Consider the following 206397-nt stretch of genomic DNA (forward strand, 5'->3'; position numbering starts at 1 on the left):
TGGTGCTGGCCGGCGACGTCGGCAAACTGCGTCATCTGGAGGCGTCCTATCTGCAGAGCTGGCTCGTCTCCAAGGCGTGGGGCGACTGGGCGACGGAATCGCAATGGCTCTGGCGGCTGTCGACCAAACACGGCTCGAACGGTGTGCTGGGCGATGTCGGCATCCATATCCTCGATTTTGCCGGTTATGGCGCCGGCACCGAGGCCGAGCGGATCTTCGCGCGGCTGAAGACCTTCGACAAGCGCCGGGAAACCGCATCGGCGAATATGACCTCGACGCCAATGACAGCTTCGTCATGACGGCCGAGTTCGGCAACGGCGCCATGGGCGTGATCCATGCCAGCCGCTGGGCCACCGGCCATCTCAACGAGCTGCGGCTGCGGCTGCATGGCGACAAGGGGGCGCTCGAAGTGGTTCATACGCCCGATGGCTCGACGCTTCGCGCCTGCCTCGGCACGGATGTTGAAACGGCAACCTGGCGTGATGTCGATGCCGGCACGGTGCCGACCAACTACCAGCGCTTCGTCGCCGCGGTTCGGGATGCCAAGACGGTCGAGCCCGGCTTCCGCCATGCGGCAAACCTGCAGAAGGTGCTCGATCTGGCGATGGAGACCGAGGCGGAAAGGCGCGAACTCTCGGTCTGATAAACGCCTCAGCCGGCCGGCGGGGCGGTGGAGTTGCGCATGACCAGCTCCACCGGCCAGACCTCGTTGAGGTCGGCGGCCGGCGTGCCCTGAAGCAGATCCAGAACCATTTCGGCGATCCGCGTTCCCGCAGCGCGGATTGACGAGCGTGTGGTGGTGAGCGTTGGGATCAGGTTCTCGGGGCTGAGATACGGAAAGACGTCGTCGTGGGCGATCAGCGAGATATGTTCGCCGACCGTCATTCCGGCGCTGCGGATTGCCCGCATGGCGCCGAGTGCCGACATCATCGAGCCGGCCAGCACCGCCGTCGGCCGGTTCTCCTGAGCCAGAAACCCCTGCATCAGGCGAAAGCCCATCTCGTCGGTGAAATCGCCGTTGCCGAGCAGGTTGGGATCGATGCCGATGCCGCGAGCGCCAAGCGCCGCCGCATAGCCATCCTGGCGGTGTTCGGTAAAGGTATAGCCGCGATGGCCGTTGACGAGCGCGATGCGGCGATGACCGAGCGCGGTCAGTAGGTCGGTTGCCTGGCGGATCGCGCCGTAATTGTCGATGTCGAGAAAGGCGAAATTGCCTGCCGTCTCGGTTCGTCCGTGCAGGACGAAGGGCAGCCGCAGGTCTGTCAGCAGAGCGATGCGGGGATCGTCGACCGCGGGCGAATGCAGGATCACCGCATCGACGCGCTTGCTGGCTGCAAGCCGGCGATAGGTCGCAAGCTCCGCTTCCCGACTGTCGACGGTTGAAAGCAGGATATCGACGTCGGCCTGTTGCAGCCGGCTACCGAGCCCACCCATGAACTCGCTGGTGTGCGGGCCGAAATCGCCGCCGCCGCGAAAGACGATGCCGATGGTGCCGACGCGTCCGGTCGCAAGCCCAAGCGCGCTGGTGTTCGGTCGGTAACCAAGTTCGGCCGCCGCCTTCAGCACCCGTTCGCGCGTCGCCTTCTTGACTTCCGGATAGCCGCTGAGCGCGCGGCTGACCGTCGTTTGAGATAGCCCCAGCCGGCCTGCGAACTCCTTGAGATTCATTTCATTTTCCCGTTGCCGTGGAGATCATAGCCTACCGGGCTTTGCCCGTGCAACAAGGCATGGCGTCAGGGGGCAACAGTCGAGCCGACGGTATTTTCCACTGATTGGCCAAGACGACGGACCTGATTGCCGTAGTTGGCGCGGGTACGCGGGTCGAAGATCATGATCGGCGTGGACACCGCGATGCTGGCAGCACTGCCGACGGTCTGGGCGGTGCCCAGCGCCACCGCGCCGACGCGTTCGCCGAGGCCGACATCGGAATCGGTCACCGTCTGCCCGGCGATCAGCCGGTTGCCGAGCAGTTGCACAACCTCAGGGCTTTCGGCGAATTTTCCATGATTCAGCTTGTCGCCGCCCTTGAGTGCCGTCAGGTCGAGAACGGTGATACCGGCCTGTTCCAGCTGGGTGCGATAAGGCTCGACCGTCGGGTCGATCTGCCCGAGCCGATCGATATTGCCGGAGATCCGGCGCGAGAGGTTGAGCGCGCGGTCGTCGCGTGACACGAACAGCGTGAATTTCGGCCGTGCCTTGCCCATCGCCTGGATCTGCTTGCCGAACACGTCGACGTCGAGATCCGGCGAGGCGAGAATGACGTCGGTAATCTTCGGTGCAATGCGGCCGTCGCGGATTGCCATCTGTCTGAGCGCCTCGACCGTGACCCAGGATCCCATCGAGTGGGCCATGACGGTGATTTCGCCGACCTTCGGGTCGCGGGAAGCGCGGCGCAGCAAATCTTCCAGCGCATCGCGGGAATAGTTGGTGCTTTCCTTGTCGTAATTGTAGTCGAAGACGCTGGCGCGCGACGGCCAGGTGAAGATCACCGGCGCGACGTCCGTTCCTGAATCGTGGACGATCTGGGCATAACGATAGACCGCATCCTCATAACGGTTGTTGAAACCGTGAACGAAGATCAGCACGCGCCGGCTTTTCGGCAGGTTGCCCTTCAGCCAGGACTGCGCATCATCCTTGCCCTTGAGCGGCGTTACGCTGACCGTTGAAAACTCGCGTTCGGGATTGGCCGGCAGTTTCTTCGGCCATTGAACCTGACCGACCTCGCGGTTCTTGCCCGGCGGGATCGAGACGACGATTTCCGTCAATGAGAGTTCGTCCGAGCGCTCACCGCTGAAAAGCACGCCCGGCTCAGTAGAGGGCGCGCGGGTGGTGGCGACCAGCAGGTCGACCTCCGAAGCGCCGCCGGCCGTTCCCGAGGGAACGAGCACGCCGACGGGCCGGCTGGCGCAGGCTGCGAGAAAGGATGCCAGGAACAATATGCTGGCGACGCGGCTGATTTGGCCCGGTCGGCCAGCCAGAGAGAACAAACGCAGCAACAAAACCCCCAATGCCGCATCATGCGGCGTGCCGATCCGTCATCGGGACCAGGCAATTCTCTTGCCTGAGAAATGGCAGGATTTCTGCCCTCGGAATAGCTTTTCGGCCTGTTCGGGACCTTTCTGGCGTCGCACGTGCGGCAAACATGCAACATTTCGCGACAGGCGGCCCTGGGTAAAACCCCTCGATATTCATTGAAAAGGGTTTGACCTTTCAATAGCATCCGATCTTCCTTCTTTCGGTGCGGCATCGCATGCCTCATCTGATCTCCCTGAAAACATAAGGAAATCCGGAATGCAGGCGGTTTTCGATGGCCATAATGACGTGCTTCTGCGGCTGTGGCAGAACGCACGCAAGGGAAGCGACCCCGTTGCCGAGTTCGTCGAGGGTACCGATAAGGGGCATATCGATGCGCCACGTTCGAAAGCCGGCGGTCTCATTGGCGGTCTCTGCGCCATCTACGTGCCCTCCGGCGATCTGGTGCTGGCGGGGCCGGACGAGAACGGCCACTATGTCACGCCGCTCTCGGCACCGCTCGAGCATTTGCCGTCGCTCGGCGTTGCCGTCGAGATGGCCGATATTGCGGTTCGTCTCGACCGCGCCGGTGCCTGGAAGCTTTGCCGGTCGACGGCGGAGATCCGCGATGCAGCCGGGCAGGGCACTTTTGCATCCGTTCTGCACATGGAAGGCTGCGAAGCCATTGGTGCCGATCTGTCCGCACTCGAAACCTTCTACGCCGCTGGCCTGCGTTCGCTTGGACCGGTGTGGAGCCGCCACAACGTCTTTGCCCACGGCGTGCCCTTTGCCTTCCCGATGTCGCCCGATACGGCGCCTGGCCTGACCGAGGCCGGCTTCGAACTGGTGAAGGCGTGCAACCGCTTGGGCATCCTGATCGATCTCGCCCACATCACCGAGAAGGGCTTCTGGGATGTCGCCAAGACGAGCGACCAGCCGCTGGTTGTCAGCCATTCGAACGCCCATGCACTGACGGCGGTTGCGCGTAATCTCACAGACAAGCAGCTGGATGCCGTCAGCGAGAGCAAGGGGCTCGTCGGCCTCAACTACGCAACCACGATGCTGCGCGCCGACGCGCAGGAAAATGCGGCGACACCGCTTTCCGATATGGTCCGCCACATCGACTACATGGTCGAGCGCATGGGCATCGACTGCGTCGGGCTCGGTTCGGACTTCGACGGCGCGACGATACCGGAAGACATCGCCGACGCTGCGGGCAGCCAGAAGCTCGTTGCCGCGCTTAGTGGCGCCGGATATGGTGACGCCGAACTGGCAAAGATATGCCGGGAGAACTGGCTGAGAGTTCTGGGGCAGGCTTGGCACGAGGCCGCCTGATCCATGAAGAAGAGCCCCCAAAGGGCACAAACGAGGGAACTGCAAAAAAATGATGCACAAGCTCAATGGACGTCTTCGTCTTCTGACCGCTTCGGCAGCGCTGGCCATGGTGATGGCCGCGACCGCACCGGCCTTTGCCGAAACGCCGAAGGACACGCTGGTCGAAGCCTTTGCGATCGACGACGTTATTTCCATGGATCCGGGCGAAGCCTTCGAGCTGACCGCGGCCGAAATCACCGGCAACACCTACAGCATGCTGGTGCGCCTCGACATCAACGACACCACCAAGATTGTCGGCGATCTCGCCGACAGCTGGACGGTTTCCGATGATGGTCTGACCTATACGTTCAAGCTGAAGTCCGGCCTGAAGTTCGCCTCCGGCAACCCGGTAACCGCTGCTGATGTCGCCTGGTCGTTCGAGCGCGCTGTCAAGCTCGACAAGAGCCCCGCCTTCATCCTCACCCAGTTCGGCCTTACCGGCGACAACGTGACGGAAAAGGCCAAGGCCGCAGACGATACGACCTTCGTCTTCACCGTCGACCAACCCTATGCGCCGAGCTTTGTCTTGAACTGCCTGACGGCGACCGTTGGTGCCGTGCTCGACAAGAAGCTGGTGCTCGAAAACGTCAAGCCGGTCACGCCAACGGATGACTACAAGTACGACAACGACTTCGGCAACGAATGGCTGAAGACCGGCTATGCCGGTTCGGGTCCGTTCAAGCTGCGCGAATGGCGCGCCAACGAAGTCATCGTTCTCGAGCGCAACGACAACTACTATGGCGAACAGGCCAAGCTCGCCCGCGTCATCTATCGTCACATGAAGGAAAGCTCGGGCCAGCGCCTGGCGCTGGAAGCCGGCGACATCGACATCGCGCGCAACCTGGAGCCGGGCGATTTCGACGCCGTTGCGAAGAATGCCGACCTCGGCACGACCAATGCGCCGAAGGGCACGGTCTATTACATCAGCCTCAACCAGAAGAATGCCAACCTTGCCAAGCCCGAGGTGCGCGAGGCCTTCAAGTATCTGGTCGATTACGATGCGATCGGCTCGACGATCATCAAGGGCATCGGCGAGATCCACCAGAGCTTCCTGCCGAAGGGCGTGCTGGGTGCCCTCGACGAGAACCCCTACAAGTTCGACGTCGCCAAGGCGAAGGAACTCTTGGCCAAGGCCGGTCTCGCTGACGGCTTCACCGTCACCATGGACGTGCGCAACGGCCAGCCGGTCACCGGCATTGCCGAATCCTTCCAGCAGACACTCGGCCAGGCCGGCGTGAAGCTGGAGATCATCCCCGGCGACGGCAAGCAGACGCTGACGAAGTACCGTGCCCGCAACCACGACATGTATATCGGTCAGTGGGGCATGGACTATTTCGACCCGAACTCGAATGCCGAAACCTTCACCAGCAACCCGGACAACTCCGACGAAGGCAAGAACAAGACGCTTGCCTGGCGCAATGCCTGGGACGTTCCGGAACTGACGAAGAAGACCAAGGATGCCCTGCTCGAGCGTGACAGCGCCAAGCGTGCGGAAACCTACAAGGAACTGCAGAAGACCGTTCTCGGCGAAAGCCCGTTCGTGATCATCTTCCAGCAGACCGAAGTTGCCGGCTACCGCGGCAACGTCAAGGGCCTGAAGCTCGGCCCGAGCTTCGACACCAACTTCGTTGCTGGCATCTCGAAGGAATAACCCGAAAGGATAGTTCCCTTGAGCATGAGCGGAACAGAACGGATGGGCGGGCGCCGACGCGCCCGTCCGGCGAAGATCATGGGCGCCGTGTTGCGCTTCCTCGTGATCGTCGTCACCACCTATCTCGGCCTTCTGGCCGTGACCTTCTTCATCGGCCGGGTGATCCCGATCGACCCGGTGCTCGCCGTCCTCGGCGACCGGGCGCCGACGCATGTCGTCGAAAGGACGCGCGAGGCGATGGGGCTGAACCTGCCCCTGTACCAACAATTCTTGATCTATGTGCGCCAGGCGCTGACCGGCGACTTCGGTATTTCAGTGCTGACGACCAACCCTGTGATGACCGATATCCGCCGCGTGTTCCCGGCGACCATGGAGCTTGCGACGCTCGGCACCCTGCTCGGCGCCATCTTCGGCGTGCCGCTCGGTGTTCTCGCTGCCGTCAAGCGCGGCAGCATCGCCGACCAGATCGTGCGCATTATCGGCCTTGTCGGCTATTCCGTGCCGATCTTCTGGCTGGCGCTGCTGTCGCTCCTCGTGTTCTACGCCCGGCTGAAGTGGGTCGCCTATCCCGGCCGTATCGATATCGTTTTCGAATACACCTTCACGCCGATCACCGGCTTCTACCTGTTCGACGCGCTCTGGCAACGTCAGTGGGATGTGCTGTGGGACGTCTTCCGCCACATCATCCTGCCGGCATCGCTGCTCGGTTATTTCTCGCTGGCCTATATCAGCCGCATGACGCGCAGCTTCATGCTCAATGAGTTGCAGCAGGAATACATCGTTGCCGCCCGCGCCAAGGGGCTCTCGGAATCCCGCATCATCTGGGGCCATGCGCTGCGAAATGCCGCCGTGCCGCTCGTGACCGTGATTGCGCTTTCCTATGCCGGGCTGCTCGAAGGTTCGGTCTTGACCGAAACCGTCTTCGCCTGGCCGGGCCTTGGCCTCTACATCACCAATTCGCTGCAGAATGCCGACATGAATGCCGTTCTCGGTGGCACCATCGTCATCGGTTCGGTCTTCATCGGCATCAATCTGCTGTCCGATCTTCTCTATCGGACGCTTGACCCAAGGACGCGCCAGCGATGAGCACCGTCACTGAAACACGCCCGATGACACGCCGCGAATGGCTGTTGTCCGACCGGCCGCAATCGCGCACCCAGGCGCGCCTCGGCCGCGCCTACATGACCTGGCAGCGCTTTTCCGCCAACAAGCTGGCCGTTCTCGGCCTGTTGATCCTGCTGGCATTGGTGTTCGTCGCCGCTTTCGCCAACGTGCTGGCACCGCATTCGCCCTATATCGGCGACCTCGCCAATGCCCGCTTGCTGCCGCCCGGCACCCAGGGTTATCTGCTCGGCACCGATGATCTCGGAAGAGACATTCTCTCTCGGCTCATCCACGGCTCGCGGCTGACGCTTGCCGTCGTGCTTTTGGTCGCGATCATCGCCGCACCCGTCGGCCTCATCGTCGGCGCGGTCGCTGGCTATGCCGGCGGATGGGTCGATGCGGTGCTGATGCGCATCACCGATATCTTCCTCGCCTTTCCGAAGCTGGTTCTGGCTCTCGCTTTCGTGGCAGCGCTTGGCCCGGGCATCGAGAATGCCGTCATCGCCATCGCCATTACCTCCTGGCCACCCTATGCCCGCATTGCGCGCGCCGAGACGCTGACGGTGCGCAATTCCGACTACATCGCCGCGGTGCAACTGATGGGCGCGTCGCCGACCCGCATCGTCTTCCGGCATGTGATGCCGATGTGCATGTCGTCGCTGATCGTGCGCGTCACACTCGACATGGCCGGCATCATCCTGACGGCCGCGGGCCTCGGCTTCCTCGGCCTCGGCGCACAGCCGCCGCTGCCGGAATGGGGCGCGATGATCGCATCCGGTCGCCGCTTCATCCTCGACCAGTGGTGGGTTGCCACCATGCCCGGCGTCGCGATCCTGATCGTCAGCCTCGGCTTCAACTTGCTTGGCGACGGCCTGCGCGACGCGCTCGACCCGCGGGAGAGCGGACAATGAACCCGCTTCTGACCGTTGACGACCTGAAGGTCTCGTTTCCAACCCGCACAGGGGTGGTTGAGGCCGTGCGCGGGGTCTCGTTCACGCTCGGCCGCGAGCGCCTCGGCATTGTCGGCGAGAGCGGCTCCGGCAAGTCGCAGACGGGGCGGGCGATCATGGGTCTGACGCCGGCGCATGCGCGGGTCACGGCCAAGACGCTTTCCTTCGAAGGCATCGACCTGCTTTCGGCCGCGCCGAAGGTGCGTCGGGATTTGCGCGGCAAGCGCATCGCCATGATCCTGCAGGACCCGAAATACTCGCTGAACCCGGTGATGAGCATCGGCCGGCAGATTGTCGAGACCCTCAAACGCCATGAGAGCGTCAGCCGCGCGGAAGCGCGTGAGCGGGCGCTTGACATGCTGGAGGCCGTGCAGATCCGTGATCCCGGGCGCGTCTATGATCTCTACCCGCACGAAGTCTCGGGTGGCATGGGGCAGCGCGCGATGATCGCGATGATGCTGGTGGCTGGCCCGGAACTTCTGATCGCCGACGAACCGACTTCGGCGCTCGACGTGACGGTCCAGCTCGAAGTGTTGTCGATCCTCGACAAGCTGGTCGCCGATCGCGGCATGGGCCTGATCTTTGTTTCGCACGACCTGCGGCTGGTGTCGTCGTTCTGCGACCGCGTCATCGTCATGTATGCCGGAAAGATCGTCGAGGAACTGGCCGCTTCCGACCTCGCAAACGCCAAACATCCCTATACCCAGGGCCTGTTGAACTGCATGCCGGCCATCGGTTCCGATCGCCATCCCCTGCCGGTTCTTGATCGCAAACCGGAGTGGGCCCTATGACGACCGCCACCGTATCCGTCGAAAATCTTGTCGTCACCTATGACGAGTTCAAGGCGCTGGACGACGTCAGCATCGACGTCGCGCCCGGTGAATCCTTCGGGCTCGTCGGTGAATCCGGTTCGGGCAAGTCGACCTTGCTTCGCGCGGTCGCCGGCCTTGCGCCGGTGACGTCAGGCAAGGTCCGCGTGCATGACCGGGTTCTGATCGGCAACCGCCGGGACAAGGCGTTTTATCGCGACGTGCAGATGGTGTTCCAGGACCCCTATGGTTCGCTGCATCCGCGCCAGACGATCGACCGCCAATTGCTCGAACCTCTCGCCATTCACGGCGTTGCCGATGGCGAACGCCGCATTCTGAAGGCGCTCGATGAAGTCGGCCTCGGCTCGGGCTTCCGCTTCCGCTACCCGCATCAGCTGTCCGGCGGCCAGCGCCAGCGCATTGCCATTGCCCGGGCGCTGATCCTCGAGCCCTCGATCCTGCTTCTCGATGAGCCGACTTCGGCGCTCGACGCCTCCGTGCAGGCCGAGGTCCTGAACCTGCTCGAACAGGTTCGACGCGACCGAAAGCTCACCTTCATCATGGTCAGCCACGACCTCGGCGTCGTCACGCACATGTGCGACCGCCTGGCGGTGATGCAGAACGGACGGGTGGTCGAACGCCTGTCCTCGGCGGATCTTGTCGCCGGGCGGATCGGCGAAGAGTACACGCGCAACCTGATGGTTGCGAGCAAGGGCTTCCAGCGCAAGGGTGCCGCTGCCTGACTTCAAGGGTTGCACAGTTGGGCCTGACAGGGCCCGACTGTGGTCCAAGGACCCTGGAATAGTTGGGCCTCTCGTTGAGGCGCGCAGCGCGCGACGAGGAGCGCGCGTCACATATGGACGCCATGGCGCCTTTAAGCACGTGGCATTGATTTCTCCCGCAACCGATTCCGATTTTGGAAGAAAAATAAGGCGTTAGCTTGCCTTCTCCCAGATCGATGTGGCGTTGGCAATGACCTTGCGGATGTTGCGCTGCTCGCGCCACTCGCGTCCCATGTCGCGAATGACCGGCTTTCTTTCCGGCGAGAAGATGTAGTTGCGGTAGCCTGCGACGTAGCCTTCCAATGCCGGGTTGACGCCGGAATAGAACTGCTTCTCCGGGTCGCGCGACAAGTCCATCATCTCGGCGCAGCGGCGCGCGAACGTCCCGCGCAGGATAGATGGCGAGGTCGTGAATTTCGGGAAGGTGCGGAAGAGCGGGATCTTGATCCCAAGCAGGCGGCCATACTCGTTTCGCTGATGGAAGTGCCCTTTTCGGCGGATATCCCAGTTCTGATCGGCGGTGTGAAACGACACCTGCATGATCGACGGATCGGCAAAGGGGGCCAGCAGATCCTCGCCCACGTCGCGCAGCGCGACCCAGTCGTCTTCCAGATGGAAGACATAGTCCGACGTGGTCGCGGCCCATACTCTTGCGACTGCGGCGCAAAAACCCGGATGCTGCGGTTCGGAGATCGTCGCGTCGGGGAAATGGCCGCGAACGATGTCGACGCAGGCGGCATGATCCTCCGGCGAGCCGAAGACGGGATCGAGATTGAGATGGGCGATCCCCACATCAAAACGGCATAGGACCTTTTCACGGAAGCTGTTCAGCGTTGCTGAAAGCAACTCCGGTCGCCTGGTTGCGACAATGCAAAGATCGATCCTGGACATTGTGCTCCTGCCCGATGCCGTTTCCTTCGCCGTTATCGCGGATTTTGATGAAGAGTTGGCCTAAATCAAGCGGACGAATGGTATGGCGACGACGAAACGACCGCCCCAGGCGCGGATGGTGGCATTGTCAGCGACGATCTCGTCGGTCAGGTTCCAGGGAAGGATAACGAGATAGTCCGGCTTGGCCACCTCCAGGTGGCTCGGCGCATGCACCGGGATGTGGGTGCCGGGCAAAAGCTTGCCCTGCTTGAGGTCGTTGCGATCGACCGCAAAGGCGATCTCGCCGGGCTTCACGCCGCAGACATTGAGGAAGGTATTGCCCTTCGCGGCTGCACCATAGGCAGCGACCGTCTTGCCCTCGGATTTGGCGAGAGCGAGGAAGTCACGGAATCCCTGGCAGACAGCGGCGATGCGCGTATCGAATTTCGCGTAGGTCTCCATCTGCGTGAGGCCAGCGGCCTCTTCGCTCGCACGTATCGATGCCAGGCGCTCCGTCGCCGGGCGCGTGCCGGTTTCGGTCTGGGCGAAAACCCGTAGCGAGCCGCCGTGGGTCGGCAACTCTTCCACATCGAAGACCTTCAGGCCGGATGCTGCAAAAATGCGTTCAACCGCCGCCAGTGAGAGATAGGAATAGTGTTCGTGATAGATCGTGTCGAACTGGACGCCTTCCATCAGGCGCAGCAGATGCGGAAACTCGAATGTTGCGACGCCATCCGGCTTCAGCAGAATTGCAAAGCCGGCGACGAAATCGGCGATGTCGGGCACGTGCGCCAGCACATTGTTGGCGGCAGTCAGGTCCGCACGGATGCCGCGGGCAACCAGGTCCGTTGCCGTCTTCCGGCCGAAAAAGGCGACCTCGGTCGGAACGTTGCGGGTCTCGGCGATCTTGGCCGCGTTGGCTGCGGGCTCGATGCCCAGAACCGGAATATCCTTGGCGACGAAATATTGCAGCAGGTAGCCGTCATTGGACGCGATCTCCACCACCTGCGAGGCTCCATCGAGCTGGAAGCGCTCGGTCATGGCATCGGCGTAGCGACGGGCGTGATCGAGCCAGCTGCTCGAAAAGGAGGAGAGATAGGCATAGCCATCGGTGAAGATTTCATCGGCCGGCACGGTTTCCGTCGTCTGAACGAGCAGGCACTCGGAACAGACCATTGCCTTTAGCGGGAAGGCGCGTTCACGCGCGATCGCTTCCTCGGTCGGCTCCAGGAAGGAGTTGGACCAGGGGGTCGATCCCAGATCGGCGACGACGGTCTTAAGCGGGGTCGAGCAGAAGCGGCAGTTGTGGGACATTGGGTCGTCAGCCTTTCATGAATGCGTCGATCTGGTCGAGCGTCAGAGCGCGAGCGTCGCCGCCCTTGCGCCAACCGTCGTACCAGTTTGCCGTCCACGCGATCGCTTCGTCTTGCGAAAGTCGGGAGGCCCAAGAGAGAGTCATGGCGGCAAGCGCCGGATCGAGCCCGAGCGTCTGCATTTCCCGCGGCTGGTCGGTCGAGGAAACATCGCGCCATTGCGGCGGCAGGCCCATCGCGGCCTGGACCGCTGAGGCGACGTCACGGACGGGGATCTGACGCTCGGCAGGCGAGGGGCCGAAGTTCAGGGCATCAACGGCAGTCTCGCCGGCATAGAGCGCTTCGGCATAGACGAAATAGCCGTTGAGGCAGTCAAGCACATGCTGCCACGGCCTCGTCGCCATGGGGCTGCGAATATCGAGCGCCTTGCCGGACAGAGCAGCGCGGACAATGTCGGGCACCAGTCGGTCGGTCGAAAAATCGCCGCCACCGAGCACGTTGCCGCCGCGTGCTGTCGCTACCCGGATGCCGCGCTCACGCAGGAAGGCATCACGCCAGGTCGAGACGACCAGTTCACAGGCGGCCTTGGAGCCGGAATAGGGATCGTGCCCGCCGAGCGTCGCATCTTCGGGAAAGTGCCTTCCGCTTTCGTCGTTGCGGTAGACCTTGTCGGTCGTGACCACGACGATTGCCTTCAATGCCGGAGCAATGCGTGCTGCCTCGAGCAGGCGCACGGTGCCCATGACATTGACATCGAATGTTTCGGCAGGGGTTCTGTAGCTTTCTCGCACCAGCGGCTGTGCCGCCATGTGCAGGATGATCTCGGGATTGCTCTTTTGCACCGCGGCCGCGAGCGCATCGGCGTTGCGGATGTCGCCGAGATGCTCCTTGCCGTCAGCCTGTCGCAAAAGGGTGTGCAACGACGGCTCGGCGAGCGGCGCCAGCGCATAGCCGGTGACGTCGGCACCCATTTGCCTGAGCCACAGCTGCGCCCAGCTTCCCTTGAACCCGGTATGCCCGGTTAGAAAGATGCGCTTGCCCGCCCAGAAGTTCCGGTTTGCCAGGCGGCTCATGCCCAGATTTTCCACGGCGCCGAGCCCTGCTGCCAGAGCTCTTCGAGTTGGGTCTTGTCGCGCAGGGTATCCATCGGTCGCCAGAAGCCATCGTGGGGGAAGGCCATCAGTTGCCGGTCTCTGGCAAGGCCCTCCAGTGGCTTGCCCTCGAAGGACGTGCTGTCGCCCTCGATGCGATCGAGAACGCTTCGGTTCAGCACGAAGAAGCCGCCATTGATGCGGCCGTTGTCGCCGGCCGGCTTTTCCGTGAAGCTTCGCACCTCGCCGTCATGGGTCGCCAGCGCACCGTAACGCCCCGGCGGCATGACGCTGGTAACCGTTGCTTCTCTGCCGTGGCGAAGATGAAAGTCGGTCAGCGCCTTGATATCGACATCGGCAACGCCGTCCCCATAGGTCAGGCAGAACGTATCACCCAAGTGGTCCGCCACGCGCTTCAGCCGTCCACCGGTCATCGATTCCGTGCCCGTATCTACCAGTGTCACGCGCCAAGGTTCAGCCTTGTTGGAGTGAAACAGCGTTTCACCCGTCGCCATGTCATAGGTCACGTCGGATGAGTGGAGGATGTAGTTGGAGAAGTACTCCTTGATCATATAGCCACGGTAACCGAGGCAGATGACGAAGTCCGAGAAGCCATAGTGGCTATAGATCTTCATGATGTGCCAGAGGATCGGCCGCCCGCCGATCTCGATCATCGGCTTCGGGCGCAGATGGCTCTCTTCCGAGATGCGGGTCCCGTAGCCACCCGCAAGAATGACAACTTTCATACGACTGCCCCTTGACGCAGTTTACGATATAATACCGTGAAGGATTGCTCCAATAGCGCTATCTGCCGCGGACGGCCCCTCTATATCAGCAGCCGCTTGCCCGATCTACATCTGCAATCGCTTACGCAATTTCGGTTTATTGGCAGCGAGAAATCGCTTTTTTTGACGCACACTTTCGATCGATACGCTGACGAGTGGGTTCTCCAACGGGCTGCTAGGCCCTGAGAAGAAAGCCCTCCGGAGCCACGGTCACCAGAAGCTTGCCGTCAATTTCGCCATTGACGCTGAATTCGGGATGGTCCGCCAGATAGGCGCGCACGGCCGTCTTGGGGTTGTCGCCGACGTTCCACGGACGGTCATTGAAGAAGTCCCGTGGGAGGTCCTCGACGAATGTATCGAACACCACGCAGTAGCATCCCGAGGTGACGAGGGGGGCATAGGCTTCCAGTTCGGCGAGCACGTGATCGTGCGTGTGCATGGAGTCGAGGCACACCATTACCCGTTCGTATCCCTGCGCCGCCTGTTGAACCTGGTCAACGACGTCCTTGGCGATCGAGGAACCTTCGATCAGCTGGATTCTCGACGCCATTGGATGCTCTTCAATGGCCTTGCGATTGTGCTTGCGGATGTCGATATCGATGCCGATCACCTTGCGGTTCGAGACCTTCGGATCGATCGTGACGCCTTTTTCGATCGCATCGCACATATCCAGCATCGCCAGCAGCGAGGCGCTCAGAACGATCGAGCCGCCATGCGCGATACCGGTCTCGATGATCAGGTCCGGCTTTGTCGCCCAGACCAGTTCCTGCATCGCCTGGATGTCCTGCGGATACTGGATGATCGGGCGCCCCATCCAGTCGAAATTGTAGACGTAGCGTTTGTCCATGGACATCTGCCGCCATTGCGACGACAGCGCGGTGAACGCCTCGTCGGTGCCGTAGCCGGCAATGGCAGCCATGCGCTCTGCGGAGAATTGCTTGATCGGGTCCATCCGAAGTCCTTTCGGTCGATGCTGAGGATCGCCAGCGTGTTTTAAGGGGCAAACGAGAGTATGTCCGCAATTCTGTCGATAACGCGCTCTGGTTTAAACGCGAACTCGGCCCGTATGCGGTCGATGTCTATCGGTGGGAATGTGATTGTCGGAGCATGGTCGGCGACGTCAACCCGGCAGCCCGTGTGGCGAGCGAGCCCAGTCACCCAGTCAGCATTGCTGGTCTGTTGACCGCTCGCCACGTTGTAGATCGTTTCCTGTCCATTTTCGGCAATTTGCGTCAAGAGTTTAACCGCGTCGTCGATCCAGATATAGTCCTTGGCCGACGCCATACTGCTCCGCAGCGTGATGTGACCGGCCGCTGCTTCCCGACAGAGATCGCCGATGAAACTCTCCGATGTGGCCGATGCCGGCCCGACGACGTTGGACAGGCGGGCGATGCGCACATTCGGCCTGCCGGACGCATTGCAGATTGCCTCACCTGAAAGCTTGGAGAGATTGTACAGATCCGATGGGTTGCCGGGGCGAACGGTCAAAGCTGCCAATTCGTCCGTGTTCGTGCTGCCGGCATAGACCCGCGTCGACGACAAATAGAGAAACGACGTGAAGTCGCAGTCTCGCAGCAGTTCGGCGGCCAAGCTGACATGCGCCTCGATCGTATCGAAAGGTCTCTGCCGAAAGTCGGCCGTAAGCCCTATGGCGTAGATCACATGCGTGCCATGGCAGGCCTCGGTCAGGCGGGCGTCGCGTGCAGGGGCGATCACTTCGTGGCCGAGTGACGTCAGATAGGTCAACAGGTGGCGCCCGACAAAGCCGCGGGCGCCGAGCAGGGTAAATCTCAAGATCGATATCCCAGGGTTCTCAATGGATTCCCGCCGGTGATCGAATAGGCCTCGACCGTGCCGCGCACGATGCTGCCTGCCGCGATCACGCAGCCCTTGCGCAGGATAGTTCCATCGAGAAGCACACAATTGGCCCCAAGCCAGACATCGTCCTCGATGACGATACCGCCTCTGCTTTCCTGGAAGCCCTGCTCACGTATCGGGCGGCTCTTGTCGCGGAATTCGTGATTGACGGGTGCAAGCGTACAATTCGCGGCGATCAAGACATTGTCGCCGATGGTGATGCCGTGACCGCTGTAGAAAACGCATCCACTGTTGATCGTGCAGTTGCGGCCGATCACGATGTCGCCACTGCCGCCGGCCGGCTTGAACTTCACGAAACTGTCGATGACCGAGTTCTCGCCGATCACGTATTTCGAACCGCGCACGGAGGCTTCCAAATCAGCCAGGTCGCTTATCCGCGCCGTGAGGTGTGCCTCGATCATTGTTCAAGCCGTTCGCTGTGCACGGCCTGCACCAGTCGCACCCTGCAGGGTCACACTACGCTTGTCCGTGCTTGCATTTCCGCGCGTCTTATGTCCTGAGAATTTGTTGGCCGTCAATATCTGCGGGCTGGAACACGACCCTTGTTCTGCCCACCGACCCGTTCCACGAGAAAGCCGATGTCGCGTTTCAATCGTATCGCCACACCTATCCCCGATCTTTTGGTCATCGAGCGTCTGCGCTTTGGCGACGAGCGCGGGTTCCTCTCGCGCTTCTTTTGCCGCGAAGAGCTTGCCGATTTCGGCGCCGATGGCACGATCGCCCAGATCAACCACACGATGACGCACCTCAAGGGCACGATCCGTGGGATGCATTTTCAGCGTGCGCCGCATGACGAGGCCAAGTTCGTGTCCTGTCTCGCCGGCTCCGTCTTCGATGTCGCCGTCGATCTGCGCCCGGGTTCGCCCACCTACCTGCAATGGCACGGCGAGGTTCTGAGCGCAGAGAACGCGCGATCGATGATGATCCCCGGTGGATTTGCGCATGGATTTCAGACGCTCTGCGAAGACTGCGAACTGATCTACCTGCATGACAAACCCTATGCGCCGGAGGCGGAGGGCGGGCTCAATGCGTTCGATCCGAAGCTGGCGATCGGCTGGCCGTTGCCTGTCGCCCAGATGTCGGCGCGCGACCAGGCATTCACCTATATATGAAGCGATTGCTAAAATAGCGTCTGCTGCCTGATCCCTTGCATTGTGCTATCCTCTCGCGCTGGCGGCCGAGTGTCGGCGAGGCGATGGAGATGCAGCGCAAGCTGGTTGCGATCATGGTGGCGGATTTCGTCGGGTCGACCGCGGCGATGGAATCCCATGAGGAAGAAGCCGTCGAATGCGTCTCTGCGTGCCTGAAGGCCGTGGGCGACACGGTCGCGCGCCATGATGGCCGGGTCTTCAACACCGCCGGCGATGCCGTGCTTGCGGAGTTCACGAGCCCGGTCAACGCCCTTCGCGCAGCCATGGAGGCGCGCAGCTCGCTTGCGGCCATCCCCGATGCCACGCCCAACCACATGCGCTTCGGGTTGCATCTTGCCGATGTGCTTGCCGTCGGCGACGACCTCAGGGGCAACGGTGTCAATCTCGCCGCCAGGCTGCAATCGAGTGCTGCCGCCGGCGAAATCGAAGTTTCCCAAGCTCTGTACGAGCAGGTGCGGCGGGTCTCGCCCTGCGCCTTCGAAGAGATCGGCGAGCGTCGCTTCAAGGGTGTCAGCGAGCCGATGCGTGTCTATCGGGTCGGGACGACGATCGACAGGCATCGGTTTCTCTCGGCGCCGACGCGCGAGGCGCCGCCGGCTGCGATGCGGCCCAATTCGGTGATCGTCACGCCCTTCGTCGCCTTCGCTGCCGGTCAAGACGACCAGTCCTTCCTGACGGAGGGGCTGACCGACGACCTCACGCTGGAGCTCGGCCGGCTGAAGAGCCTGTTCGTCAGCTCGCGGTCGGCCTCCGTGGTCCTTGCCATCCGTGATCCCGTCGAGGTGGGGAGGGCACTGGGGGTGCGCTATGTCGTTTCGGGCTCCGTGCGCAAACTGGGTAGCCTCGTGCGGCTCAACGTGTCGCTGTGCGAGACGACCCACGGGCATCTGGTCTGGTCCGACCGGATCGAGCGGCCGTTCGAGGAGCTGCTTGCCATCATCGACGAGGTGACCGCCCGCATCGCCGCAACAGTGGCAGGACGGATAGAGCAGGCGGAGCTGGTCGCCGCGCGGCTGAAGCGGCCGGACAACATGTCGGCCTACGAGTACTACCTGCTTGGCCTCGACCACCATCGCCTGATCGGTGTCGCCGATCGGCATATCGGCGAAGCCATGCACTGGTTCGAGCGCTCGATGGATGCGGATCCAACCTTCGGACGGCCGGTCGCCATGCATGTGTGCGCCTGGAGCAACCTGCCCGATTTCGACCTTTCGGCCGGCGAGCAGCAGGTCGCACACGCGCTCGATCTCGATCCTACCGACCCGGACTCCCATCGCATCATGGGTGCGATCAAGTGCATGGAAGGCGACTTCGCGGCATCGCGGCATCATCACGAGCGGGCGATAGACCTGGCGCCCAACGATGCCTACATCGCGGGCCGTTGTGCGGCTTTCTACACCTATGCGAACGAGGCGGAGCGGGCGCTCGAGCTGCTCGACCGGGCGGAGATGCTGGACCCGTTTCTACCGGTGTGGATTGTAGAGGAGCGCGTCGCCTCGCTCTATGTGCTCAGCCGGCATGACGAGCTTTTTGCCGTGGCGCGGGCGCTTCCCTATCAGACCCGGCGCACGCTGATCTATCGTATCGCCGCGCGGATGGCGCGCGGCGATATTGATCGGGCGCGCCAGTTGGTGGCGCAGATCCAGGCGCTCGATCCAAAACTGACGGCCGGCTATATCCGCTCCCAGGAGTTCTTTAGGGATCGGACGATCACCGAAGCGCTTGTCGATCGCGTGCATGCCGCGGGCTTGCCATTGGCCTGATGGCGCTGTCGGCGGATGACGCCGCCCTCGGTTTCAGCTCGCGCGCGCCAAAGCCACGGCGTCGGCCCCCGCCGGGAAATGCAGCTGTTCCGACGTATCATTTGCAGCGCGCCATACCGCGTCCGCCACATCGCTCTCCGTGGTAATCAGGGCCGGGTTTGCAAAAGCGGCAAAGATCGGCTGCGCGAAGGCCGCATAGGTTTCAGGGATCAGATCTTCGATGCGCACGCCGACATTTTGCGAAAACCGCGTGCTCGGAGCGTAGCCGGGCTCGACCAGTTTGGCGCGCACGCCGAAGGCGCGAAGCTCGTGGGTAAGCGACCCGGTAAACCCCTCGATTGCCGTCTTGCTGGCGGTATAGGCGGCGGCAAGAGGCATGGCGGCGAGCGTCACGCTTGATGTCACATTGACCACGACGCCGGACCGCCTGCGGCGCAATTGCGGGATCACCGCCTGTGTCATTGCCATGACGCCGAACGTGTTGGTCTCGAAGATCTTCCGCACATGAGCCATCGGCGTTGCCTCGAAAGCCCCGACCACGCCGATACCGGCATTGTTGACGAGCGCATCAATCGGACCGCTTACCTCCAGTGCCACCGAAATGCTGTCGGGGTCGGTGACGTCAAGCTGCACGATACGCATGCGCTCCGACCGGGGCAGGATATCCTCGCGCGGCGTGCGCATGGTCGCGACCACGTTCCAGCCGTTGGCGTGAAAGAGGCGGGCGGTTTCGAGGCCGTAGCCGGACGAGCAGCCAGTGATCAATACGGTTTTCATGACAATTTCCTTGTTCGGTTCAGATGGTGTCATGATACCGAGCGAAAACCGGACGATATATAATTGAAAGTCCGTATTTGATTTGCGATAGTCCGGAAATGATCGATCCACTCTCGGAAATCATCACGCTGCTGCGACCCCGCGCAGTGTTTACGAAAAGCATCAGCGGTGCCGGCCGCTGGGGCGTGCGTTATTCCGATTTCGGTCATCCCGGCTTCTGCACCGTTCTCGAAGGTGCCTGCCGTCTGGCGGTCGACGGTCAGGACGTGCTGGCGCTTGAGGCGGGCGATTTCGTCCTGCTGCCGACAACGCCGGGCTTCACCATGTCGGGCTTCGAGCCGGTTACCCCTGAATTCATCGACCCGAAGGCAACACCTGATCCGGGCGACGAGGTTCGCCACGGCGACCTCGATGGACCGCCAAGCGTGCGGCTGCTCGGCGGCTACTTCGTCTTTGCAACGGAGGATGCGGGATTGCTGGTGTCGCTGCTGCCGGCGCAGGTGCATGTGCGCGGCGCCGAGCGACTTTCGATCCTGGTTCGGCTGTTGACAGAAGAAGCCGCCGAACAGCGCGCCGGTCGCGATCTGGTACTGGCGCGCCTGGTCGAAGTGCTGCTCATCGAGGCGCTGCGGCTGACCCAGCGGCCGGACGCTCCGCCGGGATTGTTGCGCGGGCTCGCCGATCAACGGCTGGCGGAAGCGATCAGGGTGATGCACGGCAACCCGGCGCGCTCCTGGACAGTGGCCGAGCTTGCGAAGGCGGCCGGGCTCTCTCGTTCGGCGTTCTTCGAAAGGTTCACGCGCAATGTTGGCCTGGCGCCGATGGAATACCTGCTCGCCTGGCGTATGGCGATGGCAAAGGACCTGCTGCGCAGCCACAACGCCGAAATCGCCGATGTCGCCGAACGGGTCGGCTACGGCTCGGCCAGCACCTTCAGCACCGCCTTCAGCCGGCACGTTGGACAGGCGCCGGGACGGTATGCGCGGGCGGGTGCAGAGGGGTAGTCGCTCGGCGCCAGCCGATATGCTGTGCCAATCTCCCGATGCGTATCGATAGATTTGTTCTGCCCTTGAGTGTTTTGGCTCGCTATAGCCTTGGGTGTCGTGCAGCGCGGCTCAGTGTCGGAGTAATCGGGACGGCAGAAGGGATTTGGTTTCCAACGTTACTTGGAAATCAACTCGTTGCGCGCTTCCTGGTGTCCTGCTGACCATGGCCACGATGATCTCAAAGAGTTCGTCTTGCGCCTGCTGAGCGGTGATTTCTGCTGTCGCTGCGGCATGGGACAAGGCGTCGGCGGCGCCCAGCATCGCCCAGAAGCTGGACTGCATGATACCTCTAGGCTGAAAGCGTCGGATGCCCGGTGCTTTCTCCCGCGCAGAAAGAAGATCTCGTAGAACTTTCCCACGGCGAACGCTCTGTTTTAACACCGCCATGACGCGACAGGGCAAGCCCTTTAAGGCGCAGGCGACACACATCGCGCTAACACGATGAGGGGGCTCTTTCGCGCATTCCTGAAAACGTACACGCTAACCAGTGGTCGCTGAGCCAAAGTACGCTCCACCCTCAGTCGTCCAGAGCATTCATGATACTCCGGCCCCGCAGGACGATGGGCCGCCAAGGAGGGGGCGAACGCCGTAAGTTACCGTAACGTACTTGCTACTACGGAGCTTTGCGAAAAGGCTGCCTCGGGCGGGCATCACCCACGTGAGCCGTTAAATAAAGCAACGGGAGAACACCATGAACAGGCACGTGATCGGTCTGTCCCTAGGACTAGTTTTAGGGCAGTCAGCGATGGCTCAGGCCGCGCAGCCCGCTCTTACCGAGGCAGAGGCGCACTCTATTGCCGTGGACGCCTATGTGTATTTCTACCCGCTGTTGTCCATGGACATCAGCCGAAAGACATTCACCAACGTCGAACCCGGCAAGGAATTCGGGAAGGGTCCGATGAACGTCTTCACCAACGTTCCCGAGTATCCTCCGGCGGATTTCAAGGGTGTGGTCCGCCCAAACTTCGACACGCTGTATTCCTCCGCGTGGCTCGACATGACGAAGGAGCCCGTAGTCATCAGTGCTCCGGATACCGACGGACGCTATTACCTGCTTCCGATGCTGGACATGTGGACGGATGTTTTTGCGTCGCCGGGTTGGCGGACCACGGGCACAACCGCAGGGACATTCCTTGTCACGCCGCCGGGCTGGAGACCCGACTTGCGCGACAAGTTCATTGAGGAGTTCAAGCTCCCCGAGAACACCCAGCGAATTGAAGCGCCGACGACGCATGTCTGGGTTATCGGTCGGACAAAGACCGACGGCCCGGCTGACTACGATGCCGTACACAAGATCCAAGCGGGGTACAAGGTTACGCTCCTATCGGACTGGGGCAAGTCAGCGAAGCCGGTTGAGGTTAAAATCGATCCCAGCGTCGACATGAAGACACCGCCAAAGATCCAGGTCGATACGATGGACGCTGGCAAGTATTTCGCATATGCCGCCGAACTGCTCAAGGTCGAGCCGCCCCACCTGACCGATCAACCGATCCTCGCGGAGATGAAGAAGATCGGCATCGAACCCGGCAAGAGCTTTGACATGAGCAAGCTCGATCCGACCGTACAGAAAGCCTTGGAGAGCGCGCCGCAAGTCGCCCAGAGACTGATGGAATGGAAGCTGGCGACGTTGGCGAGGGTAGAGAACGGCTGGTCGATGAATACCGATACGATGGGAGTATACGGCAACTACTATTTGAAGCGGGCCATTGTTGCGCAGCAAGGCCTTGGCGCGAATCTGCCGGAAGATGCCATCTACCCTCTCAATCTCGCCGACGAGTCAGGGCAGCCGCTCGATGGCGCGAATAAATACACGATAGCGTTCGAAAAGAATGCCATGCCGCCCGTCAACGCTTTCTGGTCGATCACGCTGTACGACGCAGCCGGATTTCAGGTTGGCAACAGCCTCGAACGTTTCGCACTCAGTAGCTGGATGCCGTTCAAAGACAACGCAGATGGCTCGCTTGATCTCTACATTCAAAACGAGTCCCCCGGTCCGGATAAGGAGGCCAACTGGCTGCCTACACCGAAGGGAGCGTTCACTCTGACGATGCGCATGTACGCTCCGAAATCCGAAGCGCTGATCGGAAAATGGAATCCGCCGCCCGTCAGGAAGGTGCAGCTTCCGGCCCTGGCTACTCAGTGAGTTTTCGAACAGCAAACCTCGGCTGGGAGACAACTCGGGCTTGAGATGTGTTTTGCCAGTGGCCGTGTGAACGGCTACTGGCAAAAACCTAGTTTGTGGCAATCCGCAACTCTTCAACCAACAGCTCGAATTTTCGGCGGTCTTCGTCTGACAACCGAAAAGCGCTGGCAGATAGTCAGCAAGACCTTTTTCGACTACAGTTGATTATAGCGTGAGCACAATCCACGAAGTTCGATGGAGCCACTGGGCAGGAAAATTTCCAAATGCCAGCGGGCGATTGCTTGAGCCCGACTCGATCCCGGCCTCCTTTTCGGCGTCCATGGAACTCGGGAAGGAGCGCCCGCTTTGCCGATGCAAAATTTGTGAGTGGGGCACAGAGGTGGAACAGAACTCGGAGATCGGCCCAGCCGGGCCTGACGACTTCCCTGCCATTCGAGCCTTGTGCAACAGCTTCATCGACTGGTGCCGGTCACGCTACGGCGAAAACGCTTGGTTCGTCGACCGCTATTACACACCAGAAGAATGGGCCGCGCTCCTGGACAGCCTGCCGAGGATCCACTCGGCTCCACATGGCGAGATCCTTGTTGCCCGCCTGAACGGAAAGGTGGTCGGTTGTGTTATGATGCAGCGGATCGATGAACACACATGCGAGATGAAGCGCATGTTCATCAGCCCCGAGGGCCGAGGCTTAGGGCTGGGCCGCCGTCTCGCCGAAAACATCGTGCGCGTGGCTGCTGAGCGGGGCTACGCGACCATGCGGCTGGATACCGGCCGCAACCACGATGAGGCGCTGAGCCTCTACCGCTCTCTCGGATTCCAGGAGATCGCGCCTTATTACGACGCACCTCCTGAACTGTGCAACCATCTCATCTTCATGGAAGCCCCTCTGGCGGGATAGCTTCTTGGCACGCCATGGCCGCAGATACCGCGTTTGTATCAACTCGGCGACAACACGAGGACAAATGGCAGCGGCTGGCGGTAACGAGCGGGCTCGCAGAGGATCGTCTTCTTGAGGGGGTGAGGATGCTCAAGGCGCGCGAGCCACGTCAGCCTGTCACGGACATACTGGCTGGGCAGTTCATGACGTCTTCGGCGGAAATACGGCCCTGGGCAACTGATAGAAGGAAAACGTCCGGTCGGCGGCGGGCGCGGACCTAGCACCATCATTGTTCTGGAATGGTGGAAAGATGGCGCACCCGACAGGATTCGAACCTGTGACCTTTGGAATCGGAATCCAACACTCTATCCAGCTGAGCTACGGGTGCATCCGTTTGCAGCAAGGCCGCCGAAGCGGACTGTGAGCGGTTCATAGCTTAGCTTGCGCGTCGCTTCAATGGTGAAATGACGGAGTTCGCAGGGGAATTTGCGAGCGGCTCACAAATTGATGCGGAAGCCAGCCGATGGTCGAGCTTTGGAATGGGCCTGATGTGGCTGCCGGGCGGGGCGGGACAAGCTGTGCCCTTTGTGTCAGGCATGGCGGTGCGGGTGAGGGGAAAGGTCGGGCATGCAGAATGGATCAGTGGGGATGTCGAGGTGGTCTGCACCGGAGTCGAACATGACTCGTAAAGCGAGCTGAAGCCCTTGAAGCTTGCTACTCGGTTCCGCTTAAACCGATGAAACACATGGCCCGGCGATTGCCGGGCATGTGGCGTCGTTGGTTAGGCGGTCTGCATGGCGCCGGGGCCGGGGATCGCCTTGGGCGGGACCTTGCCCATGATGATCATGCCGAGCACCTCGTCCTTGGTCACATCCTCTGTGCGGGCCTGGCCGACGACCTGGCCGTTCTTCATCACCGAGACGCGGTCGGCGAGGTCGAAGACGTCGTGGATGTCGTGGCTGATCAGGAAGATGCCGATGCCTTCGCGCTTCAGCTGCTTGATCAGCTCGCCGACCTGGGCGGTTTCCTGGGGCCCGAGGGCTGCCGTCGGTTCGTCCATGATCAGGATGCGGGCGTCGAACAGGATCGCGCGGGCGATCGCCACCGACTGCCGCTGGCCGCCCGAAAGCGCCTTCACCGGTTCCTTGAAGCGCTGGAAGTTGGGGTTGAGACGCCCCATGACTTCGCGGGCCTTGGCCTCCATCGCCACGTCGTCGAGCGTGCCCCAGGGGGTGCGCAGCTCGCGGCCGAGATAGAGGTTGGCGGCCGCATCGACGTTATCGGCGACGGCAAGCGTCTGATAGATCGTCTCAATGCCGTATTTCTTGGCGTCGCGCGGGTTGCTGATGTCGGCGGCTTCGCCATTGATCAGGATCTCGCCGCCGTCGCGCTTGTAGGCGCCCGACAGGATCTTGATCAGCGTCGACTTGCCGGCGCCGTTGTGGCCGAGAAGCGCCACGACCTCGCCGGGGTAGAGGTCGACGGAAGCGTTGTCGACCGCATGGATGCCGCCGAAGGAGATGGAAATGTTCTTCATTTCCACGAGCGGAGTGCGTTGGTCTTTCATTGGTCGGACTCCTTCTTACTTGGCACGGGCGCGGTAGATCGTGTCGAGCCAGACGGCGACGACAAGAACCACGCCGACGACGATGCGCTGGAACGGCGAGTCGATCCCCAAGAGCACCATGCCCGACTGCAGCGATTGCATGACGAGTGCGCCGATCATCGCGCCGGCGATCGTGCCGACGCCGCCGGCAAGCGACGTGCCGCCGATGACCGCGGCTGCGATCGTGTAGAGCTCGTCGAGCTCGCCTTGCGCGTTAGTTGCGGCGTTGAGGCGGGCCGTCGAGATCGCCGCGGCGATGGCGCAGAGCACGCCCATCAGCATGAAGATCTTGACGGTGACCCAGCGGGTCTTGATCCCCGCCAGTTCGGCTGCCTCAGGATTGCCCCCGAGCGCAAAGACATAGCGGCCGAAGCGCAGGCGAGTGGCGATGAATGTCATGACGATGCCGACGGCGATGGCGACCAGCACGGGGATGGCGATACCGTGCGAGATGAGCAAGCCGCCGTCCGGCCAGGCGATGCCGTTGGCGTCGGCATATTTGCGAGCAATGTTGACCGGCCAGTAATAGTGGTTGGCGATCGCCACCGCGCCCATCACCAGGATGCAGCCGAGGATGCCGAGGAAATATTCGGCCCAGACCGGGCGCAGCGGAAAGCCGAAGCGCTTGCGCTGCTTGCGCGAGTTGAGGATGGCCCCGACGATGGCGATACAGGCGATGATGCCGACAATCCAGCTGGCTGTCGCCCCGATGGACCCCTCGGTGCCACCGCCCATCAGGCGGAAGGTGGAATTCATCGGTGCAACAGTCTGGCCGCTGGTGACGAACCAGGTGGCACCGCGCCAGACGAGCAGGCCGCCGAGCGTGACGATGAAGGCCGGCACGTTGAGGAAGGCGATGATCGAGCCCTGGAGCGCGCCGATCGCGGCGCCGACGGCGATGCCGCAGGCAAGCGTGATGATCCAGATGGCGGGATGCTCGAGCCCGAGATATTGCGGCAGGACCTTGACCTGCATGACCGCCATGATCATGCCGCAGAAGCCAAGCACGGAGCCGACCGACAGATCGATGTTGCGGGTGACGATGATCAGTACCATGCCGGTCGCCATCACGGCGACGGACGAGGTTTGAACCGTCAGGTTCCAAAGGTTTCTCGGCGTCAGAAACAGGCCGCCGGTCATGATCTCGAAGCCGAGCCAGATGATGGCCAGCGCGCCGACCATGCCGAGCAAGCGGGTATCGATCTCGGTGGCGCGGAAGAAGCGCTTCACCGGGTTCTCGTCCGCGTTGCGGGCACGGTTGGCCTGGCTCTGTGTCTGATTGCCTTGTGTGATGTCGGCCATGGACGTGCCTTCCCCCCACTTTCTGTTGATGTCACCGCATCCGCCGGCGCCAAAGACCGGAATGGGACGCGACAAGTCTGATGATGAAGACAGTTGTCGAGCGCTTCTCTCGTTCGTGCCAACGCGTGCCTGAAGGTCTTACAGCGCCGCGTGTGAAATATGACGCGCTAAGGACGCTGTAAAACTTCAAGCATGCTTCATGATCCTCTCCTCAGATCGCTTCCGATTTAAGGGATCATGCAGCGGGCATTGTCCGCCCCGGTCACACCTTGCGCAAGCGCCGCAACGGGTTGCGTTGCGGCGCTTGTCGAAGGTTAGAGCTCAACTCTGTCCGGGCGGCTTATTTGCACGCAGCGACGTCGCCCTTGACGCCCTGGCAAGCTTCGTCCTTGGAGATCCAGCCGGCGTCGATGACGACGTTGAGGTTCTCCTTGGTGATCGGAAGCGGTGCGAGGAAGACCGACTGCATGGCGACGCCCTTGGGGCCGCCATTGAAGGCCGTCACGCCGGCGATTTCTTCCATCTTCTTGCCGCTCGCCAGTTCGGCGGCGATTTCGGCTGCGCGCTTGCCGAGTTCACGCGAGTCCTTCCAGACCGAAACGGTCTGGGTGCCGAGGGCGACGCGGTTGAGGGCTGCCTTGTCGGCGTCCTGGCCGGAGACCGGAACGGAGCCGGCGAGGCCCTGGGCATCGAGGGCTGCAATCGCACCGCCAGCGGTGCCGTCGTTGGAAGCGACGACCGCGTCGACCTTGTTGTCGTTTGCGGTCAGGAACTGCTCCATGTTCTTTTGGGCATTTTCCGGCTTCCATCCGTCGGTGTAGGCTTCACCGACGCTCTTGATCTTGCCGGCGTCGACAGCTTCCTTCAGCACTTCCATCTGTCCGGAGAACAGGAAGTCGGCGTTCGGGTCGGCAGACGAGCCCTTGATGAAGACATAGTTGCCTTCCGGCTTGACCTTGAACACTTCGCGAGCCTGCATGCGGCCCACTTCCTTGTTGTCGAAGGTGATGTAGAAGGCGGCCGGATTTTCGATCAGGCGGTCGTAGCCGACAACCGGAATGCCTTCGGCGGCAGCCTTTTCGATGGCCGGGCCGATGGCGTCGCTATCCTGTGCAAGCACGATCAGAGCGTTGGCACCCTGGGCGATCAGCGACTCGACGTCGGTCAGCTGCTTGGCAGCGGAAGACTGGGCGTCAGCGGAAATGTACTTGTCGCCGGATGCCTCAAGTGCTGCCTTGATGGCGGCTTCGTCGGTTTTCCAACGCTCTTCCTGGAAGTTCGACCAGGAAACGCCGACCACCAGATCCTTGGCGATGGCTGCGGAATGCATCGACGCGATGATGGCAGCCCCTGCCATCAGCTTCAAAACGGATTTCATTTCATCCTCCCGAGTGGCGGCCGGCTGAGCGTGCGAACCTCCCGCACCATCCTCGACCAGCCTTGCAACGCTGTCGAAATGCCACCGTAAACATCGTCCGGTTTTATTTTCTCGACAGTCGAGAAAATGAATGTCAGAGAATCCACGGCCTGTCAACACGGCCGACCCGGTTGCGTATGGACTGCCGATGCGCCGGTTTCCTGGGCTCGTCACCGGGGGTGCGGTGAGGGTCCGGGTGAAACGGACGCAGGCGGGAAGGGGATTGTTGTGTCATTTCAACAGTTCCGGCCGCCAAGCTCGGGTCGGGTGCCGCGTGATTTGCCGGCGACCCCGCTCGGTCTTGATCAATGGCCGTGCGTTTCAGCTCTGATGACAGCCTTCTCGCTCAGCGCCGAGCAAGTTCATTGCCACTCATCGCTGCCGGAAAGGGTCTGTGGATTATTTCTCGACAGTCGAGAAAATCAATGGCAGAGATTGACGAGGTGTCGACAAGGCGATCAGTGCCTTGCCTCGCCGTGCAACAGATGCTTTGGGAGGGCATGTGTTCGAAGGACCCGCCACCGGCAAGGACGTATGATGCTGACCAAGTCCAGCACTGAGCTCGTGCGTCAGCAGAACAGTGCGCTGGTCCTTGCCGCGCTCCGGCGCGCCCGCAATCTCTCGCATACCGAAATTTCCGCCGCAACCGGGCTCGCCTCGGCGACGGTGTCGGCGATCACGGCCGAGCTCGAGCGCGCCGGAGTGATCGCCAAGGCGGAACAGCATGTGCAGGGCGGACGAGGGCGCCCGCGCGTCCTGTTCACGCCACGTCGCGACTGCGGTTACATCGTCGTCGTGCGTATCTCTTCGGATGTGGTGCAGTATTCGCTGACCGACTATGGCGGCACGCTGCTCGACCGCTTCGAGGAGGGCCGCAATCACGACCAGCGCGGCACGGACGCGTTTGCGCGCACCTTCGTCGAGGCGCTGGAGCGCCTGCTGCAGCGCTCGCGCCTGACGCGCGACCGCGTGCTGGCCATCTCCATCAGCAGCAAGGGGCTGGTCGACGCCGATACGGACGCGGCACGGCTGCTCTGGTCTCCGGTGTTCGGCAGCGAGCAGCTCGACTTTGCCGCGTTGCTTGCGCCGGAATGGCGAGCGAGGGTGATGCTCAACAATGAGACCCTGCTGGTGGCACAGGCGCTGGCGGCCGAAGCGGAGCGCGCGCCGGACGGCGGATTTCGATCGCTTGCCGCCATCTCGCTCGGCCACAGCATCGGCCTCGGCGTTGCCCGCAAGGGCAGGTTCGGCGAGATCGACGTGACGGCGCCGAATTTCGGCCACATGCTGCATGCGCCATCGGCCGGACTGTGCCGTTGCGGCGCCTATGGCTGCATCGAAGCGGCTGCCGGTTTCTACGGCATTCTGCGGGCCGCCTTCGAAGTGCCGGCCGACACGATCCCGGCGAAATTCGTGCCAATTGCCGAAATGGACAAGATCGCAGCGAGTGCGCGCCAGGGGCATCGCATGGCCGGCTATGCCTTTCGCCAAGCTGGCATCGCGCTCGGCAACGGCGTCTCGCGCATGCTCAGTCTTTACGAGCGTATGCCGATCTACGTTACCGGCCCCGGCACGCGCTACTTCGATCTCTTGCGCGGCGGGTTGGAGGAGGGCGTATCCCAGTCACTCCAGCTCAGGCTTCAGGGCGCGCCCGAGATATCGGTCGTGCTCGACGAACAGCGGCTCGTGTTCGACGGCCATCTCGAGCGTGCTCTGGGCAAGATCGACAGCGAGATTGCTACGGCCGGATCGCACTAAGGAACAGCCGCTTTGGCGAGACGGGCGAGGCAACCATTTTTGGGGTTGCATCAAGGGCGAACAAACCAGCTAATACAATTTACAGTTATTTAGCAACTCCTTGTCAATGTGACATTGACGCGGGAGACGATGATGTTTTCAGTGATTGCATGCATACGCGATGATCACGATTGGCGTCTGGTGCTGGTGGCGGCCGTGGTTTGCCTGGCCGGTTGCGTCGCAACCATGCTGTTGCTGCTGCGTGCCCAGCGAAGCGAAGGCAGTCAGCGCGGTCTTTGGACCGCCGTCAGTGGTTTTGCCTGCGGCATCGGCGTCTGGTCCACTCATTTCATTGCCATGCTCGCCTATGATGGCGGGATGACGGTTTCCTATGGCGCCTGGGGGACGACGCTTTCGATCGTTCTCGCGATCGCGGCCGCCTGGGTTGCTTTCACGGTCGGGCTTGGCGCTCGCTCGCACTACGCCCTTGCATCTAGCGGTGTCATCCTGGGCGGCGGCATTGCCGCCATGCACTTTACCGGCATGCAGGCGCTCGAGATGCCGGGACACATTGTCTACGATGCAAGGTTCACGGTTTTCGGCATCGTCGCCGGCACCCTGCTGGCGATGGCAGCGCTGCATGCGTTTCATGTGCTGCGCAACGCCCGCAGGCTTGTCGTCTCGACGCTGCTGCTCGTCGTTGCCATCTGCGTCCTGCACTTCACCTCGATGAGTGGCATCACGCTGGTACCGGCGCCGGATATTCCGGCAGCCGATACCATCCATCCGGCCTGGCTTGCCGGCGGGGTCATTGCTGCCTCGACCATGCTGATCATCCTGGCCTTCGGCGCGCTGTTCGTCGATCGGCATCTGACCGACCTGCGCGGGCTTGCCAATGCATCGCTGGAAGGCATGGCCATCGTGCATGAAGGCCGCATCATCGACACCAACGAGCGTTTTGCGCGCCTGACGGGATGGAAGGTTTCGGAGCTCACCGGCCGAGAACCGGCGGAGGTTTTCGCCTTCGGTGAGGAAGGGCTGCAGAGCCATCATCGCGGCGACGGCCCCGGCGAAATCGATCTGATCAATGTGGCCGGCCAGTCCGTGCCGGTCGAGTTCATGTGCCGGACGGTCGAGTATCGCGGCCGCGAATGCGAGGTGATCTTCGTGCGCGACCTCAGCGCGCGCAAGGAAGCCGAGCGCACTATCGAGCATCTGGCCCACCACGATGTGCTGACCGATCTTCCCAATCGTGGTTTCTTCGACCGGCGCCTGGCCCAGGTCATGACGGTGGCGGCGGCGAAGAACGAGCAGCTTGCCATCCTTTGCCTCGACCTCGACCGCTTCAAGGCCGTCAACGACATTTTCGGCCATGGCGAGGGGGACCGCATCCTCATGAAGGTCGCCGACATCCTGCGCAAGGCGGTCGGCGAGGGGGATACCGTCGCCCGGCTGGGCGGCGACGAGTTTGCCATTCTTCAGGTGGGTGGCGAACAGCCCGACGCGGCGCGTCACCTGTCGGACCGCATCCTGACTTATTTTGCCGCCGAGATGGATACGAACCGCGATCCGACCGCCGTCGGCGTCAGCATCGGTGCTGCGATCTACCCTGCTGATGGCGACACGGCTGACCGGCTGCGCAACAATGCCGACACCGCTCTCTACCGCGCCAAACAATCGGGCAAGGGGATCGCCTGCTTCTTCGACACGGAAATGGACGAGACCGTGCGCACGCGACGGCAGATCGAAAACGACCTGCGCCATGCCGTGCTTCGCCGGCAGCTCTTCCTTGAATATCAACCGCTTGTCGATCTGCGCGGCGATCGGATCCTGGGCTACGAGGCGCTCTTGCGCTGGATGCATCCGGAGCGTGGCCTCATCAGCCCCGATGTCTTCATCCCGATCGCCGAGCAAAGCGGTTCGATCATCCAGATCGGCGAATGGGTGCTGGAGCAGGCCTGCAGGGAGGCGGCGAAATGGAACGAGCCTCTACCGGTTTCGGTCAATATCTCGCCGGTGCAGTTCCTGCTTCCCAATCTTTTCGATCAGATCTTTGGTATCCTGCGGCGAACGGGGCTGGAGCCGCGCCGGTTGGAGCTGGAGATCACCGAGGCGGCCCTTCTGCACAATCGCGAAGACGTTCTCGCCACCCTCGGACGACTGAGGATACATGGGGTGCGCATCGTCATGGATGATTTCGGCACCGGGCATTCCTCGCTCAGCAACCTGCAGACGTTCCCGTTCGACAAGCTGAAGATCGATTGCAGCTTCACTGCCGTGATCGACAAGGACCCTTCGGCGCACGCGATCGTCAGGGCGATCATTGCGCTTGGCAACAGCCTCAACCTGCCTGTCGTAACCGAAGGCGTGGAAACGGAGCGGCAAAGGCAGATCCTGGTCGACGAGGGCTGCCTCCAGGTTCAGGGCTTTCTCACTGGCAGGCCCGGCGTTGCCCCGAGCACCGGGCAGGAGGAGCAGTCAGGCGGATGGGAGAATGCGCCATTGCGCGCGGACGGCTGAGGCAATGAACTGAAACACGAAACGGCCGGGCGTGTCGCGCCCGGCCGTTTGTCTTTGCCAAACGGAAACCCGCTTCGCACTTTTCCTCGAAATGCTTTACGCGACGCTGATCTGGCGCTTTTCGATGACCGACTTCACGGCTGCGTCGGCAAGCGCGAGCGCTGCCAGGCCATCCTTGCCCGACGGGGTGATTTCCGTGCCCTTTTCGATCGCGGAGATGAAGCTCTCGATCTCGTTGGCATAGGCTTCGGTGTAGCGGGTCATGAAGAAATCGTGCAGCGGCGGGCGGGTGTAGCCTTCGCCATTGGCGATCTCGATCGACACCGGGCGCTGGTTTTCCGCCGAGACGACACCCTGGGAGCCGTGAACCTCGATGCGCTGGTCGTAGCCGTAGGTGGCGCGGCGCGAGTTGGAGATGATCGCCTGTTTGCCGGAGGCGGTCTGCAGGATGACGGACACACTGTCGTAGTCGCCGGCTTCGCCGATTGCCTTGTCGACGAGGACGGCGGCGGTCGCCGTTACCGATACGGGCTCTTCGCCGAGCAGGAAGCGCGCCATGTCGAAGTCATGGATCGTCATGTCGCGGAAGATTCCGCCCGAGCGCTTGATGTAGTCGACCGGCGGCGCGCCGGGATCGCGCGAGGTGATCGTCACCATCTCGACGTCGCCGATCTTGCCGGCGTCGATTGCCTGCTTGACGGCCATGAAATGCGGGTCGAAGCGGCGGTTGAAGCCGACCATCAGCTTGCCCTTGGTCTCGGCCACCACCTTCATGCAGGCCCGCACGCGATCGACATCGAGATCGATGGGCTTTTCGCAGAAGATCGCCTTGCCGGCGCGGGCGAAACGCTCGATCAGGTCGGCATGGGTATCGGTCGGCGTGCAGATGACAACGGCGTCGATATCGGCCGATTTTTCGATTGCCTCGATGGTGCGGACCTCGCAGCCATAGGCCTTGGCGATGGCATCGGCGGCGGCCGGAAAGGCGTCGGCCACGGCGACGAGCACGGCATCGGGATTGCCGCTGACGGCCTTTGCGTGAACCTTGCCGATGCGTCCGGCGCCCAGAAGACCAAATCTCACTGTCATCTCTGTCTCTCTCGAAATCCGGTCCTCGACCGGGAAGGTGCGTGATGATCGGCGCTCATCGCGCAAAGGCGCCGCGGAGGGGCAATTCCGCGATTGGGTTGCAAGGTGGTTGTCAGCGATGGTGCCCGAGCGGATGCCGCGCGCTTTCCTCTCCCTTGCCCGACCGTTTCTTCCGTGCGGGCGTCCGGCGCCATCTGTTCGGAATGAAATGGTCGAAGAAAACAATTTCGGAATTTTTATTCTATTTTCATGGTGCCCGTCAAGGGCGTGATGCGGTCGCGGGCTTGCGGCGGCCGGTGGATTTCCCCTACAAGACATCCGTTGCCGATCACGAGCGCAAGCACCCAGAGGACAGGATGATCAAACTCATCGACCCGGACCACGCCTTTTACCGTCCCTTGTGGCGGCGGGTTTTGATCTTTTTAGTCTGCGCCGGCTGGGCGGCGCTCGAATTCTATCACGACCAGCCGTTCTTCAGCATCATCGCTCTGGCGATCGCCGCCTATGTCGGGTCCTCTCTGCTGCTGTTTTACAAGCCGACAGACAAGACTGCCGGTGCTGAGGGCTCGGCGTCAAAAGACGAGACGCCCAAGGCTGACAACGACGCGTGAGCGGCGGTCAGGCCGCCTGCAATTGGCGCGACGCCTCGTCGATGAGCATGTTGGCGAGTTTCATCCGGACCGTCGCATTGGCGCGGTAGTCCTGCGGCAGGCGATCGGGATGATTGGCGGCGGCGAAGCTTCGCCGCTTGGCAGCGAGCGTCGTCAATGTCTCCCCTTCACCAAGGTCAAGTTCCTCGGCGACTTCGGCAAGGCTGATGCGGTTGAGAAATTCCGGCATCGGCTCTATCGGCGGCGGCTCGACGAAGGACGCATCGAAATAGGCTCGCTCGACGGCGCTGCGCGCAGCAGACGCGCTGTCGGCGCCGCCGGCGACGAACGTGGTTGCGAACAGAGGCGTGCGCGACGTCGCGAAAACCTCCGCATTGGCGGTCTCTTCCTCGTCTTCTTCCGTCTTCAGCCGCTCGAGCACGGACTGAAACACCGACATTCCGAACATGCAGCCTCCGCTATCCCGGCGCAAAATGCCGGATGGAGATTATCCCAGGCTGATCAACTTGATCATGCCCAGGCTGATCAACCAATGCTGGCTGATCATGCTCGTCCCTGTTTGAGAATGAGGTCGTAGAGCAGCTTGGCGCTCGGCGGCAGCGCGCGTCCCTCGGCGGTGATCAACCCATAGGGCTTGATGCGGATCGGGATCTCGGTTTTGAGGATGCGGATCTCGCCGGCCGGCGTGCCGTTGTCGGCGATCAGGTTGGCGACATCGAGCGCCACCGGCGCAATCGCATTGGTGTTGCGCACGATCGACAGCGTCAGGATGATCGACGAGGTGTTGATGACGGTCGCCGGTAGGCGCACACCCGCGGACATGAAGCTGTCTTCGACGGCGCGGCGCAGCAGCGTTCCCGGCGGCTGGAACACCCAGTCGTAGGCGGGCAGATCTTCGGCGCCGGCAATGGGCTTGTCGAGCAGCGGATGGCCGTCGCGCACGATCAGGCAGACCTCCTCGTAGCCGATCTCGACCATGTTGAAGAGCCGCGGGCTGAGATCGTCTGGGATGCGTCCGACGACGAAGTCGTGGCGGGCGGCGAGCAGCTCGCGCGTCAGCACATTGCTGTTTTCGATCTGGATGTTGATCTCGATGCCGGGATAGGCGGTGATGACCTGGCGGATTGCCGGAACGGCGAGGTTGAGCGCCGGCCCGGTCACCGAGCCGATCGACACCGAGCCGCCGCTGCCGGTCTTCAGTTCGCTGATCTCGCGCGAGGCCTCCCGCAGTTCCAGAAAGATCGTGCGCGCCCGCCGCGCCAACGCCTGGCCGTAGCGGGTCAGTTCTACGCCGCGTGCCACTCGCTCGCAGATCGGCGCCTTCAGGATCGTCTCGATCTCCGCCAGCATGCGCGAGGCGGCGGGCTGGGAGATGCCGAGCGTCTCGGCGGCCGCACTGATGCGACGATGATCGTCGATCGCCAGGATCAGCCGGAGGTGATTGATCTTCAGCCCTGAGCGAAAGAGCCCGCTGTCGAACTGTTCGGCGGCAATCCCTGTCGTGCCGGGCTTTCCTTCTTTCATCATCGTGGGCAATCCAGTTTTCAGGATGTTTCAAAAATCACACTGTTTTCGAGTAGTATATCAATATTGGTATGGTAGCAAAGCGATATTGTATTTGACAGTTATGGCTTTTGATTCCAGTTTTTCCCCATGTGCCAGTGCATGTGGGAGCATGCGGGCGGGGAGGACTTCCTTCACCTGGATCCACCGCCGGAGACGCGATCTCCGGGCCGGTGGATCGCTGCGCATAGGACGGGGAGGCTGCGGGCCTGCCGGCTTCAACACTTTTGGGAGAGACCAGATGAAATTGATTACTTCGCTTCTCGCAGCGGCCGCGATCTCCGTCGCGTCGTTTGCTGCGCCCGCCTTCGCACAGGACAAAGGCACGGTTGGCATTTCCATGCCGACGAAGACCTCGACCCGCTGGATCTCCGATGGCGAGACCATGGAGAAGCTGTTCAAGGAAGCCGGTTACACGCCGGACCTGCAGTTTGCCGACGATGATATTCCGAACCAGCTCGCCCAGATCGAAAACATGGTGACCAAGGGTGCCAAGGTTCTCGTCATCGGCGCCATCGACGGCACGACGCTTTCCGACATCCTGCAGAAGGCCCATGACGCCGGCGTCAAGGTCATCGCTTACGACCGTCTGATCCGCGATTCGGGCAATGTCGACTACTACGCCACCTTCGACAACTTCCAGGTCGGCGTGCAGCAGGCAACGTCGCTGGTGCAGGGCCTGAAGCTCGACGGCGCGACCGAGCCGAAGAACGTCGAACTCTTCGGCGGTTCGCCTGACGATAACAACGCCTTCTTCTTCTACGACGGTGCGATGTCGGTCCTGCAGCCGCTGATCGACAGCAACAAGATCGTCGTCAAGTCCGGCCAGAAGGGCATGGACCAGGTCGGCACGCTGCGCTGGGATGGTGCCGTTGCCCAGGCCCGCATGGAAAACCTGCTGTCCTCCAACTACACCGATGCCAAGGTCGATGGCGTTCTGTCGCCCTACGACGGCCTGTCCATCGGCATCATCTCGGCGCTGAAGGGCGTCGGCTATGGTTCCGGCGACATGGCGATGCCTGCCGTTACCGGTCAGGACGCCGAACTGCCTTCGGTCAAGTCGATCCTTGCCGGCGAACAGTATTCGTCGATCTTCAAGGACACGCGCGAACTCGCCAAGGTCACGGTCGGCATGGTCAATGCGATCATGGAAGGCAAGGAGCCGGAAGTGAACGACACCAAGACCTATGACAACGGCGTCAAGGTCGTTCCGTCCTACCTGCTGAAGCCGGTCGCGGTCGACAAGTCCAACATCAAGGATGTGCTGGTCTCCTCCGGTTACTACACCGAAGATCAGATCAACAACTGATAGGATGACGCACCTGAGGGTCCGCGATCCATCGCGGACCCTTTTATCCCGGTGAGGGAGCCTGTACTCTCTTGCCGACTGCCGCTGGAATGACTGAACATGGACAATATCATTCTCGAAATGCGTGGCATCACCAAGACGTTTCCGGGCGTCAAGGCGCTGGACAATGTCAGCTTCAAGGTTCGCGAAGGTGAGATCCACGCTCTGGTCGGTGAAAACGGTGCCGGCAAATCGACGCTGATGAAGGTACTGAGCGGCGTCTATCCCGCCGGCACCTATGACGGCGAGATCTACTACGACGGCGAGCCTCGCCGCTTCTCGACCATCTCTGACAGCGAACATCTCGGCATCATCATCATCCACCAGGAACTGGCGCTGGTTCCGCTGCTGTCGATCGCCGAAAACATCTTTCTCGGCAACGAGATCGCCACCAATGGGGTGATCCATTGGCCGCAGACCTTTGCCCGCACGCAGGAACTTCTGAAAAAGGTGGGCCTGAGCGAGCCGCCCGCCACGCTGATCACTGACATCGGCGTCGGCAAGCAGCAGCTGGTCGAGATCGCCAAGGCGCTGTCGAAGAAGGTGCGGCTGCTGATCCTCGACGAACCGACCGCCTCGCTCAACGAAAACGATTCTGACGCGCTCTTGAAGCTCTTGATGGAGTTTCGCGCGCAGGGCATGACTTCGATCATCATTTCGCACAAGCTGAACGAGATCCGCAAGGTCGCCGACCAGATCACCATCCTGCGCGACGGCGGAACCGTTGAAACGCTCGACTGTCAGACCGAGGATATCGGCGAAGACCGGATCATCAAGGGCATGGTCGGTCGTGCGATGGAAGATCGTTACCCGCCGCGCGAGCCCAAGATCGGCGAGACGCTCTTGGAAGTGAAGAACTGGAACGTCTTCCACCAGCATCACCGCGACCGGCAGTTCCTGCACGACGTCAATTTTACCGTGCGCGCCGGCGAAGTCGTCGGCATCGCCGGCCTGATGGGGGCGGGGCGAACCGAAACGGCGATGAGCATCTTCGGCAAGTCCTGGGGGCACAAGATCACCGGCGACGTCCTGATGCGCGGCAAGCCGGTCGACGTCAGCACCATCCCCCGCGCCATCGACGCTGGTCTCGCCTATGTCACCGAAGACCGCAAGCAACTGGGTCTCGTGCTGATCAACAACATCAAGGAGAACACCACGCTCTCCAACCTGAAGGCGGTGGCGTCCAACGGCGTCATCGACGATCGCAAGGAGGTCAAGGTCGCCTCCGACTATCGTTCGAAGCTGCGCATCCGCTCGCACTCGATCTATCAGGAAACGGTCAATCTTTCCGGCGGCAATCAGCAGAAGGTGGTGCTGTCGAAGTGGCTGTTCACCAATCCGGAAGTCCTCATCCTCGACGAGCCGACACGCGGTATCGATATCGGCGCGAAGTATGAGATCTACACCATCATCAACCAGCTTGCAGCCGAGGGCAAAGGCATCGTGATGATTTCATCGGAGATGCCGGAACTGCTTGGAACCTGCGACCGCATCTACGTCATGAACGAGGGCCGCATCGTCGCCGAGCTTTCAAAGGCCGAAGCGAGCCAGGAATCCATCATGCGTGCCATCATGCGTTCAGGGGAGAAACACTAATGGTCGCCGATACGAGCACCCAACCGAACAAACCCTCGATCGGGGACTATCTCAAGAACAACATCCGCGAATACGGCCTCCTGGTCGCGCTCGTGGTCATCATGCTGTTCTTCCAGTTCGTCACCAACGGCGTGCTGTTCCGCCCGGTCAACATCACCAACCTGGTGCTGCAGAACTCGTTCATCGTCATCATGGCGCTGGGCATGCTGCTGATCATCGTCGCCGGACACATCGACCTTTCGGTCGGCTCGATCGTCGCCTTCATCGGGGCGATATCGGCGATCATGCTGGTCAAGTGGGGCCTGCCGGCCTTCGTCGTCATTCCTGCCTGTCTTGTTGTCGGCGGCATCATGGGGGCGGCGCAGGGTTACTGGGTCGCCTATCAGAAGATCCCGTCCTTCATCGTCACGCTTGCCGGCATGCTGGTCTTCCGCGGGCTCACCTACGTGGTGCTCGGCGGCCGGCCGATCGGTCCGTTCCCGAAGGAGTTTCAGCTGCTTTCGACAGGCTTCGTTCCGGATTTCCTCTACTTCCTCAATCCGAGGCCCGACCTCATCCAGAACATGGTGGCGCTGGTGGCGGTGCTGGCACTCGTCGGCTACGCCATCTATGCGGGCGTGCGCAATCGCCGGGTCAACGAGCAGCACGGTAGCGAAAACGAGCCCTTCGTCTTCTTCGCCATCCAGATGGCGGTCATCGCCGTCGTTGCGCTGTTCATCGGCTATCAGCTTTCGACCTATCGCGGCCTGCCCAACGTGCTGATTGCCATGGGCGTGCTGATCGCGCTCTATACCTTCGTCACCACGCGCTCGACGATCGGCCGTCGCATCTATGCCATGGGCGGCAACGTCAAGGCGGCGAAGCTCTCCGGCATCAACACCGAGCGGCTGACGTTCTACACCTTCATCAACATGGGTGTTCTGGCCGCACTTGCCGGCATGATCATCACCGCCCGCCTCAACTCGGCAACGCCGAAGGCCGGCCAAGGCTTTGAACTCGACGTGATTGCGGCCTGCTTCATCGGCGGCGCCTCAGCGTCCGGCGGCGTCGGCAAGATCATCGGCGCGGTGATCGGGGCCTTCATCATGGGCGTGATGAACAATGGCATGTCGATCATGGGCATCGGCATCGACTACCAGCAGCTGATCAAGGGTCTGGTGCTGCTCGCTGCCGTCTTCTTCGACGTCTACAACAAGAACAAGGGCTGACCAGCGACCGAACGGCCCGGATCGAACCAGTACCATTGAACGGGCAGCTCCGGCTGCCGGGAGTGACAGCCCGGACTGTCAGGATTGGGTGGCGAGAGCCACCCGAGGGGCCGCGGTTTGCCTGAGATCAGGCGCGAGCAAGGCCCGAACGATGCAAGGAAGGACAGGATCGTGCTGATTTCTCAGATCAGGAACGAAGACGGATCGACAACGGTCGCGGTACGCGCGCCGGGCGAGGTTGCCCGCGCAGTCAACGGCGCGGCGAGCGTCTATGCACTGGCGATGGACGCGGCCAATGCCGGGCGTAGCCTCAAGGACACGATCGAGGCAAAGGGTCTTGGTGCTGCCGTCGATCTCGAAAAGGCCTATGCCGAAGGCCGTCTTCTGCCGCCGATCACCCACCCCGACCCCGCGCACCTGCATCTGACCGGAACGGGGCTGACGCATCTTGGTTCAGCCGCGACCCGCGACGCCATGCACAAAAAGACGACCGAGGCGGCGGAGGAGACGCTGACCGACTCGATGAAGATGTTCCGCATGGGCCTTGAAGGCGGCAAGCCGCAACCGGGCGAAACCGGCGTGCAGCCGGAATGGTTCTACAAGGGTAACGGCACCTCCGCCGTCGCGCCCGGTTCGGCGCTCGTCTCTCCGGCCTTTGCCGAAGACGGTGGGGAGGAGCCGGAGATGGCCGGCATCTACGTGATCTCTGACAAGGGCATGCCGTTCCGTATCGGCTTTGCCGTCGCCAACGAGTTTTCCGATCACAAGACCGAGCGGGTCAACTATCTCTGGCTCGCGCATTCGAAGCTGCGCCAGGCGAGCTTCGGGCCGGAAATCCGCGTCGGCGCAGCACCCGACGATATCAGAGGCACCTCGCGTATCCTGCGGAGCGGCAAGGTTCTGTGGGAAAAGCCGTTCCTATCGGGCGAAGCCAACATGTCGCACAGCTTTGCCAACCTCGAGCATCACCATTTCAAATATGGCCTGTTCCGCCAGCCGGGGGACATCCACGTCCACATGTTCGGCACGGCGACGCTCTCCTTCGGCGATGGTATCCGCACGGAAGAGGGGGATGTCTTCGAGATCGAGGCTGCCGAATTCGGCCTTCCCTTGCGCAATCCGCTCGCAATCGCCGCCGCCGAACCGGTCGCCATACATCAGCTCTGACATATGCGGTATGCCAGTGGCAGGCCGCGACAGGCGCGGTTGCCCGCGAAAAGTAGATGAAGGAGGCTGAGGCCCATGACATTGCACCAAAACCTGATTGCCGGCGAATGGGTTGGCGGTGATGGCGTTGCCAATATCAATCCGTCCGACACCAACGACGTGATCGGGGAATATGCCCGCGCCTCGGCCGAGGATGCGAAGGCGGCGATTGCTGCGGCCAAGGCGGCCTTTCCGGCCTGGTCGCGCTTCGGCATCCTCGAGCGTCATGCGATCCTTCGAAAGACCGCAGACGAGATCCTGGCGCGCAAGGACGAGCTCGGGCGACTGTTGTCGCGCGAAGAGGGCAAGACGCTGGCGGAAGGCATCGGCGAGACCGTGCGCGCCGGCCAGATCTTTGACTTCTTTGCCGGTGAGGCGCTGCGATTGGCTGGCGAGGTCATCCCCTCGGTGCGCCCTGATATCGGCGTCGAGATCACCCGCGAGCCGGTCGGCGTCGTCGGCATCATCACGCCATGGAATTTCCCGATCGCCATTCCCGCCTGGAAGATCGCGCCGGCGCTCTGCTATGGCAACACCATCGTCTTCAAGCCGGCCGAACTGGTGCCCGGTTGCTCCTGGGCGATCGTCGATATTCTCCATCGCGCCGGCCTGCCGAAGGGCGTGCTGAACCTGGTGATGGGCAAGGGCTCGGTCGTCGGCCAGACGATGCTCGACAGCCCCGACATCCAGGCGATCACCTTTACCGGCTCGACCGGCACCGGCAAACGCGTGGCACTGGCCTCGGTCGAGCACAATCGCAAGTACCAGCTGGAGATGGGCGGCAAGAACCCGTTCGTGGTGCTCGACGACGCCGATCTTAGCGTTGCCGTCGAAGCCGCCGTCAACTCCGCCTTCTTCTCCACCGGCCAGCGTTGCACCGCGTCGTCGCGGGTGATCGTGACCGAAGGCATTCACGACCGGTTCGTGGCGGCGATGGGCGAGCGCATGAAGGGGCTCACCATCGACGACGCGCTCAAGGCCGGCACCCATATCGGCCCGGTGGTCGACCAGAGCCAGCTCAACCAGGACACCGACTACATCGCCATCGGCAAACAGGAAGGCGCCAAACTCGCCTTCGGCGGCGAGCTTCTGAAGCGCGACACGCCCGGCTTCTACCTGCAGCCGGCGCTGTTTACCGAGGCAACCAACCAGATGCGCATCTCGCGTGAAGAAATCTTCGGACCGGTCGCTTCGGTGATCCGGGTGAAGGATTATGACGAGGCGCTTGCCGTCGCCAACGACACGCCGTTCGGGCTGTCGTCGGGCATTGCCACCACCAGCCTGAAACATGCGACGCATTTCAAGCGCAATGCCGAGGCCGGCATGGTGATGGTCAACCTGCCGACCGCCGGCGTCGATTTCCACGTGCCCTTCGGTGGCCGCAAGGGCTCCTCCCATGGCTCGCGCGAGCAGGGTCGCTACGCCGCCGAATTCTACACAACCGTCAAGACCGCATACACCCTGGCTTAATGGGCGCCGTCGCAGCCCGCGTTACGGCGCGGGCCGCTCAAGGAAGGATAAGATGAAGAAGAAAGCTGAGTGGCCGCGCAAGCTGCGTTCGCAGGAATGGTTCGGTGGCACGGGGAAGAATGCCATCATGCATCGCTCCTGGATGAAGAACCAGGGTCTGCCCGCCGATACGTTCGACGGCCGGCCGATCATTGGCATCTGCAACACCTGGTCGGAACTGACGCCGTGCAACGCGCATCTGCGCGATCTCGCCGAGCGAGTGAAGCGCGGGGTCTACGAGGCGGGTGGTTTCCCGGTCGAATTCCCGGTGTTTTCCGTGGGCGAGAGCACGCTACGGCCGACGGCGATGATGTTCCGTAACCTCGCGGCCATGGATGTCGAAGAGGCGATCCGCGGCAATCCGGTCGATGGCGTCGTGCTGCTCGGCGGCTGTGACAAGACCACGCCGAGCCTGCTCATGGGGGCGGCGAGCGTCGACATCCCGGTCATTCTGGTCTCCGGCGGCCCGATGCTGAACGGCAAGTGGCGCGGCAAGGACGTCGGGTCCGGTACCGCCATCTGGCAGTTTTCCGAAATGGTGAAGTCCGGCGAGATGTCTCTGGCCGAATTCATGGATGCGGAGCAGGGCATGGCCCGTTCGGCCGGCAGTTGCATGACCATGGGCACGGCCTCGACCATGGCGTCGATGGCCGAAGCGCTCGGCATGACGCTGCCCGGCAATGCGGCAATTCCCGCTGTCGACGCCCGCCGGCGGGTGATCTCCCAGCTTTCCGGCCGCCGCATCGTCGACATGGTCAAGGAAGATCTGAAGCCGTCCGATGTCCTGACCAGGCAAGCCTTCGAAAACGCCATCCGCGTCAACGGTGCCGTCGGGGGCTCGACCAATGCCGTGCTGCATCTTCTGGCGCTCGCCGGTCGTATCGGCGTTGACCTGACGCTGGACGACTGGGACCGGCTTGGCCGCGACGTGCCGACGATCGTCAACCTGCAGCCGTCGGGCAAGCACCTGATGGAAGAGTTCTACTATGCAGGCGGTCTGCCGGTGGTCATCAAGGCGGTCGGCGAGATGGGCCTCCTCCACAAGGACGCCTTGACGGTTACCGGCGATACGATCTGGAACGGCGTCAAGGATGTCACCAACTACAATGACGATGTCATCGTGCCGCGCGAAAAGGCGTTGACGCAGTCGGGCGGCATCGCCGTGTTGCGCGGCAATCTGGCGCCCAAGGGCTGCGTACTGAAACCTTCGGCTGCGTCGCCGCACCTGATGCAGCACACGGGCCGCGCCGTCGTCTTCGAAAGCATCGAGGACTACCACGCCCGCATCAACCGCGACGATCTCGACATCGACGAGACCTGCGTCATGGTGCTGAAATACTGCGGCCCGAAGGGCTATCCCGGGATGGCCGAGGTCGGCAATATGGGGCTGCCGCCGAAGGTGCTGAAGAAGGGCATTACCGACATGATCCGCATTTCCGATGCGCGCATGTCGGGCACCGCCTATGGCACCGTCATCCTACACACCGCACCGGAAGCGGCGGACGGCGGCCCGCTGGCGCTGGTCGAGAACGGCGACATGATTGCGGTGGATGTTCCCGCCCGCACCATCCGGCTCGATGTTTCCGATGACGAACTGGCTCGGCGTCGGGCGGCGTGGGTTTCTCCGGTGAAGCCGCAAAAGGGCGGTTATGGCGGCCTTTACGTCAACACGGTGATGCAGGCCGACACCGGCGCCGACCTCGACTTCCTTGTCGGCACGCGCGGTTCTGTCGTCGAACGCGACAGCCACTAGCAGTTTGAGCCGCCACGCCCCGCCGATGCCGATTTATCCCGGCTTCGGCGGGCCGTGGTGGCTTTATTTTAGCGCATTCTTAAGATTGTCGAGTTCGCGAGTTTCACGCCGCCGGTATCCGGTGTAATGATGCAAGCGGAGTAGAATTTTGGGGACCGTGACGCTTTGCTCTCTTCCTGTCCGCAGGAGGCAGACGAGCGTCGCAGCATTGCATCTCAGACTATTGATTTAAGCTTCGTCTGTATTCGCGGGAGGTGTGTGTTGCTCTGCCGTGGTGCCGGTCGTTCACTTGCAGCAAAGCGGGTGATGCATGATCCTACGTGAACGGATCGATATTCCTGCCGACAAAACGTTCGACATTTGCATCGTCGGGGCCGGTGCGAGTGGATTGACGATCGCGTCGGATTTCGCCGGTGGACGCGTTTCCGTCTGCGTGCTCGAAAGCGGAGGGGCCGATGCGATCCCGACGGCCAGTGATCTCTCGGCGGGCGAAAGCACCGGGCTCACCTATGCCGAACTCGATACATGCAGGCTGCGCGGCTTGGGCGGCAGCACCCAGGCCCTGGGCTGGGGTGGTCTCTGCAAGCCGCTCGACGAGCAGGATTTCGCGGTACGCCCCTGGGTCCGGCACAGCGGCTGGCCCTTCGGCCGCGAGCATCTCCTTCCCTATTACCGACGCGCGCAGAAAACGCTAGGGATTGCGGATGTCGAGGCGCTTGGCCAGCGGCAGCCGCTGTTTCCGGGGAGGTCCGACATCATCTCCGTCGATCATCTCGAGCTCTGTCGGCACAATCGGCCCGGCAAACGCCTGCGTCATGCCCTCGAAAACGCTGACAATATCAGCATCCTTCTGCATTCCACGCTGCTCTATCTTTCGTTTGATGAAGAAAAGCGCACGGTCGGATCGGCTGTCGTCAAAAACGGGGCTGACGAAACCATTCACATCCGAGCGCGGACGTTCGTGCTTGCCGCCGGTGGCATCGAGAACGCGCGTCTCTTGTTGCTGAGCGGCGGACCGGGGAGCGACGACAGAACCACTGGGCGGTTTTTCATGGATCATCCGCGATTTTCCATCGGCACGCTGGTGCCGGCCAATGGCAGTGTTCTGAGAACTCTCAACGCTCTTGATCGAATCCGGATCGCGCGCGGCCAGCGGATCCGCGATGCGTTGAGTTACACGCGACAGCGCCCGTATCTCGTCAACGGGCTGACGCTGCCGGCGGAATTGCAGCAGCGCGAGGAGCTTCTCAATTATCGAGCATGGCTCGAGCCATGCTTCATCGGCCAGGACACAGCCAAGCTGCAGGCGATGAAAGAGAAACTGCTCGCTTACAGGGAGCAGCGGCTGCATGGCGTGGAGGCGAAGTCGGCGGTCCGCGCGGCGGGCAAGGAGGGTCTGGTCAGTTGGACCTGGCTCATGCATCTCGTGCGGCCCTCAAGCCTTCTGCGTTCCTTTCGCCTGCTTCACATCGTGGAGCCGGAACCGGAACCGGAAAGCCGCGTCATGCTGTCGAACAAGAAGGACCGTTTCGGATTGCCGATGGTCAATCTGCGCTGGCAGCTTTCGGCCAAAACGGTCGATTCCGTCATGCGTACGATCACAATTTTAGGCAGCGAGTTGACGAAGACCGGCCTGGGCAAGCTGATCGTGAAACCAGAGGAATTGACCGGGCTCGAAAAGCCGATGTGGACCTGGCACCACATGGGCACGACACGGATGCACGTGGACCCCGGTCAAGGGGTCGTGGATACGCAATGCAAGGTCCACGGAACGGATAACCTTTTCATCGCTGGCAGTTCAGTTTTTCCGACGGCTGGAAATGATACGCCAACCCTTACCGTCGTGGCGCTCGCCCACCGCCTCGCCGACCATCTGCTGCAGGTGGTTGGCGGATAGCTTGTCGGTGACTGGGGCGGTCGACGCACCAGCCAGCGCAATCCTTCTCAAAGTTTCATCCGACCCCAGGAAAAACAGCTGCGCCGCGATCGTACGGCTTCATTTTTCCGTCGGCGCGCTGGCGCCGGCCAAATCCGGAAAGCCGCGTCATGCGGACGACCCTAAGCTGAATTTACGGCGTTTCAGGAGATGGTTCTGGGGGACCTTTAGGCACAGGCACGAGATGGAATTGCTCAGCCCAATGGTTGAGCGCTGTCCCGCTTTCCGTCAGTGAATAGACGACCTTGGTCGGGGAACCCGGATAGACTTTTCGGTTCACAAGCCCGTCGGCCTCCAGTTCACGCAATTGCTGCGTCAGCATCTTTTCACTGACCGCAGGGATAGACTGCCGCAGCCGGCCAAATCGACGGGGCGCTGTGCCGAGCTCGCAAAGGATAGTTATCTTCCACTTGCCGGCGACCATCTTCATCGCTGTCGAAAAACCATTGTCCATAGGCCAGTCCGTCCCATTCGCCTTACCTGCGGGTAACCACTTACGCTTCTGTGCGTATTGGCACAGTACTCTTCACATCGTAGCTCTCTCAACGGCAAGCGTACCGAGCGTTGTGCCGACCAATATGGGGTGTCGGAATGAGGCCTGCAATCAGTGTTTTGGGGACCGGACGCATGGGATCGAGGGACCGAACAGCATCTTGCGGCCAGCCAGCCGACCCCATGACGGCCAGCTGGTTCCGGCAAAAGAAGGAGGACGCGCTCGGGTCTTGTTGCCTGCGCAGCAATTCAAAGTGCTACAGCGACCTTTGGGCGTCAAATAAGACGCGCGGCGCTGTAGTCAGACCAATGATCCATAGGAGTAGAATAAAATGCCTTTAGCGCATCTCATCGATTCGTACTGCGCTGCATGGTCGAACGAGGACGGCGAGCAGCGGCGGGCGTTGCTGCTGCCGATCTGGGCCGACGGCGCAACGTATACGGATCCAACAGTTCATGCTGCTGGCGCAGAAGAACTGCTCGCGCACATCGCAGGAATACAGGCCAAGCATCCTGGTGCACGCATTGCACGGACAAGCGACGTGGATGTTCATCATGGGATCGCACGCTTCGCGTGGAGGTTTGTGATGCCGGACGGATCATCCTTCCCTGAGGGGCTGGACATCATCTTCCTCCACCCTGGGCAGGAGCGGATAACACGGGTCGTGGGCTTTTTCGGGCCGTTGGTAAGGTCTTCAGGGGCATAGGCCCCCAATGGCGTGCTGTGGAAGCCGATCTGCAAAGAGGGTGTCGGCCCGATGCACCGGCGTTTTCGGCATTCGATATCGTCGAACGAGATCGAGAATTGATGCCGGACGGAGTTCGATGGGGCGCACTGCGGTGCGCCCCATCGCCAACCTTATTGGCTTTGCGTCTGGCTCTGGCTTTGCGCCTGCTGCTCGACGGTCACCGATACCTTCAGCGTCTCGTTGGCCTCACCATGGATCAGACCCGATATCGGGGCCGCATCGCGGTAGCAGAGGCCGGAGGCGATGCGCACATAGCGGTCATCCGGGCAGATCTTGTTGGCGGCATCGAAGCCGACCCAGCCGAGGCCCGGCAGATGGATCTCGGCCCAGGCGTGGCTTGCTGTCTGCTCCGTTTGCCCTTCCATCATCAGGTAGCCTGAGATGTAGCGCGCCGGCATGTCGAGCGAACGTGCCGCCGAGATCAGGATATGGGCATGGTCCTGGCAGACGCCGTGGCCGGCCTCGAGCGCATCCTCGGCCGCCGTCTCGGCGTGGGTTTCGCCGGCCTTGTACTCCACCGCCTCATGGATCATCGCCATCAATGCATGCATGCGGGCAAGATCGGTGTCGCCCTCGGCCGATTTCGCCAGGTCGCGGATCAGCTTGCCCCCCTTGGTCAAAGGCGTTTCGCGGGCATAAAGCCAAAGCGGGACGTAGGACTGATGCGGGCCCAAGACGCCGTGGCGGTCCTCGGTGTGGACTTCGCCGCTGGCGGTAATGCGGATCGCCTCGCGGTCGCCATCGACGCTGACGAGATGGACGCGATTGCCGAAGTGATCGTCGTAGCTCACCTCCATCACAGCACCGTCGACGAGCGTCTGCCAGCCGAGCACGGTCTGGCCGACCCCGGTGATCGGCGTCAGGCGCAGCCGCTGCAGCGCATACTGCACCGGCTCGTCGTAGTGGTATTCGGTCGTATGGCTGATTTTCAGGTGCATGCTGTCCTCCCGAAATTCAGTTGAAACGATAGCCGTCGGAGATTTCCTGTCCCAGAAGATTGTTCTGGCTGATGAAATCCTCGAGATATTCGTGCAGGCCCTGGTCCATGATGTCGGTGATCGAGCGGCTGCGCAGCGCGGCCAGCGTACGTTCCGCCGTTTCGTGCGCCTCGTGGCGCTCGCCATATTCGCGCTCGAGATAGCCGAGGTTGCTGGCGATCTTTTCATAGCAATAGGCAAGCGAACGCGGCATGCGACCGTTGGAGATCAGGAAATGGGCGATATTCGCCGGCTTCAGTTCGGCATCATAGACCCAGCCGTAGGCGCGGTGGGCCGAGACCGAGCGCAGGATCGATTCCCACTGCACATTGTCCATCGACGAGCCGACGGCGGCGACCGCCGGCAGCAGTACGTAGTATTTGACGTCGAGGATGCGCGCGGTGTTGTCGGCCCGCTCGATGAAAGTGCCGATGCGTGAGAAATTGAAGATCTCGTTCCTGAGCATCGTGCCGTGGAAGGCGCCGCGGATGAGGCCGGCGCGACGCTTGATCGTGTCGATGATCTCCGGCATGTCGGTCGGACGCGCTTTCCTGGAGAGCATCGCCTTCATCTCGAGGTAGCATTCGTTGGTCGCTTCCCACGTCTCGCGCGTCAGCGCCGTGCGCACCATGCGGGCGTTGTGGCGGCCCGCCTCGATGCAGGACATCACGCTCGATGGATTGCTGCGGTCGCGCAGCAGGAAGTCGATGGCATCGATGCTCGTCAGCGCCTCGTGCACTTCGTCGTAGAGTTCGCGCACACCAGCGCTTTGCAGCACGCCGTCCCAATCGCCTTCCGTTGCGCCGCTGCGCGTCAGCGCCATGCGCAGGCCGGCATCGATTAGCCGGGCGCTGTTTTCGGCGCGTTCGATGTAGCGGAACATCCAGTAGAGACCGTTTGCAGTTCTTCCCAACATGGTCTCAGTCCTCCAGCACCCAGGTGTCCTTGGTCCCGCCGCCCTGGCTGGAATTCACGACAAGCGAACCAGCCTTGAGGGCGACGCGCGTCAGGCCGCCGGGAATGATCTGCACCTTGTCGGAGACAAGGACATAGGGACGAAGATCCACATGCCGGGGCGCGATGCCCTTGTTGACGAGGATCGGAACGGTCGACAGCGACAGTGTCGGCTGGGCGATGTAGTTGGTCGGGCGTGCCTTCAGCTTTTCGGCGAAGAGCGCGCGCTCCTTCTTGCTGGCTGTCGGGCCGACCAGCATGCCGTAGCCGCCGGAGCCGTGCACCTCCTTGACGACAAGTTCTTCCAGGTGTTCGAGCACGTATTTCAGGCTTTGCGGCTCGGAACAGCGCCAGGTCGGCACGTTTTCTAAGAGCGGCTTGCGGCCGGTATAGAACTCGACGATCTCGGGCATGTAGGAATAGATCGCCTTGTCGTCGGAGATGCCGGTGCCGGGCGCGTTGGCAATGGTGATGTTGCCGGCGCGGTAGACATCCATGATGCCGGGAACGCCGAGCGCGGACTCCGGGCGAAATGTAAGAGGATCGAGGAAGTCGTCGTCGACGCGGCGATAGAGGACGTCGATCGCCTCGTAACCGCGGGTCGTGCGCATCTTCACCTTGCCGTCGATCACGCGCAGGTCCGATCCCTCGACCAGCTCGACGCCCATCATGTCCGCTAGGAAGGCATGTTCGTAATAGGCGGAATTGTAGATGCCGGGGGTGAGAACGGCGACGCGCGGCTTGCCGCTGCAGCCGGGGGGCGCCAGCGACGCCAGGCTCTGGCGCAGCAGGTTGGGATAGTTCTCGACCGGGCGCACGCGGTTCTGATGGAAGAGTTCGGGGAACATCTGCATCATCGTTTCGCGGTTTTCCAGCATGTAGCTGACACCGGACGGCGTGCGGGCATTGTCCTCCAGCACGTAGAACTGATCCTCGCCGGTGCGCACGATGTCGGTGCCGACGATATGGGTGTAGACGCCGCCCGGCGGCCGGAAGCCGATCATCTGCGGCAGGAACGCCACGTTCTTCTCGATCAACTCGCGCGGCACCCGTCCGGCGCGGATGATCTCCTGCTTGTGGTAGATGTCGTCGAGGAAGGCGTTGAGGGCGATGACCCGCTGTTCGATGCCCTGGGCGAGCTTGCGCCATTCTCGACCTGAAATGATGCGGGGGATGAGGTCGAAGGGGATGAGCTTTTCGGAGCTGTCTGCGTGTCCGTAGACCGCGAAGGTGATGCCGGTTTTCCGGAAGATGTTCTCGGCGTCCTTTGATTTCGCTATGAGCCGATTTCTGTCCTGGCTGGCATACCATTCATGATAGGTCGAATATGGCTGGCGCGGACTGCTGTCCGCATTCATCATTTCGTCAAATGCCAAAGGCGTGATCCCCTTATTTTTGACCATTTGAGTACAACGCTGGATGCAATGCAAGAAGCGTGCACAGTCGCGGGACAAGAAAGTTTTGGCGCGTTATCCCGCCGCTTCCGGGCAAGGCGATGCTCAACAATGGGGCGGGGACGGCCAGTCACCCGATCGGCCCCGACTTTGGCGTCTTAGAAAATAAGCAAATGCTTGAAATTTGGGCGTGTCTGGGAAGCTAGCCCAGGCCGAACACGGTGATTGCGGCGGCTGCCAGACCGGCCAGAACCAGCAGCGACAGCATGGCGGCGGCGCTGGCGCGCGGCCCGGCATCGGCGAGCTTGCGGATGTCGACCTCCAGCCCGAGTGCCGCCATGGCGATGACGGTGAGCCATGTGGCGAGGTGAGCAGCACCGGCGGCGGCCGCGTCGGGGATCATCCCGCTGTTGCGGGCGACCGCCACGGCGAGGAAGCCGAGAATGAACCAGGGCACGAAATACGCAAACGTGGCAAGGCGCACGCGGCGATTGCCGGCAGGCAGGTTAGGCGCCAGGGGATGCGCCTCGCTCTCGCGGTTGATGATCGAGAAGCACAAGACGACCGGGCCGAGCATCAGCACGCGCACGAGCTTGACCAGCGTGCCGACCTGGACGGACAGGGCGCTGAACGGAGCGGCAGCGGCCAGTACCTGCGGTACGGCGTAGACGGTCATGCCGGCCAGAACGCCGAAGCCATAGGGCGACATGTCGAACCAGCCGCCGATCAGCGGCAGGGATAGAACGACGGCAATGCCGAGAATTGCGGTGAACGAGATGGCGGCGGCGACGTCATCGCCCTCAGCACCGATGGCCGGCGCGACGGCGGCGATCGCCGAATTGCCGCAGATGGCATTGCCGCAGGCGATCAGGGTCGCCATCCGCTTTGGCAAGCCGAGCAGCCGCGCTATCAGATAACCGGAGACGATCGACAGAAAGACGATGCCGACGATGGTTGCGAGCAGCACCGGGCCGCTTGCCAGGATCGCCTTGAAGCTGAGGGTCGCGCCGATGAGGACGATCGCCGCCTCCAGCAGCAGCCTGGAGGAAAAGCGGATGCCGGCCATCCAGCGATCGCCCGGTGTCCAGAAGGTGCGCAGCAGGGCACCGAGAAGGATGGCGATAACAAGCGCTTCCAGCCATGGCCGGCCGGTCCAGCTTGCCTCGAGGCGCTCAAGGCCGAAGGCGGCGAGTGCTACGAGACAACAGAGGATCAAACCCGGCGCGATGCGCGCTATGCGGGAAGAGAGCGTGGGTGCGGGGGCGGCCGATGGGGAATGCGATCTGGACATGGCCGCAACCTAGTCCGATTGATGAATCAGTCTAACGGATTGTTCTTGTCAATTCGATCGCTTTTTGCGATTGATTTTCCATGACCCTTGATCAACTTCGCATTTTCGTGGCTGTCGCCGAGCGTCTGCATATGACACGCGCGGCCGAGGCAATGAACGTCACGCAGTCTGCCGCCAGCGCGGCGATCGCGGCGCTTGAAACGCAACACAACGTCAGGGTGTTCGATCGCATCGGCCGCGGGCTGGCGCTGACGGAGGCGGGGAAGGCGTTTCTGCCGGAGGCGAAAGCCGTGCTTGCGCGCGCGACGGCTGCGACCGCTTGCCTCAACGACCTCTCGCATCTGCGCCGCGGCACGCTCGCGATCGCCGCAAGCCAGACGGTGGCAAGCTACTGGCTGCCGGCACGTCTCGCCCGCTTCACCCATGATTATCCGCATATCGACGTGAAGCTGACCGTGCGCAACACGGCGGTGGTCGCCGAGGCGGTCGAGGAGGGAACGGCGCAGCTCGGCTTCGTCGAGGGCAGGGTCGATGCGGAAAAGCTGGACCATCGCAGCGTGGCGGTCGACCGCATCGCGATCTATGCGCCACCCCGCCACCCGCTTGCCGGAAGGCCGGTCGATCTCGAAGCGCTGCTTGCCGCACGGTGGGTGTTGCGCGAGGAAGGATCGGGGACGCGGGCAATGTTCCTGCAATCGATGCGGGCACATGGTGCGGATATCGATCAGCTGAAGGTCGAACTCGAATTGCCGTCGAACGAGGCGGTACTGACGGCCGTCGAGAGCGGTCCCTTCATCACCGCCGTTTCCAGGCTCGCCGCCCAGCCTTTCGCCGATAGCGGCCGGTTGGTGGAATTGCCGTTCGAACTTGCCGAGCGCAGCTTCGAATTGTTGACGCATCGCGACCGCCAGTTCAGCCGCGCGGCCCGCGCTTTCGTCGATCTGCTCTAGGCGAACGCGAAGGCGATTGCCATCCGGTTCGGCTGCCCTAACAATAGTCGCGCCGGTCCCGGGCGGGCCGGTTCTGGTCTTGCCAGGAGGTGCACCGTGTTCGAAATCGTCGAAAGGCCGGCGCAGCGGATTGCCGGCTCCTTCTGGGAGGGGACCTTCGTCGAGGCGGCCGACGGGGCCGTTCGCCGGCTGATCGCTGAGATGCAGGAGCATCACCTGCGTGTCCATCCGAAGGACCATCCGACGCTCGTCGGTCTGTCGTGGAACGACCGTCCTGATGGCTTCCGCTATCTCGTCGGCTTTGTTTCCCAGACGGCGGAAACGACGCGTCACCCTGGCCATGTGGACCTACCGGCCATGCGTTTCGTCAGCGCCATGCACCACCCTGATGATGGCGACGTCTTCGCGCATTATCAGCACATGTTTGACTGGATCGGGTCTGAAGGGCTCGTGGTCGATACCGGCAGGCTGCACTATCGCGAAGAGTACGAGCCGGGCTTCGTCTCTCTCTCGCTGTCGTCGCTCAGGTTGATGGTTCCGATTACAGCGCCGCGCGTCAAACATGACGCGCAAAGGACGCTGTAACACTTTGAACTTGCTGCATAAGTTTGCCATTAAATCGATTCCGATTTAAGGAACTATGCAGTAGCTGATCGTCAGTATCAGAAAAATTGCTTTGACCATCAACGCCCCCGCGTCTATCGCGGCTGACCTCCCTTTGCCCATTCGGATAGGTCAATGACACTCGCCCGCCTGGCTCCGGCCATCTTCGTACTGCTCTGGTCGACCGGTTGGGTCGTCGCCAAATATGCGGCCGTCTATGCCGATCCGCTGACGTTTCTGGTGCTGCGCTACACCCTGGCGATCCTGCTGTTCATCGGCTTCTGCCTGGTGACCGGGGCGAAATGGCCGAAGTCGTGGTCGGCCGCGGCCCATGCGGTCGTCTCCGGCATGTTTCTGCACGGGCTTTATCTCGGCGCCGTCTGGTGGGCGATCGGGCAGGGCGTGCCGGCTGCGATCTCGGGCATCATCGCCGGGTTGCAGCCGTTGATGACGGCCGTCGCCGCCTCCGTCGTCATCGACGAGAAGCTCAGCGTTCAGCAGAAACTCGGACTGGTGCTCGGCTTCTTCGGCATCGCGCTTGCCGTGCTGCCCAAGGTGTTTTCGATCGACACCGGCGCAACGCCGATCCACCTTTTCCCTGTCATCATCAACGTGCTCGGCATGGCCGCCGTGACCTACGGCACGCTCTACCAGAAGCGGCACCTCCAGAGCGGCGACATCCGTACGATCGCAGCGCTTCAATATCTCGGCGCCCTGATCGTCACGGTCCCGCTGGCCCTGGTGCTGGAGGATCTGCACGTCACCTGGAACCTGCAGATCTTTGCGGCACTCGCCTGGTCGGTGCTGGGGCTTTCCATGGGCGCGATCGCGCTGCTGCTTTATCTGATCCGCCGCGGCCAGGTATCGCGCGCAGCCTCGCTCATCTATCTCGTGCCGCCGCTTGCGGCCGTGCAGGCATGGCTGTTCTTCGGCGAGGCGCTGACGCTGCCGATGATCATCGGCACGGTCATTGCCGTTGCCGGCGTCTATCTCACCAACCGCAAACAGCAGGCATAAAAAACGGCGGGCCGAAGCGACCCGCCGTTCTTATCACTTTGTTTTTACGCATTTCCTGATGGAAAACCTGCTTCGCAGGCTTTCTGAAAATGCGCTAGGCAATGTCTTGCCGATCAGCCCTGCTGGCCGCGGTTGCCGCCACCGGCGCCACGACGCATGCCGCCCTGGCCGCCTTCGCGGCGGTCGCCGGCCTGGCCTTCAGGGCGCGGGCCCTTGTTGCGCCATTCGCCCGGCTTCTGGCCGGGACGACCGTGGTGCTTCTTGGGTTCGTGGTTGCGGTTGCCTTCCGAACGGCCGTCGGCGTGGGGCTGGCCAGCCGGACGCTGATCGCGGCGGTCCTGCTTCGGGCGGTCGTCGCGCAGAAGATCGTCACCGGCAAAGCTGCTTGGAGCCAGTGCCGACTGGCGAGCCGGGCGTTCGCGGCGCGGGCGGGCGTCCTGACGCTGGCCGCCGCCGCCATTGCCGCGGTGCTGGCCGTTGCCATTGCCGTTGCCGCGACCGCCGCGTCCCTTGGACGGACGGGCCTGGTCGGCAGGCGCTTCGCCGCTGGCAACCGCGATGTTGATGCCCATCAGCTTCTCGATGTCGCGAAGCAGGCGGATTTCGTCCGGTGCGCAGAAAGCGATCGCGATGCCGTCGCGGCCGGCGCGGGCAGTACGGCCGATGCGGTGAACGTAGGCATCGGGAACTTCCGGCAGGTCGTAGTTGTAGACGTGGGTGACGCCGGGGATGTCGATGCCGCGGGCAGCGACGTCGGTTGCCACGAGCACGCGGATCTCACCGTCACGGAAGGACTTGAGCGCACGCTCACGCTGGCCCTGGCTCTTGTTGCCATGGATCGAGGCGGCCTTGAAGCCGACGTGGTCGAGATGCTTCATCAGCTTCTCGGCGCCATGCTTGGTACGGCTGAAGATCAGCGACAGGCCATCCGGATTGTCGGTCAGGGTCTTCTTGAGGATGGTCGTCTTCAGGTCCTTGCCGGGGACGAAATGAACATACTGTTCGACCTTGTCGGCGGCCTTGCCCGGAGGCGTCACCTGAACCTTGACCGGGTCGGTCAGATATTCGCCGGCGAGTTCAGCGATCAGCTTCGGCATCGTCGCCGAGAACAGCAGCGTCTGGCGGTTCTTCGGCACGAGCTTCGAAATCTTGCGCAGGTCATGGATGAAGCCGAGATCGAGCATCTGGTCGGCTTCGTCGAGCACGAGGTAGCGACCCTGGGTCAGCGTCACGGCCTTGCGGTTGATGAGGTCGAGCAGGCGGCCCGGCGTTGCGACCAGGATGTCGACGCCGCGGGCGAGCTGTTCGGTCTGCTTGTTGATCGAGACGCCGCCGACGACAACGCCGATCTTCAGCGGGGACTTCTTGACGAACAGCTTGAGGTTGGCTGCGATCTGGTTGACCAGTTCGCGGGTCGGCGCCAGCACCAGGGCGCGGATGTTGCGCGGGTCGGGGCGCTTGCCGTCGGCAACGAGCTTTTCGATCATCGGCAGGCCGAAGGCGGCCGTCTTGCCGGTTCCGGTCTGGGCGAGACCGATGAGGTCGTGGCCCTTCAACACCAGCGGAATGGCCTGCGCCTGGATCGGCGTCGGCTTTTCGAAGCCGTTGGCGGACAGGGTCTCCAGAATGTGTTCGGAAAGACCAAGATCTTTGAAGGTGGACAAATGTATATACCTTTTGGGGGCGCCAAACGCATTCGCCGGAACCGCTATCTGCTGTTCCGGTGTCGTTTGGCGTCAAGAACCCCGCGTGAATTGGGAACTTGTGGGTTAAGAAAAAAGTCGTCAAGCGCCTGTGCTGTCGCCGGTTACGGCGTATGGTTGCGCTTTTCCTTCTTCACGGCTTTCTGTGTTGCCGAGGGCGCGCTCACGCGGCGGCCTGAAGGTGACGCTGCGTCCATGTCGTCGTTTTGGCCCCAAAAGTCAAGGTCCATCTTTTCGCAGGTGCGAAATGAGGTGGGGGCTATTCGGCGACCGACAGCTCGAAATCGGCGTCGGCAGCCTCCTGGCCGTTGACGAGGATCACCACGCGATGGGTGCCGGAATAGTAACGACGGGTTGTGATTGGCCGAATCGCGTGACGCTTTTCGATCCTGATCGTCGCGCCCGGCTCCAGCGTCGCCGATGTCCACTTGAACACCTTGGGCGAGGTCGTGCCATTCGCTTTGCGGTGGTGTACGGCGTAGTCGATCATGATCTTCTGGGTGGTCTTCGCGGTGTGCCTGACCGAAAGCTTGAAGACGAGGCTTTCGCCGAGCGCGATGTCCGACCGGTCGAGCGAGAAGGCTGCGTCTATGCCGGCGGGTGCGGCAAAGCCGAAGTTCGAAAGAGCTGCCTCATGTCCCTGTTTCAGAAGCGTTCGCGAGGCATGGCGCAGCAATTGCTGCCGCTCCGGCGAGGCACCCACCATGTGTTCGGCCACGAAACCGGCCACCAGATCCGGGTGATCCTTGGCAATGTCGTTGAGGCTGTTGGCAACCGAGCGGCGCACATAGTCCTCGGGGTCGTCGAGGAGGGCCGTCAGGATCGGCAGGATCGGCAGGATCGGCTGGGGATCGCGGATGAGCTTCGGCAGCCGCATTGCCCAGGGCAGGCGCGGGCGGGTGCCTTCGCTCGCCAGACGCCTGACATGGTGATTGGCGTCCGTTACCAATGAGCCGATGATCGTGAGCGCCCGCTCCTGGTCCGTGTCGATGAACACGCGGATACCGAACTCGGAGGTGAAGTGCGGCGTCAAAGCGCGCAGCAGCCACAGCGATAGCTCGAAATCGCCAAGCCCGCGTGCGGCGACATATTGGCTGACGGGCAACAGGGTCCAGCCGCTGAGGCCGGGCCTCTCGTCGGTGTGCAGACAATCGCCAAGCTTTGCCGCGGCTTGCGGGAAGGACTGCGGTAGGGTTTCGATGAGCGCATCGCGGATCTGCAGCGATCGTTGCATCAGTTCCAGTGCCTCGAGATTGTCGCTGGCAAGCGCCTCGAACCTTTTGCGGTCGAATGTCGGGCAGACCGCGCTCAGGCGGTCTGCGATGGCGGTGACGACGCCCGGATGCAACAGGTTTTTCAGTGGCTCCGCCATCTCTCGGTACTCTCCCGGCTCAGATCTGCTGTTCGACAGCAAAATGCTGCATCAGCATTACCGCGCTGATTGCCGCCATGTAAGGGGCGAAATCCGGGTCGCGACGCACGCGTTCGCCTGCCGATCTGGCATCATCGAGCGTTTCCCACTCGACCAGATCCGCGAGCATGTCGGGCTTTTCGCACGAGCCGACGGCGCGCCAGGAAATGAAGCCCGGATAGTTTGAAACGGCCTGCATCGCCCGATGGCGCGCGGCTGCGGCCGCGGGCTTGTCCACAACGATGCAGACGGCGAGTTCGAGGATGCTCTTGGTGGTCATGTCATGCTCCATGTTGATTGCCGCTTGACTAAAGCACAGTGCAACTGACAGCCTTATGGCCATAGCCTTACATCGACATGCGATGGGAATACGCGAATGAGACCTGCCGACCGGCTGTTTCGAATCATCCAGCTCATGCGGGCGACCGGCCGGGCGATGACGGCGCAGGAAATCGCCGACAAGATGGAGGTGGCGCGGCGGACCATCTACCGCGACATGGAACACCTGATGGCTTCGGGTGCGCCGATCGACGGCGAGCGCGGTGTCGGATACCTCCTGCGCGAGAGCTTTGACGCGCCGCCGCTCGCTTTCACCTTCGAGCAGCTCGAAGCGCTGGCCTTCGGCGCGCGGGCCGTGCAGATGCTTGGCGACCACCGGCTGGCGCAGGCCGCGCGCGAGGCCATGGAAAAGATCGAACACGGACTTCCGCCCGAGCACGTGGCGCGGCTGCGCAGCGCCCCGATCCGCGCCTTCCGTTCGGCGCTGCAGCCGAAGCCGCCGCCGATGCTGGGTGACCTGCGCCGGGCGATCGCCGAGGAGCGCAAGGTGCGCATGGCCTATGAAAGCCTCGCCGATCAGAGCTCGGAGCGCACCGTCTGGCCGCTCGGCCTCAGCGTCTTCGGCCATCACTGGCTGCTGACCACCTGGTGCGAGCTGCGCCAGGACTTTCGCGACTTCCGGGTGGATCGCATCCGGGAGATGAAACTCGAGCGCGATCATTTCCAGTCGTCACCAGAGCGCAGCTTCGACGCCTATCTCTCGCGCATGTAGGATGACACCGTAAAAGTGCGCGCGATCGAGGAAAAGATGGAACCGGATCGGGCTTCATCCGTTTCTATTAAGGGCTTATTCTGGCCTGCCCACGAGCAACATCATTGCATGGGAGACAATCGTGCAGAACCGGACTTGGATACTGGCCGCGGATGGCAATACGGCGCGCTTCGTCAAGGGCGTCAACCTGCGGAAGGACGAACGTCAGCACCCGGAAGAAGAGGTTATTCACACCGACCCGAAACGCGCCCAGGATATCATGGCCGACAAGCCGGGACGCAGCCATTCGTCCGTCGGTCATGGCCGGTCGGCGATGGAATACAGCAGTGATCCGGTACGCGAGGAAAAGCATCGCTTTGCCGTCGATGTGGCCAGCAGGCTCGAAGGCTATCTGAACGACAACGCCTTCGACAGCCTGGTGATCTGCGCGGCGCCAAGGACGCTCGGAGATTTGCGCAAGCTGCTTTCTGCCAATGTAAGGCAGAAGACGGTGGCCGAAATCGACCGCAACTGCGTCACTGTGCCGATCGAGCAACTGATCGCCACCGCCCGCTCGGCCGTTTATCCCTGAAGCTTTTGCAGGGAAAGTGCTTAGCGGTTTCCCGTCTGGGCATGCGTAAGGCAGAGGGCGGAAATGCTCTCATACGCATGCCGCATCTTGATGTAACAAGGCGTCCCGTCAGAAATCCGTCGGGACGCCGCCTTCCTCCTTGCGTTTTGCAACGAAGGCGTCGAGTTCGTCTTCGATCACCGGGTCCAGCGGCGGCCGTTCGTATTCGTTGAGCTTCTGCTTGAAGACACGGTTGGCGTGGTCATAGGTCGTCGGCCGGCCCGCCTCCGTCCAGGTTTCGAAGTTGCGCCAGTCGGAAAGGATCGGCGAATAGAACGCTGTCTCATAGCGTTGCAACGTGTGCAGCGTGCCGAAGTAGTGCCCGCCGGGGCCGACGTCGCGCACCGCGTCGAGCCCGAGTGCATCCTCGCTGACATCGAGCGGCGTCAGGAATTCCGCCACCATCTGCAGCATGTCGACGTCGAGGATGAATTTTTCGAACGAGGCGGTCAGTCCGCCCTCGGTCCAGCCGGCCGCATGCATGACGAAGTTGCCGCCGCCTTGCGTCAGTGCCCAGAGCGATAGCGCGGACTCGTAGGCTGCCTGCGCATCGAGCGTATTGGCGGCGTTGGTGTTGGACGTGCGGTAGGGAATGTTGTAGCGGCGGGCGAGCTGGCCGCCGGCAATGACCGCCTTCATGTATTCCGGCGTGCCGAAGGCGGGTGCGCCCGTCTTCATGTCGACATTCGAGGTAAAGCCGCCATACATGACCGGCGCGCCGCGCCGGACCATCTGGGTGAAGGCGATGCCGCACAGCGCCTCGGCATTCTGCTGCACCAGGGCACCGGCGATCGTGACCGGCGCCATGGCGCCTGCGAGCGTAAATGGCGTGACCACCACCACCTGATTGCGCGACGACATTTCGATGATGCCCTGCAGCATCGGCCCGTCGAGGCGCAGCGGCGAGGAGGTGTTGATGATGGTGAACAGCGACGGTTCGCGCTCCATCTGCTCCATGGATATGCCGCGACCGATGCGGGCGATCTCGATGCCGTCGGTGTTCCGCTCGCGGCCGAGCGAATAGACGTGGAAGACCTTGTCGGTGAGCTTCACCATGTCGGAGAGGCAGTCGAGATGACGCACGGATGCGTGCAGGTCGACCGGCTCGACGGGATAGCCGCCGGTGGTGTGGATGATGTCGTAGGACTGGGCGAGCTTCACCAGCTTGCGGAAATCCTCCTGATTGCCGGTGCGCCTGCCGCCTTCGCGGTCGGCCACGAAGGGGGCGCTGGCGATCTGGGCGAAGACCAGATTGTTGCCGCCGATCGCGACGTTGCGGGCCGGATTGCGCGCATGCATGGTGAAGGAGGAGGGAACCGAAGCGATCATCTCCATGATCAGCCCGCGATCGAAGCGCACGCGGTCGGTGCCGGGGGTGATATCGGCGCCCGCTGCCTTCATGCGCTGGCGCGCCTCGGGCAGGATGACATCCATGCCGATCTCTTCCAGGATCGTCAGCGACGCCTGATGGATCGCCTCGAGCGCGTCTTCTGACAGTACCGAGGATTTGCTCTGGGTGTTGACGAGATTGAGATATTTACCGCCTGAGGATTTTCGTGTGCGCTCGCCACTGCGGCCGCCGGGCCGGCGTCGCCGCTCGAGCGGGGCTGAGGAAGTTTCACCTGTGGCAGCATCCGGAAACTGATCGTCGTTCATGAAAAACCCACCGCGTTGCCGATGGATTTCTGTCGCAGATTTTTCGCGGTCATGCCCCTGCCATTTGCGACAGTTCAGTTCTCTGGTGGAGTAAAGGCCGTCAAAATGCCCGCGGACGCCGACTGCTCGCCTCGCTCAGCGCTTGTCTCCGCGCAGCATCTCGCGCTTCCCGGCGAAGCCCTTGCGCTTCTCGACGGCAAAGCCGGCCGCCTGCAGATTGCGGCGAACGAAGCCGGCGGCGGCATAGGTGGAGAAGCTGCCGCCGGCCGCGGTCTTGTCGAACACCAGCCGCATCAGCTCCTCCGACCACATGTCGGGATTGCGGGACGGTGCAAAACCATCGAGGAACCAGGCATCGAAGCGCTCCTTCGCTTGGGCGAGCCCCTCCAGTGCTGTGCCGCAAACGACGGTCAGGCGAACGCCATCGCCAAGATCGATCTCGATCCTGCCGTCGTTGGTTGCCGGCCAGCGATCGGTGAGGGCCAGCCGTTCGGCGTCGATCTCCGGCCAATGGGACAAGGCGCGGGAGATTTCCTCCGCCTGCATGGGAAAGCGCTCGAAACTGACGAAATGCAGCGTGCCGTCCGTGGTCGCCGTAGCTTTCCATTGCCGCCAGGTTTCACAGAAATTGAGGCCGGTGCCGAAGCCCAGTTCGCCGATGGTGAATGCCCCGCCGGAGGCCCAGCGTTCGGGCAGGCCGTTGCCGGCGAGGAACACATGTCCGCATTCGAGCCGACCGTCGGTGCGGCAATAAAAATGATCGCCAAACTCCCTGGAATAGGGCATATCGCCCTCGTGCCAATCGAGGCTTTGATGGGCCGGGGGCTGGTTCGGTTCTGCGGCGGATCCTGTCATGCGATGGCGATAATCCCGCCACCGGAGAAGGTCAATCGATGAGCGAACTTTTGATCGTCGGCGGCGGCATCATGGGGCTCTGGGCAGCCCTTACGGCAGCACGGACCGGCATGGACGTGCAACTGGTCGACGAGCATCGCATCGGGGCCGGCGCCAGTGGCGGCATACTCGGCGCGCTGATGCCGCACATGCCGGACAAATGGAACGCCAAGAAACAATTCCAGTTCGACGCCCTGGTGTCGCTCGAAAGCGAGATCGAAACGCTCGAGGCCGAAACCGGACTTTCGGCAGGTTACCGCCGCAGCGGGCGGATCATGCCGCTTGCGAAGCCGCATCTGCGCGAGATCGCTCTTCGCCACGAGCAGGATGCGACGCGCAACTGGCGGGCAGGCGACCGCCAGTTCTTCTGGCACGTGCGCGACGAGCTGCCGTCCGGATGGCTCAGTGCCGAGGCGGCGGCTTGCGGATTGGTGTTCGATACGCTTGGCGGTCGGCTTTCTCCACGCCAGATGCTGGCGGTTCTGCGTGCGGCACTGGCGCAATCGCCGAACGTGCGGATCGTCGAGGGGACGGGCGTTCGAGCAATCCATCCGGGCCAGGGCCGCGCCGAACTCGATGACGCCACGGAAATCGCCTTCGGCCATTGCATAGTTGCTGCCGGCGTCGACAGCTTTCCGCTCGTCGATGCGCTGTCGGGACCTCTCCGTGGACCGAGCGGCACGGGGGTCAAGGGCCAGGCGGCGCTGCTTCTGGCCGATGTCGATCCGCAATTGCCCGTCATCTTCACCGACGGCGTCTATATCGTCGCCCATGACGACGGGCATATCGCGGTCGGCAGCACCAGCGAGAACAAATATGCCGATCCGCAGTCGACGGATGAACTGCTGAATGAGCTGCTGGTGCGCGCCGAGGCGCTGGTCCCGTCCTTGCGCGGGGCGGAGGTGGTCGAGCGCTGGGCCGGCATCCGGCCGAAATCGACCGGCCGGGAGCCGATCGCCGGGCGCCATCCGGATCACGAAAACCTGTCGGTCCTGACAGGCGGCTTCAAGGTGAGCTTCGGCATCGCCCACCGCCTCGCGCGCTTCGTCGTCGACGAGATCACCGGCCAGCCGTTGATCGACATTCCGGGATCCTTCTTGTGCCAGAATCACATAGCGGCACTTCGCGAGAAACATCTTTAAGCTGGCGGCATAAGAACGGCCCCGCCATCGGCGGAGCCATGTCGGGACGATCGTAAACCCGATCCTTACATCCAGTAAGGCGGCACGCCGTAATAGTCATAGACCCGGCGTCCGTTCTCGCTGTTCCAGTCGTATTCCTCGTTGCCGTGATATTTCGGCGCCCGCTCGACCTGTTCGCGAGTCACATCAGTCCGATAGCCGCCGAGGTTCTCATCATAGGTCAGCTTGGCCCAAGGCAGTGGATAGTGATCTTCCCCGATGCCGAGAAAACCGCCGAACCCGAGCACGGCATAGGCCACGCGACCGCTGCGCTTTTCCAGGATAACGCGCTCGATCGAGCCGATGTGCTTGTTGTCGGCGCCATAAACCTTCGTGCCTTCAACCTTGTCGCTGGCGATCAGGTCATGGGTTTCCTTGATCCCGGCGTCCTGAAGGTTCGCATTGTGATAGGTCACGCTTCTTCTCCATCGTTGTTTGCTACCTCAGGGGAACGGCTGGTCGGTGGGATGGTTCCGAAAAAGCTGCGGGCGCGATCCGGACGGTAATCGCGTGGTATTGCCCCTTCCACTTCGTCAAGCTGTCACGCAAATCACCTAAGACGCGGGCAATAGAGCGTCGCGTCTTCCCGGGGAGGGTATTGTTGAAGCTCTAAGATTTTGAACCTGCGCACCCTGGCGACGATCGAGATCGATTGTCGCGGGTCTGTGCCAGAACGGATTTCCGGAGCATGCGCATGCGTTACGCGATTTGTTTCACGCCGCCGATGGCCGACCCGCTTTCAACGGTTGCCGCCAGTTGGCTCGGCCGCAATGTCTATTCCGGCGAGCCCACCGAGTTACCATCGATCTCCGGATTGACCGCATCCGAGATCGCCTTCCATACGGCTGTCCCGCGTCGCTTCGGCTTTCAGGCGGTGGTGATGTCGCCCTTCCGGCTTCACCCCGATATGGACGAGGCGCAGCTACTCAAGGCGCTGATGCATTTTGCCGGCGCCCAGACGCCGTTCGAGATCGAGCGCCTGGAAGTGGCCCGGCTCGGCCACTGCTGGGGACTGATGCCGCAGATCCCGAGCACGGCGATGCATCTGCTGGCCGCCAGCATCATCCAGGAATTCGACGCGTTCCGCGCGCCGCTCAGCGAAGACGACATCGAGCGCTCCGACCCCGACAGGCTGACGGCGCCGCAATTTTCCAACCTGCATCGCTGGGGCGATCCTCATGTGATGGATGAATATCGCTTTCACATGATGCTGACCGGGCCGCTCAATCTGGACGCGATGCGCAGCATCGAGGCACCGCTTCGCGACCTGTTCGAACCATGCCTGGCGCCGCCGCTGACGATCGGCAGCCTGGCGCTGTTCGTGGAGCAGGAATCGGGCGCGCCGATGCGCGTCCACTCGCAACACCCGCTCGGCAAGATTTCGGCGGCCAAGCGGGCCGAACGGATCAAGCGGCCGGCAGCCGAGGCGACGCTTGCGCCAGGCCCTATCCCGCCACTGTCGCGGATGGTCGCCTCGCTGATGGCCGGCCGCTAACCGTCTGCACCGACGTCATTTTGTCTCGACAATCCGGTCGGCGGTGATACCGTTCCGGAAAATTCGAAGGGTGATTTGATGTCTGAGACTTCCTATCCGCGTGACCTCGTCGGCTATGGCCGCAACCCGCCCAAGGCAAACTGGCCGGGCGATGCGCGTATCGCCGTGCAGTTCGTGCTCAACTATGAAGAGGGCGGCGAAAGCTGCATCCTCGATGGCGACCTGGCCTCCGAGAGCCTGCTCTCGGAGATCGTTGGTGCACAGCCTTGGCAGGGCCAGCGCAACCTCAACATGGAATCGATTTATGAGTACGGTTCGCGCTCCGGTTTCTGGCGGCTCTGGCGCATGTTCACCAGCCGCGACGTGCCGTTGACGGTCTACGGCGTGACGTTGGCGATGGCTCGCAATCCCGAAGCGGTCGCCGCCATGAAGGAAGCGGGCTGGGAGATCGCCAGCCACGGCCTGCGCTGGCTCGAATACAAGGATTTCCCCGAAGAGGTGGAGCGCGAGCATATCCGCGAAGTCGTTCGGCTGCATACCGAACTGACCGGCGAGCGCCCGCTTGGCCTTTACCAGGGCAAGCCTTCAAGCAACACGCTGAAGCTCGTTCTCGAAGAGGGCGGGTTCCTCTATTCCTCCGATTCCTATGCGGATGAGTTGCCCTATTGGGTGGCGGGGCTGACGGCCGACAAGCCGCATCTGATCATCCCCTACACACTCGACGCCAACGACATGCGCTTTGCGACGAACCAGGGTTTCAACTCCGGCGACCAGTTCTTCACCTATCTCAAAGACACGTTCGACGTGCTCTATGAGGAGGGCAAGGAAGGCAACGCCAAGATGATGAACATCGGCCTGCACTGCCGCCTCGTTGGGCGTCCAGGCCGCGCCGCGGCGCTGGCGCGGTTCATCGACTATGTCATGTCGCACGACAAGGTCTGGGTGCCGCGGCGCATCGACATCGCCCGTCACTGGTATGAACACCACAAGCCGGAAGGGGCTCTCTGATGTCCGATCGCGACGCCTTCGTCAGCCGCTTCGGCGGCGTGTTCGAGCATTCTCCATGGGTTGCCGAACGGGCCTACGACCGGGCGGCCGCAACGGGACTTTCGGCCGGCAACGTGCACTCGGCACTTTGCCAGGCCTTTCGCGCCGGTCTGCCGCGCGAAAGGCTGGCGGTGCTGCGCGCCCACCCGGATCTTGCCGGCAAGCTGGCGATCGCCGGCAAGCTGACGGCGGACTCGACGGCGGAGCAGGCGTCGGCCGGCCTCGACCGCCTTTCGGCCGACGAGCATGCCCGGTTCACGGCGCTGAACGAGGCCTATACGCAGAAATTCGGCTTTCCCTTCATCATCGCGGTCAAGGGCCTGACGAAGAACGACATTCTCGCCTCGTTCGAAAGGCGCATTGACAATTCGACCGAAGAGGAATTTGAAACCGCCTGTGCGCAGGTGGAGAAGATCGCCCGCCTGCGGCTGCAATCCATGCTTCCAGGAGACGAAAATGCCTGACATACCCGTTCGCTATCTGCGCTCATCTTTACCGAGGGCAGTCGAACCGGACCATGCCGACGCCGCCGGCAATGAGCACCGCGGGGCGATGGCCTGATGTCGCGTATTCTTTCGATCGAACCCCTGACGCAGGATGCTTTCGCGCCGTTCGGCACGGTCATCGAGGCTGATCCGGCTTCGATGCGGTACATCAATGGCGGGACCACCGAACGCTTCCATGGCCTGGCGCGTGCCGATGTTGTCGGCGAGGGTGCCGATGTCATCATCAATATCTTTCGCGGCCAGCCGCGCGCCTTTCCTTACGCGGTGGCGATGATGGAGCGACACCCCTTCGGCAGCCAGAGCTTTTCGCCGCTCGAGGACCGGCCCTGGCTCGTCGTCGTTGCCGAAGACGAGGGGGGCCGACCGGGAATGCCGCGGGTGTTCCGGGCGAACGGGCGGCAGGGCGTCAACTACGGGCGCAATGTCTGGCACCATCCGCTGATGTCGGTGGGCGCGGTCAGCGACTTCATCGTCGTCGATCGGGATGGGCCGGGAAACAATCTCGAAGAATATGTCTACGACGAGCCCTTCGTCATCGAGAGCGCAATATGAAGGAAGAGCAGCGATGAGCAGCACCGGCCGCCTGACCACCCATGTCCTCGACACTGCGCTCGGCACGCCGGCCGAAGGCTTGCGCATCGACCTCTTTTGGCTCGAAGGCGACGAGCGGCAACTGATCCGCACCGTTCATACCAACAGCGACGGACGCGTCGATGGGCCCATGGTCGAAGGCATCGGCTTCATGGCGGGCAGCTACGAGTTGGTCTTCCACGCCGGCGACTATCTTCGTCGTGTCGGTGCGGACCTGCCGGAGCCTGCCTTCCTCGACCTGATCCCGCTGCGCTTCGGCATTGCCGATCCGGCCAGCCATTATCACGTGCCGCTGCTTCTTTCGCCCTACGGCTACTCGACCTATCGCGGCAGCTGAGCGTGGGTGGATGAGTGTTCGCGGCGTAAAATTCAGTCGAAAACCGTCGCCTTGATCGGGATTGTGTGAGACGATTTTGAGACTCACGAGGGGAATTCGATGCGTTTCATCAATCCGATCCCTTTCGTCCGCGACATCGATCGATCCAGGGACTTTTACCGGGAGACACTCGGTCTGACGGTGTTGAAGGACTTCGGAAACTTCGTTCTCTTCGAGACCGGTTTTGCGATCCACGAGGGTCGTTCGCTGGAACAAACAGTCTGGCGGGAAGTCGGTCCCGCGGAAGAACCCTATGGGCGAGGGAACCTGCTGCTCTACTTCGAGCATGAGAATATCGAAGCGGCCTTCGAAAGCATTGCGCCGCAGGTGGAGCTGATCCACCCGATTGAGCGGCAAGCCTGGGGACAGCGGGTGTTCCGTTTTTATGATCCCGACGGGCACGCAATAGAGATCGGAGAGCCGCAAACTCTTGGATCTACTGCATAATTCCTCAAATCTGATCCGATTTGAGGATAGAATTATGCAACAAGTTTGAAGCGATACAGCGTCCTTTGCGCGTCATATTTGACGCGCGGCGCTGTAAAGGCGACCTGCATCAATCCTGAAGCTTACGACTGAACCGCCCGTCTCAAAGGACGGTTCGCCGCAAGAAACGATCGCATACGTTTAGTTTATGCGACCAATTTGGAACTGCAGGCATTCCACACACGTGTTGGAGGCCGGCCGCGAAGCCGCCCTTTTCAGGCAATCCGGCTTCGCCGGTTGGCGCGCTCGATCAATCCGCGAGAATGTCGCGGTTGACGTCGTTGATATCGCGCTTGCCGCAGAGCGCCATGGTGATGTCCATCTCCTTGCGGATGATTTCCAGCGCCTTGGTCACGCCTTCCTTCCCCATGGCGCCGAGGCCGTAGAGGAAGGGGCGGCCGATATAGGTGCCCTTGGCGCCCATGGCGACGGCCTTCAGCACGTCCTGGCCGGAGCGGATGCCGCCATCGAGATGCACCTCGATCTGGTGGCCGACCGCATCGACGATGCGCGGCAGCATGCTGATCGAGGAATGGGCGCCATCGAGCTGGCGGCCGCCGTGGTTGGAGACGATGATCGCGTCGGCGCCGGTCGCCGCCGCCATCTTGCGTCTTCCGGATCGAGAATGCCCTTCAGGATCAGCGGACCGCCCCAGCGCTCCTTGATCCATTCGACGTCCTTCCACGAGAGTTGCGGGTCGAACTGTTCTGCCGTCCAGGCGCCGAGCGAGGACAGGTCGGTGACGCTCTTGGCGTGGCCGACGATATTGCGGAAGGTGCGGCGGTTGGTGCCGAGCATCTTCATGCACCAGCCGGGACGTGTCGCCATCTGCCAGAGATGCTTGGGGGTCAGCTTCGGCGGGGCCGACAGGCTGTTGCGCAGGTCCTTGTGGCGCTGGCCGAGGATCTGCAGGTCGAGCGTCAGCACCAGTGCCGAGCACTTGGCGGCCTTGGCCCGGTCGATGAGGTTCAGCACGAACTCGCGCTCGCGCATGACGTAGAGCTGGAACCAGAAGGGCTTGGTTGTGACCGACGCGACATCCTCGATTGAGCAGATGCTCATGGTCGACAACGTGAAGGGAACGCCAAAGGCTTCGGCCGCCTGGGCTGCCAGCATCTCGCCATCGGCGTGCTGCATGCCGGTCAGCCCCGTCGGCGCCAGCGCCACCGGCATCGACACTTTCTGGCCGATCATGGTCGTTTCCAGCGAGCGGTTGGTCATGTCGACCAGCACCCGCTGGCGCAGCTTCACCTTGGCGAAGTCTTCCTCGTTGGCGCGATAGGTGCCCTCGGTCCAGGCGCCGCTGTCGGCGTAATCGAAGAAGAGCTTCGGTACGCGGCGCTTGGCAAGGGCCTTGAGGTCGCTGATTTCGAGGATTTGCGTCATGGAAACGGCCTTCATCTGAAACACAGGTTAGAGCGGGATGCGGGCGGAAAGCCGCGGACACTTTTCCGCACCCAACTCTTGGGATGACTACCGAGGCCTTACCATGTTTGCCGGAGGCTTGTTAATAGCGCGGACGCAAAGAGGTCAATTTTTTTGACCTCTTTGCCAATGACGGTGAAGTCAGGCAGCAGCGAGTGCCGCCTTGGCCGGTTTTCCCGCCACATAGGTCTCGACGATCGCGCGGTCGTCGCCCATGGTCTGGAGCAGGAAAAGTTCATCGGCGAGTGAGTTGACCACTTCGGCGCGCAGCGCCATCGCCGGTGTTGCCGCCATGTTGAGCACGATGAAGTCGGCGTCGGTGCCGGCCTCGAGCGTGCCGATGCGATCGACCAGCGACAGCGCCTCGGCGTTGCCGCGGGTCATCATGAAGAAGCTGTCGAACGGGTTCAGCCGCTCGCCCTGCAGTTGCAGGATCTTGTAGGCCTCGTCGAGCGTCTTCAGCATCGAATAGCTGGTGCCGCCGCCGATATCCGAGGCGACCGAGGTGCGTACCGGCTTTTCGCGCCGGTTGAGCGCCCGCAACGGGAAAAGGCCCGAGCCGAGGAAGAGGTTGGATGTCGGGCAGAAGACCGCGACCGATCCCGTCTCGCACATCACGTCCGCCTCGCGGTCTGAGAGGTGGATGCAGTGGCCGAACAGGCTCTTCGGCCCAAGCAGCCCATAACGGGCGTAGACGTCGGTATAATCGGTGGCTTCCGGATAGAGTTCGCAGGTAAAGGCGATCTCGTCGCGGTTTTCCGACAGATGTGTCTGGACATGCAGGTCGGGAAACTCATGCACCAGCGATTTTGCGACGTCCATCTGCTCCGGCGTCGAGGTGATGGCAAAGCGCGGAGTGATGGCGACATGGTTGCGGCCCTTGCCGTGCCAGTCGCGGATTACCGCGCGGGTCTCGTCGTAGCCCATCTGCGGCGTATCGAGCAACCCCTGCGGGGCATTGCGGTCCATCATCACCTTGCCGGCGATCATGCGCATGTCGCGGCGTAGCGCCTCGGCGAAGAAGGCGTCGGCGGATGCCTTATGCACGGTGCAATAGGCGGCCGCCGTCGTCGTGCCGTGGCGGACCATTTCGTCGAAGAAACGGCTGGCGATGCGCTCGGCATGGGCGGTCTCGACGAAGCGGCACTCTTCCGGGAAGGTATAGGTGTTGAGCCATTCCAGCAGGTTGGCGGCGTAGGAGGCCATCACCTGCATCTGCGGGAAATGCAGATGCGTGTCGATGAAGCCCGGCACGATCAGGTGCGGGCGGTGATCGATCTCGACGATATCATCCGCTGCCTCGGCCTTCACAGTCGCGTAGGTGCCAGACGTTTTGATCCGGCCGTCTGCGACCAGCAGCGCGCCATCGCTTTCATAGGTGTAGGCGGCGCTGTCCTCGATTGCCATTGGCGCGCGGTGAAAGCTCAAGAGGCGGCCGCGGATGAGCGTCGTTGTCATTGTGTCTTGCCTTCCTCGACGGCGCTTTCGAACCAGGCTGCCAGCAACTGGCGCTCGTCCGTCGTCATGTCGGTTATGTTGCCGGGCGGCATGGCATGGCTGCGCCCCGCCTGGATATAGATTTCGCGGGCGTGGGCGGCAATCTCCTGATCGCTCTCTAACACCACGCCCTTCGGCGGCCGGGCGATGCCCTCATAGACCGGTTCGGCTGCGTGGCACATGGAACAGCGGGTCGAGATCGCGTCCTTGACGGCGGGGAAATGCGCATTCTCCGCAAACCGGGCAAAGACCGGCGCGACCTCGGCTTTTTCTTCGCCGGTCAGCACCTTCGGCACGGTCGACAGCCACATGATCAGGATGAAGAGGAGGACGGTGACGAGCCACGTCCAGGTAGGCCTACCCTTGCGGGCATGGGTCGTATTGAACCAGTGCCGGATGGTGACACCCATCAGGAACACCAGCGCCGCGATGATCCAGTTGAAGGCGGTGGCAAAAGCCAGCGGATAGTGGTTCGACAGCATGAAGAAGATGACCGGCAGGGTCAGGTAGTTGTTGTGCAGCGAGCGCTGCTTGGCCTGGGCGCCGAGCTTCGGGTCGGGCGTGCGCCCGGCGATCAGGTCGGCAACGACGATCTTCTGGTTGGGAATGATGAGGAAGAAGACGTTGGCCGACATGATGGTGGCGGTGAAAGCGCCCAGATGCAGGAAGGCGGCGCGGCCTGTAAACACCTGGGTATAGCCCCAGGCCATGATCACCAGCGCCACATAAAGAAGCGCCATCAGGCCCCAGGTGTTGTTGCCGAGCGGCGACTTGCAGAGCAGGTCATAGAAGACCCATCCGATGCCGAGCGAGGCGAGCGAGATCAGGATCGCGGACGTTGCCGAGATATCGAGCACGTGGCGATCGATCAGGAAAAGATCGGCACCGCCGTAATAGACCAGACAGAGCATGGCGAAGCCCGAAAGCCACGTCACGTAAGATTCCCATTTGAACCAGGTCAGGTGCTCGGGCATCGAGGCGGGGGCGACCAGATATTTCTGGATGTGGTAGAAGCCACCGCCATGCACCTGCCATTCCTCGCCGTAGGCTCCAACAGGCAGGTGGTCGCGCTTCACGAGACCGAGGTCGAGCGCGATGAAATAGAAGGATGAGCCGATCCAGGCGATGGCGGTAATGACATGCAGCCAGCGCACAGCAAAGGCCAGCCATTCCCAGGCGATGGCGAACTCGTACATTCAGGTCCCCTTTATTCTCTCCGTCAGCGCACCTTGCGCAAAAACCGGGAGTTGGGGAAGGGGGCGAATGCGCCTCCAAGCGTAAATTGCCGCGATCGGGACGATTTCGGGGTGAATTCACCCGGAATGATAAACCTGATGGATTCTAATGGGTTACCCTAGCTCGCGGAAGCCGCCTTGCGCTCTTCTACCCAATCGGCCCCGAACTGAACCGACGGGCAGAGTTCGCTGAGGATCCAGTCGCGGAAGATGCGGATCTTCGGGGTGTTGCGGCGCGCATGCGGGTAGGCCAGCCAGTAGTCGCAGCCGTCGCTGCAGCGCAGGTCGAAAGGCTGGTAGAGCCGGCCAAGCGCTACGTCGTCACCGTAGAATTCCGGTGTCAGGATCGCCACGCCCTGGCCGGCAACGGCGGCGCGCGCCTCGAAGGATTGCGCGCCGAGCCGGCTTGTCGGGCGGCCCTCGAGATCCGGATCGTCGACGCCGGCGGCCGAAAACCAGATCCGCCACCAGGGGTCGCCGGCATCGATGATCCTGAGCTTCAGGAGATCACGCGGCTCGCGGATGCCGCCAACGGTTTCGGCGAGTGCCGGGCTCAGCATCGGGCTGAACTCGACGCGCATCAGCGGATGTGTGTCGAGGCCCGGCCAGACGCCGGCGCCGGAGCGGATGGCGAGATCCGTGGGTTCCTTGGCAAAATCGACGAGGTTGTCGTTGGTGTCCAGGCGCACGGCGATGGTGGGGTGGGCGAGCTGAAACGAGCCGATGTTGCGGGCGAGCCATTGCGAGGCGAAGGTCGGGGTCGAGCTGATCAACAGTGTGCTGTCGATATCGCCGCGCGCTGAGGAGACGGCCTCCTGCAGCATCTCGAAGGCTTCGGTGACCCGTGGCGCCAGCCGCTGGCCGACATCGGTCAACGCGATCTGGCGTGGGCGGCGCAGGAACAAGGGCTCGCCGACGCTCTCCTCGATCAGCTTGACCTGGTAGCTGACGGCGGTCTGGGTCATGCCCAGCTCCTCGCCGGCCTTGGTAAAACTGCCGAGCCGGGCGACGGCTTCGAAGACCCTCAACGCATTCAGCGGAAACTGCTTGGACATCTTCATGGATAAGTTCTCTTGATGCATGCAGACGGATGTTCGATTGGAACTCAATCCTCTTCCACGGCATCCTGCAAGTCAACTTCCCAAGACGAACAGGTGCTCAAAATGACTTGCGACGTTATCGAACATACTGAAAGAAAACCGCTTCTTTCGCTGGATGCGGTCGTGCGGCTCACGTCCACCCTGTTTGGCCGTGCCGTTGTCGCCAAGCCGGTGCTCGACGTCAATGCGCTGTCCGACCATATCAAAAGAGACATGGGTTTCATGGATGGCCGTGGCCCCTATGGGGACGATGTCGAGGCGCAGGCCGACGCGCACCGCCTCGTCAACATCGACGAGCTGCCCCGGATCTGACCGGAGCTCTCACACGCCGCGCGTCGAACGGGATGCGCGGCGATGTCATCAATCAAGACGATTGTCGAAGGCGTTCGACGGCCATCAGCACGCGCTCCGGCGTCGCCGGCGCATCAAGGCGCGGGCATTCGCGATAATCGGCAACGCTCGCCACCGCCATCGACAGCGCCTCGAGCACGGAGATCGGCAGCATGAAGGGCGGTTCGCCCACGGCCTTTGACCGCCCGATGGTCTTTTCCGCATTTTCCGACCACTCGGCCAGTTTGACGTTGAAGATCTTCGGCCGGTCCGAGGCGAGCGGGATCTTGTAGGTCGAGGGTGCGTGCGTGCGCAGTCGGCCCTTGTCGTCCCACCACAGCTCCTCCGTTGTCAGCCATCCCATGCCCTGGACGAAACCGCCTTCGATCTGGCCAAGGTCGATCGCCGGATTGAGCGAGCGGCCGACATCGTGCAGCACGTCGACGCGATCGACCATGTATTCGCCGGTCAGCGTATCAACAGATACTTCCGACACCGAGGCGCCATAGGCGAAGTAGTAGAAGGGCGTTCCCCGTCCGGTCGCGCGGTCCCAATGGATTTTCGGCGTCTTGTAGAAGCCGGCGGCCGAAAGCTGCACGCGCGCCGTATAGGCAAGCTTGATGAATTCCGGGAAGGGTACCAGTTCTTCGCCGATCTTCACGTGATCGGGAACGAAAGTGACGTTTTCCGCCGTCGTCTGCCAGCGCTCGGCTGCAAAGGCGACGAGCCGTTCCTTGATCTGGCGCGCCGCATCGAAGGCGGCCATGCCATTGAGGTCGGAGCCGGACGATGCAGCGGTCGCCGAGGTGTTGGGGACCTTGCCGGTCGTGGTCGCGGTGACGCGCACGCGGTCGAGATCGACCTGGAAGCTGTCGGCGATGACCTGCGCGACCTTCACATAAAGGCCCTGGCCCATTTCCGTGCCGCCGTGGTTCAGGTGGATCGAGCCATCCTGATAGATGTGCACGAGGGCGCCGGCCTGGTTAAATGCGGTCATGGTGAAGGAGATGCCGAACTTCACCGGCGTCAGCGCGATGCCCTTGCGAATGACACGGCTCGCACGGTTGAACTCGATAATGGCCATGCGGCGCGCCTGGTAATCGGCGTCGACTTCAAGCTCGGCGACGATCCGGGCGATGATGTTGTCTTCGACCTGCTGGTGGTAAGGGGTGATATCCCGGCCGGAACCCTTCTCGCCGTAGAAATTGAGCTTGCGGATCTCGAGCGGATCCTTGCCGAGAGCGTAGGCGATCTCTTCGATCATGCGCTCGCCGCCGACCATGCCTTGCGGGCCACCGAAGCCGCGATAGGCGGTGTTGGAGACGGTGTTCGTCTTCAGCGGCTGCGACGTCAGTTTTACATGCGGGTAGAAGTAGGAGCTGTCTGCGTGGAACAGCGCGCGGTCGGTCACCGGTCCGGAGAGATCGGAGGAGTAGCCGCAGCGCGCAGCGTAATTGGCGTGAACGGCGTGGATGCGGCCTTCCTCGTCGAAGCCGACATCGTAGTCGACGAGGAAGTCGTGACGCTTGCCGGTGGCGGTCATGTCCTCGTCGCGGTCGGGGCGAAACTTGACCGCACGGCCGAGCTTTTTCGCCGCCACGGCTGCAAGGGCTGCGAACTGGTTGCCCTGCGTTTCCTTGCCGCCGAAGCCGCCGCCCATGCGGCGCACATTGACCGTGACCGCATTGGAGGGAACGCCGAGCACGTGCGAGACCATGTGCTGGATTTCGCTTGGGTGCTGGGTCGACGACCAGACGGTGACCTCGTCGTCCTCGCCGGGAATGGCAAGGGCGATATGGCCTTCGAGGTAGAAGTGCTCCTGGCCGCCGATGCGCATCCGGCCCTTCAGCCGGCGCGGCGCCTTTTCCAGTTCAGCGTCGGCATCGCCCCGCTGCAAGGTCAGGGGCTGGGTGACGAGCTCGCCGCCATGGGCTACCGCATCGGTGATATCGGTGAAATGCGCCAGGTCGCGATAGCTGATCTTCGCCAGCCGGGCAGCACGACGGGCGATGTCGCGCGTCTCGGCGATGACGGCAAAGGCCGGCTGGCCGTGGAACTGCACGATGCCGTCGGCAAGCACCGGCTCGTCATGCAGGTGGCTGGGGCTGATATCGTTGGAATGCGGCATGTCGCTCGCCGTCAGCACGCAGACGACGCCGGCCGCCGCGGCGACGGCCGAGAGGTCCATGGCGGTGATTTCGGCGTGGGCGCGGTCGGTCATCCCCAGCGCACCGTGCAGCGTGCCCGCCGGTTCCGGCATGTCGTCGATGTAATCGGCGGTGCCGGTCACGTGCTTGTGGGCGCTGTCATGGCGCTGGTGCGAATGCATCTGCCCCTTGATCGCCTTGCGTTCTTCGAAGGTCGACTTGTCCATGATTACCTCTCTCCCGCCGCGTAGCGCACGAGCTCCGCCGGCTGGCCGCCACTTTCCAGGAAAAAGCGCATCAGCAGGTTCTTCGCCGCCAGCATGCGATAGGTGCTGGTGGCGCGCCAATCGCTCAAGGGCTGATAGTCGGCCTCGAAGGCTGCCTGAGCGGCGCGCACCGTTTCCTCGGTCCAGGGCTTGCCGATGAGCGCGGCCTCGACGGTTGCAGCGCGTTTCGGCGTGCCGGCCATGCCGCCAAAGGCGATGCGGGCGGTCTCTACCCGGTTGCCGTCAAGCGAAATGCGGAAGGCGCCGAGTAATGCGGAAATGTCCTCGTCGCGGCGCTTGGAGAGCTTGTAGGCCGCAAACAGCTCACCCGCCGGCAGCGCGGGCACGAAGACGCTCTCGACGAATTCGCCGGCTTTGCGGTCCTGCTTGCCGTAGGCGATGAAGAAATCTTCAAGCGGCAGCGTGCGCGTCCCTTCCGTCGAGCGCAGCGTGACAGTTGCCCCCAGCACGATCAGGGGCGGTGGACTGTCGCCGATCGGCGAACCGTTGGCGATGTTCCCGCCGATCGTGCCCATGTTGCGCACCTGTTCGCCGCCGATACGGTCGATCAACCGGCCGAAGGCTGGATAGGCTTTGCTGAGCGCTGCAAAGGCGGCTGAATAGCTGACGCCGGCACCAATGGTCAGGCCGCCGTCGCTTTCCTCGATGCGCTGCAGTTCGGCGATGCCGTTGATGAAGACGACGGGATCGATCGGACGCATCTGCTTGGTGACCCAGAGGCCGACATCGGTGGCGCCGGCAACCACCGTCGCGCCTTTGTGCTCGGCAAGAGCGGTCGCGAGGCCGGTGGCATCCGCCGGCACGATCAGACAGCTTTCACCGTGGCGGACGGTGATCGTTTTCTCGGGTTGAAGCGCCTTGAGGCGGGCGATGGTGGCCTCGCGCGCAGCCGTGATCGGATCGAAGATAGCAGAAGGCCGCGCGCTTGCGGCGGCCTCGGCCGCCTTGACGATCGGCTCGTAGCCGGTGCAGCGACAAAGGTTGCCTTGCAGCGCCTTTTCGATGTCGGCCCGGCTGGGATTGTCGTTCGAAAGCCAGAGGCCATAAAGCGACATGACGAAGCCGGGCGTGCAGAAGCCGCATTGTGAGCCATGGAAATCGACCATCGCCTGCTGCACGGGATGAAGCGTTCCATCCCTGGCGGCGAGATGCTCAACGGTGACCACATGGGTCGCATGCAACGATCCGACGAAGCGGATGCAGGCATTGACGCTTTCATAGACCAGCGTTTCGCCGGCGAGCCGGCCGACGAGCACGGTGCAGGCACCGCAATCGCCCTCCGCGCAGCCTTCCTTGGTTCCTGTCAGCCGGCGCTCAAGCCTGAGATAGTCGAGCAGGGTCGCGGTCGGCGCGACGTCGGAAAGCGCCACCTCGCTATCATTGAGGATGAAGCGAATGCTGTCGTCGTCCTTGCGTTCCCTAACCTTAGGCATGCCATTCATTCCTGCTGATGCATGGCCGCAAAAACCGGAAGCGTTCCCGGCGACGGACCATGCGCATTTTCATAGAGTTAGGGCGTCGTCCGCCTCGTCTCAATGGACGGGCGGCTCTCTATTGCGCCGTCCAGCCGCCGTCCATGGAAACATGCGTGCCGGTGATCTGCGCCGCATCATCGCTTGCGAGATAGACGGCGAGCGACGCTACCTGCTCGACGGTGATGAATTTCTTGGTCGGCTGGCCCTTGAGCATTACGTCGTTGATGACCTGCTCTTCGGTGATGCCGCGGGTGCGGGCCTGATCCGGGATCTGCTTTTCGACCAGCGGGGTCAGCACATAACCCGGGCAGATCGAATTGGCGGTGATGCCATTTTCCGCAACTTCGAGCGCGACGGTCTTTGTCAGCCCCATGATGCCGTGCTTGGCGGCGACATAGGCCGATTTGAACGGCGAGGCGACGAGCCCGTGGGCAGAGGCGATGTTGACGATGCGGCCCCAGCCCTTTGCCTTCATGCCGGGCAGGGCGGCGCGAATGGTATGGAAAGAGGAGGAGAGGTTGATGGCGATGATCCGGTCCCATTGCTCGACCGGGAAATCCTCGACCTTCTCGACATATTGAACGCCGGCATTGTTGACCAGAATGTCGACGCTGCCGAAGCGTTTTGCCGCCGTTGCCATCAGGTCGGCGATCTCGTCCGGCTTCGTCATGTCGGCCGGGTGATAGATGACCGTTCCCGTGGTGAGCGCCCCGACTTCGTCCGTCGCAGCCTTGATTTCGTCCGGCGTGCCGAAGCCGTTCAAGACGATGTTGGCGCCGCCCTTGGCAAAAGCCTTGGCAATGGCAAGGCCGATGCCGCTCGTCGAACCGGTGATGACCGCAGTTCTCGTCATTCCTGATCTCTCCCTTTGCAGCGCCGCTGATCTTGCCCGTTTTTTGCGGCGCAACAGCGTCAACCTACGCGTAAAACCGCTGAGGTGACAATTGTGTTTTTCAGGCCGCCGACGCAGAGTTGCGGCGGGAGGCCTTGTCACGATTTCTTGCGTTTTGTTTTCGTTTGACATTCGTTTTGCCATCGTATTGAAGTTTTTCGAAATGGACGCCACGCCCAAGAGGAAGGGCGTCGAGACACGTGATGTGAGGCCGGGGAGGGGCATATGGGCGGATATATTCTCGCGATCGATCAGGGCACGACATCGAGCCGGGCGATCGTCTTCGACGGCAAGCAGCAGGTAGCAGGCCTCGACCAGAAGGAATTCAGGCAGCACTTTCCGAAATCCGGCTGGGTCGAGCACGATCCGGAGGAAATCTGGGATAGCGTCGTCGTCACCGTCAACGAGGCGATCAGGAAGGCGGGGATCTCCCCAAGCGATATCGCCGGCATCGGCATCACCAACCAGCGCGAAACGGTGGTGGTCTGGGATCGCGAAACCGGCAAGCCGATCCACAACGCCATCGTCTGGCAGGACCGCCGCACATCAGCCTATTGCGACAAGCTGAAGAAACAGGGTCTCGAAAAGACCTTCACCAAGAAGACCGGTTTGCTGCTCGATCCCTATTTCTCCGGCACCAAACTCAACTGGCTGCTGTCGAATGTGAAGGGCGCCCAGGCCAGAGCTGCCAAGGGCGAGCTTTGCTTCGGCACGATCGATACTTTCCTGATCTGGCGGCTGACAGGCGGAAAGTCCTTCGTCACCGATGCGACCAACGCCTCGCGCACGCTGCTCTACAACATCGCCGACAATGCCTGGGACGACGAGTTGCTCGACATCCTGCGCGTTCCCCGCGCCATGTTGCCGGAGGTGAAGGACTGCGCCGCCGATTTCGGCGTCACCGACAAGGAGCGCTTCGGCACGGCGATCCCGATCCTCGGTGTTGCCGGCGACCAGCAGGCCGCCACCATCGGCCAGGCCTGCTTCAAGCCGGGCATGCTGAAATCGACCTACGGCACGGGCTGCTTCGCATTGCTCAACACCGGCAAGGACATGGTGCGCTCGAAGAACCGGCTGCTCACCACCATTGCCTACCGGCTGGATGGCGAAACCACCTATGCGCTCGAAGGCTCGATCTTCGTTGCCGGCGCGGCGGTGCAGTGGCTGCGCGACGGCCTGAAGGTCATCAAGGCGGCTCCGGACACCGGCACGCTTGCCGAAGGCGCCGACCCGTCGCAGGAGGTTTACCTCGTCCCGGCCTTCACCGGTCTCGGTGCGCCGCATTGGGATCCCGACGCTCGCGGCGCGATCTTCGGCATGACCCGCAACACCGGGCCCGCCGAGTTTGCGCGTGCCGCGCTCGAAGCGGTCTGCTACCAGACGCGCGATCTGCTCGAAGCCATGCACAAGGACTGGCGCAGCAACGGCAAGGAAACCGTGTTGCGCGTCGACGGCGGCATGGTCGTCTCGGACTGGACGATGCAGCGGCTTTCCGACCTCCTCGATGCGCCGGTCGACCGGCCGACCATCCTCGAGACGACGGCGCTCGGCGTTGCCTGGCTCGCCGGCAGCCGCGCCGGCGTCTGGCCGAAGCAGGAGGAGTTCGCCAAGTCCTGGGCGCGCGATCGCCGTTTCGAGCCGGCGATGGACGAAGCGACGCGCAAGACGAAGCTCAAGGGCTGGCGCAATGCGGTCAAGCGCACGCTGACCTAGAGCATTTCCAGGAAAAGTGCGAAGCGGTTTTCCGTCAGGAAATGCGTAAAAACAAGGAGATAGAGCGTTTCTGCGACTCCGCTTAAACCGGAAACGCTCTCGCCCCGGACCCTTGGCTTGATCCAAGCGCCGTTTGGCATCATCCGGGAAACACAGTGTTTCCCGGACGCGCATTTGCTGCTTTCGCCGGGGCCAACTATCTGTCGGTAGAACAACGATAGGATGGGCATCATGGAACTCGGGCTTTACACATTTGCGGATGTCGATCCGAACGCTGCCGACAAGGGCCGGGAAGGCCAGCGTCGGCTTGCCAATTTGCTGGAAGAGATCGAACTGGCAGATCAGGTCGGCCTCGATGTCTTTGGCCTTGGCGAACATCACCGCCCTGATTATGCAGCCTCGGCACCAGCCGTCATCCTTGCGGCAGCCGCCGCGAGGACGAAGACCATAAGGCTGACGAGTGCCGTGACGGTGCTGAGCTCGGACGACCCGGTGCGCGTGTTCCAGCAGTTTTCCACGCTCGACCTTCTCTCCAACGGCCGGGCCGAAATCATGGCCGGGCGCGGCTCGTTCATCGAGTCCTTCCCGCTCTTCGGTCAGTCGCTCGACGATTACGACCAGCTCTTTGCCGAAAAGCTCGACCTGTTGATGGCGCTGCGCGAAGCGGAAAAGGTCTCCTGGGCGGGCGAGATGCGCCCTGCGATCAGCGATCGCGGCGTCTATCCGCGTCCGCTGCAGGAGGTGCTGCCGCTGTGGATCGCCGTCGGCGGCACGCCGCAGTCGGTTGCCCGTGCCGGTGCCCTCGGGCTGCCGGTGGCACTTGCGATCATCGGCGGAGAGCCGCGCCGGTTCGCTCCGCTGTTCGATCTTTATCGCGAGGCCGCCCGTCGTGCCGGCCAGGATCCGGCAAAGCTGAAGACCAGCATCAATGTCCATGGCTTCATCGCCGATACGACCGATCTTGCCGCTGACCAGTTTTATCGCCCGCAGGCCGAGGTGATGAACCGCATCGGCCGGGAGCGCGGCTGGGGGCCGACGAACCGGGCGCATTTCGACCAGGCGCGCAGCCCTGCCGGCAATCTCTTCCTCGGCGACCCCGAAACCGTGGCGGAGAAGATCGTCGAGAACTGGAAGCTCTTCCGCAACGACCGCTTCCTGCTGCAGATGGCGATCGGCCCGATGCCGCATGCCCAGATCATGCGCGGCATCGAACTCTACGGCACCAAGGTCGCGCCGCTGGTGCGCAAGGCGCTTGCCGAGCAGGGGGCCGGACAGACCGTTTCGGCCTGAGCCGCCACAGGCCGTTCATGTCTCGCTTGTCGGCGCTGGAAAATCCGGCACCGACCGGCTACATGTGGGCACGAAAGCGAGACACGGATGACCCTCAACAACGAAGAAGATCTGCTGCGGCTGAAGGAAATCGGCCGCATCTGCGCCAATGCGCTGCAGGCTATGGGCGAAGCGCTCGAGCCGGGCATCACCACGGCGGAACTGGATGCCATCGGCCGCAAGGTGCTGGAAGAGGCAGGTGCGCGCTCTGCGCCGGAACTCTGCTACCAGTTTCCGGGCGCCACCTGCATCAGCGTCAACGAGGAAATCGCCCACGGCATCCCCGGCAGCCGCATCATCCGCGCCGGCGATCTCGTCAATATCGACGTTTCGGCTGAGAAAGACGGCATCTTCGCCGACACCGGCGCTTCCTTTCCGGTGCCGCCGGTCTCGGCAGCCATCGACCGCCTCTGCCGTGACGGCAAGCGGGCGATGTGGGTCGGCCTCAATCAAGTGCGTCCGGACCAGTCGCTTGCAGCGATCGGCAATGCGATCGGCGATTTCGCCCGCAAGAACCGCTATTCGCTGGTCACCAACCTTGCCAGCCACGGCATCGGCCGCTCGCTGCACGAGGAGCCGAAGGAGATCGCGACCTGGCCGGATCCGAGCGAGCGGCGGCGCATGACCGACGGTATGGTCTTTACCGTCGAGCCGTTCCTCTCGATGGGCGCGGACTGGGCCGAGAGCGGCGACAAGGACGACTGGACGCTCTACAGCGAACCGCGGGCACCGACCGTGCAATATGAGCACACGGTCGTCGTCACGCGCGGCGGTCCGTTGGTGGTGACGCTGCCCGGCTGACGGGCCATCGTTCGATTCCTTCAATAGGACATTCAATTATAGTGATTTGTGGTGTTCGTTTTGCAGTGCAATAAAACTGCTTATGACCACGATCGACAGACCACATCACGCAAGCCTCGCCTCCACCGCTACCGCCGGCGCCATTGCCATGGCGGTCGCCATGGGCTTCGGCCGCTTCTCCTACACGCCGATCCTGCCGGCGATGATGACGGACCTCGGCCTATCGCCGGCGGATGCCGGCCTCATCGCCTCGGCCAATTTCGTCGGCTATCTCGCCGGCGCCGTGCTTGGCGCTTACGGCTGGGCGCATGGGCAGGAGCGAAGGATCGGGCTTGCTTCGCTCGCGGCAACCACACTGCTGCTGGCGGCGATGGGCCTGACGTCCTCGGTCTTGGTGCTCAGTCTCATCCGCTTTCTCGCCGGCCTTGCCAGCGCGTTTTCGATGATCTTCATCTCCGGCATCGTCCTTGGTCACGGGCTGTTGGCGCGGTCTGAACATGTGCCGGCCATGCATTTCGGCGGCGTCGGGCTCGGCATCGCCTTCTCCTCGCTCTGCGTCTGGTTGGCACCTCTCGCTGGCGCCGCCGGGCTTTCAGCGTCGCAAGCCGACTGGTTCACCGGCGCTCTTGTCGCGCTTGTCGGCACGGTCGTCGTCGCTCTGATGCTGCCGGCCGGTCCCGTCTCCGGCAACGGCGCCGCACGTGAAAAGCCGCTGACCTGGACCCGCCCCCTGACGGTGGTGACGCTGACCTATGGGTTGTTCGGCTTCGGTTACGTGATCACGGCCACGTTCCTGGTGGCCATGGCCCGCGACGCGAGCGGCGGCCACAGCATCGAGTTCCTTGCCTGGCTGTTGACGGGCCTAAGTGCAGCGCTGTCGGTCTATCTCTGGCGCTTCGCCGTGCCGCGCTTCGGGCTTGCCGGTGTTTACGCGATCGGTCTTCTGGCCGAGGCTGTCGGCCTTGTGCTCACCGTCAGCCTGCCGCTGCCCTATGCGCCGCTTGCCGGTGGCCTGATGCTGGGCGCCACCTTCATGATGATCACCGCCTACGGCCTGCAGATCGGCCGGCATCTGGCGCCGGAAAGTCCGCGCAAGGCACTGGCGCTGATGACGGCGGCCTTCGGTATCGGCCAGATCATCGGTCCGGTGGTTGCCGGCTGGTTGGCCCAGCGCACCGGCAGCTTTGCAGCGCCGACCTTGATCGCGGCCGCGGTGCTGTTCGTCTGCGGCGGGGTGATCGTTGCCGAACTCAGGCGGATCGCAGCGGCGCTGCCGCGCTGAGCGGCGGCGGGAAGGTTGCGCCGCTTGCCGTAACACATGATGAAATAACGGTAACGTTCATATTACCTGATTGTTGAAAAAGGTGCTTTGCCCTAGTTTCGGCGCTTCGAGAGGCGAGTTGTTCTCCTCCCCCGAAACGAGAGTGCCGTACTTTGTTCCTATCTTTCTTCCCGAAGCCGAAGCTCTTTTTCATTTCCTTTGTCGTCTGGTCGCTTGTCGCCATCGCCTTTTGGTATGGTGAAGGCGAGCAGTTGGGTGCAGTCTTCGGAATGCCGCCCTTGCCCTCGGATGCGCCGCCGATCACCGGGATTTCTGCCTTCTGGTCGCCCGCCTTCCTCTGGTTCTATCTCTACTTCGGGCTGGTCGTCGGGCTGTTCGCAGCATTCTGGTATGTCTATTCGCCACATCCCTGGCAGAACTGGTCGATCCTCGGCTCAGCCCTCATTCTTTTCGTCACCTATTTCCAGGTGCAGGTGAGCGTCGCGATCAACAATTGGTACGGGCCGTTCTGGGATCTGATTCAGGCGATCGTCTCGAAGACGAAGGTGGTGACCGCGGCAGAGTTCTACGGAGAAATCGCCGTCTTCCTCGGTATCGCCTTGGTCGCTGTCGCTGTCGCGGTCATGACCCGCTTCTTCGTCAGCCACTATATCTTCCGCTGGCGCACGGCGATGAACGAGTACTACATGGCCCACTGGGGCAAGCTGCGTCGTATCGAAGGTGCTTCGCAGCGTGTCCAGGAAGACACAATGCGCTTCTCCACGACGGTGGAGGGCCTCGGCGTCAGCCTGATCGACAGCGTGATGACGCTGATTGCGTTTACGCCGGTATTGATCCGGCTTTCGGCCAATGTCACCGAACTGCCGATCGTCGGTGACATTCCCTATCCGCTGGTTACGGCCGCTGTGCTTTGGTCGCTGTTCGGCACGGTGTTCCTGGCGCTCGTCGGCATTAAGCTGCCGGGCCTCGAGTTCCGCAACCAGCGTGTGGAAGCGGCCTACCGCAAGGAACTGGTCTATGGTGAGGACCACGCCGATCGCGCTCAGCCGCCGACGGTCGCCGATCTCTTCGAAAACGTTCGCCGGAACTATTTCCGGCTCTATTTCCACTATCTCTACTTCAACATCGCCCGCATTTTCTATTTGCAGATCAACGGCATCTTCTCGTTGCTGATCCTGGCGCCGTCGATCATCGCCGGCAAGATCACACTCGGCGCGTTGAACCAGATCTCGGGTGCCTTCGGGCAGGTGACGTCGTCGTTTCAGTACCTGGTTTCATCCTGGCCGACGATTGTCGAACTGCTTTCGATCTACAAGCGTCTGCGCGCCTTCGAAGCGGCAATCGACGATGAGCCCCTGCCGGAAATCGAGCAGAAGTTCATCGCGGTTGGTGGCGAGGAAGAACTGGCCTAAGCTGGGCCAGGAGAGGACCAATCAGAAGGCGGAGCGATCCGCCTTCTTTTTTGCCTGCTCGATCATCGGCAGCGCCTGGGCGTAGCTGACGCAGGCGACATCAGGCTTGCTGCAGACCTCGGTCAGCAGCCGGTCGAGCGCGCGCCAGTAGGCGCCGCCATTCATCTCGACGAAATGGAAGCCGAGCTGCAGCGGGATGCGGTTGCCGGCATATTCCTTGTCGAAGGCTTGTCTGTAGGCCTCGTAGGTGCGCGCTTCGAAGGTGGCGCTGTCCTTCTTGTTTTCGATACCCATGGAATGGCGCACGAACAGATTGTAGTCCATGCCGATCACCGGCCGCTTGGACGGCCCTTCCGGGATCAGCGGCAGGCCGAAGCGCGGCAGACCGTCCTTCTCCATCGGCCAGCCCGGCCCCTTGGTCACCAGGCTCGCGTCATAGGTAAAGACCGATGCCTTCAGGGCTGGCAGCAGGCCGTCGCTCAGCGACAGGTAGGGCGCACGGAAACCCTTGATGCCGGTGCGGGCAAATTCCGCCCAGCCTTGCGGCTCGGCATCCGGCCTGTCGGCCTTCTTCCAGGCATCGCGCAGGGCGATGTCGAATGTCGAGAATTCGCTTTGCCAATCGGCCTTCGTCCAGCCCTTGCCGTCGAAATGGCCGCAGGCGTGGCTGGCAATGTCGTGACCGTCGAGATGGGCCTGCCAGATGTGACCGGCGCGGGCCGCGATTTCCTCTCGGCTCTGGGCAAAGCCGACATTGGAACGACCCGGTTTCAGCCCCGGCGGTCTGTAGCTCTGCTTGCCGTCGGCGCGCGTCATCAGGAACGTGCAGGAGAGGAAATAGGTGAAATGCGCATTGGTGCGCTTGGCCATCGCCAGGCTTTTCTCCCACAGCGCGTTGTCATGCGCCCCATCGAAAGACACGATGACGAGCTGCTTGTCCTTGGCAGGAACGGTCGGTGCGGCCATATCGGGCGTGGGTTCGGCAGCCGCGACGAGGGCAGGGCAAAGGGCGAGGGAAAGGGCAATAAATGTTCGGATCATGATATCTGCGACGATTTGCGTATGCCGTCCCTTTATCCAGGAATGCGGCAATCCTTTGATCTGTCTGGAAATTTCTGTGCACTCCGGCTATGTCGATAGCCGACAGAACAATAATGAAGGACGGGTGACGACATGGCGCTACTGATATTGGGTATCGTGATCTTCTTGGGCATCCATCTCGTTCGCAGCTTTGCACCCGGCCTGCGCGCATCGGTGATATCGAGCAGCGGCACCGGCGCCTGGCATGCGATCCACGGTATCTGTGCGCTTGTTGGCCTCGGTCTGATTGCCTATGGCTTCGATCAGGCGCGCGCCACCACCGGCATGCTCTATACGCCCCCGGTCTTTCTTGCACACATCGCGCTGACCCTGATGCTGATCGCCAGCATCTGTCTTGTGGCCGCCTATCTGCCCCCGGGCAAGATCCGCGCGGCCACAAAACATCCGGCGATCCTCGCAATCAAGATCTGGGCACTTGCCCACCTGCTTGCCAATGGCGAGACGTCGTCGGTGCTGCTCTTCGGCACCTTCCTCGTCTGGGCGGTGATCCTGCGCATTTCGATGAAAAAGCGCTGGCGCGCCGGCGAAATCACCTATCCGGCGTTCGTTTCCTATCGCTACGACCTCATCGCCATCGTGCTTGGTGCGGCCCTTTATGGCGTGATTGTGTGGAAGTTGCACGAACTGGTGATCGGTGTTTCGCCTATGGTTGTCGGCTAAATAACGCGCGCCCCCTTACAACAGCCGCAAAATCGGGTAGAAGGCGCAAAATCCTAATAGCGTGCAGGGAAGGCCGAGAGGCCGGGGCAATCGATGGCGAACCAAGACGACAGCTTTATCCGCGAGGTGAATGAAGAACTGCGTTCGGACCAGATGAAGAACATCTGGGCCCGTTTCGGCAGCGTCATCGTGGCGATTGCCGTGCTCATCGTTCTCGGAACCATCGGCAAGGTCGGCTACGACTACTGGCGTGACAACGCGTCGTCGAAGTCCGGCGACGAGTTCCTCCAGGCGCTGAACCTCGCCAAGGAAAACAAGGCCGACGAGGCGCTGGCCGCCCTCAACAACTTGCAGAAGGACGGCTATGGCGCCTATCCGGTGCTGGCTCGCCTTCGTGCGGCGACGCTGCAGGCCGAGAAGGGCGAGACCGATGCCGCCATCAAGGCGTTCTCGGAGATCGGCAAAGACACCGGCCTGCCTGAGGCGCTTCGCGACGCCGCCCGCCTGCGCGCCGCCTATCTGCTGGTCGATACCGGCACCTATGACCAGGTTTCGGCCGAAGTCGAACAACTGGCCGTGCCGCAGAACAATATGCGCCACTCGGCCCGTGAGGCGCTTGGCCTTGCTGCCTACAAGGCCGGCGATACCGCCAAGGCGAAGAGCTGGTTCCAACAGATCGTCGATGATCCCCAGAGCCCGCGCAATGTTGCAGGCCGGGCGCAGATGCTGCTCGACGTGATTGCCGCGAGCGGCAAAGCCTAAGCGCATATCCCTGAAGGCCGGCACCGGCCTTTGGAAAGGATATGTTGATTTTCAAAGTGTTGGAGCGCTGTATGTCTTGACGACGTGCAGCGCTTCAGGACGGAAACGGATACGTTCATGAGTTTCACCGTCGCCATCATCGGGCGCCCCAATGTCGGCAAGTCCACCTTGTTCAATCGTCTGGTTGGCAAGAAGCTGGCGCTCGTCGACGATACGCCGGGTGTCACCCGTGACCGCCGTCCGGGCGATGCCAAGCTCATCGACTTGCGCTTCCGCATCATCGATACCGCCGGCCTGGAACAGTCCGCACCCGACAGCCTTCAGGGCCGCATGTGGGCGCAGACCGAAGCCGCGATCGACGAGGCCGACCTGTCGCTGTTCGTGGTCGACGCCAAAGGGGGCCTGACGCCGGCCGACAACACACTTGCCGAGATGCTGCGTCGGCGCGGCAAGCCGGTCGTGCTCGTCGCCAACAAGTCCGAGGCCCGCGGTTCCGACGGCGGCTTCTATGACGCCTTCACGCTCGGTCTTGGCGATCCTTGCCCGATCTCGGCCGAACATGGCCAGGGCATGCTCGATCTGCGCGACGCGATCGTCGCTGCGATCGGCGAAGACCGTGCCTATCCTCAGGAAGACGACGTTGCCGAGACCGATATCGACCTGCGCCCGACCACCGGCGAAGCGGCGGAAGAGGACGACGAGGCCGAGCCTGCCTATGACGAGACCAAGCCGCTGCGCGTGGCGATCGTCGGCCGGCCGAATGCCGGCAAGTCGACACTGATCAACCGCTTCCTCGGTGAAGACCGGCTTTTGACCGGGCCGGAAGCCGGCATCACCCGTGATTCGATTTCGGTCGAATGGGACTGGCGCGGCCGCACCATCAAGATGTTCGACACCGCGGGCATGCGTCGCAAGGCCAAGGTGCAGGAGAAGCTGGAGAAGCTCTCGGTCGCCGATGCGCTGCGCGCCATCCGCTTTGCCGAAACGGTGGTCATCGTCTTCGACGCGACCATTCCGTTCGAAAAGCAGGACCTGCAGATCGTCGATCTCATCATTCGCGAAGGCCGGGCCGCCGTGCTTGCCTTCAACAAATGGGATCTGGTCGAGGACTGGCAGGCCGTGCTTGCCGATCTTCGCGAAAAGACCGAGCGGCTGTTGCCGCAGGCGCGCGGCATTCGCGCCATACCGATCTCCGGCCATACCGGCTACGGCCTCGACCGCCTGATGCAGGCGATCATCGACACCGACAAGACCTGGAACCGCCGTATCTCGACGGCGCGTCTCAACCGCTGGCTCGATTCCCAGCAGGTGCAGCATCCGCCACCGGCTGTCTCCGGCCGCCGCCTGAAGCTGAAATACATGACGCAGGTGAAGGCCCGCCCGCCGGGCTTCATGATCTCGTGCACGCGGCCCGACGCGCTGCCGGAATCCTATACCCGCTACTTGATCAATGGCTTGCGCAACGATTTCGACCTGCCGGGCGTGCCGATCCGCATCCACTATCGCGCGTCGGAAAATCCCTTCGAGAATAAGCGCAAGAAGCGCTGAGCCATCGGCGGCAGCGTCTGTGTCTTTGCAGCCCCTCGCGTCGATTTTGACGCGCAAGGGATGCTATCATGCCCAAAATCCGCAAGCGGCGGTCGGCTGCGGCGATGCCTCAGTCGACGAGCTTGTTCTTGTCGACCAGCGCGCCGTGATGGCCGATGACGCCGGCAGCGATGCGGGCGGCAAAGGCTGCAGATTCACTCGGCGTGTCGCCCGTGACGAGACGCGAGAGGAAGGCACCGTTGAAGCTGTCGCCGGCGCTGGTGGTGTCGACCACGCGCTCGACCGGCGTTGCCGGGACGTGGCTTGCTTCTGATCCCTCGAACGCCAGCGTCACACCCTTTTCCCCGTCCTTGACGACCACGTCGGCGACACCCAGCGCCTTGTAGCGCTCGATCGTCGCCTTGATCGAGCCGTCACCGAAATGCGTGACCTCGTCGTCGAAGCTCGGCATCACCAGGCTGGCGGCACGGGCGCCATCCGTCAGTGTCTGGCGCATGCGCTCGGCGTCGTCCCAAAGGCGAGGACGGATATTGGGGTCGAAGACGACGCGTTTACCCGCGGCCTTGGCGCGGCGCAGTTCGGCAAGCAGCGTTTCCACCGCCTCGGGCGCCAGGATCGCAAGGGTAATGCCGGAAAACAGGATGAGATCGGCGCCCTCGATGGCGCGGCGCAGATGCTCTGGGTCATCGGCGAGAAGTCTCGCTGCTGAAGCCGAGCGCCAATAGGAGAAGCTACGCTCGCCGTCCTTCAGATGGATCATGTAGAGGCCCGGCGTGCGACCCTCGATTTTGCGGACGGCCGCCGTGTCGATGCCCTTCTCGGCCATGAAGGCGAGCATTTCGTCGGAAACCGTGTCGGTGCCGACGGCAGAGCAATAGGCGACGGACCAGTCGATCGGCAGGAACAGGTGTGCATAATAGGCGGCGTTGAAGGTGTCGCCGGCATAGCTTTTGCGCAACAGGCCGCCCTCGGCCTGCATCAGTTCGACCATGCACTCCCCGATCGAAAGCATCGTTCCCGCCAACGTCTTCTCTCCCTTTGGTTTTTGCCGTGCTGACGGGATAAGGTTCAAGACCGGTCTCGGCAAGAGTTGTTTTTAGGGCGCTTGAGATTTGAGCGATGACTTGGCTGCCCTCCGGCGTTTACTCCCGCGCCGGGCGCGGTTACATCTTGGCGCACAGATCGGTTTCACGGGGGCAGGGCATGGCGTCTCAGCAGGTTTCGGGTGACGATTGGTGGCGCGGCGCTGTGATCTATCAGGTCTATCCGCGCTCGTTTCAGGATACCGATGATGATGGCATCGGCGACTTGAAGGGCGTCACGCGGCGGCTCGGCCACATCGCCTCGCTCGGCGTCGACGCCATCTGGCTGTCGCCCTTCTTCACCTCGCCGCAAGCCGACATGGGCTACGACGTCTCGGATTATTGCGACGTCGACCCGATGTTCGGCACGCTTGCCGATTTCGACGCGATGCTGGCGGAGGCGCACCGCCTCGGCCTCAGGGTGATCATCGATCAGGTGATTTCGCATTCATCCGACCGCCATCCCTGGTTCGTCGAAAGCCGGACCAGCCGCGAGAATCCGAAGGCAGACTGGTATGTCTGGGCCGATCCGAAGCCTGATGGCACCGCGCCCAACAACTGGCTTTCGATCTTCGGCGGACCGGCCTGGGAGTGGGACGGGGTGCGCAAGCAATATTACATGCACAACTTCCTTGCCTCGCAGCCGGACCTCAATTTCCACAATTCTGATGTTCAGGATGCAGTGCTGGATGCAGCGCGCTTCTGGCTCGACCGTGGCGTCGACGGTTTCCGGCTCGATACCGTGAACTTCTATTTCCACGACCGCCATCTCAGGGACAATCCGCCGCTGGTGCCGGATCCGGATGCGACGAGCAATGATGCGCCCGACGTCAATCCCTACGGCATGCAGGATCACCTCTACGACAAGAGCCAACCGGAAAACGTCGCCTTTCTCCAGCGGTTCCGGGCCTTGCTCGATGGTTATGGCGGCCGAACGACGGTCGGCGAAGTGGGGGACGGCGCGCGATCGTTGAAGACCGTGGCCGCCTATACCAGCGGCGGCGACAAGCTGCACATGTGTTATACCTTCGATCTGCTCGGCCCGGATTTCACTGCAGGTCATATCCGCCGCTGCGTCGACAATTTCCAGAAGGCTGTCACCGACGGCTGGGTGTGCTGGGCTTTTTCCAACCACGACGTCATGCGCCATGTCAGCCGCTTTGCGCGAAGCGATGCGGAACGGGAAGTGGTCGCAAAGCTGGCAATCACGCTTCTGGCGACCTTGCGTGGCTCGATCTGCCTCTACCAGGGCGAAGAGTTGGGTTTGACGGAAGCGGATCTTGCCTTCGAGGATTTACGCGATCCCTATGGCATCCGCTTCTGGCCGTCGTTCAAGGGGAGGGATGGCTGCCGCACGCCGATGGTGTGGGAGGCGGCCGCCAGGCATGCCGGGTTCTCCGTCGGAAAACCGTGGCTGCCGGTGCCGACAGAGCAGGCCCGCCTGGCGGTCGATACGCAGGAGGCTGGCGCTGGCACGGTGCTCAACCATTATCGCGCCATGCTGGCTTTTCGCCGGTCGCATGCGGCCCTGCACGATGGTGACATGTCGTTCATCGAGAGCAACCGCGACCTGCTGGCATTCATCCGCGAGAAGGATGGCGAGCGGCTGCTCTTCGTCTTCAACCTGACGCGCGTGCCGCAGGAATTTCTCGTTTCCGACGCGGCGATGGAAGGCGTGCCGTTGCCGGGTCAATCGGTGCGGGTCGCCGGCGGCGTGCTGAAACTCGATGCTCTGAGTGCCTATTGCGGGAAGCTCTGATGCGTGTGTTGCTAATGGACGGGGAGATGGTCGGCCGCTGGCTGGAGATGCGGCTTGCGCTCTGGTCCGACACGCCGGCCGCCGTGCACCGCGACGAGATCGATAGCAGTCTGGCTGCAGCCGAGCGACAGGCCGCGTTTCTTTGCGAGGACGATGCCGGTGTCGCGGTAGGCTTCGCCGAAGTGTCGCTACGCACCGACTACGTCAACGGCTGCGAGACATCGCCTGTTGCCTTCCTCGAAGGCATCTATGTGCTTCCGGGCTATCGCCGCCATGTCGTTGCGCGGGCGCTGATTACCGCGGCGGAACGCTGGGCGATCAGTCGCGGCTGCCGCGAGCTTGCATCCGACACCGATATCGACAATCTGGAAAGCCATGGCCTGCATATGGCGCTCGGCTTCGAGGAAACCGAACGCGTCGTCTATTTCCGCAAAGAGCTGTCGGTCGCCGCGGATAACTGAGCGAGCCGCGCTTCAGCCGATCAGCATGAACTTGTCGACGTCGACGAGGCCGCGGTCTGATATCTTCAGGTGCGGGATTACCGGTAGCGGCAGGAAGGCAAGTTGCAGGAATGGCTCTTCCAGCGTGGCGCCCAGCGCAAATGCCGCCTGGCGCAGATGGTGCAGGGTGTCGCGCACGGATTCGTGCGGTTCCAGGCTCATCAGGCCCGCGACCGGAAGCGCGATCTCGCCGGTGAGCTTGCCATCCTCGACGACGACGAAGCCGCCCTTGATCTCGCCAAGGCGATTGGCGGCGGTCGCCATGTCCTCGACGTTGACGCCGACGACGCAGATGTTGTGGCTGTCATGGCCGACCGTCGAGGCGATCGCGCCCTTCTTCAGGCCAAACCCCTGTACGAAGCCGTTGGCGTGGTTGCCGTTGACGCCGTGGCGCTCGATCACCGCCACCTTGATGATGTCGCGACCGAGGTCGACGCCGGTCTCGTTGCCATCCGCGGGCAGCCGGTAGCGGCGGTGCTCGGTGATGATCTTGCCCGGCAGGACGCCGATGACGGATGTCTCGCTGTCGGAGTAGGGCACGCCGAAGTCGCTGGCATTGACATGGCCGGCCTTGACGCTGTCGAGGCCGACGGGGGCGACCGGCTTGCGGGTGGCAAACAGTGCGTCGGTGACGCGGCGGCCGCCGGAAAAGACCATCTGCGCCCGGCAGCTTTCGAGACTGTCGACGACGACGAGGTCGGCGCGCCAGCCGGGGGGCCACAAGGCCGCGGTCGCGAAGGCCGAAGGCGCGCGCGGCCGAGATCGAGGCGGCGCGATAGATCGCCAGCGGCTCGACGCCGGCGGCGATCGCGGTGCGGATCATGTGGTCGAGGTGGCCCTGCTCGGCGATATCGAGCGGATTGCGATCGTCGGTGCAGAGCGCCAGATAGGGCGAAAGCCGCTCGGTAATGATTGGCATCAGCGCGTGCAGGTCCTTGGAGACGGAACCTTCGCGCACCAGGATATGCATGCCCTTGCGGATCTTCTCCATCGCCTCGTCCGCGGTGGTGCACTCATGTTCCGTGCGGATGCCGGCCGAGAGATAGCCGTTGAGGTCCTTGCCGCGCAGCAGCGGCGCGTGCCCGTCGATGTGCCCACCCTGGAACGCCTCGAGCTTGGCGAGGCATACCGGATCCTTGTGGATGACGCCGGGGAAATTCATGAACTCGGCAAGGCCGATCACCTTCGGATGATCCCGGAAGGGCAGCAATCTTTCGATCGGCAGGTCGGCGCCCGCGGTCTCCAGATGCGTCGCCGGCACGCAGGACGACAGTTGCACGCGGATATCCATGATGGTTTCGAGAGCGGAATCGAGAAAGAACTGGATGCCCTCGGTGCCGAGCACGTTGGCGATCTCGTGTGGGTCGCAGATAACTGTGGTGATGCCGAGCGGCAGCACGCAGCGATCGAACTCATGCGGGGTGACGAGCGAGGATTCGATGTGCAGATGCGTATCGATGAAGCCGGGAACGACGATGCGGCCGGAGATATCGATCTCCTCGCGTCCCTCATAATCGCCATAGGTGCCAACGATGCGGCCGGCCGATATGGCGATATCGGAGGCGATCAGTTCACCCGTCACCAGATCGAAGAAGCGCCCGCCCTTGAGCACGATGTCGGCCGGCTCGCGGCCGACGCCCTGGTCGATCATTCGTTCCAAAGCCCTAGACATCTCTGCACCCCTCACTTCAGACCCGTAGATAAGATTAACCCTCTCCCCGTTGCCGGGGAAAGGGCCCTATTCGCAGATGGACGACGCAATCAGATATTGTTGACGAGAACGTCGCGAAGCTTGTCGAACAGCTCGTCGATCTCTGCCTTGGAGATGATCAGCGGCGGCGACAGCGCGATGATGTCGCCGGTGGTGCGGATCAAAAGGCCCTTTTCGTAGGCCTTCAGGAAGGCATTGAAGGCGCGCTTGGTCGGTTCGCCGGCGATCGGCTGCAGTTCGATCGCGCCGATCAGGCCGACATTGCGGATGTCGATGACATTAGGGCAATCCTTGAGGGAATGTAGGCCGTCTTCCCAATAGGAGGCAAGCTCGGCGGCGCGTGTCAACAGGCCCTCTTCCTTGTAGGTGTCGAGGGTGCCAAGCGCTGCAGCCGAGGCGATCGGGTTGCCGGAATAAGTGTAGCCGTGGAAAAACTCGATCAGGTGTTCCGGGCCGTTCATGAAGGCGTCATGGATTTCCGAGGTCACGAACACCGCGCCCATCGGGATCACGCCGTTGGTCAGCCCCTTCGCGGTGGTGATGATATCCGGCGTCACGTCGAAATACTGCGCGGCGAACGGCGTGCCGAGGCGGCCGAAGCCGGTGATGACCTCATCAAAGATCAGCAGGATGCCGTGCTTGGTGCAGATATCGCGCAGCTTCTTGAGATAGCCCTTCGGCGGGATCAGCACGCCGGTCGAACCTGCAACCGGCTCGACGATGACGGCAGCGATCGTCGAGGCATCGTGCAGGGTGACGATGCGCTCAAGCTCGGTCGCCAGATCTCCGCCATGCTCGGGCTCGCCACGGGTAAAGGCGTTCTGGGCCGGCAGGTGCGTGTGCGGCATGTGGTCGACGCCGGTCAGGAGCGTGCCGAACATCTTGCGGTTGGAGACGATGCCGCCGACCGAGATGCCGCCGAAATTGACGCCGTGATAGCCGCGCTCGCGGCCGATCAGGCGGAAGCGCGAGCCGTCGCCCTTGGCACGGTGATAGGCGAGCGCCACTTTCAGCGCGGTCTCGACCGATTCAGAGCCGGAATTGGTGTAGAGAACGTGGTTCATGCCCTCAGGCGCGATATCGACCAGGCGGTTCGCCAGTTCGAAGGCTTTTGGATGTCCGAGCTGGAAGGCCGGCGCATAGTCGAGTTCGCCTGCCTGTTCGCGGATCGCCTCGGTGATCTTCGGGCGACAATGGCCGGCATTGACGCACCAGAGACCCGCCGTGCCGTCGAGGACCGTGCGACCGTCATGCGTCGTATAGTGCATGTCCTTCGCGCCGACGAAGAGGCGCGGTTCCTTCTTGAACTGCCGGTTGGCAGTGAACGGCATCCAGAAGGCGCGCAGGTCGTTCGGCGTGGTGTTGAGGCGGTTCGACATTCCAGTTCTCCTCGGCATGGTCCCGTGTCGGGCGATCGCGCCCGCTTGGATTCTTTTACCCTTTGGTCAAACTATCAGGGCGCCGGTTCGGGTCAAGTCTGGAGCGCCGGCGCGTTATCGCTCAGGGCGCGCCCCGGAATTCGAGTGCGGTATATTCCGCTGGTGGCAAATGCCCGCCTATCCGAGGCGTCCCAAGAGTGGGAATTTCCGTTATCGGCTCAGACGTTTTCTCAAGTTTAACCTGTTTGCGTCAACGCTACCGCGCCGTGTATCGCCGGATCCATGGCAATGTTTCCCGCCGTCCCCCGACGGTGCGGTCCGGTGGCGAAAGATGCGGAGTGGCGAGACAGTGTCGAGGTTGGGGATAGCGCTGGCGGCCATTGCCGTCCTCTTTCTGCCAGGCATGGCCGCGGCCGCCGACCTGATCGTCGACGGACGCTTCGAGCAAGGCCGGGACACTTTTTGGGCCGGGGAAGGCGTGGCTCTGACCCGGAGCGGAAGGCAGCTTTGTGCCGACGTTTCGGCGGGCGGTGACACCTGGGACAGGCTCATTGGTGTCAACGGGTTGAAACTCGAGCCCGGCCTTCACTACAGGCTCTCGCTGTCGACCGCGGCTGATCCTGCCCGTGCCGTGTCCGCCCGCATCCAGCGTGGCGCCGAGCCCTGGACGGTGCAGAGCGAGTTCAGCATCGCAGGCGCGCCGGAGCGTGCGCCGTTTTCGGCAGATTTCATGGCCTCCGAAGAGGATGAGGCCCAACTGATTTTCCCGCTCGGCGGCGCTGAAAAATCCTGGCGCTTCTGCATCGATGACTTGTCCTTGGTGGAGATCGAGGCCTCTGCTGGTGCGGCCAGCCGAGCGAACCAGGGGCCGGCCATTCGGGTGAACCAGCTCGGCTATTTCACCGATGGTCCAAAGCGGGCAACGGTGATCTCCGATGCGCGCCGCGCCATTTCCTTCCAACTGATCGATGCAGGCGATGCCGTCGTCGGCGAGGGGACAACGCGACCGAGCGGGTTTGATCCGTCCGCCGGCGTCAGGACGCACGTGGCGGACTTTTCCGCCTATGCCGTTCCCGGCAACGGGTACCGACTGGTCTCCGGTGACTGGACTAGCGATCGCTTTTCGATCTCTGACGATCTCTATGGCCGCCTGCGCGTAGACGCGCTCTCCTGGTTCTACCCGCAGCGCAGCGGTATCCAGATCCGCGGCGATATCGCCGGCAAGGCCTATGCCAGGCCGGCTGGGCATATCGGCGTCGCGCCGAACGAGGGCGACCAATCAGTCGGCTGCTTGACTGGCGACGAGGCCAAGGCGCTCTATGGCGACTGGTCCTGCTCCTATCGTCTCGACGTTTCCGGCGGCTGGTACGATGCCGGCGATCACGGCAAATACGCGGTCAACGGTGCGGTCTCGGTCGCGCAGCTGCTGGCGACATTCGAGCGCGGCCGTGTCTTTGGCGGTGCTGCCTCGCCCGTCCTCGGCGATCGGCTTTCGCACATTCCCGAAAGCGGCAACGGCATTCCCGATCTGCTCGACGAGGCGCGATGGGAGCTGCAGTTCCTGCTTGCAATGATGGTGCCGGACGGTGAGCCGCTTGCCGGGATGGTGCACCACAAGATCCATGACACAGAGTGGTCGTCGCCGCCGATGCTGCCAAGCGAGGATCCGAAACCGCGGGCGCTGCACCGGCCCTCGACGGCGGCGACCTTCGATGTGGCGGCCGTTGCCGCGCAGGCCTCGCGGCTGTTCGCGAAGGACAACCCGACCTTTGCCGCAACGCTGCTTTCGGCAGCGCGCAAGGCATGGGTGGCGGCCAATGCCAATCCGGTCCTGCTCGCGCCGAAATCCGACGGCAATTCGGGCGGCGGCGATTACGATGACGACGACGCGTCGGACGAACTCTATTGGGCCGCGGCAGAACTGTTCCTGACAACCGGAGAGGCGACGTACCTCGATGCGCTGCGCGCTTCTCCGCACTGGTCCGGCGATGTGCTGCCGTCGACCGGCGCGTTCCACTGGCGCAATGTTGCCGGTTTCGCCCGGCTGCAGCTGGCGCTCTACGGCGTAGCCCTGCCCAAGGCCGAACTCGACATGGTGCGAAGTTCGGTTCTGACGGCCGCGCGGACATTCCTGTCGCTGCAGGCAGCGGAACCGTTCGGGCAGATCTACCGCCCGGCGAACCACCAGTACGACTGGGGATCGAACCAATTGATCCTGCAAAACATCATCGTCCTGTCGACGGCCTTCGACCTTTCGGGCGACAAGGCCTTCCTCAATGCCGCGCGCGAAAGCATGGATTACATTCTCGGCCGCAATGCCATGGCGATGTCCTACATTACAGGTTATGGCGCGCGCTCGCCCGAGAACCAGCACAGCCGCTGGTACGCGCACCAGGTGGACCCGACCCTGCCCAATCCGCCGGTTGGCTCGCTTGCCGGCGGGCCGAATTCGACGCCGGTGGATGCGATCGCCAAGCAGCGGCTGCAGGGCTGTGCGCCGCAGACCTGCTATGCCGACGATATCGAGGCTTATGGCTCCAATGAGATCACCATCAACTGGAATGCGCCGCTCGTCTATGTCGCGTCGTTCCTTGCCGACGCACGCTAGGGGGCTGCAGCAATGACCGGGATAGCCTTTGTCGGAACCGGCTTCGTTGCCGACTACTACATGACGACGCTTGCCAACCATCCGCAACTGCGCCTCGCCGGCGTCTGGGATCGCGATGAAGCCCGCCTGGCGGCGTTTGCCGGCTACTGGAAGGTCAACCGCTACGCTTCACTGGACGCGGCGCTGGCGGATCCCGCGGTCACGATCGTCGTCAATCTGACGACGCCGGAAAGCCACTACATGGTAAATCGCGCAGCACTTCTGGCCGGCAAGCATGTCTATTGCGAAAAGCCGCTGGCCATGGATGTCGAGCAGGCCAGCGAGCTGGTGGATCTGGCGCGAGTGCGGGGGATGGTGCTTGCCGGTGCGCCGGCCAATGCGCTCAGCGAAGCGCACGCGCTCTGCACCTCGCTTCTTGCGAGCGGCGCCATCGGCACGCCACGCCTCGTCTATGCGGAAATGGAAGATGGTCCGGTGTTCCAAGCCAACTGGCGCGAGTGGCGCAGCCGTTCCGGCGCCCGCTGGCCCGGCGTGCATGAGTTCGAAGTCGGCTGCACACTCGAACATGCAGGTTATGCCGCAAGCTGGCTCGTTTCGCTGTTCGGACCGGTTGCCGAAGTCAGCGCCATTTCCGCCCTGACCTTCCCGGACAAGGGGCCGGGCACGGAAAACTTAAGCCTTGGCCCGGATTTTTCGGTCGGTTGCCTTTCCTTCCGCTCCGGCGTGACGGCTCGTGTGACCTGCGGGCTTGCGGCTCCGCGCGACCGCTCGCTGACCATCATCGGCGACAAGGGCACCATCGTCGTGCGCGATCTCTGGGACAACCGCTCGCCCATACATCTGGAGGCCTTCGGGGCGAAGCGCCCGCTGCAACACCGTATCCTCGACTGGGTCGAGTGGAAGGTCGGCCGCAAGCTGCCGCTCCGGCTCTATGCCGGCCGGAAGGTACGCTATCCTGCCCGGGTCGTGGCGTCGCAATTGCCCGCCTATCCCTCGAAGATCGATTTCGTTGGCGGGATTGCCGCCCAGGCCGAGGCGATCGCTCGTGGGGAAACGCCGTACTTCTCCGGCGCGACCGCGCGCCATCTGACCGAGATCGTGCTTGCGCTCAACAGCGGTCGTCAGGGCTATCGCCCGCTCGATCTATGACGGCGGTAAAGCACGGATCGTCTCGATGATTTCGATCGCCTGGATGCTGCGCGATGTCGGCATCAGGATGTGCTCGTGCCAGCCCTCCAGGATCGCCGCACTTGCCGCCTCGATCTCGAATTGCAGTCCGTTGCCCGGGAACGGCAGATCGAAGCGTTGAAGGCCGGGCAAGGAGACGCGCCTGGCAATGCGCGTCAGCATCTTTGCCCACGGGCCCTGGCCCCGAGGTGCGATGACTTTGCGGACAAGACCGTTGTCGCCAAGAAACAGTCGGCTCGCCTTCAGAAACGGCGCGTCGATGACGAGGGTGCCGCGATCGCCGTCGATGATGAACCGATTGTCGCCGTCGCGGTCGAAGCCGCAGGAAAGATGGGCCTGGAAGCCGGTGTAGGAAAGCCGCATTTCGGCCGAAAGATCGACGCCGGTGGGCGCGCTTTGCCAGCGTCCGTCGACCGCCCGTGGTTGTCCGAACAGGTTGAGGCACAGGGACAGTGGATAAATGCCGAGGTCGAGCAGCGATCCGCCGCCGAGCCTTGCGTCGAAGAAGCGGCTGGTGGGATCGAATGGTTTTTCATAGGCAAGCTCGGCTATGACATGCCGGATGCCGCCGAGAGCCTCTGCGCCGAGCAGGGTCCGGACTTTGGCGATCGCTGGCAGGAAGCAGGTCCACATGCCTTCCATGGCGAAAAGGTTTTTGGCTGCAGCCAAGGCTGCGAGTGAGCGCGCATCGTCGAACGACGTTGCCAGCGGCTTTTCGACCAGCACAGTTTTGTTCGCCGACAGGAAGACGATCGCGTGCTCCAGGTGCACGGCGTTTGGCGAGGCGACATAGACGGCATCGATACCTGGATCGGCGGCAAAGGCATCGATGCTGGAATGGCTGGCGATGCCGCCGAAACGGGCGGCGAAGGCGTTGGCCTTCTCCTTGCTCCGGGAATAGACAGCGGCCAGCTCAGCATTGCCGGTAAACTGGATATCGGACGCGAAGCTGTTCGCGATCGCGCCGGTACCAGCGATGCCCCAACGGACCTTGTCTTGCATTGCGTGAAACCCGATGTCCCGGCAGTAGGTTCAAAATGCTACAGCGTCCTTTGCGCGTCATATTTGAGGCGCGGCGCTGTAATGTCCGGGCGCATCCTGACCCCGAAACCTCAAGGCCGCGTAAACATCGCAGGCAAGCCCCTGGCAACATTGACGGTCGATGTTACCTGGGCAACGAGGCACTTCGGCCGGGCAATGGCTTGCCCCGTCTGCCGATCTTCCAGAAAAGAGTAAGCCCCGCGCGATTTCTCGTGTGGGGCTACTTCAGGGCATGATCCCTGTTACGGACTGAGTAGGTCAGGCCGAGCGGCGGACCAAAGTCTTTTCTGTCACGGCATTTGCTTCGACGCCGTAGATATCGGAGAGCGTACCCAGAATTCTCATGACCGCGTCGGACGAGCTGGAATAGTAGATCGTCTGAGCGTCACGGCGAGTGCTGACCAGATTCTGGGCTCTCAGTTTGGACAGGTGCTGGGACAGGGCGGACTGGCTCAAGCCCACCTTATTGGCCAATGCGCCGACAGCCATCTCTTCCTTGACAAGGGAATCGAGGATGAGAAGGCGCTTAGGATTTGCCATGGCCGAGAGGAAGCCAGCTGCTATCTCAGCTTCATCGTGTTTTTCAGGCGAAAGTGGCTGCATTGCGTGCTCCATGCGAAAATTACATCACACGTAGTTATGGTTGACGAAGGACGATAATTAGTCGTGATGCATAAAAGGGCAACCACCTACTGCAAGAAATGGGGGTATCTGGCGAGCGATTAACCGTAAAGTTCGCGCAAAAGTGGCCGTAACTCCGAGCTGTCCCGCATTGGCGCGGGGAACTCGAGCCGCTTCAGTTGGTCGCCAAGGGCCAGATCCAGGCCGGCAGCGTCGATACCGACCACTTTCCAGTCACCCTCCGGGCCGTTGCAAAGTTTTTCAGCGTAAAATCTGACCGCTTCGGCATGATCGGCGTTCATATGCTCGATAGCGCCTGCTTCCATGGCGGCGAGCGATGCGGTGGCGGGTGATTCGATCACCAGATCCTGCGCGGTCAGCACATAGGCGCGGCCGAAACCACCGTTAAGGCTGGCGCGTAACGGGTTCAGGCGGAAGAAACCGAAATCCGGAAAATCGACATAGAGCTTCGATTTCGGATGGCGGCGAACGAATCGTTCGCGGATGCGGGCATGGGCATCCGAATCACGCGAGATCGCTTCGGCCTCGCACTGAACCGTCAGCCGTGGATGGGCGAGGGGATCGCCCTTGCCGGGGTCGCCCGTCAGCAGCGAGGCGCGCGTGTCGGCAAGCAGTGCCTTGGTATGGGTCGACAGCTTGGAAATCAGGATCAATGGCACGCCGTCGACATCCATGCCGACGAGAACGCGACTGACGAAAGGAAACCCACCGCTCTCCGGTTCGATCGCCGCAAGCGAGCCGCTGCGTGCGCCGCGCAGAAGCGTGTGCGCAAGCTTGCGCGCCTCGTCATCGGTTTCGCGCAATACGTTCGGTTTGTCGGTCATTCGTCGGTCCTTCCAGAAATTCAAGCGCGGTTCCAGACGAAAAAGCCCGGAACTGGTGCCGGGCTTTTATTGGCTTCTTGTGCGTTTTCGTCAACTTTTGTTGCGGTGTCGCGTCAGGCCTTCAACGATGTTTTGCGCGTTGATCGTGCCGACGACGGAGCCGTTGTCGACGACGCCGACGCTGCCCGGCTGTCGGGACATGGCGTCGAGGATATCGACGAGCGGCGTCGTCGGCTTGGCGGTCGCCGTCACGCCGGCCACGGCCGCTCCGCGTTGGATGCCGGTCTGCATCACGTCCTTTGCCGTCAGCATGCTGATCGGGTTCATGTGCTGGACGAAATCGGCGACATACTGGTTCGCCGGGTTTCTGACGATGTCCTGCGGGGTTCCGCACTGGATGATGCGGCCACCTTCCATGATGGCGATGCGGTTGCCGATGCGGAACGCCTCGTCGAGGTCATGGCTGACGAAGACGATTGTCTTCTTCAGGCGGCGCTGGAATTCGAGCAGTTCGTCCTGAAGCCGGGTGCGGATCAGCGGGTCGAGGGCCGAGAACGGTTCATCCATCAGGAGGATCGGCGCGCCGGTTGCAAAGGCGCGGGCAAGACCGACACGCTGTTGCATGCCGCCTGAAAGCTCGTTGACCTTGCGGTCGGCCCACTTCGTCAGGTTGACGAGCTCTAGCTGCTCGCCGACGCGGGCCTTGCGTTCCGCGTCGGGCATGCCGGCAAGCTCTAGGCCGAAGCCGACATTGTCGGCGACGGTGCGCCAGGGCAAGAGCGCGAACTGCTGGAACACCATCGACACAGTGTGCATGCGGAAGTCGCGCAGCGACTTTGGTGTGGTGCGATAGGGGTTGAGCGGCCCGTTTGCGGTCTTGACCTCGACCTCGCCGCGAACGACGGGCGCAAGGCCGTTGACGGCGCGGAGCAGCGTCGACTTGCCAGAGCCTGACAGCCCCATCAACACGAGGATTTCACCCTCGTTGATCGCGAGCGACGCACCGGCGACACCCAGCACCAGGCCGGTTGCGGCGCCGATTTCGTCACGGGTCTTGCCCTGGTCAACCATCTGGAGCGCGGTCTGCGGATTGTTGCCGAAGATGATGTCGACATTCTTGAAAACGACGGCGTCGGTCATGCACCCTCTCCTTCGTCGGACGAGCGGAACAGGCGGTCGAGGATGATGGCGAGGATGACGATGCAGAGACCAGCCTCGAAACCCTTGGCGACGTTCACCGAGTTCAGTGCGCGAAGCACGGGAACGCCAAGGCCGTTGGCGCCGACGAGTGCGGCGATGACCACCATCGACAGGGAGAGCATGATCGTCTGGGTAAGGCCCGCCATGATCTGCGGCATGGCGAAGGGAAGCTCGACCTTGCGCAGCACCTGGCCGGGTGTCGCGCCGAAGGCCTGTGCCGCCTCCACCAGCGAGGGCGGCGTCGAGATGATGCCGAGACGGGTGAGGCGGATCGGTGCGGGAATGGCGAAGATCACCGTTGCGATCAGGCCCGGCACCATGCCGAGACCGAAGAGAATGAGCGCGGGGATCAGATAGACGAAGGTCGGGATCGTCTGCATCAGGTCGAGGATCGGCCGCATGACGGAGTAGACCCAGGCCCGGCGCGCGGCGGCAATGCCGAGCGGAACGCCGACGGCCATGCTGACGACGCTGGCCGCCAGCACCAGCGCCAGCGTTTCCGTCGTTTCCTTCCAGTAGCCCTGATTGATGATCAGCAGCAATCCGAGGCCGGTGAACAGTGTCACGCCGAGCGAACGGCGGAACCACCAGGCGAGTGCGGTGATAACCGCAACGACGATCAGCGGGTGCGGCGTCTGCAAGATATAAAGCAGAACGCCGACGACGCCGGACAGGAAGCGAGCGAGCTGGTCGAAGAACAACTCGAAGTTCGTCGTCAGCCAGTCGACGAACGCCTTGGCCCAGCCGCCAATGGGAATGCGGTATTCTGTCAGAAATTCCACAGGGTGAATCCGTCTCGTCAGATCAACACTATCGCGCGATGCGGTGAAAAAAGGCGGGGACTTCCCCCGCCTTGCTGCCGGTCAGAGCCCGAGCGCGGTCTTGACAGCGGCGAGACCTTCGCCGCCATCCTTGGTCGTGACGCCGGCAAGCCATGGGTCGATCGCCGTCGGGTTGGCCTTCAGCCATTCCGTTGCGGCAGCGTCCGGCTCCTTGCCGTCATTCAGGATCTTGCCCATGATCTCGTTTTCCATCTGCAGCGAGAACTTGAGGTTCGTGAGCAGCTTGCCGACATTAGGGCATTCGGTGGTGTAGCCGGCGCGCACATTGGTAAAGACGCTGGCGCCGCCGAAATTGGCGCCGAAGATGTCGTCGCCGCCGGAGAGATAGGTGAGCTTGAAATTGGCGTTCATCGGATGCGGTTCCCAGCCGAGGAACACGATCGGCGCGCCATCCTTCTCGGAGCGGGCGACCTGAGCCAGCATGCCCTGTTCGGAGGATTCGACAACTTCGAAACCCTTGAGCCCGAAGGTGTCCTTGTCGACCATGTCGATGATCAGGCGGTTGCCGTCATTGCCCGGCTCGATGCCGTAGATCTTGCCCTCGAGCGCGTCCTTCTTGGTGGCGATGTCCTTGAAGTCCTTGATGCCGAGTTCGGCACCCTTGGCGTTGGTCGCCAGCGTGTATTTCGCGCCTTCGAGGTTCGGTCCGAAGGATTCGACCGACTTGTCGTCGAGATAGGGGCGCACGTCGTTTTCCTGGGTCGGCATCCAGTTGCCGAGGAAGATGTCGATGTCCTTGTTTTTGAGCGAGGTGTAGGTGACCGGAACGGAGAGAACCTTGATATCCGTCTCGTAGCCCAGGCCCTTGAGGACAGCGGAAACCGTAGCGGTGGTGGCGGTGATATCGGTCCATCCGACGTCGGAGAACCGGACGGTGCCACAGTTTTCAGGCTCGGCTGCCGCGGCGTTTCCGGCAACAAGGGCAGCCACCGAAACGGCGCCCGCGAGCATGAATTTGAGAGAGAGTGCTTTGTTCATCGTTGTCGTTCCCCTGCCTCTATTATTGTTTTAGCCAAACACATTGGAGCTTTAGCCAAACACCATTGGATAGCGAATTCAAGCGCTTTGATGTCGAAGGAAGTGTATTGCGTCAATACGCGGACGGGATGCACGCTGCGACGCAGAATGTCGCAATGCCCACGAAATGGTCAAGTTGGGCGAAAAACTGTGGGTCGCGCAAACGGGCTCTGGCCTTCGGGCCCAAGCCTCGTCATGAACCGGCAAGACGATTTCCGGGAACGGCAGGATATGGCCAAACTCTATTTCAGCTATGCGACGATGAATGCGGGCAAGAGCACATTGCTGCTGCAGGCATCCTACAACTACCAGGAACGCGGCATGCGCGTCGTCATGCTGATCGCAGCGTTCGACGACCGTGCCGGCACCGGGCGCATTTCGTCACGCATCGGCCTCGATGCGGATGCCATTCCGTTCCACGGTGGCGACGATCTCTACGCGTTGATCGAAAAGCTCAACACCGATGGTGCGGGCCAGATTGCCTGCGTCTTCGTCGACGAAGCGCAGTTTCTCGACGAGGAGCAGGTCTGGCAGCTGGCGCGGGTCGCCGACCGCATCGGCGTTCCCGTCATGGCCTACGGGTTGCGCACCGATTTCCAAGGCAAGCTTTTTCCGGGCTCGATGGCGCTGCTGGCCATTGCCGACGAGCTGCGCGAAGTGCGCACGATCTGCGACTGCGGCCGCAAGGCGACCATGGTCGTCCGTCTCGACGGGCAGGGCAACGTCGTTCGCGAAGGCGCCCAGGTCGAGGTCGGCGGCAACGAGAAATATGTCTCCTATTGCCGGCGCCATTGGGAAGACAAGATGCGCTGCGACCCCGCCTGAAGCCGATAAACCGGATTCGATTCAGGGCGTTATGCCGCGAGTTTGCAGTGCTACAGCATCCTTCGCTCGTTCTATCGGACGCGCGGCATCGCGGTGCGACTGCATGGCGTCTTGAAAGCCACGCATTCTGGATGCCATGCTGATCCCGGTTTTCCCCGATGAGGTTCGCGATGCCGCGTCTGCTTCCCTATCTTCTGCTCTGTCTCTGTCTCGGAGCGACGCCCGGCCATGCTGGCGGTGACGCCAAGGCGGGGGCATCAGTCTTCCGTAAATGCGGCGCCTGCCACACGGCGACCGAGCCCAACAATAGGGTGGGGCCGAGCCTGATGGGCGTGATCGGCCGTCCGGCCGCCTCGGTCTCCAGCTACAGCTATTCGGAAGCGATGAAGGCCTTCGGATCCGAGGGGCATGTCTGGGACGAAGCGACGATGAGCGAATATCTCCTCAGCCCCAAGGCGATGGTCGGCGGCACCAAGATGAGCTTTGCCGGGCTGAAGAAGCCGCAGGACATTGCCGACGTCATCGCCTATCTCAAGGACCCATCCGCGGCCAAATAGGCAATGCCTTCGATATCTCAATCACTTCGACGGGACGGCTGACCAAAAAAGCCGGCCGGCGAGGCTTGTTCTCTTTCGATAAACACCCTTTATATACCTGCAATCGAAGGCTGAACAATTTGGCCCGGATGGCATCTGTTGCCTCAACCGATCCAGGGGGATGATATGGCGACTCTTCAGAATTTTGACGCGGAAATCGAGAAGACGAAAAGCGTTGTCGAGCAGATGCGCGGCAAGCTTGAGCAATCCGGCGTCGTGCTGGAGCAATTCGCCAAGGCCGAGACCAAGCTCGGCGACGTCAATTTCGATATCGAGAACGCCCGCATCCAGGACGTCATCAGCCAGCAGAAGGTGATGGAGGCCAACATCGCCGACCTGATCATCGGGCTCGAAGATGCGACCAACGTCTTCGGCTCCGAATTCGAGAGCATGAAGAACTATACCGGCTACGAGAAATTCATCGGCATGTTCTCCAAGCAGAAGATGCAGCGCATGCGCACCGACCGGGTGCGCAACATGTCGCTCGCCGGCAACCTGCAGGAGCTGCTGTCGAAATCCGATACCATCGTCGGCATCCTCAAGGACCAGAAGTCGATCCTCGACCAGCGCTACAAGACCTCCGAGCAGAGCCTGATCCAGGTGATCGAGCGCCGCAAGGGCACGATGTCCAATCTCGAAGCGGTGCAGAAGCGTATCGAGGAGCTCAACCCGCTGCTGCTCGACATCGAGAACCGCATTGCTGCGTCGACCGAGCAGAAGGTGCGCACCGAGCTTGAAGGCGAGCGCTCGGCGCTGGCGACGGAATACAACGAGAAGCAGGCGAAGGAGCAGGAGCTGCTGGCCGAGAGCCAGACGCTCGAGCGCTACACCTCGATGTTCCAGACCTTCGTCGATTCGCTCAACAACCAGATCGCCGCACAAAACACTCTGATCAACAAGCTGACGATCGATACCGAGCAGCGCATCGTGCTCTACAAGGCGCTCGAGGATTCGTTGAAGACCGCCGCCCAGCAGGATGTCGCCCACAAGATCAATACGCTCGGAAGCCAGGTCGATACGGCAGCGGAAGAGACGATGGCGGGCATCGGCGCCGCTGCCCAGCGCCATATCGGCGACTTGCTCGAAATGCACGAGAAGAACATGCTGTCGACGCAGGATATCCAGCGCCGCAAGAAGCTGGCCGACGATGCGTTTGCCCGACGCTTCCAGACGGTCATGGACAAGCACAACACCGCCAACTACGTGAAGCAGTGATCGGCGGCAGGGCACGGGCATGCACATGATAGGGTCCGAGTTTGCCTTGCGGCACGCGCCAGGGGGAACGGCATGAAAGTGGCTGCATCCCCCGCCGTGACGCAGTATTTCGCCTCGATCCATTCGGCTCTTGCCGGGCTCGAGCTGTTTCTCGGTGACCGCAATTCGCCGCTCTATCGCAATACGGTGGTCGGTGAGGTGATCGTTCCCTATCTCGCCCGGCTGAAAGCTTCGATCGCCTGCTGGGAGAACCGCATCGGCTTCGTCGATCAGTTCAGGATCTCCCGGGCCGAGAGCGGCTTCCCGGTTTTCCAGAACGTGCTCGAACTGGAAAACGACCGCCAGGCGGCGCCGAAGCGGCTTGCGGATATTCCCTCGGCCGATGCCCTGCGCGAGGAGATGGCCGACTTCATCCTTAGGCAGAAGGCTTTTCCTGAGGCGCTGCAGTCGCGCATGGCCGAGCGGCTCTATCTCGAGCAGATCGGCAAGGGCGAGATTTTTTCGCCGTTCATCCTGCCGGAAACGATCCGCGTTGCCGTCAACCCGAAGACGATGCGGCCCTATTACATCGTGAGCTGGGGCGCCTTCGACGGCACCCAGACCCTGCCGATGGTCTATATGGCGACGATCGAGGATTCCTCCGAGAAGATCGTCGAGATGCTCGTCACCGCGGATGGCAAGCTCAACCCACAGGTCGAGATTCCGCTGCCGGTCGGCGGCCTGCTCAATCCGGAGCTTGCCAGCCGCTTCGATGATTTCGCCTCTAAGAACAGCACCTACTCGCTGACGCCGGTGACGATCGCGACCAATATGGACAAGGATTTCCCCGAGCTGCACCCCAAGCAGTTGCGGCGCATCGTGCTTGGCCCGTTCTATTCGGCCGGGATCACCGAGAACAATGCGAAGATCAACGAGATCCTGTCCAAGGTGCGCAAGCCCGAAAATGCCTGGCTCTTGACCTGGACCGTGCAGGAGGTGTTTTCGAAGGCCGAACGCGCCGCACAGCGCGGCTTCTGGTCGACGACGCCGGCGCAGGAGGAATTCCACATCGACACCGACAATCTGGAGGCCACGCGCATGGGCGTTTCGTCCTACGAGAAACATGCGCTGGTGCCGCACGACGCCTATCAGGCGCTCTATGCATCGGGCGAGGCGGCCCAGGTGTTCGGTGACTACAAGGTGCATGTCATCTCCGGAAACCAGGTCGTGAGCGAGGTTTAAGCATGACGCTCAATACCGGGCTGACGACGCTGCACGAGGACGAGATCGCCAAGCACCAGGCGGTCGCGCAGGGGCTGGTGACCAAGCTGGTGATCCTCGAGCGGGACGAGGGATCAGCCGGCACACCGCTCGCCGGCACCGGGCGACGGTTTGTTTCGACGGTTTCGACCGGCGGCCAGCGCCGCACCCGCGAGGTCGAGCTTGCGCGCACGGTTCAGGCGGTGCGGCAGGGCGACCAGATGCTGTCGCCGGCGCAGCATGCGGTTCTCTACAGGACCCGTCGCGGCATCCAGGTGGCGCTGGCTGTCGCCGACGTCTTCGCGCGCCAGACGAACCTCGAACAGCTGCAGGCGCGCAACACGACCGCGCCGCTTGCCGGCGAGGACGCCAACCAGTTCAAGGCGCTGCTCAACGCTTCCGCCTATATCTCCGCCTTCACGCTGGCCGCCTATCTCGGCTCGACGCTGTCGGGCGAGGGCGAGCCGGTGGACGATGCCGTCGAGCCGGACTTCCTGTTCGATACGCCGCAGGATGCCCTGAAGGGGCTGATCGCGGCGCTCGACCGCAGCATTTCCGGTGCGGCCGACGATTTGGCGCTGACGGCGCGTGCCCGTGCGTTTTCGCGCGTTGCCATCGAAGGGCTTATTGCGCGCAAGGGCCGCTTTACCGGCCTGCAGAGCTTCGAGAACGTGCATATCCGGCTCGACCAGGACGACTTCACCCTGAACGGCTTCGACGTCGCGCCCGGCCAGAAGCGCAAGCCGCTGGTGATGACCTTCAAGAAACCGGAAGAGATCATCGGCAACCATATCGCCAAGTATCAGGCGCTGAAGCTTGCCAAGATGCTGATGGCCTATGACTTCGACCGACAGATGAACCCGTTCGTCGAACTTGGCGGCTTCCTGTTCACCTTTATCGGCGACGGCATGCCGGGCACCGGCAAGACGATCCTGATCCAGATGCTCGCCGGCATGCTCAACGAATATTGCGAGATCGCCGGCTACGCCTTCCACTACGAAAACTTCGGCGTCGACCAGATCTCCTCCTATCAGGGCAAATCGGGCCAGAACTGCAAGGAGTTCGTCAACAACGTCATCAACCCGCGCGCCATCGGCTTCGGCACCATCGACGATGTCGACCAGGTTGCGGCCAAGCGCTCCGACGACCGGGCATCGGCCGGCCAGCACGAGGTGACGGCGGTGCTGATGGAAAGCTTTGCCGGCGCATCGACGGTGGTGCGCGGCAACTGCACCTTCGGCATGTTCTCCAACTATCCCGAGAATGTCGACGATGCGCTGCGCCAGCGCGCCGGCGCCCGCTGGCTGGTCGACGGGCCGCAGACGGAAGACGACTATATCGACATCTTCGCGCTGCTCGTCGGCAAGAACCACAAGATCCCACTCGGCGAGCACGCGCTGTTCGAGGGACAGGAGATCAAGCGCGCCGTGTCGCAATCCTACGGGGCGCATTCGCGACCGCAGGAGGAGGGGCTGGTTTCCGTCTGGGAGCGGTACCAGAAGGAGAAGGGCGCGCTTGCCACGCTTGCCGATGTCGGCGCCTATCTGCACATGATCAAGGAGGCAGAGCCGCGCTTTACCGGCCGGGCGATCAAGAACATCACCGACGCGGTCAAGCTCAGGGCGATGGACGTCGAATTGCCCGACGACTGGTTCAAGGATGCCGGCTCGTTCATGCACAAGGGCTATGACGAGAAGAAAGCGATGATCGAGGCGCTTCGCGGCCCGATCACCATCGAGATGGTGCTGCAGGAAATCAACCGCTACGCCGACAGCGAATTCCGCTACACCGACAAGTCGGACGATGCCGCCGTCACCGACATCATCCGCCGCGAGCGCCAGCGCGAAAAGGCGATCCGCGAGATCGAGGCGATGAAACGCGACGGCCGGTGGCAGGGCTGATGGCGGGGAGCGCTGAGCTATGAAACGTCTGCTCGAAGCCGAGCTTATCTATGGACGCCTGCTCGATATCGCCGAGCCGCATCTGATCGCGCGCTACAACAAGGCGCTGGAGGGCTTTGGCCTGCGTCCGACGGCGCTGGAACGCTTCAGCATCGACATGACGGGGTTCTCGCCGGAGATTGCCGACGAGCTTGGCGATCGCGACTATCTCGACCCCAACCGGGTGAACCGCCGTTTCATCATCATGACGCCGGATCAGGCGGAACTGCCGGTGGTGCACACAAGCTTTTCCAACACGGCGGCGTTGATGCACGAGTTCTTCAACGCCAACAGTCGGGCGATCAACGCAGTGACGATCAAGGATGCACTCTACGGCGAGATCGAGGATTCGGTTTCCATCGTCGACGACATCGATGATCTGCTGTCGATCAACGAGGTGCGCTTCCGGGTGCTTTCCGCAGAAGACATGCTGGGCAAGGCGGCCGAACTCAGGAGCCTGGTCGACCGACTGAAGAAGGTGCCGACCGCCTGGACTGATGACGAGATGCTGAACCGCATGGTCGAACTGGCGAAGGTGACGGGCGACATCCGCCAGAACGCGCTGGTGCCGGATCAGCTGGTTTTCCGCCACGATGCCTTCTGGGCCAATCACTTCGGCGGCGTCTATGTCTTCCTCGACGAGAAGACGACGACCGTCATCTGCGACCCGTCGGTCCCCGGTTTCCGCCGGTCGCGGCCCTGGCAGGTCAGCTACATCGCGATCGACGATCACGCCCGCATCTACGATTTCCTGGCCTCGACAAAGCGGTTGCAACTGCCCCAGGCGTCCTGGGTCGAGGACTCAGGGCTCTACCAGCATCGCGCCGACATGGTGGTGCGCGGTTTGATCAACGATGCCGATCCGACGACGGATCTTGCCCGCGCCGACCGGATCTGGCTGCAGACCTGGATGCATCGCAACGCGGCACTCGTTGCCCAGGATGCCACCTATCCCTTCCTGCAGGAGATGCAGCGCATGGTGCAGACGACGGGCAGCATCCGGATGCAGGATGTCGCGCCGGCAAACCGCTTCATGCTGGTGAGGGCCGCGCCCGTTCATCCCGATCAGTGGCTGGTCAACCGCTTGATCGCCCAGCTCGTTCCCCGCGATTTCGTTTCCCGCTTCGTCTTCGACAAGCAGGGGTTTTATGACGCCTACGAGCGTTACAGCGAAAAGTTCAGGGAATATGTTGTGACGACCTTGACCGGCACATATCTCAAGGACAAGGCGGCCTTCCGCCGCAAGCTTTACGGCCTCAGAGAGGAATAGGACATGTTTGATCCGATCGTCGCGTTTTTCCAGCGTGTCTTTACCGCGATCGGTCGCGGCATCGGCCTGGCCGTTGCCTGGCTGCTGTGGCCGTTCGTTGCGCTTGGAAACTGGTATCGCCAGCGCAACTGGATCATCAAGGGGCCGATCGGCATCATCCTGCTCGGCCTGATCTTCTTCTACGGCTATTTCATCTGGCAGACCCAGGCCTGGACGAATTTCGATGCCGACTATGTTGATCGCTACAAGCTCGCCGAGCGCAAGGTGCCGGCGGGTTCGCCTGTGGCGGGGCCCGGTGTCACGACCGGACAAACGACGACCGGCGCAGCGGCAGCCAACCAGGCGGCCGCGGTTACGCCGCCGGCCGAAGTTACGCCTGAGGCACTTGCCGCCGTGCAACTGCCCGCCGGGACCCAGTGCCAGACCTCGGCGATCGTCGATGTCGCGGCCGATCTCATCGATTTCAACGTCAATGAGAATGCCTGGATTTCGTCGATGCTGCTCTACAAGGTCGGCTTCTTCGGCCTCGATTGGGACGATACGCCTTGGCTCGACAACAAGGCATCGTTCCAGCGCGGCATCAACCAGGCGGTTCGCCGTACCTCGGTTGAACTGGTCGATTCACTCGGTCGCGTTCGCGGCACGTCAGGCATCAACAACGATCTGCAGCGGGCGCGTGGCAACATCCAGTTCGACGAGGAGACCTGGTACTTCGGCCTCAATCCGTTTGGCCCGAAGACCCCGACACCGAGCTTCTATCGCGCTGCCATGCGGGACATGCGCACCTTCAACACCACGCTTGCCAAGTGCGATGCCGTCTTTGACGGTCGCGCCGATAACCTGGTGGAGTTCCTCGACCGCATCGCCAACGATCTCGGCAACACCTCGGCGATCATTCGCGAGCGCTCGGAAAACCACAATGGCGGCTGGTTCGACACGCGTGCCGACGACCGTTTCTGGTTCGCCTACGGACAGCTCTACGGTTACTACGGCATCCTTTCGGCTGCCGGCGCCGACTTCGAGAACGTCGTCGCCCAGCGCGGCCTGACGCCGATCTGGACGGAAACGATCAAGCAGCTGCGCTCGGCACTTCGCATCCAGCCGTTCATCATCTCCAACGGCGAAGAGGCCGGCTGGATCATGCCGACGCATCTGGCGACCATGGGCTTCTATATCCTGCGGGTGCGCTCCAACATCGTCGAGATGCGCGACATTCTCGCGCGATAAAGATCAGCGCCTGATGGGCGGCAGCTCCAGCCGGAGTTGTGCCTTCCGGCGAAGGTGCAAGAAACGCCTCATCCCGAATGGGGTCAGGCACAGAAATGCAGCTTGGGGGGAGGGGAAAACCCATGGTGGAGGTCAAGTCCGATATCGAAATCGCGCGTGCCGCGAAGAAGAGGCCGATCCTGGAGATCGGTGCAAAGCTCGGCATTCCGCCGGAGCATCTGCTGCCCTACGGCCATGACAAGGCAAAGATCGGCGCGGAATTCATTGCTGCACAGAAGGACCGCAAGAACGGCCATCTGATCCTGGTGACCGCGATCAATCCGACGCCCGCCGGCGAGGGCAAGACGACGACGACGGTCGGTCTCGGCGACGGCCTCAACCGCATCGGCAAGAAGGCGATCGTCTGCATCCGCGAGGCGTCGCTCGGCCCCTGTTTCGGCGTCAAGGGTGGGGCGGCCGGCGGCGGCTACGCCCAGGTGGTGCCGATGGAGGACATGAACCTTCATTTCACCGGCGATTTCCACGCCATCACATCCGCCCACAACCTGCTTGCGGCGCTGCTCGACAACCATATCTATTGGGGCAACGAGCAGAACATCGACATCCGGCGCATTTCCTGGCGACGGGTGATGGACATGAACGATCGGGCGCTGCGCAACATCGTCGGCTCGCTCGGCGGCGTTGCCAACGGTTATCCGCGCGAGACCGGTTTCGACATCACAGTTGCTTCCGAGGTCATGGCGATCCTTTGCCTTTCGATGGATCTGAAGGACCTGGAAAAGCGCCTCGGCAACATCATCATCGGCTACCGGCGTGACAAGAGCCCGGTCCTTGCCCGCGATATCAAGGCGGACGGGGCGATGACCGTGCTGTTGAAGGATGCGATGCAGCCGAACCTGGTGCAGACGCTGGAGAACAATCCGGCCTTCGTGCACGGCGGCCCGTTCGCCAATATTGCCCATGGCTGCAACTCGGTGATCGCGACGACCACGGCGCTGAAACTCGCAGATTACGTGGTAACCGAAGCCGGCTTCGGCGCCGATCTCGGCGCGGAAAAATTCTTCGACATCAAATGTCGCAAGGCCGGGCTCAAGCCCGATGCCGCCGTCATCGTCGCCACCGTGCGCGCCATCAAGATGAATGGCGGCGTCAAGAAGGACGATCTCGGCAAGGAGAATCTCGAGGCGCTGCGCAAAGGCTGCGCCAACCTCGGCCGCCACGTCCAGAACGTCAAGAAGTTCGGCGTGCCTGCGATCGTCGCGATCAATCACTTCACCTCCGATACCGAGGCCGAGGTGCAGGCAATCAAGGACTATGTCGCAACGCTCGGTGCAGAGGCCGTGCTCTGCCGCCACTGGGCCGAAGGTTCTGTAGGCATCGAGGAACTGGCGCGAAAGGTAGCAGCACTCGCCGAAGGCGGCCACTCGCAGTTTTCGCCGCTCTATCCCGACGAGATGCCGCTGTTCCACAAAATCGAGACGATCGCCAAGGACATCTACCACGCCAGCGAAGTGATCGCCGACAAGTCGGTGCGTGATCAATTGCGCACCTGGGAGGATCAGGGCTACGGCCACCTGCCGATCTGCATGGCCAAGACGCAATATTCGTTTTCGACCGACCCGAACCTGCGCGGCGCGCCGACGGGCCACACGGTGCCGATCCGCGAAGTGCGGCTTGCCGCCGGCGCCGGCTTCATCGTCGTCATCACCGGCGAAATCATGACGATGCCGGGCCTGCCGAAGGTGCCGTCATCGGAGAAGATCTACCTCAATCAGCAGGGCTATATCGAAGGCCTGTTCTAGAGCAGTTCCAGGAAAAGTGCGAAGCGGTTTTCCGTCAGGAAATGCGTAAAAACAAAGAGATAGAGCGCTTATGCGATTCCGTCTAAATCGGAAACGCTTGAGCTCCCGGCTACTGTAAGTTTCCGTAAATCGCATTCGATTTAGGGATAAAAGCAGCGGCAATTTAAAGCGCTACAGCGACCTTGGCGCGTCTAACAAGACGCGCGGCGCTGTAGGCATAACGCTCAAACCGAGATCGATTTGAGGCGTTATGGATTGATTTTAAAGCGTTTCCGCTCCCGTTTCGCTTCCCGAGGCGCCACGTCTCAGTTGAGGCTGATGAAGTCCGCCTTGCCGACGGGAACGCCCTTATGGCGGAGAATGTCGTAGGCCGTGGTCAGGTGGAAATAGAAGTTCGGCAGCACGAATTTCAACAGATAGTCCTCGCCGCTCAACGTCATCTTCAGCTTGGTGAAGGTCAGGGTGACCTCGCGGGTTTCGCTGCCGTCGAGATCGGACGGTCGAACGGTCTCCAGGAATGCGACGGTCTTGCCGATGCGCTCGCGCAGTTCCCCGAACGTCTTCTCCTCATCGGGAAAGCTCGGCACCTCGAGCGCGGTCAGCCGGGCGATGGTGCCCTTTGACGTGTCGCTGGCGCGCTGCACCTGGCCTGCAAGCGGCAGCATGTCGGCGACCAGTCGGGCGTTGACCAGATCGTCGAGCGAAAGACCGGTTTCGCCGGCATGGGCCTCGGCCTTGTCGAGCAATTTGCCGAGGACATTGAAGCCATGGACGAAGGTGGGAACGGAGAGCCTGTACATTGTGAGCGCCATGGAGGTTTCCTCGGGCTTGGGGGGCAGTGATATTCCTGGGCTGCTATCTGGGGAAGGAAACCTGATCCTGCAAGGTATCTACGCCACCTTTGTTGCCGTGCAAGCCGTGCGGGTTGCTCGCTTGATGGTGACGAAAGGGAGAGGGTATTGTCCTGATCAGTGCGTCCGTGCTGATGTTGCGAGTGCCTGCCCACCGATACGATGTGAGCAAAATCGATCTGAGCCGCCATGACCCCGTTGGACCTTGAAGCTTATCTTCACGCCCATATTCCGCTTTCGGCAGCGATGCAGGTTCATGTCGACGAAGCGATTGATGAGCACGTGCGGCTATCTGCGCCGCTCGCTCCCAACATCAATCATCGCGAAACGGTGTTCGGCGGCAGTGCCTCCGCACTCTCCATCCTTGCCGCCTGGTCGCTGCTGCACGTGCGGCTGACGCACGCGGGCGTTCCGGCCCGCCTCGTGATCCAGAGCAACCGGATGGAGTATCTGAAGCCGGTTGCCGGTGCATTCTCCTCTCGGTCAACCCTTGCGGACATGGGGCAATGGCCGAGCTTCCTGCGGCTGTTTCACCGTCGGGGCAGGGCAAGGATCGTCGTTGCCGCCGAGTTGCTGGATGACGGTGAGCTTGCCGGGCGTTTCGAAGGCGAGTTCGTCGCCCTTGGCTATGGTGCGGATTAAAGCGTTCCAGATAAGGCGCGAAGCGGTTTTCCGTCAGGAAATGCGTGAAGCAAAACGATAGAGCGGTTCAGCGACTCCGTACAAGGCGGAAACGCTCTATCGGCAGTAACGATATCCGTTCCCGCGCTCGATCACGTCGAGATGCAGGTGCGTCTCATGCGCCGCGTCGCTGCCCGGATCGAGCACGGTCTTGAAATACAGGCAGGCCGAAGCGGTGATCGCACGCTGGAAGGCGCCGGTCATGGTGCCATCCTCGTCGCGAGGCTGGATCTCGATGGTCTTGCCGTCGCTGAGCGTGAACGAAGCGATGTCGACGGCGTTGCCGTGGGCATGCTCTGAGATCTTGCCTGTCGGGGCGTTGTTGCGCAGGCGGCAGATATAGGTGGAGGCCTGGTTCAACATCTTGACGGTCGTACCCTTGGCAAACGCCACGTCGGCCGCCGGCTGTACTGCTTCCTTGGTCCAGCGCGCCAATGCCAACGCCGCCTCGCAGCGCATCAGCCCCTTCGGCGCCAGTTTCACGTCGGGCAACACGCTTGTCACATCAAGCGGCTTGTCGATGCCGCAGCCCTTGCCATCGTCGATCCGCTTGGCTTCGGTGAAAACGGCACCCAATGCTTTCAGCTCCGATAGGCACTTGGCGTATTCGGTCGGGTTCTCGTTTTCGACCGGCGGGTAGATGACGGGGGGCTCTTCCGCCTTGTAGTCAGTCGGCTTGTCCGTGGTCTTCTCCTCGCTGGCGGCGTCGCCCTTCTTGCCGTCGGCTCCCTTGTCGCCGTCCTTCTCAGTTTCTGTGCCTTCCGCCGGCTTCGGCTCAGGCGTTGGCGCTTGGCTGCCCTGTTGACCGCTGGGAGGCTGCTGGTCCTTGTCTTCGTCACCTTCCTTCACCCGCGTTTCCGGCTTCTTTTCAGGAGCGGGTACCGGCGCCTCGGCCTGTGCGTCCGCAGGTGGTTTGGGTAGGGGAAGGGGGCCGGTTTTGGGAAGGCTCGCGCCTGTGAGGAGCAATGTCGACAGGAAAATCAGGGGGATATGGCAACGCATGCGTTTCCTTTCACATGTCCGCGAGGGCAGGCCTCGACGGGGAGGAACGCATGGGAAGCCATCTGGTTTCATCGGCTTGATGCAAAGAGCGTTGCAGTTCGGCAACGCCCCGAATTGGGACGATCCCATAAATTGTTGGGGAGGCGTTTCTATCTTGACAATAATAGTCATGTTTTTTATGCGGCATAAATGAGGCGACGCAATGTCGCCACGTATTCGAACCCCACGCCCAGCCAGCCCCTTGAGTTCGCCGCTCAACAGCAAGCCCGGCCCATGAATTCAAAAGGATTGGTCCATGCTCAACCGGCACCGTCGCCTGGCACTTTTGGCGTGCACGACTACACTTGCTCTTTCCGCCGCCTCTGGTGCCTTCGCGCAGACCGCGACGACCGCGCCGAAGGCAAACGAACAGAATGCCGAGGCCGCCAAGAAGGGCGAGACCTTCCTTTCGCCGATCGTCGTCAAGGGCGCGCGCACCAGCGACCCCTATGCAAAGGCCGGCCCGGTCAGCGTGGTGACGACCGACCAGATCGACCTGCAGTCCGGGCTTGAAACCGATGACCTGCTGCGCGGTGTTCCCGGCACGTCGACGGCGAACAATCCGCAGAACCCGGGTGTGGCCGTCAACATTCGCGGCTTCGAAGGTTCCGGTCGCGTCAACATGATGATCGACGGCGTGCGCCAGAACTTCCGCTTCACCGGTCACGAAGCGCAAGGTCTCGCCTATTTCGACCCGGCGTTCCTGTCCGAGATCGACGTCACCCGCGGCGCGTCACCGGTGTCGGCGGTGGCGCATTGGCCGGCTCGGTCAACTTTAGGACCTATGACATCGAAGACCTGATCCAGGACGGCAAGACCTATGGCGGCATTGCCTCCGCCACCTATGGCACCAACGGTGCCGGCTGGTCGGAATCGCTGATCGGCGCCTACCGCTTCAACGACGTCTTTTCGGTACTGGGCGGTATCAGCAAGGCCGACCCTGGCAATTACGACAACGGCAATGGCGTTCAGGTGCCCTATACCGAGGAAGACCTGCTGTCTGGCATGCTGAAGTTCGAGATTACGCCGGATGAGGATCATACCTTCAAGTTCAGCGGCATCACCTATGACAATGACTTCTTCGCCAACTCCTACTTCCAGAACGTGAAGAACCAGACGCTGGCCGCAAGCTATTCCTATACGCCAGACAACGAACTCATAGATTTCCGCGCCAACGCCTATTGGAACCGGTTGAAGATGAAGTACGACACCGACGTCAGAGGTGGCGGTACTGCCGCCGGCCGTCAGATCATCGACACCGGCAAGGGCTTCGACATCTCCAACACCTCGCTGTTCGATCTTGGTGACGTTGCGGTCAGGGCCAATTACGGCGTCGAGTATTTCCGCGATGATTACGACGTCATCAACAGCACGGCGCGGCCGAGCGGTGGTGTCAACGGTGGCGGTCGCAATGCCACGACCGGCGTCTTCAGCACGACGACCTTCACCTACGGTATCGCCGACCTGACGGCCGGGCTGCGCTACGACCACTACAGCCTCGACGGCTCGGGCGCCGTTGTCGCCGGCAACCCGATCGGCCTTCCGGCAGGTCCCTACACAGTTGACAAGTCCGATGGACACCTCAATCCGAGCATCACGCTTGCGCTCAACCCTACGGACTGGTTCCAGCCCTACGTGACCTACGCAGAGACCTCGCGCCCGCCGACGGTCAACGAAACCTTTGCCGGTGGAACACACCCGGGCTCTAGCGGTCAGTCCTTCTTCCCCAATCCGTTCCTGGAGCCTGAAATCTCCAAGGGCTGGGAAGTTGGTGCCAACTTCTCCTTCGACGGTCTGCTCGACTCCAGCGATAGCCTGCGTGTGAAGGCCAACTACTTCCACAACAGGATCGACAACTACATCACCGCGGCAATGCTTGGTGGCGGTCGCCAGATCTTCTTCGTCAACAACCCTGGCACGTCGACGGTTCAGGGCTTCGAACTGCAGGCGGCCTATGATGCAGGCTTCGTCTTCGGCGACCTCGCCTATACCTATACCGACAGCAAACTGCCATCGCAGATCAACGGTTTCGGCGTGCAGACCTACCTGCCGGACACTATCGTCAGCGCGACGCTCGGCGCCCGCTTCCTCGAAGATCAGCGCCTGACGGTCGGCACGCGCTTCTACGCGGTTTCGAGCGCCGACGTCGGTGCGATCAACCGCACGCCGCCGACCGTTCCGGGTTACGGGCTGGTCGATATGTTCGCGAACTACAAGTTCGAGAATGGCTTCGAAGTGACGGCAACGGTCACGAACCTGTTCGACAAGGCCTACACGCCGTCGTCGAGCACCATTGCCGGCAGCACGATCGACACCGGTCGCGGCCGGACCTTCCTGGTCACGGCGAAGGCCAAGTTCTGATCGATCGCAGACGAGCTCCAGTCGGAAAGGCGGCCCTTCGTGGCCGCCTTTTCTTTTGCTCCTGCGGCGGCACTTTTTCCCGCTTGCGCAAGGCTGCAACCCGCGCTAACACTTTCGCCCATGACAAATGCACGCAACATTTCGATCTGGTGGTGGGCTCGCTGAGGCGGCCTTGACCAGTCATGCGTGATTGAGACATCAAGCCGCCCGGAGATTTCGAGGCGGCTTTTTCGTATTCTGGCCGCGTGGAAAAACCGGGCTTTTACGGAGCGAGACGAATGGCAACGGTAATTCTCGAAGACGGCGCGGAAAGCTATACCACCAGGGGCGGGATCGTCGTCACCCGCAGGCGGCGCGAAGCCTCCTATGCGGATTCGATTTCAAGCTATGTCGACAGGCTGGACGAACGTCGCGGCGCGGTGTTTTCGTCCAACTACGAATATCCGGGCCGCTACACGCGCTGGGACACTGCCGTCGTCGACCCGCCGCTCGGCATTTCCTCCTTCGGCCGCTCGCTCTGGATCGAAGCCTATAACGGCCGCGGCGAAGTGCTGCTGTCGATCATTTCGGACCATCTGAAAACCGTCGCCGACATCACGCTCGGCACCTCGACGGCGACCCGTCTCGACCTGACGATCAACGCGCCCGACCGTGTCTTCACCGAGGAAGAGCGCTCGAAGATGCCGACGGTCTTCACCGTGCTTCGGGCCGTCACCAACCTCTTCCATTCGGCGGAGGATGCGAGCCTCGGCCTTTATGGCGCCTTCGGTTACGATCTCGCCTTCCAGTTCGACGCCATCGAGCTGAAGCTGAAGCGCCCGGACGACCAGCGCGACATGGTTCTGTTCCTGCCGGATGAGATCCTGGTCGTCGACCACTATGCCGCCAAGGCCTGGATCGACCGCTATGACTTCGCCAAGGACGGTGTTTCGACTGAAGGCAAGACGGAGGAGATCGCCAGCGAACCCTTCCAGACCGTCGACATCATTCCGCCGCATGGGGACCACCGGCCCGGCGAATATGCCGAGCTTGTGGTCAAGGCGAAGGAAAGCTTCCGCCGCGGCGATCTCTTCGAGGTCGTTCCCGGCCAGAAGTTCTTCGAGCGCTGCGACAGCAAGCCGTCGGAGATCTCCAAACGGTTGAAGGCGATCAACCCGTCGCCCTATTCCTTCTTCATCAATCTCGGAAACCAGGAATACCTGGTCGGCGCCTCGCCGGAAATGTTCGTGCGCGTGTCCGGCCGCCGCATCGAGACCTGCCCGATTTCCGGCACGATCAAGCGCGGTGACGACCCGATCGCCGACAGCGAGCAGATCCTGAAGCTGCTGAATTCCAAGAAGGACGAGTCCGAACTGACCATGTGCTCGGATGTCGACCGCAACGACAAGAGCCGCGTCTGCGTTCCCGGCTCCGTCAAGGTCATCGGCCGCCGCCAGATCGAGATGTATTCGCGCCTGATCCACACGGTCGACCACATCGAGGGGCGCCTGCGCGACGATATGGACGCCTTCGACGGCTTCCTCAGCCACGCCTGGGCCGTCACCGTCACCGGTGCGCCGAAACTCTGGGCGATGCGCTTCATCGAAGGCCACGAGAAGAGCCCGCGCGCATGGTATGGTGGCGCCATCGGCATGGTCGGCTTCAACGGCGACATGAACACCGGCCTGACGCTCCGCACCATCCGCATCAAGGACGGCATTGCCGAGGTGAGGGCGGGCGCGACGCTGCTCTACGATTCAAACCCGGAAGAAGAAGAAGCCGAAACCGAACTGAAGGCCTCTGCCATGATCGCAGCCATTCGTGACGCGAAATCCGCCAACAGCGGCAAGGCCGGCCGTGACGTCGCCGCCGTAGGCGCCGGCGTCAACATCCTGCTTGTCGACCACGAGGACAGCTTCGTGCACACGCTGGCGAATTACTTCCGCCAAACGGGGGCAACGGTGACGACGGTGCGCTCGCCGGTGGCCGAAGAGATCTTCGACCGGGTGAAGCCGGATCTCGTCGTGCTGTCGCCGGGACCCGGCAACCCGAAGGATTTCGACTGCAAGGCAACGATCAAGAAGGCGCGTGCCCGCGATCTGCCGATCTTCGGCGTCTGCCTCGGCCTGCAGGCGCTTGCCGAAGCCTATGGCGGCGATCTCAGGCAGCTGGCGATCCCGATGCACGGCAAGCCGTCGCGCATCCGCGTGCTCGAACCCGGCATCGTCTTCTCCGGCCTCGGCAAGGAGGTGACCGTCGGTCGCTATCACTCGATCTTTGCCGATCCGTCGAGCCTGCCGCGCGATTTCATGATCACCGCCGAAAGTGAAGACGGCACGATCATGGGCATCGAGCATACCAAGGAGCCGGTGGCAGCCGTGCAGTTCCACCCGGAATCGATCATGACGCTCGGCGGCGATGCCGGCATGCGCATGATCGAAAACGTGGTGGCGCATCTGGCCAAGCGGGCGAAGGTCAAGGCCGCCTAAGAAACGAACCGCAGACAATCAGGCGCCGCCTCCGTATCAAAGGGCGGCGCTTTCGTTGTCGGGCTGGCAGGTGCCTTCATGGGGCGCTTGGCGCGCCCGGAATTTCGCAGCGATCGGCAAACAGCCGCTCGCTGAGGAAATCGACGAAGACCCGGACCTTGGGCGAGAGGTGCCGGTTCGAGGGCCAGAGAAGGTGAAACTGGCCGGGTGCGTTGAGATGGGCGTCGAGCACCGTTTTAAGCGCGCCGTCGGCAAGCGGCCCGCGCGCCAGAAAGTCCGGCATGCAGCCAATGCCGAGACCGCTGATCACGGCGCCACGCAATGCCTCCATATTGTTGCAGGTCAGCACTGTGCACATCGGCGGCATGGTGCCTGACATGACAATCGGCCAGTCCTGCAGTTTGCGGCTGTTGGGAAACCGGAAGCGGATTGCCCGGTGACCATCGAGATCCCGTGGGCATTCGGGCGTGCCGTGATCGGCGAGGTAGCTTGGGGCGGCGCAAAGCAGAAGCCGGAACGGGCGCAGGGCTCTCGACATCAGCCGGGAATCCGGCAAATCGCCGCTGCGGATAGCGACATCGACCTCCTCATCGATCAGGTCGACGATGCGATCGTTGAAATCGAGATCGAGTTCGACTTCGGGATAGCGCTCAACGAATTCCGGCAGCACCGGCAGCAGCAGGTGATAACTGACGATCGGAACGCTGACGCGCAGGCGCCCGCGTGGAGCCGCGACGGCTTGGGCTAGCGATGCCTCGGCATCGTCTAGATCGTCGAGGACGCGACGGCAGCGCTCGTGAAACAGCCGCCCTTCCTCCGTCAGCCGGATGCTGCGTGTCGAGCGTTGAAACAGGCGAACGCCAAGCTGTCTCTCGAGATTGGTCACCGCCTTGCCAACGGCCGAAGCGGATAGGCCAAGGACCCGTCCGGCAGCGACAAAGCTGCCGAGATCGGCGGTTCGAACAAAGGCCGTCAGTCCACCCAAGCGATCCATTGCCTCTCCTATTCGAGCGTTTTTTTCCGCCAAGAGTGGAATGATGGCGGTATTTCCCAGCCATTCTGTCCAATCTATCCTCCTCAAGTCAATCGATACCCACCGACCGGCGACCGGTCGCCTCACGAAGTGCGACCGGCGGGTCCTTCCTTGCTCGAACACATCGGGACTGCAAGACATGAGAGAAAAGACCAGGAGTAGGAGCAACGCCGGACGGTTGTGCGTTCTTGTTGCTGTTTGTTGTGCGGCCGCCGCCATGCCGCTGACCTTCACCGGGCCGGCGGTGGCACTGCCCGCGATCAGCCGGACGCTGGGTGGAAGCCCGCTGGCGCTCAACTGGGTCACGAACGCCTTCATGCTGACCTTCGGCAGCACCCTGATGGCGGCGGGCGCGCTTGCCGATAGCTATGGCCGCAAGCGCATGTTCCTCGGCGGGCTTGCAGCCTTCGGCCTGTTCTCGCTCGGCCTTGCCTTCGCCAACGATATTGTCTTGTTCGACATTCTCAGGGCCTTGCAGGGTGTCGGGGCGGCGGCAGCGTTTTCGGGCGGCATGGCTTCACTGGCACAGGAGTTTGAAGAGGGGCAACGGCTGCGGGCGTTCAGCGTCGTCGGTGCGAGCTTTGGCGTCGGCCTGGCATTTGGCCCCATTGCCTCCGGCCTCGTGGTCGAGGCGCTCGGCTGGCCGGCAATCTTCCTGCTTGTCGTCGCGCTCGCGGCCTTTGCCTTTGCGCTCGGTGCCGTTTTCCTGCGGGAAACGCGCGACCCGAATGCGGGCGGCCTCGACTGGAAGGGGGCGGTGACGTTCACGCTGGCGCTGGCATTCCTGACATTTGGCATCCTGCAGCTGCCCGAGGCCGGCTGGAGCGATCCTTTCGTCCTCGCTGTGCTGGTAGCTGCGGTTGTCTTCTTCTTTGTCTTCTACCGAATCGAGCGTTCCGTGGCGCGGCCGATGCTGGATCTGTCCTTGTTCAAGTATCCGCGCTTTGTCGGCGTACAACTGCTCGCGGCGGCGCCGGCTTATGGTTTCGTCGTGCTGCTCATTCTTCTGCCGGTGCGGTTCATCGGCATCGAAGGCATGAGCGAGATTGCCGGGGGGGCGGATGATGATTGCGCTCTCGGCTCCGCTGCTCCTCCTGCCGATCGCCGCCGGTCTGTTGACGCGCTGGTTTGCGCCGGCCGTCATCTGCGGGACCGGATTGCTGGTTTCAGCCGCCGGGCTTGGCTGGCTCAGCCAGTTTCCCGTGGGCTCGGCGCCGGGGCTGCTGGTCCCACCATTGCTGCTCGTCGGCATCGGCATCAGCCTGCCCTGGGGTTTGATGGATGGGCTGGCGGTCAGCGTGGTGCCGAAGGAGCGGGCGGGAATGGCGACGGGTATCTTCAGCACCACCCGTGTTGCGGGCGAAGGGATCGCCCTTGCGGTGGTGACAGCGCTTCTCTCTGTCTTCACGCAGATCAAATTGGGGTCGGCAGCCGGCGGCCACGCCGCCGATGTCGCCCAGAGGCAACGTGGCTGCGGCCGGCAGCATAGTGCCGTCGGTTGAGCGCCTTGCACTGCTTCAAGCCTATAGCAGCGCGTTCGGGACGCTGCTCTGGCTGTTGACGGCCATTACCACGGCAACGGCCGTGGTCGTCTTCCTGTACCTCGGCAAGGGCGCCGAAGAAGTCGAAAGCGCCGAAACCGATCTGATGCCGGGTACGATTACGGACCCTTAAAAAACGGGCAGGAGCCGAACGCACCTTTGACAAGCCCGCATCGATGGCACATATGTTTCCCATTGACCGCCTGCGCGAAATTCGCGCGGGCGTTTTGCGTTTCAATGGGCTTGCGTTTGCAACTCGTTTGCATCTGCATGAGGAATGAAGAAGATGTCTCTATCCGATAACCGAACCGTCCTGCGGCTTGCCTTCTGGGGCATTCCGCTTTCTCTGGCTGTGCTGGGGCTGAAGCTGCTTGCCTGGTGGCTTACCGGCTCGGTGGCCCTTTTGTCGGATGGTCTTGAGTCGACAGTCAATGTGATTGCGGCGGTGATCGCCTATCTGATGATCGGCTATGCGGCGAAACCGGCGGATGCCGGCCATCCCTTCGGGCACCACAAGGCGGAGTATTTTTCCGCGGTTATCGAGGGCGTGCTGATCGTCGTTGCCGCATTGCTGATCGTCTGGGAAGCGGTGCCGGCGATGATGGCGCCGGTGATGTTGGAAGCTCCGGCGCTCGGCCTGGCGATCAACTTTGCTGCTGGTGTCGTCAACGCCATCTGGGCCTATGTGCTGATCAGCGCCGGTCGGAAGCATCGCTCGCCGGCTCTCAGCGCCGACGGCCATCATATTCTGTCTGACGTCGTGACCTCGATCGGCGTTTTGATCGGCCTTGGTCTTGCCATTGCCACGGGTTACGCGATCCTTGATCCCTTGCTGGCCGTCATCGTCGCCTGCAATATCCTGTTCCAGGGCTGGATGGTGATCTCGCGGTCGATTGACGGGTTGATGGACCGGGCGGTGCCGGCCGAGGAGGAGGAGGCGATCAAGCAGGCGATCGCCGCCAACGGCAAGGGCTCGCTTGGAGTGCACGATCTCAAGACCCGCCAGGCAGGCCCGGTGATTTTTGTGGATTTCCACATGGTCGTGCCGGAAATGATGCCGGTCGGCGAGGCGCATGATATCTGCGATCGCATCGAGGACGCGATACGCGCCGTTCAGCCCGGCGCCAAGATCGCGATCCATGTCGAGCCGGAAGGTGAAAAGGCGCACGGCGTGCGCGTAAAGGTAAGTGGAGCACCACGCAAATGAGCAAGACTGACGTATCCGGCCTGTCGCAACTGGGCGCCAAGGTCGACCTGCCGCAGAGCCCCGACGAAGCGGTGCTCGAGCGCGTGCCGAGCGGCAATCAGGGCGCGGACTTCCTGGTGCGGTTCACCGCGCCGGAATTCACCTCGCTTTGCCCGATGACCGGCCAGCCGGATTTTGCCCACATCGTCATCGACTACGTGCCGGATGAATGGCTGGTGGAATCGAAGTCGCTGAAGCTGTTCCTGCATTCCTTCCGCAATCATGGCGCCTTCCACGAGGACTGCACCATTGATATCGCCAAACGGCTGGTCAGCCTGTTGTCGCCGCGCTGGCTGCGCATCGGTGCCTACTGGTATCCGCGCGGCGGCATTCCGATCGACGTTTTCTGGCAGACCGGCAAGCCGCCGGAAGGATTGTGGCTGCCCGATCAGGGCGTGCCGACCTATCGCGGTCGCGGATAAAAATGGCGGGCATGACCCGCCATTCCCCGTTCGTTTCGTCAGCCGAAGATCAGGGCCGTGCCGGCAAGTGCCGTAAGGCCGCCGAGAATGCGCGCCAGCGTGCCGCCGCCTGAGAGGCGACCAAGCGCCACGCCAAGGCCGATGCCGGCCGCGTGAAGGGCGGCGGTGGCAAGCATGAAGCCGATGGCGAAGGGAAGGGCGCCGGCGCTGCCGAGTTCGCCGCCATGGGCATGGCCGTGAAAGAGCGCGAAGAGGCCGACGACCGCAGCCGACGCGGCCGCATCGAGGCGCACGGCCATTGCCACCAGCAGGCCCAGCGCGACAACCGAGGCGAGGATCGCGGGCTCGACAAAGGGAAAATGGATGCCGGCCGTTGCCAGCGAAAAGCCGGCCGCCATCATCGCGACGAAGGCCGACGGCACGAGCCACAGCGCCCGGCCGCCGATCTGTGCGGCCCAGAGGCCGACGGCGACCATGGCCAGGATATGGTCGAGGCCGAAGAGCGGATGCGAGAAGCCGGCGGCAAACGAGCCGTGCTCATCAGGGTTGAGGTGAGCGAAGGCCGGTGCCGCGGATGCCATCAGCACGGCCGCTGCAATCAGGATGCGTCTGTTCATATCTGTCCCCATGGATCGACAGGACCTGGGAGGGAGCCCTGTCCTTGCAGTTTTTTGACCGGCTCGATCTTATTGGGCTCTGTGTCTCTGTCCATACGGCATTTGGCGGTGGCGCCGTTTACCATAGGCGCAGTGCAATCCGCTTCGCCCTTTGTCGCCCTTTCGGTTTGTTGCATTGTCTTCGCTGTCGAGTCGCATTATCTGACTTTGACAAAGAAATTCATGAGACGCCGGAGAACAACGGATGAGCGACGAGGAAGACAAGAACACCGAACTGCCCTTGGGCAAGGAAACGGAGGCGAACCTTTTCAAGTCGCGCTCGATTTTCATTTACGGCACCATCACCCAGGAGTTGGCGCAGAAGGTTTGCTCGCAGCTCGTGGCGCTTGCGTCGGCCAGCGATGACGACATCCGCCTCTTCGTCAGCTCGCCAGGCGGCCACGTCGAATCCGGCGACAGCATTCACGACATGATGAAGTTCGTGAAGCCGAAGGTCTGGACGATTGGCACCGGCTGGGTCGCGTCCGCCGGCGCGCTGATCTATGTCGGCGTTCCCAAGGAGCGTCGTCTCTGCCTGCCGAATACCCGCTTCCTGCTTCACCAACCGTCGGGCGGCACCCGCGGCATGGCTTCGGATATCGAGATCCAGGCCCGCGAAATCATCAAGATGAACGAGCGCCTGAACAAGATCTTCTCCGAAGCGACCGGCCAGACGGTCGAAAAGATCGCCAAGGATACCGAACGTGACTATTGGCTGTCGGCTGAAGAGGCCAAGAACTATGGCCTCGTCTCGCGCATCATCACCTCGGTTTCGGATATCTGAGACCGATATACCGTCGGCAACGGCGTTGAAATTGCAAAGGGCATCGGCGGCAGCGCCGGTGCCTTTTTCGTTTGGCGGGGCTCGCGCCAGAGGGATGGTCGCACTCCTCACGTTTCCGCACGGGCATGCCTTGCTCCGGTTCGGCAAGCCGTGTATAGGCTTTGTCATGACCAAGGCCAGCGCATATCGGATCGCTACGATCTCTGCCGCACACGATGACAATCGTGCGCCGCTGCACGCCTTCGCCTCGCTTCTTCTTCTCGGCCTTACTCGCGGTTGCCGGGTTCGCTGAGGAGCGCCCGGCGGCCGAAAAAGCCACGCCGGCAGATGCTCCTCGAATCCAATAGAGTTTTAGGACAAACGCGCGCCCGCCACGGCATTTGCCATCGCAATCCGATCCCCGATCGGTTATGGCAAAGCGGCCAGAGCGCTCAGTGATGAAGAGAAGCTGCAATGATCCAGAAATCCCATTCCATCAAGAACGGCATGCCGGAAGCGGCGGTGAAGTATCAGCCTTACCCGCAGATCGCGCTCGCCGACCGGACCTGGCCGTCGAAGACCATTTCCCAGGCGCCGATCTGGTGCTCGGTCGACCTGCGTGACGGCAACCAGTCGCTCGTCGACCCGATGGGCCATGACCGCAAGGCGCGCATGTTCCAGCTGCTCCTGGACATGGGCTTCAAGGAAATCGAGATTGGCTTCCCCTCGGCCTCGCAGACGGACTTCGACTTTGCCCGCTGGTGCATCGAAGAGGGCAATGTCGCCGAAGACGTGTCGCTGCAGGTGCTGGTGCAGTGCCGGCCGGAGCTGATCACCCGGACCTTCGAGGCGCTGCAGGGCGCCCATAAGCCGATCGTGCATTTCTACAACTCGACCAGTGAGTTGCAGCGCCGGGTGGTGTTTGCCAAGGATGTTGCCGGCATCAAGCAAATTGCGACCGATGCTGCCAAGATGATCACCGACATGGCCGCCAAGGCCGGTGGCGATTTTCGCTTCGAGTATTCGCCGGAGAGCTTCACCGGCACCGAGCTGGAAGTGGCGCTGGAGATCTGCAACGCGGTCACCGCGATCGTCAAGCCGACGCCGGATAACAAGCTGATCCTCAATCTGCCGTCGACCGTCGAGATGGCGACGCCGAACATCTATGCCGACCAGATCGAGTGGATGTGCCGCAACCTCGACAATCGCGAGAGCCTGATCATTTCCCTGCACCCGCACAACGACCGCGGCACGGGCATTGCGGCGACGGAGCTCGGCCTGATGGCCGGTGCCGACCGCGTCGAAGGCACGCTGTTCGGCAATGGCGAGCGCACGGGCAATGTCGACGTGGTGACGCTGGCGCTGAACATGTTCACGCAAGGCGTGGACCCGCAGCTGGACTGCTCCGACATCGAGCGGATCAAGGAAGTCTACGAATATTCCAACCAGATGGTGATCCCCGAGCGCCATCCTTACGTCGGCGAACTGGTCTACACGGCCTTCTCCGGCTCGCACCAAGATGCGATCAACAAGGGCATGAAGGCGATCAAGACCGCCAACAAGCCATTGTGGGAAGTGCCTTACCTGCCGATCGATCCGCGTGACGTCGGCCGCTCCTACGAGGCGATCATCCGGATCAACTCGCAGTCGGGGAAGGGCGGCATCGCCTATATCCTGCAGGAAGACTACGGCATCAACCTGCCGCGCAACCTGCAGGTGGAGTTCCGCGAGGACATCCAGCACATCACCGACGAAGAAGGCAAGGAGCTACCCTCCAAACGCATCCATGAACGCTTCATCGAGCGTTATGTCGAGCAGCCCGGCGCGCGCATCAAATTCGTCGATCACAACACCTATCCGGTCGGCGAGCACAAGGGCGTGCGTGTGGTTTCGGCCGAGATCACCGACAACGGCGAGCTCAAGCGCATCGAGGGCAAGGGCACCGGTCCGATCGACGGTTTCATTAACGCGCTGTCGATCTATCTCGGCGTCGATCTCTCGGTCGCCGACTATTCCGAGCATTCGCTGCAGCACGGCTCGAACGCAGCCGCCATCGCCTATGTCGAGATGGAGCACCCTGATGGTAAGCTGTTTGGCGCCGGCATCAACACCAACATCGTTGCAGCCTCGCTGGAAGCGATCGTCTCGGCTGCCAACCGCGTGTTGGAAATGAAACGTAGCTGATCATCAAAACGCCGCGCGCCCTGAGGACGCGCGGCGTTTTCGATCGGTACTTGACGCTACCCTCAATCACGGCTCGCCATGGTGGGGGCTTCAAAGTCCATTTGCGGGCTGCGGTTAAGCCTGCCGCGCCTTGCGGTTGGCGTAGCGCCGGTCGCGCTCGGCCTTGCGGGCAGCCTCGTCCTCGATCACGCGTGAAATGCGGTTCTTGTCGGCGGCTTCGCGCGCTTCGGCCTCAGCTCTTGCAGCAGCCGTGAGTGCCGCCTCGCGCTCAGCGGCCTCGGCCTGCAAGCGCTCGCGCTCCTCATTCTTTACCCGTTCGCGTTCGATGCGCCGCTCTTCGCGGGCTGCAGCGACCGCCTGACGCTCGGCCTGGCGGGCGAGTTCGGTCGGTTCTGCGGCTTCCTTTGCCGCGCGGTAGGCTTCAAGAAGCGCTTTCTTCGCATCGGCCGCGGCGCTGCGACGGTCGGTGAGTTCACTGTTTCTGATGTTTCTCAAGTCTCTATTCCAGTTGAGGTGTCACCCTGACTGAAAGTCAGGTTTTTCTGACGCGTTTCGAAGCGGGGGCGGCAGCCGCCGCCAGGCGGTCCTGCAATTCCTTCGCCAGCCGCGCTTCGCGCAGACGCAGGGTCTTCTCTTCGCGAGCCTGGACGATGGAGTCGAGTTCTTCAACGGCGCTGTCGCGGGCAAAGAACTGCGATTGCTCTTTGGCAAAGGCGATCTCGGCCCGCTGGCGCGATTTGTTGTGTGTCTCTGTCATGGGATATCCCCGACGTTGGCGCGCGTCTACGGTGTTGCACGTCACTCCCGATGCATAATGCAGTTGCGGGATCGTGCAGTCGGCGCGCGGAAATAAAAAAGGCCAGGCATGTTGCCTGACCTTGATGGGTATCATGCTCTCGACAGTGCCAGTACATCCGTGGTCAAGGGAGAGCCGATACCGATTTAGGCTGCCTGCAGATTGCAGGCAGACATCTTGCCCGACTTGTTGTCGCGCTCCATGTCGTAGGCGATCTTCTGGCCTTCGACGATTTCGCGCATTCCAGCACGCTCGACGGCGGAGATGTGGACGAATGCGTCCGGACCGCCGTTGTCAGGCTGAATGAAGCCGAAGCCCTTGGTGGAATTAAACCATTTAACTGTGCCAGTGGTCATGATGAACCCTTTCATAGCATATTGAATGACCGCCGCGCACAAGCGCTGCGGATGAAGATAGCGATTTTTGAAAGGAAGGTTCGTCAGGGCGCAGTTGCTAAATGCGCGGTAACCAAAGTTCAGCAAGCAAATATCGATTTGTCAGAGATATAGACAAAGTATTGATATGTCAACCGTTGGTTTTTTCTTGCCGGGTTTTGCCAATTTTGCGGGTGTTGCGAAACGGCAATTCGGAGCGAAATTTTTTTCGGTGCAGCATATGTATTTTAGGCCGGGAAAGCAGGTGTAACTATTTGGTTGCCTGCAAAAATTTCCGCTTGAGCTAACATCAGCCCGGCTCGGCATAGGGCCGCTCGCGCGGATGATGCAGTCTGCCGCGCTGCGGTCGATGTCTGATTTTGACGGCAACACGATCCACCCTGGCAACAGGCGCTGCCATGGTTCCGTTGCCTGGTTCAGGCGGAGGTCGCGGCTCAGATTGTCGTGGAGACCGCTTCGGCCAGATCGTGCAGACCGATGCTGGCCGACGGGCCGACGAGCACGAAAGACGCGCCGCCGCGCTGCCAGGAAACCATGCCGAGATTGTCGCGGATGCTTTCGGAGAACTTGTCTGACTGCGGGCTGTCGCTGTCCTTGAGGAAGCAGATGGCAAACACGTCGCCATCGGCATTGCGATAGATAAGTTGCGCGACGGGTTTGCTGTTGGCGACGAGCAGACGCGCACCCTCGAAGTTCAGACCCTTGCCGGTGAGGTTGGGAATGGTGAACGGGACGCCGACGCTGGAGGCGAGCCAAGTCTCGATCTTCGGCGCTTCGGAGGCCGGGACCTCGACGAGCCGTTCCTTCTGGCGGGAATAAATGCGGTGGTAGTCGGCGATGTCGTCAAGCCAGGTGCGGGCGGAGGCGACCCTTGTCGGCTCGCCGGCGTGGTTGGCCGTGCCGATGATAAACCCGGTGAAGCCACCGACCAGCACCAGCGCCACGGAAGCAGCCATCACCCGCGGCCAGATGCGCACGCTGCGCACATTGGCGGCAGCGATCGTCACGCGTTCCGCCTTGGGATTGATGCCGGAGCCCTGCTTGATCTGACGCACCAGCGCCAGCGGCACGGGATCATGAAGGAAATCCTCGAATGCCGTGTTGCCGAAGGCGCTGCCGGCCTTCAGCTTTTCAAACAACGCCTTGGCTTCCTCGTCGCGGGCGAGGAGCGTCTCGAGTTCAGTCTTTTCTGCCTCGCCGAGTTCGCCATCGATATAGGCGCACAACCGGACTTCGAGCGCGTGACCTTTTGTTTGCTGCAACGGTCATGCCCTCCTTTCGGTGTTTTCGGAGATCATCGCGGCGAGCCTCAACCGCGCGGTCGACAGCCTGCTCATCACCGTGCCGATCGGGATACCGAGGATATCGGCAGTCTCGCGGTAGCTGTGGCCTTCGACATTGACCAGCAGGAAGGTGCTTGCCAGGCCCTCAGGCATCGAGAGGATCATCTTCTGCAATTGGTTGGCGTAGACGGCTTTCTCGGCGGAGGCCTCGATGCTCAGTTCGTCCTGGTCGGACACGTCGACCGTACCGCTGCCGGTGCGGACTTTCCGTTTGCGGATCTCGTCGATCCAGAGGTTGCGCGTCATGGCGTAGATCCAGCTTTCGAGCCGGCCTTCTCCGTTCCAGAGGTGACTGCGCGTAATCGCTCTTTCGCAAGCTTCCTGGACAAGATCATCGGCATCATGTGCATTGCGCGTCAATGTCATCGCGAAGCGGCGCAATTTGGGCAGCAAGCTGACCAAGTCGCGTCTGAAGTCCTTCGTTTCTGCCGCTGGGCGCATTGCTCTTCCAAATGAAACGTGCGGGATCGTGTCTTTATTCGCCAGGTAATTCCACGGTGAATGATATGAAACATTTGACCGTTAGTCTGCAAGGGAAGTCACGGATCGGAAAGCGAAATCTGCTCTTTCTTTCGCCGTTATCCCAAAAACCCTTGCCGATCCGCATGTCGTCTCGCAGGGCGGTCGTTACCGTAAACTGCAAGGGTGGGCCGGCATTGCGTCAAAGTTCGGCCCGAATCTGATCGGCACTCATCCGCACAACTCCAGGTCGATCACAGAGGACGCGTCAATGAACGAGCATGCATGCGGCGAGAGACGAAATGACGGTCGACCTTCCACAGGGCGACCGCGTGATGGCGGGTGGCGCCCCGCTCCGAAATTCTTGCGGGTGGCCGGCTTGACCGTATCCCTGGCGGGCCTCGCCGGTTGCCAGAGTGCGTCTCTCAGCGAAACCGGTTCGCTGTCCTCCTACAAGGATTTCGTCGCAAGCGACGGGATGGTAACCAAGACCAAGTATCGGGTGGATGCCGCTTCGACCAAGACGGTCAAGACCGTGCATCTGATCCCGACGACCTTTGCCTCCAATGCCGATGTCGGCACCCTCGGCGACCCCCAGAAGAAGCTGGTGGCGACGGCGATCGACCGCTCGCTGTGCGAGGCGCTAAGCGCGCATTTCGATGTCGTTCCGGTGTCGAAGCCGGCGGATATGGCGGTGCGTTCCGTTGTAACGAAGGTGAAAGCCACCAACGCCGTCGTTGCCGGCGTGTCGAGTGTCGCTTCGAAAGTCTCGCCTGTCCCGGTTCCGCGCCTTCCGATCGGTCTCGGCAATCTATCGGTCGAAGCCGAGGCCTTCGATGCCAGAGGCAAACAGATCGCGGGTCTGACCTGGGCGCGGGGGGCAAACATCGTCACCAGCGGTTCGCGCGCGTCGACTGCGCCGACGCCTTCGAGCTTGCCGGAGACTTTTCCGACGATTTCAGCGCGATGCTGGCAAAGTCGAACGATCCGATGAAGTCCGACTTCGAGCTGCCGTCGATGAAGAACGTCTCGAATAGCGTGTCCTATGCGGTTACCGGCAAATCGACCGATCCCGATTGCGCGGTTTTCGGGCGTGGCTCGGGGGTCACGGGCATTGTCGGCGGCGCGCTGGGCTTGCCGCCGGAATGGACCGAGAAGAAGCGCAACTGAGGAGACGCTTCAAGGATCGATGCCGCGGCTGCCTTCCCAGGTTCGGGAAGGCAGTGGGCATGCATCAATATTGCCTGACGCCGCCCAAAGACTGCAGCAGCGAGCGATAGGCCCAGGTGTCTTCGCCGCCGCGATCGCGAATCTCGACCAGTTGCACGCGGGCATCCTCTACCTGACCCTGTTCGATCAGGGCCTGGCCCATGTAGGAGCGGGCGAGGATATAGTTCTCGTCGGCTTGGAGCGCGCGCTTGTAATACTGCATGCCGAGCTCCATGCGCCCGGCCTTGCGGTTGGCATAGCCGAGATAGTTCAGCACGCGGGCGCTCTTCTGATCCTTGACGGCGCCGAGGACCTTGATGGAGTTCTCATACTGGCCGGCATAGGCAAGCTCGCGGGCGGCCTCGAAGAGGATGTCGTCGCTAAGATCGCTCTTCTTGGCATTGACGCAGGCGTTCTTCTTGGCATCCCAGATCTTGCCGTTGGTGCATTCGCTGCTCGTCTTGGTTTTCTTCGGCGGTTCGCTGGTGTCCTCGCCGGCGGCCATGGCGGTCTGCCCTGCAAAAACGGCCGCGCTGGCGGCAAACAGGGCGCATAGAATGGTCTTGCGGTTCATCATGCCTATCTCCCAACATATGCAATGGCGCCGAGCACACCATTCACGGCACAGAGGATAGATCGCTCTGCCGGTCGTGGGAACCCGAACGGGAGTGTGACGCACGAATAGGGGCATTTATTCGCCCGGCGATGGGATTTCGGCGAAAAGTCGGGCGAGCGGGCCTAGAAGCGGGTGGTTTCGACCAATGTGGCGCCGGTCGCATCGGCGTTGAGCGCGTAGCGCTCGCGGGTGAGGAACCAGTTGCCGGCCTCGCCGGCAATCGTGAACAGATTGTAGGCAGCCTGTGGCTTGTGTCCGCCCGGACCCTGCGACGCCGAGGAGATACCGACGACCGGCACCGGGCCATTCGGGCCCTGCAGCGAGTAGACCGTATTGAGGTGGGTGTGGCCGTGGATCACCAGCTCGGCGCCGCCCGACGAGATCGTTGCCGCAAACCGGCGGATGCCGAGCATGCGCTTGTGCAGCGAGGCGGCGCCGTGGATCGGCGGATGGTGGATCATCACCACGCGGAAAAGACCGGCGTCAGCGGCCTGGCGAAGCAGGTTGACGGTGGCGCGCGCCTGCCGCTGGCCGAAATAGCCGCTGGCGGCAAAGGGCGGCGTCGCGACCGCAGTCGAGCAACCGATCAGCGCCACCGGGCCGCGCACCCGCAGATAGGGGAAGCAGCGATGGCCCTCATGCCACTCGGCCGGTGCGCCATCCGCCCGCATAAAGGGATACCAGGCGCGCGTCGTCTTCTCGTAGGCGCCGGGCACATAGGCATCGTGATTGCCCGGGACGATCGAGATGTTGGCCGGGTCGCCAGCGTCCTCGAGCCAATCGGTCACCGTTGCGATCTCCCGCGACGAGGCGAGGTTCACCAGGTCTCCGGTGATCGCCATATGGTCGGGATCGCGCTTCTCGATATCGGCCATCAGGCAGTCGAGCGTGCCCGTGAACAGGTGCCGGCTGCGGTTCCGGTGCCAGTTGACGAAGCCGGTGATGCGCTTGGAGGCAAGTTCCCTCAAGGAGAGATCGGGCAGGGGGCCGAGATGGATATCGGAGATATGGGCAAGTTTGAACATCGTCCCCGTCTAGCGCATATTCCGGTTGAGGGGAATCATGTCGCCGGATTAATCCGGTCTGACAGTCAATGCGGAAGGATAGGCATCTGAAGCAGGAGCGGCCACCGGAGATGCGACGCTGGTATCTCCGCGTCCTGATGCGCCTGGTGCACGGCTATTACGCGTTGTCGCGCGGCATGACGATCGGCGTGCGTGCCGCTTGCTTCGACGTTGAAGGGCGCGTCTTCCTGGTGCGGCATTCCTACCTGCCCGGCTGGCATTTGCCGGGTGGCGGGCTCGACCGCGACGAGACCGCGCTCGAAGGGTTGCTGCGGGAGTTGCGCGAGGAGGGCAATCTGGAAACGACCGCCCCGCCGACACTGGTACAGGTCTATTACAACAGGCGCACGAGTCGCCGCGATCACGTGGTCTTCTACCGTTGCGACGGCGTGCGCCAGACCTTGCCGAAGGTGCCGGATCTGGAGATCGCCGCGAGCGGTTTCTTCGCGCTTGATGCGCTGCCTGACGATACGACGCCGGCAACGCGCCGCCGGCTTGGCGAGCTTGCGGGCAGCACGGCTTTCGACAGCTACTGGTAGGGCCGGCCGCGCGCCGCCGCACGCGTGAACGCGCGGCGGCGGCTTAAGGCTCTTTTTTTGCGCATGTCATGATCGCAAAACCGCTACACACTTTTGCGCGACATGCGTTAGGCAGCCTGCCGCCCATGCGGCGCATCCAGATCGATGATCGGGCCGACGGGTACGACGCCGGTCGGATTGATCATCGTGTGGCTGCGGTAATAGTGTTCCTTGATGTGGTTCATGTTGACCGTCTCGGCCACGCCAGGCACCTGGTAAAGGTCACGCAGATAACCCTGCAGGTTCCTGTAATCGGCGATCCGGCGGATGTTGCACTTGAAGTGCCCGACATAAACGGGATCGAAGCGCACCAGTGTCGTGAACAGCCGCCAGTCGGCCTCGGTGAGCCTGCTGCCGGTCAGGTAGCGCCGGGTGGCAAGCCGCTCCTCCAGTTCGTCGAGCATGTCGAACAATGGGGTGACGCCTTCCTCGTAAGCTTCCTGGCTCGTGGCGAAACCGGCCTTGTAGACGCCGTTGTTGACCGCGCCATAGATGCGGGTGTTCAGCTCGTCGATTTCGCCTCGCAGTTCCTCCGGGTAGAAATCGTCGTTCGAGCCTGTCAGTTCGTTGAAGGCGGAGTTGAACATGCGGATGATTTCGGCGGATTCGTTCGAGACGATCGTGTTTTTCTGCTTGTCCCACAGGACGGGCACGGTCACCCGGCCGGAATAGGTTGGGTCGGCGCGGGCGTAGACCTGCCAGAGGGCGTGGAAGCCGTAGAGGTGGTCGACAGTGCCGCCATCCTTGCCCTTGAACTCCCAGCCCTTCGTCAGCATCAGCGGATCGACGATCGAGACCGAAATCAGGTCTTCGAGCTTCTTCAGCTTGCGGAAGATCAGCGTGCGGTGCGCCCAGGGGCAGGCAAGCGAGACGTAGAGATGATAGCGCCCGGCCTCGGCCTTGAAGCCGCCCTCGCCGGATGGGCCTGCCGACCCGTCGGCGGTGATCCAGTTGCGAAACTGCGATTCGCTGCGCTTGAAATGGCCTTTCGTCGCCGCCGTGTCATACCAGACGTCCTGCCAGATGCCGTCTACAAGCCTGCCCATGGGCGATCTCCTTTGTCGTTTCGTCGTTCATAGATAGCGTCTTTGCCGGTCTTCGATAGGTATCGATTTCTGAACAGTGCGTTTTGGGCTTTGACATCGGGCAATTTTCTGGTATCGGCGATTTCAGAAAATTTCTCTGTGTCCGGAACGAACCGTACTCATGACCTTCTCGGGAAACCTGCGACGACGCTGATGCTGCCAACGCCCTCTTCGGGTGACGCCATCCCCATGTCCGTTCGTATGCCTGGTTCCTGATCCCATGAAAAAGCACGACCTCGTCTACCTGACCGAAGACGCGTCCCATGACGCAGCCATCGAAATCATCAACGAAGAAGCCTTTGGCCCCGGCCGGTTTGCCCGGGCGGCTGCGCGCATTCGCGAGCAGGGGCCGCACGATCGGTCGCTGTCCTTCATCTGCGCCGACAATGGCGGGACGATCGCCTCGGTCAGGATGACGCCTGTGATGGCCGGTTCGATCAAGGGCCACCTGCTTGGACCGCTTGCTGTCAGGCCGTCGCACAAGAACATGGGCATCGGCCGGGAACTCGTGCGCATCGCCGTGGAGGCGGCACGGCGGAAGGGGTCGCAGGCCGTCATCCTCGTCGGCGATCCGCCCTATTATCAGCCGCTCGGCTTTGAAAAGGTCCGTTACGCCGCACTGGAATTTCCGGGCCCGGTCGATCCGGCACGGGTGCTGGTGGTGCCGATGGCTGAAGGCGTTCACGCCGGCCTTGCCGGCGTCATCGGCTGGCGGGACGACGCGGCCGCCCATGACGCGGCCGAGTTGGCCGATATCGAACTGGCGCTTGCCGTTTGATGGCCTTCGGGCCTTACTGCGAAACCAGCAGCTTTTTCAGGAAGACGCGGCTGCGGCCCGGTGGAAAGTCGGGCAACTCGCCGAAGGTCTCATAGCCCTGGCGCTTGTAGGCGCGCAGCGCCTGCGGGTTGAACGTGTCGATCCAGGCGCCGTGGCAGCCGCGACGAATGGCCTCTTCCTCGGCCGCCGTCAGCAGCTTGCCCGCAAGGCCCTGTCCGCGCAGGTCTTCCGGTAGCCACAGCCATTGCACGAACAACCAGCCCCAGGCGGTGTAGCCGCTGAGGCCGCCGCGTTTGCCCGCCGCATCGGGTCCACCGATGAGCACTGCCAGCGGCCGCCGCTCGGATGGGCCGACATCGGCGGCGTTGAACGCCGTCAGCCCGTTGCCGATCGCCTCGAGTGCTTCGGCCGGCGGTGCGTCGGTGATCTCGAACATCACTGCTCCTCCTTTGCCAGCCGTTTGGCTATCGGTTCGAATTCCGGTGTCGCCGTGCGCTTGACCGGATCCGGCGTGCCGGCGTCGATCGCGTCCCAGTATTTCCAGTGGACCTTCTTCGATCCCAGTTCGTAGTCCATGCCGTCCCAGCTGTCTTCGCGGAAGCTGTAGAAGGCCCAGTGCAGGCTGTTCTTGTCGAGCGTCGTCAGCACGTCTTCGAGGTAAGCCTTGCAGCCGGTCCAGCGGCGCATGCAGCCGAACTCGCCGGCAACGACGCGATTGAGCGGTATGCCCTTGTCTTTCGCCCATTGCACCGGTTGGTCGAGATAGGATGCGACCCGCGCCTTGTCCCAGTCCTCATCGCCTTCGCCGAAGGGCACCTTGCCGGGATAGGTATAGGGCTTCTCGCGCTTCATGTTGGGTGCGCTCGTCGCGGCGTAGGGCTCATACATGTGGAAGCTGTAGACCACCTTCTGGTCGCTGAGGCCCGACGGCCAATAGGTGAAGCCGTCGGCTGCCGCGTACCATCCGGCGTCGGCCATGATCGGGGTGGCCGGATCGACCTCGCGGATTGCGGCGATGACCGTTTCGTAGAAGGCCACGAGGTCGGATGCGCTGCCTTTCTTGCCGGCATACCAGTCGAGCATCGCCTTCCTGTCGGCATGCTCGGCAAGGCCGTTTTGCTTTTCAGGCGCCGGTTCGTTGATGATGTTGTAGGCGGCAACGCCAGGATGATCCCTAAGTTCGCGCGCGAGATCGCGCCAGAAGCTTGCGGCCTCAGCCCACCAGGCCTTGTCTTGCCAGATGCGCCCATCGAACTTGTTGCCGTTGTTCTGCGACCAGCGCATGCCGGGCAGCGACAGGGGAGTGATGACGACCTTCAACCCGGCCTTGTCGGCCCGGTCGAGCGTTTCCTTCAGCATCTTAAGGTCGGCCGCAGGAATGCCCTCGTATTTGTCGGCATCGCCGATCAGATAATCGCGCTTGGCCGGCTTCCACTTGTCGTAGGAGAGCCGGACCCAAGTGGCGCCGTAACCGGACAGCGCCTTGAAATAGGCCTCGTCCGGCGGCAGCCGGTTGAAGCTGTTGCCGCCGTGCTGCGGCTTGTCCCAGAAGCCGATGAGATCGGCCGCATGAGCGGGCCCGGTGACGACAGAACCGGCTACGGTGAGAGCGAGGAGGGAGGAGACGATCAAACGCATGTACAGGGCTCCTAAAAACTATCCCTGCGATTTCGACAGTCATTGTGGCCTAAATCAGGAACGGCGCATGCTGAAGACGTCGAGCCGGCTTTCACCCACATCGTTTTCGTCGAGCTGCCAGCCGCCGCGTTGATAGAATGCTCGCTTCTCCGGCAAGGAGCAGAGATGCACGCTCTCGACGCCGGTGGCCAAAGCCGCGTCCGCGGCATGGCGAACGATGCTCGCGCCGATGCCGAGTCCACGAAAGGTCGGCTCTACCCAGACCGCCGCGACCCAGGGACGAAGTGCCGGCCGCTCGTCGAGATCGGATTCGATTACCGATGCGGTGCCGATGAAGGTCGCGCCGCGATGGGCGACGATGGCAAACGGGATGTGCTGGTCGCCAAGGCTTCCGGCAACCAGTTCGGCGATATGGCCAAGCGGAAAGCCACGCGGCTCCCACCAGGCCCGCCAGACACGGTCGGCGATATCATCGGCGAAATAGGGCACATCGCGCAGGTTGCTGATGGCGACGCTCGGATCGGTCATCGACCCTCGCGGTACCAGGTCGCCGATATCAGGAAGAGCAGGACGGCAAGGCCGAAGAGACCGGTAAACAGCGACAGCGAGTTGATGCCCCTGAGCACGGTTTCATCCGTCATGCGCAGCGACAGCCGCTGGTCGTCGGCGACACGGACGGCGCCGCGCACCGGCAGGATCGATGGCAGGTCGATGGCGCCATCGGCACTTGCCAGCCGGCGCACAAGCCCCTTGGTCTTGTCAGCCCAGGGGCGCAGCTTGTCCTCGGTCGAGATCGCCGCCCTGAACTCCGGTGCGTCGACATTGCCGACATGCACAAGCGTCGTCAGTTCGTCGTTGGCGACTTCGAACAGGCCGGTTTCCGTGGTCTTGATTTCGGCGCTGTAAAGACCCGGCTCGCGCTGGGCGAGCGTCAGCTCCTCGGTCTTGCCGGACGGGTAGGTGAGGGTCGCATGGCCGGGGTCACCTTCGATGGTCTGACGGGTGATCTCCAGCGTGCGGCCGGCGGCACGCGCGGTCAGCGCTTCTTCTTCCAGCGCCGGCTCCTGCATCAGCCAATGGGCGGTGCGGCGATAGAGCGAGACGTGCGGACCGCCGCCCTCGAAACCGCGCGCCCAGAGCCAGCCCTGGTCGGACAGCAGCATGGCGACACGGCCCTTGCCGACGCGGTTCAGCACCAGCAGCGGCTTGCCGTCAGCCGCTTCCATCACGGTCTGACCGAGCGGCCTGTCGACGTCGACGGTGCGGAACCAGCGGCCCCACTGCGGCGGTTCGCTTGCCGCACCTTCGAGGCCACGGGTGACCGGATGCTTCTTTCCCTCGTCCGACAGGCGGGGGTAAAAGCCTTTTTCATTCATCACGCCGGTCGGGTTTGCCGGCAGCACGGCCGACAGGGGCGTTGCGGCAATGGAATCGTTGCCGGCATGTTCGGGACCGGCGGCGATCAGCAGCGCACCGCCGTTCTGAACATATTGCGCGATGTTGTCGTAGTAGAGGATCGGCAGGACGCCGCGGTGCTGGTAGCGATCGAAGATGATCAGGTCGAACTCGCTGATCTTGTCCACGAACAGTTCGCGCGTCGGAAAGGCGATCAGTGACAACTCGTTGATCGGGGTCCCGTCCTGCTTTTCCGGCGGGCGCAGAATGGTGAAGTGCACGAGATCGACGGCGGCATCAGATTTCAGCAGATTGCGCCAGGCGCGCTCGCCCGCATGCGGCTCGCCGGAGACGAGCAGCACGCGCAGGTTCTCGCGGATGCCGTCGAGCACATGGACGGCACGATTGTTGGTCTCGGTGACTTCACCGGGGACGCCGTTGACCGCGAATTCGAGAATGTTGTTGCCGCCGCGCGGCACGGTGAAGCTGAAGGGCACGTCAGTGCCGGGCTCGACCACTTCGGTTGCGATCTCGTTGCCGTTGAGGCGGATGGTCACCTGCGCGGTTCCGCCCGGTGCCGCACCGTCATCAACGACGCGGAAGGACAGCTTCTGCTGTTCGCCGACGATGCCGAAACGCGGCGCGCTGACGATCTCGATGCGGCGGTCGAACTCATCCGGCTTGCCGCTGATCAGCCCATGGATCGGCGCGTCGAAGCCGAGCTTCTGGTTGATATCGGGGACGTCGTGGATCTGGCCGTCGGTGATGAAGATCGCACCGCCGACCCGTGCCGGCGGCACATCGGCAAGCACGGAGGTCAAGGCGGAGAAGAGCCGCGTCGATGGCGCTTCGCTCTCTTCGCTGTCGGCAGCCTCGACGATGCGGGTCTCGATCTGCGGGAAGCGCGACAGCCGGTCCTTGAGATCGGCAAGCGCCTTGTCGGTCTGCTCGCGCCGGCCGGCATAGTCCTGGCTCTGGCTGCGGTCGACGACAACAGCGACGATGGTCGACAGCGGCTCGCGCTCCTCCTGGAAGAGGATCGGATTGGCCAGTGCCAGGCAGAAGGCGGCAAGGGCTGCGGCACGCACCCAGGCTCCGCGCACGCCGCGCCAGATGCCAAGCGCAGCCAGAATTGCGGCTGCAACGGCAAGCACCGCCAGATAGGGCCAGGGGATGAAAGGCGAGAAGTCGGCGGTCATCGATCGGCCCTCATTGTCCGAGCCGTTCGAGCAGGGCCGGCACGTGCACCTGGTCGGCCTTGTAGTTGCCGGTCAGCATATACATCATGATGTTGACGCCGGAACGGAAGGCGTATTCGCGCTGCATTTCGTCCGGCGGCACCGTCGGCAGCAGCGCGACGCCATTGGCGTCCACCGCCCAGGCGCCGGCAAAGTCGTTGCCGGTGATCATGATCGGCGTCACGCCGTCGCCCGAGCGCGCTGGGCGGTTGCTTGGCTCTTCGCGATTGTCGAGCTGCGCCTCGATCCAGAGCGGGCTGCCGGTATAACGGCCTGGGAAGTTCGCCAGCAGGTAAAAGGCCTTGGTCAGCACGTGGTCGGTAGGAACCGGCTCCAACGGCGGGATGTCGAGGTTGGCAAGGATCGCCTGCAGCCTCTCGGTGTTGGGGCTGGTGCCACCGGATGACGCGCCGAGCGAGGAGAACTGGTCGCGCGTGTCGAACAGCACCGTGCCGCCGGCGCGCATATAGGCGTCGATGCGGCTGACGGCCTGTGGGCTCGGCATCGGCGCCGAGGCGGAGACCGGCCAGTAGATGATCGGGTAGAACGAGAGCTCGTCCTTGGTGATATCGAGGCCGACGGGCGTGCCGGGCTCCAGCGTGGTGCGATAGGTGAGGAAGTCGGTGAGCCCCGTCAGCCCGCGCTCGGACAGGCGGTCGACTTCACTCTCACCGGTCACCACATAGGCCAGATGCGTGGTGTCGAGGCGCTCGAGAATGGCGGCGTCTTCCGGTCGACTGTCATCGGCCAGACTATCCGGCGGCGAAACGAGAAAGGCGCTTGCCGCCAGCAACAGGACCGCGGTCATGGCCTTTGCTGCGCGCAGCCGCGAGAAGGCCCCGCCCATGAACAACACGATCAGCGCGTCGACGAGCAGCAGCAGCAGGGCCAGTGTGAACAACGCCGGCTTCAGCGACCAGCTCTCGGACCCGGCCAGTTGCTGGGCGGTGTGAGCGCCGGCGGCCGTCATGTCGATCGGCTGCAGCTCGGCATTGCGTGGCAGCAGGTTGAGCGCGGTGAAACCGTCTTCGGAGCCATAGAGACCCGGAGGGTTTTCCGGTGTGGCGACCGGCACCTTGCCGGGGATGACGTCGAGCGGCCGGGCGTTGCCGGTCTCGGCCACGAGCACGCCGTCGGCATTGAGCAGCCGATAGGGCGCGAGCGTCTGCTGTTGCGCCTTGCCCTCGTTGGCAACGCCGCCGCCGCGCGAAAGCTGGACGCTGCGGCGAAGCATTTCGACGAAATCGCCCGAGATCGGCAGGTTCGACCAGGTGGCCTCGGCGCTGACATGGAAAAGGATGATGCGACCGGCGCCGTGAGCTGAGGTCGTTACCAGCGGCGTGCCGTCGGCAAGGCTTGCCCAGGTGCGCTCGGCAAGATCGGAGGTCGGCTCGGCCAGCACCTGCCGCTTGACGAGAATGTCTGTCGGGCGTGCCATGCCGGCAAACGGGCTGTTTCCGGGGTAGTCGGCAAGCGGCTGCGGTTCGGACCAGGACAGCGCGCCGCCAAGCGCGCGTTCACCCTGGCGCAGCGTCACCGGCACGAGCGGATCGTCTGCGGGGGCAGCGGCAAGCCGCGGGCCGGCAAAGCGGATGAGCATGCCGCCATTATCGATCCACTTCGACAGCTTCGGATAAATCTCCTCCGGCAGCCGGCCGATATCGGCATGATCAGTACGGACGGCTTCTGCTCCAACAGTTCCGGAATGGCGACGGCGAGATCCGTCTCGTGCGGTTCGACGAGATCCGCATAGGGGGTGAGCGCACGGTTGATGTAGTAGAGCGGCGATAGCAGCGGCTGCGACAGGTCGCGGGCCTCGCCGCTCAGCAGGGCGACGCGGCGACGGCGGAAGCCATCGTCGAGCAGATGCACGCTGCCGGCGGTCGCTGCATTCTCGATGCCGATGCGGGCAAAGTCGTTGCGCAGTTCGAAGGGCGCTTCGATGCTGCCCTTGGCAACGCCTTCGCCCGAGGCGAAGGCGATCTGTCCATCGGCGATCGCGCGCCCACGCGTATCGTAGGCGACGATCGGCAGGGTCAGCGCGCCGTCCTTGCGCAGGCGCGTTGCCGTCACCGACATGCCGGTCGAGCCGTTGCTGGTATCGGTCAGCGCTACGGTGCGGCTACCATCGGCCTCGACGACCCGCAGTTCGGCAGCTCCCACGTCAGCAAGCGCTGCCATCGTCTTTTGATCCGCAGCCTCGATGCCGTCGCTGACGAAGGCGAGCGTGCCGGGATTCGTGCCCTCAAATGCGGTTTTCAGCGCGGCTATCGCCTGGGCTCGGTCGACGGCAAGGGGAATGGGGGCGGCAGCGGCAAGCCTGTTGCGCGCGGTTGCTGCCGAGCCTGGCGTGGCGTCGTGCTGGCGATCACCGGTGAAGGCGATGGAGACTGCAAGGTCGCGCGCTTCCGCGTCGTCAATCAGCGTGCTCACGGCATCGACGCGCTGTTCCCAGTCGGTGGCGGTTGCCCAGCTGTTGTCGACGACGATCGCCAGCGGGCCGCCGGTAGCAAGTGTGTTCTGACGCGGGTTCACGACGGGATCGGCGATCGCGAGGATGACGGCGGCCGCCATCAGCATGCGCAGCAGGGTCAGCCACCACGGGCTTTTCGATGGGGTTTCCTCGCGCTTCAACACGGAGGCGAGAATGCGCAACGGCGGGAACACTTCGGCCGCCGGTTTCGGCGGCGTCATGCGCAACAGCCACCAGATCACCGGCAAAGCGATCAGGGCTGCCAAGAGTGCCGGATTGGCGAAGAGGAAGGGAAGGCCGGTCATAGCTGGCCTCCATGCGTAGCGCGTCCTGGCATGCCGGACAGATACATGTGGACGGCAACCAGCGCCTCGGAGGCGGGCCGATCGGTCCTGTGCGGCGTGAAGGTCCAGCCGAGATGGCGCAGCGTGACGCCGAGGCTTTCGCGGCGGGCGAGGTAGGCGCGCTGATAGTCCTCGCGCAGGACCTCGGCGCGGCCGGCCGTCAGTTTCTGGCCGGTTTCCGGGTCGCTGAATTCAGTCCGCCCGGCATAGGGGAAGACTTCCTCCGCCGGATCGGCAACCTCGACGACATGACCGCGCAGGCCGCGGCGGGCGAGCGGGCCCAGCCGCTCCATGATCCTGTCGGTCGGATCGAGAAAATCGCCGATCAAGACGAGATCGCTGGCGCTGCGGATCATCCCCGTCTCGGGCAGCCCTTCGGAGAGCGGGCTCAGCATGATCGCGGTTGCCAGCCGTTCGGCGGCGTTGCGGGCGGAGATCGGCTCCATCACGCCGGGGCATCCGATGCGTTCGCCGGAGCGGGCGAGGATTTCGGCGAGCGCCAGCATCAAGACCAGGGCCCGGCTTTCCTTTGACACCGAACCGAGCGTTGACTTGTACATCATCGACGGAGACAGGTCGGCCCAGAGCCAGATGGTGTGGGCCGCTTCCCATTCGCGGTCGCGCACATAGGTATGGTCGTCGCGGGCCGAACGGCGCCAGTCGATGCGCGACAGGCTTTCGCCGTCGCTATAGGGGCGAAACTGCCAGAAATTCTCGCCGATCCCGCGCTTGCGCCGCCCATGCCAGCCGGAGATCACCGTATTGGCGATGCGGCGGGCCTCGACCAGGCAGTCAGGAACGAGCATCGCGCGCTGCTGCGCACGGGAAAGAACCTCACCAGCGGGGGTACGCGCAACTATGTGCCCGATGGAGGCCATTCTTTATCCCTTGGCTTGCTTCACCAGCTCGGCGACGACATCGCGCACGGTCATGCCTTCGGCACGGGCAGCGAAGGTCAGCGCCATGCGGTGCTGGAGAACGGGCTCGGCGAGCGCCAGAATATCGTCGATCGACGGCGCCAGGCGACCGTCGTAGAGCGCACGGGCGCGGGCGCAGAGCATCAGCGCCTGTCCGGCGCGCGGACCCGGGCCCCAGGCGACGTTCTTGTCGGTGGCGGCATTGCCGTTGCCGGGGCGGGCGGAGCGCACGAGATCAAGGATGGCATCGACCACCTTCTCGCCGACCGGCATCTGCCGGATCAGGCTCTGGATCTGCTGCAGGCGGGCGGCGTCGATCACCGGCCGGGCCGAGGCCTCCGTGACGCCGGTGGTCTCAAGCAGGATCTGTCGTTCGGCGGCAAGCTCGGGATAACCGACGTCAACCTGCATCAGGAAGCGGTCGAGCTGGGCTTCCGGCAGGGGGTAGGTGCCTTCCTGCTCCAGCGGGTTCTGGGTGGCCAGCACGTGGAACGGCTGCGGCAGGTCCTTGCGGGCTCCGGCAACGGTGATGTGATACTCCTGCATCGCCTGCAGCAGCGCCGACTGCGTGCGCGGCGAGGCACGGTTGATTTCGTCGGCCATCAGCAGCTGCGTGAAGATCGGACCGGGGATGAAGCGGAAGGAGCGGTGGCCGGCGGCATCCTGGTCCATCACTTCCGAGCCGAGAATGTCCGATGGCATCAGGTCGGGCGTGAACTGCACGCGGCTGGAATCAAGGCCGAGAACGGTGCCGAGCGTCGCGACCAGCTTGGTTTTCGCAAGGCCGGGAACGCCGACGAGAAGGGCGTGGCCGCCGGACAAAACGGCAAGCAGCGTCTGCTCGACCACGTTCTCCTGACCGAAGATGACCTTGCCGACTTCGGCCCGCACGAGCGCGATCTCCGCGAGCGCGTTTTCCGCCGCGGCAACGATCGCCCTTTCGTCGGTCGCTTCCGTGGCGCCCTTCATCACACTCATGGTCGTACTCCCCGGTCGCCCGTTGTTGAACCGAATCGCCCCGCGGGGGATTTTCAGTTGCCTTATTCCAATTTAGACCCTGGCTGACGGCTGACAAGTCGCCGCAGACGCACTATCTCGTGACAGCATACACGCCGCATCTCGCGACGACATACACGCCTCCGGTGCAAAATCGGGGCCAATCGGGACGGAACGATGGCAGAAGCCGAAATTCAGCGAACCGGGGACGCGGCCGGACTGGCGGCCCTGATCGCGCGTGCGGCCGGCCAGACGGGCGACCGCAAGCGTGGCCTGCCGCCGGTGGAGCGCTGGAATCCGCCGTTCTGCGGCGATATCGACATGGAAATCCGCGCCGACGGCACCTGGTTCTATCTGGGCACGCCGATCGGCCGGCAGCCACTGGTGCGGCTGTTCTCCACAGTTTTGCGCAAGGACGAGGATGGCGTCACCTATCTGGTGACGCCTGTGGAAAAGGTGGCGATCCGCATCGTCGACGCGCCCTTCGTTGCCGTCGAAATGAGCGTGACGCAGGCGGACGGCGTGCAGGTGCTGACCTTTCGCACCAATGTCGGTGACGTTGTCGAGGCCAGGCCGGAGCATGCCCTGCGTTTTGTCATTCATGGCGAGAACCGCGAACTGAAGCCGTACCTGCACGTGCGCGGCCGGCTCGAGGCGCTGGTTTCCCGGCCCGTCATGTACGATCTCGTCGAACTCGGCGAGACCGTGGTGGTCGACGGCGTCGAGATGTTCTGCGTGCGCTCGGGTGGGTCCATCTTCCCGATCATGAAGGCTGCCGAACTGGAAGCGCTGTCGCGATGAACCGGCATCCCTATTCTGCCGACGAATTTCGCCGCCGGGCCCTGACCCAGATGGGCGGGCCAGTGGAAAGCGCGTGGCGGGAACACGGAGATTTCCTGCTCAATCCCAGTATCGTGCCGCATCTTGAAACCCTGCATCTGAAGGATGCGGCCGTGCTGGTGCCGGTGGTCGACGACGGCGAGGATGCGCATGTCATCTTCACCCAGCGGACCGCAAGCCTGCGCAAGCATTCCGGCCAGGTGGCGTTTCCCGGCGGCGCGGTCGACCCGGAGGACCGCTCGATCGAGTCCGCCGCCCTTCGCGAGGCGCAGGAGGAGATCGGTCTTGACCCGCGGTTCGTCGAGACGATCGGACGACTGCCGCACTATATGGCGTTGTCCGGTTTCAAAATCACGCCGGTTCTGGCGGTGGTGCAGCCCGGCTTCGAGCTGGTGCCCAACCCCGACGAGGTCGAAAGCGTCTTCGAAGTGCCGCTGTCCTTCCTCATGAACCCCGGAAACCATGGGCGTGGAAGCGGCCACTGGCAGGGTGAAGACCGGCATTTCTATCGCATGCCCTATGGCGACAGGAATATCTGGGGTATCACCGCCGGCATCGTCCGAATGCTTTATGAAAGGCTTTATGCATGACCTCGGTTGCCGGTGAGAGCTGGTTTTCGGCTCCATCCCTTCGTCGCGTCTTCGATCTGCTGAATGTCGAGGGCGGGGAGGTGCGCGTCGTCGGCGGCGCCGTGCGCAACAGCCTGATGGGGGTGCCGGCCGGCGATGTCGACATGGCCACCACCTGGCATCCAGACGAGGTCGTTGCCCGCGCCAAGGCAGCCGACATCAAGGTGGTACCGACAGGCATCGACCACGGCACGGTGACGCTCGTCATCGACGGTACGCCCTATGAGGTGACGACGCTGCGCCGCGATGTCGCGACCGACGGGCGCCGCGCTGAAGTTGCGTTCGGAACCGACTGGAAGGTGGATGCCGAGCGGCGCGACTTCACCATCAACGCGCTCTACGCGGACCATGAGGGCGAGGTCGTGGACGACGTCGGCGGCCTTGCCGATATTAAGACCCGCACTTTGCGCTTCATCGGCAATGCTGCCGAGCGGGTGGCCGAGGATTATCTTCGCATCCTGCGCTTCTTCCGCTTCTTCGCCCATTACGGCAACGGTCGCCCCGATGCCGATGGCCTGAGGGCCTGCGCCCAGGCGCGTTCCAAGCTGTCGACACTTTCGGCAGAGCGGGTTTGGGCCGAGACGAAGAAGCTGCTTTCAGCCGAGGACCCGGGCCGGGCGCTGCTCTGGATGCGCCAGGCGGGCGTGTTGACCGAAATCCTGCCCGAGACCGAGAAATGGGGCATCGACGCCATTCCGGAACTGGTTGCTGCCGAGAAGGCCTTTTCTTGGGCACCGGATCCACTGCTGCGCCTTGCGGCAATCGTGCCGCCGGATGAAGATCGGCTCGAAGCCATGGCCGCGCGGCTGCGCCTGTCGAAGGCCGAGGCAGCGTATTTTTCGCGCTTTGCGAATGCGCCAGCGCTACCGGCAAAGACTGTGGATGCGGCGCTCGATCGCTTGCTCTACCGCCACGGCGCTGAGGGGATTTCCGTCCGGCTTCGCCTCGCGCTCGCCTCGGCCAGACGCAAGTCCGAAAACGATCCGGCCTTGCTTGCCGAGACGGCGGCGTTCCAGCGCCTCTTGACGCGCACCGAGGCATGGAAGCGCCCGAGCTTCCCGCTGACGGGCGCCGATGTGCTGAAGGCCGGCATCCCCGCCGGGCCTCGCGTCGGCCAGATCCTCGGTGAGCTGGAGGCCCTGTGGGTAGACCGCAATTTCAGTGTCGACCGGGCAAACCTTGTCGCCCGCCTCGAGACGATGGTGCCGCGCGCGTAAAGCGCGTGGCGCGCGACCATGTTAGAGGTAGATGACCGATCTTTCCTGGCACCAACTGCCGGTATTGAGCAAGCTGTGGGCTCGTAGAGCGAGGGAGCCGAGAGGCTGTTACTTGGTCGGCCTCACCAGCGAGACGACCCGTGGCTTCGATGGGGCGTCCAGCCATTCGATCCATTTGTCCCTTTCCTCGAGCGTGTCGAAGAACCGCCAGAGCTTGTACTCTTCGTCGGTGGTCTGCAGCATCTCGCCGATGGATACGAGCTCCAGAGGCAGCATTACCTCGTTGCCGTCGAAGCGAATGAAGTAAATCCCTTCGGCAGCGAGGCGAATAACTTGACCCGTGCCGTAACTTCCATCGGGATCGTCGACCGTGAAGTACATGCCGGTCAAAGTGTCAAAAACTTTGTCGTTCATAGGTTCCGAATGCCAGTTAAAAAGAATGAGGGCATGAGACGTTGGCGCAGCCCACCGGTAAACGCAAGAGATCGCCATACAGGTAAGGACAACAGGCCACGTGCTATAGAGCGTGAGCACCGCGCGGGTCAAATCTTCCTTCGCGTCATTGCCATAGCATAGGGATCGGCGAATGCGGTGCCGTGTGCCTCAGATCCAGACCTGGATGACGGTCACGGTCAACTCGGCCTGAAAGCGGGCGGCTCGCCGGGACAGACTTGGTCCCTCGCACCGGTTCGATGCGACGCACCATCATTCGGTGTCAGGGCAAACGGCACGCGTCGCGGGCGTTGTCATTGCAAGACCCGCGCGCGTTCGGAGTAGATGTAGTTTCGTCAGGCGGCCTTGGTTTCTTCGACGATGCGGGCCTTGATGTTATCGATCATGTTTTCGCGGATCATCGTTTCACCGTGGGCCTGGCGCATGTGTTCCACCACGCGGCGGACGATTTCGGCGTCGTTATCGGCGCGGGTGTGCCATTCGCACCCCGGGACAAGAGAACCGCATTCAAACAGGCGCATGATGTTCCTCCTTCCGATGTGGGCTCAACGTGAGGCATGCGGCGCGCGCATCTCCTCCGCGTGCCATGGGCCTCAGCGTAGCATCAACCCCCGGCACGACCAAATTGTTCCAGCCATCCGTGCGGCAGAAACCGTTATAGACATGCGGGTCGATGGTGTTATGGGTTTGCGGTAACAAGAGACACAAAGGCCTTCTTTGCCCATGACCACTACCGTTCAATCGGAACTGATCGCCGCCATCCGCAACATTCCGGACTATCCGAAGCCGGGCGTCATGTTCCGCGATATCACCACCCTGCTCGGCAATCCCAGGGCGTTCCGCCGTGCGATCGACGAACTGGTGCACCCCTATGCCGGTACCAAGATCGACAAGATCGCCGGCATCGAGGCGCGCGGCTTCATTCTTGGCGGCGCGATCGCCCACCAGCTTTCCTCCGGCTTCGTGCCGATCCGCAAGAAGGGCAAGCTGCCGCACGACACGGTGCGCATCGCCTATAGCCTCGAATACGGCGTCGACGAGATGGAGATGCACAAGGACGCGATCAGCCCGGGGGAGAAGGTCATTCTGGTCGACGACCTGATCGCGACCGGCGGCACAGCGGAAGCGGCCGTCAAGCTGTTGAAGCAGATGGGCGCCGATATCGTCGCGGCCTGTTTCGTCATCGACCTGCCGGAACTCGGTGGCCGCAAGAGACTCGAGGCGCTCGGCGTCAATGTCCGCACGCTGATCGAATTCGAAGGTCACTGACACCGCTCAGGCGCGGTTGATCGTCGGCAGCATCAGTTGCACCTCGCGCTGCGTTGCCGGCGTCAGTGTTTCCACCTCTTTCCGCCAGAAGGCGTCGGCTTCCGGCGGTTCGTCTTCCCAGCTTCTGATCGAGGTTTCGTTATCGTCGATGGCCACGCGCCGGTGGCCGCCGAGGCGAAGATATTCCTCCGCCAGTTCGCGAACATGGGTCTTTTCCATCGATAGCCCTCCGTTCCTTTCTGTCGAAGTTCCCACGCGTGCTGGCCTTTCGGCCACTGGCGCGGAACTCTGAAGGTCCGAACGGATTTTACGCCCAAATCGTTCCTGATTTAAGGAATAACGGGGACGCGCGTCGTTTGGACGGGCGACGGTCGCTCAACAGAGCGTTTCCGGGTTAACCGGAGTTACGGAAACGCTCTATCTCTTTATTTCCAAGCATTTCTTGACTGAAAGCCTCTTGGCGTTTTTCCTGGAGATGCCCTGGCTAAACGAACTCGATGACCTTGCTTTCGAAACGGATGACCGCCTCGCCGTGCTGGTTTTCGCCTTCGCAGAGGATCGTGTTGATCCGCCAGCCCGGCCGCGAAGCGAGCGTGCGGCTTTCGAGGAACGTGACGGCATAGGTCACGGTATCGCCGGCATAGACCGGCTTCAGCCATTTCAGATCCCGGAAGCCGGGCGAGGGGCCGAGCCGTGGCGCGTGCAGGCCTTCGGCCGCAAGCCGCCGCTGTTCGTCCTTCCAGAACCGGACGAAACACTGCATCCATCCGGCCGCGGTGTGCCAGCCGGAGGCGCATAGACCGCCAAACAGCGAATGCCGAGCCTCTTCCGCGTCGAGGTGGAACGGCTGCGGATCGAAGTCACGGGCGAAGCGGACGATATCCTCGGCGGTAAAGGCCAGGGTGCCGATGACGGTCCTGCGACCGGTGGCGTAAAACTCCTCCATCGTCATCATTAATTCTGACCTTTGTCGCGGCAGCGGAAGAGCACGGTACATTCCGAAACCGCCACCGGTTCGCCGGTCTGGTTGACGATTTCGTTGCGGAACTTGACGATGCCGAGGCTCGGCTTGGACTTCGACCGGCGCGCTTCGAGCACCTGGCTGAAACCGGTGAGCACGTCGCCTGCTATCACCGGCTTCTTCCAGTCCATGAAATCGATGCCGGGAGAGCCTTGAGACGAAGAATGGCCCATGAAGGCGTCGAGCATCATGCGCATGCCGACGGCGCTGGTGTGCCAGCCGGAGGCAGAGAGGCCGCCAAGGATGCTGAGTTTGCCAGCTTCCTCGTCGAGATGCATCGGCTGCGGGTCGAATTCACGGGCAAAGGCGATCATGTCCGCAGGCTTCATTTCGACCGGCTTGTAGTCGAAGCGTCGCCCTTCGGAAAAATCCTCGAAATACAGCATGCTGAGTTGTCCCGTCTGATTTGCTGACGCTTTACGTACTGCATAATTTCTCAAACCGGAATCGATTTAAGCGGGAAATTAAGCAGTGGCTTTCAAACGTTAGAGCGTGCCTCATTCGTCATCTCTGACCTGTGGCGCTCTCGTGTCGGTTGATGCCACCGTATCGTGGAATTTCCAGGTTGCGCATGCCGATTGTTCATGCAACCACCTGATTTATGGGTGTATCGACCGGCTTTTGATTGAGGAATGCTCGTGACCGAACTGAACAGGGCGCTCGCAGGCGCTGCCGAAAAAGGGATCATCTCTGCCCGTCAGGTGAGCGATCTCGAAGCCTATCTCGCTGACCGTGGCATCAGCTTCGGGCCGGTGGCACCGGATGCTGCCGCCGACCGGGACGATGCGGCGTTCGATGCCCGCGCCGCCGAAGACAGCGAACAGCCGCGGTTCGTCAGGGGATTTCACGATATCCTGATCACGATCGGCGTCGTTGTCGTGCTGATCGGCCTCTGGGGCTTGGGCGGCCCATTCGTAACGCTGCCGGTCATTCTTGGGCTCGCGGAAATCCTGGTGCGGCGCCAGCGGCTGGCGCTGCCGTCGGTGGCGCTGACGGTTGCTCTCGTGCATTGGGTCGGGACGACGTCACTGTTGTTCGTGAGCGAGCATGATGATGCCTGGAAGCCGATGGTCTTTGCACTCGCCTATCTATCAGCGTTCCCGATCCCGCTTGGTCTGTTCTACTGGCGCTATCGCGTTCCGCTGGCGCTGGCCGGTCTGATGGTGTCGGTCGCACTCATCTGCGTGGTCGCGATCCTTCTTGCCTTCGAGAGGAGCTTGGGGATCGACCTCGCCAACGACGACCATTTCATGCTTCTCGCGCTCACCGTTCTTGTCGGAGCCCTGGGTCTCTTTGCGACCGCCATGCGCTACGACGTTTCCGATCCACAGCGTGTGACGGCGCGCTCCGATACGGCGTTCTGGCTGCATCTGGCCGCCGCGCCCGCATTGCTCTACTCGCTGATCGGTCTGGTCTTCGTGTCGAACGGCCGCGGCACGTGGTGGGACGGGCAGGCCGGGCTTGGCCAGGCGATTGCCGCCATTCTGATCGTTGCCCTGTTCATGCTGGTCGGATTGGTCATCGACCGCCGCGCCTTCGTCACTTCAGGGCTGTTGTCGCTCGGAGGCGCGATCTGGACGATGCTCAACCAGACCGGCGCGTCGCTTGACAACTACGTCTTCGTTGCCTTCGCGGCGGTCGGCGTCACCGTGCTTTTCATCGGCATTTTCTGGCAGAAGCTGCGGCGCATTGTCATGAACCTGTTGCCGGAAATGATTACGGCGCGGTTGCATGCCGCGCCGTAATATCGGGTAACGCGCGTTGCGATCTTTCAGATCGCTTTCTGCGCTTTAAGCTCTTGTTCTTTGCGCATGTCGTTATCGCAAAACCGCAGCACACTTTTGCGCGACATGCTTCAATGGCTGCGCGCGTGAAGCGCGCCTCATCTCATTGTCTTACGTGTTGAAGCGGAAGTGGATGACGTCGCCGTCCTGGACGACATATTCCTTGCCTTCGTCGCGGGCCTTGCCGGCTTCCTTGGCGCCGACTTCGCCGCCGAGCGCAATGTAATCGTCGAAGGCGATGGTGTTGGCACGGATGAAGCCGCGCTCGAAGTCGGTGTGGATGACGCCGGCGGCCTGCGGTGCCTTGGTGCCGCGCGGGATCGTCCAGGCGCGCGTTTCCTTCGGACCGACCGTGAAATAGGTGATGAGATCGAGCAGCTTGTAGCCGGCGCGGATCAGGCGGTCGAGACCAGCCTCCTCGAGACCGAGCGCGCTCAGGAACTCCTTGGCTTCCTCTTCCGGCAGCTGCGCCACTTCGGATTCGATCGCCGCCGAAATCACGACGCTTTCAGCGCCTTGGGTCTTTGCCATTTCGGCAACCGCGCGGGTGTGCTCGTTGCCGTCGACGGCATCGCTTTCCGCGACGTTGCAGACGTAAAGCACGGGATGGGCGGTCAGGAGATTGAGGCCCTGCAGAATGCGCAGTTCTTCGGCATCAAGCTTGGCAAGCAGCGTGCGCACCGGCTTGCCGTCCTGCAGCAGCTTCAGCGACGCGTCCATGATCGGCAGCTGTGCCACCGAATCCTTGTCCTTGCCGCCGGCGCGCTTGCGGGTCTGCTCGGTGCGGCGCTCCAGGCTGTCGAGGTCGGCGAGCATCAGCTCGGTCTCGATCGTCTCGGCATCGGCGACCGGGTTGATGCGGCCTTCGACGTGGGTGATGTCGTCATCTTCGAAGCAGCGCAGCACGTGCACCACCGCATCCACTTCGCGGATGTTGGCGAGGAACTGGTTGCCGAGGCCTTCACCCTTCGACGCGCCGCGCACCAGGCCGGCGATGTCGACGAAGGAGATGCGCGTCGGGATGATTTCCTTCGACTTGGCAATGTCGGCCAGCTTGCGCATGCGCGGATCGGGAACCGCGACTTCGCCGGTGTTCGGCTCGATCGTGCAGAACGGATAGTTGGCAGCCTGAGCCGCCGCCGTCTTGGTGAGTGCGTTGAAGAGGGTGGACTTGCCGACGTTCGGCAGCCCGACAATACCGCATTTAAAGCCCATGGCTAAAACCTGTCGTTCTCGAATTCGTTGGGCGTGGCTATGGGATAAAGGAGCCGAACGGTCAAGCCTTCGCGCGTTTCGGCGCGGTGAAGGAGCGGGCTTTTGCTTGATTGGCGGTGTCTGGCGTACGATATTGAGTGGCAGCGTCCTGGGGCCGGATGGCCAACCGCGACCGCCTTCCTGTCATCAACGGGTGGATTTCCGATGAGTGACGACGATCTTGCCGCAAAACCGAAGCTGAAGCCGAAACCGAAGCTGGAGCGGCCGAAGCTCTACAAGGTCATTCTCGTCAATGACGACTACACGCCGCGCGACTTCGTCGTCATGGTACTGAAGGCCGTGTTCCATATGAGCGAGGAGGCGGGCTACCGGGTGATGATGACGGCGCACAAAATGGGGGTTTCCGTCGTTGTCGTCTGCGTGCGCGATATCGCCGAGACCAAGGCAAAGGAGGCGACCGACCTCGCCAAGGATGCCGGCTTCCCGCTGATGTTCATGACCGAGCCGGAGGAGTGACGGTCAGGGGCGGCGGATCTGATAGCCGGTCTTGTCCTGCCGGAAGCCACAATTTTCGTAGAAACGCAGCGTCGCGGGATCCTTCGACCCCGTCAGCAGCATGACTTTGTAGCAGCCGGCGGCCCACGCATCGCCGATGGCATGCAGGATCAAAGCGCGGGCAAAGCCGCGCTTGCGAAAGGCGGCCGAAGTGACGACGTTTTCGATGAGAGCGTAGGGTGCGCCGCCCCGCGTCAGGTTCGGCACGACGACCGACGTGACCGATGCGGCGGCGACATCGCCGGCAAACCCGATGAAGACCGTCATGCCGGGTTGTGCAAGGATTGCCTGAAAGCGATCGGTGGCGAGGGTTGTGTCGAGCGAAGGGTCGTCCGGGTTCAGTTCGCCATAAAGCGCAAGAAGTCCCGGCAGATCGTCTGCCGATGCCGCACGGATCGCGAAGGGCAGGGGCGACACCTGTCAGTCGCCCTTGGGGCCGAACAGCTTCTTCAGCATGTCGGCCATCGGACCGCTCGTAGGCAGCTTCTTCGGCTGAGCCGAATTGCGCGCCTGATGAATATGGGATTGCGCGCCCTGCTTCTTTTGCGCCTGCGGCTTGTCCTCGTCCGGCTTGCCGCCGGTCGCAAGCGCGATCTTGTTCAGAAGCTGCGAGTCCTCACCGCGCACCAGCATGTCGGCATTGTCGGCGATGGCGTCGAGCAGCGGCACCAGCCAGGTCTGGTCGACCTTGGCGAAATCGCCGAGCACATGGGCGTGGACGAGGTCCTTGACGCCAGGATGGCCGATGCCGAGCCGCAGACGGCGATACTCCTTGCCGCAATGGGCGTCGATCGATTTGATGCCGTTGTGGCCGCCGTGGCCGCCGCCGACCTTGATGCGGGCTTTTGCCGCCGGCAGATCCAGCTCGTCATAGATGACGGTGATATCCTTCGGATGCAGCTTGTGGAAGCGCATGGCTTCGCCGACCGCCTCGCCGGAGAGGTTCATGAAGGTCTGCGGCTTCATCAGCAGAACCCGTTCGCCGCCGATTTCACCCTCGGCGATCTCGGACTTGAATTTCTTCGACCAGGAGGAAAAGTTATGGCGGCGATGGATGACGTCGACAGCCATGAAACCGATATTGTGGCGGTTTGAGGCATATTTCGAACCTGGATTGCCAAGTCCTGCAATGATCAGCATGTCGTTACGCTCCGTCGGGCTTTCCCCGCTTCACGAGCGCGAAACGCCATCAGAGTCAATCCTTATTTCGTTGCCTGTTCGCTTCCGCTCGGCCGAACGCCGTAACGATCGAAGATCGCATCCTGGGTGCCGTTGCCGATCAGGCGGTCGAGTTCGCGCTGCATCTTCTCGACCGTTTCCTTGTCCATGTCGCGATGGCAGGCGATGCCGTAATATTCTCCTTCCAGCATCAATGCCGCCTCGACGGGCTTGCCCTCGGCACGCATGCTTTCGAAGGTCTTCTCCGATGTCATCATCAGGTCGATGCGGCCGCCGATCAGTTTCTTCAGCGTCGAATCGAGATTGGTCGCATAGTCGATCTTCTCGAAGCCGTGTTCCGTGAGGTAGGTGGCGGAAAAATCTTCCCGCTGGGTGCCGATGGTGAACCGCTTTGCCGCATCGATCGAACCGGGGGCGGTGTCAGATCCCTTGCGCCGGACCATGATCATGTGGTCGACGACCAGCGGCTGCACCCACTGGAACAGCTTTTCGCGCTCGGTGTTGCGGCCGGTGGTGAAGACGCAATAGGACGCATCGGTTTCTGCCAGCATGTAGGCCCGCGCCCAGGGCAGGACTTCGATCGTATAGGGAAGCTTCAGCCCCTCCATGATCGCGGTTACCTGCTCGACCGAGGCGCCGCTTGCGCCGCTCGAAGTCGAGAAGTTGTAGGGCGGGTAGTCCTCGGTGACGAATTTGATCGTCTGTGCTTCGGCGGCGGTGGAAAGGCCGAGGAACAATGCCAGGATCAGCTCTTTCACGCCTTGCTCCTTCGCGCCAGTGTCTGGCCGTTATGCCTGGATGTTGGCCTTGACTTCGGAATCGCTCTCCAGCATGGCCAGCATCTTGCCGATCGGCATGGGGCGGCTGAAAAGATAACCCTGCCCACAATCCACACCAAGCTTGCGCAGGAGTTGCCACTGCTCCTTGGTCTCGATGCCTTCCGCGACCACGGCGCAGCCCATCTGGTGCGAGATCGTGCGGATGCCCTTGATCAGCATCCGGCTCTTGCGGCGGATATCGGCGGTGCCGGAGCTGAGCGAACGGGTGAAGGACTGGTCGACCTTGACGATGTCGACCGGGAAGCGGTTGAGGTAGCTCAGCGACGAGTAGCCCGTTCCGAAATCGTCGAGCGCGATCCGGCAGCCGAACTCGTTGAGCTGCTTCAGCACCGCGTGCACTTCCGGATTGTCGAGCATCAGCACCGCCTCGGTGATTTCGATGACGATCCGGTTCGGCGAAATATGGTGCTTGAGGAGCAGGGCCGCGAGCTTGTGCGGCAGCGTAAGCTCGAACTGCAGCGGCGAGAAGTTTACCGCGAGATAGGTGTTCTGCGTGCCGTCGAGGGCGGAGATATCAGCCAGATGCCGGATAGCCTTTTCGAGAATGCAATCGCCGATGCGGGCGATCGTTCCCGTTTCCTCGGCAATGCCGATGATCTTGCCCGGCGGCATCACGCCCTTTTCCGGGTGGTTGAGGCGCATCAAGGCCTCGAAGCCGGCGATCTGGCCGTCGCTGAGGCTGACGATCGGCTGCAGCCACGCCTCGAAGTGATCGTCCTTGAGGGCCGCTTCGATGCACTGTTCGATCTCGTGGCGCTCGCGCGCGGCATCGAGCATGCTGGCGTCGAAGACCTGCAGACCGTTCTTGCCGTCGCGTTTGCGCGCATACATCGCCATGTCGGCGTTGAGCAGCAGGTCCGAAGCATTCTCGGCGTGCTCGGGATAAACGGAGATGCCGACGCTGGCGCTGACGAAAAGTTCGTTGCCGGCAATCGGCATCGGCTCGCGCAGGGCACTGACGATGCGCTCGCCGATTTCAGACGCAAGAGTGGCGACGTCCTTATCCGATACCAGGATCGCGAACTCGTCACCGCCGAGGCGTGACATGACATCGTCAGGGCGCAGGGTTGCGCGGATCAGCTCGACCGTGTGGCGCAGAACCTCGTCGCCGGCGGCATGGCCGAAATTGTCGTTGATCCACTTGAAGCGGTCGAGGTCGATGAACAGGCAGCCGACCTGGATGCCGCAGGCATCGGCGGTGACGATCGCCTCGTCGAGTGCCGCCTCGAAGCCCTGGCGGTTGAGAAGGCCGGTGAGGTGATCTGTGATCGCCTGGGCATGGTTGCGGCTTTCGGCCTGCTTCAACGCGGTGACGTCGGTCATGACGGATAGCGACAGGTCGCCATCGCCGGCCGTTTCCGTCTCCAGGATCAGCACGGTCATGAACGCGCCGTCTGCTTTGCGGAAGGGGACTGTGACCTCGCAGATGTCGTGGTCGCCGACGGCAATCGCCTTGGCGTGGCTGCGGTAGGTCTCGTGCCAGTGCGGGTCGATGAAATCGGTGAAATCCTCGCCGATCACCTGTTCGCGGTGATAGCCGGTTGCCAGCAGCCAGTAATCGCTGACGGCGCAGAGGCGGTTGTCGGTGTCGAGCGAGAACAGCATCGCCGGGGTCAGGTTGTAGATGTCGGTGGCGCGCTCATGCGCGCTCTTCAGCTCCATCGACTCACGCTCGAGCCGGTCCTGCATCTCGTTGAAATTGGCAGCCAGCGCGCCCATTTCGTCGTCCGAGGTCCAATCGACCCGGTGGCGCGAGCCCAGGCGCCGGGTCGCCTCTATGGCGGACGTCAAGCGCATCAGTGGGCGAATGACGGTGAAGCGGTTGCCGATGAGCGCGGCGGCAAAGACGGTGGCTACGGCAATCAGCAGGATGGCGAGGATAGCCAGCTCGTCCTTGCTGAACTGCGATAGCAGGCCGGGTGTCGGCGCGCGCACTTCGATGCTGCCGATTTCCTTGATGCCGTCGATCGAGTCGTAGGAAATGGGTGTTTTCAGGCTGCGGCTGTCGCTGTCGATGCCGAGGCCGCCGGAGGGCATCTGCGCGAGGATCGAGCCGGAGGTGTCGCGGATGGTGACAGCGACGATATCGGTGTCGTTCATCAGCGAGCGGGCGATGCGCTTGATGCCGTCGCTGTCGAAATCCCAGATCGGCTTGCCCAACGCTTCGGCGCTTGCGCCCATCAGAAGCTCGATGTTGTGCAGGCGCTCACGGGCGGCGCGTTCGCTGGAGATGCTGAGGAAGAGCACGAAGAGTGGGGCAACGAAAACTAGCATTGCACCGCAGACAATCGCAATAAATCGGTTCTCGACGGAATGCATCACTGGACGCATCCCCCAGGCGTTGCCACTCGTGTCATTTCGGATTCTCTTTAGACGCTTGCTTACAAATTTCCCCGGCGCAAGAACATCATCAAAACCTTAAATGTTGCTGAAATTGCTACGTGACAATTCGTGAGGAAGCCTGCTCGATTGCAGGACAGGGACAGCACGGCGGCAACCGGTGCGTTCAACGCAAAAGGCCCGCCTCGTTTGACGGGGCGGGCCTTTCAATGGGTACCGCAGGGTATCCGGCCGATGCCGGATCGCCGCTTCACCTCAAGGTGAATCAGGCTTCTGCTTCGCCTTCTTCTTCTTCCTTCAGACCGCCAGCCGGAGCAGCGATCGTGGCAACCGTGAAGTCGCGGTCGGTGATAACCGGGGTCGCGCCCTTCGGCAGCTTGATGTTGGAGATGTGGATCGCGTCGCCGACCTTGTGACCCGACAGGTCAACGGTCAGGAATTCCGGAATGTCGTCGGCAGCAACGGCCAGTTCGACTTCGTGGCGAACGATGTTGAGAACGCCGCCGGCCTTGAGGCCCGGGGACTTCTCTTCGTTGACGAAGTGAACCGGAACCTGAACGGTGACCTTGCTGTCCTTGGAGACGCGCAGGAAGTCAACGTGCATGGTGAAGTCGCGGACCGGATCCAGCTGGTAGTCCTTCGGCAGGACGCGGATCTTTTCGCCGTTGACGTCGATGACCGCAACGGTGGTCATGAAACCGCCGGCGTGGATCTTCATCGTCACGTCCTTGGTGGACAGCGCGATCGAAATGGGGGCCTGCTTGTCACCGTAGATGACAGCTGGGATAAGACCGTTGCGACGGAGTTCACGGGAGGACCCCTTACCAACCCGTTCGCGCGTCTCGGCCTTGAGCTCATAAGTTGCGTGGCTCATAGGTAGACCTTTCTATGTCTAATTCTGGAGAGTTCATCCGCAATGCGGAAAAACCGAAGCCGCATGGGCTTCATCCGCGTTGCCTCCAAGGGTGTCTACGCGGACGGGCGGTGCATAGACGAGATCACCCGCAAATGCAAGCTTTGCCGCGGTTTTAAAGCATGTGGCGCAGAGTGCACAGCGGTTTTGCGATTGACTTGCGTGAAATCAAAGTGCGAAGGCGCGTCGCGCTCAGGCCTTTTTGCGCGTGAAGCGCGCCAGCGCCAGCATCAGGCCACCGGCGATCAGCCCCCAGAAGGCGCCCGAAACGCCGCCGAAGCTGACGCCGGAGGCGGTGACCAGGAAGGTGATTGCGGCCGCCTCGCGTGTCCTGGCGTCGGTGAAGGCCGCCATGGCGGAGCCGGCAAAGGCGCCGACAAGCGCAAGACCGGCGACTGCCTCGATCAGCACCGATGGTGCGAGGCTGACGAAGGTGGTGACCGCGCCGGCGAGCAGGCCGAAGATGACATAGAAGATGCCGGCATTGATCGTCGACCAGTAGCGTCGCGCCGGATCCGGATGGCTGTCGGCGCCGGCACCCATGGCCGCCGTGATCGCCGCAAGGTTGACCGCATGGCCGCCGAAGGGCGCGCTCAGCATCGAAAACAGGCCGGTCGTCGCGAACAGCGGGCCGGGGGTGGGGTTATAGTCATTGACCTTCATGACGGCGATGCCGGGAATGTTCTGCGACGCCATTGTAACGATGAACAGCGGCAGCGCGATGCTGATCATCGCAGGCGTCGTGAAGGCGGGCATCACGAATTCCGGCCGCGGCACCAGAGCCGAAGACAGCTCGGCCAGGGCATCAGCAGGCATTTCGACGCCAAAGGCGATCACCAGCACGAAGGCGAGCAGGGCGGCCGGCACCGCATAGAGCTTGTTGACGCTGCCGACGATCGCCCAGGCCAAGAGGATCGGCAGGCCGAACAGCGGATTGAAGCCGATCGCCTTGACCGGGGCAAAGCAAAGGCTGAGCAGGACGCCGGCCAGCATGGCATTTGCCAGTGTCGCCGGAATGGACGAGACCATGCGGCCGAGCGGCTTCCAGAGGCCGGCAATAACGATGAGCAGGCCGCAGACGAGGAAGGCACCGACCGCGGCGTTGAAGCCGCCCTCGACCATGCCGGAACTGGCGAGCAGCGCGGCACCAGGCGTCGACCAGGCGACGCTGACCGGCAGCCGGGTCACGGCACTGAGGATGACGGCGCATACGCCCATCGAGATCGACAGCGCCATCAGCCCGGATGCGGCCTGTGCTTCTGTCGCACCGACGCCGCCAAGGCCGTGAAGGACGACGGCGAAGGAGCTGGCGAAGCCGACAAAGGCGATCAAGAGACCCATGAAGAGGCTCTGGAGCGAGAAGTCACGAAGCATGGCTGGCAACCGGTTGTTGTGAATGAGTGTCGGATGATGCTCGAACTCGCGTATCATATTCCGCCGGCGTGTCGATACCGCCGGCGTGATGAACGCATCAAACGCGCTGATGCGGGCATGAAGGTGGACCTTCGTCTTGCTGGACCTCTCATCCAATCGATGCCTATAGTATGGCCAAAGCAGGCTCAGCCGTTTGGGAGATCGGGTGGGACTTGCGTTGCCGGACGTGGCTTGCAGGGAGGAAACCGATGCCTGCCGTCAGGGATCATACGGAATACGTCTATCAGGTTGCGCACCGGTCCTCGGCGGCTGCAAGCTCGCCGGTGGCCGCATCCTGGCGCCGCTGCATGACGCTCCATGGCCTGGCACCTGAGGATCGGCGCACACCGGTTCGACTTTCCGATAGCGAGTTCCGATTGGCGCGGCAGCGATCGGCCGAACTGATCGCCGAGGCGGGCGGCGAACTCGACCGGCTGTTTGCGACGGTCGGCAAGGCCGGCTGCTGCCTGCTTCTGACCGACGACAAGGGCGTGGCGCTGGAGCGGCGTGGTGCGGTCGGTGACGATGCGGATTTCCGCGATGTCGGACTGTGGTCAGGAACTATCTGGAGCGAGGCCAGCGTCGGCACCAACGGCATCGGCACGGCGATCGCCGACGAGCGCGCCGTCATTATCCAGCGTGATCAGCATTTCCTCAGCAGCAATATCGGGCTTAGCTGCACGACCGCGCCGATCCGCGATCACCTCGGCCGGCTGGCGGCGGCGATCGACATCTCCACCTGCCGCGATGATGCGTCGGAGATCACCGTCTCGCTTTTGTCACAGGCCGTGCGCGATGCGGCCGCGCGTATCGAGGCGGGGCTCTTCCGTCGAGCCTTTGCCGGATCGCGGATCGTGCTCGTGCCGATCGACCGGGCAGGGCCGGCACTTCTGGCTGTCGATCGCGACGACCTCGTCAAGGGCGCGACACGCGCGGCGCGGCAATGGCTCGGACTCGACGACAAACGCATCGCCTCGGGCATTCCGGCATCCGATCTTCTCAAGGAGGATCCGTCCGGCGACGGGAGCGAGCTTCCCGATGCCGAGCGGGCCGCGCTTCGGCGCGTGCTGTCGCGCGCCAATGGCAATGTGTCGATGGCAGCCGAACTGCTCGGCATCAGCCGCGCCACGCTTTATCGCAAGATGAAACGGCTTTCGGTTAACTGAACTTTTACCTCAAATGAGGCTGCCCCCTCATCCTAACCCTCTCCCCGCTGGCGGGGAGAGGGTCCCGGCAGGGGGATGAGGGGCCGAAGCGGCTCGAATCACTCATCAACGCGCCGCTTATTGCGCTGCAGCACGCTGACCTCAGCCCAGGTGTCTCACATCTGAAACAGATCGCGTCGCTGGCGATCGTGCCTCACTATCGAACACGCACGTTCGGCTTCACCTTCCTCTCACAGCTTTGGTTGCTGTTCACAGGGAGGAATGAACATGTTGCATCAGAAGATCGTCGAGAGCCCGTTCAAGCAGAAATACGGCAACTTCATCGGCGGTGAATGGCGCGAGCCGGTGGCCGGGCGCTATTTCGACAATACGACGCCGGTGACCGGCGGCGTGCTGTGCCAGGTCGCGCGCTCGGATGCGGCCGACATCGAGCTTGCGCTCGACGCTGCCCATGCCGTCCGCGAGAAGTGGGCGCGCACGTCGGCTGCGGAGCGGTCGAACATCCTGATGAAGATCGCCAGCCGCATGGAAGACAATCTGGAGCTTCTGGCGCGCGCCGAGACCTTCGACAACGGCAAGCCGATCCGCGAAACCATGGCCGCCGACATTCCGCTGGCGATCGATCATTTCCGCTATTTCGCCGCCTGCATCCGCGCCCAGGAAGGTTCTATCGGCGAGATCGACCACGACACGGTTGCCTATCATTTTCACGAGCCGCTCGGCGTCGTCGGCCAGATCATCCCCTGGAACTTCCCGATCCTGATGGCCGCATGGAAACTCGCGCCGGCGCTGGCCGCTGGCAATTGCGTGGTGCTGAAGCCGGCCGAGCAGACGCCGGCCTCGATCCTGGTCTGGGCAGACCTCGTCGGCGACCTGTTGCCGGCCGGCGTGCTCAACATCGTCAACGGTTTCGGTCTTGAAGCCGGCAAGCCGCTGGCCACCAGCCCGCGCATCGCCAAGATCGCCTTTACCGGCGAGACGACAACCGGGCGGCTGATCATGCAATATGCCAGCCAGAACCTCATTCCGGTCACGCTCGAGCTTGGCGGCAAGTCGCCGAACATCTTCTTCGCCGACGTGCTGGCCGAGGACGACGACTATTTCGACAAGGCGCTCGAAGGTTTCGCGATGTTCGCGCTCAACCAGGGCGAAGTCTGCACCTGCCCGAGCCGCGCCCTGGTCCAGGAAAGCATCTATGATCGCTTCATGGAGCGGGCGTTGAAGCGTGTCGAGGCGATCCGACAGGGCAACCCGCTCGACAGCGCCACGATGATCGGCGCGCAGGCGTCGAGCGAGCAGCTCGAAAAGATCCTCTCCTATATCGACATCGGCAGGCAGGAGGGCGCTGAGGTGTTGACCGGCGGCGGCCGCAACGTGCTCGAAGGCGAGCTGGCGGAAGGCTTCTACGTCAAGCCGACCGTCTTCCGCGGGCACAACAAGATGCGGGTGTTCCAGGAAGAGATCTTCGGGCCGGTGGTGTCCGTCACCACCTTCAAGACCGAAGCCGAAGCGCTGGAGATCGCCAACGATACGCTCTACGGCCTTGGCGCCGGGGTCTGGAGCCGTGACGCCAACCGTTGCTACCGCTTCGGCCGCGAGATCCAGGCGGGCCGGGTGTGGACCAATTGCTACCATGCCTATCCGGCCCATGCGGCCTTCGGCGGCTACAAGCAATCGGGCATCGGTCGCGAGACCCACAAGATGATGCTCGACCATTACCAGCAGACCAAGAACATGCTGGTGAGCTACAGCCCGAAGGCGCTCGGCTTCTTCTGAGGCTTCGCCATCGTTCCCTCTCCCCTATGGGAGAGGGCCTCCCAGGTGTGGCCGAGGGCTCTTCTCCAGCTCTCGCCCTCGGTCCACCCCGACTTTGAAAACGCAAGGCGCGGCGCTTGTTTCAAGGCGCTTGATTCGCGCATATCGTCATCGCAAAACCGCTGCACACTTTTGCGCGACATGCGCAAGGAGGCTCAACATGACCACCACCGAACCGCGCGTGCTGGCGACCGACGCGGCGCTCGAGTTCATCGCCGAGATCAGGCGCGATCATCCCGACATCCTGTTCCATCAATCGGGTGGCTGCTGCGACGGCTCGTCGCCGATGTGTTATCCCGCCGACGACTACATCGTCGGCGACAATGACGTGAAGCTCGGCGAGATTGGCGGCGTTCCCGTCTATATCAGCGCCAGCCAGTTCGAAGTCTGGAAGCATACGCAGTTGATCATCGACGTGGTGCCGGGCAGGGGCGGGATGTTCTCGCTCGACAATGGTCGCGAGCGACGCTTCCTGACGCGTTCGCGCCTCTTCGGTGGTGGCGAGGCCTGCCCGCTGGCGGCCACAGCCACGGCGACAAGCGCCGGCGCATGACCGCTACTTCCGCCAGCGTGAGCTGACAGCCGTGTCCTCTGTTGCGCTGCCTTCGCGACCGTTTTTCGTCCGATCCGCGCGCGTTCTACTGCAGACTGCCGTCGCCGCCGCGGTCGGCCGCCTTGAAATCGGCCATCACGCTGTTCAGGAACTCGCTTTGGGTGATCTTGCCGTCGCGGTTCACGTTGATGGCGGCAAACTGTTGGGCGTTAAGGACAGGCGCTACCTCGTCGGCGCTTAGAGTGCCGTCCTTGTTCTTGTCCAGATTTGCGAAAGCCGTTGTCATGAAGGCCTGATATTCGGACCGGCTGATCACGCCGTCGCCGTCGCGGTCGAGCCGATCCATTTGCCCCTGATACATCGCCGCAGGCTTATCCTGTGCGGCGACCGGAGCGAACTGGCAAAGCACGGATGCCATAAGGAGAGTCACTTTTCGCATCTCGTAGCCTTTCGCAATCAGCGGCAAGTCAAGGCATTACCAACCGCACCGCCAAGGGTGGCGCCGCCGCCGACAGCCCAGAGCTGACCGGTGCCTGCGCCGATGGCCGAGCCGGCGAACCCGCCAAGGATTGCGCCGCTGACGGTCCCGGCAAGGCAGCCGAAATCGCCGGTGCTCGTCCGAGAGTACGTAGCAGATTGGCAACCAGACAAGGCGAGGCCGCCTGCAAGAATGAGGGTTAGCGTACAGTTACTCATCTTTTCCTCCAAAATTATCCGGGGTGATCGGGATAGATCGGGGAGCCGCCATTTGCGTGGCGCTGCATGGAAGTAACGTTCCGATTATGTTCTTCTAAGAATCAAAAAGGCTTCTGTTCGATCAGAAGCACGTCATTGATGAACAATGCTGTCTGCAGAGAAAGGTGTCAGCAACAGCGGGCAGATGTTACCCCTTGGGATGGAAGATGACAACTCTCGGGGGCCGTTGCTACAGCGCCGCGCCTCCAACTAGACGCGCAAAGATTGCTGTAGCGCTTTGATTTACTGCATAATTCTTTCGCTAGACCGTTTTCGATTTAACGAAAGAATTATGCGCTAAGGCATGTCGCACAAGAGTGCACAGCCGTCTTGCGACAACGACATGCGTGAAATCGAGCCTTGGAAGCGCGTTGCATAGGGCTGCCTAAACGCAACGCGCTTTTCAGGAACGACAGAAAATGGGCGCCAAATCCCGCTTGACGAAGACGGATGCTTTTGCGGGCGGCCGAGCCTCTCTCAGTCGAAGAGGCTCGAAACCGATTCTTCCTGGCTGGTGCGGTTGATCGCCTCGCCGAGCAGAGTTGCCGTGGTGATGACGCGGATGTTGTGCGCCGACTGAACCGCCGTCGTCGGCTGGATCGAGTCGGTGATGACAAGTTCCTTAAGCATCGACGAGGTGACGCGGGCAACCGCGCCGCCGGAAAGCACGCCGTGGGTGATATAGGCGGTAACGCTCGTTGCGCCGTTCTTCAACAGCGCTTCGGCCGCGTTGCAGAGCGTGCCGCCGGAATCGACGATGTCGTCGATCAGCAGGCAGTCCTTGCCCTTCACGTCACCGATGACGTTCATCACTTCGGATTCACCCGGGCGGTCGCGGCGCTTGTCGACGATGGCAAGCAGACAGTCGAGACGCTTGGCGAGCGCACGGGCGCGTACCACGCCGCCGACGTCGGGCGAAACGACCATGACGTTCTTCAGGTCGTAGTTTTCCTTGACGTCGCGGGCGAGGATCGGGATCGCATAGAGGTTGTCGGTCGGAATGTCGAAGAAGCCCTGGATCTGGCCGGCGTGAAGATCGAGGGTCAGCACGCGATCGGCGCCGGCCTCGGTGATCAGGTTGGAAACCAGCTTGGCCGAGATCGGCGTGCGCGGACCGGGCTTACGGTCCTGGCGGGCGTAGCCGAAATAGGGCAGCACCGCGGTGATGCGGCGGGCCGAGGAGCGGCGCACCGCGTCGATCATGATGAGCAGTTCCATCAGGTGATCGTTGGTGGGGAACGAGGTCGACTGGATGATGAAGACATCCTCGCCGCGCACGTTTTCGCCGATCTCGACGAAAATCTCCTGATCGGCAAACCGCCTTACGGTCGCTTTTCCAAGAGGCAGGTTGAGATAGTTGCAGATCGCTTCGGCCAGCAGCCGGTTCGAATTGCCTGCGAAAACCTTCATTGACGGACCGCCTTGAGCTGGCGCGGCTACCGTCCGGGTTCATTTCCGGGAGCGGCATTTTCCGCGCAGATTCCGAGAGCCATTCCAATCGCGGACATTCATTGCGGATGGCCGCCGTTCAGAGCTGATCGGCCGCTTTTTAGCGACACTGAACTTGAATGCAAGGGGAATGCTGCGCCGCGAAGCGCATTATCCTAAAAACTTTGTATCAACCGGGTCTGGATTGCCGCCATTCGAGGTAGGCGCTGATGGTTTTGGTGGCGATTGCCTGCATGGTTTCGGCCGGAATGCCCTCCCAGAGATCGGCACCGACAGTGGCAACTGAGTCCTGCCCCTGAATGCGGTGCAGCCGATTGCCGCTGCCGTCGAGCACATCCCAGACGTAGACGATCGTGGTCTTGCCATTGTCCTTCAGGGCCGAGAAGTAGCCCTTGAGGATATGTTCGCTGCTGGCATCGGCCGAACCCTTGATCGTCAGGCCATGGCTGCGCGCCTCGGCGCCGAGCTGTTTCGACAGCGGCGTGACGGCGGCGACAGGCGCGCCGATGATCGGCAGGAAGCGGATCGTCCCGCTCGTCGCCGTGCTTGCGGAAGGCACGGAGGCAACGGCCGGCTGCTGCTGCTGAACCTCTTCGGCAACAGGTTCGGATGTTTCCACAGGCGCGGCTCGGCGAGCATCGTCGTGTTCTGCACCGGTTCCACACCGGAAGCCAGGCGACTTGCCTGCGCCTCAAGCGAGCCGGCGGGATCGGTGTAGGTGCTGTCGCCGGTCGCATATTCCGTCGGCATGCTGGCAGGTGCCGGCTGGGAGGCGAAGGCCCGGGTCCGCTGCACCGGCGAGCTTTGCACCGGAACGACGGCGGTCTGCGTCGACATCGATTCGAGGTCGGACTGCGTCACCGGCGGCGAGCGGAACGTTCCGCCGCCGACATCGACCTGCGGTATCAGCGCGTCCGTGCTGTTACAACTTGCCAGGGCCGCTACAAGGCCAAGGCTTGCGATGGGCGTGATAAGCTTTCGCATCGTTCAAACCGTCCGTCTTTCCTTCGCGGCAGTTCTGTGAAGTCATCTCCTGTTGTCTGCCATTTCAGCGCGAGTGTAGGCGGATTTCCCTAAGCAGAAATGAAGTCCAGCCCATAACGGGAAAGAGCACGCGGCGTATCGGTGGTTGTGATGTAGGTCTGGCCGAGCGTCATGGCCGTGCCGCTGTCGGAATCCATGATGATCATGTGCACGAACAGCGACATGTCAGGCTCGATCTCCTGCGGGTTGCCGACATGGAACATCTGGTGCTCCATCCAGGACGGCGAGAAGCGCGCGCCCAGCGAATAACCGCAGGTGTTCAAGCGGTGCCGGGCCAGGCCGCGCTCGTCCATGATCTTGGCGTGCACGTCGAAGACCGTGCCGAAGGTGTTGCCGGGGCGCAGCACCATCTCGATCGCCTGGATGGTCTCACGGCAGGCGCTGTAAAGCTCGCGGTGGCGGTTGGTCGGTTCGCCGATCACGACGGTGCGCATCATGGCGGCGTGATAATGGGCGCTGACGCCCGCCCATTCCAGCGTCAGCTGATCCTGGCTGTCGAGCAACCGGCGGCCGGCCTTGTAGCGGCAGAGCAGCGCGTCGGCGCCCGACCCGATGATGAACTCGTTGGCGGGGTAGTCGCCGCCGCCGGCAAGGATCGCTCCCTGCATCGCGGCAAGGATGTCAGCTTCGTTGCCGCCGGGGCCGATCAGCGGCAGCGCGGCGTCGAGCGCGTCATCGGCAAGGCTTGCGGCCTTTTCCACATGGGCGATTTCGGCCGGGCTCTTGATCAGGCGCAGCCGGCTGACGAGCAGCGAGGCATCGACGAGCTCGCCGAAGGTCGAAAGCTGGTTGTCGACAAGGCGTGCGGTGCGGCCGGTCATGCCATGGGTGTCGTATTCGACGCCGATGCGGCTGCCGAGCAGGTCCATTTCGCTCAAGAGGTTCTTCAGGTCCATCGTCGGGTCGGCGTTGACACGGTCGACCCAGATCTCGATGCGCTCGATATTGGAGGTGTGACGGGCCTGGCGCAGGTCGGCCGAGCGCGTCAAAAGCACCATTGAACCGTCCTTCTTGACCACCAGCGTCTGGAAGAAGCAGTAGCCGAAGGTGTCGTAGCCGGTCAGCCAGTACATGCTTTCCTGGGCAAAGAGCAGAACCGCGTCGAGCTTGTCTTCGCGCATCTTCGCGGTCAGCCGCTCAAGGCGGGCGGCATATTCCTCCTGGGCAAATTGAAGCGCCATGTCAGGTCTCCCGTATGCAAATTGCGGATATCTGCCGGCCGTAGTCCGGCTCCTGCCGATGCGTGGTGCGGCGGTAGGAGAAGAAGCGATCCTCGTCTGCATAGGTGCAGATGTCGAGGTTTTCGGCGGTAACGCCGGCTGCGGTAAGGCGTGCGATGGTCAGGCCCGGCAGATCGAACATGGCGTGGCCGTCGCGTTCGGATGGGTTGAAGAATTGCGCATAGCTGCCATCGGTCGCCAGGAACCGATCGACGAACTCGGCGCCGACTTCGTAGTTGCGCCGGCTGATCGAAGGTCCGAGACAGGCGACGATGCGTTCGCGGCTGGCGCCGAGCGTCAGCATCGCCTCGATCGTGCTTTCGAGCACGCCGCCGAGCGCGCCCTTCCAACCGGCATGGGTCGCGCCGATAACACCGGCGTCGGCATCGGCAAACAGAATAGGTCCGCAATCGGCCGACAGAACGCCAAGCACGATGCCGGGCGTCGCCGTCACCAGGGCGTCGGCCGTAGGTCGGCTGCCGTCGTAGCTTGCGTCCACGACGATGGCGTCGGGGGAATGGACCTGATGGACGGTGGCAAGCTGTTCCGGAGCGGCGCCGAACCAGCGGCTGACACGAGCGCGGTTCTCACCGACCCGCTCCTTGTCGTCATTCGAGCCGAGACCAACATTCAGTCCGCGATAGATGCCTTCGGAAACGCCGCCTTGGCGGGTGAAATAACCATGTGCGATCGCCGGACCGGCCTTGTCGCTAAAGAGCGAGCTTTGCACGGGGGAAAGCGCGGCATCATGCTGCATCGGTGTTTTCGCCCTTTGCTTTGACGTGAGTTTCAATGGGGTTGGGGGCACGTGTGGCCCGGTGGCTGGCGGCTGATTTGCCAGCGCGATGTTGACCCGCGATGGCGGGGCTGTCAATTGCCGAACGACAGGGGTGCCGTTCGGCGCGGGCTTAGGGCCGATGGCGCAAGGCGCCAATCCCAAGGCTCAAGGGGCGCAGGAACACCCCAGGCCCTCTATATGATTTTCACCCTTGGCCGGCCACGCCCGAAGCAATCATGCCTTGGGTTTGCGAAACGGCGGAAGCGCGATTGGCGGGCTGCTGACGGCGAGCACCTTGAAAAGTTCGCCCATCTTGCCTTCGCCGGATCCGGCAAGCCTTTCGACGTCCTGGCGGATGCCTTCCTGGATCATTGCATCCTTCTCGCGGCCCAGCGCCGCGGCGCGCTCCAGAAGACCAAGGCCGATCAGGAAATCGCCCTGGTGAGCAAGCCCATTGATCTGCACGCCGTCGTTCTGCGCGCGCCGCGCCAGTTGCTCGAAGTCGACATGGCTGGTCAGGTCGGCGCGTCCAGGGTTGGCAAGTGGCGGATCGTACTGATGGTCGAGCAGCGCTTGCAGCGTGTCGCCGTAGTTCGTCGCCAGGTGCCCGTAGTCGATGATGACGGCGGTGCCGCCGCCGATCTTCAGCCGTTCGCAAAGGGCGGCCATGACTGCGTCGCGGGCAGGCGCGATCTCGAAGATCGTGCCTTCGGCAACTGCTTGTGCGGGCGTCGGCAACAGTGTCGGGTCGATGCCGGCAATCCCCGCGGCAAATGTCAGCTCGTCCTCAGCGTCGAGGCCGACCATGCGTTCGCGAAACCCTTGCGGCGTTCGCACGAACTGGCGGATCGGGATGGCATCGAAAAGCTCGTTGGCCGCCAGGAGCACAAAACCCTCCGGCAGCGTTTCGAAACTGGTGTGCCATTCCACCTTCTCGCCATGGGCGGCCAGTGTTTCCGCCTGGATCTTGCGCAGGCGATCACTCGTTTCGACGAGATGGACGCTGGCGGTGGCATAGAGTTCGGGGGACAGGCGCCTGACGACCCGTAGGACGTCGGACATCATCGTGCCGCGGCCGGGGCCGATCTCGACGATCACGGGCTGCTCCGGCGCGCCATGCTGCTGCCAGGCATGAACCAGGAAGATGCCGATCATCTCGCCGAAGAGCTGGCTGATTTCAGGCGCCGTGGTGAAGTCGCCCGCTTTGCCGAAGGGTTCGCGAACGCGATAGTATCCGTGCTCCGGATCCGCGAGGCAGAGCGAGAAATAGTCGGTGACGCTGATCGGTCCGTTGGTCCTGATCAGCGTCTTTATCTTGTCCGCGAGTGGTGTCGTCATGCGCCCGTCCAATTATGCAGCAGCGACGGCGGCCCGGCACGCCCGGGCGATGGCCCAGATGCCGGCAAGCGCCATCGGCAGCGAAAGCAGCATGCCCATGGTCAACCAACCGCCGGCGAGATAGCCGATCTGCGCGTCCGGTTCGCGGAAGAATTCGACGAAAATGCGGCTTGCGGCATAACCGAGCACAAAGATGCCGGTGACAAGACCCGGCGATTTCAGCGCATGGCGGCGATAAATGAACCAGGCGATGACGGTGAGCAGCACGAGACCCTCGAGTGCCGCCTCATAGAGTTGGCTCGGGTGGCGGGCAAAGGGGCCGCCGGTCGGAAACACCATTGCCCAGGGCATGGACGACAGCCGGCCCCAGAGTTCGCCATTGATGAAGTTGGCGATGCGGCCGAAGAACAGGCCGATTGGCACCACGGTCGCGACGATATCGAACATGCTCCAGATGGCGATGCCGTTCCTGCGCGCAAAGACGATCATGGCGATGGTCGTGCCGAGGAAGCCGCCGTGGAACGACATGCCGCCATTCCAGATCTCGAGCGCGCGGATCGGGTTTTCGAGAACGGAGCCCAGATCATAGAAGAGGATGTAGCCGATGCGGCCGCCAAGCACGATGCCGCCGGCGGCCCAGAGCAGGAAGTCGTCGAGCTGCGCCAGGGTTGCCGCGGGTTCGCCATTGCGCCAGAGCGACGTGTTCTGCACGAGGCGGCGCGCGTAGTACCAGCCGATGAGGATACCGGCGACATAGGCCAGTCCGTACCAGTGGACAGCGAGCGGACCGATCTGGAAGATCACGGGATCGATTTGAGGGAAGGGGAGAATGGCGAGGCGGGTCGCGATGGTTTCCAAAATGTCTTCTCGTTCCGGACCGGTTGTTTTGCCGGAACATGGCGATCGAATCCGGCGGGGTCAAGGCCGCTTGCGGCCGACGGCCAGCCACAGTTTGGTGATTTTTCTTGCATCCGTTCGCGCCTGACCCTACCTGAAAACCAGGACCGCATCGCAGTGCGAGGCGGCGGCTGAATATGGAGATCAGAACGATGAGCACAGGCGCCAACCGCATCATGGATGATTTTGCCAAGTTGATGACCGATGCCGCAGGGGCGGCCCAGGGTGTGCGTCGCGAGGTCGAGACCGCGTTTCGCGCCCAGGCCGAGCGCGCGATGAATTCGCTCGATGTCGTCAAGCGCGAGGAGTTCGAAGCCGTGAAGGAAATGGCGATCAAGGCGCGCGACGAAAACGATGCGCTTCTGGCGCGTATCGAGGCTCTGGAAGCGCGTCTCGCCGAAAGTGGCAAGTAACGCGATTCTTGCGAAATAACGGCTTTTCAACGTTTCTACTTCGCCCGCGGATCGATTCTGCGGGCGTTTTGCTGTCGTTATTCCTTGGCGGTGTGAAACGCCGCACAGGGAGGTTAATAAAACCTGAAAAGTTTTCCACCTGTGGACACTGGCAAAAAACCCTTATGCCAGAGTCGCTTAACCACCCGCGCTGAATCGAAATGGCAACACGCAAGTGGTTGTACCCGGCTATTTTTCGGCCGGGGGGCTGGCAGCCTGACTCCGCCATTATACACTGATTTTAAATGATGATTCGAAACGGACCACGCAAGCTCCAGGCAGGGTAAGTCAGCCAGGATGGATGTGAGTTCAGCAATCATAGTGTGTTCTTATTCAGTGCCAGGTTTGCAGAGTTGCGTCTTGTAAACGTGATAACGCGCGCCTGTGTCGCGCCTACTAGGGTGATGCATGAGCCTTTTGGAAATGGAAATCGAGCGTCAGTCCAACCCGGTCGATATGATCGAGTTTGTGGCCGCCACCAATGACTGGTCATTCGAACGGTCGGGCGAGGACGAGATCGCCATGACCGTGGAGGGCAAGTGGGCGGACTACCACGTTTCCTTCTCGTGGATGGAAGAGTTCGAGGCGCTGCATCTTGCCTGTGCCTTCGACATCAAGGTTCCCGACAGCCGCGTCAACGAAGTCATCCGTCTTCTGTCGCACATCAACGGTCAGGTGCTCATGGGGCATTTCGATCTGTGGCGGCAGGAAGAGGTGGTGATCTTCCGGCAGTCGCTGCTGCTCGCCGGCGGCGCCGAGCCCACCAATCAGCAGGTCGAAGTTCTGCTTTCGAGCGCGCTTGATGCCTGCGAGTCCTATTTCCAGGCGTTCCAGTTCGTCGTCTGGTCGGGCATGGATGCGCAGCGCGCCGTTGATGCGGTGCTGTTCGAAACGGTCGGGGAGGCTTGAGATGGCAGCCGTCGCTTCCGGTCCCATCGTTCTCATCGGCGCCGGCAACATGGGCGGCGCCATGCTCAGCGGTTGGCTGAAGAGCGGCGTCAAGGGCGCCGACATTCTCGTCATCGATCCCGGCCCGCCGCCGGCGATGGCAAAGCTGATCGCCGACAATGGCGTCAGTCACGCGACCTCGGCTCCCGCTGGCGTCGAGGCTGCGGTGATTTTCATCGCCGTCAAGCCGCAGGTGATGGAGGCGGTGCTGCCGCCGCTGAAGACACTCGTCGGTGCAAGCACGGTGATAGTTTCAGTCGCTGCCGGCAAGACGCTTGCCTTCATCGAAAGCCATCTGGGTGCTACCGCCACCGTGCGCGCCATGCCCAACACGCCGGCGATGATCGGGCGCGGTGTTACCGGCGCCTTTGCCAATGCCCGCGTCAGCGACGCGCAGCGCGGCCAGGTACATGATCTCCTGAAGGTCAGCGGCCCGGTCGAATGGGTCGAGACTGAAGCCGATATCGATGCCGTCACCGCCGTTTCCGGAAGCGGTCCGGCCTATGTCTTCTACCTCGTCGAGTGCATGGCGGAGGCCGGGCGCAAGGCCGGTCTCAAGGCGGACCTCGCCATGCGGCTCGCGCGGGAAACCGTCGCGGGGGCTGGTGAACTCCTTTATCAGTCCCCCGACGACGCTTCGCGGCTGCGCCAGAACGTAACCTCGCCGGGTGGCACGACCGCCGCAGCACTCGCGGTGCTGATGGCCGATGACGGGATGCAGCCACTTTTCGACAAGGCCATTGCCGCTGCCCGCCAGCGCGCCGAGGAACTGGCCGGTTAATTCAAGAGCATTGTCATGTCGGAAACGATTACTTTCGCAGATTTCGAACGCGTCGATATTCGTGTCGGCACCATCATCGAAGCCGAGGTTTTCCCCGAGGCGCGCAAGCCGGCCTACAAGCTGCAGATCGATTTCGGCCCTGAAATCGGCATAAAAAAGTCATCGGCGCAGATCACGGTGCACTACCAGCCTGAGGATCTCATCGGCCGGCAGATCATGGCAGTGGTCAATTTTCCGCCACGCCAGATCGGTCCTGTCCGTTCCGAGGTTCTTACGCTGGGCTTTGAAGACGAGGCTGGCGCAATCGTGCTGGCCGCCATCGACAAGGCGATTCCCAACGGCCGCAAACTGATGTGATCCGATGACAATCCATGTTGATCTGATACCCGAGCGCGTCAAGGTCTCCTGCCTTTGGCGCGCGGCTGATGCTGCGCGCGACTGGCGCGCCAGCCATGTTCTCTCGCTGCTCGATCCGGAATTGCCCGATACCGACGTGCCTGTTATCGCCGAGGCGAGCCACCGCGTCGTGCGCATGCGCGATCAGGAAAACGCCGGTGCGACGCAGCATTTCCCGGATCTGGTCCTTGAAGTGTTCGAAGCGATGCGGCCGGCTGCCGACGACAGGTCGAGCCGCATTCTGGTGCATTGCCATGCCGGCGTCAGCCGTTCGACCGCTTTTGCCTATGGTTTGATCGCCCACCAGCTCGGCGCCGGCCGCGAGGACGAGGCTTTTCGGGCGCTTTTGATGATCACCAGAAAGCCCTGGCCGAACCGCCGGATCATCGAGATCCTCGATGCGTCGCTTGGTCGTGAGGGCCGGTTGCTTGCACCGCTCGACGCCATGCGCGCGCGCCATCCGCGTCGCATCGATGCCTGGCACCGCTTCAACGAGCGGCGCGGCCTGATTTCCATATATTCGCGCTAGAGCATTCCAGGAAAAGTGCGAAGCGGTTTTCCGTCAAGAAATGCGTAAAAACAAAGAGATAGAGCGTTTGTGCGGTTCCGTCTAAATCGGAAACGCTCAAGAATAAACCGGCCGAAGGTGGGCAGCGCTTTCGGGGAAAACGACTTGCTTGGGGATGCTCACGCGTCCGACAGCAACGCGTCGGCGTAGCGCTTGAGCGAGCGATTGTAGCGGGGCAGATGGCGCGCCAGACGGCCGAGCGCCAGGCCCGCCGCCTCCTGCGCTCGTCCGGCATCGACGAGCGAGAGCGCCAGAAAGCCTAAGACCGCATCGTCGAGTTCGTCGGATGGCATTGTCCGTTCGGCCTCCAGCAAGGCAATGCTCTCTTCGATCTGCCCGAGATTGCGCAGCGTGCTTGCAAGCTGGATGGTGGCGCGGCGGCGGCGAATGCCGGAGAGGCCACCGGCAAGCGCCTGCCGATACAGAGGTGCTGCATTTGCTTCGTTGCCGAGGGAATCCTGGGCTGATGCACGCTCGAAGAGGCCGATCGGATCGCCGTCCGGAAGTTCGGCGGCCAGCACATCGAGCCGTGCGATAAACGCGTCCGCGTCCATATGGCCGAAATCCGCCCAGTGCAGCGCCAGCCGCTGTTCCCAATCGTCCCAGTCTAGCGTGTCGGACAAGTCCGGAGCCTCCATATTTGCAGCGCTGACCAGATCGCCCCGCTCACGCCGGCAAACGCACGGTTGCCCGCAGGCCGCCAAGCGGGCTGTCGCCAAGCGTGACGTTGCCGCCGTGGCTGCGGGCGATGTCGCGGGCGATCGCGAGGCCGAGGCCGGTTCCCGAACTGTCGAGATTGCGCGCCTCGTCGAGGCGGAAGAACGGCTTGAACACGTCCTCGCGCGAGCGCTCGGGAATGCCGGGCCCGTCGTCGTCGACCGTGATCGTCACCCATTTGGCGCTGTGGCGTGCCTCGATATTGACCCGGTTGGCGTAGCGATAGGCGTTGGATGCCAGGTTGGCGATAAGGCGGGTGAAGGCGTTCGGGCGAACACGGACCTGGTCCTCCCCCTCGACGGAGGTCGTCAGCGTCTTGCCGTGCAGTTCTGCTTCGGCGGCAAGACGCGTCATCAGGTCGCTGAGCTTCAATTGCCCGACGTCTTCCTCAGCCTCCCCACGGGCAAAGGCGAGGTAACCTTCGAGCATGTTCTGCATGTCGTCGACATCCTGATTGAGGCTTTCGAGGTCGGGGTTGTTGCCGGCGAGCGCCAGCTGCAGCCGGAAGCGGGTCAGGATGGTTCGAAGGTCATGACTGACGCCGGTGAGCATGGCCGTGCGCTGCTCGATCTGGCGCTCGATGCGCTCGCGCATCTGGATGAAGGCAAGGCCGGCGCGGCGAATTTCATCAGCGCCACGCGGTGCGAAGTCGTCGATCTTCTGGCCCTTGCCGAAACTTTCCGCTGCCTTGGTCAGCGCCAGGATCGGCCGGATCTGCCCGCGCAGGAACAGGATGGCGATCGACAGCAACACCAGCGAGGCGGCAACCATCCAGACGATGAAGATATGGGTGTTGGAGGCGTAGGCCCGGTTGCGGCGGGCATAGACCCGGAGCATGCGGCCGTCGTCGAGCTTGATGCGGATTTCGACAAGGTTGGAATTGCCGACCGTGTCGATCCAGAAGGGGCGGCGGACCTGGTCGGAGATCTCCTCGCTCAAGATTTGATCGAGGATCTCGAAGAAGGGCTTGGGCCGCGGCGGCGGCAGTTCGCCGCCCGGTTCGACGGAAATGCTGAGATTGAGCTGGTCGCGGGCGATGCGGACGATTTCCGAAATGTCGCGATCGGCGGGGAAAGTGGCGATCAGATCGACGATTGCCGCGATATCTCCGGTCACGGCTGCCGAGAGGCGCTGTGTCACCAGTTGCCAGTGCCGCTCCATGAAGATGAAGGCGACCACCGATTGCAGCAGCACCATCGGGATGATGACGATGAGCAGCGAGCGGGCATAGAGGCCCATCGGCAACCGCCGGCGCAGCCAGCGGGTGACGCGCTTCCACGGATTGTCGCTCGGGTTTGCCGCCTCGCGCCGCATACTGTCAAAGCTTGCCATCGGTTTCCGCTGCCCTCATCGGGGTCGCCACTCTAAAGCGCGTCGCGATCTCCGGGATTCGCTTCTTGCGCTTTAATTTCTTGTTTCTGCGCATGTCGCGCAAAACCGCTGCGCACTTTTGCGCGACATGCTTTAGTCCACGCTCAATCTATAGCCGATGCCGCGGACCGTCTGTAGCCAAACGGGATTGGAGGGATCGTCCTCGATCTTGCGCCTCAGGCGATTGATCTGGACATCGATGGTGCGCTCGCCGACCTCGGCATCGTCGCCGATCAGCTCGTGGCGCGGGATCGTCTCGCCGGCGCGTTGGGAGAACAGCGTCATGATTTCCTGCTCGCGGTCGGTAAGGCGGATGTGATCGGCGCCGCGTCGAAGCTCCTTGCGTACCACGGAGAAGGTGTAGGGACCGAAGATCACCTGATCGATCTTGGGCGCCTGGGCCGGCTGGTTGCGCCGCAGGATATTGCTGATGCGCAGCACCAGTTCGCGCGGCTCGAACGGCTTGGAGAGATAATCGTCGGCGCCGGCTTCGAGGCCCTCGATGCGAGAATTCGATTCCGCCAGCGCCGTCAGCATCAGGATCGGCACGGTCTTGATCTGGCGCAGGCTCTGCGTCAGGGAAATGCCGCTTTCGCCGGGCATCATCACGTCGACGATCAACAGGTCGAAATCGAGACCGACCAGCTTGCGTCGCGCTTCATCGGCGTCGGCGGCGGTCGTGACGCGAAAACCCTGTTCGACCAGATAGCGGTTGAGCAGATCGCGGATACGCCTGTCATCGTCGACGATCAGTAGATGGGCTGCATCGTCGGAGACTGTCGCTTTTGTTGTCATGCCTAGCTTTCCCCCGTCGCCCGCCGATAGCGGGCTTTCGACATTTCAGTCCCCGGCGCCGTTCTTCATGCAGGCAAGGAAGCGCTTGACGGTTTCGCGCGCGCCGGGACCCGTCTTTGCCAATGCATCGGCTATGCGGCGGGACTGTGGCTCGGCAAGCGCACGGGCAAGCGCCTGGCCTTCCTCGGTGGTATAGAGCATGCGCTGGCGCCGGTCCTCTGGCCCCGTGACCTGCCGGATATAGCCGGAATCGATCAGCTGCTTGAGCACGCGGGCCAGGCTCTGCTTGGTGATCTTCAGCGTATCGAGCAGGTCTGCCACGGTCATGCCCGGCTCGCGGTCGACAAAGTGCACGACGCGGTGATGGGCGCGGCCGAAGCCGCTCTTTTCCAGGATCGCATCCGGATCGGAGGTGAAGTCGCGATAGGCGAAGAAAAGCAGCTCGATGATTTCGAAGTCGATCGTATCATCGTCGTGCGCGACCGTGTCGCCCACATATCGGGTGTTTTCTTTGGATTGGCCGGCCACGCGGTCATTTCCTTTCAGCCAAGTTGCAACTTACGAAACAATCGGAAAAATATGTCAGCTTTATTGACATATTTTTACCGCGTTGGTAGCGTCCATGCTCGGTAAGCGAGACATTTGGCGGCGGTAATACCTCAGGAGGATATGCCGCGCCGCACTGATCGCAAATCCAAAATCTCGAAATTGAATTTTCCCACAATCAGTTTGCCGATAAACTGAAAGCGGGAAGATAATCAACAGCAAGAATGGCGCACAAGCGCCAGAGGACGACATCATGGCAGCGGTTCCTTTTGATCAGTTGGACGGCGAAATCTGGTTCAACGGCGAGTTCGTCGCGTGGAAGGACGCCAAGATTCACGTGCTGACCCACGGCCTGCACTATGCAAGTGCCGTATTCGAGGGTGAGCGCGCCTATGGCGGCCGCATTTTCAAGCTGACCGAACACAACCAGCGCCTTCACAACTCCGCCGAAATCCTCGGCTTCAAGATTCCCTATTCCGTCGAAGAACTGGACGCGGCGAGCGTCGAACTTCTGAAACGTCAGGGCTTCTCCGAAGCCTATGTCCGGCCGATCGCCTGGCGCGGCAGCGAGATGATGGGCGTTTCGGCCCAGAGCAACCGCATCAACGTGGCGATCGCCATCTGGCAGTGGGGCAGCTATTTCAACCCGGCCGAAAAGCTGAAGGGCATTCGTCTCGATATCGCCGAATGGCGCCGCCCGGATCCGAAGACGGCGCCGTCGAAATCGAAAGCTGCCGGCCTCTACATGATCTGTACGATCTCCAAGCATGCGGCGGAAGCCAAGGGCTATGCCGACGCGATGATGCTCGACTACCGCGGCCAGGTGGCTGAAGCGACCGGCGCCAACATCTTCTTCGTTAGGGATGGCGTCATCCATACGCCGGTGCCGGATTGCTTCCTCGACGGCATCACCCGCCGCACGGTGATCGAGCTGGCGAAGCGCCGCGGCTACCAAGTGGTCGAACGGGCGATCATGCCGGAAGAACTGTCCGGTTTCAGCGAGTGCTTCCTGACCGGCTCTGCCGCCGAGGTCACGCCTGTTTCCGAGATCGGCCCCCATCGCTTCACGCCGGCAACCATCTGCGAAACGCTGATGAACGACTACATGAAGGAAGTCTATCCGGTTGCAGCGGCAGCCGAGTAACCGGATTATCCCTGAATGCAGAAAAGGCGGCCCAGGGCCGCCTTTTGTCTTGCTACGGATATCGTTCGGAAGGCGTCAGGCTTGTTTTCCGAGGAATTGCCCGACGATGCCGCTCAACACACCGCCGCCGACGAGGCCGCCGAGTGCCTGCATCGCAAGACCAGTTGCGGCCGCTTCGCCACCGAGCATCTGGATCAGGAACCCCCCGCCGAGGCCGCCGATAGCGCCGACGATCGTGCGTGCGACGACACTGAATGCCCCTTGCTTCAACACTGCGCTGGCCGCGTTGCCGCCGGCCGCCCCCGCGATCAATTGGGTAATGATTGGCATTAATGCTTCCATTGATCCCTCCGTATCCAGGCCCGTCGAAGACGAGCCGCCAAATGCCGATGATCCGGCAAGGACAGGTTGAGGCCGAATTTAGACTCTTGTCAATTTGGGGAAGTCACGGCTGCCTTCTGTGAAGGCGTTACTCGCTAAAATGTTGCTGTTTCATGCCGGAAACCGCGCTTTTCGAGCTTCGAAAGCCGAAAAATGACAGAATTACTGCAGTGTTCGAGGATCGTTTCAGCCGCCCGTGGCTAAAAAAGACTGGTGATTCGCTGCAGTGCAAACGAAAACTCCAGCGGCCAAGCCGCTGGAGTTGGTTGTGTATTCGCCCACGTGGAGGCGTGTTTCGTTTAGCGATAGACGTAGACGATGCGGCGTGTTGTCGGCTCGACCAGAACCGGCTGGCCGTTGATGCTGACATAGTCGTAGCTATAGTCCGGCACGCGGCGCACTTCGACTGTCTGCGGCAGCTCGGCGCCGACCACGACTTCGCCGTCGAGATAGACGGTTTCGCCCGGGTTGGTGGTGATATAGGTGCGCACCGTATCCGGCGGCGCGATCGGATCGACCTCTTCGACAGGGCCGAGCAACTCGTCACCGGGTGCAGGCATTGGCGGATCGCCGGCCTGCGCCTCATAGGTCACGACGGGAACCGCCAGGTCGGCGCGTCGATCCTGAACGACGACAGCAGCGCCGCCGAGATCGGTGGTCAGATATTGGGCATAGACCCAGCCACGAAGGCCGTTGACGTCGACACGGCACCACTTGCTGCCTTCGATGCAGCCATCAAGGACTGCGGTGCTGCCGCGTGTTGCCAGGCCAACGGTGGGATATTGCGGCCGGGCCAGCGCGGACATTGAGGTCAGTGACGGTTGTGGCGGTCATGGCTGCGAAGGCTGCCGAGGTGCCAGCTACGAGTACGAAACCCGCAGCCGCGGCAGTTCGCAACAGGGTGCTGGTAAGGTTCTTCATCATCATGCTCCTTCGTTATCCCTGATGAGCAAACGCAGCGATGGTGGGGATGTTCCCGCGGTAACGTCACGAAATGTGAAGATGCGACATACTAACCCTGTCGCAGTTCAACCCGGCGTTACGCCGAGGGAACTGTTTCGCGATCAAAGTATTTTTCCTGTCGATGTCGGGCAGCGCCCGAGGGAACGATCAGCGATATGCCCGCGCAAAGAAGGTGAGCACGGGCAGGAGAGGGAGGTTCAATGTCGAATTCAGCTGTTAATCCGGTAAATCCTGCCATCAACGGCTTGCGCCCGGTGGTGGCAATCGTCGTTGCGGCCGAACTGCTTGTCTCGGCCTTGCTGCTTACCACCGTGCAGCTCCCCGCACCTCAGTCTCCATCAGCGGAAATTGCCAGCATGCGTTAAAGCGCGTCGCGATCTCCACTGCATGTTTCCTTAGATCGTATTCGATTTAAGGCAGCATGCAGTCATTTAAGTGCTACCGCGACCTTTGCGCATCTAATATGACGCGCGGCGCTCAAGGATTCGCTTGCTGCGCTTTAAGCTCTTGTTTTTGCGCATGTCGTCATCGCAAAACTGCTGAACACTTTTGTGCGACATGCTTTAATTCGCGCTGTGTCTGATGCCGTTTGGCGCTATAGGTGTGCCAACGACATCTAAGTGAGGCGCAGACGGCATGCTACAGGCGGGCATCATCCCGGTTACTCATTTCCAGCAGAACTGCACGGTTCTCTTCGATGCTGAAACCAAGGAAGGCGTGATCGTCGATCCCGGCGGCGACGTCGATGTGATCCTCCAGACGATCCAGGAGAACGGCATCACGCTGAAGGCGATCTGGCTGACGCACGGCCACATCGACCATGCCGGCGGTGCCAAGGAACTGAAGGAAGCGCTCGGGCTTTCGATCATCGGCCCGCACAAGGACGATCTGCCGCTGTTGTCGCGGCTGGAAGAGCAGGCCGAGAAATTCGGCCTGGCGATGAAGGTCGAGAACGTCGTACCCGACCAATGGCTGGAGGACGGCGATACCGTCTCCTTCGGCAATCATGTGTTTGAAGTGCTGCATTGCCCCGGCCATGCGCCTGGCCACGTGGTCTATTTCAACCGGGTGCAGAATTTTGCCCATGTCGGCGACGTGCTGTTCCACGGCTCGATCGGTCGCACCGATCTTCCCGGCGGCAATCATCAGCAATTGCTCGATTCCATCCGCGACAAGATCCTGCCGCTCGGCGATCAGGTCGGCTTCATTTGCGGCCATGGCCCCGGTGGACAGATTGGTGAAGAGCGGCGCACCAACCCCTATCTGCGTGGTCTCTGACCCCGAAAAGACGCGGGCCCCGGTTCGGGAATATAGGCCGTAATGAAAAAGCGCATGCCCCGGGAAAAGGCATGCGCTTTTTGTTTATCGCATCGCGGCTTTTCAATCAGCCTGCGTCGCAGAAGTAGCTGCGGCCGTCGTAGCCGCGGAACGTACCGTTGTCCGGGTTGAACGAGCGGTAGCGCTGCGAGCAATAACGATACCAGGACGGGGTCCAGGGCTCGAGCGAACCGTAGCCGCCGCCGCCGTAGCCGCCGCCATAGTTGTCGACGACAACCGGACGCGCGCGATAGACAGGGCGCGGACGATAGACCGGGCGCGGCTCGTAATAATCGGGCTCCGGGTCGACATAGACGCGCTCGCTGTAACGCGGCTGCGAAGCAATCGCGCCGCCGATGATCACGCCGGTCGCCAGGCCAAGAGCGCCGAGTGCAACGGCGTCACCGTTGTCATAGTGCCTGCGGCGGTTCCAATCACCAGCCTCAGCCGTGCTGAGGGTCGGGAGAACCGAGGCGGCGGCGATGACCGAGAGAACCGTCGCTTTGATGAACTTGTTCATGGCTTCAATCCTGTGCATGGTCCGGAGCGTTTCCGGCCTTCATGATGAAAGAGTGTTAACCACGCCAAACTGAACGGGGCCTGAACAAAAAAACCCGGCATCGCTGCCGGGCTTCAACTTGAATCTTTCAGCAGAACCGGTGTTAGCCGGAGATCTGCAGGTTGACCGCCTTCGGGCCTTTGCCGCGGCGATCCGGTTCGGTGTCGAAGCTTACCTTCTGATTTTCCGACAGGCCGTTCAGGCCGGAAGCCTGGACAGCGGAGATGTGTACGAAGATATCTGCACCACCGTTGTCAGGCTTGATGAAACCAAAGCCCTTGTCGGTGTTGAAGAATTTAACAGTGCCAGTTTCGGCCATGCGTCAGGTCCTTTTCTCTCCACCCGTTTGACGGACGGGTAGCATTGCAGTTTGCCCGATTGGGCGTTGGGCAGGCAGTTCTCGATATTTGAGGAAAGGTTCCTGTTACCGCAGCCAGCCATCGGAAAGGTTGCAAACTCGCGTCCCCCCCAGTCTGGCCACCCGGAGTTTTTGCGTCTCCGGCCCGCTTTTATTTCAAGATCTTCCCATGCTCGTAGATTGCCCGAACAGAGTAAGATTGATGGGTTTATTTTGAATTGGCAAGCAAAACTTTTTAGAAGTGGTATTGCGTCTTGCCATTGCTCAAAATTCGGTCAGTCGCCGATTTTTCAGGTGATATTGAAGGTGCATCGCAAGCTGTTGAAATCACAGCTTTTTGAACGAATGTGCCGAGAAGTTGAGTGCTTTGCGCCGTTTTTCGCCGCAATCGGCGACGCCGCGATGGCTGCCAAACAGGTCCATTCATTTGTCAAGCGACTGATATGGTTGAAGCTTCTTGCCAAAGTGATGCTGTCGGGCACCGTGGCGGTTCGCTTTGCAGAAATCCTGCAAGTAATAACCGGGAATCGGCAGGTTGCATCGCGGCGCTTTAAAGTGAAGCAACAGCTTTGCGGGGCGGGGCAATAACAAGTAACGCAGCAGTTCAGTACCCGCCAAAATCAAGGGTTATAGTTCTGCAGGTCCCCGCGCATGCCTATCTCGTCTCAGGCTGCGGCTTCCTTCCGGCCACCTTTCGTGATCTCGGGCACGATCTCGACGACCAGCATGGCGGCAAAGATGATGGCGCAACCGACATAGCCGATGGGCGTGATGATCTCCCCGAGCAGCAGCACCCCGAAGAGGGCTGCAAACAGCGCCTCGCTCGACAGGAAGATCGCTGCCTGCGGTGCCGTGGTGTAGCGCTGGCCGACGACCTGGCAGATGAAGGCGACACCACTGGAGAAGATGCCCGCATAGAGGATTTCCGGCAGCGCGCCCTTAACCGCCTCCATGCTCAGGGGCTCGATCGCCAAAGCGACGACGCAGCCGAGTACGGCGCAAACGGCAAACTGCGTCATCGACAGCAGCATCGGCCGGCCGCTGCTCGGTGCGAAGATGCCGACAAGCATCAGCTGCAGTGCCCAGAACAGGGCGCAGACAACAGTCAGATAATCACCACCGGTCAGGCTCGACAGAGCGCCACCACTCAAAAGGAAGATACCGAGCAGGGCCATCAGCGCGCCGGGCCAGATGATCCAGTGCGGCCTGCGGCGGAGGAAGATGATGGTCAGCACCGGGACGAAGACGACGTAAAGCCCGGTTAGAAAGCCGGAGTTGGTGACGCTGGTGGTGAGCAACCCGTATTGCTGCGTAACGGCGCCTGCAAAAAGCGCGAGCCCGACAAACACGAAGTTGCGAAGGGTCCTGCCGGTCAACGGCTGCGGCGCCCGCCTGGTTTCAACGACGGCGAGCGGCAGCGCGACCAGGGTTGCGATGGCAAAACGAAGCGTGATGAACCAGAGCGGTCCGATCGCCTGCATCGCCGTCGACTGGGCGACGAAGCCGGCACCCCAGATGGCGCCGGAAAACAGCAGGAATAGATTGGCCTGGACGCGGGTCATCATTGCTCTCCTCAGATGCTTCGCCGTCTATCAGTTGCGATTTTTCCGGGCAAGGCTCATCGTCGGCGGCCGGCTGATCTGCGCGGCGTGCCGGCGACGGTTGCATGGTGGAGATGGGGACGGTGGAGATGGGCGAGAGCGGTTATTCGGGAACGCCGCTTGTCCGCAAGCTGGGCATGAGGGGCGGGCAGTCAGCGCTGTTGCTTGGCGTCCCTGACGATCTGACCGATATTGCCGGCTTTCCAGGGTTCTCCAGGTGCGAAACCGCCGTCGACGGCCCGGCGTCACGTCGGCACGACTACATCCACGTCTTCGCCGTGGAGAGGGCAAAGCTTGAAGCGCTGGCACTACCGCTTGCGGCGAGCCTCAAGGCCGACGGCATGATGTGGATCTCGTGGCCGAAGCGCGCATCGAAGGTTCCGACGACGCTGACGGAGGACGTCTTGCGCGAGATCTTTCTGCCGCTCGGGCTCGTCGACACCAAGGTCTGCGCCGTCGATGCGGTCTGGTCCGGATTGAAGTTTATGTTCCGCAAGGACGTTCGCGCCGATCTCTGATCCCGAATTTGGATTTATACGAGCGCCGGTTGGTATTACTGCGTCGGTGCCTTGGAGACCCTGAGCAAGGCGCCATCCTCTTCGTCCGTCACCATCAGCAGTGCGCCGTCCGGCGCCACCACGATGTCGCGGATACGGCCGAACTCGCCGTCGAACAGCCGTTCCTCGGAGGTCACAGCGCCGGTGTCGTCCCGCTCCAGCCGGGCGAGGAGCTGATACTTCAGCGCCGCCACCAGCAGGTTGCCATCCCACTCCGGAAACATCTTGCCGCGATAGACCGCGAGCGCGCCTGGCGCAATCGAGGGATCCCAGTAGTAGATCGGCTGGTCGAAGCCGTCCTTGGCCGTGCCTTCGCCAATCTCGGCGCCGGAATAGTCCTTGCCGTAGGTGATCACCGGCCAGCCGTAGTTATGGCCGGATTGCGGGTTGTTGACCTCGTCGCCGCCGCGCGCGCCGTGCTCTGCCGTCAGAAGCGTGCCGTCCTTCGGATCAATGGCGATGCCCTGCGGATTGCGATGCCCCTTGGACCAGATTTCCGGCAGGCCCTCGGTGCCCCCGCGATAGGGGTTGTCGGCGGGAATGCTGCCGTCGGCGTTGATGTGCAGGATGGCGCCGGCATGATCGTGCAGATCCTGGGCGCGCTCGCGCTCGCCGCGGTCGCCGATGCCGAAGAACAGGCTGCCATCAGGCGCGAATGCGATGCGCGAGCCGAAATGCTGGCCGTTGCGGGTCAGCTTGTTCATCCGGAACAGTTCCTTGACGTCGGTCAGGTCCGAATTATCCGCCGACAATGCCGCCCGCACCAGGACCGTTCCGAAACCGCCGTCTCCACTGGCCGCGAGCGTCAGGTAGAGCGTGCGGCTGGTGGCAAAATCGGGGGCAAGGGCGATGTCGAGCAGGCCACCCTGGCCCTGCTCGGCCACCTCAGGCACGCCGGAAAGCGGCGCCGAGGCCTTGCCGTCGCGGATGATGCGCAGCCGACCGGCGCGCTCGCTGACGATGTAACTGCCGTCCGGCAGCACCTCGACGGACCAGGGATGTTCGAGCCCGCTCGCCAGCGTTTCGACGAGAACGTCGCCATGCTGGGAGGGAAACTCACGCGTTTCCTGTGCTGCGGCAGCAAACGGGGCGGCAAACGAAACAAGGCCGGCGAGGAGCGGCAGCGCGCGAATTGTTCCCGCCATCCGGGTCGTTTCCAGCCTTGATGCCTGCGCCTGCCACATTCGATATCTCCGATCAGTTCATGCCGCCACACGCCAAGCTGGAGTGGTCACCCGGTTCGTTCAAGTCAAATCGGATCAAAATGGCTTTATTTCGAAACCGAGCCTGTCGTCAGCGGCACCGGATGCTGCTCGCCGACCAGTTCGGCGGTCACGATGTAGCGCATCGGTCCCGGCTCGATCGCATCGAAAGGGAAGCAGGTGGCAAGCGCCAGCTTGTGGCCACTGGCCGAGGCGTTGATGCCGCTCTCGTCCCAGCGCGCGACCCGGCCTTCGCCGGCGCGGAAGAGAAAGCGCCGCCCGTCCTTGCGGGTCAGCACCAGCAGGTCGCCCGCGGACACATCCTTCAGCCAGCGGAAATGCGTGTCGCGGTGGGCGGCGATGACCGAGGTGCCTTCGTCGCCGGGAAGGGGGGTGTTTGTGAGCCAGGCAGGTCCGAAGGCAAGCGCCTGGCCGCTTGCGCCCTTGAGCACGATCGCCGAGCGGTTGATGCGCGGCGCCATGATTTCCGCTGTCGTTTCGAAGTCGGCCCAGGGCCAGGGCCTGCCATTGGCCTCGCCGTGCAATTGCGCCTCGAAGCTCTTTTTCAAGAGGACTTGAGAGACCTCGGCCTTGGCCTTCATGTAAAATCCCTTGCCGACCAGCATCAGGCCGGCAAGGGCGAACAGGGCAATGAGCGCGACCACGATCGTCTCGATCGCCGAAAGACGGGCGAGGAAGCCCGGGCGTGGCCCGGGCAGGTCGTCGTCAGCGGCCATGGCGTCGAACCCCTGATGTGACGAGGGCGGCGATCTGCCCACGCCAGAAGACGAAGGTGCTGCCGGCAGCAAGGGCAAAGGCGAGCAGCATCAGCCCGATGAGGATCTGCTTGTCTGCTTCGGTTGCCGTCTGCGGCAGGTTCACCTGTTTGTTGGCTTCGGCAATCAGGCCGGCGGCGCGCGCCGTCGGTGCCGCCAGCATGCGGTCGGCGGTCAGCATTGCGAGCTTCGTCTGGCTTTCGGCCGAAGCCTCGCGCTCGTCGACCTTTTCTGTCGCATCGGACTTCTCGCCGAAAACCTTGCCGAAGTCCCAGCCGGCCGGCAGGTTGAGCGGCACAGCGGTTTCCGTCAGGTTTTCGCCGGCGGGCCGCGACGGTGTCGCATCGACGGCGACAAGGCTGGTGACGCGCGAGACCAGGTGATGGGCGAGCGCGACGGTTTCGATCTGCCTGTCGAGCGTTGCCGGGTCGGCGATCGTCGCCGCGCTTGCCTCGAGATCGTCGATCTTACGGCGGGCCCAGAGCTTGGCGACGCCTTCGCCGGTTGCCGCCTTGGCGATGTCCATCTCGACGCGCCAGGGCTGGTCGCCGGCCTTGCCGACGATGCGAAGCTTGCCTTCCGGCGCGGCGCCGTCGAGTTCGGCCGTCAGCACGACCGGCTCGCCGCGATAGAGATCGGGCATCGGGTTCGGGGTGATGTCGCCCGTGGCCGCACCCTCGAAAGTGGCGGAGATGTCGGTCATAACAGGGCTCTCGAGCTTGGTGAAAAGCTCGCCCATACGGGCGGCCACCTGGCTCTCGGAACCGATCAGCGTGAAGGTGCCGCGGCCGTACTCAGCCGCCTTGGTCATGAAATGGCTGTTGGGCGCGGACCCGATGCCGACGGTGAAGACGCGCGCGTCGCCGCGGTTGTTCTGGATTTCCTGGAAAAGCTGGCCTTCATTGCCGATGGCGCCATCGGTGAGGAAGACCACCTGGCGAAGGGCGCCAGCGGCAACCGGTCCCTGCGTGCGCAGGGCCGCTTCCAGCGCCGGCAGCATTTCGGTGCCGCCGTCGGCGGTCAGGCCGCGCACGAAGGAGATCGCGTCCTCGCGCTTGTCAGGTGTCGCCTCGACGAGCCCAGGGAAATGCACAGTCATCGTGTCGTCGAAGCGGATGACGTTGAACCGGTCTTCCGGCTTCAGCCGCGAGATCGCCAGCGCCAGGCTTTCCTTTGCCTGCTCCATCGACGGGCCGGCCATCGAGCCGGAATTGTCGATGACGAAGACCACCTCGCGCCGGAGTGGTTTGTCAGTCGCGGTCGCAGTGACCGGCGGGGTGACGAAAGACAGGAGATAGGTCTTGCCGTCGACGGTCTCGCGGAAGAGGCCAGCATAGGGGCTCTTGCCTGCGACAGCCTTCCAGCTGAGTTCGAAATCCCTGTCGGCCGGAACGCTTCCTGCTTTCAACGTGATCTTGCGAGTAAGCTGGTCGAGGGTGGTCGTTTCGATCTCGTGAAAGGCCGATGTCACTTCGCCGATCGGGAAGCCCGCCTTCAGGTTGATCGTCAACGTCACCGGGTTGATCCTGGCGTTCTCGCGCGGATCAAGCACCGGCGGCTCGATCTTTTGGCGATCGGGGACCGGATCGCTGACGGCATAACCGGAGCGGCTGTCGAGATCGACGGTCTGGACGACCGGCTGCGGATTGTAGCGAGGGGCGACCACCATCGGGAAGCGGAAGGTGAAGGCGTCGTTCGACTGGCGCACACCGCTTTGATATTCGATCTGCACCACCACCGTTTCGCCAGGGCCGATATTGGCGACCTGATTGGTGAAGAGGTTGGGGCGTTGCTGCTCGAGCAGCGCCGCCTTCTTGCCCTCGGCCTTTGCCTGCTCGTAGATCTCCTTGGCCGCCTGGCGCGGCTTGATCTGACCCTCGATGAAGCGGTCGCCGATCTGCATCTTCAGCGTGTCGACGGCGGAATCATCGGGAAGCGGGAAGACATAGGTGCCTTCGACCCATCCCTTGCTCGGGTTCTGGAACCGTTGCGTCACCCGGGTGCGCATGATCGGGCCGTTGACGTCGATCTGAACGTCGGTCGCCAGTCGCGGCGCCTCGACGAAATAGCCGGGCTCCTTGGAGGGGAAGAGCAGGGCGCCGGTGCCCATGTCGTTGGGCCTGACATAGCCGGCCATCTGCTCGGGCCTGGCGTTTGCTGTCTGGGCCGAGGCCTGGGTCATCAGGCCGAGGATCATCACGATGCAGGCGGCGAGCGCTGCGAGCGCCAGATACATGCCCCAGCGCGCTTCGTTTTGCCGTGTCCGTGATTCAGCGATTTCGTCGTCGAGAAACATTGCATACCCCCGTCATGCCATGCGTTCGGATCATGGAAGGAAAGGTCCGGAAATCGGCTGTTGCGGGACGGAATTGCGGCGTTCCGCGACAGTTGTTGTGGCCAAAATATGGCTTTTCGAAAAAAGTCGAAATCCGCTGTTTTTTCTGAATAAATCGGGACCGTGGCACGTGTCTGACTGACCGCGCCTTCATCGGATGGAAGCCCCGGTTTCTTGTCGGTATGCGGACCGTTCTGGCCGGGGCTGCCATCACCTCAGGCGGAGCGCGTCGATCGTGATTGCTGATCACACTCATGAAACTTTGTCATGGTGACGCATTTTGCCCGCATTCCGGCGGTTTTTCAGGCTCTGGCGCTTGCAAGACCGGGCGTCTTTCGACATAGACCTAACCGCTATGGAGCCTGACTTTTTCGTTCCGTAGCGCTCACCGCGTCTCGAAACGATCAGGACCTTTCATCATGGCCTTCCTTGCCGATGCCCTTTCCCGTGTAAAGCCTTCCGCCACCATCGCCGTTTCGCAGAAAGCCCGCGAGCTGAAAGCGAAGGGACGCGACGTGATCGGCCTTGGTGCAGGGGAGCCGGATTTCGACACGCCTGATAATATCAAGAAGGCTGCGATCGACGCGATCAACCGCGGCGAGACGAAGTACACGCCGGTATCCGGCATTCCGGAACTGCGCGAAGCGATCGCCAAGAAGTTCAAGCGCGAGAACAACCTCGACTACACCGCCGCCCAGACGATCGTCGGCACCGGTGGAAAGCAGATTCTTTTCAACGCCTTCATGGCGACCCTGAACGCGGGCGATGAAGTCGTCATCCCGGCGCCCTACTGGGTTTCCTACCCGGAGATGGTGGCGCTGTGCGGCGGCACGCCGGTGACTGTTTCGGCGACGCAGGAAAACAACTTCAAGCTCCAGCCTGCCGACTTGGACAAGGCGATCACGCCGAAGACCAAGTGGTTCATCTTCAACTCGCCGTCCAACCCGTCGGGCGCTGCCTACAGCCACGCAGAACTCAAGGCGCTGACCGACGTCCTGATGAAGCACCCGCATGTCTGGGTGCTGACCGACGACATGTACGAGCACCTGACCTATGGCGACTTCAAGTTCGCGACCCCTGTCGAAGTCGAGCCCGGCCTCTACGACCGCACGCTGACCATGAACGGCGTCTCCAAGGCCTATGCCATGACCGGCTGGCGCATCGGCTACGCCGCCGGCCCGCTGCAGCTGATCAGGGCCATGGACATGATCCAGGGCCAGCAGACCTCGGGCGCAACCTCGATCGCGCAGTGGGCTGCCGTCGAGGCGCTCAACGGCACACAGGACTTCATCCCCGAGAACAAGAAGATCTTCGAAGGTCGCCGTGATCTCGTGGTGTCGATGCTGAATCAGGCCAAGGGCATTGCGTGCCCGACGCCGGAAGGCGCCTTCTACGTCTACCCGTCCTGCGCCGGCCTGATCGGCAAGACCGCACCGTCGGGCAAGGTCATCGAGACTGATGAAGACTTCGTCTCCGAGCTGCTCGAAGCCGAAGGCGTTGCCGTCGTGCATGGCTCGGCCTTTGGCCTCGGCCCGAACTTCCGCATCTCCTACGCGACGTCGGAAGCGCAGCTGGAAGAAGCATGCCGCCGCATCCAGCGCTTTTGCGGCGCCTGCAAGTAAGCTCAGGCATTCCATCTCATGAAAAGCCCGCCGGCAACGGCGGGCTTTTTTGTTCGTAAACGGATTCAACGGGCGGTCAATTTGATTCAAGCGCGGCGGCTAAGGCGTTGAAATCAGAGTCGAACTGCCCTTCGTTCAAGCCCCCGGAACCTCGTCATCGCCGACGACGCCGCCCTCGCTTTCGAGAATGGAGAGGCGACGTGCCTCGGAACGGGTAAACTTCAGGCAGACGCCGATGCCGCGTTCGCCTTCCGGCAGAAAAATGGCGCCGGCATTTTCGAGTGCATGCGTCAGCGACACGATCACCGCGTCGGCGGGCTTTTCCAGCTTGCGCTCGAACTTCAGGATCGTGTCTTCGTCGACGCCTGAAAAGCTCGCCAGCATCTCGCGCGAAATTTCGATCAGAGCCCGGGCGGCGCGGCACTGTGGACCTGTAATCATCGTCACCTCCAGTTGCGGCGAGGATGCGTGAAGCCCGGCGGCGGGTCAACAGCAAGCGAGGGCCCGCGACCTTTCGACCGCGGACCGTTTTGCTCGAGCCGGTTGGTTATGACGATGTTTAGGCGAGCGGCGGACGCTGCTTTCGCCGGCGCCTGCCACCCGTGGACGACAGAACCCTATTTTGCCCGCATTCCCTCGATGATGCCGGAGATCTCGTCGGCACCGAAGCCGCCGGCGAGGCGCTTTTGCGCCAGTCTTTCGATCGGATCCATGAACGCCGGATCGATGCCCTGGCTGCGGCTTGCGGCGACGATATTGGTGATCGCCACCGATTGCATCGCAAGGTTCGACATCACGTCGCGGGCGTGGTCGCCGCTGTCGATCCGCTCGGCAAGGTCGGGCAGAGCCGTCATCATCGCTGCCAGCCAGGGCTCGACGAAGGCTAGGAACTGTATTGCCGTGACGCCAACGCTGCCGGCAAGCGCCGTTGCGTGCAGATAGCCGCCGAAGAGGCCGTACATCGCCGACAGCAATGCGAGGTCGTTGACCGCGGCGAGAACAGGATCTTCGCCGAGATAGTGGCTCTGGCCAAAGGCAGCCAGTTGCTCCTTTGCGCCCTCAAACGCATCGGCGCTGCCGCTGTAGAGAATGAAGGCGTGCGACGAGCCGATCATCGGCGGCGTCGCCATGATGCCGCCGTCGAGATAGAGCGCACCGTATCCGCCAAGACGGCCGGCGATCGCCCGGACCTCGTCCGGGCGACCATCGGTGAGGTTGACGACGGTCTTGCCGGCCAGCAAGGGAGCGGCGTCGGCAAGCGTGGCTTCGGCGGCGGTATAATCGGTGAGGCACAGCACGATCACGTCGCTGACGTCGATGGCTTCCTGCACCGTTTCGGCTCGGCGCGCGCCGCGGGCAACAAGTGTGTCAGCCCGCGCCTGGGTGCGGTTCCAGACCGTCGTTACGTTGCCTGCTTCGATGAGGGCGTTTGCGAGGGCCGTGCCCATGGCGCCGAGGCCGATGATGGTGATGCAATTGGACATCCGATTCTCCGTTCTGGCTTGTTTCAGGCAGCCGGCGACAATTGCTGGCCGAGACCGCCATCGACCGTCAGCCTCGCGCCAGTGGTAAACGTCGCGTCGAAGGCGAGGAACAGCACGGCGCGGGCCACTTCGTCGGCGGTGCCGTTGCGGCCCATGGGCGTGATCGCGTCCCCCAGCGCCTTGAACTCTGCACGCTCGGCATCGGTGATGCCGGCAACGCCCTTGGTCGGCGTGTCGATGAAGCCGGGGCTGACCGAGTTGACGCGGATGCCGCGTGGCAACAGTTCGGCGGCAAAGACGGAGGCAAACGAGATCAGTGCCGCCTTGCTGCCGCTATAGACAGCCATGCCCGCATGACCGCCGACATCGGCGACAGAAGAGGTGAAGACGATGGAGCCGCCGTCGCGGATGAGCGGCGCCAGCCGCTGCACGGTGAAGAAGGCGCCCTTGGTGTTGATGGTGAACTGTCGGTCGTAGGAGGCCTCCGTCACCTGGTCGAACGGTTCGAGCAGCGACGTGCCGGCGTTGACGTGCAACAGATCGATCGACCCCAGCTTTTGGCCGACGGTCGCCCCGAGCACGGCGATCTCGCCGAGGTCGGAGATGTCGGATTTTACCGCATGGACACGCGCCCCGAAGCGCTCCTGGATCTTGGCGAGGTTGGCCGCATTGTTGCCGGTCAAGAGTACTTCCGCGCCGCCGTTGACGAGCCGTTCGACTGTCGCCAGGCCCATGCCATGCGTGCCGCCGATGACGACGGCTTTCTTGTCCTGATAGCTACCCATGATCTTTTCCTTCGATGTGAGTTCGATGGAGAAGAGATAAATTCATGGACGATATTGCGGAAGACGGGCAAATGTGGATGTATCGTCCACATTTGTAGACATCGGAAAATGGCCATGCGCAATCTCAACGACTTCATCGTCTTTGCCCATGTGGTCGATCACAAGGGGTTCGCGCCGGCCGCGCGCGCGCTCAACATGCCGAAATCGACGCTGAGCAAGCGCGTGGCCGAACTGGAAAAGACACTCGGCGTCAGGCTGATCAACCGCACGTCGCGCCGCTTCACCGTGACCGAGATCGGCGAGGACTTCTATCGACATGCCGCGGCGATGCTGATCGAGGCGGATGCGGCCGAAGCCATCGTCAAGGGCCGGCTCGCTGAGCCGAGCGGCACGGTCAGGATCACCGCCTCAGTGCCGACGGCGCAGATGACGCTGGCAGGCCTTCTACCGCCGTTGGCGCTCGCATACCCTAAGATGCGCGTGATGGTGCACGCGACCGACCGTTTCGTCGACGTCGTCCAGGAAGGCTTCGACATCGCCGTGCGCGATCACTTCGCGCCCTTGCCCGATTCGGGTCTTGTGCAGCGGCGGGTGGCAACGGACGCCATCTGGCTGGTGGCGGCACCGGCCTATCTCGAAAGCCGCGGGGCCCCGCGCGAACCGAGCGAGCTTTCGCGTCATGACGGACTTCTGGCGTCGTTGACCGCCGAGGGATGGACGATGCGCAATGATGCGGGTGTGGTCGTCCGGGTCCGTCCGGAGCCGCGTTTCCTTGCGGACGAATCCAATGTGCTCCGTGCGGCCGCCGTTTCCGGCCTCGGCATCACCGCGCTGCCGCGCAAACTCTGCCGGGCGGAAATCGAGGAGGGCAGCCTCGTTCGTGTCCTGCCCGATTGGGAAGCGGGCAGCGTCACCACGACCCTGCTGATGCCGCATCGGCGGGGGCAACTGCCGTCGGTGCGCGCGGTGGTCGACTTCATCGCCGAGCATCTGCCCGGCGCGCAAGGGTCGGCCGCATAGCTGCAATGATTGGCCAGATGGCGTGCATCACTGCCGTTGCGCGTCGGGCGGCCCCAACCTATCCTTCGCCCGAACGGATGCCCGAGTTGTCGAATGATCCCGCACGAGAACCATCAATGGACTTATTGGCTGGGCCGGGCGTCGCCTGAAGTCGAGTACGCCTTCTGGGCTGGCGGGCCTGCACCGGCACTTGGCATGCATTTCCACCCCGAAAGCCAGCTGACGACGGTGCATTCCGGCTGTCGCGCCTTTCAGGTGGGAAGCGTGATACTCCGGGTCGAGGCGGGGCAGTGCCTGCACATTCCCGCCGGTATGCCGCACCGAAGCCTTGCTGCCGAGCCCGAGGGCGCGCAATGCCTCAACCTCTACGCTGCCCTGCCGGATGCAGGCTGTGGCCCCACAGTATACTCGCTTCGTGAACTCGGGCTTTCCGAAGGGGAGGCCGATCCGCTCGCGCTGCTCCGCGGCGTTGGGGAACGATTGCAAGCGGGTGGCAGGTTGCCGGGACATGCGAGCGACGATCTCTGGCTTGGCGATATCGGTGTAAGCAGCATGACGGTCGGCAAGATCGCCGTTCGTCATGGTCTGAGCCGCGAAGGTTTCAGTCGTCGGTTCACGCGGCTGATCGGTATGTCGCCGCACGCCTATCGGCTGATGCACCGCCTGAACGCGGCCCGGCGCGATCTGCGATCGGAAACGTCGGTGGCCGACATCGCAGCAAAATATGGTTTTGCCGACCAGAGCCATCTCGGCCGTCATTTCCGCCGCGTCTTCGGCGCCACACCACGCGCCTATGGCGAAAACATGCGGGCGGTCACAAACGTTCCAGACGTGGTCACGGCCACAGGCTAGATCTCTTCGCATCATTGCGAAAGGCATGGCATGGACGGACTGATCGCGCCTCTTCTGTTTCTCGCCGGCATAGCCGGCGGCATCATCAATGCGCTAGCAGGGGGCGCAACGCTGATCACCTTCCCGGCGATGCTTGCCGCGGGTCTTCCGCCTGTTGTTGCCAATGCCTCGAATGCCATTGCCATCGCACCTGGGCACCTGCTGGCGGCGATTGCCGATCGCGAGAAGCTGCCGACCTTCGATCGGCGCATGCTGGTCCTGCACGCCCTCTGCGTCGTTGGCGGCGTCATCGGCGCACTGGTTCTGCTTGCGCTTCCCGATCGCCTCTTCGTGCTGCCGGTTCCCGGGCTCATCGGCCTTGCCACGCTGCTCTTTGCGTTTGCGCCGCGCATCGGCCAGTGGACCGTAACGCATCGCGGGAAGGGACAAGCATCAAGGACCGAAGGAATGGCCGCGCTGTTTGCCACTTCGATCTATGGCGGTTTCTTTGGTGCGGGGCTCGGCATCCTCCTGACGGCGGTGCTTTCGCTGCAAGAGCCGGGCGACATCCGCAAGGTCAAGGTGATGAAGAACCTGCTCGGCAGCTGTGTCAGCCTCGCGGCGATCGTCATCTTCATCGCGAAGGGCATGGTGCAATGGCCTGAGACGCTGACGATGTTGTCGGGCGCGCTGATCGGCGGCTATGCCGGCGGTCATCTGGTGCGGGTGCTGCCGGCCCAAGTCGTGCGGCTGTTCGTGATCCTCTCCGGCGCGGTCATGACCTGCGTCTATGCCGGCCGCTACTGGTTTTAAGGATGGCAGAAAGTTAGGGTTCAAATGAAAAAGGCCCGCTTGGAGCGGGCCTCTATGCTGTCTCGGTCGCGCGCTCAGCGCTCGGCAAGCGCCGGTTCGCCCTTTTTCTCGCGCACGAGGTTCATGAACCGGCGGAAGAGGTAGTGGCTGTCCTGCGGGCCCGGCGAGGCTTCCGGGTGATGCTGCACCGAGAACACCGGCTTGCCGGCGACGCGCAGGCCGCAATTGGTGCCGTCGAACAGCGAAATGTGAGTCTCTTCAACACCTTCCGGCAGCGACTTCGAATCGACCGCGAAGCCGTGGTTCATCGAGACGATCTCGACCTTGCCCGTGGTGTGATCCTTGACCGGATGGTTGGCGCCATGGTGGCCCTGGTGCATTTTTTCGGTCTTGCCGCCAAGCGCCAGCGCCAGCATCTGGTGACCGAGGCAGATACCGAACACCGGGATATCGCTCTTCAGCAGGTCCTGGATGACAGGCACGGCGTATTCGCCGGTTGCCGCCGGGTCGCCCGGGCCGTTGGAGAGGAAGATGCCGTCCGGCTTCTGGGCAAGCACCTCTTCGGCGCTCGTCGTTGCCGGCATCACGGTGACGCGGGCGTTGAGGCCGGTGAAGAGGCGCAGGATGTTGCGCTTGACGCCGTAGTCGAGGGCGACGACGTGGTAGTCGGCCTCGGCATCGCCGAGCGTCGAATAGCCTTCGTCCCAGACCCAGGGCTTCTCGGTCCACTGCGAGGACTGGCCGGAGGTCGCGACCTTGGCAAGATCGAGGCCTTCAAGCCCGCTCCAAGCCTTGGCTTCCTTCTTCAGCGTCTCGATGTCGAAGACGCCTGAGGGATCGTGGGCGATGACGGCGTTGGGCATGCCGTTTTCGCGGATCCAGGCGGTGAGTGCCCGGGTGTCGATGCCGCAGAGGCCGATGATGCCGCGGGCTTTCAGCCAGGCATCGAGGTGCTTGACGGACCGGTAGTTCGACGGCTCGGTGATATCGGCCTTGAAGATCACGCCGACCGCGCCGTGGCGGGCTGCCGGCGTCAGGTCTTCGATGTCCTCGTCATTGGCGCCGATATTGCCGATGTGCGGGAAGGTGAAGGTGACGATCTGGCTGAGGTAGGAAGGATCCGTCAGGATTTCCTGGTAGCCGGTCAGTGCCGTGTTGAAGCAGACTTCCGCCTGCACCTTGCCGGTTGCGCCGATGCCCTTGCCTTCGATGACGGTGCCATCGGCAAGAACGAGCAAAGCGGTGGGTTTTTCAGTGGTCCATGCGGGTGTCGCGGTCATCGTTCCTATCCCGTTGCGGCGCGAGGCGGGGCTTGAAAGCCCGACGGCTGATCGCCATTTTATGTGCTCAGGCATGGACGCGCGGAATCCCCGCGAAAAGTGCTCACATGCCAATGTCGTGCAGGTGCGGGAAAATAGCCAAAGCGCAAAGCCCGGTCAACCAGCCGCTGTGAATTGTCTGGAAATAAAATTCCTTTTAATTCAAGCGGTTGTGTAATCCGTTTGATTGCACCTGCCACACTGGTTTAAGACGACGACAACATTGACGCATCGAACCGGTTCCGGGCAAGAGCACCGCGGGCCGGCTTCGACATGGAGAAAGACATGCGCGACCAGTTCGCTGAGGTACTGAAAGAAGCCCTGAAGGCCAAGGACACGCGGCGCACCTCAACCGTGCGGCTGATCCAGGCTGCGATCAAGGATCGTGATATTGCCAACCGTGGCCTGGGCAAGGATCCGGTCGGCGACGACGAGATCCTGCAGATCCTCGCCAAGATGATCAAGCAGCGCGAGGAATCGGCGCGCATCTACGACCAGGGCGGCCGGCCGGAGCTTGCCGAGCAGGAGCGGCAGGAAATCGTCATCATCAACCAGTTCCTGCCGGCTCAGTTGCCAGAGGATAAGGTCAAGGAACTCTGTGCTTCGGTGATCCAGGAAACCGGCGCGCACGGGCTTCGCGACATGGGCAAGTGCATGAACGCGCTCAAGGAACGGTATCCCGGCCAGATGGACTTCGCCAAGGCCTCCGGCCTGGTCAAGGACCTGCTGAAGTAACCGACTGCGCCCGCTCGTCTGCGGCGGGCGCCGTTGCGGCATTGAAATTGCCGGTGAGCCTTTCATGGGCCTGATCGATCAGCGCGAACTTCTCCGCCTGATAATCCCAATATTCCCGGATGAAACCCTGCGACAGCCAGAGGCTGCTGCGACCCGGCGGGCCATCCCATCCCATGCCGCTGGGCACGGCGTTGAAGAAGCCGGCGCTGGATGCAAGTGCTTCGACGGTGATGGCCATGATGCGGGATCCGAGGTCGGGAGGCGAATTCATCCTGTTGTGCTTGGTCGGAGTCAGGGTCGATGCACGGCCTGGGTGTAGAAACATGTTCGCGCTAGACGCGCATCATCCGATGACCTACAGCAAGCGGGGTTTGCAATTGCCTTTTTACAGCCTGTGAATTGCGGGCAAGGCCGGTCAGCGCTGTGGCGTCCGGCGGTTTCGCCGCCTATATGGAGGATTGACCAGAGGTACCCATGCGCTTTTCACAGTCCTTTCTTGACGAGATACGCGACCGCGTGCCGATTTCGGACGTGATCGCCAAACGCGTCACCTGGGATCGGCGCAAGACCAATGTCTCGCGCGGCGACTACTGGGCCTGCTGCCCGTTCCACGGCGAGAAATCTCCGAGCTTCCACTGCGAGGACCGCAAGGGCCGCTACCATTGCTTCGGCTGTGGCGTTACCGGCGACCACTTCCGCTTCCTCACCGATCTCGAAGGCCTGAGCTTCCCCGAGGCGGTGCAGCAGATCGCCGACATGGCCGGTGTTGCCATGCCGCAGCCCGACCCGCAGGCCGAGAAGCGCGAAAAGGAACGCACCAGCCTGCTCGATGTGATGGAGCTGGCGACCCAGTTTTTCGAGGACCAGCTACAGACGGCCAATGGCGCCAAGGCGCGCGCCTATCTGCGCGAGCGCGGGCTGACCGGCCGCACCATCGAGACCTTTCGCCTCGGCTTTGCGCCCGACAGCCGCAATGCGCTGAAGGAATTTTTGGCCGGCAAGGGCATCGGCAAGGAGCAGATAGAGGCCTGCGGCCTGGTGGTGCATGGTCCCGAAGTGCCGGTTTCCTACGACCGCTTCCGTGACCGCATCATGTTTCCGATCCTGTCGTCGCGCGAAAAGGTCATCGCCTTCGGCGGCCGCGCCATGTCGCCGGATGCGCCGGCGAAGTATCTCAATTCGAATGAGACCGAGCTCTTCCACAAGGGCAACGTGCTCTACAACTTTGCCCGGGCACGCCGTGCAATGTCCGGGGGCAGCCGCCCCGGTGATGCCGGGCAAAACGAAAGTGCTACGGCGACGATCATCGCGGTCGAGGGCTATATGGACGTGATCGCGCTCCACCAGGCGGGCGTCGAGAATGCCGTTGCGCCGCTTGGAACAGCACTCACCGAAAACCAGCTCGATCTGCTCTGGAAGATGACGTCGCAGCCGGTGCTCTGCTTCGATGGCGACGGCGCCGGCATCCGCGCTGCCAACCGCGGCGTCGATCTGGCGCTGCCGCATCTGAAACCCGGCCGCTCGGTGCGCTTTGCCATGCTGCCTGACGGCAAGGACCCGGACGATCTGGTGCGGCAAGAGGGGCGGGCGCCCTTCGACCAGGTGCTGGCCAATGCAAGGTCGCTGGCCGAGATGGTCTGGCAACGTGAAATCCAGGTCGGCTCGTTCGATACGCCGGAAAAACGCGCCGAACTTGAAGCGAGGCTGAAGCAGGTCACCGCCGTCATTGCCGACGAAAGTGTGCGGCGCCACTATGGCCAGGACATGCGCGACCGGCTGCACGCCTTCCTGCAGGCCTCAAGCCCCGGTCGCGGCGGCGAGCGGCGGCAATTCGAGCGCGGCGGCCGCCAGGGCGGCGGCCAACGCGGCGGGCAGGGTGGACGCCAGCCCAACACCTCGGGTCCGACGGCAATCTCGGACCGGCTGGCGCGCTCGTCGCTGGTCAGCGGCCAGCAGGCGGTGCCCTCGTTGCGCGAAAGCGTGCTGGCGCTCACCATCGTCAACCACCCGCAACTGCTGTTTGACGAATACGACGAGATCTCGACCATCGAGTTCGACCACCGCGATCTGCAACGCTGCTGGGCGGCGGTGCTCAATGCGGCTGCCGCCAACGGCCCGCGCCTGACGCGTGAAGGGCTGGTGGAACAGCTGGAAGCCGAAGGCTTTGCGCCCTTGATCGCGGCCATCGACCAGCAGATCCGCTATGCCCGGCTGTGGACGGCGACAGCTGCTGCGGCACCCGAGGATGCGCGCGAGGGTTACCTGCAGGCGCTGGCGCTGCACCAGCGCTCCAAGGCGTTGCATTGGCAGCGGCGCGAGCTGGAGCGGGAACTGGCGCATGCGACCGAGGAGGGAGACCTCGAGGCCGTGCCTCAGCTCCTGCGCACACTTCAGGAAGTACAGTTCGAAGTGACGCGGCTTGAAAACCAGGAAGCGATCATCGAAGGCTTCGGTGTGCTCTCCGGCCGCGTGAAGGGACCGGCGGCCCGGTGACCGCCGAAAAGTCGCGCGCCCACGCCGAAATCCGGTCCGGTCTCAACAGTATGCCGACTATTCGCGCCAATGTTCGGCCACCCAGGGAGCTGGGCGGATATAGTGGCGCAGGTAGCGGATTGGATTCTTTTCACGCCGGTCACCGGAAAACAGGCGCCGGATATGCCCGAGCGGCGTGTCCACGCGGCCGCGATAGCCATACTGTCCGTCGATCGCATGCTGCGGCAGCAGGCTGCGGGGGAAAAGCACCACGCGTGCATCGGTCGGCAGGCGCGGCGCGAAGAAGTAGTTTAGGGGGAGCGGCCAGTGGCAGTCCTGCCGGAAATGCAGCACCCAGCGCCTTGGGAAAAGTTTTACGCCGCCCGGCGCGTTGCGCGTCACGAAACGCTGCTCGAAGCGGTATTCATTGGCAACGGCTTGCGGATCGGCCAGGAACTTCTGCTGCAGCGGCACCAGCTTGCCGACCGGGAAGCGAAACAGCGAGGTCTGGCCGAGCCGTTCGAACGGCGTCGTCTGGTTGCGCGCCAGGATCACATCGTCGGGTTCTCCGACCTCGAAGAAGGCGTCGAGCGACCCGACGATGACGATATCGAGGTCCAGAAACAGCACCGGTCCGCTGAGGTTGCCCAGCTTGGCGCCCCATAGCCGAGATTTGTTCCAGATGCCCGGCGTCTTCTCGGGCATTTTTCCAATGTCCAGCGGCGGCAGATCCTCGCAGAGAATTTCCGGGTGCAGACCCTCGCGATTGTCGGTGAAGCAGGTGAAGGTGAAGGGCGGGGTGATGTTGCGCGCCGCCATGGCATAGAGGCGGTTGATGAAGGGCGCGCCGTATTTGGTCCCCCAGTTGATGCAGATTAACTGCTTGACGCCGCCGCTTGCCGCCAGAATGCTAGACATCGTTACTTTCCAGTTTTTTCAATCCACGAGATTGCCGGTGACCGGAAGGGTCGCATCGGCGGCGAGTTCAGCTAACAGGTCCGAAGCCGCCCGTCCAGCCGCCGCGATTTGCCTTGCTCTATTCCGTTGACCGGAAGGCTATGGCATTGCGGTCGCTTGGGGCGATGATGATCAGGTGATTCCCGTAAAGGAGATATGATGGAGATTGGGCAAAGGGCGCAATGCGCCAAGGGCGTCGCCGGCCATCTCTTCGACGGAGCCGCGCCGGCACCTTTGGATGTGCTCAAACGCGTCTATGGCTACTCCGCCTTTCGCGGCCGGCAGCAGGAGGTGGTCGAGCATGTGGCCGCCGGAGGCGATGCAGTCGTTCTGTTTCCGACCGGCGCCGGCAAGTCGCTCTGCTTCCAGATCCCTGCACTCTGCCGTCCCGGCCTCGGCGTCGTCGTTTCGCCGCTGATCGCGCTGATGCGCGATCAGGTCGAGGCGTTGAAGCAGCTCGGCGTCAATGCGGCGGCACTCAATTCGTCCCTGACGCGCGAAGAAGCGGTGGCCGTGCGCCGGCAGATTGCCGATGGCACGCTTGACCTCCTCTACGTCACGCCCGAGCGCATCGTCACCGATGGTTTCGCCGATCTCATCGGCAATGCCCGCATTGCGCTTTTCGCCATCGACGAGGCCCATTGCGTTTCGCAGTGGGGTCATGATTTCCGGCCGGAATATCGCACCCTCGGCCTGCTTGCCGAGCGCTATCCCGGCGTTCCGCGCATCGCGCTGACGGCGACGGCCGATCCGCATACCCGCGAAGACATTATCGAGCGCTTGTCGCTGCAGGGCGCCGAAGTCTTTACCACCAGCTTCGACCGACCGAACATCGCCTATGAAATTGTCGAGCGCGACCAGCCGCGCCAGCAGTTGCTGCGCTTTGTCTCCCGCTTCCGCGGATCGTCCGGCATCGTCTATTGCCTGTCGCGGGCAAAGGTCGAGGACACTGCGGAATGGTTGAACGGGCAGGGCATTCGAGCGCTGCCCTATCACGCCGGCATGGACCGGACGCTGCGCGACACCCATCAGGACGCGTTCCTCAAGGAGGAGAGCCTCTGCCTGGTCGCAACCGTCGCCTTCGGCATGGGCATCGACAAGCCGGATGTGCGCTATGTCGCCCATCTCGATCTGCCGGGCTCGGTCGAGGCCTATTACCAGGAGACCGGCCGCGCCGGACGTGACGGCCAACCGTCCGAGGTCTGGATGGCCTATGGCATGGCCGACGTCTTGCAGCGCCGCCGGATGATCGACGAGGGCGCAGTGGCGGACGAAATCAAGCGCATCGAGCGCGGCAAGCTCAATGCGCTTTTGGCGATCTGTGAGACGGCTGGCTGCCGCCGACAGGCGATCCTCGCGCATTTCGGCGAGGCGCATCCCGGTCGTTGCGGTCATTGCGATACCTGCCTGAAGCCCGTGGAAACCTGGGACGGCACCGAGGCCGCGATCAAGGCGCTCGCCGCCGTCTACCGCACCGGCGAGCGCTTCGGCACCGGCCATGTCGTCGACGTGCTGATGGGGACCGTCAACGAAAAGACCGAGCGTTTCGGCCATGTCGACATCCCGGTCTTCGGCGCCGGCAAGGATCTGCCGGCGCGTACCTGGCAATCGGTGTTTCGGCAATTGCTGGCCGCCGGTCTCGTCAGCGTCGATCACACGGCCTTCGGCGCAGTCAAGCTCGAAGCGGAGGCCCGCGCCGTGTTCAAGCGCGAGCGCCAGGTGCTGTTTCGCAAGGACCGCCCGCAGACGGGCAAGGCGGCGCGGCAGGCGAAATCGGGCAGCCAGCGCGAGCGCGCCGACCTTGCCGGTTCCGACCTCGAACTGTTCGAACTGCTGCGCGCCGAGCGCTTCACCATCGCCAAGGACCTGAACGTGCCGCCCTACGTCGTCTTCCCGGATGCAACGCTGATCGCGCTCGCCAAGGAGCGCCCGCGCGGCTTCGACGAGCTGCTCGACATCCCCGGCATCGGCGAAAGCAAACGCGAGCGGTACGGCGAGGCATTTCTGGCCGTGATCGACGGGTATTTGGAGGGGTGAGGCCCGACGATTAGCTCTCGCGGTTGGGCTTTGTCCCGATTCTCGTATCTTTTCGGCACTGGTGCAGTACGAAGTTGGGGGAGTTCCGCCCTCAGACCAGCTAAGTCGCGCCGCCGACGCGGCGCGGCTGGATTCCTGTGACAAGCACAGGAATGAGGGCGTGGCGGGCGGTCGAAATTCTTTCACCCAACTACAATTTTTACTTGTGCAATAAGCGCGATATCGCCAATTTCCCTTTCATGAGGGGCTATGTCTACATCCTCGCGTCCAAGCGAAAGGCACGCTTTATGTTGTCGTGACGAAGGATCTCGCCACCCGGCTTTACGAACATCAGAACGACCTGACGCCCGGCTTCACATCGAGATACGTCAAGACGCTGGTCTGGTTTGAGGAGTTTGATTTGCTGACCGCGGCGATAACTCGGGAGAAAACGATCAAGAAATGGCCTCGAAAGTGGAAGTTGAACCTGATCGAACGCATGAACCCGGATTGGGAGGATATCTCGCCCTATCTGCATGCCCTCTGACCAATGATCCCGTCTCATTGTCCTGAGCTTGGGATAATATTGCCGCGATTGTTGGGGACCAGATTCTGAATACGCTGGCTGCAACTACGTCCCCTCCCTCATTCCTGTGCTTGTCACAGGAATCCAGCCGCGCTGCGTCGGCGGCGCGAATGGATGGTGCTTGATGGGACAAAGGGTGCCAGCTTCGATCTTCGACCGCTCAAAAGCTGGAGTGGCCGAAGCAATATGTCTCGCACCGCCAAGGGCGCGACATAAAATTTCAGACCAGCGGGTCTGTTGCGAAAGGCCCTGTCGTTTTCCCTCACTACTGCCTCTGCGCATGGCCTGGCCGCTGGAATTTGCTGCAACGGGAAAGCTGTCGTGGTACTCGTCTGGCACGAAACGTCCTTTTCACAGTGAAAGCGGCCCGCCATGACCAATGCTTTTCTTTCCCACCTCCGCTCCGAACTCGATGGCTTGAAATCATCAGGCCTTTACAAGTCGGAGCGGGTGATCGTCTCGAAGCAGGCGGGCGAGATCGAGGTTGCCTCGGGCGAGCGGGTGCTGAACTTCTGCGCCAACAACTATCTCGGCCTGGCCGACAATGCGGAACTGACTGAGGCCGGCAAAAAGGCGCTCGACCGTTACGGCTACGGCATGGCCTCGGTGCGCTTTATCTGCGGCACGCAGGAAGAGCACAAGC

Annotated in this window: 195 protein-coding genes, 1 tRNA gene and 9 pseudogenes; 100 read left to right on the forward strand and 105 right to left on the reverse strand. The window is 62.3% G+C overall.

Annotated features, from left to right (window positions below):
- Positions 1-643 (forward strand): annotated as a pseudogene (locus BKP54_RS14590) (Gfo/Idh/MocA family oxidoreductase); the annotation flags it as partial.
- A gap of 8 nt (positions 644-651) precedes the next feature.
- Here the strand turns inward: BKP54_RS14590 and BKP54_RS14595 are convergent.
- Together BKP54_RS14595 and BKP54_RS14600 are read right to left on the reverse strand one after the other, a co-directional pair.
- Entirely contained in the window at positions 652-1668 is a 1017-nt protein-coding gene (locus BKP54_RS14595) for a substrate-binding domain-containing protein (protein WP_025428077.1), read from the reverse strand.
- 65 nt (positions 1669-1733) lie between these two features.
- Positions 1734-2957, reverse strand: a complete 1224-nt coding sequence (locus BKP54_RS14600; protein ID WP_239637579.1) for an alpha/beta hydrolase — start codon at positions 2955-2957, stop codon at positions 1734-1736.
- A gap of 334 nt (positions 2958-3291) precedes the next feature.
- Here BKP54_RS14600 and BKP54_RS14605 point away from each other — a divergent pair, with 334 nt between their 5' ends.
- The 6 genes from BKP54_RS14605 to BKP54_RS14630 are packed head-to-tail and all read left to right on the forward strand — an operon-like array spanning position 3292 to position 9643.
- Entirely contained in the window at positions 3292-4347 is a 1056-nt protein-coding gene (locus tag BKP54_RS14605; protein ID WP_057205801.1) for a dipeptidase, read from the forward strand.
- Positions 4348-4396: 49 nt separating this feature from the next.
- On the forward strand, positions 4397-6037 hold the full coding sequence (locus BKP54_RS14610) for an ABC transporter substrate-binding protein (protein ID WP_057205798.1): 1641 nt from the start codon (positions 4397-4399) through the stop codon (positions 6035-6037).
- 42 nt (positions 6038-6079) lie between these two features.
- On the forward strand, positions 6080-7123 hold the full coding sequence (locus BKP54_RS14615) for an ABC transporter permease (protein ID WP_025428073.1): 1044 nt from the start codon (positions 6080-6082) through the stop codon (positions 7121-7123).
- Positions 7120-8052 carry a nickel transporter permease gene (gene nikC, locus BKP54_RS14620; RefSeq protein ID WP_025428072.1) on the forward strand — a complete coding sequence of 311 codons (933 nt, stop codon included), beginning with the start codon at positions 7120-7122 and terminating at the stop codon, positions 8050-8052. Before BKP54_RS14615 ends, nikC begins: the two co-directional genes overlap by 4 nt.
- On the forward strand, positions 8049-8882 hold the full coding sequence (locus tag BKP54_RS14625) for an ABC transporter ATP-binding protein (RefSeq protein ID WP_025428071.1): 834 nt from the start codon (positions 8049-8051) through the stop codon (positions 8880-8882). Before nikC ends, BKP54_RS14625 begins: the two co-directional genes overlap by 4 nt.
- The gene (locus BKP54_RS14630) at positions 8879-9643 is read left to right on the forward strand and encodes an ABC transporter ATP-binding protein (protein ID WP_025428070.1); all 765 of its coding nucleotides are present in this window, start codon (positions 8879-8881) and stop codon (positions 9641-9643) included. Before BKP54_RS14625 ends, BKP54_RS14630 begins: the two co-directional genes overlap by 4 nt.
- Positions 9644-9835: 192 nt before the next feature.
- Here the strand turns inward: BKP54_RS14630 and BKP54_RS14635 are convergent, their stop codons facing one another.
- The 7 genes from BKP54_RS14635 to BKP54_RS14665 all read right to left on the reverse strand — a co-directional run bounded on the left by BKP54_RS14635 (position 9836) and on the right by BKP54_RS14665 (position 15963).
- The gene (locus tag BKP54_RS14635) at positions 9836-10573 is read right to left on the reverse strand and encodes a hypothetical protein (protein WP_038576354.1); all 738 of its coding nucleotides are present in this window, start codon (positions 10571-10573) and stop codon (positions 9836-9838) included.
- Between the two features lie 60 nt (positions 10574-10633).
- Positions 10634-11866, reverse strand: a complete 1233-nt coding sequence (locus BKP54_RS14640; protein ID WP_025428068.1) for a class I SAM-dependent methyltransferase — start codon at positions 11864-11866, stop codon at positions 10634-10636.
- Between the two features lie 7 nt (positions 11867-11873).
- The gene (gene rfbG, locus BKP54_RS14645; protein WP_025428067.1) at positions 11874-12938 is read right to left on the reverse strand and encodes a CDP-glucose 4,6-dehydratase; all 1065 of its coding nucleotides are present in this window, start codon (positions 12936-12938) and stop codon (positions 11874-11876) included.
- Complete coding sequence (gene rfbF, locus BKP54_RS14650; RefSeq protein ID WP_025428066.1) at positions 12935-13702, reverse strand: glucose-1-phosphate cytidylyltransferase; 768 nt, start codon at positions 13700-13702, stop codon at positions 12935-12937. The genes rfbG and rfbF overlap by 4 nt, the downstream gene beginning before the upstream one ends.
- A 214-nt stretch (positions 13703-13916) precedes the next feature.
- Positions 13917-14693 carry a cephalosporin hydroxylase family protein gene (locus tag BKP54_RS14655; protein ID WP_025428065.1) on the reverse strand — a complete coding sequence of 259 codons (777 nt, stop codon included), beginning with the start codon at positions 14691-14693 and terminating at the stop codon, positions 13917-13919.
- 41 nt (positions 14694-14734) lie between these two features.
- A complete protein-coding gene (locus tag BKP54_RS14660) occupies positions 14735-15535 on the reverse strand; it encodes an SDR family oxidoreductase (RefSeq protein WP_025428064.1) in 801 nt (266 codons plus the stop codon).
- Positions 15532-15963: an acyltransferase gene (locus BKP54_RS14665; RefSeq protein WP_239637559.1), complete on the reverse strand. Its 432-nt coding sequence runs from the start codon at positions 15961-15963 to the stop codon at positions 15532-15534. The genes BKP54_RS14660 and BKP54_RS14665 overlap by 4 nt, the downstream gene beginning before the upstream one ends.
- Positions 15964-16197: 234 nt before the next feature.
- Between BKP54_RS14665 and rfbC the strand changes: the two genes are divergently transcribed.
- Both rfbC and BKP54_RS14675 read left to right on the forward strand, forming a co-directional pair.
- Positions 16198-16731, forward strand: coding sequence for a dTDP-4-dehydrorhamnose 3,5-epimerase (gene rfbC, locus BKP54_RS14670; RefSeq protein ID WP_084814549.1), 534 nt, complete (start codon positions 16198-16200; stop codon positions 16729-16731).
- Between the two features lie 89 nt (positions 16732-16820).
- Complete coding sequence (locus BKP54_RS14675; RefSeq protein ID WP_084814563.1) at positions 16821-18533, forward strand: adenylate/guanylate cyclase domain-containing protein; 1713 nt, start codon at positions 16821-16823, stop codon at positions 18531-18533.
- A gap of 33 nt (positions 18534-18566) precedes the next feature.
- Here BKP54_RS14675 and BKP54_RS14680 read toward each other — a convergent pair whose 3' ends face one another.
- On the reverse strand, positions 18567-19310 hold the full coding sequence (locus BKP54_RS14680; RefSeq protein WP_025428061.1) for an SDR family oxidoreductase: 744 nt from the start codon (positions 19308-19310) through the stop codon (positions 18567-18569).
- A 98-nt stretch (positions 19311-19408) separates the two neighbouring features.
- Between BKP54_RS14680 and BKP54_RS14685 the strand changes: the two genes are divergently transcribed.
- Positions 19409-20314 (forward strand): AraC family transcriptional regulator, encoded by a 906-nt coding sequence (locus BKP54_RS14685; RefSeq protein ID WP_025428060.1) that lies wholly within the window; start codon positions 19409-19411, stop codon positions 20312-20314.
- A 111-nt stretch (positions 20315-20425) separates the two neighbouring features.
- Here BKP54_RS14685 and BKP54_RS36505 read toward each other — a convergent pair.
- Positions 20426-20647: pseudogene (locus tag BKP54_RS36505) on the reverse strand (hypothetical protein); the annotation flags it as partial.
- 400 nt (positions 20648-21047) lie between these two features.
- Here BKP54_RS36505 and BKP54_RS14695 point away from each other — a divergent pair.
- Together BKP54_RS14695 and BKP54_RS14700 are read left to right on the forward strand one after the other, a co-directional pair.
- Positions 21048-22499 (forward strand): DUF1254 domain-containing protein, encoded by a 1452-nt coding sequence (locus BKP54_RS14695; protein ID WP_025428058.1) that lies wholly within the window; start codon positions 21048-21050, stop codon positions 22497-22499.
- A 379-nt stretch (positions 22500-22878) separates the two neighbouring features.
- Positions 22879-23397, forward strand: a complete 519-nt coding sequence (locus tag BKP54_RS14700; protein ID WP_081788909.1) for a GNAT family N-acetyltransferase — start codon at positions 22879-22881, stop codon at positions 23395-23397.
- A gap of 290 nt (positions 23398-23687) precedes the next feature.
- Here BKP54_RS14700 and BKP54_RS14705 read toward each other — a convergent pair.
- The 4 genes from BKP54_RS14705 to xylF form a co-directional block, all read right to left on the reverse strand.
- Positions 23688-23764, reverse strand: a tRNA-Arg gene (locus tag BKP54_RS14705).
- A 393-nt stretch (positions 23765-24157) separates the two neighbouring features.
- Positions 24158-24943, reverse strand: a complete 786-nt coding sequence (locus BKP54_RS14710; RefSeq protein ID WP_025428054.1) for an ATP-binding cassette domain-containing protein — start codon at positions 24941-24943, stop codon at positions 24158-24160.
- Between the two features lie 15 nt (positions 24944-24958).
- Complete coding sequence (locus BKP54_RS14715) at positions 24959-26284, reverse strand: sugar ABC transporter permease (protein WP_025428053.1); 1326 nt, start codon at positions 26282-26284, stop codon at positions 24959-24961.
- A gap of 340 nt (positions 26285-26624) precedes the next feature.
- On the reverse strand, positions 26625-27662 hold the full coding sequence (xylF, locus tag BKP54_RS14720; protein WP_025428052.1) for a D-xylose ABC transporter substrate-binding protein: 1038 nt from the start codon (positions 27660-27662) through the stop codon (positions 26625-26627).
- 576 nt (positions 27663-28238) lie between these two features.
- On the opposite strand from xylF, the gene BKP54_RS14725 reads away from it, so the two are divergent.
- Both BKP54_RS14725 and BKP54_RS14730 read left to right on the forward strand, forming a co-directional pair.
- Complete coding sequence (locus BKP54_RS14725) at positions 28239-29459, forward strand: ROK family transcriptional regulator (protein ID WP_025428051.1); 1221 nt, start codon at positions 28239-28241, stop codon at positions 29457-29459.
- A gap of 132 nt (positions 29460-29591) precedes the next feature.
- Positions 29592-31958, forward strand: coding sequence for an EAL domain-containing protein (locus BKP54_RS14730; RefSeq protein WP_057221388.1), 2367 nt, complete (start codon positions 29592-29594; stop codon positions 31956-31958).
- 96 nt (positions 31959-32054) lie between these two features.
- Here the strand turns inward: BKP54_RS14730 and iolG are convergent, their stop codons facing one another.
- Positions 32055-33047: an inositol 2-dehydrogenase gene (iolG, locus tag BKP54_RS14735; protein ID WP_025428049.1), complete on the reverse strand. Its 993-nt coding sequence runs from the start codon at positions 33045-33047 to the stop codon at positions 32055-32057.
- 44 nt (positions 33048-33091) lie between these two features.
- Here iolG and BKP54_RS37290 point away from each other — a divergent pair, with 44 nt between their 5' ends.
- Positions 33092-33658 carry a hypothetical protein gene (locus BKP54_RS37290; protein ID WP_309141689.1) on the forward strand — a complete coding sequence of 189 codons (567 nt, stop codon included), beginning with the start codon at positions 33092-33094 and terminating at the stop codon, positions 33656-33658.
- Between the two features lie 7 nt (positions 33659-33665).
- Here the strand turns inward: BKP54_RS37290 and BKP54_RS14745 are convergent, their stop codons facing one another.
- Together BKP54_RS14745 and BKP54_RS14750 are read right to left on the reverse strand one after the other, a co-directional pair.
- Positions 33666-34106, reverse strand: coding sequence for a hypothetical protein (locus BKP54_RS14745; protein WP_025428047.1), 441 nt, complete (start codon positions 34104-34106; stop codon positions 33666-33668).
- A gap of 95 nt (positions 34107-34201) precedes the next feature.
- Positions 34202-35182 (reverse strand): LysR family transcriptional regulator, encoded by a 981-nt coding sequence (locus BKP54_RS14750; RefSeq protein WP_025428046.1) that lies wholly within the window; start codon positions 35180-35182, stop codon positions 34202-34204.
- A 280-nt stretch (positions 35183-35462) separates the two neighbouring features.
- Between BKP54_RS14750 and chvE the strand changes: the two genes are divergently transcribed.
- The 6 genes from chvE (at position 35463) to araD (ending at position 43841) form a co-directional block, all read left to right on the forward strand.
- On the forward strand, positions 35463-36530 hold the full coding sequence (gene chvE / locus BKP54_RS14755) for a multiple monosaccharide ABC transporter substrate-binding protein (RefSeq protein WP_025428045.1): 1068 nt from the start codon (positions 35463-35465) through the stop codon (positions 36528-36530).
- Positions 36531-36629: 99 nt separating this feature from the next.
- Positions 36630-38165, forward strand: coding sequence for a multiple monosaccharide ABC transporter ATP-binding protein (mmsA, locus tag BKP54_RS14760; RefSeq protein ID WP_025428044.1), 1536 nt, complete (start codon positions 36630-36632; stop codon positions 38163-38165).
- Positions 38165-39373, forward strand: coding sequence for a multiple monosaccharide ABC transporter permease (mmsB, locus tag BKP54_RS14765; RefSeq protein WP_025428043.1), 1209 nt, complete (start codon positions 38165-38167; stop codon positions 39371-39373). Before mmsA ends, mmsB begins: the two co-directional genes overlap by 1 nt.
- A 171-nt stretch (positions 39374-39544) precedes the next feature.
- Positions 39545-40540: an AraD1 family protein gene (araD1, locus tag BKP54_RS14770; RefSeq protein WP_025428042.1), complete on the forward strand. Its 996-nt coding sequence runs from the start codon at positions 39545-39547 to the stop codon at positions 40538-40540.
- A 75-nt stretch (positions 40541-40615) separates the two neighbouring features.
- Positions 40616-42049 carry an aldehyde dehydrogenase family protein gene (locus BKP54_RS14775; RefSeq protein WP_025428041.1) on the forward strand — a complete coding sequence of 478 codons (1434 nt, stop codon included), beginning with the start codon at positions 40616-40618 and terminating at the stop codon, positions 42047-42049.
- Positions 42050-42101: 52 nt separating this feature from the next.
- Positions 42102-43841, forward strand: coding sequence for an L-arabinonate dehydratase (gene araD, locus BKP54_RS14780; RefSeq protein WP_025428040.1), 1740 nt, complete (start codon positions 42102-42104; stop codon positions 43839-43841).
- A 316-nt stretch (positions 43842-44157) separates the two neighbouring features.
- Here araD and BKP54_RS35835 read toward each other — a convergent pair whose 3' ends face one another.
- Both BKP54_RS35835 and BKP54_RS35840 read right to left on the reverse strand, forming a co-directional pair.
- A complete protein-coding gene (locus tag BKP54_RS35835; RefSeq protein WP_158071695.1) occupies positions 44158-44499 on the reverse strand; it encodes a hypothetical protein in 342 nt (113 codons plus the stop codon).
- Between the two features lie 33 nt (positions 44500-44532).
- Complete coding sequence (locus tag BKP54_RS35840; protein WP_158071696.1) at positions 44533-44901, reverse strand: hypothetical protein; 369 nt, start codon at positions 44899-44901, stop codon at positions 44533-44535.
- A gap of 24 nt (positions 44902-44925) precedes the next feature.
- Here BKP54_RS35840 and BKP54_RS35845 point away from each other — a divergent pair, with 24 nt between their 5' ends.
- Positions 44926-45738 (forward strand): GMC family oxidoreductase, encoded by an 813-nt coding sequence (locus BKP54_RS35845; protein WP_158071697.1) that lies wholly within the window; start codon positions 44926-44928, stop codon positions 45736-45738.
- A 172-nt stretch (positions 45739-45910) separates the two neighbouring features.
- On the opposite strand, the gene BKP54_RS14790 is transcribed toward BKP54_RS35845, so the two are convergent.
- Positions 45911-46231 (reverse strand): helix-turn-helix domain-containing protein, encoded by a 321-nt coding sequence (locus tag BKP54_RS14790; RefSeq protein WP_084814550.1) that lies wholly within the window; start codon positions 46229-46231, stop codon positions 45911-45913.
- Positions 46232-46601: 370 nt separating this feature from the next.
- On the opposite strand from BKP54_RS14790, the gene BKP54_RS14795 reads away from it, so the two are divergent.
- Positions 46602-46976 (forward strand): hypothetical protein, encoded by a 375-nt coding sequence (locus BKP54_RS14795; RefSeq protein WP_025428037.1) that lies wholly within the window; start codon positions 46602-46604, stop codon positions 46974-46976.
- Positions 46977-47128: 152 nt separating this feature from the next.
- Here the strand turns inward: BKP54_RS14795 and BKP54_RS14800 are convergent, their stop codons facing one another.
- The 4 genes from BKP54_RS14800 to BKP54_RS14815 form a co-directional block, all read right to left on the reverse strand.
- Positions 47129-47956, reverse strand: coding sequence for a transglutaminase family protein (locus BKP54_RS14800; RefSeq protein WP_025428036.1), 828 nt, complete (start codon positions 47954-47956; stop codon positions 47129-47131).
- Positions 47957-47972: 16 nt separating this feature from the next.
- Positions 47973-48911, reverse strand: coding sequence for an alpha-E domain-containing protein (locus BKP54_RS14805; RefSeq protein ID WP_025428035.1), 939 nt, complete (start codon positions 48909-48911; stop codon positions 47973-47975).
- A gap of 4 nt (positions 48912-48915) precedes the next feature.
- On the reverse strand, positions 48916-50310 hold the full coding sequence (locus BKP54_RS14810; RefSeq protein WP_081788908.1) for a circularly permuted type 2 ATP-grasp protein: 1395 nt from the start codon (positions 50308-50310) through the stop codon (positions 48916-48918).
- Positions 50311-50545: 235 nt separating this feature from the next.
- Positions 50546-51634, reverse strand: coding sequence for a putative sulfate exporter family transporter (locus tag BKP54_RS14815; protein ID WP_081788880.1), 1089 nt, complete (start codon positions 51632-51634; stop codon positions 50546-50548).
- 80 nt (positions 51635-51714) lie between these two features.
- On the opposite strand from BKP54_RS14815, the gene BKP54_RS14820 reads away from it, so the two are divergent.
- The 3 genes from BKP54_RS14820 (at position 51715) to BKP54_RS14830 (ending at position 54204) form a co-directional block, all read left to right on the forward strand.
- Positions 51715-52584, forward strand: a complete 870-nt coding sequence (locus BKP54_RS14820; RefSeq protein WP_025428032.1) for a LysR family transcriptional regulator — start codon at positions 51715-51717, stop codon at positions 52582-52584.
- A 96-nt stretch (positions 52585-52680) separates the two neighbouring features.
- On the forward strand, positions 52681-53169 hold the full coding sequence (locus BKP54_RS14825; RefSeq protein WP_025428031.1) for a GyrI-like domain-containing protein: 489 nt from the start codon (positions 52681-52683) through the stop codon (positions 53167-53169).
- A 153-nt stretch (positions 53170-53322) separates the two neighbouring features.
- Entirely contained in the window at positions 53323-54204 is an 882-nt protein-coding gene (locus BKP54_RS14830) for a DMT family transporter (protein WP_038576343.1), read from the forward strand.
- Between the two features lie 113 nt (positions 54205-54317).
- On the opposite strand, the gene BKP54_RS14835 is transcribed toward BKP54_RS14830, so the two are convergent.
- The 3 genes from BKP54_RS14835 to BKP54_RS14845 all read right to left on the reverse strand — a co-directional run bounded on the left by BKP54_RS14835 (position 54318) and on the right by BKP54_RS14845 (position 57598).
- Positions 54318-55868 (reverse strand): DEAD/DEAH box helicase, encoded by a 1551-nt coding sequence (locus BKP54_RS14835; RefSeq protein WP_025428030.1) that lies wholly within the window; start codon positions 55866-55868, stop codon positions 54318-54320.
- A gap of 298 nt (positions 55869-56166) precedes the next feature.
- Positions 56167-57279 carry a DNA alkylation repair protein gene (locus BKP54_RS14840; RefSeq protein WP_084814551.1) on the reverse strand — a complete coding sequence of 371 codons (1113 nt, stop codon included), beginning with the start codon at positions 57277-57279 and terminating at the stop codon, positions 56167-56169.
- Between the two features lie 19 nt (positions 57280-57298).
- On the reverse strand, positions 57299-57598 hold the full coding sequence (locus BKP54_RS14845) for a hypothetical protein (protein WP_057212598.1): 300 nt from the start codon (positions 57596-57598) through the stop codon (positions 57299-57301).
- A gap of 96 nt (positions 57599-57694) precedes the next feature.
- Here BKP54_RS14845 and BKP54_RS14850 point away from each other — a divergent pair, with 96 nt between their 5' ends.
- Both BKP54_RS14850 and BKP54_RS14855 read left to right on the forward strand, forming a co-directional pair.
- On the forward strand, positions 57695-58369 hold the full coding sequence (locus BKP54_RS14850; RefSeq protein ID WP_025428028.1) for a YafY family protein: 675 nt from the start codon (positions 57695-57697) through the stop codon (positions 58367-58369).
- Positions 58370-58490: 121 nt separating this feature from the next.
- On the forward strand, positions 58491-58940 hold the full coding sequence (locus BKP54_RS14855) for a host attachment protein (RefSeq protein WP_025428027.1): 450 nt from the start codon (positions 58491-58493) through the stop codon (positions 58938-58940).
- Between the two features lie 108 nt (positions 58941-59048).
- On the opposite strand, the gene BKP54_RS14860 is transcribed toward BKP54_RS14855, so the two are convergent.
- The gene (locus BKP54_RS14860; protein WP_025428026.1) at positions 59049-60635 is read right to left on the reverse strand and encodes a trimethylamine methyltransferase family protein; all 1587 of its coding nucleotides are present in this window, start codon (positions 60633-60635) and stop codon (positions 59049-59051) included.
- Positions 60636-60770: 135 nt separating this feature from the next.
- Entirely contained in the window at positions 60771-61490 is a 720-nt protein-coding gene (gene mnmD, locus BKP54_RS14865) for a tRNA (5-methylaminomethyl-2-thiouridine)(34)-methyltransferase MnmD (RefSeq protein WP_025428025.1), read from the reverse strand.
- A gap of 38 nt (positions 61491-61528) precedes the next feature.
- Between mnmD and BKP54_RS14870 the strand changes: the two genes are divergently transcribed.
- Entirely contained in the window at positions 61529-62671 is a 1143-nt protein-coding gene (locus tag BKP54_RS14870) for an FAD-binding oxidoreductase (RefSeq protein WP_025428024.1), read from the forward strand.
- Between the two features lie 65 nt (positions 62672-62736).
- On the opposite strand, the gene BKP54_RS14875 is transcribed toward BKP54_RS14870, so the two are convergent.
- Positions 62737-63126, reverse strand: a complete 390-nt coding sequence (locus BKP54_RS14875) for a PRC-barrel domain-containing protein (RefSeq protein ID WP_025428023.1) — start codon at positions 63124-63126, stop codon at positions 62737-62739.
- A 278-nt stretch (positions 63127-63404) separates the two neighbouring features.
- On the opposite strand from BKP54_RS14875, the gene BKP54_RS14880 reads away from it, so the two are divergent.
- From BKP54_RS14880 to BKP54_RS14905, 6 genes are all read left to right on the forward strand, one after another.
- Complete coding sequence (locus BKP54_RS14880) at positions 63405-64205, forward strand: DUF1045 domain-containing protein (RefSeq protein ID WP_025428022.1); 801 nt, start codon at positions 63405-63407, stop codon at positions 64203-64205.
- Positions 64206-64283: 78 nt separating this feature from the next.
- Entirely contained in the window at positions 64284-65213 is a 930-nt protein-coding gene (gene puuE, locus BKP54_RS14885) for an allantoinase PuuE (RefSeq protein ID WP_025428021.1), read from the forward strand.
- Positions 65213-65716: a 2-oxo-4-hydroxy-4-carboxy-5-ureidoimidazoline decarboxylase gene (gene uraD / locus BKP54_RS14890; RefSeq protein WP_025428020.1), complete on the forward strand. Its 504-nt coding sequence runs from the start codon at positions 65213-65215 to the stop codon at positions 65714-65716. Before puuE ends, uraD begins: the two co-directional genes overlap by 1 nt.
- Positions 65717-65812: 96 nt before the next feature.
- Positions 65813-66310 (forward strand): ureidoglycolate lyase, encoded by a 498-nt coding sequence (locus tag BKP54_RS14895; RefSeq protein ID WP_025428019.1) that lies wholly within the window; start codon positions 65813-65815, stop codon positions 66308-66310.
- Positions 66311-66323: 13 nt separating this feature from the next.
- Positions 66324-66686, forward strand: a complete 363-nt coding sequence (uraH, locus tag BKP54_RS14900) for a hydroxyisourate hydrolase (protein WP_025428018.1) — start codon at positions 66324-66326, stop codon at positions 66684-66686.
- A gap of 99 nt (positions 66687-66785) precedes the next feature.
- Positions 66786-67172: a VOC family protein gene (locus tag BKP54_RS14905; protein ID WP_025428017.1), complete on the forward strand. Its 387-nt coding sequence runs from the start codon at positions 66786-66788 to the stop codon at positions 67170-67172.
- Between the two features lie 289 nt (positions 67173-67461).
- Here BKP54_RS14905 and BKP54_RS14910 read toward each other — a convergent pair.
- From BKP54_RS14910 to BKP54_RS14925, 4 genes and pseudogenes are all read right to left on the reverse strand, one after another.
- A pseudogene (locus BKP54_RS14910) lies at positions 67462-68597 on the reverse strand (alpha-hydroxy acid oxidase).
- A gap of 180 nt (positions 68598-68777) precedes the next feature.
- Positions 68778-70094, reverse strand: a complete 1317-nt coding sequence (gene guaD, locus BKP54_RS14915; protein ID WP_025428015.1) for a guanine deaminase — start codon at positions 70092-70094, stop codon at positions 68778-68780.
- Entirely contained in the window at positions 70091-71329 is a 1239-nt protein-coding gene (puuD, locus tag BKP54_RS14920; protein ID WP_025428014.1) for a urate hydroxylase PuuD, read from the reverse strand. Before puuD ends, guaD begins: the two co-directional genes overlap by 4 nt.
- A 158-nt stretch (positions 71330-71487) precedes the next feature.
- Positions 71488-72429, reverse strand: coding sequence for a LysR substrate-binding domain-containing protein (locus tag BKP54_RS14925; protein ID WP_057212610.1), 942 nt, complete (start codon positions 72427-72429; stop codon positions 71488-71490).
- Positions 72430-72591: 162 nt separating this feature from the next.
- Between BKP54_RS14925 and BKP54_RS14930 the strand changes: the two genes are divergently transcribed.
- The gene (locus BKP54_RS14930; RefSeq protein ID WP_128090423.1) at positions 72592-72780 is read left to right on the forward strand and encodes a hypothetical protein; all 189 of its coding nucleotides are present in this window, start codon (positions 72592-72594) and stop codon (positions 72778-72780) included.
- A 52-nt stretch (positions 72781-72832) separates the two neighbouring features.
- Here BKP54_RS14930 and xdhB read toward each other — a convergent pair whose 3' ends face one another.
- From xdhB to BKP54_RS14945, 3 genes are all read right to left on the reverse strand, one after another.
- Positions 72833-75172 carry a xanthine dehydrogenase molybdopterin binding subunit gene (xdhB, locus tag BKP54_RS14935; RefSeq protein ID WP_025428011.1) on the reverse strand — a complete coding sequence of 780 codons (2340 nt, stop codon included), beginning with the start codon at positions 75170-75172 and terminating at the stop codon, positions 72833-72835.
- Positions 75173-75174: 2 nt separating this feature from the next.
- The gene (gene xdhA, locus BKP54_RS14940) at positions 75175-76665 is read right to left on the reverse strand and encodes a xanthine dehydrogenase small subunit (RefSeq protein WP_057221007.1); all 1491 of its coding nucleotides are present in this window, start codon (positions 76663-76665) and stop codon (positions 75175-75177) included.
- Positions 76666-76783: 118 nt separating this feature from the next.
- Entirely contained in the window at positions 76784-77560 is a 777-nt protein-coding gene (locus BKP54_RS14945; protein WP_025428009.1) for a 3-hydroxybutyrate dehydrogenase, read from the reverse strand.
- A gap of 264 nt (positions 77561-77824) precedes the next feature.
- On the opposite strand from BKP54_RS14945, the gene glpK reads away from it, so the two are divergent.
- The 5 genes from glpK (at position 77825) to sbmA (ending at position 84136) form a co-directional block, all read left to right on the forward strand.
- Positions 77825-79312 (forward strand): glycerol kinase GlpK, encoded by a 1488-nt coding sequence (gene glpK, locus BKP54_RS14950; RefSeq protein ID WP_025428008.1) that lies wholly within the window; start codon positions 77825-77827, stop codon positions 79310-79312.
- 231 nt (positions 79313-79543) lie between these two features.
- Entirely contained in the window at positions 79544-80602 is a 1059-nt protein-coding gene (locus BKP54_RS14955; protein WP_025428007.1) for an LLM class flavin-dependent oxidoreductase, read from the forward strand.
- 87 nt (positions 80603-80689) lie between these two features.
- Positions 80690-81442, forward strand: coding sequence for a type I methionyl aminopeptidase (gene map, locus BKP54_RS14960; protein ID WP_084814552.1), 753 nt, complete (start codon positions 80690-80692; stop codon positions 81440-81442).
- 82 nt (positions 81443-81524) lie between these two features.
- Entirely contained in the window at positions 81525-82724 is a 1200-nt protein-coding gene (locus BKP54_RS14965) for an MFS transporter (protein WP_164474910.1), read from the forward strand.
- A gap of 152 nt (positions 82725-82876) precedes the next feature.
- Complete coding sequence (gene sbmA, locus BKP54_RS14970) at positions 82877-84136, forward strand: peptide antibiotic transporter SbmA (protein ID WP_025428004.1); 1260 nt, start codon at positions 82877-82879, stop codon at positions 84134-84136.
- Between the two features lie 21 nt (positions 84137-84157).
- Here sbmA and BKP54_RS14975 read toward each other — a convergent pair whose 3' ends face one another.
- Entirely contained in the window at positions 84158-85177 is a 1020-nt protein-coding gene (locus BKP54_RS14975) for a polysaccharide deacetylase (protein WP_025428003.1), read from the reverse strand.
- Between the two features lie 132 nt (positions 85178-85309).
- Between BKP54_RS14975 and BKP54_RS14980 the strand changes: the two genes are divergently transcribed.
- From BKP54_RS14980 to der, 3 genes are all read left to right on the forward strand, one after another.
- Entirely contained in the window at positions 85310-85897 is a 588-nt protein-coding gene (locus BKP54_RS14980; protein ID WP_057205760.1) for an NnrU family protein, read from the forward strand.
- A gap of 93 nt (positions 85898-85990) precedes the next feature.
- The gene (locus BKP54_RS14985; RefSeq protein WP_025428001.1) at positions 85991-86659 is read left to right on the forward strand and encodes a tetratricopeptide repeat protein; all 669 of its coding nucleotides are present in this window, start codon (positions 85991-85993) and stop codon (positions 86657-86659) included.
- 117 nt (positions 86660-86776) lie between these two features.
- Complete coding sequence (gene der, locus BKP54_RS14990; protein WP_057221002.1) at positions 86777-88207, forward strand: ribosome biogenesis GTPase Der; 1431 nt, start codon at positions 86777-86779, stop codon at positions 88205-88207.
- A gap of 109 nt (positions 88208-88316) precedes the next feature.
- On the opposite strand, the gene BKP54_RS14995 is transcribed toward der, so the two are convergent.
- Complete coding sequence (locus tag BKP54_RS14995) at positions 88317-89231, reverse strand: sugar kinase (RefSeq protein ID WP_057212591.1); 915 nt, start codon at positions 89229-89231, stop codon at positions 88317-88319.
- A 179-nt stretch (positions 89232-89410) separates the two neighbouring features.
- Between BKP54_RS14995 and BKP54_RS15000 the strand changes: the two genes are divergently transcribed.
- Both BKP54_RS15000 and aac(6') read left to right on the forward strand, forming a co-directional pair.
- On the forward strand, positions 89411-91048 hold the full coding sequence (locus tag BKP54_RS15000) for an alpha-glucosidase family protein (protein ID WP_025427998.1): 1638 nt from the start codon (positions 89411-89413) through the stop codon (positions 91046-91048).
- Positions 91048-91509, forward strand: coding sequence for an aminoglycoside 6'-N-acetyltransferase (gene aac(6') / locus BKP54_RS15005; protein WP_025427997.1), 462 nt, complete (start codon positions 91048-91050; stop codon positions 91507-91509). The genes BKP54_RS15000 and aac(6') overlap by 1 nt, the downstream gene beginning before the upstream one ends.
- A gap of 12 nt (positions 91510-91521) precedes the next feature.
- Here aac(6') and ade read toward each other — a convergent pair.
- Both ade and BKP54_RS15015 read right to left on the reverse strand, forming a co-directional pair.
- Positions 91522-93220: pseudogene (gene ade / locus BKP54_RS15010) on the reverse strand (adenine deaminase).
- Positions 93221-93309: 89 nt separating this feature from the next.
- Complete coding sequence (locus BKP54_RS15015) at positions 93310-94638, reverse strand: aspartate aminotransferase family protein (protein WP_025427995.1); 1329 nt, start codon at positions 94636-94638, stop codon at positions 93310-93312.
- Positions 94639-94987: 349 nt separating this feature from the next.
- Between BKP54_RS15015 and BKP54_RS15020 the strand changes: the two genes are divergently transcribed.
- Both BKP54_RS15020 and BKP54_RS15025 read left to right on the forward strand, forming a co-directional pair.
- The gene (locus BKP54_RS15020) at positions 94988-97246 is read left to right on the forward strand and encodes a glycoside hydrolase family 9 protein (RefSeq protein WP_245317836.1); all 2259 of its coding nucleotides are present in this window, start codon (positions 94988-94990) and stop codon (positions 97244-97246) included.
- Between the two features lie 12 nt (positions 97247-97258).
- Entirely contained in the window at positions 97259-98395 is a 1137-nt protein-coding gene (locus BKP54_RS15025; protein ID WP_025427993.1) for a Gfo/Idh/MocA family oxidoreductase, read from the forward strand.
- On the opposite strand, the gene BKP54_RS15030 is transcribed toward BKP54_RS15025, so the two are convergent.
- The 6 genes from BKP54_RS15030 to BKP54_RS15055 form a co-directional block, all read right to left on the reverse strand.
- On the reverse strand, positions 98390-99436 hold the full coding sequence (locus tag BKP54_RS15030) for a Gfo/Idh/MocA family oxidoreductase (RefSeq protein WP_084814554.1): 1047 nt from the start codon (positions 99434-99436) through the stop codon (positions 98390-98392). The two genes, BKP54_RS15025 and BKP54_RS15030, sit on opposite strands and share 6 nt — an antisense overlap.
- A 297-nt stretch (positions 99437-99733) precedes the next feature.
- Positions 99734-100078 (reverse strand): metalloregulator ArsR/SmtB family transcription factor, encoded by a 345-nt coding sequence (locus BKP54_RS15035; protein ID WP_025427991.1) that lies wholly within the window; start codon positions 100076-100078, stop codon positions 99734-99736.
- A 119-nt stretch (positions 100079-100197) separates the two neighbouring features.
- Entirely contained in the window at positions 100198-100941 is a 744-nt protein-coding gene (locus tag BKP54_RS15040; protein WP_025427990.1) for a HugZ family protein, read from the reverse strand.
- A gap of 90 nt (positions 100942-101031) precedes the next feature.
- The gene (gene choV, locus BKP54_RS15045) at positions 101032-102081 is read right to left on the reverse strand and encodes a choline ABC transporter ATP-binding protein (protein WP_025427989.1); all 1050 of its coding nucleotides are present in this window, start codon (positions 102079-102081) and stop codon (positions 101032-101034) included.
- Positions 102078-102923 carry a choline ABC transporter permease subunit gene (choW, locus tag BKP54_RS15050; RefSeq protein WP_025427988.1) on the reverse strand — a complete coding sequence of 282 codons (846 nt, stop codon included), beginning with the start codon at positions 102921-102923 and terminating at the stop codon, positions 102078-102080. Before choW ends, choV begins: the two co-directional genes overlap by 4 nt.
- 81 nt (positions 102924-103004) lie before the next feature.
- Complete coding sequence (locus tag BKP54_RS15055; protein ID WP_025427987.1) at positions 103005-103961, reverse strand: choline ABC transporter substrate-binding protein; 957 nt, start codon at positions 103959-103961, stop codon at positions 103005-103007.
- Between the two features lie 270 nt (positions 103962-104231).
- On the opposite strand from BKP54_RS15055, the gene BKP54_RS15060 reads away from it, so the two are divergent.
- The 8 genes from BKP54_RS15060 (at position 104232) to BKP54_RS15095 (ending at position 114114) form a co-directional block, all read left to right on the forward strand.
- On the forward strand, positions 104232-104825 hold the full coding sequence (locus tag BKP54_RS15060) for a thymidine kinase (RefSeq protein ID WP_025427986.1): 594 nt from the start codon (positions 104232-104234) through the stop codon (positions 104823-104825).
- A 170-nt stretch (positions 104826-104995) separates the two neighbouring features.
- Positions 104996-105382: a cytochrome c family protein gene (locus BKP54_RS15065; RefSeq protein ID WP_025427985.1), complete on the forward strand. Its 387-nt coding sequence runs from the start codon at positions 104996-104998 to the stop codon at positions 105380-105382.
- 165 nt (positions 105383-105547) lie between these two features.
- The gene (locus BKP54_RS15070) at positions 105548-106636 is read left to right on the forward strand and encodes a hypothetical protein (protein WP_057205736.1); all 1089 of its coding nucleotides are present in this window, start codon (positions 105548-105550) and stop codon (positions 106634-106636) included.
- Positions 106637-106708: 72 nt separating this feature from the next.
- A complete protein-coding gene (locus BKP54_RS15075; protein WP_025427983.1) occupies positions 106709-107857 on the forward strand; it encodes a hypothetical protein in 1149 nt (382 codons plus the stop codon).
- 2 nt (positions 107858-107859) lie between these two features.
- Entirely contained in the window at positions 107860-109776 is a 1917-nt protein-coding gene (locus tag BKP54_RS15080; protein WP_057221003.1) for an AAA family ATPase, read from the forward strand.
- A gap of 19 nt (positions 109777-109795) precedes the next feature.
- Positions 109796-111085, forward strand: a complete 1290-nt coding sequence (locus BKP54_RS15085; protein ID WP_025427981.1) for a DUF6638 family protein — start codon at positions 109796-109798, stop codon at positions 111083-111085.
- A gap of 3 nt (positions 111086-111088) precedes the next feature.
- Positions 111089-112312 carry a DUF2333 family protein gene (locus BKP54_RS15090; RefSeq protein WP_025427980.1) on the forward strand — a complete coding sequence of 408 codons (1224 nt, stop codon included), beginning with the start codon at positions 111089-111091 and terminating at the stop codon, positions 112310-112312.
- A 122-nt stretch (positions 112313-112434) separates the two neighbouring features.
- Entirely contained in the window at positions 112435-114114 is a 1680-nt protein-coding gene (locus BKP54_RS15095) for a formate--tetrahydrofolate ligase (protein WP_025427979.1), read from the forward strand.
- Positions 114115-114419: 305 nt separating this feature from the next.
- Here the strand turns inward: BKP54_RS15095 and BKP54_RS15100 are convergent, their stop codons facing one another.
- A complete protein-coding gene (locus tag BKP54_RS15100) occupies positions 114420-114926 on the reverse strand; it encodes a DUF1993 domain-containing protein (RefSeq protein WP_025427978.1) in 507 nt (168 codons plus the stop codon).
- Between the two features lie 228 nt (positions 114927-115154).
- Here BKP54_RS15100 and BKP54_RS15105 point away from each other — a divergent pair, with 228 nt between their 5' ends.
- Positions 115155-115607, forward strand: coding sequence for a YiiD C-terminal domain-containing protein (locus BKP54_RS15105; RefSeq protein WP_025427977.1), 453 nt, complete (start codon positions 115155-115157; stop codon positions 115605-115607).
- A 96-nt stretch (positions 115608-115703) separates the two neighbouring features.
- Here BKP54_RS15105 and BKP54_RS15110 read toward each other — a convergent pair whose 3' ends face one another.
- Positions 115704-116648: an extensin family protein gene (locus BKP54_RS15110; protein WP_025427976.1), complete on the reverse strand. Its 945-nt coding sequence runs from the start codon at positions 116646-116648 to the stop codon at positions 115704-115706.
- Between the two features lie 295 nt (positions 116649-116943).
- On the opposite strand from BKP54_RS15110, the gene BKP54_RS36510 reads away from it, so the two are divergent.
- From BKP54_RS36510 to BKP54_RS15120, 4 genes are all read left to right on the forward strand, one after another.
- Entirely contained in the window at positions 116944-117489 is a 546-nt protein-coding gene (locus BKP54_RS36510) for a TonB-dependent receptor plug domain-containing protein (protein WP_245317837.1), read from the forward strand.
- Positions 117444-119048, forward strand: coding sequence for a TonB-dependent receptor (locus tag BKP54_RS15115; protein WP_245317838.1), 1605 nt, complete (start codon positions 117444-117446; stop codon positions 119046-119048). The genes BKP54_RS36510 and BKP54_RS15115 overlap by 46 nt, the downstream gene beginning before the upstream one ends.
- Before the next feature lie 120 nt (positions 119049-119168).
- Entirely contained in the window at positions 119169-119213 is a 45-nt protein-coding gene (gene trpLE, locus BKP54_RS36055; protein WP_178385073.1) for a trpE operon leader peptide TrpLE, read from the forward strand.
- A 113-nt stretch (positions 119214-119326) separates the two neighbouring features.
- A complete protein-coding gene (locus BKP54_RS15120) occupies positions 119327-121516 on the forward strand; it encodes an anthranilate synthase (protein ID WP_025427974.1) in 2190 nt (729 codons plus the stop codon).
- Positions 121517-121592: 76 nt separating this feature from the next.
- On the opposite strand, the gene BKP54_RS15125 is transcribed toward BKP54_RS15120, so the two are convergent.
- Entirely contained in the window at positions 121593-122510 is a 918-nt protein-coding gene (locus tag BKP54_RS15125; protein WP_025427973.1) for a LysR substrate-binding domain-containing protein, read from the reverse strand.
- A gap of 256 nt (positions 122511-122766) precedes the next feature.
- Between BKP54_RS15125 and BKP54_RS15130 the strand changes: the two genes are divergently transcribed.
- The 4 genes from BKP54_RS15130 (at position 122767) to queF (ending at position 125758) form a co-directional block, all read left to right on the forward strand.
- The gene (locus BKP54_RS15130; RefSeq protein ID WP_348626739.1) at positions 122767-124038 is read left to right on the forward strand and encodes an MFS transporter; all 1272 of its coding nucleotides are present in this window, start codon (positions 122767-122769) and stop codon (positions 124036-124038) included.
- A complete protein-coding gene (locus BKP54_RS37295; RefSeq protein ID WP_348626740.1) occupies positions 124038-124223 on the forward strand; it encodes a hypothetical protein in 186 nt (61 codons plus the stop codon). The genes BKP54_RS15130 and BKP54_RS37295 overlap by 1 nt, the downstream gene beginning before the upstream one ends.
- A 153-nt stretch (positions 124224-124376) precedes the next feature.
- Positions 124377-125297: a cation diffusion facilitator family transporter gene (locus BKP54_RS15135; protein WP_025427971.1), complete on the forward strand. Its 921-nt coding sequence runs from the start codon at positions 124377-124379 to the stop codon at positions 125295-125297.
- The gene (queF, locus tag BKP54_RS15140) at positions 125294-125758 is read left to right on the forward strand and encodes a preQ(1) synthase (RefSeq protein WP_025427970.1); all 465 of its coding nucleotides are present in this window, start codon (positions 125294-125296) and stop codon (positions 125756-125758) included. Before BKP54_RS15135 ends, queF begins: the two co-directional genes overlap by 4 nt.
- Positions 125759-125796: 38 nt before the next feature.
- Here the strand turns inward: queF and BKP54_RS15145 are convergent, their stop codons facing one another.
- Positions 125797-126375 (reverse strand): HupE/UreJ family protein, encoded by a 579-nt coding sequence (locus BKP54_RS15145; RefSeq protein ID WP_025427969.1) that lies wholly within the window; start codon positions 126373-126375, stop codon positions 125797-125799.
- A gap of 244 nt (positions 126376-126619) precedes the next feature.
- Here BKP54_RS15145 and BKP54_RS15150 point away from each other — a divergent pair, with 244 nt between their 5' ends.
- Positions 126620-127198, forward strand: a complete 579-nt coding sequence (locus BKP54_RS15150; protein ID WP_025427968.1) for an ATP-dependent Clp protease proteolytic subunit — start codon at positions 126620-126622, stop codon at positions 127196-127198.
- 453 nt (positions 127199-127651) lie between these two features.
- A complete protein-coding gene (gene leuA / locus BKP54_RS15155) occupies positions 127652-129361 on the forward strand; it encodes a 2-isopropylmalate synthase (protein ID WP_025427966.1) in 1710 nt (569 codons plus the stop codon).
- 114 nt (positions 129362-129475) lie between these two features.
- Here leuA and BKP54_RS15160 read toward each other — a convergent pair whose 3' ends face one another.
- The 5 genes from BKP54_RS15160 to BKP54_RS15180 all read right to left on the reverse strand — a co-directional run bounded on the left by BKP54_RS15160 (position 129476) and on the right by BKP54_RS15180 (position 132336).
- Positions 129476-129856 (reverse strand): DUF6481 family protein, encoded by a 381-nt coding sequence (locus BKP54_RS15160; protein WP_025427965.1) that lies wholly within the window; start codon positions 129854-129856, stop codon positions 129476-129478.
- Between the two features lie 37 nt (positions 129857-129893).
- Positions 129894-130118, reverse strand: a complete 225-nt coding sequence (locus BKP54_RS15165; RefSeq protein WP_025427964.1) for a hypothetical protein — start codon at positions 130116-130118, stop codon at positions 129894-129896.
- 185 nt (positions 130119-130303) lie between these two features.
- Positions 130304-130513 carry a cold-shock protein gene (locus tag BKP54_RS15170; RefSeq protein WP_025427963.1) on the reverse strand — a complete coding sequence of 70 codons (210 nt, stop codon included), beginning with the start codon at positions 130511-130513 and terminating at the stop codon, positions 130304-130306.
- Between the two features lie 473 nt (positions 130514-130986).
- Positions 130987-131814 carry an anti-sigma factor gene (locus BKP54_RS15175; RefSeq protein ID WP_025427962.1) on the reverse strand — a complete coding sequence of 276 codons (828 nt, stop codon included), beginning with the start codon at positions 131812-131814 and terminating at the stop codon, positions 130987-130989.
- A 3-nt stretch (positions 131815-131817) separates the two neighbouring features.
- Entirely contained in the window at positions 131818-132336 is a 519-nt protein-coding gene (locus BKP54_RS15180) for an RNA polymerase sigma factor (RefSeq protein ID WP_025427961.1), read from the reverse strand.
- Between the two features lie 397 nt (positions 132337-132733).
- On the opposite strand from BKP54_RS15180, the gene BKP54_RS15185 reads away from it, so the two are divergent.
- Together BKP54_RS15185 and BKP54_RS15190 are read left to right on the forward strand one after the other, a co-directional pair.
- Positions 132734-133348: a DUF3313 family protein gene (locus BKP54_RS15185; protein WP_158071698.1), complete on the forward strand. Its 615-nt coding sequence runs from the start codon at positions 132734-132736 to the stop codon at positions 133346-133348.
- On the forward strand, positions 133345-133524 hold the full coding sequence (locus tag BKP54_RS15190) for a hypothetical protein (protein WP_128090425.1): 180 nt from the start codon (positions 133345-133347) through the stop codon (positions 133522-133524). Before BKP54_RS15185 ends, BKP54_RS15190 begins: the two co-directional genes overlap by 4 nt.
- Before the next feature lie 64 nt (positions 133525-133588).
- On the opposite strand, the gene BKP54_RS15195 is transcribed toward BKP54_RS15190, so the two are convergent.
- Complete coding sequence (locus BKP54_RS15195; protein ID WP_038577333.1) at positions 133589-134137, reverse strand: tetratricopeptide repeat protein; 549 nt, start codon at positions 134135-134137, stop codon at positions 133589-133591.
- Positions 134138-134301: 164 nt separating this feature from the next.
- Positions 134302-135204, reverse strand: a complete 903-nt coding sequence (locus BKP54_RS15200; RefSeq protein WP_025427958.1) for a metallophosphoesterase — start codon at positions 135202-135204, stop codon at positions 134302-134304.
- A 110-nt stretch (positions 135205-135314) separates the two neighbouring features.
- Between BKP54_RS15200 and BKP54_RS15205 the strand changes: the two genes are divergently transcribed.
- Positions 135315-135782 carry an NUDIX domain-containing protein gene (locus BKP54_RS15205; RefSeq protein ID WP_107027893.1) on the forward strand — a complete coding sequence of 156 codons (468 nt, stop codon included), beginning with the start codon at positions 135315-135317 and terminating at the stop codon, positions 135780-135782.
- A gap of 107 nt (positions 135783-135889) precedes the next feature.
- Here the strand turns inward: BKP54_RS15205 and BKP54_RS15210 are convergent, their stop codons facing one another.
- A complete protein-coding gene (locus tag BKP54_RS15210) occupies positions 135890-136867 on the reverse strand; it encodes a glutathione S-transferase family protein (RefSeq protein ID WP_038576325.1) in 978 nt (325 codons plus the stop codon).
- 259 nt (positions 136868-137126) lie between these two features.
- Here BKP54_RS15210 and BKP54_RS15215 point away from each other — a divergent pair, with 259 nt between their 5' ends.
- The gene (locus BKP54_RS15215) at positions 137127-137684 is read left to right on the forward strand and encodes an N-acetyltransferase (protein WP_025427956.1); all 558 of its coding nucleotides are present in this window, start codon (positions 137127-137129) and stop codon (positions 137682-137684) included.
- 13 nt (positions 137685-137697) lie between these two features.
- Here the strand turns inward: BKP54_RS15215 and BKP54_RS15220 are convergent, their stop codons facing one another.
- The 7 genes and pseudogenes from BKP54_RS15220 to BKP54_RS15250 all read right to left on the reverse strand — a co-directional run bounded on the left by BKP54_RS15220 (position 137698) and on the right by BKP54_RS15250 (position 146667).
- Positions 137698-138120: a GNAT family N-acetyltransferase gene (locus tag BKP54_RS15220; protein ID WP_084814557.1), complete on the reverse strand. Its 423-nt coding sequence runs from the start codon at positions 138118-138120 to the stop codon at positions 137698-137700.
- The gene (locus BKP54_RS15225) at positions 138120-139322 is read right to left on the reverse strand and encodes a cellulase family glycosylhydrolase (RefSeq protein ID WP_025427954.1); all 1203 of its coding nucleotides are present in this window, start codon (positions 139320-139322) and stop codon (positions 138120-138122) included. The genes BKP54_RS15220 and BKP54_RS15225 overlap by 1 nt, the downstream gene beginning before the upstream one ends.
- 54 nt (positions 139323-139376) lie before the next feature.
- Entirely contained in the window at positions 139377-139850 is a 474-nt protein-coding gene (locus BKP54_RS15230) for a GNAT family N-acetyltransferase (protein WP_084814558.1), read from the reverse strand.
- On the reverse strand, positions 139847-141916 hold the full coding sequence (locus tag BKP54_RS15235; RefSeq protein WP_025427952.1) for a membrane protein: 2070 nt from the start codon (positions 141914-141916) through the stop codon (positions 139847-139849). The genes BKP54_RS15230 and BKP54_RS15235 overlap by 4 nt, the downstream gene beginning before the upstream one ends.
- Before the next feature lie 10 nt (positions 141917-141926).
- Positions 141927-144733 (reverse strand): annotated as a pseudogene (locus BKP54_RS15240) (DUF4159 domain-containing protein).
- A complete protein-coding gene (locus BKP54_RS15245) occupies positions 144730-145650 on the reverse strand; it encodes a DUF58 domain-containing protein (protein WP_025427950.1) in 921 nt (306 codons plus the stop codon). The pseudogene BKP54_RS15240 and the gene BKP54_RS15245 overlap by 4 nt, the downstream one beginning before the upstream one ends.
- 3 nt (positions 145651-145653) lie before the next feature.
- On the reverse strand, positions 145654-146667 hold the full coding sequence (locus BKP54_RS15250; protein WP_025427949.1) for a MoxR family ATPase: 1014 nt from the start codon (positions 146665-146667) through the stop codon (positions 145654-145656).
- Between the two features lie 195 nt (positions 146668-146862).
- Here BKP54_RS15250 and BKP54_RS15255 point away from each other — a divergent pair, with 195 nt between their 5' ends.
- From BKP54_RS15255 to BKP54_RS15265, 3 genes are read left to right on the forward strand one after another with little or no spacing between them, the layout of a single operon-like run.
- Positions 146863-147486, forward strand: a complete 624-nt coding sequence (locus BKP54_RS15255; protein WP_084814559.1) for a DUF1285 domain-containing protein — start codon at positions 146863-146865, stop codon at positions 147484-147486.
- The gene (locus tag BKP54_RS15260) at positions 147483-148115 is read left to right on the forward strand and encodes a CoA pyrophosphatase (protein ID WP_025427947.1); all 633 of its coding nucleotides are present in this window, start codon (positions 147483-147485) and stop codon (positions 148113-148115) included. Before BKP54_RS15255 ends, BKP54_RS15260 begins: the two co-directional genes overlap by 4 nt.
- A complete protein-coding gene (locus BKP54_RS15265; protein WP_025427946.1) occupies positions 148112-149371 on the forward strand; it encodes a CCA tRNA nucleotidyltransferase in 1260 nt (419 codons plus the stop codon). The genes BKP54_RS15260 and BKP54_RS15265 overlap by 4 nt, the downstream gene beginning before the upstream one ends.
- A gap of 108 nt (positions 149372-149479) precedes the next feature.
- Here BKP54_RS15265 and BKP54_RS15270 read toward each other — a convergent pair whose 3' ends face one another.
- Together BKP54_RS15270 and BKP54_RS15275 are read right to left on the reverse strand one after the other, a co-directional pair.
- Positions 149480-149785: a hypothetical protein gene (locus BKP54_RS15270; RefSeq protein ID WP_025427945.1), complete on the reverse strand. Its 306-nt coding sequence runs from the start codon at positions 149783-149785 to the stop codon at positions 149480-149482.
- A 374-nt stretch (positions 149786-150159) separates the two neighbouring features.
- Positions 150160-150345 carry a DUF1059 domain-containing protein gene (locus tag BKP54_RS15275; protein WP_025427944.1) on the reverse strand — a complete coding sequence of 62 codons (186 nt, stop codon included), beginning with the start codon at positions 150343-150345 and terminating at the stop codon, positions 150160-150162.
- A 202-nt stretch (positions 150346-150547) separates the two neighbouring features.
- On the opposite strand from BKP54_RS15275, the gene BKP54_RS15280 reads away from it, so the two are divergent.
- Entirely contained in the window at positions 150548-151093 is a 546-nt protein-coding gene (locus tag BKP54_RS15280) for an adenine phosphoribosyltransferase (RefSeq protein WP_025427943.1), read from the forward strand.
- Between the two features lie 6 nt (positions 151094-151099).
- On the opposite strand, the gene BKP54_RS15285 is transcribed toward BKP54_RS15280, so the two are convergent.
- From BKP54_RS15285 to BKP54_RS15295, 3 genes are all read right to left on the reverse strand, one after another.
- Positions 151100-151312 (reverse strand): hypothetical protein, encoded by a 213-nt coding sequence (locus tag BKP54_RS15285; protein WP_025427942.1) that lies wholly within the window; start codon positions 151310-151312, stop codon positions 151100-151102.
- Positions 151313-151577: 265 nt separating this feature from the next.
- Positions 151578-152048, reverse strand: a complete 471-nt coding sequence (locus BKP54_RS15290; protein WP_025427941.1) for a MaoC family dehydratase — start codon at positions 152046-152048, stop codon at positions 151578-151580.
- Positions 152048-152500: a MaoC family dehydratase gene (locus tag BKP54_RS15295; RefSeq protein ID WP_025427940.1), complete on the reverse strand. Its 453-nt coding sequence runs from the start codon at positions 152498-152500 to the stop codon at positions 152048-152050. Before BKP54_RS15295 ends, BKP54_RS15290 begins: the two co-directional genes overlap by 1 nt.
- A 252-nt stretch (positions 152501-152752) precedes the next feature.
- Here BKP54_RS15295 and BKP54_RS15300 point away from each other — a divergent pair, with 252 nt between their 5' ends.
- On the forward strand, positions 152753-153859 hold the full coding sequence (locus tag BKP54_RS15300; protein ID WP_025427939.1) for a hypothetical protein: 1107 nt from the start codon (positions 152753-152755) through the stop codon (positions 153857-153859).
- 150 nt (positions 153860-154009) lie between these two features.
- On the opposite strand, the gene ychF is transcribed toward BKP54_RS15300, so the two are convergent.
- On the reverse strand, positions 154010-155113 hold the full coding sequence (gene ychF / locus BKP54_RS15305) for a redox-regulated ATPase YchF (protein ID WP_057208775.1): 1104 nt from the start codon (positions 155111-155113) through the stop codon (positions 154010-154012).
- A 204-nt stretch (positions 155114-155317) separates the two neighbouring features.
- On the opposite strand from ychF, the gene clpS reads away from it, so the two are divergent.
- Positions 155318-155629, forward strand: a complete 312-nt coding sequence (gene clpS, locus BKP54_RS15310) for an ATP-dependent Clp protease adapter ClpS (protein ID WP_025427937.1) — start codon at positions 155318-155320, stop codon at positions 155627-155629.
- Between the two features lie 3 nt (positions 155630-155632).
- Here the strand turns inward: clpS and BKP54_RS15315 are convergent, their stop codons facing one another.
- The 6 genes from BKP54_RS15315 to BKP54_RS15340 form a co-directional block, all read right to left on the reverse strand.
- Positions 155633-156085, reverse strand: a complete 453-nt coding sequence (locus BKP54_RS15315) for a GNAT family N-acetyltransferase (protein WP_057208773.1) — start codon at positions 156083-156085, stop codon at positions 155633-155635.
- Between the two features lie 3 nt (positions 156086-156088).
- Positions 156089-156808, reverse strand: a complete 720-nt coding sequence (pth, locus tag BKP54_RS15320) for an aminoacyl-tRNA hydrolase (protein ID WP_025427935.1) — start codon at positions 156806-156808, stop codon at positions 156089-156091.
- Between the two features lie 62 nt (positions 156809-156870).
- Positions 156871-157605, reverse strand: coding sequence for a transporter substrate-binding domain-containing protein (locus tag BKP54_RS15325; protein ID WP_084814560.1), 735 nt, complete (start codon positions 157603-157605; stop codon positions 156871-156873).
- 30 nt (positions 157606-157635) lie between these two features.
- Entirely contained in the window at positions 157636-160008 is a 2373-nt protein-coding gene (locus BKP54_RS15330) for an EAL domain-containing protein (RefSeq protein ID WP_084814564.1), read from the reverse strand.
- A gap of 283 nt (positions 160009-160291) precedes the next feature.
- On the reverse strand, positions 160292-160900 hold the full coding sequence (locus BKP54_RS15335; RefSeq protein ID WP_025427932.1) for a 50S ribosomal protein L25/general stress protein Ctc: 609 nt from the start codon (positions 160898-160900) through the stop codon (positions 160292-160294).
- Positions 160901-161131: 231 nt separating this feature from the next.
- Positions 161132-162313, reverse strand: a complete 1182-nt coding sequence (locus BKP54_RS15340) for a benzoate/H(+) symporter BenE family transporter (protein ID WP_025427931.1) — start codon at positions 162311-162313, stop codon at positions 161132-161134.
- 248 nt (positions 162314-162561) lie between these two features.
- Between BKP54_RS15340 and BKP54_RS15345 the strand changes: the two genes are divergently transcribed.
- The 3 genes from BKP54_RS15345 to BKP54_RS15355 all read left to right on the forward strand — a co-directional run bounded on the left by BKP54_RS15345 (position 162562) and on the right by BKP54_RS15355 (position 165886).
- Positions 162562-163518, forward strand: coding sequence for a helix-turn-helix domain-containing protein (locus BKP54_RS15345; RefSeq protein ID WP_025427930.1), 957 nt, complete (start codon positions 162562-162564; stop codon positions 163516-163518).
- Positions 163519-163785: 267 nt separating this feature from the next.
- Complete coding sequence (gene adh / locus BKP54_RS15350; RefSeq protein ID WP_025427929.1) at positions 163786-165294, forward strand: aldehyde dehydrogenase; 1509 nt, start codon at positions 163786-163788, stop codon at positions 165292-165294.
- A 199-nt stretch (positions 165295-165493) separates the two neighbouring features.
- The gene (locus BKP54_RS15355; protein WP_025427928.1) at positions 165494-165886 is read left to right on the forward strand and encodes a DUF779 domain-containing protein; all 393 of its coding nucleotides are present in this window, start codon (positions 165494-165496) and stop codon (positions 165884-165886) included.
- Between the two features lie 85 nt (positions 165887-165971).
- Here BKP54_RS15355 and BKP54_RS15360 read toward each other — a convergent pair whose 3' ends face one another.
- The 4 genes and pseudogenes from BKP54_RS15360 to BKP54_RS37300 form a co-directional block, all read right to left on the reverse strand.
- The gene (locus tag BKP54_RS15360; protein WP_025427927.1) at positions 165972-166325 is read right to left on the reverse strand and encodes an EF-hand domain-containing protein; all 354 of its coding nucleotides are present in this window, start codon (positions 166323-166325) and stop codon (positions 165972-165974) included.
- Positions 166326-166342: 17 nt separating this feature from the next.
- Positions 166343-166582, reverse strand: a complete 240-nt coding sequence (locus BKP54_RS15365; RefSeq protein WP_025427926.1) for a membrane protein — start codon at positions 166580-166582, stop codon at positions 166343-166345.
- Between the two features lie 516 nt (positions 166583-167098).
- On the reverse strand, positions 167099-168031 hold the full coding sequence (locus tag BKP54_RS15370) for a ribose-phosphate pyrophosphokinase (protein ID WP_025427925.1): 933 nt from the start codon (positions 168029-168031) through the stop codon (positions 167099-167101).
- 208 nt (positions 168032-168239) lie between these two features.
- Positions 168240-168907: pseudogene (locus BKP54_RS37300) on the reverse strand (hypothetical protein).
- Here BKP54_RS37300 and BKP54_RS36520 point away from each other — a divergent pair.
- The gene (locus BKP54_RS36520) at positions 168789-169094 is read left to right on the forward strand and encodes a hypothetical protein (RefSeq protein ID WP_245317840.1); all 306 of its coding nucleotides are present in this window, start codon (positions 168789-168791) and stop codon (positions 169092-169094) included. The pseudogene BKP54_RS37300 and the gene BKP54_RS36520 sit on opposite strands and share 119 nt — an antisense overlap.
- A gap of 49 nt (positions 169095-169143) precedes the next feature.
- On the opposite strand, the gene BKP54_RS15380 is transcribed toward BKP54_RS36520, so the two are convergent.
- The 4 genes from BKP54_RS15380 to lgt all read right to left on the reverse strand — a co-directional run bounded on the left by BKP54_RS15380 (position 169144) and on the right by lgt (position 173308).
- Positions 169144-170295 (reverse strand): Xaa-Pro peptidase family protein, encoded by a 1152-nt coding sequence (locus BKP54_RS15380; RefSeq protein WP_025427923.1) that lies wholly within the window; start codon positions 170293-170295, stop codon positions 169144-169146.
- 1 nt (position 170296) lies between these two features.
- The gene (pgeF, locus tag BKP54_RS15385) at positions 170297-171091 is read right to left on the reverse strand and encodes a peptidoglycan editing factor PgeF (RefSeq protein ID WP_025427922.1); all 795 of its coding nucleotides are present in this window, start codon (positions 171089-171091) and stop codon (positions 170297-170299) included.
- A gap of 255 nt (positions 171092-171346) precedes the next feature.
- The gene (locus BKP54_RS15390) at positions 171347-172450 is read right to left on the reverse strand and encodes a class I SAM-dependent methyltransferase (RefSeq protein ID WP_025427921.1); all 1104 of its coding nucleotides are present in this window, start codon (positions 172448-172450) and stop codon (positions 171347-171349) included.
- 12 nt (positions 172451-172462) lie between these two features.
- Positions 172463-173308: a prolipoprotein diacylglyceryl transferase gene (gene lgt / locus BKP54_RS15395; protein WP_025427920.1), complete on the reverse strand. Its 846-nt coding sequence runs from the start codon at positions 173306-173308 to the stop codon at positions 172463-172465.
- Between the two features lie 191 nt (positions 173309-173499).
- On the opposite strand from lgt, the gene BKP54_RS15400 reads away from it, so the two are divergent.
- The 5 genes from BKP54_RS15400 (at position 173500) to BKP54_RS15420 (ending at position 176453) form a co-directional block, all read left to right on the forward strand.
- A complete protein-coding gene (locus tag BKP54_RS15400) occupies positions 173500-173760 on the forward strand; it encodes an accessory factor UbiK family protein (RefSeq protein ID WP_025427919.1) in 261 nt (86 codons plus the stop codon).
- Positions 173761-174207: 447 nt separating this feature from the next.
- On the forward strand, positions 174208-174708 hold the full coding sequence (locus BKP54_RS15405) for a YbjN domain-containing protein (RefSeq protein ID WP_025427918.1): 501 nt from the start codon (positions 174208-174210) through the stop codon (positions 174706-174708).
- 1 nt (position 174709) lies between these two features.
- Complete coding sequence (proC, locus tag BKP54_RS15410; protein WP_025427917.1) at positions 174710-175528, forward strand: pyrroline-5-carboxylate reductase; 819 nt, start codon at positions 174710-174712, stop codon at positions 175526-175528.
- Positions 175529-175543: 15 nt separating this feature from the next.
- Positions 175544-175885, forward strand: a complete 342-nt coding sequence (locus BKP54_RS15415) for a tRNA-binding protein (RefSeq protein WP_025427916.1) — start codon at positions 175544-175546, stop codon at positions 175883-175885.
- 4 nt (positions 175886-175889) lie between these two features.
- Entirely contained in the window at positions 175890-176453 is a 564-nt protein-coding gene (locus BKP54_RS15420) for a protein-tyrosine phosphatase family protein (protein ID WP_025427915.1), read from the forward strand.
- A gap of 158 nt (positions 176454-176611) precedes the next feature.
- Here the strand turns inward: BKP54_RS15420 and BKP54_RS15425 are convergent, their stop codons facing one another.
- The 4 genes from BKP54_RS15425 to BKP54_RS15440 all read right to left on the reverse strand — a co-directional run bounded on the left by BKP54_RS15425 (position 176612) and on the right by BKP54_RS15440 (position 179903).
- Positions 176612-177115: a tetratricopeptide repeat protein gene (locus BKP54_RS15425; RefSeq protein WP_198956839.1), complete on the reverse strand. Its 504-nt coding sequence runs from the start codon at positions 177113-177115 to the stop codon at positions 176612-176614.
- Between the two features lie 43 nt (positions 177116-177158).
- The gene (locus tag BKP54_RS15430) at positions 177159-178541 is read right to left on the reverse strand and encodes an ATP-binding protein (RefSeq protein ID WP_025427913.1); all 1383 of its coding nucleotides are present in this window, start codon (positions 178539-178541) and stop codon (positions 177159-177161) included.
- A gap of 132 nt (positions 178542-178673) precedes the next feature.
- Positions 178674-179375: a response regulator transcription factor gene (locus BKP54_RS15435; RefSeq protein ID WP_025427912.1), complete on the reverse strand. Its 702-nt coding sequence runs from the start codon at positions 179373-179375 to the stop codon at positions 178674-178676.
- A 45-nt stretch (positions 179376-179420) separates the two neighbouring features.
- Complete coding sequence (locus BKP54_RS15440; protein WP_025427911.1) at positions 179421-179903, reverse strand: MarR family transcriptional regulator; 483 nt, start codon at positions 179901-179903, stop codon at positions 179421-179423.
- Positions 179904-180174: 271 nt separating this feature from the next.
- Here BKP54_RS15440 and BKP54_RS15445 point away from each other — a divergent pair, with 271 nt between their 5' ends.
- Positions 180175-181065, forward strand: a complete 891-nt coding sequence (locus BKP54_RS15445; protein WP_025427910.1) for a branched-chain amino acid aminotransferase — start codon at positions 180175-180177, stop codon at positions 181063-181065.
- Between the two features lie 75 nt (positions 181066-181140).
- Here BKP54_RS15445 and BKP54_RS15450 read toward each other — a convergent pair whose 3' ends face one another.
- Together BKP54_RS15450 and BKP54_RS15455 are read right to left on the reverse strand one after the other, a co-directional pair.
- Positions 181141-181407 (reverse strand): hypothetical protein, encoded by a 267-nt coding sequence (locus BKP54_RS15450; protein WP_025427909.1) that lies wholly within the window; start codon positions 181405-181407, stop codon positions 181141-181143.
- A 338-nt stretch (positions 181408-181745) separates the two neighbouring features.
- Positions 181746-182367 (reverse strand): annotated as a pseudogene (locus tag BKP54_RS15455) (DUF1236 domain-containing protein).
- Between the two features lie 242 nt (positions 182368-182609).
- Here BKP54_RS15455 and BKP54_RS36060 point away from each other — a divergent pair.
- A complete protein-coding gene (locus BKP54_RS36060) occupies positions 182610-182774 on the forward strand; it encodes a hypothetical protein (RefSeq protein ID WP_198956840.1) in 165 nt (54 codons plus the stop codon).
- Between the two features lie 271 nt (positions 182775-183045).
- Positions 183046-183687 carry an MBL fold metallo-hydrolase gene (locus BKP54_RS15460; protein WP_025427907.1) on the forward strand — a complete coding sequence of 214 codons (642 nt, stop codon included), beginning with the start codon at positions 183046-183048 and terminating at the stop codon, positions 183685-183687.
- 106 nt (positions 183688-183793) lie between these two features.
- Here the strand turns inward: BKP54_RS15460 and BKP54_RS15465 are convergent, their stop codons facing one another.
- Together BKP54_RS15465 and BKP54_RS15470 are read right to left on the reverse strand one after the other, a co-directional pair.
- On the reverse strand, positions 183794-184246 hold the full coding sequence (locus tag BKP54_RS15465; RefSeq protein ID WP_025427906.1) for a BA14K family protein: 453 nt from the start codon (positions 184244-184246) through the stop codon (positions 183794-183796).
- Between the two features lie 142 nt (positions 184247-184388).
- Entirely contained in the window at positions 184389-184604 is a 216-nt protein-coding gene (locus BKP54_RS15470) for a cold-shock protein (protein ID WP_025427905.1), read from the reverse strand.
- Between the two features lie 219 nt (positions 184605-184823).
- Here BKP54_RS15470 and BKP54_RS35130 point away from each other — a divergent pair, with 219 nt between their 5' ends.
- Positions 184824-185231 carry a hypothetical protein gene (locus tag BKP54_RS35130; protein WP_128090426.1) on the forward strand — a complete coding sequence of 136 codons (408 nt, stop codon included), beginning with the start codon at positions 184824-184826 and terminating at the stop codon, positions 185229-185231.
- Between the two features lie 77 nt (positions 185232-185308).
- Here the strand turns inward: BKP54_RS35130 and BKP54_RS15480 are convergent, their stop codons facing one another.
- Entirely contained in the window at positions 185309-186205 is an 897-nt protein-coding gene (locus BKP54_RS15480) for a DMT family transporter (protein ID WP_025427904.1), read from the reverse strand.
- Between the two features lie 104 nt (positions 186206-186309).
- Here BKP54_RS15480 and BKP54_RS15485 point away from each other — a divergent pair, with 104 nt between their 5' ends.
- Entirely contained in the window at positions 186310-186762 is a 453-nt protein-coding gene (locus BKP54_RS15485; protein ID WP_038576303.1) for a hypothetical protein, read from the forward strand.
- Positions 186763-186797: 35 nt separating this feature from the next.
- On the opposite strand, the gene BKP54_RS15490 is transcribed toward BKP54_RS15485, so the two are convergent.
- The 3 genes from BKP54_RS15490 to BKP54_RS15500 all read right to left on the reverse strand — a co-directional run bounded on the left by BKP54_RS15490 (position 186798) and on the right by BKP54_RS15500 (position 191015).
- Positions 186798-187946: a PQQ-dependent sugar dehydrogenase gene (locus BKP54_RS15490; RefSeq protein WP_051509213.1), complete on the reverse strand. Its 1149-nt coding sequence runs from the start codon at positions 187944-187946 to the stop codon at positions 186798-186800.
- Positions 187947-188071: 125 nt separating this feature from the next.
- The gene (locus tag BKP54_RS15495) at positions 188072-188740 is read right to left on the reverse strand and encodes a class GN sortase (RefSeq protein ID WP_025427901.1); all 669 of its coding nucleotides are present in this window, start codon (positions 188738-188740) and stop codon (positions 188072-188074) included.
- Positions 188730-191015 (reverse strand): marine proteobacterial sortase target protein, encoded by a 2286-nt coding sequence (locus BKP54_RS15500; protein WP_244496098.1) that lies wholly within the window; start codon positions 191013-191015, stop codon positions 188730-188732. The genes BKP54_RS15495 and BKP54_RS15500 overlap by 11 nt, the downstream gene beginning before the upstream one ends.
- A gap of 518 nt (positions 191016-191533) precedes the next feature.
- Between BKP54_RS15500 and BKP54_RS15505 the strand changes: the two genes are divergently transcribed.
- On the forward strand, positions 191534-192736 hold the full coding sequence (locus tag BKP54_RS15505; RefSeq protein ID WP_084814561.1) for a pyridoxal phosphate-dependent aminotransferase: 1203 nt from the start codon (positions 191534-191536) through the stop codon (positions 192734-192736).
- Positions 192737-192871: 135 nt separating this feature from the next.
- On the opposite strand, the gene BKP54_RS15510 is transcribed toward BKP54_RS15505, so the two are convergent.
- From BKP54_RS15510 to BKP54_RS15520, 3 genes are all read right to left on the reverse strand, one after another.
- Complete coding sequence (locus tag BKP54_RS15510) at positions 192872-193177, reverse strand: hypothetical protein (protein WP_025427898.1); 306 nt, start codon at positions 193175-193177, stop codon at positions 192872-192874.
- 176 nt (positions 193178-193353) lie between these two features.
- Positions 193354-194220: an NAD(P)-binding domain-containing protein gene (locus BKP54_RS15515; RefSeq protein WP_057221059.1), complete on the reverse strand. Its 867-nt coding sequence runs from the start codon at positions 194218-194220 to the stop codon at positions 193354-193356.
- 23 nt (positions 194221-194243) lie between these two features.
- Positions 194244-195005 (reverse strand): SDR family oxidoreductase, encoded by a 762-nt coding sequence (locus BKP54_RS15520; protein ID WP_025427896.1) that lies wholly within the window; start codon positions 195003-195005, stop codon positions 194244-194246.
- 114 nt (positions 195006-195119) lie between these two features.
- Between BKP54_RS15520 and BKP54_RS15525 the strand changes: the two genes are divergently transcribed.
- The 3 genes from BKP54_RS15525 to BKP54_RS15535 all read left to right on the forward strand — a co-directional run bounded on the left by BKP54_RS15525 (position 195120) and on the right by BKP54_RS15535 (position 197669).
- The gene (locus BKP54_RS15525) at positions 195120-196025 is read left to right on the forward strand and encodes a LysR substrate-binding domain-containing protein (protein ID WP_025427895.1); all 906 of its coding nucleotides are present in this window, start codon (positions 195120-195122) and stop codon (positions 196023-196025) included.
- A gap of 93 nt (positions 196026-196118) precedes the next feature.
- Complete coding sequence (locus BKP54_RS15530) at positions 196119-196877, forward strand: AraC family transcriptional regulator (protein WP_025427894.1); 759 nt, start codon at positions 196119-196121, stop codon at positions 196875-196877.
- Between the two features lie 30 nt (positions 196878-196907).
- Positions 196908-197669 (forward strand): sulfite exporter TauE/SafE family protein, encoded by a 762-nt coding sequence (locus BKP54_RS15535; RefSeq protein WP_025427893.1) that lies wholly within the window; start codon positions 196908-196910, stop codon positions 197667-197669.
- A gap of 74 nt (positions 197670-197743) precedes the next feature.
- Here BKP54_RS15535 and carA read toward each other — a convergent pair whose 3' ends face one another.
- On the reverse strand, positions 197744-198949 hold the full coding sequence (carA, locus tag BKP54_RS15540) for a glutamine-hydrolyzing carbamoyl-phosphate synthase small subunit (protein WP_025427892.1): 1206 nt from the start codon (positions 198947-198949) through the stop codon (positions 197744-197746).
- 324 nt (positions 198950-199273) lie between these two features.
- Here carA and BKP54_RS15545 point away from each other — a divergent pair, with 324 nt between their 5' ends.
- Positions 199274-199723 (forward strand): GatB/YqeY domain-containing protein, encoded by a 450-nt coding sequence (locus tag BKP54_RS15545; protein WP_025427891.1) that lies wholly within the window; start codon positions 199274-199276, stop codon positions 199721-199723.
- Here BKP54_RS15545 and BKP54_RS15550 read toward each other — a convergent pair.
- Positions 199704-199961 (reverse strand): hypothetical protein, encoded by a 258-nt coding sequence (locus BKP54_RS15550; RefSeq protein WP_025427890.1) that lies wholly within the window; start codon positions 199959-199961, stop codon positions 199704-199706. The two genes, BKP54_RS15545 and BKP54_RS15550, sit on opposite strands and share 20 nt — an antisense overlap.
- Before the next feature lie 236 nt (positions 199962-200197).
- Here BKP54_RS15550 and dnaG point away from each other — a divergent pair, with 236 nt between their 5' ends.
- Complete coding sequence (gene dnaG, locus BKP54_RS15555; RefSeq protein ID WP_084814562.1) at positions 200198-202216, forward strand: DNA primase; 2019 nt, start codon at positions 200198-200200, stop codon at positions 202214-202216.
- Between the two features lie 57 nt (positions 202217-202273).
- Here dnaG and BKP54_RS15560 read toward each other — a convergent pair whose 3' ends face one another.
- Positions 202274-203113: a hypothetical protein gene (locus BKP54_RS15560; protein ID WP_025427888.1), complete on the reverse strand. Its 840-nt coding sequence runs from the start codon at positions 203111-203113 to the stop codon at positions 202274-202276.
- Positions 203114-203311: 198 nt separating this feature from the next.
- On the opposite strand from BKP54_RS15560, the gene recQ reads away from it, so the two are divergent.
- The 3 genes and pseudogenes from recQ to BKP54_RS15575 all read left to right on the forward strand — a co-directional run.
- Positions 203312-205189 (forward strand): DNA helicase RecQ, encoded by a 1878-nt coding sequence (gene recQ, locus BKP54_RS15565; protein ID WP_025427887.1) that lies wholly within the window; start codon positions 203312-203314, stop codon positions 205187-205189.
- 239 nt (positions 205190-205428) lie between these two features.
- Positions 205429-205715 (forward strand): annotated as a pseudogene (locus BKP54_RS15570) (GIY-YIG nuclease family protein).
- 411 nt (positions 205716-206126) lie between these two features.
- Positions 206127-206397, forward strand: a pseudogene (locus BKP54_RS15575) (glycine C-acetyltransferase); the annotation flags it as partial.

It is taken from the genome of Ensifer sp. 1H6, from assembly GCF_001976035.1.
In the GTDB taxonomy this organism is placed as follows: Bacteria; Pseudomonadota; Alphaproteobacteria; order Rhizobiales; family Rhizobiaceae; genus Ensifer; species Ensifer canadensis.

Coding starts and splice junctions, on each gene's coding strand:
- iolG (WP_025428049.1), bottom strand. CDS start 33,047: ATGACAGTGAGATTTGGTCTTCTGGGCGCCGGACGCATCGGCAAGGTT.
- pgeF (WP_025427922.1), bottom strand. CDS start 171,091: ATGCAGCATGATGCCGCGCTTTCCCCCGTGCAAAGCTCGCTCTTTAGC.
- BKP54_RS15505 (WP_084814561.1), top strand. CDS start 191,534: ATGGCCTTCCTTGCCGATGCCCTTTCCCGTGTAAAGCCTTCCGCCACC.
- araD (WP_025428040.1), top strand. CDS start 42,102: ATGAAGAAGAAAGCTGAGTGGCCGCGCAAGCTGCGTTCGCAGGAATGG.
- glpK (WP_025428008.1), top strand. CDS start 77,825: ATGGGCGGATATATTCTCGCGATCGATCAGGGCACGACATCGAGCCGG.
- BKP54_RS14845 (WP_057212598.1), bottom strand. CDS start 57,598: ATGACCACCAAGAGCATCCTCGAACTCGCCGTCTGCATCGTTGTGGAC.
- BKP54_RS14850 (WP_025428028.1), top strand. CDS start 57,695: ATGAGACCTGCCGACCGGCTGTTTCGAATCATCCAGCTCATGCGGGCG.
- BKP54_RS14955 (WP_025428007.1), top strand. CDS start 79,544: ATGGAACTCGGGCTTTACACATTTGCGGATGTCGATCCGAACGCTGCC.
- proC (WP_025427917.1), top strand. CDS start 174,710: ATGGCAGCCGTCGCTTCCGGTCCCATCGTTCTCATCGGCGCCGGCAAC.
- BKP54_RS15220 (WP_084814557.1), bottom strand. CDS start 138,120: ATGTTCGAGATCACCGACGCACCGCCGGCCGAAGCACTCGAGGCGATC.
- BKP54_RS15030 (WP_084814554.1), bottom strand. CDS start 99,436: ATGCAAGACAAGGTCCGTTGGGGCATCGCTGGTACCGGCGCGATCGCG.
- BKP54_RS14800 (WP_025428036.1), bottom strand. CDS start 47,956: ATGCACCTGAAAATCAGCCATACGACCGAATACCACTACGACGAGCCG.
- BKP54_RS15370 (WP_025427925.1), bottom strand. CDS start 168,031: ATGAAGGTTTTCGCAGGCAATTCGAACCGGCTGCTGGCCGAAGCGATC.
- BKP54_RS35840 (WP_158071696.1), bottom strand. CDS start 44,901: ATGATCCATGAAAAACCGCCCAGTGGTTCTGTCGTCGCTCCCCGGTCC.
- BKP54_RS15470 (WP_025427905.1), bottom strand. CDS start 184,604: ATGGCCGAAACTGGCACTGTTAAATTCTTCAACACCGACAAGGGCTTT.
- BKP54_RS14745 (WP_025428047.1), bottom strand. CDS start 34,106: ATGTTCGGAATGTCGGTGTTTCAGTCCGTGCTCGAGCGGCTGAAGACG.
- BKP54_RS15085 (WP_025427981.1), top strand. CDS start 109,796: ATGAAACGTCTGCTCGAAGCCGAGCTTATCTATGGACGCCTGCTCGAT.
- BKP54_RS14815 (WP_081788880.1), bottom strand. CDS start 51,634: ATGTCCAGATCGCATTCCCCATCGGCCGCCCCCGCACCCACGCTCTCT.
- rfbC (WP_084814549.1), top strand. CDS start 16,198: ATGTCGCGTTTCAATCGTATCGCCACACCTATCCCCGATCTTTTGGTC.
- BKP54_RS15460 (WP_025427907.1), top strand. CDS start 183,046: ATGCTACAGGCGGGCATCATCCCGGTTACTCATTTCCAGCAGAACTGC.
- BKP54_RS15180 (WP_025427961.1), bottom strand. CDS start 132,336: ATGCGCCCAGCGGCAGAAACGAAGGACTTCAGACGCGACTTGGTCAGC.
- uraD (WP_025428020.1), top strand. CDS start 65,213: ATGTCCGATCGCGACGCCTTCGTCAGCCGCTTCGGCGGCGTGTTCGAG.
- mmsA (WP_025428044.1), top strand. CDS start 36,630: ATGGACAATATCATTCTCGAAATGCGTGGCATCACCAAGACGTTTCCG.
- BKP54_RS15025 (WP_025427993.1), top strand. CDS start 97,259: ATGACCGGGATAGCCTTTGTCGGAACCGGCTTCGTTGCCGACTACTAC.
- rfbF (WP_025428066.1), bottom strand. CDS start 13,702: ATGAAAGTTGTCATTCTTGCGGGTGGCTACGGGACCCGCATCTCGGAA.
- BKP54_RS15135 (WP_025427971.1), top strand. CDS start 124,377: ATGTCTCTATCCGATAACCGAACCGTCCTGCGGCTTGCCTTCTGGGGC.
- BKP54_RS14710 (WP_025428054.1), bottom strand. CDS start 24,943: ATGAAAGACCAACGCACTCCGCTCGTGGAAATGAAGAACATTTCCATC.
- puuE (WP_025428021.1), top strand. CDS start 64,284: ATGTCTGAGACTTCCTATCCGCGTGACCTCGTCGGCTATGGCCGCAAC.
- BKP54_RS14820 (WP_025428032.1), top strand. CDS start 51,715: ATGACCCTTGATCAACTTCGCATTTTCGTGGCTGTCGCCGAGCGTCTG.
- BKP54_RS36060 (WP_198956840.1), top strand. CDS start 182,610: ATGTCGAATTCAGCTGTTAATCCGGTAAATCCTGCCATCAACGGCTTG.
- BKP54_RS15075 (WP_025427983.1), top strand. CDS start 106,709: ATGAAAGTGGCTGCATCCCCCGCCGTGACGCAGTATTTCGCCTCGATC.
- BKP54_RS15450 (WP_025427909.1), bottom strand. CDS start 181,407: ATGGAAGCATTAATGCCAATCATTACCCAATTGATCGCGGGGGCGGCC.
- BKP54_RS14905 (WP_025428017.1), top strand. CDS start 66,786: ATGCGTTTCATCAATCCGATCCCTTTCGTCCGCGACATCGATCGATCC.
- puuD (WP_025428014.1), bottom strand. CDS start 71,329: ATGTACGAGTTCGCCATCGCCTGGGAATGGCTGGCCTTTGCTGTGCGC.
- BKP54_RS15000 (WP_025427998.1), top strand. CDS start 89,411: ATGGCGTCTCAGCAGGTTTCGGGTGACGATTGGTGGCGCGGCGCTGTG.
- mmsB (WP_025428043.1), top strand. CDS start 38,165: ATGGTCGCCGATACGAGCACCCAACCGAACAAACCCTCGATCGGGGAC.
- BKP54_RS15525 (WP_025427895.1), top strand. CDS start 195,120: ATGCGCAATCTCAACGACTTCATCGTCTTTGCCCATGTGGTCGATCAC.
- BKP54_RS15215 (WP_025427956.1), top strand. CDS start 137,127: ATGAAAAAGCACGACCTCGTCTACCTGACCGAAGACGCGTCCCATGAC.
- BKP54_RS15295 (WP_025427940.1), bottom strand. CDS start 152,500: ATGCTGTATTTCGAGGATTTTTCCGAAGGGCGACGCTTCGACTACAAG.
- map (WP_084814552.1), top strand. CDS start 80,690: ATGACCCTCAACAACGAAGAAGATCTGCTGCGGCTGAAGGAAATCGGC.
- BKP54_RS15530 (WP_025427894.1), top strand. CDS start 196,119: ATGATCCCGCACGAGAACCATCAATGGACTTATTGGCTGGGCCGGGCG.
- BKP54_RS15120 (WP_025427974.1), top strand. CDS start 119,327: ATGGCAACGGTAATTCTCGAAGACGGCGCGGAAAGCTATACCACCAGG.
- adh (WP_025427929.1), top strand. CDS start 163,786: ATGTTGCATCAGAAGATCGTCGAGAGCCCGTTCAAGCAGAAATACGGC.
- BKP54_RS15255 (WP_084814559.1), top strand. CDS start 146,863: ATGGCAGAAGCCGAAATTCAGCGAACCGGGGACGCGGCCGGACTGGCG.
- BKP54_RS15420 (WP_025427915.1), top strand. CDS start 175,890: ATGACAATCCATGTTGATCTGATACCCGAGCGCGTCAAGGTCTCCTGC.
- BKP54_RS15225 (WP_025427954.1), bottom strand. CDS start 139,322: ATGCGTTTGATCGTCTCCTCCCTCCTCGCTCTCACCGTAGCCGGTTCT.
- nikC (WP_025428072.1), top strand. CDS start 7,120: ATGAGCACCGTCACTGAAACACGCCCGATGACACGCCGCGAATGGCTG.
- BKP54_RS14725 (WP_025428051.1), top strand. CDS start 28,239: ATGCTGACCAAGTCCAGCACTGAGCTCGTGCGTCAGCAGAACAGTGCG.
- BKP54_RS14880 (WP_025428022.1), top strand. CDS start 63,405: ATGCGTTACGCGATTTGTTTCACGCCGCCGATGGCCGACCCGCTTTCA.
- BKP54_RS15485 (WP_038576303.1), top strand. CDS start 186,310: ATGGTGGAGATGGGGACGGTGGAGATGGGCGAGAGCGGTTATTCGGGA.
- BKP54_RS14860 (WP_025428026.1), bottom strand. CDS start 60,635: ATGAACGACGATCAGTTTCCGGATGCTGCCACAGGTGAAACTTCCTCA.
- BKP54_RS15170 (WP_025427963.1), bottom strand. CDS start 130,513: ATGACCACTGGCACAGTTAAATGGTTTAATTCCACCAAGGGCTTCGGC.
- BKP54_RS15480 (WP_025427904.1), bottom strand. CDS start 186,205: ATGACCCGCGTCCAGGCCAATCTATTCCTGCTGTTTTCCGGCGCCATC.
- BKP54_RS14625 (WP_025428071.1), top strand. CDS start 8,049: ATGAACCCGCTTCTGACCGTTGACGACCTGAAGGTCTCGTTTCCAACC.
- xdhA (WP_057221007.1), bottom strand. CDS start 76,665: ATGCCTAAGGTTAGGGAACGCAAGGACGACGACAGCATTCGCTTCATC.
- BKP54_RS14795 (WP_025428037.1), top strand. CDS start 46,602: ATGCCTTTAGCGCATCTCATCGATTCGTACTGCGCTGCATGGTCGAAC.
- BKP54_RS14945 (WP_025428009.1), bottom strand. CDS start 77,560: ATGACGAGAACTGCGGTCATCACCGGTTCGACGAGCGGCATCGGCCTT.
- BKP54_RS15275 (WP_025427944.1), bottom strand. CDS start 150,345: ATGCGCCTGTTTGAATGCGGTTCTCTTGTCCCGGGGTGCGAATGGCAC.
- BKP54_RS15520 (WP_025427896.1), bottom strand. CDS start 195,005: ATGGGTAGCTATCAGGACAAGAAAGCCGTCGTCATCGGCGGCACGCAT.
- BKP54_RS15360 (WP_025427927.1), bottom strand. CDS start 166,325: ATGCGAAAAGTGACTCTCCTTATGGCATCCGTGCTTTGCCAGTTCGCT.
- BKP54_RS14655 (WP_025428065.1), bottom strand. CDS start 14,693: ATGGACCCGATCAAGCAATTCTCCGCAGAGCGCATGGCTGCCATTGCC.
- BKP54_RS15205 (WP_107027893.1), top strand. CDS start 135,315: ATGCGACGCTGGTATCTCCGCGTCCTGATGCGCCTGGTGCACGGCTAT.
- BKP54_RS15380 (WP_025427923.1), bottom strand. CDS start 170,295: ATGGCGCTTCAATTTGCCCAGGAGGAATATGCCGCCCGCCTTGAGCGG.
- BKP54_RS15515 (WP_057221059.1), bottom strand. CDS start 194,220: ATGTCCAATTGCATCACCATCATCGGCCTCGGCGCCATGGGCACGGCC.
- BKP54_RS14895 (WP_025428019.1), top strand. CDS start 65,813: ATGTCGCGTATTCTTTCGATCGAACCCCTGACGCAGGATGCTTTCGCG.
- BKP54_RS14925 (WP_057212610.1), bottom strand. CDS start 72,429: ATGAAGATGTCCAAGCAGTTTCCGCTGAATGCGTTGAGGGTCTTCGAA.
- BKP54_RS14630 (WP_025428070.1), top strand. CDS start 8,879: ATGACGACCGCCACCGTATCCGTCGAAAATCTTGTCGTCACCTATGAC.
- pth (WP_025427935.1), bottom strand. CDS start 156,808: ATGCTGATCATTGCAGGACTTGGCAATCCAGGTTCGAAATATGCCTCA.
- BKP54_RS15040 (WP_025427990.1), bottom strand. CDS start 100,941: ATGACCGACAAACCGAACGTATTGCGCGAAACCGATGACGAGGCGCGC.
- BKP54_RS14730 (WP_057221388.1), top strand. CDS start 29,592: ATGTTTTCAGTGATTGCATGCATACGCGATGATCACGATTGGCGTCTG.
- ychF (WP_057208775.1), bottom strand. CDS start 155,113: ATGGGCTTTAAATGCGGTATTGTCGGGCTGCCGAACGTCGGCAAGTCC.
- BKP54_RS14985 (WP_025428001.1), top strand. CDS start 85,991: ATGGCGAACCAAGACGACAGCTTTATCCGCGAGGTGAATGAAGAACTG.
- BKP54_RS14640 (WP_025428068.1), bottom strand. CDS start 11,866: ATGTCCCACAACTGCCGCTTCTGCTCGACCCCGCTTAAGACCGTCGTC.
- BKP54_RS15130 (WP_348626739.1), top strand. CDS start 122,767: ATGCCGCTGACCTTCACCGGGCCGGCGGTGGCACTGCCCGCGATCAGC.
- BKP54_RS15055 (WP_025427987.1), bottom strand. CDS start 103,961: ATGAACAAAGCACTCTCTCTCAAATTCATGCTCGCGGGCGCCGTTTCG.
- BKP54_RS14830 (WP_038576343.1), top strand. CDS start 53,323: ATGACACTCGCCCGCCTGGCTCCGGCCATCTTCGTACTGCTCTGGTCG.
- BKP54_RS15400 (WP_025427919.1), top strand. CDS start 173,500: ATGAGCACAGGCGCCAACCGCATCATGGATGATTTTGCCAAGTTGATG.
- BKP54_RS15550 (WP_025427890.1), bottom strand. CDS start 199,961: ATGGCCATCACCGTCGAAGCACTTGCATCCAGCGCCGGCTTCTTCAAC.
- BKP54_RS15145 (WP_025427969.1), bottom strand. CDS start 126,375: ATGAACAGACGCATCCTGATTGCAGCGGCCGTGCTGATGGCATCCGCG.
- BKP54_RS15245 (WP_025427950.1), bottom strand. CDS start 145,650: ATGGCCTCCATCGGGCACATAGTTGCGCGTACCCCCGCTGGTGAGGTT.
- BKP54_RS15290 (WP_025427941.1), bottom strand. CDS start 152,048: ATGATGACGATGGAGGAGTTTTACGCCACCGGTCGCAGGACCGTCATC.
- rfbG (WP_025428067.1), bottom strand. CDS start 12,938: ATGAGCCGCCTGGCAAACCGGAACTTCTGGGCGGGCAAGCGCATCTTT.
- BKP54_RS15280 (WP_025427943.1), top strand. CDS start 150,548: ATGACCACTACCGTTCAATCGGAACTGATCGCCGCCATCCGCAACATT.
- BKP54_RS15095 (WP_025427979.1), top strand. CDS start 112,435: ATGGTGGAGGTCAAGTCCGATATCGAAATCGCGCGTGCCGCGAAGAAG.
- BKP54_RS14840 (WP_084814551.1), bottom strand. CDS start 57,279: ATGGCGGAGCCACTGAAAAACCTGTTGCATCCGGGCGTCGTCACCGCC.
- BKP54_RS14595 (WP_025428077.1), bottom strand. CDS start 1,668: ATGAATCTCAAGGAGTTCGCAGGCCGGCTGGGGCTATCTCAAACGACG.
- BKP54_RS14605 (WP_057205801.1), top strand. CDS start 3,292: ATGCAGGCGGTTTTCGATGGCCATAATGACGTGCTTCTGCGGCTGTGG.
- BKP54_RS15100 (WP_025427978.1), bottom strand. CDS start 114,926: ATGGCGCTCACAATGTACAGGCTCTCCGTTCCCACCTTCGTCCATGGC.
- BKP54_RS15190 (WP_128090425.1), top strand. CDS start 133,345: ATGAAGTCCGACTTCGAGCTGCCGTCGATGAAGAACGTCTCGAATAGC.
- BKP54_RS15435 (WP_025427912.1), bottom strand. CDS start 179,375: ATGACAACAAAAGCGACAGTCTCCGACGATGCAGCCCATCTACTGATC.
- BKP54_RS14610 (WP_057205798.1), top strand. CDS start 4,397: ATGATGCACAAGCTCAATGGACGTCTTCGTCTTCTGACCGCTTCGGCA.
- BKP54_RS14675 (WP_084814563.1), top strand. CDS start 16,821: ATGCAGCGCAAGCTGGTTGCGATCATGGTGGCGGATTTCGTCGGGTCG.
- BKP54_RS14805 (WP_025428035.1), bottom strand. CDS start 48,911: ATGTTGGGAAGAACTGCAAACGGTCTCTACTGGATGTTCCGCTACATC.
- BKP54_RS15415 (WP_025427916.1), top strand. CDS start 175,544: ATGTCGGAAACGATTACTTTCGCAGATTTCGAACGCGTCGATATTCGT.
- BKP54_RS15015 (WP_025427995.1), bottom strand. CDS start 94,638: ATGTCGAACCGCCTCAACACCACGCCGAACGACCTGCGCGCCTTCTGG.
- BKP54_RS15495 (WP_025427901.1), bottom strand. CDS start 188,740: ATGGCCGCTGACGACGACCTGCCCGGGCCACGCCCGGGCTTCCTCGCC.
- BKP54_RS14750 (WP_025428046.1), bottom strand. CDS start 35,182: ATGAAAGAAGGAAAGCCCGGCACGACAGGGATTGCCGCCGAACAGTTC.
- BKP54_RS15080 (WP_057221003.1), top strand. CDS start 107,860: ATGACGCTCAATACCGGGCTGACGACGCTGCACGAGGACGAGATCGCC.
- BKP54_RS15560 (WP_025427888.1), bottom strand. CDS start 203,113: ATGTCTAGCATTCTGGCGGCAAGCGGCGGCGTCAAGCAGTTAATCTGC.
- BKP54_RS15235 (WP_025427952.1), bottom strand. CDS start 141,916: ATGACCGCCGACTTCTCGCCTTTCATCCCCTGGCCCTATCTGGCGGTG.
- BKP54_RS14695 (WP_025428058.1), top strand. CDS start 21,048: ATGAACAGGCACGTGATCGGTCTGTCCCTAGGACTAGTTTTAGGGCAG.
- carA (WP_025427892.1), bottom strand. CDS start 198,949: ATGACCGCGACACCCGCATGGACCACTGAAAAACCCACCGCTTTGCTC.
- BKP54_RS14680 (WP_025428061.1), bottom strand. CDS start 19,310: ATGAAAACCGTATTGATCACTGGCTGCTCGTCCGGCTACGGCCTCGAA.
- uraH (WP_025428018.1), top strand. CDS start 66,324: ATGAGCAGCACCGGCCGCCTGACCACCCATGTCCTCGACACTGCGCTC.
- queF (WP_025427970.1), top strand. CDS start 125,294: ATGAGCAAGACTGACGTATCCGGCCTGTCGCAACTGGGCGCCAAGGTC.
- BKP54_RS15110 (WP_025427976.1), bottom strand. CDS start 116,648: ATGCGTTGCCATATCCCCCTGATTTTCCTGTCGACATTGCTCCTCACA.
- BKP54_RS15150 (WP_025427968.1), top strand. CDS start 126,620: ATGAGCGACGAGGAAGACAAGAACACCGAACTGCCCTTGGGCAAGGAA.
- BKP54_RS15390 (WP_025427921.1), bottom strand. CDS start 172,450: ATGACGACACCACTCGCGGACAAGATAAAGACGCTGATCAGGACCAAC.
- dnaG (WP_084814562.1), top strand. CDS start 200,198: ATGCGCTTTTCACAGTCCTTTCTTGACGAGATACGCGACCGCGTGCCG.
- BKP54_RS36510 (WP_245317837.1), top strand. CDS start 116,944: ATGCTCAACCGGCACCGTCGCCTGGCACTTTTGGCGTGCACGACTACA.
- BKP54_RS15345 (WP_025427930.1), top strand. CDS start 162,562: ATGCCTGCCGTCAGGGATCATACGGAATACGTCTATCAGGTTGCGCAC.
- BKP54_RS15500 (WP_244496098.1), bottom strand. CDS start 191,015: ATGTATCTGGCGCTCGCAGCGCTCGCCGCCTGCATCGTGATGATCCTC.
- recQ (WP_025427887.1), top strand. CDS start 203,312: ATGGAGATTGGGCAAAGGGCGCAATGCGCCAAGGGCGTCGCCGGCCAT.
- clpS (WP_025427937.1), top strand. CDS start 155,318: ATGAGTGACGACGATCTTGCCGCAAAACCGAAGCTGAAGCCGAAACCG.
- BKP54_RS15260 (WP_025427947.1), top strand. CDS start 147,483: ATGAACCGGCATCCCTATTCTGCCGACGAATTTCGCCGCCGGGCCCTG.
- BKP54_RS15195 (WP_038577333.1), bottom strand. CDS start 134,137: ATGAACCGCAAGACCATTCTATGCGCCCTGTTTGCCGCCAGCGCGGCC.
- BKP54_RS15465 (WP_025427906.1), bottom strand. CDS start 184,246: ATGAACAAGTTCATCAAAGCGACGGTTCTCTCGGTCATCGCCGCCGCC.
- BKP54_RS35835 (WP_158071695.1), bottom strand. CDS start 44,499: ATGCTCGCGGCCGAAGGGCCAGCCGCTGTGCCGGACCCAGGGGCGTAC.
- BKP54_RS15365 (WP_025427926.1), bottom strand. CDS start 166,582: ATGAGTAACTGTACGCTAACCCTCATTCTTGCAGGCGGCCTCGCCTTG.
- BKP54_RS15125 (WP_025427973.1), bottom strand. CDS start 122,510: ATGGATCGCTTGGGTGGACTGACGGCCTTTGTTCGAACCGCCGATCTC.
- leuA (WP_025427966.1), top strand. CDS start 127,652: ATGATCCAGAAATCCCATTCCATCAAGAACGGCATGCCGGAAGCGGCG.
- BKP54_RS15535 (WP_025427893.1), top strand. CDS start 196,908: ATGGACGGACTGATCGCGCCTCTTCTGTTTCTCGCCGGCATAGCCGGC.
- BKP54_RS14790 (WP_084814550.1), bottom strand. CDS start 46,231: ATGGACAATGGTTTTTCGACAGCGATGAAGATGGTCGCCGGCAAGTGG.
- BKP54_RS14685 (WP_025428060.1), top strand. CDS start 19,409: ATGATCGATCCACTCTCGGAAATCATCACGCTGCTGCGACCCCGCGCA.
- BKP54_RS15405 (WP_025427918.1), top strand. CDS start 174,208: ATGAGCCTTTTGGAAATGGAAATCGAGCGTCAGTCCAACCCGGTCGAT.
- BKP54_RS15355 (WP_025427928.1), top strand. CDS start 165,494: ATGACCACCACCGAACCGCGCGTGCTGGCGACCGACGCGGCGCTCGAG.
- BKP54_RS14810 (WP_081788908.1), bottom strand. CDS start 50,310: ATGATGAATGCGGACAGCAGTCCGCGCCAGCCATATTCGACCTATCAT.
- BKP54_RS15270 (WP_025427945.1), bottom strand. CDS start 149,785: ATGAACGACAAAGTTTTTGACACTTTGACCGGCATGTACTTCACGGTC.
- der (WP_057221002.1), top strand. CDS start 86,777: ATGAGTTTCACCGTCGCCATCATCGGGCGCCCCAATGTCGGCAAGTCC.
- BKP54_RS15035 (WP_025427991.1), bottom strand. CDS start 100,078: ATGCAGCCACTTTCGCCTGAAAAACACGATGAAGCTGAGATAGCAGCT.
- BKP54_RS15340 (WP_025427931.1), bottom strand. CDS start 162,313: ATGCTTCGTGACTTCTCGCTCCAGAGCCTCTTCATGGGTCTCTTGATC.
- BKP54_RS15545 (WP_025427891.1), top strand. CDS start 199,274: ATGCGCGACCAGTTCGCTGAGGTACTGAAAGAAGCCCTGAAGGCCAAG.
- BKP54_RS15165 (WP_025427964.1), bottom strand. CDS start 130,118: ATGACAGAGACACACAACAAATCGCGCCAGCGGGCCGAGATCGCCTTT.
- BKP54_RS37290 (WP_309141689.1), top strand. CDS start 33,092: ATGATCGGCGCTCATCGCGCAAAGGCGCCGCGGAGGGGCAATTCCGCG.
- BKP54_RS15210 (WP_038576325.1), bottom strand. CDS start 136,867: ATGGGCAGGCTTGTAGACGGCATCTGGCAGGACGTCTGGTATGACACG.
- chvE (WP_025428045.1), top strand. CDS start 35,463: ATGAAATTGATTACTTCGCTTCTCGCAGCGGCCGCGATCTCCGTCGCG.
- BKP54_RS15285 (WP_025427942.1), bottom strand. CDS start 151,312: ATGGAAAAGACCCATGTTCGCGAACTGGCGGAGGAATATCTTCGCCTC.
- BKP54_RS15510 (WP_025427898.1), bottom strand. CDS start 193,177: ATGATTACAGGTCCACAGTGCCGCGCCGCCCGGGCTCTGATCGAAATT.
- BKP54_RS15445 (WP_025427910.1), top strand. CDS start 180,175: ATGGCAGCGGTTCCTTTTGATCAGTTGGACGGCGAAATCTGGTTCAAC.
- BKP54_RS14980 (WP_057205760.1), top strand. CDS start 85,310: ATGGCGCTACTGATATTGGGTATCGTGATCTTCTTGGGCATCCATCTC.
- BKP54_RS15490 (WP_051509213.1), bottom strand. CDS start 187,946: ATGGCGGGAACAATTCGCGCGCTGCCGCTCCTCGCCGGCCTTGTTTCG.
- BKP54_RS15200 (WP_025427958.1), bottom strand. CDS start 135,204: ATGTTCAAACTTGCCCATATCTCCGATATCCATCTCGGCCCCCTGCCC.
- BKP54_RS14975 (WP_025428003.1), bottom strand. CDS start 85,177: ATGATCCGAACATTTATTGCCCTTTCCCTCGCCCTTTGCCCTGCCCTC.
- choV (WP_025427989.1), bottom strand. CDS start 102,081: ATGACCGACGCCGTCGTTTTCAAGAATGTCGACATCATCTTCGGCAAC.
- BKP54_RS14775 (WP_025428041.1), top strand. CDS start 40,616: ATGACATTGCACCAAAACCTGATTGCCGGCGAATGGGTTGGCGGTGAT.
- mnmD (WP_025428025.1), bottom strand. CDS start 61,490: ATGACAGGATCCGCCGCAGAACCGAACCAGCCCCCGGCCCATCAAAGC.
- BKP54_RS14635 (WP_038576354.1), bottom strand. CDS start 10,573: ATGTCCAGGATCGATCTTTGCATTGTCGCAACCAGGCGACCGGAGTTG.
- BKP54_RS14615 (WP_025428073.1), top strand. CDS start 6,080: ATGGGCGGGCGCCGACGCGCCCGTCCGGCGAAGATCATGGGCGCCGTG.
- BKP54_RS14715 (WP_025428053.1), bottom strand. CDS start 26,284: ATGGCCGACATCACACAAGGCAATCAGACACAGAGCCAGGCCAACCGT.
- xylF (WP_025428052.1), bottom strand. CDS start 27,662: ATGAAATCCGTTTTGAAGCTGATGGCAGGGGCTGCCATCATCGCGTCG.
- BKP54_RS15070 (WP_057205736.1), top strand. CDS start 105,548: ATGGCGACTCTTCAGAATTTTGACGCGGAAATCGAGAAGACGAAAAGC.
- BKP54_RS15430 (WP_025427913.1), bottom strand. CDS start 178,541: ATGGCAAGCTTTGACAGTATGCGGCGCGAGGCGGCAAACCCGAGCGAC.
- BKP54_RS15265 (WP_025427946.1), top strand. CDS start 148,112: ATGACCTCGGTTGCCGGTGAGAGCTGGTTTTCGGCTCCATCCCTTCGT.
- BKP54_RS15065 (WP_025427985.1), top strand. CDS start 104,996: ATGCCGCGTCTGCTTCCCTATCTTCTGCTCTGTCTCTGTCTCGGAGCG.
- guaD (WP_025428015.1), bottom strand. CDS start 70,094: ATGACAACGACGCTCATCCGCGGCCGCCTCTTGAGCTTTCACCGCGCG.
- xdhB (WP_025428011.1), bottom strand. CDS start 75,172: ATGGACAAGTCGACCTTCGAAGAACGCAAGGCGATCAAGGGGCAGATG.
- BKP54_RS15105 (WP_025427977.1), top strand. CDS start 115,155: ATGACCCCGTTGGACCTTGAAGCTTATCTTCACGCCCATATTCCGCTT.
- BKP54_RS15090 (WP_025427980.1), top strand. CDS start 111,089: ATGTTTGATCCGATCGTCGCGTTTTTCCAGCGTGTCTTTACCGCGATC.
- BKP54_RS15230 (WP_084814558.1), bottom strand. CDS start 139,850: ATGACCGATCCGAGCGTCGCCATCAGCAACCTGCGCGATGTGCCCTAT.
- BKP54_RS14965 (WP_164474910.1), top strand. CDS start 81,525: ATGACCACGATCGACAGACCACATCACGCAAGCCTCGCCTCCACCGCT.
- BKP54_RS15250 (WP_025427949.1), bottom strand. CDS start 146,667: ATGAGTGTGATGAAGGGCGCCACGGAAGCGACCGACGAAAGGGCGATC.
- BKP54_RS15060 (WP_025427986.1), top strand. CDS start 104,232: ATGGCCAAACTCTATTTCAGCTATGCGACGATGAATGCGGGCAAGAGC.
- BKP54_RS14870 (WP_025428024.1), top strand. CDS start 61,529: ATGAGCGAACTTTTGATCGTCGGCGGCGGCATCATGGGGCTCTGGGCA.
- BKP54_RS15335 (WP_025427932.1), bottom strand. CDS start 160,900: ATGAGCCACGCAACTTATGAGCTCAAGGCCGAGACGCGCGAACGGGTT.